Genomic DNA, 230,686 nt, shown 5'->3' with positions numbered 1-230,686 from the left:
GAAAAATTCTGCACCAAAATTGAGCGTCCCCTGCTGCGTCTCTCCCCTGAAGCCGTACAGGCTGTCACCACCTACACTTGGCCCGGTAATGTGCGTGAGCTGGAGAACGCCATACAGCGTGCGGTAATCCTCACCGACCGTGACAGCCGGGAAATCGATCATAGAACCCTGGATATTGACCTGGATCTGGTCCCCGTGGAGGAAGCCATCGGCGAACCCCGCCCACGCAGCCTGCACACCGATCCCCGCGAGGACCTTTCTCTAGAGGATTACTTCGCACGCTTCGTGATCGAACACCAGGACAGCATGAGCGAGACAGAACTGGCAAAAAAGCTAGGGGTTAGCCGTAAATGTCTATGGGAACGACGTCAAAAACTGGGGATTCCCCGCAAGAAGGCCCGCCGCAGCGCCGTTGCCGAAGTCTGATCACCTCATTGTGGGATTGTGGGGGCTGAGCCCCCTATCTCCGGCCGCGTTAACCCACTGCGGCACCAAGATTCAAAAATTTACTTCCCTAACGGTATGTTCAGCATGCCGGCTATCCATGCTCTTCTTGTTACACCTCCAGTAACAAGGGGAAGTGTTACCCCAGACCTACCTCAAGTAACAGTTGCCGCACCTTACGTAACGCATTGGCGCTCAGAAAAGTTCCATCAATTTTCGTAAAGTTTGTAACCTACTGATTTATAAAGATTTTTTAAAGTTGGCACGCTAAGTGCTTTACTCTTAGTACAAAAATTAAAAACGGCCAACAATAAAAATAAATGACCGTTAAAAGCCCTATAACTACTCAAAATAAGTGGGCGAAACATAATAAAAATAATGGGGCGGCCGATAACAAAAGCAATGAGTGGCCAAAACCGCAAGAACAACAATAAACAATAACAATAAATTCGAAAGAAGAATAAAAATAACAACAAGCGCGTTGCAAACTGACTGATTTATACCTGGGAGAGGGTGTTTGCTTGATAGCAAATTAAGAGCGCAAGGAAGCCGCTGCCTTCATACCTGTAATAATAATTCCCAAACTTTTCCCAAACTTCTCGGCACCCGCAGATTGCGGGCGCATTGCTTTGCGTGTGTTAGAATCGCGCCAGCGAGTCCTACATACTGACAGCAGATGCCATTGCCGCCCTCTGTTTTGGACTTCGCCCCTGGGCCCGCCCAGATTCAGAAGCCCCAGTAGTGCAACAACCATACCCCAGCTCATGTGGGGGAAGGAAAGCGCGGGTGTAAAGCCTGCCGCCACCGAAGATGTGGCCTCAGCACCAACAGGGCATTTTCGGTCACAAACAGATGGCAGCAGTCAAGACAGACAGCCGTATGCTCAATAATTTGATTAGTAGTATCAAACGCTGGCGCAAGCCGGCCAAGAAAGGCCCCAGGATTATCGCCCGCAGCGATCACAATATCTCCCGCCGGGACATCAGCCGCGCGGCCCTAACGGTCATGAAGCGCCTACAGGACGCGGGTTACCAAGCGTACATTGTCGGTGGCGGTGTACGGGATCTAATGCTCGGCGGCCACCCCAAAGACTTCGATGTTGCCACTGACGCTACCCCAGAACAGGCCAAAGTACTGTTTCGTGGCGCACGTATCGTGGGACGACGCTTTCGGATCCTCCACGCGCGTATCGGCCGTGAGGTCATTGAGGTCACCACTTTCCGCGGTCACCACAGCGATGGCGAAGAACATGAAGCCAAGCAGTCTGAACACGGTATGCTACTGCGCGACAATGTCTACGGCGATCTGGAAAGTGACGCCGTGCGCCGGGACTTCACGGTTAATGCGCTCTACTACACCACCGATGGCTTCGCCATTCACGATTACACCGGCGGTGTGGAGGATATAGAAAAGCGTCTTATCCGCATGATTGGCGCTCCGGCCACACGCTATAAAGAAGACCCTGTGCGGATGCTACGCGCGGTGCGCTTTGCCGCCAAACTGGATTTTGCTATTGAAGCCGGTACCGAAGCCCCTTTGCAGGAGCTGGCCCCCCTACTGCGCAATATTGCCCCCGCACGCCTGTTCGACGAGATCCTCAAGCTGCTGATGAGCGGCCAGGGCGAGCGTACTTTCGAATTACTGCACCGCTACCACTTGTGGAAACACCTGTTCCCCGATAACGCCGCCCAGATTGAAAAGAACCCTTCGGCACTGGAACTGACCCGACGCGCACTGCGCAATACCGATCAGCGTATCCAGGCCGACATGCGTGTCACACCCGCCTTTTTATATGCGGCTTTGTTGTGGCCAGCCGTGAATGAGGAGCAGAAAAAACTCATAGAAAGGGGGATCCCACCAGCGCCGGCATTGGCCCAAGCAGCACAAAAAATCACCAGCAATCAGCTGGCCCATACCGCAATTCCCAAGCGTTTCTCTATCCCCATGCGCGAAATCTGGGACCTGCAGCACCGCCTACCACAACGCGGTGGCAGTCGCGCCCAACGCCAAATGGAACACCCTCGCTTCCGCGCCGCTTACGACTTCCTGCTCTTACGCGAAGAGTGTGGTGAGCTTGAGCCCGGCTTGGGCAACTGGTGGACCGAATTCCAGCAGGCCGACGATGAGCAACGCCAACAAATGGTGCGCAAGCTCCAGCGCAATGGCGGCGGTAATCATCGCGGCCGCAATTCCCGCGGCGGACGTCGACGCAGGCCAAAGGCTGCCGAATAATGGAAAGGGTTTTTATCGGGCTCGGCAGTAATCTGGCTGAGCCCCTGAAACAGCTGCGCAGTGCCCTGGCAGCCATCGAAGAAATTCCCCGCAGTCGACTTTTAGGCTGCTCCAGCTTTTATCACAGCGCCCCTATTGGCCCCGGTGAGCAGCCTGATTATGTCAACGCTGTGGCAGAACTGGAGAGCGCGCTGCAGCCCATTGAGCTGCTCAACCAGCTGCAATCGATTGAGCAGGCCCACGGACGCGAGCGCTCAGTGCGCTGGGGAGCACGCACCCTCGACCTGGACATTCTGCTGTTCGGCGAGTTCCGGTTAGACGAAGCTCGCCTGCAGGTGCCGCACCCGCGCATGGCAGAGCGCAACTTCGTGCTGCTGCCCCTGGCCGAGCTGGCCCCCCAGCTGCAACTGCCAACTGGAGAATCATTGCAACAACTGCTGCAAAATTGTCCGCAAAACCGCCTGAAGAAAATCTAACCAGCCCTTAATGCAGCGCTAAAAGTGCTCGACTGGTCGCCCCGCTTGATAGTATTTTGGCGCCTGTAGCCCATCAGGGAAGACGCCCAAACCAGAGGAGTCAAACACGTGGTTATCGACAACAGCGAAACCAATCCGTGTGAATTTGGCCAACCGGAGAGAACCCCGCCGAAATTCATTGCTGTTGAAGGCAATATCGGTGTGGGCAAAACCACGCTGGCCAAGAAACTGGCCACCACTTTCAATTACGACACCCTGTTGGAGCTGCCCGAGGAAAACCCCTTCCTCGAGCGCTTCTATCGCGACCCCAAGAACGCCGCACTTCCAACCCAATTACATTTTTTGCTGCAGCGCTCTCAACAGATCCAGGCCCTGCGCCAGGATGATCTGTTTGAACCTGTGCGGGTGGCGGACTTCCTTATCGAGAAGGATCAACTATTTGCCCAAGTCACCTTGGATGTGGATGAACTCGCACTCTACCAACAGGTGTTCCAGCATCTCACCTTAGAGGCGCCCAAACCCGACTTGGTGATTTATCTGCAGGCGCCATTGGAAGTCCTGCAGACCCGCATTCGCAATCGAGGCATCCCCGCTGAACGCGCTATCAGTACTGAATACCTGGCCACACTCAACGATGCCTACACCCAATTTTTCCATTTCTACGACAGCTCACCGCTGCTGATTGTCAACAGCGAAGACATCGATATTGTCGATAGCCCAAAGGATTACCAGCAACTGGTAGAGTACATGCTCACAGTGACCAAGGGCCGTCATTACTACAACCCGGGAAGTTAACCGCTATGTATGCACCCTCAGAATTAGAAAAGCTCGTTACCGTGCAAACTCTGCGCAAAATGAAAGCGAACGGCGAGAAATTTATTACCGTCGCTCTCTACGATGCGCCCATGGCGGCTATGGCCCAGAAAACCGGTGTAGAAACCGTATTAGTGGGTGACTCCCTGGGTATGACCGTGCTGGGCTACGACAGCACAGTGCCGGTTACTATGGAGCAAATGATCTACCACGTGGAAGCGGTGGCGCGAGGTAATAAAAAATCCCTGATCATGGGCGATATGCCATTCATGACGTACGCCACGCCGGAGCAAGCGATCACAAATGCCACCCGTATCATGCAGGCCGGTGCCCATATGGTGAAGATCGAGGGTGGTGCCTGGCTTGCCGATACAGTCAAAATGCTCACAGATCGCGGTATCCCTGTCTGTGCCCACCTTGGGCTCACTCCCCAGTCCGTTCACAAGCTCGGTGGCTACCGGGTTCAGGGTCGAGATGAAAAACACGCCGAGCAAATGCTGGAGGATGCGATTCTGCTGGATCAGGCCGGTGCCGATCTATTAGTGCTGGAATGTGTGCCCAGCGCCCTGGCCAGGCGCATTACCGAGTCCGTGTCCATGCCGACTATCGGCATCGGCGCTGGGCGCGATACCGATGCCCAGGTTCTGGTCATCAACGATATCCTCGGCCTCACGGAGCAGCCACCGAAGTTTTCCAAGAACTTCCTGGTGGAAGCCGGCGATATCCCCGGCGCCCTGCGCAAGTACGCAGCGGACGTCAAAATCGGCGTATTCCCCGAAGACAGCCACACGTTCAATTAGTCTTCTATTTGGGGCCACTTAACACCAGCTTAAATGGCACCGACATCTCCTCGGCGGACTGCACAAAGTCCGCCTGTCCAGCGGTAACTCTATGACCTTTGATGAACTTCTCCTTGAGTGGCGTAATAAACAGGGCGCAAATACAGTCCCCACAGGCTGGAGCCAGGGTCGAGCCACCTTTGGCGGCCTGGTTGCGGCCATGCTCTACGAAAAAATGGCGACGGAGGTTACTGAGGTAGCAACAAGGGAAAGCAGCCTGCGCTCGCTCACCTTCTCTTTTGTCGGTCCGGTTAGCGCGGAAGCGGTACACATTGATGCGCAGGTATTGCGCGCTGGTCGCTCAGTAACCCAAGCACAGGGCCAGCTGCTGCAGAACGACGCGGTTATGCTCGCGGCGCTTGCCAGTTTCGGCAGCGGCAGGGACTCCTCCGTAAAAGTCGACACCCCTGCCGCCCCCGAATTTCTCTGCCCGGAAAAATGTGTCGCCCTGCCGTATATCGAGGGTGTCGTACCGGAGTTCACGCAAAAATATGACTACCGTATTGCCTGTGGCCAAATGCCTTTCAGTGGTACCTCAGAACGGCAACTGGGCGGTTGGGTACGTTTTAAGGACGGTAGTGCAAAAACTGTAGGTATCAGCCACTTGCTCGCACTGATCGACGCCTGGCCACCGGCGACTTTGCCCATGCTTAAAGCACCAGCACCGGCCAGCTCTCTCACCTGGACCCTGGAATTTATGGAGCCCCTACCTGGGTGCAAGGCGTCGGATTGGTGGCAATACTTAGCAGAAGTGGAGCAAGCGGAAGATGGCTATGCCGTGATTCAGGCGCGCCTTTGGGATCGCAGTGGCAGACTCGCTGCTTTATCCCGGCAGATGGTTACTATTTTTGCTTGAGTAGAATAACTGCAGCTTTCATCTTCAAAGCATCCGCTATAAATCCACAGCACTAATCCTCCCCTATCCCCCCGCAGAGTACATATCCATGTAATACAGAAAATATTGCTCTGCCTTTGCGCCTACTTCAACAGGTCGTCAAAAGTGAAACAGAGAAATAACCTGAGATGCATTCAGCGACTGTTACCGGCTTAAAGACAGGATATGCTCAACTGACTGGCAGAAAAATACTCATCCTTTGATTAAAGACTTACGCTTCCACCCAAACACACAAGCCCGCGCCATTCACTGAAAAAATAAAATAAAAAAAATCTTTCTTACTCCAATTTGTAATCTACGCTATCCATCATCCCACCCTCAAAAATAAAAAGTCCAAACATAAGAGGCTTTCCATTTCTGACCCTGCACCCCCCAGCGATAAAACTATGGAGAATAAAAAATGTTAAAAAGAATCTGTATTTCCCTTGCCCTACTAATCAGCTATCCAGCCAGCGCTGCAGATTTCGAAGATGTTTGGGACGCTATCACCTCGTGTAACTGGTTCGAATTTATCGATGATGTGGATGAAACTGGATCAAAAGATCTGGATGGGTATGAGTATGGTGACACCAGCTTTGAAGATGCCAATTCAGGCAGCTTTGACATGATGGTGTACAACATGGATGGTTTTTTACAATGCATCGGCGGCAATAGTAAGTCAGACTTCAAACAGATTATTCGCACTTTCAATGAAGACCCCAAGGATCTCTGGCTGATGCAGGAGGTTTGGAATAAAACCAAGGCGAATTACCTGGATGATGATGACAAACTCAGCAACGATACTGTGCCCTATCGCTCAAAACACTGGAAGGGAGGCGGTACCTCATTTGGCAACGGGCTACTCACTTTTTCCAAATTTCCTTTTGACCGGGAAAATCGCGATGATGACGATTACTCCTTTGCTACGTATGAAGAGGAAACCTTCAACAAATGCTCAGGTAATGATTGTGATACGGAGAAAGGTTTTACCGTGGCAAAAGTTGAGGTCACTGAAAATTATCATGTACATATCTATAACACCCATATGGATGCGGGCCACCAGGATGCGGATCTGATCGCTAAGGCAAAGCAACTTGATCAGATCGCCGATATGATTGTCTCCCATTCAAGCAATGCCACCGTTATATTAGCGGGAGACTTCAATATGGCATTTGATGAAAATGATGACGACTGGCGCGGCGTTAATTACCAGACCTGGAAAGCCTTTTTCGAAAAAACCGGTGGCAAGCACGCCTGCCAATATATGCTCACTGGTAGCGATACCAGCTTAGAGGCCTGTGCCGATGAGCTGCAGGATGACACAGACCATGTAGTGGTGATTAACAACAATCCCAACTACACATTGGAGGTCACCAATTATTTTATCGGTTCTCCAGCCTATTCTGGATTAAGCGACCACGATCCAGTTTTTGTGGATTTTTCCTGGTTTAGGCGATAAGAAAAGGATTCCGCCTCTTCCACAAGAAATTGGAAGGGGCGGAATCTACCTCCTGACCAATAAAAGAACGCCACCGAACCGAAAATATAACCCAGCTACAATTCTATTGATTGAGAGAGAGTTTAAAACGGGCACGAAACAAGTGCTTGGCGGGAAGAACCTTAGTGAATAGGATTAAGAATCTAGTTATCGGAAGTGGTCCTGCGAGTATCGCAACAGTTAAAGCATTACAAGATATCGGGCAAGCCGTTGAAGTCATCGACGTCGCATACGATCTTGAAGAAGATATCAAACACCAAGTCAATGTCCTATCCGAAAGTAAATCTGATGCATGGACACAGAAAGAGAAAGATAAGCTATTTCCACCACCAATAGCCTCTCATAAAGGTCTGGAAAGGAGGTATCTATTCGGATCTGACTTTCCTTACAGAATACCCAAACAACTCACCATTACAACAGAAAACTGTAAAGCAGAGTTCTCCCATGGCTTTGGCGGACTGGGAAACGTTTGGGGAGCAGCGATTCTGCCCTATAGTGAGCGCCAGCTGCGAAAATGGCCTATATCCTTAAATGAGCTGGCACCATCCTACCAAAATGTACTCCGCTATATGCCAATAAGTGCAGAAATAGATAATCTCCACGTTAAGTACCCACTATTTACTAACAACCCTACTGCTATCAAGAGAAATGCACTGACAGGTTTTTTACTTCAAAAAATGACAGCCATTGAAAATACTCTTAGGCGGAAAGGTATTGAATTTGGCAGGTCTAGGCTAGCGGTAGATGCGAGTACGGGAGAGCATGGATGCAAGTATTGCGGACACTGTTTTGATGGGTGCCCATACAAATCAATTTTCAACCCTAAATATTTATTTGAGGAGCTACAGAGAAGTGGTTTGGCAATACATCAAGGTTTCTTTGTGCAGGAAGTCCATGAAACAAAGGAAGGCGTTGAGGTGATTGCAGTTGATATAAATAACGGCCAAATCAATAGATTTACTGCGCGGAGAGTATTCCTTGCCGCGGGCCAGTTTGCAACTACCACTATACTCGCTAGATCTCTCAACTTATTAAACACGCCTTTAAAAATACAAAACAGTCAACACTTTTTCTTCCCCATATTTCTCTACAAAGGGTGTCACTATGAAGTCGATTTCACATTAACAGAAATTTTTATGGAAATTGAAAACCCAAGTATCAGCCCAGAACAAATACACCTTCAATTTTATGGTCGCAGCCAAATTATTGATGAGCAATTAACATCTCTACTTCCTTCCTTTCTCCCCAAACAAATCGCCTTGGATCACTTATGCATAATCCAGGGCTTCATATCCTCTGAAGATTCTGATGCACTGGAACTCACCTTAGCAAGCAAACATCCAGATAGTTCCAGAGTAGAAATAAGAGGAATTAAAAATACCAGGACCCGAAAAATCGCCCAAGAAACTCAGTCACTGATAAGACGTTCACTGATAAAGCTTGGTGTAGTGCCACCCCATTTCTTAACCGTACAGCCACCTGGCAAAAGCTTCCATCAGGGAGGCAGCTTTCCGATGGGGGGAAGTCACAATATATTCCATTCAGACCTTTTAGGAAGACCAACGCACTTTAAGAAAGTTCATATCGTAGATTCCGCCAATTTCCCAAATATTCCAGGTTCAACCATCACCTATACCATTATGGCAAATGCCGATCGAATCGTAAGATCTATAAAATTTCACAGCCAATAAACTACCCCTCCAATTGATACAAGCTATTCTGTTAGTGTACTTGAAAATATCTACAACCACTTTTTCCAAAAGAAAAATGCAATTTGCCCAGCAAGCGCAATAATCAGTAAAGCGCAAAATGTGAGAAAACCCGCTTGAGACTGGGCCCAGGGCATACCACCAACATTGATGCCAAATAAGCCGGTCAAAAAACTGAGTGGTAAAAATACTGCGGCTACCACCGACAGCATGTACATACGGCTATTCATCTGCTCGGAGTTATAACTCAATAACTCCTCTTGGGTGACTGAAGCGCGCTCGCGCACCACATCAATATCTTCAATATGCCGTTGCAGACGATCGCTAACTTCGCGCAAATGCAACAAATTGGTTTCGTGAAACCAGGGCATTTCCGCAGCCATAACGCCAGACAGAGCTTCCCGTTGCGGGGATAAATAGCGGCGCAAGGTAATGGCCTGCTTGCGCAAATGCGCAAGTTCCGAGCGCAGCTCACCTCCGGCGGAATCCAGAGCGAGGCTCTCCAGTTCATCGATTTTCTCCTCGAGCTGATCTACAGTGTCACTCATACGACGCACCAGCAAATCCGCCAGGGAGACAATAAAGTTTGAGGGGCCGCTGGGGCCACGGCCAGCGCGCAGGCGTCCGAGTAGATCCTCTACCGATAACAGGCGGCGCTTTCGGGTACTGATAATACGATCTGCCTCTATCCACAGGCGAATCGAAACCATATCTTCAGGCTGCGAGGCCGGGTTTAGATTCACACCACGCAGAGCAATCAATAAACTATCGCCTATCGGCGTCGCGCGCGGGCGCGACTCCTCTGACAGAAGAGCCTCCACCACCAAGCGATCCAAACCGCTCTCTGTACGCAACCATTGGGCGGCGGTCTCGTCGGTATAATCCATATGTAACCACAGCACGCCCTGCCCGGGTTGCCAGCCAGACACTTCTGCCCAGCTCAGCTCCCTGCCACCACCACGGTGATCGAGAAGATAGGCGTGAATCAGCCCAGATTGCATTTTCCCACTCCCTCGCCGGCTGCGGATAAAGCACCAAAGGCCCGGCTTTCAAAAAACTGAAAAAAGACTGGCGCAGATACGCGAGTCTATAGATATCCCACCTACTCCTTCTTTGGAGTCTCATCAGCCATTAAATGGCAGATTGGGCAGGGATTGTTACTTTGCGCTGCTTAGGTGTGCCAAGCCTGCAGCATTCTGCTCCCAATTCTGTCCGTCAAACGGCTCAACCTCTAACTCCTGTGGAACGCTGTCGAGGCAACGCACATTAAGGCTGTAACCATCGGGATTGGAGCGTGGTATATAAAATGGCTTAACGCCGCAATGACGACAAAAATAGTGTTTCGCCACACCACTATTAAAAGTGTAAACGCTGAGATCCCCCTCGCCCTGCTCCAGCTGGAAGTTTGCCGCCGGTATAATCAGGTGCACATAGCCAACCTTCTCACACATAGAGCAATTACAGGCGTGTGCCACCAAAGGCTCATCATTATGACGTTGATGTACCGCGCTAAAGCGCACGGCACCGCAATGGCAACCACCCTGCAATTTGGTAATTATTTTATTCATTGGTGAATCGATCCAGGCTGAAAAGTGGGCGTGCCCACAACAGGGAAAAGACAGAAAGTGCGAGCAGTAAGTGGAACCAATTTGTACGGGCCAAGCCCAACAGGTGCGAGGCACCCGTGCCAATAAATAGCCCATTGATCAGCACCAACAAAGCACCCGCGCCAATTAACAAAGCTTGATTTCGCTTGAGACGCCTCGGTGCTAGTAATTCCAGTAACGCCACCAGCAACCATAAAAACAACCCCACTGTGGAGTAGAGGTCGACTACCGCTTGGCTCGACATCCAGGTACTCTGCGCGAGGCCAATGGCTCCCGCCAATAACAACACAATGACCAGGTAGGCCGGTGCACGATTATCCCGCCCCCAAGGTAGCTCCAGCCGCGCCCAGACAAGGCCTATACCAATCAGCAAGAAAGAGACAAAACCGGAAATCTGTGCAAGTGCCCGGTGTAGCTCAGTCACCCTGGGATCTATACCATAGCGGTAGGCACCCACCAGGGCGGCCAGGGCCATGCCGATAAGAGCGGCCACGATTATTAGAGTTGCCGATTGAAAACGCGCGCGGGTGAGATACCAGTACTGGTTGGCAACCAACAGACAGGTTAGCCCGAGGAGCGTATCGAGAAGCCAGTAATTGTGCAAAATTTTCCCTCTTTTCGCAGGAGTTTAACCGAAAAGCCACCGGCGAAAATGCCTTTGTCATTTTTACTACAGCCGGTATGAGCCATAAAAAAACCCGGCACCATGGCCGGGTTTCTTCAGGCTAGATCGGCTCCAGAGGTTTAGGCCTCTTCGGAACCTTGCTTGGCCTCTTCGGAAGCGGCTTGGTCAGCCTTGGCTTCCTTAATGGACAGTTTGATGCGTCCGCGTTGGTCAACGTCGAGCACCTTAACCTTCACCTTCTCACCTTCGCTCAGGTAATCGGTCACAGCATTTACGCGCTCTTCCGCGATCTGGGAGATATGCACCAGGCCGTCTTTGCCCGGCAGGAAGTTTACGAACGCACCGAAGTCCACGATACGCACCACAGTGCCCTCGTAGATAGCGCCGATCTCAGCTTCTGCAGTGATTTCCTCGATACGGGTAACCGCCGCTTCGAGGCTCTCACCGTCTTCACCGAAGACTTTGATCGTGCCGTCATCTTCGATATCGATGGAAGCACCGGTCTCTTCAGTGATGGAGCGGATAGTCGCACCACCCTTACCGATCACATCGCGGATCTTGTCCGGATGGATCTTCAGGGTCGCGTAGCGCGGAGCATTCTCGTTCACAGTGGTGCGCGAGGAATCGATCACCTTGTTCATTTCCGCAAGGATGTGCAGACGCGCGTGCAGGGCCTGCTCCAGAGCGGTTTCCATGATCTCTTCGGTAATACCTTCGATCTTGATGTCCATCTGCAGTGCGGTCACACCAGAAGCGGTACCGGCCACTTTGAAGTCCATATCACCGAGGTGGTCTTCGTCACCGAGGATATCGGTCAGAACCGCGTAGCCTTCGTCTTCCTTCACCAGACCCATAGCGATACCGGCAACCGGTGACTTCAACGGAACACCCGCATCCATCAGCGCCAGGCTGGAACCACATACGGAAGCCATAGAGCTGGAACCGTTGGACTCAGTGATCTCTGAAACCACACGTACGGTGTAGGGGAAGCTATCAGAGCTCGGCAGAACTGCAGCAATACCGCGGCGCGCCAGGCGGCCGTGGCCGATTTCGCGACGGCCGGTAGCACCTACACGACCCGCTTCACCTACAGAGTAAGGAGGGAAGTTGTAATGCAGCATAAAGTAGTCTTTACGCTCGCCTTCCAGCGCGTCAATGATCTGTGCATCGCCGGTGGAACCGAGAGTAGCCACTACCAATGCCTGGGTCTCTCCACGGGTGAACAACGCGGAACCGTGGGATTTAGGCAGAGTGCCAACTTCTACGCTGATCGGGCGTACAGTTTTGTTGTCGCGGCCGTCGATACGGGGCTCACCGCGTACAACAGATCCGCGCACAAGCTTCTTCTCCAGCTTGCCGAAGTAACCCTTAACTTCATCAGCGCTGATTTCTTCAGTGGAGAGCGCTTCGGCAGCTTCGCTGCGCAGTTCCGCCAGACGGGTGCTGCGCTCTTGCTTGTTGGTGATACGGTAGGCTTCGGCAACCTTCTCACCAAACTGACCTTCCAGAGCCGTTTTCAACTCGGTATTTACCGCCGGTGCCTGCCAGTCCCACTGGGGCTTGCCAGCTTCGGCTTTCAACTCTTCACATACCTTGATGATGGCCTGCATCTCTTGGTGTGCGTACAGCACAGCACCAAGCATGATGTCTTCCGGCAGCTCCTGAGCTTCGGACTCAACCATCAACACGGCATCTTTAGTACCGGCTACAACCATGTCCAGCTCGGAGCCTTTCAGAGCTTGATAGCCTGGGTTCAGCAGGTAGCCATCTTGCTGGGTGTAACCCACGCGCGCGGCGCCGATTGGGCCTGCGAAGGGAATACCGGAAACAGACAGCGCTGCAGAAGTACCAATCATGGCAGCGATATCCGGGTCCATGTCCTTCTCGGCAGAAAGTACGGTACACATGACCTGTACTTCGTTCATAAAGCCGTTGGGGAACAGAGGACGGATCGGGCGATCGATCAGACGGGAAGTCAGAGTTTCTTTTTCAGACGGGCGGCCTTCGCGCTTGAAGAAGCCACCGGGAATTTTGCCAGCCGCGTAGGCTTTTTCCTGGTAGTGCACGGACAGCGGGAAGAAACCTTGATCGGGCTTGGCTTCTTTGGCACCGACAACGGTACACAGAACAACAGTCTCACCCATAGTAACCAGGGCAGAGCCCGTCGCCTGGCGCGCGATGCGGCCAGTTTCGATGGTGACCTGGTGTTGTCCGTACTGGAAAGTTTTGCTTACTGGATTCACTAGTTTTTTTTCCTATTTCCTTACGGTTACTGGCCCATTCCAGTAACCCCTACATAATTGCCCGGGCGAGAATTCCAAAAACCTCACCTGAGGCGGCACGGGGATGTGCCGCCACCGACCAGAGGTGGCCGGTGCAAACACTGCACATCCAGGACGGGTTCTCTACCGCTGGCCTGTGTAGTGCGACTTCTGAAAAATGACAGCAAGGCCACTTTTCAGCAAGCATTAAAAAAGAATGCCCGCCAGAGGCGGGCATTCCAGGGTCTTAGCGACGCAGGCCGAGCTTAGCGATCAGCTGTGCGTAACGGTTCAGATCCTTGCGCTTGAGGTAGTCCAGCAGCTTGCGACGCTGGTTTACCATGCGGATCAGACCACGACGGGAGTGGTGATCCTGCTTGTGCGCAGAGAAGTGACCCTGCAGTTTGTTGATGTTGGCGGTCAGCAGGGCTACCTGGACTTCCGGAGAACCGGTATCGCCTTCAGTTTGGCCGTGCTCTTTCAGGATGGCTGCTTTTTCAACTGCAGTCAGTGCCATAACGAATTACCTCGTCGTAATATGCTTTAAAAGATTCGGCTGGCCCGTGCATATTTACAGACCAGCTAATCGTGAATGCGGCTGTGCCGCGCGGGCACTTTCCAGTTCACCTTTATTGGCTTTCACCAGAATAACGGCTTCTCTTAAGTGCCACTTACCAGACGCCGCGGTGCTACGCACCCCTCGTCGGTAATTTCTCCTACGCCCAGAAAATCACCATTTTCCAGGAAGAGGCGCACCATATCACCTTCTGCACCGATACGATAGACCTGTAAATCCATTACCGACTGCCCCTGACGCACATAGTAACCAGAGTCATCCGGCAGGACGAGCTTGGGCAAAGACGACGCCGGAGAGTCCATCGGTAGCAAGTGGTGATCGAGCACTTCTGCCCTATCTTCACCACGCTCTTCGGTCAGTTCATCCAGAGTCACCGAGTCCGCCTCATCGAAGGGGCCGGCAGCACTGCGATGCAGAACTTCCACATAGGCGCCCACACCTAGAGCTTGACCCAAGTCTTCGGCGATACTGCGAATATAGGTGCCCTTGGAGCAGTGCACCTCAACCTCCGCGCGGGGCTGTGGGCCCGGCGTAAAGCTCAGCAGCTCAAATTCAAAGATTTCCACCTCGCGCGCTTCGCGTTCCACTTCCAGGCCCTGACGCGCCAGCTTATAGAGTGGCTGGCCCTTGTGCTTGAGGGCGGAGTACATGGAGGGCACCTGCTTGATATGGCCGCGGAAGGCTTCCATCGCTTTGAGTACCGCTTTTTCAGTCAAACCGGAAGCGTCTTTGGTTTCCAGTACATCACCGTCGGCATCACCACTGGCGGTAGTCATACCGAAGACAAAAGTGCTGCGGTAGCGCTTGTCGGCATCGAGCAGGTACTGGGAAAACTTGGTAGCCTCACCGAAACAGATCGGCAGAACACCGGTCGCCAGCGGGTCCAAGGCACCGGTGTGTCCTGCGCGATTGGCAAAAAAGAGTCGTTTGGCTTTTTGCAGGGCGTCGTTGGCGGTAATGCCGGCGGGCTTGTTCAATAACAGCACGCCGTGAACCGGCCGGCCCCATTTTGGTCTGCGGCCCATAGATCAATCTTCGTCAGAGTCGCTGTCGTCCTGGTGCTTGCGATCCGCGCGCACCGCCTTGTCGATCAGAGCGGAGAGCTCCTGCCCGCGCACCGAAGTCTCGTCGTAGCGGAAATGCAAACGCGGGATGGTGCGTATCTGGATAGCGCGCGCCAACTGGCTGCGCAGAAAACCCGCGGCCTTGTTCAGCACTTCCATCGAGATATTGATCTTATTGCGGTCGTCCTCACCCACAAAGGTGACAAACACTTTTGCCGTGGTCAGATCTCGGCTGACTTCAACATCGTTGATATTGACCATGCCCAGGCGCGGGTCGCGCACTTCCTGCTGAATCAGCTGGGCCAGTTCGCGGCGCATGGCGTCGGCAACGCGGTCGGCGCGGTGGAATTCTCTTGCCATTGTTTACCTATTGAGAATGGCGGTTTAAAGACAGGAAAACCCGCACGGCCAAGCCGCGCGGGTTTCTTCTTCACCCGATCTGGAACGCTTTACAGTTCGCGGGCAACTTTGACGATATCGTAAACTTCAATCTGGTCACCGGGCTTCACATCGTTGTAGTCCTTCACCCCGATACCACACTCCATACCGTTGCGCACTTCTTGCACATCGTCTTTGAAGCGACGCAGGGATTCCAGTTCACCCTGATAGATTACAACGTTGTCGCGCAGTACGCGGATCGGCTTGTTGCGGTGTACGGTACCCTCGGTAACCATACAGCCGGCAATGGCGCCAAACTTCGGCGAGCGGAATACATCGCGTACCTCGGCGATACCCACGATATCTTCGCGAACTTCCGGGTCCAACATGCCGGACAAAGCCTGTTTCACTTCATCGAGCAGGTTGTAGATCACGCTGTAGTAACGAACCTCAACCCCTTCAGTCTCGGCAGTTTTACGGGCCGCAGCATCGGCACGGGTATTAAAGCCCAATACGATTGCACCAGAGGTCAGAGCCAGGTTGATGTCGTTTTCGGCGATACCACCCACACCACTGGATACCACGTTGACGGAAACTTCTTCGTTGCCGATATCCGCCAGCGCACCCAGGATAGCTTCCAAAGAGCCGCGCACGTCGGCCTTGATAACAACCGGCAGCACTTTGCGCTCGCCAGCTTCCATATCCGCAAACATGTTTTCCAGTTTGGCGGCCTGCTGACGCTGCATACGCTCGCGACGCTCACTATCCGCACGCTGCTCGGCAACTTCACGAGCCTTACGCTCATCGGCAACCACCATGAACTCGTCACCGGCATTCGGTGTGGAATCCAGACCCAGCAGCTCTACTGGAGTAGACGGGCCGGCTTCCTTAACCTGCTGGCCGTGTTCGTTGGTCATGGCACGCACGCGACCGTAGCTCTGGCCAGCCAGAACAATATCGCCACGCTTCAATTCGCCATTCTGCACCAACAGGGTCGCAACGACACCGCGGCCTTTTTCCAGGCGGGACTCAATCACAACACCGGTGGCCGGTACATTGATCTTGGCCTTCAGCTCCAGCATTTCCGCTTGCAGGGAAACCGCTTCCAGCAGGTCATCAATGCCCTGCCCAGTGTGCGCAGATACGTTGATGAACTGAGTATCACCACCCCAATCTTCCGGGATCACATCTTTGGCAGCCAGCTCATTCTTCACGCGATCGGGATCAGCGGCTTCTTTGTCGCACTTGTTAACGGCGACAACCAGCGGTACACCGGCGGCGCGAGCGTGATTCACTGCTTCTTCAGTCTGCGGCATCACGCCATCATCGGCAGCCACTACCAGAATAACTACGTCGGTAGCCTGGGCACCGCGGGCACGCATGGCGGTAAAGGCAGCGTGTCCCGGAGTATCCAGGAAAGCGATCTCGCCCTGGCTGGTTTTCACACGGTAGGCACCGATATGCTGGGTAATACCGCCAGCCTCGCCAGAGGCCACTTTGGTCTTGCGAATATAGTCGAGCAGAGAGGTTTTACCGTGGTCAACGTGACCCATAACGGTTACAACCGGTGCGCGGGAAACCTCGGTGCCCTCTTGAGCCTTGGATTGCGCTACCAGGCTATCTTCCAGCTCGGTCTCGGAACGCAGTACCACCTTGTGACCCATTTCCTCGATGATCAACTGGGCAGTCTCACGATCCAGGCTCTGATTGATGGTGGCCATCTCACCCATCTTCATCAGACGCTTGATCAGTTCACCAGACTTCACATTCATCTGCTTGGCCAGCTCTGCAACGGTGATGGTTTCCCCCAACTGTACTTCGTACACCTGTTTCTCCGTAGGCCGTTTAAATACGTGCGTCGGCTTCACCTTCACATTCGGACGAGACAGGGAGCGCGTGCTGCGCTTACTGGCTTCATCTTCTTCAAAAACTTCTAACGCCTGCTCATATAGAGCTGTTTTGCTGGATTTCTTCGGGCCGGATTTGGAGCGGCGCCCGCGACGTTTGCGCGGCTCATCGTCATTGCGATCATCACTCGAGGTTGTTTCCAGCTTGCGACGCAGAGAAGGTTTAACCTCTTCGGTTTTCTCTGCAGTCTTAGCGGGCTTGGCAGGCTTCGCCTTGGCTGTCTGAGCAGCCTGGGCAGCTTTCTCTTTTTTCTCCTGAGCGGCGCGTCGGTCGGCTTCTAGCTTGGCCTTCTTCTCTTCTAGCTCACGCTCTTCCAGTTCTGCCTGCTGCTTGCGACGTTCCATCGCGGCGATACGCATCGCTTCAATATCATCTACATACGTTGAGCGGATGGGTGCGGCGGGTTTCGCCTTTTTCGCTACATTTTCTACGGGTTTACCCTCTGCCTTTTTATCGGCTTTCTCTACTTTAGCGGCTTCTGCTGCGGCAGCTTCCGCACGAGCCTTTTCTTCCGCTTCGGCAGCGGCTTTCGCCTCTGCTTCAGCCTTTAATAGCGCTTTCTCTTCTTCAGCGGCACGACGGGCAGCCTCTGCTTCAGCTGCGGCCTTGGCCTCAGCTGCCGCTTTGACTTCAGCTTCTGCTATGGCGGCAGCGTCCACACCTGTGCGCACTTCTTCCGCTTCGGCAGCGCTTTCGGTACCTGCTCCTGCTTCAAGCTCAGCCTGGGGACGCTTCACATAAGTGCGTTTTTTGCGCACTTCCACGTTTACAGTTTTGCGGCCGGTGCCAGAGCCGGTTTTCAGCGTGGTTGTGGTCTTGCGCTTCAAGGTGATCTTGCGCGGGCTCGCGCCCTGCTCCCCGTGACTGCTTTTCAGGAAACTGAGCAGGACCTGCTTTTCCTCATCTGACACCACCGCGGTCGCAGAGGTGTGAGGCAAACCCGCTTCTTTCATCTGCTTGAGCAGACGGTCTTCGGTGGCACCAACCGATTTGGCGAGTTCGCTAACTGTTACTTCGGCCATTCTCTCTCCTAAAAGTCACTTGGTCGGAGGGGGTTACTTATACGTAATACTTGTTGCTGTGTGTTTAAGCCTGTTCGCCGCTATCATCGGCAAACCAAGGCTCACGCGCCTTCATAATCAGCGCTGCGGCGCGTTCCTGATCGAGACCCTCGATATCGAGCAGGTCATCCACCGCTTGTTCCGCCAGGTCCTCCATAGTGGCAATACCGCGGCTGGCCAATTGGAAGGCCAGGTGGCGCTCCATACCATCCATATTCAGCAGGTCTTCCTGGGGCTCTGAGGCATCTAGTTCCTCTTCAGACGCCAACGCCTGGGTGAGCAGGGAGTCCTTAGCACGGGCGCGCAGCTCTTCAGCGATATCCTCGTCGAAACCCTCTATCGAAAGCATTTCTTCGATGGGCACGTAAGCCACTTCCTCCAAGGAGGTAAAGCCCTCGTCCACCAGAACGCCGGCCACATCCTCGTCGATATCCAGGCGATCGATAAACACCTGCATAATGGAGCTGGATTCGGCTTCCTGTTTGTTCTGCCATTCATCAGAGCTCATGACATTGATCTGCCATTGGGTCAGCTCTGACGCGAGGCGAACATTCTGGCCACTGCGGCCAATGGCCATAGCGAGATTCTCCTCGGCTACCGCCACATCCATTGAGTCGGCGTCTTCATCCACAACAATGGACTCGATTTCCGCCGGTGCCATAGCATTAATCACAAACTGGGCCGGGTTTTCATCCCACAGCACGATATCCACACGCTCGCCGGACAGTTCGTTCGACACTGCCTGCACACGCGCACCGCGCATACCCACACAAGCTCCGACAGGGTCTATACGACCGTCGTTGGTGTTTACAGCGATCTTGGCGCGCAAGCCCGGATCTCGGGCAGCGCCCTTGATTTCGATAACCTGCTCAGAGATTTCCGGCACCTCAATGCGGAACAACTCGATAATCATTTCCGGGCAGGAACGGCTCAACATCAACTGAGGACCGCGGGCTTCCGGCTGAATTTCCAGCAGGATGGCACGTACGCGGTCACCAAGACGGAAAATCTCCCGGCCTACCAATTGATCGCGGGGCAGGCGTGCCTCAGCGTTGTTGCCCAGATCCACGGCGATGAAGTCGCGGGTAACCTTTTTAACCGTGCCGCTCACCATCTCGCCAACGCGGTCGCGATACTCATCTACAACCTTGGCACGCTCGGCTTCACGCACTTTTTGTACGATTACCTGCTTAGCGGTCTGTGCAGCGATACGGCCGAATTCTACATTCTCCACCTGCTCGCGGTAGATATCACCGGCTTTCAGCTCACTATCTTTCTCGTGGGCTTCTTCCAGGGTGAACTGGGTACCCAGCTCCGCCAGGGTATCATCATCCACCACTTCCCAGCTGCGGAAAGTCTCGTAGTCGCCACTGCGTCGATCGATGATAACCTCAATGGTTGAATCTTCGTCGTAGCGTTTCTTCGTGGCCGTTGCCAATGCCGCTTCGATGGCCTGGAAAATAATCTCCTGGTCAACGCCCTTCTCGTTGGATACCGCCTCGGCTACCAGCAAGATCTCTTTGTTCATGCAACTGTGCCTCAAAATCGCCTGAGTTCAGGCGCCTACAGGTTACTTGGTAAATTGGGGAATAATATTTGCTTTCTCGATGCTGTCGATCGGCAGCAGGTATTCATTTTCGCTATCCACGCGCAGAACGACCTCATCCCCTTCCACGCCGGCCAGTAAGCCACGCCATTTGCGCTGACCATCGAGCGGCATACGCAGGCGCACTTCTATTTGGGCGCCGACAAAACGCTCGTATTGTTCCAGCTTATACAGGGGGCGATCGAGACCTGGTGAGGAGACCTCTAGGGTATATCTGCCGCTGATAGGGTCTTCTACATCCAGTACGGCGCTGGCTTGGCGACTGACTTTTTCGCAGTCCTCCACGCCGATGCCATTCTCAGAATCGATATAGATGCGCAGCAGCGCGTTGCGTCCGTGGGTCTGATAATCGATGCCCCACAGTTCACACCCCAGCGATGCCACCACCGGCGCCAGAAGTTCTTCCAGCAATTCGCGTTTGCTCGCCATTTACGTCACCACATACAAAAAATGGGCCTGCGGCCCACTTCGAAAAATATCTGCAACTTTTTTTGCAGATACGAAAAAGCCCCTGACGGGGCTTTGACCGCACACTCATGCAGTCAGTATGCATGAGTGCAAATTTGGTAGCGAAAGTAGATAGTAATCTGAGACTTTCGCTCGGCAATGCCGTCCAGAGATGAAAAGGGAGCCCAAATATCGGACATCGACCTAAACACCACTGGCACCTGAATTTGGTAGCGGGGGCAGGATTTGAACCTACGACCTTCGGGTTATGAGCCCGACGAGCTACCAGGCTGCTCCACCCCGCAACAACACATGCACATCAAAGCTTTTATATAAAAGCAAAATTGGTAGCGGGGGCAGGATTTGAACCTACGACCTTCGGGTTATGAGCCCGACGAGCTACCAGGCTGCTCCACCCCGCAACAACGAATGCGCATCAAAGTTTTTGCATAAAAGCAAAATTGGTAGCGGGGGCAGGATTTGAACCTACGACCTTCGGGTTATGAGCCCGACGAGCTACCAGGCTGCTCCACCCCGCAACAACTCCAGAAAACAAAGCCTGGTTGATCTTTGTTTCCCTGCGGTGGGACCAGCCCAACCACTCAAGAGGCTGCGCATTCTATGGTTAGCGTCCCCATGAGTCAACCCACAATTGGCATTTGTTTTCCCTTACAGTGGGAAACAGCCCTGAATACATCTCGCTGATCAGTATAGGAAAGGAAGAAAATCCCGCAAATATGACTCGCCGCATGTGTAGTTTTTTAACTCGACCCACCTATTTCTATTGAGTCATATTTCCCTGCCCCAGGCCGCAGCTTAACGGGAAAGCTGATGCACTATGGCGCGACGCACCGGCGGAAAGTGCTCACCGATGCGCAAAATAACCTTGCGCATCAATTTCGCCGGCAGTTCATCATCAGTAAAAAGGTCCACTACCCGATTGGTGCCTGTATATATTGGGTGCGACTCCAGGCGGCGCTGAACCTGATAGCGAGATAGGGCGAGGGAGAGCCCCGCAGACCGATATAAGCGCGATACATTATGCAGCTGGCTGGCCAGGCTATTCGCGCCGGCCAGCCCCAGGTTGAACCCGTGAGCTGTGACCGGATGCATCCCCACCGCCGCATCCCCCACCAGGGCAAAGCGTTCCGCAAAAAATCGATGGGCATAGACAGCCACCAGCGGGTAGCAGTAGCGCCGGCCGAATGCCTCAACAGCCCCCAACGCCCCGGTACTCTCCGTCTGCACGTGGGCCGCAAATGCCTCATCGTCGTAGCCCATTATTTCCTCGGCGCAACTTGCGGATATCGTTACCACCGCCGAACAAGTATAAGGATCCGGCATAGGCAGCAAAGCCAGGGTGGAGCCGTAGCGGAAGCACTCACGCGCTATGCCACCGTGTTCCCGCTCCGTACGCACCGGACCCAGCACCGCGACCCTACCAAAATCACGCATATCTGCACCGATCCCCGCCATGCGGCGCACCTCGGAAAAACGACTGTCCGCCGCCACCAATAGTGCTGCGGCAATATCCTGCCCACTTTCCAGCTGCACCAGTCGTCGGGTTGCCTCGCAGCGTGTACCAATGACTGCGCTATTAGTCTGCAGCTGAATATTGCCGTTCTCACATACCGCCTCATAGAGCACCCGCCGGATTGCGTTATTGGGCACAATAAACCCCAACGGGCCCCGACCTCGAGTATTGAAATCCAGGTAAGAGGGAGAATTGCCATCCACCACAAGCGCAGAATTCAGCGGGCTCTGCTCGCCGGACTTGAGCCTCTGCCAGGCTCCTAAGGACTGCAACAGTCTTACGGACTTATAGGTGAGTGCGATTTCCCTTCCATCGTCAAGTGGATTCGACAACTTTTCTTCACCCTGACGCTCCAGCAAGATTACCCTGCAATCCCGAATAGCCAGCATAAGCGCCAGAGCCATACCGGCGGGGCCCGCCCCCACAATCGCGACATCTGTGTGCAGCATCCCAGTCCCTCTAAAACCAACCCACACCATTTACAACATGCGATGAAAAACTATCGTTATCCACCGCTTGGCATGCACTGTATGCTGGAACAGTCGTAGCTCGACTGATACAAATCAGGAAAGTACGAGGCCGAAATAAAAAGAGAATAAGCACAGACAAAGGATCGTATATGCAAGTCGAAATCAATATCGTCGATGCCTTCACTGACGTCCAGTTTGGTGGCAACTCCGCAGCAGTAATCATTATTGAAGAGTGGCTCAGCAAACCCTTGATGCAATCCATCGCCGCGCAAAACAATCTCTCGGAAACCGCATTTTTACGCAGGTGCAGCGACAGCGAATATCAAGTCCGCTGGTTTTCTCCATTAACGGAAATCGATTTTTGTGGCCATGCCACCCTGGCCTCCGCTTTTGTCGTGTTTCGCAGACACCCACACTTGAAAGGGCTGGATTTCTTCGCCGAGGCAGTAGGTGACATGCACATCAGCCGCAACGGGGACGGCCTGATCGCCATGGACTTTCCCTCCCGCCCCCCACAACCACTGACAAGCATTCCCAGTGACCTGCTCGAAGGGCTGTCCATCACGCCCACAGAGGTTCTGCGCAACAATCAAGCTTACTTTGCCGTTTACACCGCAGAAGAAGATATTTTGCGGTTACAGCAGGATGCTACCAAGCTGGCCAGGCTCGCCCCCTATGATGTAGTGGTTACCGCACAATCAAAGAAGTACGACTTTATTTCCAGATATTTCTGGCCCGCCAATGGTGGCGCCGAGGACCCGGTAACCGGATCTATCCACACAGGTTTGGCGCCCTATTGGGGAGAAAAACTGAGCAAGTCCAATTTGATCGCCTACCAAGCTTCCAAGCGTGGCGGCCTACTACATTGCCAGCTTGAGGGAGAACGGGTGATCATCTCCGGCAACGCGGTACCATATCTTAACGGCGTTATCGATATAGCCGAGAACAGTCAATAGTTTTTATAACTCCACTTGCCTGTGCCCCCAGCGCAACCAGAGGTAGCAATCGCGGATAACGCAAATAACCCTGAATAAAAAAGGGATTAAAAATGAATCACAAAGGTTCATGTCTCTGTGGCGAAGTGCACTTTGAGGTAGAGGGGGAGTTTGAAAGCTTCTTTCTTTGCCATTGCGACCACTGCCGCAAAGACACCGGCTCCGCTCACGCCGCAAACCTGTTTTCTTCCTCAGCAAAACTGCAGTGGTTACGCGGGAAAGAGTACATCAGAGTGTTTAGGCTCCCCTCGACACGGCACATAAAAAGCTTTTGTGGACAGTGTGGCTCCACACTGCCCTACGCCGATAAGGAAACAGGGCTAGTGACGGTGCCCGCAGGCAGCCTCAATAGCTCTATCACCATCAAGCCTACCGCTCATATCTTTATGGCCAGCAAAGCGGATTGGGACAAGGACCTGGACAAAGCACCAAAATTCGGCAGCTTTACCAAGGAGGATAACGTCGATATTTCCTGAAAGAGACACGGTGCCGCTCACCAATAAGCAAAGCGGCACCATAAGTTTCTTTTAGATTTAGCCGGGATGTCCATCCACTCTGGGCTGAAATAATACCGGGGTGTAGTAAATCAGAAACAGGGAGTAGCCAAGCACCCAGGCAATAATCGCGGCGAGAAAACCGCTGGGGGCCGGAGCCCAAAAAATACGGGCCAAAGCGGACAGGGCCAGCGCGGCAAACGCCAGCGGCATCAAACGCGGCGCCTGTAGAATACGACCTGTATGCCCCAAACTCACGCGGCTGGTCATGGCCAAAATCAAGCCACCAATGCCACCCACTGCAAAAGCATGTAGCGCGGGACTTTGCCAAGCCGGAGCGATTCCACTCCAGGACAGAGCGGCGAGAAAACACCCCAAAATCACCAGCCAATAACTCAGGTGCAGGGACCAGACCATAGGCTCAGCCCAAATTTTACTCGGGTGCCAACGCAACACTCTTATTAGCTGCAAGACACCTAGAGACAAAGCAAGCAGTGCCCAAACTATTCTGGGAAAATCCAGGGCAACACTGAATAGCAGTAGTACTACCGCGATATGTGTACCCCATTCAACCAGAGGTAATTTTTCCCGGGGGCTCAAGTGGAAACGTCGCGCCGTAAAGAAAGGAATCACCCTGCCACCAATCACCAGAATAATCGCCGTCACCAAAAGCAGAGCCATCAGCGCTACTCGGCTCTGTGCACCGGGCAATAGCCAATGACAGGCCGACAGCCCGGCAAAAGTGAGCATAGCCGGTAGCACAAACAAATTGCGCCACTGCTTTGTACGCAGTACACGTGCTCCCAACAGAAATGCGGCCAACAGAAAGAAAGATACCTCGGCTACTACCGGCATCCACAGGGGCACTGCCGCAACCAAGTACCCCAGACGCGCTAGCAGCCACAAGCCCACCAGGCTCATTAACTGGGGCCCTTTGGGCGAGGGGATTCCGGTCCAGGTTTGCATTGCAGTGCCTAGAAAGCCCACCACCACCGCTGCCGCAAAGCCGAATAGCATTTCATGAGAATGCCAGACGATCCCCACTCGCAGTGCGGGCAATTGCCAGCCGGACAGAGAGGCCTGCCAGATTAACAAAGCAACCATGCTCCACAGGGCACCACCCCAGAAGAAAGGCCGAAAAGGCATGCGCCAAAATGGAGCGATGGATTCCGCACTCGCGCGGTCGACAATGGGTATCACAATCTGATCTCCTTATAAAAAGGGAGGTTAATTCTCCCGGGACAATCGCCAGCCTTTATAATGATTCTCTCCGCAGTTGTTACTCACTGCACAATGTCGATATCACTTTCTCAACATCAGCAATAAAACGAGCGAAGAGTCACAGAAACAGCACCAATAAGTCCCGTTTCTACTCAATACACGGCGTAAAGCCAACCCGATGATTCACCACAACGCGAATTAACGCCTGAGAGTCCATTCCAAGGATTGAGCAGGTCGCTTATTTTCCCCTAATCCATCCCATTAGTTAATAGGAAAAGCTCATAGTTTTTTAAATTTATAACCCTATCTAAAGGTAGGATATTCCGCACCCTATTAACTTAAAGCTGAACTTTAGGTTAAATTAAATTGAGCCGTAAAAAATTGAGCCGCAAGCTTTTCTTATTGGAAAAACAAACATCAATTATCGAGAAAACAAATAAGCATTGAAATTTAGTCAAAGGAAAACACCCAGAACAGAGAGTTTCATCTCTAACCGATGCGCGCTCCGCGCACAAACAAGATGCACACCAGCAGCGCCAACAACGCTAGATAACCATTTACTATAAACGCACGATCAATGCCCGCAGATAAGCTCGAAGCCAGGGCTACAATGGTCGTATTCATCGCGAGACCAATCGCCCCACCAATAATCTGAAACATAAAAACCAACGCTGCGGCAAGGCTGGCCCTGTCAGGGCCAACCGTGGTAACGGCAGCTGTTGTGATTGTAGGAAAAAATAGTCCCAGTCCAATCCCAAGCGATATCAGACCCGGCACCAAGTGAATATAGTGTGTATGTTCCAGCAAGCTCGAAAGCAAGAACATCCCACCCCCAAGAAAGATGGCCGCAGCAGACAAGATCACTTTTGCCCCCAGCAGGGCATAGAGCCTACCGGCAATATAGGAAACAATTCCATAAGTAATCATAACCGGTAGTAACCCGGCACCAGACCAGACAGCGGAAAACATTAACTCTTTTATCAAAAACTGAGGTACATAGAGCAACATTGAGACAAAAATAACGGATAGTAAAAGCGTTACAAAGCCCACGGTAAGAAAGTGCCAATTAGTTGCCACATCCGCGGGAATAAGTGGGTTACGCTCAGTATGAGCCTCTGCCCAGGCGAATAGGCAAAACCCAAGCACAGAAATGATAAGAAGCCCAACAATCAAAGAACTCCCCAACCCCATTTCCACGACAAGATCCAGTGCTAACAATAGTGCCAGCAAGCAAATAGACAGGAAAATTATTCCTACATAATCCACCTGATCGTCGGCATTCTCAGGACTGTCATCATCAATCACTCGCCAGCTTATCAGCATTGCCAACAGCGCAATGGGAAAATTGATAAAAAATATCCAGCGCCAACTTAGAAAATCGGTCAGAAAACCTCCCAACAATGGCCCCACCGAATTAGCAAACCCGCACACGGTCATTATCAAACCTCCAGCTTGCCCAGCCCTATTCTCCGGCATTATCTGGTAAGTCATTCCAAGAATTGCCGGCCACATTAAGGCCCCACCCACCCCCATCAATGCTCGGCTGCCCAGCAACATCCAGTTATTGACCGCAAAGCCCCCCAATAGGGAAAAAAAAATAAAAATACTGGTACCAATAAAAAAGAGTCGACGGCGCCCAAACATATCCGCCAGGCGACCACCGGTTACAATCAGTACCCCAAAGACTAAGGCATAGCCATTGATCACCCACTGCATCGTGGAGATATCTGTATGAAAGTGCTTCTGCATAGCCGGTATTGCCACAGAAAAGGCGGTAAAGTCATTGGCAATCAGAAATATTGCGAAGGTCAATGCGGTTAATGCAACGACCTGCTTTCGGGAAAGGGCATCTTTTGCCACAGCCATAAATACTCCAACCTGTCGATACCTGGATGCAACACCTGGATGCAACACCTGGATGCAACGGCCCCCTTTATTCACAATTTTAGGAGTCAATCATTCTTGGTTACGGATAATAAATGCAATTGGTAATGGTGGGCTCTGAGTGAAAAATGAGAGTTTAGTCCTATATTGCCAGGAAAGATTTCCCATAAGCCAGGTTGCCTATCAACAACTCAGAAGATCAGTAAACTTTACTCCTAGGATTTCCGCACTTCTCTCTCATACCGGCCTCTCAATTTATCGTCAACACTTATCAATGTAAACGAAGTGAAACAGGCAAATGTTACCTAACACAAATAGGCTTATCCTCACAGAGTAACGAGTATAGGACTATAGAAAAGCAGTAAATTTACCCAAAATCATTTAAGTGCAGACACTCAAAAATACTAGATTTACAGTCATTAACGTAGTGAATATTAATTATACAAGATGGGAAGGGTAAAATTCACTTCGTTGTAAAAATCCGCCAGCGACCGGCAACCAGGTAGAGACAAGTAGTAATGCCATTAACAATGGCTTGGAAAGGGTTCTATGTGCAGTTTGGAAACTTATCCTCCATTCAGAGCCGATCCAATGCAGTAAACCGACTTCGGCGCCAGGCATAGGCGGAAAGTAGTAGCCAGCGCTTGAAGTCGGACTTTTTATTAAGAAGCCATTGGTAAACAGCGTTTTTTTACCAATACAAGTTAAGAAAAAATACACTCGCAGCCAGACCCAACAGTTCAAATAAAACCAAGCACAGTACACCTTCCCTGCCAACTCCTAAATTCCTCATGAAAATAATGGCGGAGACGCAACCATCCCCCATAAAGCAAGATCTAAGATTTACTGAATGCCCCATCAATCTTGGGGCATTTAATAGCTGATTTTCTTCCGGGATTTAGCATTACCCAGAGATCTTTGCAGTAAAGGAGCATCTCATGAAAATCTCCCCTCTTATCACCACTTCACTGGTTATCGCTATCAGTGGGGGGGCTCTCGCAGACAATAACTTTGTTATCCTCAATCAATTTGGTTTTGGAAATAATGCCACCGCTAATAATGGCGACTCCGATGTCAGCAACAGTTTGATTATACAGACTCAGATTGGGATAAATAACACCGTAGATGCCCTGCAAATTGATGGCACCAACGAAAGTGTTATCAGCCAAACGCAAATAGGCGTGGCCAACAACAGCGAGGCCGCCCAGGAAAACACCACCACTAGCAGCATCAGCACCCTACAAACTGGAGACAATAATCAGGTTAATGCCGGCCAGGGAACGACAACTGAAAGCAGCAATTCAGTGCTTCAGTTGGGAGCAGCTAATAATGCCAATGCGCAGCAAGTCATTGTCGCTATCAGTAGCCAGCAGATACAGCAGATAGGTGAGCAGAATACGGCGGGATTCCTACAGGAAAATACCAGTGACAGCAGCGGCATCCTCCGTCAGTTTGGTAGTTCCAACAGCGCCAATATCCTGCAATTCTTAAGTTTAGAGAGCGGTGCCGATATTTTGCAGGTAGGCTCGGAGAACAGCAGCCGGGTGGACCAGTTGGATAGCACTTTCGTGGTGGGCTCGATCACCCAACTTGGCAGTAACAACTTCGCAAAAATTTCCCAACTTGATGCAAACATAGATACCTCCAGAATAGTACAGACAGGCTCGCAAAATTCTGCAGAAACCAGCCAAAGAGTGAGCAGATCCAACTCGGTTACTATCAGCCAGTTTGGAATACTTAACTCGGCCACCAGCAACCAAAATTTCTCCAGGGGTGGCAGCATTGATATTAACCAAGTCGGGGCCGATAACAGCACAATGACAAACCAGAACGTCCTGGTAGGTAGTGCCTTTATCGGTCAAGCCGGCAGCCAAAATGAGATCACTTCCAATCAGCTGGGTATTGATGTGCGTTTTTCCGCTTTCCAGGCGGGAGAGGGTAATAGCTTTACACTGCAACAAAATGGCAGCCTACTTACCACTACCTCCGTACAGGTCGGCAGCTTGAATACTGCAGAGATCACCCAAAGTGGGTTGCGCAACAATCTGGTGTTACTGCAAATCGGCAGCGCCAATTTTAATCAAGCCACACAGGCAGGAACTGATGTTAACTCTTTTATAACTCAAATCGGCAATGGCAATACTCTGCATATTTTACAGTAAGTGAATCAATGTAATTTTGACAGCATTGACTCTATGAGTTATCCACAGGCGGAAAAACGGAAGAGCACGAGAAAAGTGTATAAAAAGGTGACCCGGCGCTAGGGATGGTGCCGGGTCACTCTGCATGTGGGTAAGGCTTTGACAGGGGCGTTAACACACCCCCTTGGTTTTAATTTTGATAGTCGATTGTCATATCAAAGTTGCCTTCCACACACTTGGCATAGTCGCCTTCATTCAGTGCTGAGTAGGCCGTTTGGTAGTTCACCAGCTGACAGGCGAAACTCTCATTATTGGGGTTATCGGCAGACCAGCCCCAATCTTTATCCCAGTAGATATTCAAGGAGGCAGCACCGCCGGTCTCGAACTGGCCCATATTGGCACACCCCAACTCTTCATCTGCGGGAATATCCACCCCCAGATACTCGGTGAAGCTCTGGTAGTAATCTATACGATTCTGAGAGCGGGAGTCCTCCGAACCCTTACTACACTCAATAGCACCGTTCACAATATTGGTGGTCACACCAAAACCGGAGGTCAGGTTATTGGCCTGGTCAACACTATTGGGTTCCCAGGTGCCATCAACCACATGCAGCATGCTCGGTTTGGGAGGCTGTGGATATACGAAGAAGAAGATGGCACTGGCTAAGTTCAACCAGGTATCCGCAACCAACTCCGGGTTCTCCAACAGGGTGTAAATATCACCATACATGGCCTGAGAAAAAGGACCGTAATTATAGTTCCAGCTCAACTGCTTAGCGCCGCGACCAAAGTAACTCTTGTAGCCACCATCGGCATTGATGGCGCAGGGCCATACATCTGCCGCCCAGCTACTGCTGGATTCACAGGCACCATAGCCACCAGAGGTCTCCTCGGTCCAGCCGATTTCGCGAATCCAATAAAGACCCTGGCGCCATTCCGGCTCATCCCAGGCCGCTGCATGAGCACCGGTTTCCTGGCCGAAGTGGGCAAACATCACCGCCAGCGCCTTGCGGCAGATAGCATCGGAATCACGGCCATCGGTGTACTCACCACAGAAGGCTGGAAACTTGGCCACCGCGCGCAGGAAATTGGTGTAGGTATATTCATCGGCCCGCAGCGGGAACAGATAGTTCCAAGTGTCCTCGGAAATAATGCTTTCAACACGCTGCACGTTTTCCGGGTTGGCATTGCGGCCGGGCTGAACCGCTTCCACAAGGGTATTATCACGGGTCTCAACGGTCTGCTTAACCTCTTGCAAAAGCGAATCGGTGGTGCGGGCACTCTCCTCCCCCTCCAGTTCACTCAGACCCATTACATGGCCACTGGCCGAGGCACAACCGGTTTGGTTAATGCTCACTTCCGCAACATCACTGGCCGCTGAGGAATCGGTAGCCGTCAACTGGAAGGTGTAAGTCACATTGCTGTACACCTCAGGCAGGACCGCCTGGGTGGAACTACCCACGTAGTTGGAGAGCTTGATGGAGGGGCCACCGGTCTGGCTCCAGATATAGCTCATGCCACTGCCGCCGGTCGATTCTGAACCATCCAGGGTGATACTGCCGGAACAACCCACACTATTGGCGGAAGCAGAGATCGCCGCATTTACTGCGCCACCGGAGTTGTCGTTATCGGTGGAATCGTCATCATCGCCAATATCAACAGCAAAATTCTGCACAGTAATCTGTGCCTCTTCAGTGGTATCGCCATCACTCACAATCAGGCTGAAGACATAGCTCACATCATAGGTTGTAGCCGGTAGAGTCACAGAAGTGGAGGCGCTGGTAACAGAGTCAATACTCGCTACCGGGGAGCTCGGGGAGAGCTGTGCCCAGCTGTAGCTTAGTGTGTTATCGCCACCCGATGCACTCGCACTAAGCTGAACCGTGCCGCCACCAGTCAGCTGCGATTGCGAGGTAGATACGCTTAGAGAGATCGGCGTGGTGCCTGAATCTCCGTCATTGTTGTCGTCTGTATCATCATCGTCGTCGTTGTCATTGTTTCCGCCATCGGCACAACCATCGGCCTCTTTGAGGATCCAAGGGGAGTCCCACGTATTTTGTGCGATCAATGCATCAGAGGGTAAGTCGTTCCCGTTCGCCCACCACTGAGCAAGGAAAACATCACCGGCATAGCAAACTTCACTGCCCTTGCGGTAGCTTTGTCCGGATTGATATGTGGCAACATCACTGGAGCCGGTGCTACCAGAGCCACCCGTACTACCGGAATTGCCAGAGTCTGAGCCAGAACTATCGCTATCGTTGTTATTACCGGAATCACCGTTGTCGGCATTATCGTCGGAATCGCCAGTGTTACTACTATCACCCGAGTCCCCGCCGGAGCCATCACAAACCCCCATTTCCTCCAAAACCCAAGGGGAATCCCAGGTGTTTTGCACAGTCAGCGCCTCCGCTGGACGCTGTTCAGCAGTAGCCCACCACTGGGCTTTAAAAAGATCACCGCCGTAACAGACCTGGCTGCCCCCCCGGTAGTGTTGGCCTTCCACATAGTCTTCAGCAGGCTGATCGGCAGCTGCTCCCTGGGCACCAATCATCAGTGCCGAAGCAATGGCAGTGCGAATAAAAAGGTGGTTCATAGAATCTCCGCTATTCGTTTTTAGGCTTCTATTAAAAACGTTGATATACGTGATGAGGTGGCAACCGGCTGGTGTTAGTACAGGAACAATGAATTAAGAATTCTCTGATAAAATCTACAACGGGTTATCAATAAAGATGTGACCCTAGCGTCTAATTATTTCAATCGATCTTTATTTACTGACAGGAATAATATCCCCACCTCTGTGCTCACTCTTATTTAGAGACGAACAGCTGAGACAGATAATATTTTTCAACAAATACTTAAAATTGTTCTGTGCCCTTAGCCAATGCCCCATACAAGCACTGCAGATTCGATTGAGCCACAATGGAATGGTTCCCAAATTTAAAAACACTTCTTTACAGAACGGAACGCTAAAAAAAACAAAAGTACCCCATAAGACTCCAGTTAAAGAAATTTAATACCATTAAAAAGCAATAAAACCCGATCCGCCTACAAGCTTTTTCAATAAAAATAGAAATTTAATTTAAAAAAATAAATTGAGGGCCAAGAAAGCCGGTGATCCCAATAGAGAAAATCTCTTAAATTGGATCGAGTGCAACACCTCTTCCATATTTCTTCCATATTTATGGTTTAACAGCTGGCGCCAAAAGCCAGTTTGCGGCGTGTAAGACAAAGAACCGTGCAAGCTCTATCCAAGAACAATTCCGAACATTCTCATTCAGCTCATCGAGCGAGCACATCGAGGGAAGAACCAACAAAAGGGACTTTATGACTGGAAAAGAAAAAAGGTCCTCAGTATTAGCCTACATCAATGATGCTGTATTTCAGCAAAACAAACACTCAGATATATATCTCTTATTAAAGCTCGCTAAATGTAAAAGATCTGAAAAACTCCAATTACAAACGCCAAAGAAAACCTGCTTTGATTCAACAAAGTTTAACTCAACAGAAAGAAGTGAAAATTAATTAACAATCAAGTAGATAAATCAATATCAATCAGCCTCTAATACTCATTGAGAAACCTGATTTAGAGGAAGTAAAAATAGGAGTGTACGATAGAAAAATTGTTCATCCCTCAGGCCAATCCCGGCAGGTGCTTGGAGAAAATCTATTGATAATTCCCATATCCCCATCCTTGGATATCTCCATACCTAGTAAATATTAATAATTTTCAAAAAATGGATATGACTTTAACAACAATACGTTTCCACGACTAAAAATATTTTTAATGCAGGCTTTAGCTTTTTACTGATTGGTCATTAACCTACCTGAGATACTAGGGCAAAGGAAAGTGTCTTCACCGTCACTTCACAAATCATTCTCTATATTTCCATCCGATAAGACATCGCATTAAAGACTTGCCAGGGAGAGCAGCGAAAACTAGGATACGACTTCTAGTTTACTTTAGGTTGTTACAGATGAGTGATACACCGGAAATAGATATTCGCCAAGTGTCGAAGCTTAGCGGGCTTCCCTCTTCTACCCTTAGATATTATGAAGAGAAGGGCCTGATTCAGTCCATCAGCAGACGAGGCATCGCCAGAGTTTTTCACACCAGTGTACTTGAGCAGCTCTCATTGATCGCCCTAGCACGCAATGCTGGCTTCTCTCTTGACGAAATTGCCTGCATGTTCACTTATAGCGACAAACCCAATATCGACCGGGACCAGTTACTCCAAAAGGTCGATGCTTTGGATAAAAATATCCAGCGCCTAGAAGCCATGCGCGATGGCTTTAGACATATAGCCAATTGCCCAGAAGTCAACCAGTTGGAGTGCTCTAACCTCCAAAATCTTGTGAAGAGAGCAATGACACTGCAATATGAAGAAGAGCATACGGGGAAGTCTGCAGCTGAGTAAAAAAGACGGGGACAAAATACAACCCTACAATATCCATCGCTGTATCTTTAATCAACTTCACCCCTTAACCTATTTACTGTATTGCTAGAGAATCGGAAAAAAGAGCAAAACTCTGATACTGAGGTTTTATTCGATTGTGTCCCCTCAGGGTATTCCCCTTCTAAGATCCCCCCTGATTGGGTATTTACAGTCACAAAATATTGATATAGGCATTCATTAGAGCCCATCAATAGAAATTCCGCTCCATTTCAACGCCAATTGACCGAAAAAATTATTTTAGTCAATTTATTGTTGATTTTATGAATACAGCCCAGTCAATCGCAAGAATAGATTAAGCTACAGTTACCACTCTTAATTGCTGTACTATTGTTGTAAGTAAGAGAGAAACCATCTGGTTTATATGAAGGTACTAATTGTCGGTGCAGGACCTACCGGTCTTACTCTTGCCGTGGAATTAGCGCGCCGGAAAATATTCGCCAAGATTATAGATAAACGCGATAGCGCTTCGACGTTTAGCAGGGCTGTTGGTATTACCTCTAAAAGTTTGGAATTACTATCCCCCTCAGGAGTATCCAAAAAATTGATTGAAGAGGGCGTGCCCATTCAAAAAGCTTGCATCTACCGAGGTAGTCACCTTGCCTTGACAGTGCCGCTATATTCTGGCTCCTCTTATTTCCCTACTATCTTGGGGCTACCTCAAGACCGTACCGAAACTATCCTAGCTGATTCACTGGCTTCAATGGGTGTGCAGGTCGATTATGAACTCGCACTCAATACCTTCCGTGAAGAAACGCAATCCGTTGTAGCTCAGTTTTCTGATAACGAGGAGGAGAACTTCGATCTTATTATCGGCGCCGATGGCGTTCATAGCACAGTTCGACAAAATGCCAATATCCCCTACCCCGGATTCGACTTAAAGGAACTCTGGTCTATAGCCGATGTAGAGGTAGATGATTGGCCTCATCCACAAACATTTACACTAGCGCAGATTAAGTCCGGTATTGTGGTGGTTTCAGTGCCTATCGGCAAAAACCGTTACCGCTTTGTAGCTAGCTGTGAAAAAGCATTAGAGGCATTTCCCCTTCCTCTTAAAATCCACAAGATACGACGAGAGGGGGTTTTCAAAATCTCTATCCGACAGGCAAGGAGCTACTCCAAGGGAAGAATACATCTTGCAGGCGATGCAGCACACTGCCACTCTCCTGTTGGGGGCCGAGGAATGAACCTGGGGATTGCGGATTCGGCCGAGTTAGCCAAGTGTATCTCTGAAGGTAATCTGGATAGATATTCGGTACTTCGTCACCGGGAGGATAGGAAGGTCATCGATATCACTGAACGTGGAAGAAAAATAGTCACCGGTCAATCATTTCTCGAAAAAATTGAATTTAGTGCTCTATTGGCCGCGGCCAATCATCTGCCTTTTATCAAAAGAAAGCTGAGCAGGTTTATGGTAGAGTTTTAATAAGAGGATATTCCCAAGTTATTTCAACTCATGTCACACTGAATTCTGTCATCATGCCAGAATCTTCATGCTCGAGAACATGACAGTGCACCATGTAGGGCATATCTGGCATTGCCTCTAAAGGAAAACGAACATAAATTTCCGCACTACCAGCATTGGATATGGGGACCGTATCTTTCCAGCCACGCATATACGGAGGCGGTGTGGCATCATTAAACTTGATTAAGCGAAACTGGCATCCATGAATATGTACAGGGTGCAGCATTGTGTCGCTGCCTTCAGAAATACGCCAGCGTAAATCCTTGTTGATCGGGGCCTTAAAGCCCGGCTCAGTAAAAGAGAAAGAAACCCCACTGACTGCATTGGCTGTCAGTTGGGCTTTCAGAGGCAACGCCGGTGCCTCAGTTATTAATTTCAGAACCTTAGCTACCACCACTGGATCAGTTTTTCCTGAGTCAACCATTTTCTCCAGGCCTGTAGCATCAATCAGCTTATCGGAGATCTTCCGACGGTTCATCTGCATAACCAACTGCTGACTGACCGGCGGCAATGTTGCAGGTATTTCTGGCATTGATACCAACTGCTCAGGCAGGGTTCCCTGCCCCTCCGAATTACCAGGCAAGACACTGAGAAACACCACTGGTCCATCGAATGGAGGCAGGCGCATAACCTGTTGTGGCACCGGCAAGGTTAAAAAATCGAAGGGCTGGCCATTACGGGCATCCACCATCACCTCATAGCGCTCCCCAGCAGCAATTGGTAACTCTTTCACCTCTACCGGCTCCGGTAAAAAACCGCCATCTGTGGCAATCACATATAAGGGCCGCCGATCACTAGTGGTAAGCCGGTAGTTTCGACCATTTGAGCCATCCAGGATTCTGAAACGCAGCCACCCTTTAGGAGGTTTAACGACTGGATTGATCACGCCATTAGTGAGTAGTTGGTCACCGCAATAACCGGCGGCAACAGTAATTTCATTAAAGCGATGAAAGAAGCTGCCATCTTTATTGAAGCGTCGATCCTGGATAATCACCGGGATATCATCCACTCCCCAGCGCTTAGGTAGTGGCAACGCATCACTATTTTCATCATCGATAATAATAAGCCCTGCCAACCCCTTGAGTACAAGCTCAGCAGTAGTGGGATAGAGGTGGGGATGAAACCAAAGTGTCGCCGCCTGCTGGATAATAGGCAGTTTTGCAGTCCAAGTCTGACCTGGCTTGATGGGCATATAGGGACCACCATCGGCATGGCCAGGGACAATCAGACCATGCCAGTGGGCCGTCACATTCTGAGTCAGTAGATTATGTACACTAGCGATCACCGTTTCACCCTTATGGAAGCGCAAAGCCGGTCCCAAAAAGGGCCCATTAAATCCATAGGTTGGCGTTGTCATTCCCTTCAGGAAATTCTGTGTGGCCGACTTGGCCACTAGATCGATTTTACCCGACGAATCTGCTCTCAATTCAGGGGGAATTGGCAGCATGGGCCTTGTAGAAGAGTTTGCGGTGCTGGTGGATTGGGCTTTCGTATGGGCACCAGTCAATAGAGAAGCCGCCAAGGTTCCTAAACAGAAATCCCGACGCGATAAACGAGACACGAATAACCCCTCCTTGTAACTGCAGCATTGGCTGTTCGAACTTTTGTAGCGCTACCTGAACCATCTAATTACAGTACCTGCACCACGCCCTAAGGCAGCATAGACCTTAAAAGTCGACCGGTGGAATGAAAAATGAAATCAAAGCGCCAGATACTGTAAATGGCAAATGAACAGGGAGCACTACATACGTGACTTTAAAAGGGGCAGCTAATCAAGGAAAGAGTAAAAGGTTAGATGGTGAACGATATATACGCCAAAGAGTAATTCCCTAAAGAGTTTAAATCCGGAAAAACTGAACAAGCTGAATATACGGTGCCTATACAAATATAGGAGTTACATCTCACCAAGAGACGCATAAACAGAATATCATTATGGCTATTTCCTGAACTTTAGATTACTGTGTCATAGATTTAATTATGTATTATCAGGGCTTATTTATCAGCGTAGATACCGTTTTTATCTAGCTAAGCCCAATTGAACTTTTGGAGTAAAGCTATGATTCTTGCTATCGATGTGGACTACCGAGGAAAAGAAGCCATTGCTTCTGCTATTAGCTTTAACCACTGGCATGATCAGCACCCCACCGCAGTTTATCATAGCAAAATTGCAGAAATTGCTGAGTATGAGCCTGGTGCATTTTATAAGCGAGAACTGCCTTGTATTCTAACCCTGATCCAGGAGCACCAACTGAAACCAAATATCATTATCATCGATGGATTTGTCTCTCTTGGAGAAGAGTGTAGGCCCGGCCTGGGTATGTATTTATTTGAGGTTTTAAACAAGAAGATACCAATTATTGGTGTAGCAAAAAAACCATTTCTAGGAACTCCCAAGGAATCAGAAATTCTTCGCGGCAACAGTCTTACACCGCTATACATCTCCAGTGTCGCAATAACGCGCGAAGCTGCGCAATCTAATATTATCAGCATGCATGGCAAATATCGTATCCCCACACTGCTAAAGTTTGTAGATAGTGCCTGCCGACAAGCGGACCTCTAATTAATGGAGGTAACTTTAATCCAGCTTTGTTGTTTGCTACTCAATCCAGATAGTCTAACTCAGATTTATCAATCTCCTTTACTTATTATCGCAATAAACATCAGGCACTGCTAAAAGCTTAATTTCCCTCACAGCTCAAACGAGGGAAATAAATACCCATAAATATGCATTGTAATTAGGTTCTCTGAACTAGAGATTAATACTACAAACAAATGCCTTGATACCTGTTACATATTCTGCTCTTTACCAGATGAAATAACCACATAACCTAGTGGATTATGCAAAATCCATTTTTAGATATCATGTGGGTTTTCTTCGAGCCGAAACATCTAGTTACTTAGCTAATCAGATAGCCCCATATCGATACAATCTAGCTTTAATAAATGGGAAATTCTTCCCACATATCAAACTATATATGCTATCAGCACTGATAGAAAAAACTTCGATCACAAATTAAGAAAAGTTAACAAGTCTCACATTAAGAAGCATCTAGCAATCCAGAGTGTGACACATAAAAAAACCTAAAGAAGGATTCAACTGCCAATCAACAATCCCTTAGAGTTTTTTGACATTCCATTATTCAAATTAAAGAAACCGGAGTCATTGGGTGGCTTCGTAAAAATGGATGACAGCACAACACTTTCTTCTCATATATTTAGTACTTCTTTCTTATGGCGTAACATCTGACCTTTACTGATACTTTATGAGAAGTTTTACCCATAGGTATGAAGTGGACTCAAAGTGAAGAATCTATTCACACGATATTCAGTTATTCAGTAGGAACATGTAGTCATTCAGCAAATAGCCTCTATCGCTTTTATTTTTATAATCTGCTAACTAAGGTCAATCATTCGCGAAAGCCAATCTAGGGCACTGTCGATTTCTTAGATTTACGTAGTAAAGGAGTCACTAATGAATCCCTACATCAATCTTATTGCAGGGGTGATTATTTCCCTCAGTGCCACAGCACTTGCGGATGACATTTCTATTCCCCAGACTCAATTAGAATTGAACAACAATCTAAATGGCAAGCAATTAGAGTTGAGGATCAACAATGCTATCGAGAATATCCAGATAGGCCAAAATAATAGAGCCAATATCAAGCAAAATTCTGAAACCATAGATAGCAGCATTCAATCGACCCAAATTGGCCTGAAAAACCAGTCTAAAATTTCCCAGACTGGCGCAACATCATCATCTATTTTAAATCAGCAGTTTGGTAGTGCTAACAAAGTATTTTCAAGCCAGAACATCAGTCTCACTAGCACAATAACTATATTACAGATGGGCAACAAAAACTCTTCTAAAGTTATTCAAAATTCAGGGAAAGATAATATCATTGAGAACATTCAGGAAGGAGGTGACAATGTATTTATCGCCAAACAAGAATCTAGTATTTCTAGTACTATAACTGCGCACCAATATGGTAACCAACATAAGATTACTGTACGAGAAGCTGAAACAACTTCTTCTAGTGCCACATATATACTTCAATATAATAAAGAAAATTTTTCCTCTATAAATTTGGCTGATGTTAATAATAGCAGGATTGAAATCCTTCAGGATGGCAGTAAGAATCTTACAAAGATATCACAATCTCTGTCCGCTAATAGTAGAACAAAAATCCAGCAGTTTGAAATATCCAACTACGCACAGATCAATCAGGACAAAAGCTTTTTTAGCAGTATTACGCTGTTACAAAGAGGAGAGGCAAACCGAGCCTCAGTTGTACAGGCTGGAACTTACAATGCCATTGAGCTGTATCAGGGAGGAAAAGATAGCTATGCCTTTCTAGAGCAGGATTCCGATCAAAGCACTATGGATATTCAACAATTCAGGTCAGGTAATCAGATTACCGCCAGCCAACTCACCACGGAGCTAAGTACACTAGAATCTAGCCAATTTGGCTCCAACAATATATTCACAGTGAATCAGAGAGGCCTCTATATCAATATCTCCAACGAACAGATAGGCAAGAAAAATATTACAGAAATTGAACAGACTGGAGAATATCTTAGTATTTTCACTCACCAAGCAGGCTCAGACAATATTGCCAATTTTGTTCAGACAGGGGAAGACCTGAGCATCTCTGCTAGTCAGATTGGTGACCGAAATGATCTCTCTATTATCCAGAAAGGGATTTCAAATTATATAGAAAGCATACAAATCGGAAATAAAAATAGGCAAGAAATAGTGCAATCCAGCCAAAATAATTACATCGCGGTTACTCAGGTTGGCCAAGGCAATACCAGTGTTATATGGCAATGACTTATCTTCATAAGGCTACAGAATGCTTTAACACCCCGCTTCAATATAAATAAAAACATATATCAAAAATCAACACACACCTTTAATCAACTCCAATATTTTATGGTAGAAATTTCCTTCGATCAACTGATTAGGATTCATCAAAAAAAGCCAATGCAGATTTTTAAATTACCAATACATCTTCCAACTTGCCAATTTAACTTGTTGCTATATTTTTATTATTCACATTCAACAAAAATGAAACAATCACTTTGCTACCGGACTAAATATATATAATATACTCTCGATAGTTATACCAATATAAATTAGCTTTACTTTTATAGATTTCAAGAGACTTACTAAACCGAATGAATTAATCACCCCAAACTTGACAAGGTCTTTTCTTAATCTGTCATGAACTGGTTTGATTCAAATATAATACAAAATTTATCAACCTTAGATGGTAGTCAAAAATGTCACTTAGAATTTTCATCCTATGCTTCCTTCTCGCAACAAGCAGATTACTTATCGCCTCTCCCTTACTACCTGGCGAACGTTTAACAATCGAGTCAAAAATTCTTTCAGAAAACAGAGAACTCCAAGTTTTATTGCCTGAAAAATATCTTGAAAATCCCGACTTTAGCTATCCGGTTATTTATCTATTAGATGGTGATTATAATTTCCGCAGCGTCTCTGGAATATTAGAGTTCCTAGGCAATAAGGGTGAAATGATTCCCGATGTTATTTTGGTTGGTATTGCAGATCGTGGAACAGCGAGCTACAGACATTATATGACCCCCAGTGAACTACCTTCCATAAGCATGGAGGGGCAAAATGGTAATGCCGATGATTTTAGGAGTTTTATAGAAAAAGAAGTCAAACCCCTAATTCATAAACGCTACCGAGCATCAACAAATTCCATCTTGGTTGGACAATCCGTAGGAGGCTTATTTGTCTTGGATTACTATCTGGAAGCCCCCAATGCCTTCGATCATTATATAGCAATCAGCCCAGCTGTTTGGTATAGCGAAAATGGCATCATTAAAAAAGCAAAAGAAAAATTGAAAAATGATCGCATGAATAGTCGACTTTCTCTATCGGTTGCTGATGAAATGCAAATGGGGCAATACGGTTTCATACACCAACTAGATATGTTACCACCAGGATCAGCGGACTGGAGCTTCAGGCACTACCCTGAAGAAAGTCACAACTCCATTGGGCCCATCAGTTTACGCAATTCGCTTAAAGAGATCTTTGCGGGCTGGTACCTACCAGAAAATTCCAGCTCAAGCTTACAAGATCCAGAATCACTGGTTAAGTATTACCAGAGTAAGATGGAAGAATTTTCACTACGGCAATCCATTCCCAGCGCTAGCGTAAAAGCGGCAATTCGTTTTTTTTATCGACAAGAACAGACTGATAAAATTGATGAATTTATGGATAAAATTCGTGATCAACTACCTCAATCCGAGAAGGCATTTCTGCTTATGTGGGTTGATTACACAGCGCACTTCGATACTGCAGAAAACGGTATAAAGTTATTAAAGAAGTATGAGGGAAAATATCGGCATTCACTTGACTTCAACAAAACACTCGCCGATCTCTATGAAAAGCATGGAAATAAATCTATGGCTCGTAAATATTACCAAGAAGCCAGATCAATTGCCCAATCCCAAGATGCTGAGCAGTGGCAAATCAATATTTTGGAAAGTAAACTTCTGTAAAAACTTAGTGCAGAAACCATATAATTGACTATAAGTAAGTACGATAGAAAAGTTCCGGAGCATCTTTGATACGTTATTTCTGAGAGCGAAAGCTCTCAGAAATAATAAATAGGCACAGAAACTTATTAAGGAACCTCTGAATAATTCCCAGTCAATTTGGTAGTATTTGGCTATCCGTCAAGGATAGGATAGATCATGCACCAAGTCACCTTTGCCGAAGCAGAATACAACCTCAAGCGTCGTATAACTCGCCGAGAGAAGTTTCTTTCTCAGATGAATGCCCTCACCCCTGGCAGCGACTAGAAGCTCAAAATGAAGATGCATATCGGTACAGATGACACCCTCGCACTCATACATAGTCTCGACACAACAGCCGCTAACCAACACGACATTACTGCAACAGGCAAATTGCTGCATGGTAAAGAGAAGCGAGTTTGGGGGGATTCTGGCTACATGGGTGCAGAAAAGCGAGAAGAGCTTAAATCTAAAGATGTGGAGTGACATATTGTAGAGAAGCATAGTCGCCTGAAGCATCGCCCGTGCCAAACTGAGTTACGAAAGGTAGAAAAAATAAAGGCGCAGGTTAGGGCAAAAGTAGATTACCCATTCCGATATATAAAATATCTTCGAGAATGGCAAAGTACGCTATCGAGGTTTAGAAAAAAACACTCAGCGCTTATTTCTGCTGGCTGGCTTTACCAACTTACTAATTGGGAAAAAGTATCTGCTGACCTAGGGTTAGTGTGTCTTAAATTCGCCAAATGCGGATCTAAGGCAGAAAGAATGGCGATAACTATGTATAGAAAGTAGGGTTTCGCGTAAAAAATAGGCACTTTTAGCTATAGGAAGCCTGATGCAAGGCTAAAGGCTGATTTTTCAGAGCATCCTTAGCAGTGAATTTGCTGTGATACATTACATCTGAGGACGCAAGGCCTCAGAAAACGATAGATATTAATTCTTAGCAAATAACTAAAATCTATTCTGCATAATTGAGTATTAGCAGTTAGGATATATCAAGAAATTTCCCCGCTTAAGCGGGGAACACAGAGAATATCGAGAGATACTTTCTATCGCTACAAGGAAGCTGTTTCAAGTGTCGGCGTGGACGCCCTCTTTGAAAAGAGTTGACGGGTACCCAACCATTGGCATGATCCTCTGTCGAAGCTCCTTTCTGGTGGTACCACCAATCTTCAGCAACAGCAGCAAAACTCCTGTCAATATTGACTCTGACTTACTGATTCTCAATTCGCCTTTGTGCTGAGGGGTCGGGGCCCACCTCTAGCAGCTGCTTTGCTTCAGCTACTTTTTACCTCGCCTGCTTAAGACTTACAGAGGGGTAAACCCCGAGGCCAACTTCTTTTGCTTTCCTTTGAATCGATATTTAAGCCGCCAATACTTGGAGCCAGTAGGTTTGATCAACAGGAGCAGTTCCTGTCCCTCCGTAAGTCACCGATCTTTGTCGCTTGGTTTGGCCTATTTGATTTGAGAATCTGTCAGAGCCATGGTGGTGCTACCAGTTTCTAAATTGAACTAGGTAGCACCAAATGTGGCGCCAAATAGCACCGGATGACAACGAATGAGAGCGGAGGGCTGTATACCCTCCAGATAGCAAAAAGCCCGGCTTTACCGGGCTTTCTGGATGATTCCGAACTTCTTCGGATCTTGATGTGGTGCCCAGGGCGGGACTTGAACCCGCACGAGCATAGCTCACTACCCCCTCAAGATAGCGTGTCTACCAATTCCACCACCTGGGCTAAAACTTTACTGTTGTTCCTCTGAGTCACTATTCTGACCAGCGGCTGGATCTTGAGATTCGCCGCTTTCTGCTGGAGCCTGAGGAACATCACCGGCTTCCAAATCTTCTTCAAGTTGCGGTATATCGCTTTCGGCTTCTGGCAACTCATTGGCTGGGCCAACTTGCTCTTCTGCAGCAGGTACTTGCGGCAGGTTTGCGTCGATGTTGGTATCTGAGTTTTGGTGAGCCAGGAAGGCCAACCCCAAACTGGTGACGAAGAATACCGTAGCAAAAATTGCTGTCAAGCGGGAAAAGAAATTTCCGCCACCCTGACTGCCAAAAACTGTCTGAGATGCACCCGCACCAAAGGAGGCACCAGCCTCGGCACCCTTACCTTGCTGTATCAAAATCAGGCCGATGATTATCAGAGCGACCACAACGTGTACAATTAAAACAACATTTTCCATTTTCTGGAAACTCTCTGCCGGGGTTATACTAACCCGTTTTCAGTATTCCCTAATCCGCTTGCTGAATACTATCCAACAGCGCGGCAAATTGCGGCGAACTCATTCGCATCAAGCGAAGCGCCACCCACAAGGGCGCCGTCAATATCAGCCTGCGCAAATAGTGCGTCGGCATTAGCGGATTTTACACTACCGCCATATAAAATCTGTACTTTATTGCCCACATCTCCGAGTTCACCTCGGATAAACTGGTGGACGTCTTGAGCCTCTTCGGGAGTCGCAGTCTTGCCGGTACCTATAGCCCAAACAGGCTCATAGGCCACAACAGAGCCCTCCCAGGCATCACTTTCTGTGATATCGCCAACCGCTTTGAGCTGGCTTGCGACTACCTCGAGAGTACGTCCCTGCTCACGCTCTTGTAGCGTTTCCCCCACACACAAGATCGGGATCAAGCCAGCCTTTTGGGCAGCCACAAATTTCCTGGCTACCAGCTCGCTTGTCTCCCCATAGAGACTGCGACGTTCGGAATGCCCGACAATAACATAGCGAACATTCCAGTCGAGTAACATTTCAGCGGATACCTCACCGGTATATGCACCACTAGACTCCTGACTGAGGTTTTGCGCACCAACGCTTAAGCGCTCCTTATTTTCCGCAACCTGGGCAACCAGAGGGATATAAGGAAACGGTGGACACACAACGACCTGAGCGGCAATAGCCTGCAGGTCAAAGTCAGAAAAAAAACGTTCGGCAAATGCTTTATTGCCGTTCATCTTCCAGTTAGCTGCTACCAGCGGTATTCGCATGTGTGCTCCTTCAAGGGGCGCAAATCTTAGCGATATTGCCGCCAACATACAACCAAAAATATACGAGTTTGTTTAACTCTCTGGTGGCGCCCATTAGAACACTTCAAGAGTAACCCTGCTTAGAGCTCAGCCGCCCCCAACCCGTTGAACTACAACCGAGATTTGCTGCGCCAATTGCTCAACCTGAGCACTATCACGACCTTCCACCATTACGCGGATCAGGGGCTCCGTGCCAGAGGGACGCAACAGAACACGACCACTGTCAGCAAGCTGAAGCTCCGCATCGCTGACTGCGGCCATTACCTCGGGATGGTCGAGAATACCATCACGATGTCCAAGTCGCACATTAATCATGTGCTGAGGGAGCATCTGCATACGTGCTTTGAGCTGATGCAGAGGTTGATCAAATTCTGAAAGGGCACGAAGCACCTGGAGAGCAGCAACTATACCATCACCGGTTGTGGAAGCATCGGCACAGATAATATGACCTGAAGACTCGCCACCCAGCATCCAGCCATTTGCCTTCATTTTTTCAAGGACATAGCGATCGCCAACTTTAGCCCGTTCAAACGGGATATTGCGCTCGCGCAGAGCCAGCTCAAAGCCGTAGTTACTCATCAGGGTGCCGACAATGCCTTTACAGCCACCAAGATGTTCCTGTTGATACAAACCGATAATAAAGAGGAGTTGGTCACCATCGACAAGCTCGCCATTGCGGTCAACAAACAAAACCCTGTCGCCATCACCGTCAAAGGCAATCCCCAGGTCTGCACCCTGCTCTACTACCGCATGCTGTAGCTGCTTGGGTTTGGTGGAACCGCACTCCAGGTTGATATTCAACCCGTCGGGGCTTGCGCTCAAGGCGGTAACTTCCGCCCCCAACTCGCGAAAAACTTTTGGCGCTATGTGATAAGTGGCTCCATTTGCACAATCAAGAACGATTTTGAGCCCATCAAGAGAAAAGTTCCAAGGTGTGGATGCTTTGCTGAATTCAATATAGCGTGAAGCAGCATCATCAACTCGATAAGCCTTACCAAGGTTATCAGCCGCCTCCATCGGGAGCTCTAGAGCGGCTTCGATCTCGCGCTCTACCTCGTCTGGCAGTTTATAACCTTCGGCACAAAAGAACTTGATACCATTATCATGGAAAGGGTTATGGGAAGCGCTGATAACTATTCCCGCTCGAGCATGAAAAGTGCGGGTGAGATAGGCAATAGCCGGGGTAGGCATGGGGCCAAGCAAACCCACATCGACTCCAGAATAGATTAAACCCGCCTCTAGGGCGGCCTCAAACATATAACCGGAAACCCGGGTATCTTTCCCAATTAAAATGTAGGGGCGATTGGATCGCTTTCCCGCAGACATTTTCCCCAGTACCTTACCAGTGGCGTATCCCAAGCGCAGCATAAAGTCCGGGGTGATTGCACCCTCTCCCACATGTCCACGAATTCCATCAGTGCCAAAGTACTTTCTTTCCATAACGTTTCTCTAATAGCAGCTAAATTGCACCGCATTTAATTTGTGAAAATATTTAACAAGTTGCCCCAACAACTTAGGATCGCTAAAAGTTGTAGAAATTAGGCTTTATAATCACCGACAATTTTCTGTAAGTGCAAAACATCTACCGTCTCTGCAACATCGTGCACCCGTAAAATCTTTGCCCCTCGCTGGGCTGCCAGCATAGCAAGTGCCAGACTGCCGGGGAGTCGATCCTCGACCTCTCTCTGCAAAAGACGCCCGATCATCGACTTGCGTGATAAACCAGCCATTATAGGAATTTCCGCTGGTCCCAGTTGGGACAAAGCACTTAATAGTGCCAAATTATGGGCGTCGGTCTTTCCAAAACCAAAACCTGGGTCCAAGAGGAGGCGCTCACGGATAATACCCCTGGCCTCACAGGCTTCAATACGCCCAGCCAGGTAGTTTGCAACTTCTGCAACTACTTCTTCATAAGTGGGAGCGCTTTGCATGGTATTGGGCTGCCCCTGCATATGCATCAGGCATACAGGCAGGCCAGTTTGTGCAGCGGTCTCAAGAGCTCCTTCTCGCTCTAATGCGCGAACATCATTGATAAGTCCGGCACCCACTGCAGCGGCTTCACGCATGACTGCTGGTGTACTGGTATCTACCGAGACGACAATATCCAGCCTAGCGCAAATAGCATCGACTACGGGCAGTACCCTATCGAGCTCCTCCTGCTCAGAAACTGGATCGGCTCCAGGCCGAGTGGACTCACCACCTACATCAAGAATTGCGGCTCCCTCAGACAGCATTTGCTCGGCCCGACGCAAGACAAGGGATAGATCTAGCATTCCGGCCTGATAGTAACTTCCGCCATCGGAAAAGGAGTCTGGGGTGGTATTTAGAATCCCCATCACCACAGGTGAGGAGAGATCCAGGATGTGTTGTCCACAGGTAATTTTCATAGCAGAGATAAAAAAACGGAATGTCGAATCGGGCTGGACTAATGCCATCCCGACCTACATTCCGTCTATGTCCTTGAACTTTTACTGAGAATCAGTGCTCGTTTAACGGGCCACCTACCGGGTTACTCTTTTCAGCCTCGGTGGAAGCTTCAGAACTATCGGTTTTATCCTTTTCATCGGTTGAGCTGTTGCCACCGGAGCCGAAGTTGTTGTCTTCCCAGTCTTTAGGCGGGCGCACCTTGCGGCGAGCCATCAGGTCGTCCACCTGTTCCGCATCCAGGGTTTCGTATTCCATCAAGGCATCTTTCATTGCCTCCAGAATATCTCGATTTTCCTCAAGCAACTTGCTAGCGCGCTCGTAACAGCTATCGATGATACGACGAACTTCCTCATCGATATCATTAGAGGTCTTGCCGGAAACAGGGTTACCCTGTCCTGGCTGACCACTCTCGTCGTCTCCGTAGTGCAAGGGGCCGAGTTTTTCGGAGAGTCCCCATTTGGTCACCATATTGCGAGCCAAGTCGGTGGCCCGCTCAATATCGTTGGATGCACCGGTTGTCACGCCGTCAATACCCAGGGTCATCTCTTCAGCAATACGACCACCAAACAGGGAGCATAACTGGGATTCAATCGCACGCTTGGAGAGACTGTACTTATCTTCCTCCGGCAAGAACTGGGTGACTCCCAGAGCGCGGCCACGAGGGATAATGGTGACCTTGTGTACCGGGTCATGCTCAGGCACCAAGCGTCCAATAATCGCGTGGCCAGCCTCATGATAAGCGGTATTCACTTTCTCTTTCTCATTCATCACCATGGACTTGCGCTCGGCACCCATCATGATCTTGTCACGAGCGCGCTCAAACTCTTCCATGGTCACTGTACGCTTATTGGCACGGGCAGCAAACAATGCCGCTTCATTTACCAGATTGGCCAAATCGGCACCGGAAAAACCTGGTGTGCCCCGAGCGATGGTCTGGGCATTAACCTTGTCATCCAGCGGTACCTTGCGCATATGTACGGTCAGAATCTGCTCGCGACCGCGAATATCGGGCAGGCCAACAAACACCTGGCGGTCGAAACGACCTGGGCGCAGTAGAGCGTGATCGAGTACATCCGGACGGTTGGTGGCGGCGATCACGATCACCCCTTCACTGCCTTCAAAACCATCCATCTCCACCAGCAGCTGGTTGAGGGTCTGCTCGCGCTCGTCATGACCACCACCAACACCGGCGCCGCGATGACGGCCTACGGCATCAATCTCATCAATGAAGATAATACAGGGAGCCTGCTTCTTGGCCTGATCAAACATATCCCGTACGCGGGAAGCACCTACGCCGACAAACATCTCTACGAAGTCGGAACCTGAAATAGAAAAGAAGGGCACCTTTGCCTCACCGGCGATGGCCTTAGCCAGCAGGGTCTTACCGGTTCCGGGAGGACCACACATCAGAACACCACGAGGGATATTGCCCCCCAGGCGCTGGAACTTGGTGGGATCACGCAGGAACTCCACCAGCTCCTGCACCTCTTCCTTCGCTTCATCCACACCCGCAACATCGGCGAAAGTGGTTTTAATCTGGTCTTCGCCCAGCAGACGCGCCTTACTCTTGCCAAAGGCCATAGGGCCAGAGCGGCCACCAGCACCGCCCTGCATCTGGCGCATAAAGAACATAAAGACGGCAATAATGATGAGAATCGGGAAGCTCGCTACCAGTAATTGCTGCCAGATACTGGGGGACTCGGGTTCACGACCGACAAACTGGGTATTACTACGCACCAGCTCATTAGTGAGCTCATCGTCAATAATTTGTGGCTGAATAGTCTTGAAACGGCTGCCATCGGCTTTTTCGCCAGTGATCACCAGGCCGTCCACAACGACACTCTTCACCTGCCCCGACTGCACATCCTGAACAAAGTCGGAATAGCTGAGAGCCTCATCCCGTGTCTGTGGCTTGAAATTCTGAAACACCATCAGCAGCACCGCCGCGATGATCAACCACAGTACCAGGTTCTTTGCCATATCATTCAAAGGGATAGCCCTCTCGCTTTCGCACTCAAAATCCGTTCATTTTGCTGTGCCGACCCTATCTATACCCATCAAATCAGTATAGGTGTAGGTGACAACAGCCCTGCCGCCCTGAAGGAATAACGCTTATACCATATCGAGCGGACAGACTAGAAATACGCCGCAGCGCCTAACCGCCTTTAAAGCCCCTGGCCACCAGGTAGACTTCGCGAGAGCGAGGTCTGGATGCGCCCGGCTTACGAGTCACGACACTGTTGTAACTCGCACGCAAGTCGCGCATCAACTCATCGAACCCTTCACCCTGGAAGACTTTGGCAACAAAGGCACCGCCGGGTTTTAAAACCTGCCGGGCCATATCTACCGCTAGCTCCACCAAATACATGGAGGCGGGCTGATCCACATCGCGTATCCCACTCATATTGGGGGCCATATCGGAAATCACAAGGTCTGCCATTTCATCGCCAAGATGTTGCAGCAGCTCGTTGAGCACAGACTCCTCGGTAAAGTCACCCTGCACAAAGTCCACACCAGCCAGGGGGTCCATCGGCAATATATCAGACGCCAAAACCCGGCCTTTGTGCCCCACCAGCTCCATCGCCACCTGGGACCAGCCTCCCGGTGCCGCACCCAGGTCGACAACAGTCATGCCCGGTTTGAAAAGGCGGTCCTTATCCTGCAACTCCCGCAGCTTGTAGCTGGCACGGGAGCGGTAGCCCTCTTTCTGGGACTGTTTGACGTACTGGTCATTAAAATGTTCACGCAGCCAGCGGTGGCTGCTCTTAGATCGGCCCATCGGGTACAATGCCTACAATCACTACAACTTAATTGTAAGAGCGGCCTTAGGCCGCGATCTGGTTCGCCTAACAACGACTGGCGTCGATCGCAGCTTAAGGCCGCTCCCATATCGATATCCACAAAGTGGTAATGGAGTATTGTATGCCTTTAACCGCCGACCGCAAAAAAGCACTTCGCTCACTCGGTCACAATCTCAAACCTGTCGTGACCGTAGCGGGCAATGGGCTCAGCGAGGGCGTGATGGAAGAACTGGAACGTGCACTGGAAGATCATGAGCTGATCAAGGTGAAACTGATGATCGCCGACCGTGAAGTCCGCCACCAGGTTGTGGGGGAACTCTGTGAGAAATCCTCCGCGGAGCTGATCCAGGAGATCGGCAAGATTGCCTTGATTTATCGGGCAGCACAGAAGCCGGATGTACGCAAGTCCAACTTGCTACGTTGAGGCCTTAACAAGAAGCGGCTAAAGCCGCTTCTTGTTAACTCCGTCAGCCGTCTATATCAGCAGCAAACTTACAAGACACAGGTAGTTCCCAAGACTCACCACTAGACAATCTAGTGAGCCAACACCTCTTCCCATCAGTAAGCAGCTGGAACTTGATTGGCTTCGCCATATTTCGCCCAATTAATGCCATATGCTGCCGATCACTTTCTACTACCAAAAGACTCTCTTCCAAAAATACATCAGGGCCTAGAGTAATTTTAATTCCACCCATAGCTTTTGATACCAAGGCTTGAATCTTCTCTCTAACTTCTGGACTAGTATCTTCTAGCAGCGCCGGCTGGGCACTTTGAATATTTGACTGAGAGGCGCAGCCCAGACATATCAATGCAAGACAGCAGTAACCTTTCAGGGCTGCAATTTTCATTCTATCTCACCATTATCCGATTGCTGCGAGAAATTTCCTTTGGTACTAGAGCATCTGATACCGGAATACGTGTATTGATACCAGACTCAGAAAATGCATCCACATCTACATCACCACAATCCCCACTTTCAATATAGTTAAGGGCTGCAGCAAAACGGGCCTCGCTGGTATCACCCAAAAGATGATAAAAATCATCGCCGATGTGGCAACCCGGCAAATCAGCATCTGTATGCTTGGTGCCATTTGGGACAAATCCATCAGAATAATCGCCAAACCCTTTGGCATTTACACCAGAAAACTGAATTGTGAAATAAGTAGTACCGCAATTATCCAGTGGATAAAAACCATAGGGTTTACCACAAGTTGTTTCACCAATTTGAATAACCTCTACATCTATTCCGCGTAAACCATTAATAATGGCTTCACTGGCCGAGCAAGTATTTTCACTCGTCAAAACAAATACGCGTCGAAGATTCAGTGTAGGTAGAGAGACCCCTTTCAAAGTCTCATCTATAAGCCCTAGAGCTTTAGTATGGAACGGAGTTGAGCCAATTGGCTCACCCGTGATTGGATTTGTTTCTGGATGCTTATCATTGAACTCGGCTCGTTCGAAGGGCTGGCCAATTGAAGTAACACCAGCAATCATATAGGCCAACTCTGCAGCGATATCCAAATAGCCACCGCCGTTGTAGCGTAAATCCAGTACCAAATCTTCAACTGCAGCAGATTCCAGCTGGGTAACGGCATTAATCAATTCCGCTTCGGCTGTTGCGATATGGTCATTGAAAAGCATATAGCCTACTTTACGACCAGAATCTGTCACCTCAGTTTTTACATACTGAACAGGGTCAGACTTCACTGCCGAGGCAACAAGAGTAACCTTTTCAATGGTAGATGAGCCCAAAGGCCTAATTTCAAAAGTGTGAGATTCACCTTCATTCTCGGGCCACATGCCATAATTTAAAGTGTCTACATCTTCGCCATTGGCCAAGTCGACACCATCAATACTGATTACCTCAGCACCTCGAGTAATGATACCCGGCAGATGACCATCGTCTTCTTCATCCAAGTAGGCAACTACCGCTTTGCGTGGTGGTTTACTCGACAGAAGTGCCCATTGCAGGCCATAGCCGACATAAACACCAGACTCAGTTTGCGACAGCCACTCATTAGTGGGGACTGTGTAGTGAAAACGGTCCTTTTCCTGGCCGGAAGGAGTTTTTGCAAAGGTTTTTAGCTCATCAAAGTAAGCCAACGAGTTATCAAAGCTTGCCGGATCCTTATCTGTAATTTCATCGTACCAAAGGTAGATTTCATTACTCATTGAGCGAAGCCAGTTGTTCTCGTCTTCACGTGTCCCTAGCTGATCGATATATTTATAGCCGGTTGCTGGATCAGTACCAGTTCTTGGCGAGACGCATCTGCCCACAAAAGTTGAAGATGGTAGGAAATTATTTTCAACCCATGTGCCTCCTACTGGAGAAGGCTTCTCAGTTGCCCCCGAACCGTTACTGCTACCGCCGCTACCGCCGCTACCGCCGCTACCGCCGCTACCGCCGCTACCGCAGGCAACCAAGCTAAGCACACCAAACGCAACCAATCCTTGTAGGGCAAGCTTACGTAAACGGACCCCCATCCCCCAACTCCTTTAATTTTTTGTTAAAAACCGTAAAGGCCGGGAGATTATCACTACTGACAAAAGCGAGCGATAGTCAATTAGGCTTGATAAGAGTTATGCACACAAAAAAAACAAACGGGCCTGAGGCGTTTAATGCCAATCTGGCACCAACGCCCCAAGCCCGAATAAAGCTACCTGACAATTCGTCGTCAGGTATTATTTAATCAGTCGCAAACTTTCCCAAGTACACCTTGCAGACTATCTTTAGCATCGCCAAATAGCATGCGCGCGTTTTCTTTGTAGAACAGGGGATTTGCCACACCCGCGTAGCCAGAAGCCATGGAGCGTTTAAGCACTACTACTCTGCGCGCTTTCCAAACCTCCAATACTGGCATTCCGGCAATTGGCGAGCCCGGCTTTTCTACGGCATCAGGGTTAACCGTGTCATTGGCTCCTATCACCAGTACCAAGTCTGTACTGGGAAAGTCGGAATTAATTTCATCCATCTCCAACACAATGTCGTAAGGCACATTGGCCTCGGCTAACAGGACATTCATATGGCCAGGTAGCCGCCCCGCAACAGGATGGATACCAAAGCGCACCGTTTTACCCATACCACGTAGGCGATCGGTCAAGTCACTGACTGCTTGTTGGGCATGAGCAACGGCCATTCCGAAGCCAGGCACAATGATGATGCTATCTGCAGCCTTGAGATCATCGGCCAATTCCTGCTGGTCAATAGCAATGGCTTCACCATCAACCTCCTCATCGGAGACTTCCCCACCGTCAGAGCCGAAACCACCGAGAATCACGCTAATAAATGAACGATTCATGCCACGACACATGATGTAGCTGAGAATCGCACCAGAAGAACCGACCAGTGCGCCCACTACAATAAGCAGATCGTTACCCAGCATAAACCCAGTTGCCGCCGCGGCCCATCCAGAGTAGCTATTCAGCATAGAGATAACCACCGGCATATCGGCACCGCCGATCGCGGCTACCAGGTGAATGCCGAGCAGTAACGCAATTGCCGTCATCACTAACAGATTGAGAGTCGTGGCCGCATTTACTTGCGCAGGCACAAAGAGCACACCCAATACAATACAAGCCAGGATAGCAATTAGGTTGAGCCAGTGGCGGGCAGGTAACATCAGCGGCCTACCAGAGACCAGTCCCTGCAACTTACAGAAAGCGACTAAGGAACCCGTTAAAGTAATGGCCCCAATAAAAACGCCGAGATAAATTTCGGTGCTGTGCACAACATGCGCTGAGCCATGTAGATTCACTCGAGGGTCTAGGAAACCACCCCAGCCAATGAGAACTGCAGCCAAGCCGACAAAGCTATGCAACAGTGCCACCATTTGAGGCATCTGGGTCATAGCCACGCGTTTCGCCAGGGATAGGCCTATCGCAGCACCAACCACCATGGCAATAATGACCATCCAATAAGCCCCGGAAGTAATACCAGCAATGGTAGCAATTATGGCAACTGCCATACCGACCATACCGTAGATATTTCCTCGTCGCGCAGTCTCATGGCTGGACAAACCGCCCAGACTCAAAATAAACATTACTGCGGAAAAAAGATAAGCCATTGCAATCATACCGTTCATCACTTATCTCCTTCCTTACCGGCGAAACATTTTCAGCATTCGGTAGGTGACGAAAAAACCACCGAATATATTAATACTGGCCACAAGGACTCCTACGAAGGCAAGCAAGGTAACAAGCCCGGAGCCGGTAGCACCCAACTGTAACAAGGCCCCAACGACCACAATCCCGGAAATTGCATTCGTAACACTCATTAAGGGTGTATGCAGGGCATGGGTGACATTCCAAATCACCTGCCAACCAATGAAAATGGCCAATATGAAAACCGTAAAGTGAGAAACAAATTCTGGCGGAGCCACTCGACCAAGCCATAAGAGTAAGACTGCTGCGATTGCCCAGAAAACAAAAATTGACAGCGGCGACTTGCGCTTCTCTTTCTTTTCCTCAGCCGTAACTTTGGCTTCTTCAGCCACTTTAGGTGGTTTTTTTGGCTGAGCAGAAACTTGGGGGGCGGGGGGCGGCCAGGTAATCTCTCCAGACTTCACCACAGTTGCCCCACGAATAACTTCATCGCCAAAGTTCAGGTCTATTTCACCGTCCTTTGCTGGAGTGAGCTCGCTGAGCAGGTGAGCAAGATTGGTAGAGTACAATCTGGAAGACTGTGTGGCTGCACGGCTGGGTAAATTGGTATAGCCAATGATTGTCACATCACTGTGTACAGTTTTCTGGTGGGGCACGGTGTAATCACAATTACCCCCCATTTCTGCTGCCAAGTCTACCACCACCGAGCCTGGTGCCATGCTATCGACCATATCGGCAAGCCATAGTTTTGGCGCAGGCTTACCGGGTATTAGGGCCGTGGTAATAACAATATCTACTTCCTTGGCCTGCTCACGGAACAGAGCCATTTCCGCATCAATAAATTCCTGGGACATTTCCTTGGCGTAACCGCCAGAACCGGAACCCTCTTCCTCCACCTCTATAGTGAGGAACTCAGCTCCCATGGATTCAACCTGTTCACGCACCTCTGCACGGGTATCGAATGCCCGCACAATGGCACCCATGCTTTTGGCCGTACCTATCGCCGAGAGTCCAGCAACACCGGCTCCGATAACGAGTACTTTGGCTGGTGGAATCTTTCCCGCCGCGGTGATCTGGCCAGTAAAAAATCGGCCAAAATTATGTGCGGCTTCGATAACGGCGCGATAGCCAGCGATATTAGCCATGGAGCTGAGCGCATCCATTTTCTGGGCTCGGGAAATCCTGGGGATCGATTCGACTGCAAGCGCGTTAATATTGTTATCGGCAAGCTTTTGCAGGAGCTCGGCATTTTGTGCCGGTTTTAAGAAGGCGATCAGCGTTGCCCCTTTAGGAATCAATGCCAACTCGTCATCAGTGGGTGACTGTACTTTTAGAACAACATCGGCCCCCTTAAAGCAAGTTGCCATGTCTTCACGAATCTCGGCCCCAGCTTGCCGATAAGATTCATCGTTAAAACTGGCCTTGTCACCAGCACCTGCCTGCACAACAACAGAAAAACCCAAATCAAGTAAACGTTTAACGCTATCTGGAGTTGCCGCAACACGCGCCTCTCCCTCTGCGGTCTCTCTAGGTATGGCTATTATCACCGCCGTGCCCCTCATAGTTAATATTATGAATTTACAACTACATCTACCTCAAAAAGGTCTGGGTTGCCCAATTTATAAACAGGCCGAGTGTAAACGCCGAAAAGAGGGATTGAAAGGGAAGACACCTAATAGCCACAATTGGTGAAATTTATAAGGCTATCAACCTGTTTCAGGTGCAACCAAAATCTAAATACGTCGAAAGGTTACAGCTGTAACAGGAAGTCGCTAAAAAGACAAAGGGACTCTTTAATAATCACGGATTATTGGCGGGCTCAATCTCAAAGCTCTGAAAATGAATAATTTTTAGCATTGGAAATTCCCACTCTCACTCCCCTTGATTTTTCTAAACTGTCTTTTCAGTAGGTTTTCTATAACGCATTATGACCTAAAAATAGGATCAACCAACCCTAACACTCAACAATTAATGTGAAACATTTTTTCATAAGACCCCCATAAAAATTTACCTAAGTAGTATTTTTACAGTGTCCCCTAGCAATCGATGACCAAAATACCTACAACTCTCGCCCTTGTACTAAAGAGCCAATAGTCGCAAAATGACACAGCAAGAAACAAATTGGAACTCCCGCCGCACTTCATGGAACTAGAAGAATTTATTTTAATTGACCTCTTTAGCGCTCTTGGCACAAGTTTTGATTAACTCTTGATAAATAGCATCAAGCCCTGGAACGAGTGCCACATCAAGCCGTGTCAAATATTAGCCCCGCAATCATGTTGGTTGACGACAACCACGAGCGTGCTCATTCGGTCTGTGAGCGTTTACAAGCTGCCGGATACACGATTGTCGCGCAAATAAGTAGCGCTGAAGGGCTCCTTTTCCAAGTGGAAAAGTATCGACCTGACGTTGTACTAATCGACATTGAATCCCCCGATAGAGATATTTTAGAAAGCCTCGCCATAGTGAATCGCGAGGCTCCCACGCCGGTGGCCATGTTCTCCAGTCACAATAGTGCGGACTTTATCGGTCGCGCGGTCGAGTCTGGAGTGAGTGCTTATATGGCCGAAGGGATTACACCTGAACGGGTTGCCCCAGCGATAGAAATTGCCATGGCTCAATTCAAGAGCTTTCAGCAGCTGCGCCAATCTCTCGAGAGAACCCAACAGCAACTCAGCGATAGAAAAACTATTGAGCGGGCCAAGGGGTTATTAATGGCGAAGAAAAATCTCTCGGAGAAAGATGCGCATAAGATTCTGCGCAATCTTGCTATGAGTAGTAATGCAACCATGCGTGCGGTAGCCGAACAGCTTATTCACTATTTTCAGAGCGAGCATTGAATCACCGATGTCTTCCTTACTGTGCCCGGAAAAAAAATTGATCAAACTGTTATTTCTACGGCTTACTGACAGTGCCCCTCTAATAGTTGCTCAGGAGAAAGGATACTTTCACCAATTTGGCCTGGAAGTGCAGCTGCAAAGGGAAACTTCCTGGGCAACCCTACGTGACAAATTGATTGGGCGTAGGGCCGATGCCGCAGCCATGCTAGCCCCAATGCCATTAACTTTGTCCCAAGCCTTACCAGGCTGTAAAGAGCGACTCATCAGTGGTTTGATTCTCAGCAGCAATGGCAACGCTATAACTCTTTCGGAAGATCTCTATCAACGCCTGCAGCACTATACGACCCAAGAAACGCGAACCGATATTGCCTCAGCGTTAAAAAATTACCTAAAAAAAAATAGGGGCACCTCACCGATTAGGCTCGCTACAGTCTATCCATTCTCCAGTCACACCTTACAATTGCGCCATTGGTTACAGACTGCAGATATCAACCCCGATCAGGATTTGCAACTAATTGTGCTACCTCCCGAACAAATGCTGGAGAATCTCCACAGAGGGGTTATTGATGGTTATTGTGTTGGTGAGCCATGGAATAGTCTCGCCGCCTACAAAGGAACCGGTGTAATAGCCTCCGCCTGTAATACCCTATTACCAGCAATGCCGGAAAAGGTATTGGCCGTAACCCAAAGCTGGCATGAAGCCAACCCAGCCAGCCATCTGGCCCTCCGCGCCGCATTGCTACAGGCTTGTTCATGGTTATCCGCCCGGGAAAATCGCTATGAAGCAGCTGGATTACTATCACAAAAGCATTATCTGGATTTACCACAATCATTGTTACAAGGTTCCCTGAACGATCAGATCCTTTACCGCCGGAACACTGACATCATAGCTAATCCTGGCTGGCACTTGTTCGCTCATATCGATAATGACAACGGTCGCCCCTGTGAGGCAAAAGCCCAGCAATTAATAGAAATGTGCAGCGATTTTAGCGAAATCGCCTTAGCGGACAGCCAGAACTTTAGGTCGGATCTCTATCGCCAGACCGTGGATTATCTCTGCACTAAAAAATAGTGGCACATTAATTGAATGGAAATATTTCGATGGTGCAATGTCCTGCCGCTAGGCACATACGCACAGTCAATCCCTATTTCACCAAAGATACCGGGCAATGAAGTCCATTGACTGCGACCAAAAGAAGGGCGCGGCGGTGGGCTTTTTTTGTGCCTGCGGAGTTTGCAATCAAAGGAAATGCGCATGTCCAGTGAATCCCTCAATCTTTTTTCTTTTCGAGGAAAGATAAAAATCCTACACCTAACTTGGGTGGCTTTCTTCATTACGTTTTTTGCCTGGTTTAACCATGCCCCATTATTGATGGCAATCTCGAAGAGTCTGTCACTCACACCCGATCAGGTAAAAACACTGCTTATTTTAAATGTTGCCCTGACCATTCCCGCACGTATTGTGATCGGAATGCTCACTGACAAGTACGGCCCCAGGCTTACCTACTCCTTACTACTTGCTATCGGCAGTGTGCCCTGCTTTATCTTTGCCTTAGCAGATAACTTCATGCAGGCAGCAATAGGACGCTTTCTGCTCGGTTTCATTGGCGCGGGCTTTGTAGTCGGCATTCGCATGGTTTCGGAGTGGTTCCCCGCCCGCCAGTTAGGCACCGCTGAAGGTATTTATGGGGGCTGGGGTAATTTCGGATCGGCTGCTGCCGCTATGAGCCTGCCCACCATCGCACTGTTTTTTGGTGGCGATAATGGCTGGCGCTATGCGATTGGCATCACGGGCGTCATTGCACTGGTATACAGTGTGGTTTACTACTTCTCCGTGACTGATACACCCAAGGGTTCCACTTATTTCAAGCCGAAAAAAATTGGGGCCATGGAAGTCACCAGTCCAGGAGACTTCATACTGTTACTGACTATGAAGGTACCAATGTATGGAGCCCTGGCATTGTTAACCTGGAAACTTTCAAATGGTGTCGGTTTAGTCTCCAACCTCGCTGCCACCTTGATTTATTGTGGGCTCGGCTTACTTTACCTGCTGGATGCGCGCAAGACATTTAGTATCAACCGCGAAGTTTTCACTAATCCACCAGCTCCCGTACATCGCTATAAATTCAAGCAAGTAGCCGTACTCAATGTACTCTATTTCGCCACTTTTGGCTCGGAACTGGCCGTGGTATCTATGTTGCCACTATTTTTCTCTGAGACTTTTACCCTCGACCCAGTAAAAGCGGGCTTGCTTGCCTCAGCCTATGCGTTTATGAATCTGATGTCCCGTCCAGCGGGTGGCTTGATTAGTGATCGCTGGGGGCGAAAGTCCACTCTGCTGGTACTGACTGCGGGCTTGGCACTGGGTTACTTCACGATGAGCTTGATCAATGCCGAATGGCCGCTCTACCTGGCAGTTGCCGCGGCTATGGCATGCTCTTTTTTTGTGCAGGCCGGTGAAGGGGCCGTATTTGCTGTAGTTCCTCTAATCAAGCGCCGTCTTACCGGGCAGATCGCTGGTATGACTGGTGCTTACGGCAATGTCGGTGCAGTTTTTTATCTCACTGTGTTGAGCCTGGTTTCCTACCAAATATTTTTTATGGTTATCGGCATCACCGCACTTTTAGGCCTTGCCGCACTGTTATTATTGGAGGAACCCGAGGGGCAAATGGCCGAGGTACATCCCGATGGCAGTGTATCAATGATTGATGTCGCTTAATAAAGAGCTGTATGTAAAAACTCCAGGAGAGGTACAAAGCCTCTCAGGAGTATCTGAAAAGTTGCAGAATAAAAAAATGGATGCCTTGCAAATTTTCAGCGCCACCTGTGCCGGTCATCGCCGGCACAACGACGATGCCTGTGCTGTGCGGCTACCAAAGGGGGTAGAGTTCAGGCGCTATGGTGCACTCGCCGCAGTTGCAGATGGTGTCGCCAGTGCCGAGGCTGGCGGCGAGGCCGCTCGCGCAGCCATCAACGGCTTTTTCTCAGATTATTACAGCACTCCGGAAACCTGGTCTACCCGCCACGCAGTTGCGCGGGTTTTCCATTCCCTCAATAGCTGGCTATACCGGCAAAGTGGAGGCAGTGTAGAAATTCAGCGGGGTTGGCTCACCACTTTCTCAGCTATTATTTTTAAAGGTACCAGCGCCCACTTGGTGCATGTTGGGGATACACGCATCTATCGTCTTCGCGCCGGTAAGCTTGAGTGTCTCAGCCGCGATCATAGCCACCAACTGTCTCCTGGGCGCACTTTTCTCAGCCGGGCACTGGGTATGGATATCCACATCGATGTGGACTATCGCTGTGAAGCGCTGCTACCCGACGATATTTATTTGCTAAGTAGCGATGGGATACACGAATTCTTGTCCGAAACCGCTATCCAGGAAAGACTCGCTGATTTTGACGAGACCACACCGCAGCAGCTAGTTGATGCGGCCCTGAAGGCTGGATCAAACGATAATCTGAGTGCAGTCGTCGCCAGGGTTAATTGCCTAGACTTTCCTCAGTGCGACGAATTGGCAATGCATAACCGAAAGCTGCCCTTCGCCCCCGACCTAAATCCCGGCCAAAAACTCGATGGCTTTCTTATTCTGCAAGAATTGTACGCCAGCACGCGCAGTCACCTGTACTTAGTCCAAGATCTTGAATCCGGTGGATTTCGCGCGCTCAAAACCCCGTCAGTAAATTACTGCGATGATCCGCATTATATCGAGCGCTTTATCGCCGAAGAGTGGACCGGCCGGCGAATAAACCACCCAGGAATTATCAAGCTGTATCCCCCAAGAGCAGAGCGTGCCTGCCTTTACCATATTCTCGAATATGTCGAAGGGCAGACCTTACGACAGTGGATGCAGCTTAATTCCCAGCCACAAATATCCCAGGTACGGGAATTGCTGGCTCAGCTCGTAAGTGCCTTGCGCAGCCTACAACGCTTAGAAGTTGTGCATGGCGATCTGAAGCCCGAGAACATCATGATGCGCAGCCATGGGCGCTTGGTAATTATTGATCTGGGAGGGGTTGATGGGCCAGGACTCAGGGAACAATTACATTTCTCTGATGCTGGTACCCCAGGCAGTAAGAATTATGCGGCACCCGAGTTCTTTTTTGGCGATAGTGCCAGTCACCGTTCAGATATCTTTTCCCTTGGAGTCATCGCCTATGAATTACTTACGGGAAAATACCCCTATCCCGAGCGCCTGGGCAACCTGCACTATCGGCTCAAGAGTTATCAACAAATGCGTTATACGAAAGCGTATACGCACCGTAAGGATATTCCCCATTGGGTGGATGGCGCCCTGCAAAAAGCCTGCGCTGCCGATCCCAAACAACGCTACAACAGTCTGTCCGAATTCATTCAGGATCTACAGCATCCCAATCCGGCTTTCAAACCACCCAATAGCCGCCCACTATTGGAAAGGCACCCTGTTTTGTTCTGGCAATTGATTGCGCTCATCCTGCTGCTTTCTCACCTTCTACATTTTTTCTAATACCCCATCATCCGATCCCGCTTTTGCCTGTCTGCAGTCCACAAATAAATCCCCTTACATCTAATATTCCACAGAATTTTATTAAGCACTAATTCAGAGCATAATTTTTATTTTTCGCACCAACATATCGCAAAAATTGTGGACAATAGGGACAGATTGGCGCCATTCCAAGGCTAAATATTGGCACGGAGATTGAATACATTAAATGACCAACAAAATTCTCCCCCAATTCGAGGCAACGGCGCCTGTACTCTTCGACAGAAGAGGAGGTGCCCTTGCCACATCAAGCGCTTCCTTTCCTGTCGAAAAAATTGACTTCAGATGGCAGGAATAGCAATGAAGGAAAAGACAGAAAAACAAAAGCTGGTTGTGATTGGTAACGGCATGGTTGGCCACCACTTTCTTGAACAGCTGGCAGAAAAAAATGGAAGCATCGATTTTGAAGTCACCGTCTTTTGTGCGGAACCCAGGCCCGCTTATGACCGCGTACATTTGTCCGAATACTTTGCCGGGCGTAGCGCGGAAGATCTGGCCATGGGCCATATTGAGCAATACCGGAAATGGGACTTTGAGCTGGAGCTCAACAACCCGGCTATCGCCATTGACCGCGATAAGCGAACCGTTACCGCCAAGAGCGGACGCTTATACACATACGATCAACTAGTTCTCGCCACAGGGTCCTATCCTTTTGTGCCCCCCATCCCAGGGCACCAGCACGAGCGCTGCTTTGTCTACCGCACCCTTGAAGATCTGGATGCAATCCGCACAGCTGCATCTACAGCGCATAGTGGTGTTGTTGTCGGTGGTGGCCTACTCGGCCTGGAAGCGGCAAATGCCTTAAAGGCCCTTGGACTCGAAGCCCATGTAGTGGAGTTCGCTCCGGGACTTATGACCACTCAGCTCGACGAGGGCGGCTCCGATTTGCTGCGCAAAAAAATCGAAGCCCTCGGTGTAAAGGTACACACCAGCAGGGCCACAGAACTTATTGCAGAAGCGGATGACCGTTTGCGCATGCAGTTCAAAGGAGGAGATGAGCTCCTTACCGATATGATTGTCTTCTCCGCGGGAATTCGCCCTCACGATGAACTGGCAAAATCTTCGGGACTACAAGTCGGCGAGCGTGGGGGGATAGTCATCGACAGCCGCTGTCGCACATCCGACCCCAGGATTTTTGCCATTGGTGAGTGCGCTCTCTATGAAGGGCGGATCTTTGGCCTGGTGGCCCCGGGTTACAGCATGGCACGCACCGCCGTCGCACAACTTACCGGTTCAGAGACATTTTTTAATGGTGCCGATATGAGCACCAAATTAAAGCTACTCGGTGTTCAGGTCGGTTCTATTGGCGATGCCCACGGGCGCAGTGAGGGCGCGGCCGCGATTACTTTTATGGATGAACAGGGCGGCGTCTACAAACGCATGATAACCGATGCCAAAGGCCAGAAACTGCTCGGAGCGGTGCTGGTTGGCGATACCGGGGATTACGATACCCTGTTGCAATATCACCTTAATGATATTGAGCTGCCCGAGCACCCTGAGCAGCTTATTCTTCCCTCAGTTGATGGTGCGGGATCCCCCCTCGGGGCCTCGGCTTTACCTGCCAGTGCCACCGTGTGCTCCTGTTATAACGTGAGTAAAGGGCAGATTATCGATGTCGTACACGGCGGCTGCCATACCCTGGCGGAAGTCAAGGATGTTACCAAAGCCTCCACCGGCTGTGGCGGTTGTGCGGCACTGCTAAAAAATATTGTCGATTCTGAATTAGCGGCACTGGGTATGGAGATAAGCAATCACCTCTGTGCGCATTTCCCCTATAGCCGCCAAGAGCTCTTCCATATTATCCAGGTCGGAGAAATTAAAACCTTCGATGACCTCCTCGATAAACATGGCAGCGGCCAGGGCTGTGAGGTGTGCAAACCCACTGCAGCTTCCATCTTCGCCTCTCTGTGGAATGAACATATTCTGGCACAGGCCCACGTTGGCCTGCAGGATACCAATGACACTTTTATGGCGAATATGCAGAAAAATGGCAGTTACTCTGTAGTACCGCGTATTCCCGGTGGTGAAATCACCCCAGAAAAACTTATTGTGATTGGCGATGTTGCCAAACGCTATGACCTCTATACCAAAATTACCGGAGGCCAGCGTATCGATCTTTTTGGTGCTCGCCTGGAACAGCTGCCAGAGATTTGGCGGGAGTTGGTTGATGCGGGATTCGAAACCGGCCATGCCTATGGAAAGTCTCTGCGCACTGTTAAATCTTGTGTAGGCAGTACCTGGTGCCGCTTCGGGGTGCAGGACAGTGTTTCCATGGCTCTGCGTGTAGAAAACCGCTACAAAGGGTTGCGCTCCCCCCACAAAATCAAAATGGCCGTATCCGGCTGTACCCGCGAGTGTGCCGAAGCGCAGAGCAAGGATGTGGGGGTTATCGCCACCGAAAAAGGCTGGAACCTATTTGTCGCCGGTAACGGCGGCATGCGTCCACGGCACGCGGACCTCTTCGCCACTGACCTGGATGACGAAACCCTTATTCGATATATCGATCGCTTCCTGATGTTCTATGTGCGCACCGCCGATAAATTGCAGCGCACCTCGGTATGGCTGGAAAGTCTTGATGGTGGGCTCGACTATCTACGTGAAGTCATTATCGATGACAAATTGGGAATCTGTGCCGAACTTGAAGCACAAATGTCACGCGTGGTTGATAGCTATCAGTGCGAATGGAAGTCCGCCATCAACGATCCGGAAAAACTCAAACGTTTTCGTCAGTTCGTCAACAGCACTGAGAGTGATGACAAAATTGTTTTTGTTAAGGAGCGCGGTCAACCCCGCCCGGCTACCACCGAGGAAATATTGGAAGCTGCGGAGTCTGCTTAGTGGCACATTCCAGAAATACTTTCATTTGAATGAATAAGATTTAATTTCAATTTCTGATTTTTTTCACAATCCTGTAAGGAAATTGTTATGTCTCAAGCCAGCGCCAGACAAGACACTATTAACTCTATTGCCATAACCCACCCCCAATGGCTGCCAATCTGTCGACGCTCAGATCTGGTCAGTAACTCCGGGGTGTGTGCCCTTTGGGGCGATACCTCCTCAGAAAATGCAGATAACACGGTTAAATCTGAGAAAAAAAAAGGTATCGCCCTGTTTTTTTTACCAGGGCAGGATCGACAGCTTTACGCCGTTGACAACTGGGACCCGATCGCACAAGCTGGGGTTATTTCGCGGGGAATAATCGCGGAGCTGGAGGGTGAATTAACCATTGCTTCACCACTTTATAAACACCATTTTCGCCTTGAGGATGGTGTTTGCATTGAAGACGCTAATATCCAGCTCACCACTTACCCTTTGGCATTCAATGGAAATACCGTTTATATCGGTTGCAATAAGTAAGAATAATGGCAGTAAAGGAATACCTGAGCACACAGCGCTCCTGCACCACCTGCCCCTATTGCGGGGTGGGTTGTGGAGTAACTATTAACAAGGAAGAGCGGCAAAATACCTCTGTGATTTCCGTCACAGGTGATAAACAGCATCCCTCTAATTTTGGCCGACTGTGTGTTAAAGGCTCTGCCCTCGGGGAAACGCTCGGTGATCATGGGCGGCTCTTGCGCCCTCACCTGCATGGCGAAGCCTGTGACTGGGATACCGCCATGTCTTATGTCGCCAGCGAATTCGCTCGCAATATCCGCGAATACGGCTCGGACTCGGTGGCTTTTTACCTTTCTGGGCAGTTGCTTACCGAAGATTATTATGTTGCCAATAAATTAATGAAGGGTTTTATTGGTAGCGCAAATATTGATACCAACTCGCGCCTTTGCATGTCCTCAGCCGTAGCGGGGTATAAGCGCGCCTTAGGTGCGGATGCCGTGCCCTGCTGCTATGGAGATCTGGAAGAAGCCGACCTCATCGTTTTAATTGGCTCCAATGCCGCCTGGACTCACCCGATTCTGTTCCAGCGCATGCAGGCGGGCAAGGCCAAGCTGGTGGTGGTTGATCCGCGGGCAAGTGCTACCAGCGAGATGGCCGATCTGCACCTGGCGATAACTCCCGGCAGCGATGCCGCACTGTTTAATGGGCTGCTTAATTTCCTCGCACAGCACAACCGCCTCAATCATCACTATATCCAACAACATACTCAGGGCTTTGAGCAGGCACTGGAAACCGCCCAGCACTGGTCACTACAGCAAACCGCACTAAGTTGTGGAGTGCCCGCGGAAAAGTTACTGGCTTTCTTTCGTCTGTTTGCCGAAACAGAAAAAACCATCAGCTTCTACTCCCAAGGGGTTAACCAATCCAGTAGCGGCACAGACAAAAACAACGCAATCATCAACTGTCACTTGGCAACCGGGCGTATTGGTAAAGTTGGGGCTGGTCCCTTCTCTATAACCGGCCAGCCGAACGCGATGGGCGGGCGCGAAGTGGGTGGCCTGGCTAATATGCTCGCCGCCCATATGGAATTTAAAGATAGTGATATAGATAGGGTGCAGCGCTTCTGGGACGCACCCAATATGGCACTGACCCCGGGACTAAAAGCGGTGGATATGTTCCGCGCAGTGGAAAGTGGGCAGATCAAAGCAATCTGGATTATGGCCACCAATCCCGCCGTGAGCATGCCGGAAGCGGAACGTGTGACCGAAGCTCTGCGTAAGTGTCCGCTGGTGATTGTTTCCGACTGTATCGCCGATACCGACACAGCCCGCTGCGCCGATGTATTACTACCCGCCACTGGCTGGGGAGAGAAAAATGGTACCGTCACCAATGCTGAGCGGCGTATCTCCCGACAGCGTTCCTTTCTCGAGCCCACCGGAGATGCCCGACACGACTGGCAGGCAATCTGCGATTTAGCCAACCGCCTGGGGTTTGGCGAGCACTTTAATTTTGCCCACCCCGCAGAAATATTCCGTGAACATGCGCAATTGTCAGGATTCGAGAACAACAACAGCCGCGCCTTTGATATCTCCTATTTTAGTGATATCAGTCACAACGAATACGATACGTTAAAGCCGGTGCAGTGGCCGGTTAACTGTGAAAATCCCCAGGGCAGCGCACGACTATTTGGCGACGGGAAATTTTTCACCGAAACTGGCCGAGCCAATTTCATTGCGGTCAAGCCGCGCACGCCCCAGCAACAAATCGGTAACAGTTATCCCCTTTGGCTAAACAGCGGTCGTATGCGCGACCAGTGGCACACCATGACCCGTACCGGCCGTGCGCGCAAATTGCTAGACCACAGTGAAATTGCAGAGATTCAAATAAACCCAGGGGATGCACGCAAATACGGCATAGATGAGGGTACGCTGGTGGAATTACACAGTGCCCAAGGCCGTATGTGTGGACGCGCAGTACTCAATAGTGGGCAAAAGCCCGGTGAACTGTTTGCTCCCATCCACTGGAGCCAGACCCTCGCTCAGGAATCGAAGGTCAGCGCCCTTGCCAAAGCAGAGGTAGACCCAATTTCCGGCCAGCCGGAATTCAAACAGGTGCCGGTACAACTGCAAGCCCTCCCTTGTAAGAGCTTCGCCACCCTTATTTGCCCGGAGCCACTTGCACAAAACCTTTGGCGCTGGCTGCAAACCCATCGGGAAAAAAACCTACTGCACTGGTACCGTGTACCCTGCCAAAATGGATATCGCTTTGAGCTGGCACTGAGCGCGCCATTGAATGGTCGCCAACTGGGCGCACAATTGTTACAGGAAAATTCAGGTGTTTACTGGCAACAAATTGAAACATTAAACAGTCAACGTTGGCTGGCTTATAGCGAACAAATAGAACTGCTTATTTTTGCCAGTAACGACTGGCAGATTCTTCCTGACCGGCGCACCCTGGAACGCTACCTACAACTGGACATTCCAGAAAATCCCGCCCAGTTTCTCCAGGCAATCCCTCCTGGTGAGCGCATAGTATGCACCTGTATGCAGGTTTCCCGCCCCCAGATTGAAAAAGCAATCAGCCAGGGAGTTAATTCGGTTGAGGCATTAGGTGAGGCTCTGGGCTGCGGCACCCGCTGTGGTTCTTGTAAACCGGAAATCTCCCAGCTTCTGCGTATTAAACTACAACAAAGCGTACAGAAGCAGGAAGTTGCAGCGATGCTGGAAACGGAGGTCGTCAGGTCTGCAAAAGACCTGCATCAACAAAAGGATTTAGACAAGGCTTATAGTGCTTAAGCCTAATATTGCTCATTGATTCCGAATTCAATCAAACGCGGAGTGCGGTTTTCTCAACCGACACTTCGCGTGAAGATACCACTAGATGCCTTAGACGCCCACTTAGCCCTTCAAGCCCCCCTACACTTATAGCCGGTCTAACATTGACGCAAATCCCTAAATCAGCACTTATTGCTGTGGCTTCCAACGATCTATAAAACAGTGGCGGTTTTTCCTATAAGGTAATTTATTCGCCAGGTTAATAATCACTAAAAATTTTCAGGAATTTCTGTGTTTAAGATTCAACTCATTGATCACGTGGTACTGAGGGTAAAATCCCTGGCTGCCATGCGTCATTTTTATGAGGGAGTGCTCGGCTGCACTATGGAGCGAGAGAATCAGGAGTTGGGTCTCTATCAGTTCCGCGCCGGGCACTCGTTGATCGACTTGGTTCCAGTGGATCAAAGCATTGGCCGTGAGGGCGGTGCCGCCCCAGGCATCGAGGGGCGTAACTTACATCATTTCTGTTTGCGCATAGACCCTTTCGAACCCGATAAAATCCTTGCCTATCTGAAGGAAAAAAATATCGAGCCCTCGGCGCCACAACAGCGTTACGGTGCCGAGGGCATGGGCCCATCAATTTACATTTCCGATCCCGAACAAAATCTGGTGGAACTCAAAGGCCCACCAAACAAGTCTAAATAAGAGCATCAATTATTTATTCGCCAAAGAGACATGCAACAATGAAAACCGAAGTGATCGATTACGCGGTAGATGGCAAGTCCTACAGCGGTTACCTCGCCTGGGATGACAGTACTCAAGCAAAGCGCCCCGGTGTCATGCTGGTTCACGAATGGTGGGGACACAATGCCTTTGTGCGCGAGCAGGCTGAAAAGCTCGCCATGCAGGGTTACTGTGCCTTTGCGGTGGATATGTTTGGTAGTGGTAAACAAACGGACGATCCCGCTGAAGCACAACAGTTTCGCGATGAGGCGCTTGAGAACCCTGTTTCTCTGGAAGCCTGCTTCCGCACCGCACTTACCTTGCTGCAGCAACACAGCGCAGTCGAGGAAAACCAAGTTGCCGCACAGGGCTATTGCTTTGGCGGTGGCGTTGCCCTGACCATGGCACGCCTCGGTGTGGAATTGCGTGGAGTGGTCAGCTATCACGGAGCCCTGGCCAGCGAGGTCCGCGCGAAGAAAGGGAAATTCCAGGCGGAATTGCAGGTTTACACCGGCGGTGCCGATAGCATGATTCCACCGCAACAGGTTGGAGCTTTTGTTGAGGAAATGCAGGAAGCCGGCGCCAAATTCACCCTGGTGAGCTATCCCGGTGTACTGCACGGCTTTACCAATCCCGTCGCCACCGAACGCGGTCAGAAATTTGGCCTGCCACTGGCCTATAACCAGGAAGCAGCGCAAGACGCATGGCAGGGCACTCTGGATTTTTACCAGAAACTTTTCCAGTGACTTCAAGCAATAAAAGATCGTGAGAACTTCATCATTTTCTCAAGCAAGAAGCTCACCATTTTCTTCCCATTAGCTCCCCAAGTCAGCTCCCCACATCCAGGTAACGAGCCCCAGCCCCCAGCTCCGCGGCTTGATCTCCTGGGTTGCGGAGCGGACAGCTCTGCATAGACAGGCAACCACAACCAATACAGCCTTCCAAACGATCGCGCAATTGGGTCAACTGGAGAATGCGTTGGTCCAGCTCCTCGCGCCAGCCGGCAGAGAGTTTGGCCCAGTCTTTGGCAGTAGGTGTGCGTCCATCGGGTAGAGTCGCCAGGGCTTCGCGAATTTCGGCAAGGGGAATGCCGGTACTCTGCGCCACCTTGATAATAGCCACACGCCGCAAAACATCCCGAGAGTAACGCCGCTGGTTACCGCTGGTGCGCCAACTGCTGATCAGGCCTTTACTCTCATAAAAGTGCAATGCACTCACTGCCACATCACTGCGCTCTGCCACCTCACCCACAGTCATCTCGCGGCGGCATTTTTTGTCGCCACAAGAGGACGCTTTCTTTTCACTGGTACCAGGCATCAAATCTCTCCGGCCGTTATTGACCTCAATATTACTTGAGGTTTTACACTGCGCCGCATTCCATTGCAAGCTCAGGGAGACTTCGAATGATCAAGAACAGTAAACAAACCTATCCAATGACAGAAACTCGCTCTACCAACACCACTTCTCTTTTGGTGGCCGCACAAAGCCAAAGTATCAGCCTGGCCGTGCAAGAGGGTCTGTGCCTATCGGTAGCCCCTTCTTTAACAAGGGTGAGCAAAGGTAAAAAAGGTATCCGTCGATGATCCCTGTCCATACAACATTGCCTCCCCACATAACAAAACCAGCTGTCCCGCTACCGATGCGGTTGACGCTGCTTTGCCTAGCGGCACTCACAATAATGTCTGGCGCCACAGTGGCGCCATCCCTGCCAGCACTGGAAGCACACTTTGCCCAACATGAAGATATTGCGCTGCTGAGCCGACTTATTTTGAGCCTACCGGCATTAATGATTGCTCTATTCGCACCTCTCGCTGGGTTCATATCCGACCGCTATGGACGCAGGCGACTGCTGATACTGGCGGTCACTGTTTATGCCCTGGCCGGCATCTCGGCATTGTTGCAGGATAACCTGACTGGATTATTGGCCAGCCGAATCTTGCTGGGTATTGCGGTGGCGGGCACTATGACTTCAGTCACCGCCCTGGTGGGCGACTATTTCAATCCCGTTCCAAGGCGGGCCTATATGAGCCAACAAGGCGCTTTTATCAGTCTCGGTGGGGTTATCTTCCTTGTGGCTGGTGGGCTGTTGGCAGATATACATTGGCGTGCACCTTTTGCGATTTACGCGACGGCATTACTACTGATTCCGGCAGTGCTGCGTTTTCTGCCCGAGCCTAAACGCACTAAAATTGAGCAATCATCTAACCACCTCAGTGATGAAAAACCCGACTGGATGGCCTTTGCATTATTACTCGGTGCAGCCCTGTCAAACAGCCTGGTCTTTTTTCTGATCCCCACCCAGCTCCCCTTCCTTCTAAAAGAAATTGGAGTCGACACTCCCAGCCTCGCGGGTATTGCTATCGCCGCCAGCAATTTAATGGGCGCCCTGGCCTCACTGGTGTTCTATCCACTGGCGCGCAATCACCTGGGGAAAAGTGGCGTTTTTATTCTGGGTTTTGCTGTTATGGCCTGCGGTATGGGGCTAATCGCCGAGGCTAATTCATTTAACGCGATTATGATTGCCACTGCGATTTATGGCTGCGGGATGGGTACCCTGATCCCCCATATCTTTGCCACCGGATTGGAATCCGCCACCCCAAACATTCGTGGGCGGATATCTGGAGCTCTAACTGCCAGTGTTTTTATCGGGCAGTTTCTTTCGCCACTTGTCAGCCAACCCTGGATCGAACGTTTTGGTCTCGCCAGTGGCTTTTCCGTAGCGAGCGGTGTACTGCTATTTTTAGCCACCCTGGCGCTGCTCCTGCATTGGTTTAAAGCAAAACCATCCAGCGAAATCATTTTGCAGTAGGATATGAGCACGCCCAAAAGTATTTAGGCCGGCTCGTTTAGGATTCTTACAAGGAGAAGAAGTGGAACCGATTATTTCCGTTAGGAGTCTCGATAAGACTTATAGTGGTGGATTTAACGCCTTAAAAAGTATCGACTTGGATATTCAGCGCGGTGAGATCTTCGCACTGCTCGGCCCCAATGGTGCCGGCAAAACCACACTGATCAGTATTATCTGTGGCATCGTAAATCCAGGTCAGGGCAGCGTTATTGTTAACGGTTACGATATCCAGCGAGATTATCGCCGTGCCCGACGCGAAATTGGTCTGGTCCCCCAGGAAATTGCCACTGATTCCTTTGAGAGCGTGTTGGGCGCAATTAAATTCAGCCGCGGCTTATTTGGCAAACCGCCCAACCCCTCTTACTTGGAGAAAATCCTGCGGCAGCTTTCCTTGTGGGAAAAAAGAAACAACAAGATTGTCACCCTATCTGGTGGTATGAAGCGACGCCTGATGATTGCCAAGGCCCTATCCCACGAACCCAGCGTGCTCTTTCTGGATGAACCCACCGCCGGTGTCGATGTGGAATTGCGCCAGGATATGTGGGAAATGGTACGTGAACTGCGCGAATCCGGGGTAACCGTCATTCTCACCACTCACTATATTGAGGAGGCGGAGGAAATGGCCGACCGGGTCGGGGTAATCAATCGCGGTGAGTTGGTGTTAGTTGAAGATAAAAAAACTCTAATGCAGAAAATGGGAGAAAAAGAGCTCAGCCTGCAACTCCCCATGCCTTTGGAAAGGATTCCCGACAGCCTTTCCGATTTGCCACTACGTCTCAATGGCGATGGCAGCGAGCTGATTTACCGTTTTGATATTAAGAGTGAAAACACTGGCATTCCGGAATTCCTGCGCCGTCTCAGTTCGGCAAATATTGAATTTCGCGATTTATATACCCGGGAAAGTTCTTTGGAAGAAATTTTTGTCAACCTGGTGCACTCCGCGCGTCACGAGGGTGAAGAGCAATTCAGCGGGGAGGCTCAGCCATGAACTGGTACGGTATAGCGGCTATCTACAAGTTTGAAATGTCGCGCACCTGGCGCACGCTGATACAAAGTGTCGCCTCACCGGTGCTCTCCACATCCCTGTACTTTATTGTATTTGGTGCTGCTATCGGCTCGCGCATGGGGGATATTGAAGGTGTGAGCTATGGAGCCTTTATTATCCCCGGGCTGATAATGTTGGCACTCTTGGGGGAAAGTATTTCCAATGCTGCCTTTGGTATCTTTTTTCCAAAATTTTCCGGCACCATTTATGAAGTCCTATCGGCACCAGTATCGCCCTTTGAAATTGTTGCTGGCTATGTGGGCGCTGCAGCTACCAAGTCGATCTTGCTCGGGCTATTAATCCTCGCCACCGCGCGCTTCTTTGTCGACTATGACATTCTTCATCCATTCTGGATGATCACATTTCTAGTACTGACCGCCGTGAGTTTTAGTTTGTTCGGTTTTATTATCGGCATCTGGGCCGACGACTTCCAAAAACTGCAAATCATTCCTCTGATGATCATCACCCCACTGACGTTTCTTGGCGGGGCCTTCTATTCCATCAGTATGCTGCCGGAATTCTGGCAAAAAGTGACCCTATTTAATCCAGTGGTTTACCTGATCAGCGGTTTCCGCTGGGCTTTCTATGGCGTGGCCGATGTCAACATGGGCCTCAGCGTGGGAATGACACTGCTCTTCCTATTTCTCTGCCTGACAACGGTCTGGTGGATTTTTCGCACCGGTTATCGCATAAAAACCTGATCATTGAGGATAGGGGGATGGCGGCAATTCACGAAGGTGGCTGTGTTTGTGGTGCCGTGCGATTTCGCGCCATTGGCCCACCACGCCGAGTGAGCCTCTGCTCCTGCAGCTGGTGCCGGAAGCGCTCCGGTAGTTTGATAGGAGTATCAGTGTATTTCGACAAAAAACATATCCAGTTCATCAACGCGGAACTAAAAGCCCACCGGCTTCTATCCGACGCAGGCCGCTGGATTGAGTGTCAGTTCTGTGAGCACTGCGGCAGCGCCCTCACCTGGACGCTGGAATTTTTACCGGAATATCGCGGTATTGCCGGGGGCGCCTTCGACGACCCGACATTTATTCAACCCGAGCGTTATGTCTATTACCAAAACAAACCAAACTGGCTGGAAATAAGTGGAGATATCAGCCGCTGCCCCTTAATGCCGAACAGCCCGAGCCAATAACCAATCAGCGGTAGCCCCGCATAAATAGCGCCACGGCCTTGCGTACCCGCTCTCGCCGCTCCTCCTCAGCCTGTACCTCACAACAACCGATCAAGACACGCATATGCCGGCAACCCAGCAATATGCCCATAAAGTCCTCGGCGGCCTCTGCCGGATTGACCACCTGCAGCTTGCCCATCTCTTTAGCGCGGCGTAACAATTGCTCAATGTCCCGAAGGATTCGCTGGGGGCCTGCATCAAAGAACAACTGGGCCAGTTTTGATTCCTGCGACTCCTGCGAGGCCAGAGCGCACAAAAGCCGTAACAGGCGAATACTATCCTTACTATCCACCATGCTAAGGAAAGCCTGACCGATGCGCTCCAGTACCTCAGCCACTGAATCGCCCTCTTTCAGATCGAAAATAGGCAGCGGCATCATCATCTCGCAACGGGAAGTGATCGCCGCGCTGAACAGCGTCTCTTTATCGGAGAAATGACTGTACACCGTCAGTTTCGATACCCCCGCAGCAGAGGCCACCGCATCCACGCTGGTGGCAGCAAAACCATTGGTCAGAAACAACTCCTTAGCTGCATCGAGAATGGCCTGGCGTTTAGCCAGGTCCTTGGGTCGCCCGCGCTGGGCGGCCGTCTGAGACTGTTCAGACATAGCACTCCATATACTGGACTCACCAGTTTAATAAATTTACTATACTCGCCAGTATAACATTACCGGCCGCCCGGCCATGACTTGTCCACTTCCGGACTTACCTTGTCGCCTCGCCGCCAAGGAAGGGAGCCCCTATGTACCGATCGCTACTCTTCGCCGCACTTTCGTTCAGCCTACTGTTGTCCGCCTGTGCGCCATCAGAGTCCACCGAACAACAAGAAAAACCCCGCCCAGCGGTGATGGTCCAACCGCAGGTGGCCAGCGCCCAACAGGATTTTTATCCCGGCGAGGTACGTGCCCGCTTCGAACCCGCCCTGGCCTTTCGCATCAGTGGCAAGCTGCAGCGGCGCCTGGTCAATGTGGGCGACCGCGTTGAACAGGGCCAGCCGCTGGCTGAACTGGACACCGAAGACCTGCTCCTGCAGCTGGATTCCGCCCGCGCACGCCTTACTTCTGCCGAGGCCGACCAGCGCCTGGCGAGCAGTGAGCTTGAGCGCCACCGCAAACTATTGCAACGCCAGTTGGTCAGCCAATCACAGTTCGATGCGGTGGAAACCCGCTTCGAAGCCAGCGATGCTCGACTGCAACAGGCCAAAGCGCAACTAGATGTGGCGCGTAATCAGGCTGCTTACGCGGAACTGAAAGCCCCGGAGAGCGGTGTTATCGCCCGTCGCATGGCCGAGGCCGGCCAGGTTGTTGCCGCCGGCCAGGGGATTTTCGAGCTTGCAGCCGACGGCGAACGCGAGGTGCGTATCGACTTGCCGGAGCAGGCGATTGGCCATTTCCGCGTCGGCCAGCCCCTGACCGTTGAACTCTGGTCGCAGCCGGGTAAATCCTTTCCCGCGCAGGTGCGCGAACTCTCCCCCGCTGCGGACCCTATCTCCCGCACCTTTGAAGCGCGCGTGGCTTTTACCAATAAAACCACCGGCATTGAAATAGGCCAGAGTGCCAGAGTCTTTGTACCTAAAGCGACAACCACCGATGTTTTACAAGTGCCCATGTCGGCAGTGAGCGCCGACAAAGGCAAAGCCTTTGTCTGGGTCCTGAATCGCGAACAGCAAACCCTACATAAAACCGAAGTCACTGTGGGCCCCTATGGCCAGGAGTTTGTACCCATTTTCTCCGGCCTAAGCGCCGATGATTGGGTCGTTGCCGCCGGTACCCACCTGTTAGCGGAAGGACAACGGGTGCGCCCGGTCGACCGCATGAATCGCCCGATCGATCCAGACCGCGCCCTAGCCCATCAGGACTAACTAGCGGCCACCCCAAAAAAAAGAATCTGACCGAGCGCAAAAAAAACGCTCCTACGAAATTGCCGAAGCGCGACCAGTTAAATCGGTCTGGGCTTCAATACAGAGAAATTGCCATGGGTTTTAACCTATCCGAATGGGCGCTGAAAAACCGCCCGCTGGTGCTCTACGCCATGATCGTGCTGGGGCTGCTGGGCGCGGCCTCCTACACCCAACTGGGGCAGAGTGAAGATCCACCCTTCACTTTCAAAGTAATGGTGATAAATACCCTTTGGCCCGGCGCCAGTGCCGAGGAAGTGTCACGCCAGATTACCGAAAGGGTGGAAAAGAAACTGCTGGAGACCGGTGACTACCAGCGCATCTCCTCTTTTTCCCGTCCGGGCCAATCGCAGGTACTGTTTGTCGCTCGCGACAATATGCATTCAAGAGATATTCCCGATCTCTGGTACCAGGTGCGTAAAAAGATCAGCGATATTCGCCATACCCTGCCACCCGATATCCACGGCCCGTTTTATAACGACGAATTCGGCACGACTTTCGGCAATATCTATGCACTGACCGGCAGTGGCTTCGATTACGCCCTAATGAAAGACTATGCCGAGCGCCTGCAGCTGGCGTTACAGCGCGTTAAAAATGTGGGCAAGGTGGAATTGCTGGGCCTGCAGGATGAAAAAATTTGGGTGGAGATTTCCAACACCAAACTCGCCTCTATGGGTATTCCCCTTAGTGCGGTGCAAAGCGCGTTGCAATCGCAAAACCAGGTTGCCGATGCAGGTTTTATTGAGACGGTAAGTGACCGCGTGCGTATTCGCGTTAGCGGCCAGTTTCACTCGGTCGATGAAATTCGCCGTTTCCCCATCACCGCCGGCGGGCGCACCCAGAGGCTCGGGGACATTGCCGAAGTACACCGCGGCTTCAGTGATCCAGCACAACCCCGTATGCGCTTTATGGGTGAGGACGCCATCGGCCTGGCAGTGTCTATGAAAGAAGGTGGCGATATTCTCAAGCTAGGCAAACAGTTGGACACTACTTTTGCCGAGCTACAGGGAGACCTGCCCCTCGGCATGCAGTTACGCAAAGTTTCCGACCAGCCCGCGGCGGTAAAACGCGGCGTGGGTGAGTTCCTGCAGGTGTTGGCGGAGGCGCTGGGCATTGTTCTGCTGGTGAGCTTTTTCTCTCTCGGCACCCGCCCCGGCTTGATCGTAGCGCTATCGATACCATTGGTGCTGGCCATGACCTTCGCACTGATGAATTACTTCAACATTGGCTTGCACAAAATTTCCCTGGGCGCCCTGGTGCTCGCTCTCGGACTGATGGTGGACGACGCCATTATCGCCGTTGAAATGATGGCCATTAAAATGGAGCAGGGGCTCAGCCGCTTGAAAGCGGCCGGCTTCGCCTGGACCAGTACCGCCTTCCCCATGCTGACCGGTACCCTGATTACCGCGGCCGGTTTCCTGCCAATTGCTACGGCCCAATCCGGCACCGGGGAGTACACCCGCTCGATCTTCCAGGTGGTCACGCTTTCGCTAATCGTCTCCTGGATTGCCGCTGTAGTTTTCGTGCCCTACCTGGGACATTACTTACTACCCAATCTGGCGCGCCACGATCACAGCGGTGAGGTTCGAGACCCCTACCAGAAACCCTTCTACCAGCGCTTCCGCCGCCTGATCACCTGGTGCTTGCGTCACCGTAAAACCGTCATAGTAGCTACCTTGGCAATCTTTATCGGTTCCCTGGCCTTGTTCCGCCTGGTACCCCAGCAGTTCTTCCCCTCTTCCGGGCGCTTGGAACTGTTGGTGGATCTCAAGCTGGCCGAGGGCGCATCACTGAAATCCACCGAGTTTCAGGCTAAGCGCCTAGAGGCACTGCTGGATAAAAATGAGCAGGTAGAAAACTACGTGGTCTATGTGGGCACCGGCTCGCCCCGCTTCTACCTACCATTGAACCAGCAACTGCCTGCGGCCAGCTTCGCCCAGTTTGTGGTGATGACCCGCAGTGTTGAGGAGCGCGAACAGGTACGCAGCTGGTTAATCGAAACCATGCAGGAGGAGTTCCCCACCCTACGCAGCCGCGTCTCCAGGCTGGAAAACGGGCCCCCGGTTGGCTATCCGGTGCAGTTTCGCATCTCTGGCGAGCATATTGGTGAGGTGCGCAGCCTGGCCCGCCAGGTAGCCGAGCGCATTCGTGAAAATTCAAAAGTGACCAACGTGCACCTGGACTGGGAGGAGCCCAGCAAAACGGTCAACCTGAATATCGACCAGGACCGTGCTCGCACCATGGGCGTGAGTAGTGCCTCGCTCTCCCGCGCCCTGCAAAGTTCCCTCACCGGAATCACCGTGAGTCAGTACCGCGAGGACAATGAGCTGATTGACGTGCGCGTGCGTGGTGATGAACAGGAGCGTTATGCCCTCGGCCAGCTGGGTAGCCTGGCGGTACAAACCAGTAGCGGCCGCAGTGTCCCCCTGAACCAGATCGCCACCCTGGAGTATGGATTCGAGGAAGGCATTATCTGGCACCGCGATCGCCTGCCCACAGTTACCGTGCGTGCCGATATCTACGGTGAGGAGCTGCCCGCAACGATAGTGAAAGAAGTCTGGCCGCGCCTGCAGAGCATTCGCGATCAGCTGCCACCCGGCTACCTGCTGGAAGTAGGCGGCACTGTGGAGGAATCCGAACGGGGGCAGAAATCGGTTAACGCCGGGATGCCGCTGTTTGTGTTGGTGGTGTTCACTCTGCTGATGTTGCAACTGCGCAGCATGTCCCTATCCGCCATGGTGTTCCTCACCGCACCTTTGGGACTGATCGGAGTTACCTTGTTCCTGTTACTGTTCGGCAAGCCATTCGGCTTTGTCGCCATGCTCGGCACCATCGCCCTGGCCGGCATGATTATGCGTAACTCGGTGATTCTGGTAGACCAGATACAGCAGGACATCAGTCAGGGCCTGAGTGCTTGGGAAGCGATCGTTGAGTCCACCGTAAGGCGTTTCCGCCCCATCGTATTAACCGCCCTCACGGCAGTACTGGCGATGATTCCGCTGTCACGCAGTGACTTCTTCGGCCCCATGGCAGTTGCCATTATGGGCGGGCTGATTGTGGCTACCGGCTTGACCCTGATCTTCCTGCCAGCACTGTATGCAGCCTGGTTCCGGGTGCGTGAGGTTAAAACGGAGACAGCGTTAGAAACTCCATCGGACTTAAATAGTGCTGAGCCCCAGGCATCCTAATAAACACTGAAGGCTTAATAAGCAAACACCAAAGCAAAAAGGCCCGGATTTTTCACTCCGGGCCTTTTTTATGTCGCTTGTTTTTTCTGGCTTTTAATAGTCAGTTTCAAACTTTGGTCAGGACTTCTTGGATTTTGCAGCCAGGGAGTCATAAACAATGCCAGTCCAAATATCTGGAGTCATAAAGCCCTTGCCATATTGCTCATCAAAATCCTTGGTCGGCTTAGCCGCAAGCACTTGATCGCGGCTTTTGCCGCTATCGATCAGTTTCTGGATGCGATCACGCAGTGTTTCCAACATGTCCCGTTGCACTTTTAACTCGGCAGTATTACTCAGAGGTCCGTGCCCGGGAATAATTTTGGTATTTTCTCCAGATAACGCCAATGCAGTATCCATAGCTTCAATCACGCCATCCACCGAGCCACCGGAGGACAAATCGATAAATGGATAAGTGCCATTGAAATAGATATCGCCCATATGAATCACATCGGCTTTGGTGAAATGCACAATGGAGTCACCATCGGTATGGGCCGGACCGACATGCTGCACTTTAACCTCATCGCCATTCCAGTGAAAAGTAGTGGCATCGGTAAAGGTGATTACCGGCAGTGCTACCGGCGGTGAGGGCTCAACCTTACGCTTAAAAGCTTCGATAAACTGCTCGGTGCCCACACGCTTGCGCACATTCTCATGGGCGACGATCACCGCACCGCTTTTACCCAGGTTTTCATTGCCACCCGTGTGATCACCATGCCAGTGGGTATTGATCACAAAGCGCAGCGGCTGGTCTGCCAGACCCGCCACCGCTTTCTGTATTTTCGCAGTAAGTGGCGCATACTGGTCATCTACCATAAAGGTGCCATCCTCTCCGACCAACACTGCGATATTGCCGCCAGCCCCCTGGAGCATATAAACATTACCTGCCACTGGCTCACTGCTGATTTCGACCGTGGTAAAGCGATCTTCTGCCAATACTGGCGCGCTTATTAGGGACGCTATCAGCGCCGCGATAGCTGCTATCTGCTTCATAAAGATTTCACTATTAATGTTGTTGTATTGTTATTTTGATATCGCCCAATTCAGGAGGCCTGCTCGAGTAACTTAGGCCTTTTTTTTGATCCCCGACCGGGTAACATGGCCATTAATAAATCCGGGCGGTCAGTAACGATGCCATCCACACCCAGAGCGATATAGCGTTGAAGATCCGCCCGCCCGTTTACTGTCCACACAGATAGATGCAGGTTGAGCTTATGCGCTGCCCGCAGAGTACCCCTGGTGACGACATCCAACCCCCAGAAATACATGGATAGTTGCATGGTCTGGTACCGAGGTGCCAGCAGCCTCTCCGCTCGTAGCAGCTGGGCAAAAAATAAAAGGCCGGCCTCCCAACTTGTAGAACCAGTCGCGGTATCTGGGCTCAAGCGCCGAAATTCTTGAATAACCCTCTGGTTAAAAGAGGAAACAATAACCTGACTTTTCTTACCACTGTGCTCCAAAACATCATTCAATATATGGGCAGCCCGTAGCTGCTCACTTTTTATGTCCAAAATTAACGGGGTCGAACCTGCTAGCTGTAAAGCTTCTTCCAGGGTGACTATTCTTAAGGGCTTATCTCGGTAGGGATAAGTCTCACCATCCCGACTCCACAGATAGGCAGCATTTAAATTGCGTAACTGTGCCAGAGTGCAGTCTTCAATAAAACCACTGCCATCCGTTGAATCCTCCAGGTTCGGATCGTGTCGCAAAACCAAATGCCCATCGGCAGTGAGCCAGAGATCTATTTCAATGGCATCTACTTCCTGTTCCACCATATACTGCAAGTATGCCTGGGTATTTCCTGGAAAGAGTCCATTGCCGCAGTCATTGCCATGGGCAATGACCAGAGGTCCTTTGCGAGCGGGAAGTTTTAGTGCAGATTCTGGCGCGACACCAGAGCGAGCATAAAAGAACAGAACAAGCAACAAAACACAGAATAAAAGAAGCATCCACATCTATTTCAGTCACCCAATCTTAATAAAACGAAACGACCGTAAACCCATTTTTTCAGTCGTCAATCTAGACTCATCCCATATAGCATTCAGGCACCAGCAGTTTGTCCAGCGGATACCTCATTCTCATCTGCCTTCTCACGGATAGATCCATTTATTCGCATATCTTTTGGCGCCTTCACCGTATCTGGCCTTGGTGTACTACGAGCTCGCCAATAGGCTCGCTGAAGCCAAAGAGGCAAGAATATGATGAGATCATAGATACGGTTGAACAGAACACCACAATGCAATGAGGTGGCCGCTAAAAGACGTAAGACTGTCGCTAATAAGTTCAGGAGAAACACTAATAAGCTCCCAAACACTGTACGTGCAGAATTTGCGAATTGCTCCAGTGGTATAGCTGTAAAGGCAAGGACCAAAGACAGAATAAATCCCAGCAGCATTTGTACCAGTCCGAGTGACCGATAGCTCTTAGACTCCACAATGGCAGGCCAGTCCATATCAGGTATACCTACGATTAATTGATCGCCCTGCAATAAAAGGCCTCTTGAGAACGACAACCCCGCCTCAGCACAGGAAAAGCACAGTAACAGAAATAACGCGAACCATAGCAAGCGCTTACGCATAGAATCTGCCAGTGAAGCAATAGAAGGAAACAAACGCGTAATCCGCAAAGACTCCATAATTACAATACCAACAACCGTTTGCAAAAAAACCAGAATTAAGGCGGCTATATCAGCTGTCGCGTACCCCCCCAGAAAACCTGCATCACCCACAATCTCCACCACTGATCGAGCGATTAACTGATGATTTAGCCAAAATCCTGCCACAACCACGAGCATCACTAGTGAGGAAATCAAGAAGCAATTGAATGAAGAGGTGGATAGAAGACGAAGACTGCGATCACTCTCCTGCAAGATTGCCTCGTAACGCAGCATATGCCCATCTAACTCTTTGCTCCGCTGAATTACAGATCCGACACTCTTGTTAATTCGCCCCAGAGTTTTCAACATTGTGCGCCAACCGGGCATCATCCGCTTCAATAGCTGATGGCGCTCCCTTATAGACTCCCGATAAGCTTCCAGGGCTTTACTTTCAGCCTTACGCATTGACTGATTAATGGTCTCCAATACATCCGCCACAACCGTATCATCTGGAGTGGGAATTTCCGTTACGGAACGAATCGCTCTGGTCCAATTTGATGGTTCTGGAGGAATTTCTGCACTGCGCACATAGTCATCATCTACAAGCTTCATCTGCTCACAGAGATGGCGATGTAATGTAGGATATTGCGCCAAATCTCGCTTTAAGGTGCCCTCTATTCGCTCGAATTCCCGCTCAATCTGCCGCTCGGTCATTTCGCGGCCCGTTGCAAGTAGTACTTCCCGATTACGCTCACGCAACCCTTGCCCCGCATGCCCCACTGAATGAGCAGCAAACAATAAAGAGCGGTGAAATAACCTTGCGAGCGAGTAAATGGTTCGGTGTGTAGGCCTTCTAACAAAGAATAATGCAACAACCGCCAAACCTATCCACAACCACAACGGCAGAACCTCTAAAGGGTAATTCATGACATTACGTTCCCTGATGGACCGAGCGATACGCCATCCTAACAGCTGAGTCGCCGACAATCGCCCAAAATGTCATACTTTATGTTGTTTTATTACGACACCCTTCTATGGAATTGAAGTGTAAGTAAAGATAATTTTCCAAGAGAAATTTCGAAGCATCCCCAGCTTCAATATTGGCATCAACACAGACCAACCTCAAAATAATAAATATTCTGATGACTTTACCAGCTTCACGGTGTCACCCAACTACCCTTTTCAACCCATCCCTCACATTTTCTGACAGAAATCCTTTTTGAAAACAGATTAAAACTGAGAGACAAAATATCGTCACAAAGTTAGCCTCTGAAAAAACGCGCAAGCTAGAAGTTAGACGTACTAGCCACTAAAAATACTCCGCCATCCCCAGTCAACCCAACGCCCAAAACTACAGCAGTGATAAAAATGGCAGGCAGCAATTTGCACACCAAACGATTAAATAATTTTAATCTCAGCTGATTCAACAAAAAAAACAGCTAGACGACACCACCCTAAAATGTACATTTTTAAAATAAAATAAGGCACTTTTTTTCCCAGACATACTCACACCCACAACTACACTCCAAACTAAATTCTCAGCAAGTGAGTCATTTCCCCTAAAACAAAGAGGTACTTTGCGTTAGCAGCGATAGCTTATAGCGATCATGAAGATCAACCAGAAAACTTTTGCGACAGGAGTCGATAACGGATTCAACTCTCAGCAATGAAAGTGATCCATCTGTTTCAAGGAGAGGTACGAGGTATATGCCGGTTCTTTTTTTTAGCAATTCCGGCCTTCAGGGCGATCTTTTATTTTCACTGTTTTCTCAGTCCATTCCCCTGCCATGGGAAAAAGCCTGTATAGGAAAACAGAGACACTATCTACAACACTATGAGGCAATCATTATCGACTGCTGGCAGATTGGCATCAACAGCTGCTCCAAGGATTTTATCTCCGACTTAAAGAAAATTAGACACCCCAAAGCTATTCTCATTAATTTTCCCGCAGACTTACCAAACCATATCTCAGAAAATCTCCGCCAAAATGGTTTCTACCTGTTGTGTGACAGCAACATCAGCCAGGAAAAGCTGATACAGCGACTCAATATTGCTATTCACAGCTGTGAAAGCAGCCACTCAGATAGCATGCAAAACTACTTACCCCTCACTCGAAGAGAACAGGAAATCCTTGGACAGCTAACCACAGGAGAACCCAACAGCGTAATCGCAACCAAACTACATTTGAGCGAACACACCGTTAAAAATCACATGTATAACATTTTTCGGAAAATCGGCGTAAAGAATCGCTTGCAAGCCAGTAACTGGGCAAAACTCAATCTCCAGGAAGAGCGAATATGAGATTAACCCCGCTGGTTTTCGCCTTCTTTGCATTAGTAGGAGTTGCTCAGGATGACACCACAGTCCCTGAAGCAGATACCGATTCAGGAAGACTGGAAGACGAAATCAGCGGGTTTAACATCGATCGAACAATTACCCGAACAGGTCATGATTTTGCCAGATATCTCAGTGAATACAGAAATCTAAATTATCCTGATGCCACTTATAACTTAACTGTTTACGAACGCCCCTCAGCTCGCTGGGGAAATCTGATATGGGTTACCTATAACGACAAAATTGTTTTTAGACGCTTTATCAGCCCAAGCACCAATAACATTCACCGCTTGGCCGATGAGGCCGCTCAATACATTAATGAGGCGGTTTTACAAGATCGCGTGAGCAGTGCCTTTATAGATAATTTTGATTTGGGAAAGGACGAATTCTAATGAACAAGAAGTGTCTCATTTATCCAGCCATCCTGGCGAGCAGCGTATTTTCCTGCAGCACTGTAATTGCAACCGAATTAATTTACGAACCAATCAATCCAAACTTTGGTGGCAATCCTTTAAACGGCACCTACTTACTACAAAATGCACAGTCGCAGGATGATCATGATGATCCAGACAAGCACGACAGCTTTTACGAACAACCAAGTGCCCTGGATCGTTTTACCGACTCCTTGGAGACACGACTACTCAACCAACTCTTAACAGATGTCGGTGATGGCAACAGTGGTGAATTAATTACCGACGATTTCATCGTACAGATTGTCGACAATGACGGTGTTCTCACCGTGTTGATTACAGACAGAAATACTGGAGATAAAAGTGAGATCGTTGTTAGTGGACTAAACCCCACGAACTAGATAAGAATCAACTCTGAAGGAAAACTGGCAATGCGTAATGCAATAAAAAAAGCCATAGCCTTGCCCGCACTGGCGTTCACACTCACTTTAAGCGGGTGTTCTGCAATTAAAAGTGTTGGTGATGCCCTCTTCGGCCCCGGGCGTACCGATGCCATGCTGACCCCACGTATGAACACTTATCGGGACTTGGTAAATCTACCGGAGCCGAAAGGTAAAATCCTGGCTGCTGTGTACAGCTTTCGCGATCAAACAGGGCAATACAAGCCAGCGCCTAACAGCAGTTTCTCCACCGCAGTTACCCAGGGTGGTGCAGCCATGTTGATGGATGTACTCAACGAGTCTGGCTGGTTTATTGCTCTAGAGCGTGAGGGTTTACAGAACCTGTTAACAGAGCGAAAGATTATCCGCGCAGGGCTCAGCAAACCGGATGCGCCAGCCAATAATAGTATTCCACTGCCAACCCTGATTGCAGCCAACGTACTCCTTGAGGGTGGCATTGTTGCCTATGACCAAAACATACAGACCGGTGGTGCCGGGGCGAGATACTTTGGTATCGGTGCGGATGAACAGTATCGTGTCGATCAGGTAACCGTTAACCTGCGTGCCATAGATATACGCTCAGGAAGAATATTACACTCGGTCTTGACATCAAAAACCGTCTACTCCAAAGCAATTAGTGCCGATGTATTTCGTTATGTAAAATTCAGGCGCCTATTAGAAATGGAAGCCGGGGTAACCTATAACGAGCCCGCTCAGCTTGCTATGCTTTCAGCCATGGAATCTGCGGTGATTCACCTGATCAGTGAAGGCATTGTGCACAACTCCTGGGCATTGGCGAATCCCGATGATATCAACAACCCCATACTGCAATACTATTTAAACGACAGCACGGTCATTATGTAGCCTTCGTAATTGGTATCAGTAGTTAACAGCGATAGAGGGAACTATGCCAAGCAGTCATAAATATCCTATTTTACTCGCAACCGTTTTCTTCAGTTTATGCACGGAGGTTTGTACTGCCACTGATCTCGATGCCAACAGCGAGTTGGCCCTAAGTAGCGAATTGAGTTCGGCAAATTTACTGTCCGTTTCCAATCTCTCGGTAATCAACCAAGAAGGTGGCGTGAACAATGTTAATGTACGCCAGTCAGGGAGAACCAATTACACATCTGCACACCAAGATGGCAATAGGAATAATCTCTCGGTGACACAGGCAGGAGAAAACAACGTCGTACTTTCACGTCAAGTAGGCGAACAAAATCTTAGTGGATTAATCCAGGTAGGTTATGAAAACTTGATAGATATCGATCAATATGGTGTGGGTAATTCCGCCGGTATTTCCCAGTTTGGCATGCAGAACAGCGCCCATGTGGAGGAAATAGGAATGTTACACAAAGTGAATATCTACCAGAGTGGCCATGGATTACATACCTCAGTAACCGTAATGGGTACAGCGACTACAACCTATATTCGCCAATTCGATTAAATATACGTATCTTTCAAAGCCACACGGTCCCAAAGATTTTTCTGGTATCTCCACAAAAAACGTCCCGCAAAGTTGCCAGGAGTAACAGCCTGGCTTCTTCTGACAAACCTCATCACAATGTTTTCCCTTTCCCCATATAAGAGTTCTTCTCTATTTTTATCATGAAAAGCTTCTAGGATGTGATCCAAAAGAACTGTGCTTCGTAAAAACTTAAGAATCTCCTTTTTACTCCCGCTTTTCTAGAACAAACAACATTCAAAAGACTCAAACTAAAACTCAACCTACCTATTAAAGAGTCAGTAAAAATAAAAGAACTATATTCCTACTTTTTAGTGACTTATGTCCTATAGCGAACAGCTCTATTTGAGACAAAACTCAATACATATCTGATCGAATGTTGTTTTACACCTCTTGGACATTTTGTCATGCAGACTTTAGGTTGTTTAGAGATCAAACTCTCAAAGCCAAACTGGCCCTCTCTAAAGAGTGGTCTCCAATGCAGTATCTGGGAGACACCTAACCTCCCCAATCGGCATGGTAGCATGAAAGCCGTTATTGTGAAATTTGTCCAGCATTAAGGAAGTGAAATTTGCTGGCAGCAGTATTCACTCGTTAGTTTACAGTGAATTAAATCCCTTCAAGGGAAGCATGTAGCTAATCTGGCTCTAGTACAAGAAAATGTTCTAGTGTCAATCAACACAGGATAGTGTTGATTACTTTAACGTCTGCAGTAAAGGAGTACTATATTATGACGTTATTCCCTCCCCTAATTGTCTTTGCATCTATCTGTACACAGAAGCAGTAATCAGAAGCTCTGGCAGTAAAAAATACCATTCAAATTTGGTTTAAAGAATCCCTAGTTACCTTTCGGGTCGGTATTGGTAACTTCGGTATATCGCACCAGTAGAACTACCGATCACCTTTTTACAATGGATGTCATTTACACGTAATAGGAAGTTAGAGGTTTACGATGAAAAAGTTAGCTCCAATCGCCGCTGCAATCGCTCTTACTGCTACTGCAGGAGCCCTCGCAGATAACAACACGGCAGTTCAGACCCAGGCAGGTGTTACAAACGTGGCAACTGCGGTACAAGTCGGTCCCCTTGTTAACAACAACAGCATTTTTCAGACCCAAGCTGGATTATTAAATGTTTCGACCGCAGTGCAATCTGTAGGCGCCAGTTTCAACAATATCGCTCATACACAGACCGGCGCCTTCAATGCGGCGACATCTTTCCAAGCAGGCTCAACCGCCACATCTGCAGCTATCACTCAAGGGGGGATAGGTAACTTTGGCCTAACCACTCAGACAGCCCCAGCTTTAGGAAGCTCTGCAAGTATTAACCAAGCTGGCGGTTTCAACTTTGCAAGTACATTGCAGGTTATAAGCACGTTTGATACAGCCACTATCAATCAAAACGGGCTACTTAATCTAGCTGCGGTTATTCAACCACTAGGTGCAGGCAATTTTGCCACAGTAAATCAAACTGGTGTTCTAAACGCTGCCTTCCACACACAAGTAGGAATTGTTAACCTCTCTTCTTCAACTCAGACCGGTGCACTGAACAGCGCTACAGCCGTTCAAGCCGGCTCTTTTAACGGATCATTCATAGAGCAGGATGGCGCATTGAACCTTGCTTTTCATGGTCAGACAGGTTCTCTTAATGCCGCTCTTACTAGTCAAAATGGTATCTTAAATGCTGCAACCACTGTCCAAGCAGGTATAGGTAACGATTCATTTACCTCCCAGACTGGATTGCTCAACCTCCACACAACAACTCAACTTGGTCTTAATGAAACTGCAATCGCAAACCAAGTAGGCATAGGTAATGTCGGCGTGATTTTACAGTAGATCTTACTGTAGCTTCTTAGAGAGAGAATATCTTGAGGCGGTCATTATTTGACCGCCTTTTTTATGGAAAGTTTATCCTGTAAGTAAGAAGAGATTTTGCGACCTTATTTAAGCCAGCGGTCCAACAAGACGGTAACCCAGCAGTTATTTTCGCTAAATACATTTCCCTATAACTCACGGCTATTTAAGAAAAAACCCTGTGGCACTCGAATATCTATGCGGATGAAAAACACACTTTCTTCCTAGGTGATCGAAACTTATCTCCTATGGCTGTTTCTTATCATTCCCACAAGACTCTACTCAGCATCAAGCTGAATTCTACGAGGTACCTATGTTTTTTCCTAGAACTCAATATGGGCCTAGCGTCCATTTGAAACTCCTGGAAAAAAACCTCAACGATTTTTCCCCACACCAGGAAAATAAATTTTCACGCAAGCTTCCGATGCTGTTTTGATAATCTCTCTAGCAAATAAGCTTTCAAGCTAAATCTGATATCTCTAAGGAGTAACCGATGAAAAAGTATACCCCGATTGCTGCTGGTATTTTCCTGGCAATTGCCGCCAGTGGAACTCTGGCCCAGACAATTATCGTCAATCAGGCTGGTATGGGAAATGCCGTAGCCCCTACTGTTGACGCCACTGTGACCAATAGTGCTATTGTCGTTACGCAGAATGGCGACGTCAACGTCTCTGTTCCCCAGCAAACAGGCCTCACTAGTTTTGGTTTGATTGGCCATACTCAGACCGGCGACGCGAACATTGCAAATTCCGTGCAGAATACTGTTTTTCTTTCCTCTGCCTTAGTTACCCAGGTGGGCGACATGAACTTGGCCGGTACCAGCCAGACGGCTGCCATCGGATCATCGGCTTCAATTGCTCAAAATGGCACTCTTCAGTCTGCACAAATTAACCAATTTGTTGTCCTTGGAAACTCAGCCACAGTAAACCAGGAGATGGTTGCCGGGCCAAACTTTGCGGAGGTAAATCAATCTTTTGGAGTAGGAAATTCTACTGTTGTTAGTCAAAAATCAGGAGGTTCTGGCCTCAATTCAGCTACGACTACACAGATTGGTGGCTTTTTCAATTCCATTGACGTCTACCAACAGGGTAGAGGTCAACTTGCAACTGTCTCGCAAATAGGCGGATCAGGAAATACCTCTAATTCTTTCCAGAAAATTGGCCCCAACACGCTTAGTGTCGCTCAATCAGGTAATGGAAACACCAGTGACATCGAGCAGTATTGGGAATTCAACTTAGCTGTAGTTAACCAGTCGGGAAATAATAACGAGTCTTTTATTGAACAATTAACCAAAAGTAACGTTGCTCAAGTAGCCCAGTCTGGCAATACGAACTCATCCACCGTAAGTCAGTTTGGAGGCGATGCTAATATGACCTTCATTACTCAGAATACAGATAATGCCACAATGGAAGCCATTCAAAATGGCAATATGAATGTAATCAATGTAACACAAAATTTCGCTAGCAATATATCCGTCACTCAGAATGGTGATGGCCATATGTTTATGTTTCCGTAGAATTATTGCTTGAGTTCATATAAGAGCTGACCCTAACCGGGTCAGCTCCCCTCCCAAAACGCATTCCAATCTATCCCTCACAAACTTGATTACTAAAATCATGAGGGCATACCACACACGAACGACGGAAAATAGAAATTAACTCTTAACTCCCGCAATCGAAAATCATTATTTGACACACCAATAAAAAAATAACGTCAATCATTCAACCCACAGAAAAAACTTAAACATTAAACGACTTTCAAAAGCTTTTAATGTCAAAAATAATGTTTACTGAATTGACTCAACTAAAGTTAAATCAGAAAAATGATTTATTAAAAATCACAGGGCACCAATAAACTAGCGAGTTTACAAGGATACCCCCAGAAAGAAATATACGCAGCAGTATACAGGAGTTAAACGTGAAAAAGATTACAGCTCTGTCGCTGTCAATTATGGCGTCTGCTAGCGGGCTCACATATGCGGCAGGAAACACAACAACGTTAGAGCAAAATGGCAACATCAATAACGCTTTTGTTGATCAAACTGACAACAGTACTATCGACAGTTCAATAGAAATCTTACAGAGTGGCAATCTCAATAGTGCTGAAGCCGCTCAGAAAAATGAAACTGATAGCCTCATTTACCAGGTTCAAGAAGATAAACTAAACGAAGTCTACAGCCTGCAAATGGGAGGTATTGGAAATGAAGCCCTGATTTTTCAGATGGGTATGGATAACCACGCCAATACCTATCAGGTTTCTACACAAAATAGCCAAGCTAAAATACATCAGAATGGCATCGGTAATGAGGCGGAAATTCAACAGCATCTAGGTAGTGACAATATCTCAATTATCGAACAAAAAGGCCATATTCATGGCGCATTAGTTGGTCAGTATGCCAGCTTTAATTCAGAGGCACATATTTTCCAAGACGGCTCCTACCACGAAGCAATGATTAGCCAGAAAGGGACTGGCCACTATGCACATATCTCCCAAACAGGATTTTCACATTCTGCCGAAATTTCCCAGTCCGACATGTATAACGAAGCGGATATCCTGCAAAAAGGCGAAAGTAACCACAGCACAATTGTTCAAGTTTCTTGGTACAACAGTGCCTTTGTCACTCAGGATGGCTATCTGAACCAAGCTACGATTATGCAGTCAGGCAATGGTGGTTTGGGTGGTGGACACATGGTAGTTGTTAATCAATCTGGCGGCATGAATACAGCTACAGTGATACAAAGCGGTTTTTCTGAATCGACAAATATTACCCAAACCGGCTACGGCAACACTGCCATAGTGAACCAATAAATATCTCCTATCCCAGTAGAAGTCAAAGATTAAAGTTAATTTTTGGCTTCTATACCTATTTATCCCACCGCAAGTACAGCCCTTTTGTGCTCCCCTTTTAGCACTTACCTTTAAACACCTACCATATTTTAAATACTTACCTATAGAGCCCTTTACTGAGAATTAAGTCCCAGAAACCACCCACAATTCTCTCATGGTGACACTTATTTTTTGTAGCAAGAATTAATAGGTAACCAAGCCTCCCATTTATGCAGTTGTGGAGAAACCTATGACGCACTTTAGCAAGCTGCTTTTCGCTGCCACCATACTAACCAGCTACTCTCTTTCAGCTCAAGCTGATGACCAAACTGTCCTCCAAGTTCAAATTGGTATTGGAAACAATGCAACCGCTAATCAGCAATCTCCCCTCAACCAAAGTAACTTAATTATCCAGGAGCAGATTGGCTTTTATAACGACGCAATAGCAAATCAGATAGTAGAAGTCGGTAGTACCGTCGCACAATATCAAACGGGACAACAACATTCATCTGAGGTCAGCCAGGCTTTCGGGAGTGGCAATGCCGGACAGAGCGTGCAGATTGGTACCAATAGCAAATCGATAACCTTTCAGATCAACCAGGTTCAAGGCTTCTCTTTACACACCCAGGATGGACAAAGTCACTTTGCTTTAACCATTCAAAGACTGGGGTTCAATAACAGTATTCAAATTCAGCAAAATGATCGCCTGAATATAGCAACGGCCAGCCAGGTAACAAACTTTAATGGTGATATCAATATTATGCAGACGGGTCTATTAAATAGAGTTGACAGTCACCAGCAAGGATTTTCTCATGAAGCCTCTTTAGTTCAGAGCGGGGGATTCAATAACACCAGTACTATTCAGCAAGGCAACTATCAATGTGCGACAACGATGCAAACCGGAGTGGATAACCTGATTGATCTTGCTCAAACAGGTGACAGCAATATTGGATCGGTCACTCAATTGGGCTTTAGCAATGGGGCTTTTTTGGTTCAATCTGGCAGCAACCTTAAGGCGAATGCCGGACAATTTGGCGGTTTTAATCATGTATCTCTTTGGCAATCCGGAACAAATCAAAGTATTGATATTCTTCAGATAGGAGTTAACAATCAAAGCCATATTATTCAATAAGATCTTACCATGACTGTTTTAATTTAATGCCAGTTGCTGCTGGCATTTTTTCAAATTACTTTTACCTTCGATTTAGTCTTTGCTAAAACTTCTCTCTCAGCCAAATAGCACTTCTCTCCTATGGCTTTTCTTTGACACTGAAGCAACACTAAAAGGGACGGAACGAAATTATGGACTCCTAAGCAGTATCAGGGATGTCAACTAAAATGTGCCAGATTTATCCCCTCTTCGACTTTCTATCGATTCAACCTTTTTACTCAGACACTTTACGTCCGAGCTTGCCTAGACAAATTACAGTGGTGCCGCCAGAAAAATTTTAGCGCCTCACTGTAACAGCTCTCGCTAACTACACAGTACGCCAGATCAGCAAGTTTACGCTGTCCCCTATCGTGATGCTCTTTTTTAAGTAGTAATGGAGATACTCATGAAAATTTTTACCCCAATTCCTGCCGCTATGGTCTTAATCCTTAGTGGCAACGCTTTTTCCGACAGCAATACTGCTTATCAGGATCAAAACGGTATTGGCAACAACGCTTATGTTGACCAAGCGGGCCCCGGTAGCCATCACAACCTGGTTCATCAGGAGCAACATCAGGGGTTCAATACCGCCGTTAGTATCCAGGTCTATGAACACCACAGTACGGTTCTTCAATACCAGGATGGGACTAGTAACTACGCGAATGCTTTTCAGAAAGGTGGATCTGACAATACCGCAATGAGTGAGCAATCTGGCATCGACAATAACTCCTTAACCTTCCAATTTGGTGAGCACAGTAGCTTCTCCATCCACACTCAGGAAGGTATCGGTAATACCGCTTGGACCTACCAACAATCGGGTAGTAGCAACCAGGCAACTATCTTGCAAAACAGTGATTTCAGTAACGCTACTGTAACTCAGGTAGGTAGCCATGGCAGTGAGGCCATGCTCTCGCAAGGTGGTGAAATGAATCGGGGTGATATTTTACAAATTGGAGAGTTTCACAAGGCCCACTTAATCCAGGGGGATGGCGGTAAAAACGACGCCGATATTCGCCAACTGGGCCACAGTCATGAAGCCAAAATGTATCAGGATGGCTGGTATAACGAGGCAGATATTTCCCAGGCCGGTAGCAACCATTTTGGTAAAACCATGCAGTATGGCTACGGCAATGATGTGTACCTGGGCCAAATCGGTGAAAATCATCACGCCGAAGCCATTCAAAACGGTTGGAATAATAACAGCCTCGTTGCCCAGTTTGGCTACAATGAGACCGCCAAAGTTCACCAGCACGGTGAAAACAACCAAAGTTTCGTTTCCCAGTAAAGCTGCTCCTGCCCCCAAGAAAAAAGGCGGCCCCTGGCCGCCCTTTTTCTTTCTTAGAGACCTTGTTACAGGTGCTCTACGGTATCGATTTCATATTCCACCGTACCGGAAGGTGTGTGGACTACAACCACCTCACCAACCTCTTTGCCAATCAGGGCACGGGCAATGGGGGAATTCACCGAGATTTTGTGCTTCTTCACATCGGCTTCGTCGTCACCAACAATTTTATAAGTGACTTCTGCATCGTCATCCAGGTGGATGATGGTTACCGTAGTGCCAAAGATCACTTTGTCACTGGGCTCAATCGATTTCACATCGATCACTTGGGCGTGGGACAGCTTAGCTTCAATCTCTTGAATACGGCCTTCAATAAAGCCCTGCTTCTCCCGCGCCGCATGGTATTCGGCATTTTCCTTTAAATCACCGTGTTCGCGTGCCTCGGCAATGGCTTCCACCACCGCTGGGCGTTCGACTTTTTTCAGATTTTCCAATTCTGAACGCAGCGCTTCAGCGCCTTCGACGGTCATTGGTACCCGGTTCAATGTGGGACCTCCATTATAGTTACTACGCAACCGGGCCCTGTGTCACCACAAGGCCCGGTCGGAACTGACGAATTATTGTAGATGCTTAGGACAGCTTAACCACACGCTGGTGCAGGTCCTGCAGGCGACGTACCTGCAGCGGCTGCTCCTGGCGCATGGCCATCGCCATTGCCTGAGCAGCCGCCAAGGTGGTGGTGTAACACACCTGGTGGTTCTCAGCACTGCGGCGGATATCCGCGGAATCGCGAATCGCCTGGCGACCCTCGGTGGTGTTTACCACCAATGCGATCTCGTCGTTCTTGATCATATCGACGATATGCGGGCGCCCCTCACTCATCTTGTTGACGGTTGTAACGGGAATATCGTTATCTTGCAAGACCTTGGCGGTGCCTCGGCTGGCTATGACCTCGAAGCCCAGCTCCACCAGATCGCGGGCCACACCCACAGCATCAGCCTTGTCGAAATCGCGTACCGAGATAAATACTCGGCCGGACTCCGGCAGGCGATCGCCAGCGGCAACCAAGCCTTTGTCGAAAGCTTCTGCGAAGGTCGCGCCCACGCCCATCACTTCGCCGGTGGACTTCATCTCTGGGCCGAGAATCGGGTCCACTTTCGGGAACTTGTTGAAGGGGAATACAGACTCTTTGACGGAGTAGTAATCCGGAACGATCTCTTCGGTAAAACCCTGCTCTTGCAGGCTGATACCCGCCTGACAGCGCGCAGCCACTTTCGCCAGGGAGGTACCGATGCACTTGGACACGAACGGTACAGTACGGGAAGCGCGCGGGTTCACCTCGATCACGTAGATCTCGCCGTCCTGATAGGCCAGCTGGGTGTTCATCAGGCCAACCACGCCCAGTTCACGGGCCATGGCTTTCACTTCTTCGCGCATACGGTCCTGCACATCTGCCGGCAAGCTGTAGGGCGGCAGGGAGCAGGCGGAGTCACCGGAGTGAACGCCACACTGTTCGATGTGCTGCATGATGGCGCCGATTACAACGTCCTTGCCATCGGATACCGCGTCGATATCCACCTCAATAGCGGCGTTGAGGAAGTGGTCCAGCAGAACCGGTGCTTCGTCGGAAACCTGCACCGCTTCTTTCATGTAAGTGAGCAGCTCGTCTTCCTTGTAGACGATCTCCATGGCGCGGCCACCCAGTACGTAAGACGGGCGCACCACCAGCGGGTAGCCCACCTCTTTTGCAGCCTGAATAGCTTCAGAGACAGAGCGCACGATGGCGTTCTTCGGCTGCTTGAGGCCGAGACGCATAATCATCTGCTGGAAGCGTTCGCGGTCTTCGGCGCGGTCGATCTGCTCTGGGGTGGTACCGATAATCGGCACACCTTCGTTGGCGAGGTAGCGCGCCAGATTCAGCGGAGTCTGGCCACCAAACTGTACAATCACGCCTTCCGGCTTCTCTTTTGCAACGATTTCCAGAACGTCTTCCAGGGTTACCGGCTCGAAGTAGAGGCGGTCGGAAGTGTCATAGTCCGTGGAAACGGTCTCCGGATTACAGTTGACCATGATGGTCTCGTAACCGTCTTCGCGCATCGCCAGGGCGGCGTGTACACAACAGTAGTCGAACTCGATGCCCTGACCGATACGGTTGGGGCCACCGCCGAGCACCATGATTTTCTTCTTGTTAGACGGCTCCGCTTCGCACTCCTCATCGTAGGTGGAGTACATGTAAGCCGTGGAGGTGCTGAACTCAGCGGCACAGGTGTCCACACGCTTGTAAGATGGGAAGACGCCCAGCTTGTGGCGGAACTCGCGCACGGTCTTCTGGCTCACCCCCAGCAGATCTGCCAGGCGGCGATCGGAGAAGCCTTTGCGTTTGAGGAAGCGCATATACTCGGCTGTCAGCGCCGAGGTGGGTAGGGACTTGAGCGGCTCTTCGATTTTGATCAGCTCTTCGATCTGCACCAGGAACCAAGGATCGATACCGGACAAGTCGTAAATTTCGCCGACACTCATGCCCAGGCGGAAGGCATCGCCCACATACCAAATGCGCTCGGCGCCCGGAACGGAGAGTTCTCGGCGCACACGGTTCTCGGCACCGTCTTTTTTCGGGTTGACCTTGCTTTCCAGGCCAAAACTGCCCACTTCCAGGCCGCGCAGAGCTTTCTGCAGGGACTCCTGGAAAGTTCGGCCAATCGCCATCACTTCACCCACCGATTTCATTTGGGTGGTCAGGCGCGCATCGGCTTCACCGAATTTCTCGAAAGTAAAGCGCGGAATCTTGGTGACAACGTAGTCGATAGATGGCTCGAAGGACGCCGGGGTAGCGCCGCCGGTGATATCGTTTTGCAACTCATCCAGGGTGTAGCCCACCGCCAGCTTGGCCGCGACCTTGGCAATCGGGAAGCCGGTAGCCTTGGAGGCCAGTGCGGAGGAGCGGGATACCCGCGGGTTCATCTCGATCACAACCATGCGGCCAGTCTTCGGGCAGACGCCGAACTGAACGTTGGAGCCACCGGTCTCAACGCCGATCTCGCGCAGTACCGCGATGGAGGCGTTTCGCATCAGCTGATATTCCTTATCGGTCAGCGTCTGCGCCGGGGCAACGGTGATGGAGTCGCCGGTGTGAACGCCCATCGGGTCGAAGTTCTCGATGGAACATACGATGATGCAGTTGTCGTTCTTATCGCGAACCACTTCCATCTCGTACTCTTTCCAGCCCAGCAGGGATTCGTCGATCAGCAGTTCGTTGGTGGGGGAAAGGTCGAGACCGCGCTTACAGATCTCTTCAAACTCCGGCCAGTTGTAGGCCACACCACCACCGGAACCGCCCATGGTGAAGGACGGGCGGATAATGACCGGGAAGCCAAACTCCTCCGGTACCGCCTTTGCCTCTTCCATGGAGTGGACGATCTTGGCGCGCGGGGTTTCCAGGCCAATGGCCTTCATAGCCTTGTCGAAGAGGTCGCGGTCTTCGGCTTTCTCGATGGCGTCTTTGTCCGCACCGATCAGCTCGACATTGAACTTCTCCAGGACACCGTGCTTGTCCAGGTCCAGGGCACAGTTCAGCGCCGTCTGGCCGCCCATGGTGGGCAGGATGGCATCGGGACGCTCCTGCTCAATAATCTTGGCGACAGTCCGCCACTCGACCGGCTCAATGTAGGTGGCGTCAGCCATGGCCGGGTCGGTCATGATGGTGGCCGGATTGGAGTTCACCAGGATAACCCGATAACCCTCTTCGCGCAGCGCCTTACAGGCCTGGGCACCGGAGTAGTCAAATTCGCACGCCTGGCCGATCACGATGGGGCCTGCGCCGATAATCAGAATGCTTTGGATATCTGTGCGTTTTGGCATCTTTCTTCCGTTCTACTACCGGCTCGGGCCGGCTGCGCTAATTTCATTCGTGTCTTGTTAAAACCGCCGCAAAAGCGGCGGTTAATTGCCCTACCCTGGGCAGCTGCGCCCTCAGGCGCGCTCTTTCATCAGATCAATAAAGTGGTCGAAAAGCGGCGCCACATCGTGTGGGCCCGGGCTCGCTTCCGGGTGCCCCTGGAAGCTGAAAGCCGGCTTGTCTGTCAAACGAATGCCCTGCAAGGTGCCGTCGAACAGGGACTTGTGGGTAACCTCCACATTGTCCGGCAGGCTGTCGGCATCCACTTCGAAACCATGGTTCTGCGCGGTGATCATCACCTTGGTGCTGTTCAGGTCTTGTACCGGGTGGTTACCACCGTGGTGACCGAACTTCATCTTGGCCGTCTTGCCGCCTACCGCAAGGCCCAGCAACTGATGGCCCAGGCAGATGCCGTAAGTGGGGATGCCGGCATCGAGGATTTCACGGATAGCGGTAATCGCGTATTCGCAAGGCTCGGGGTCACCGGGACCATTGGACAAGAAGACGCCGTTGGGATTCATCGCCAGCACTTCAGAGGCCGGGGTTTCCGCTGGTACCACGGTGATGTCACAACCGCGATCCACCAGCATACGCAGGATATTGCGCTTCACACCGAAATCATAAGCGATCACTTTGAAGGGTTGCTCCGGCGCGGCCTTGTGACCTTCCCCGAGAGTCCAGGAGCCCTCGCTAAAGGGATAGGCTTCCTTGGTACTGACCACCTTGGCCAGATCCATCCCTTTCAGGCCGGCAAATGCCTTGGCCTTGGCCAGGGCTTCTTCGCGGTCGATATTGTCGCCGGCGACGATGCAACCGCTCTGTGCGCCCTTGTCACGCAGCAGGCGAGTCAGGCGGCGAGTGTCGATATCGGCGATACCGACGATATTGCGATCGCGCAGGTAGTCTTCCAGGGACTGCTCGTTGCGGAAGCTGCTGGCCAGCAGCGGCAAGTCGCGGATTACCAGGCCCGCGGCCCAGATATCGGCGCATTCTTCGTCTTCCTGGTTGGTGCCAGTATTGCCGATGTGTGGATAAGTCAGAGTCACAATCTGGCGGGCATAGGAGGGATCGGTAAGGATCTCCTGGTAGCCGGTCATTGAGGTGTTGAACACCACCTCGCCAACAGAACTGCCGTGGGCGCCGATCGCGCGTCCTTCAAAGACGCTACCATCTGCGAGCACCAGCAGGGCGGGAGTTGTACTCTGCATAAAGTTGTGGGGCATGAAGGCCTCCGACGTAGGGACAGCTTTAGTCAAATTGAACTCCAATCTTCAGAACTGCTTCCGGGCGGGGTTTGCGGGCTTTGGAGCATACAGGCTCCCGGCTGGCGCGCGCATAAAAAAGCGAGATGAAACATCGCAGCTTCATCTCGCTTTAAAAATCTATTCACGCGCGGCTCTCACAAATTGGCCGATGCTTGCCACCGGCTTTTAGCGGACTCGCGCGTGCAATTTAGCTACGCGACACCAGCCCAAATTCGGGCGCAGATTCTACGCGAAATCCCCTCTGGACGCTAGTGCAAAAATACGCCAAACGCGGCCAAGGGATCTTCCTCAGTCTGGTTTTTGTCCAAGACGAAATAAGCTGTTGCCCATTTTTAACTCCGCCTTCTCCAGCATGGTTTTATTCATGCGCAAAGCCACTTCACCGCCGGAATCGGCAAACTCGATCATTCCGCCGGTTGCAGCAAAGCGATCGGCATCGCTCACCGTAAGGACCGGGAAGAATTCTACAGTAACCAGCGCTTTAAGCAGATTGGCGCGATCCATAGAACCGAGAATCACAATCTGACACTTGCGCGCACGCAGTATATCCTTGAGCTCAATTTTCTCCAGCGCTACCTTGCGCCCGTCAATACGCTGGTTTCGGAAACGCTCCGCCAGAGTCTCTCCCAGGGAATCCCCACCCATCAGGCACACCTTGAATGGGGCAGTGTAGTTATCAAAAGCGTTGACCGGCCACTGCAGGTTGTAGGCGAAATGAACGATGTAATCCACCATCACACGCCGCCCCAAGGGGGTATCGGAAAGATGCACTGCGGCCAGGGTAAATGGCGCAATCAGCAAGCTCAACAACAGGGAGAAAATCAGGGATAGTCGGGAAACGGGTGGTCTGAGGCAGTGTGTCTTCACGGTCAGTTTAACCCTGCGGTTTACACCAGCTGCCGGCGACAGAGGCGGTCCCGGCAGAGAGTGTCTATCGGCGGATACCAGGGCAAACTATTTGCCGAGGCTTGATGAGCGCGCCAGCGAAAAGCCCGGCTACCTCTGAAGGTTAGCCCACTGGACTTAGAGCCGCCGGCGCCCCAATCACCATCGACTATTCAGACGTACTCTTCTCTAGGTCGATACTGCTTTCTGCCATTTTTGTCGCCGGACGCCACTTAAGGGCCTTCTCAATCGACATGATCATGGCCCCAGCAATATCTTTACGGGTGGCGCTCTCGATACCTTCCAGACCGGGAGAGGAGTTCACCTCAAGCAGCAGCGGCCCCTTGCGCGAGCGAATAATATCTACACCCGCCACCTTCAAACCCAGCGCTTTTGCCGCCTTAATCGCTATGCGCTTTTCATCTGCCGTGACCTTGACCACTGAAGCGGTTCCGCCCTGGTGAATATTGGCTCGGAACTCACCCGGTGCCGCCTCCCGCTGGATTGATGCCACCACCCGTCCATCGATCACGAACAGGCGCAAATCCTTGCCTTGAGCTTCGCGGATAAACTCCTGCACCAACAGGTTGGCCTTTAGGGATTTAAACGCGTTAATGACCGACTCCGCCGCTTTACGTGTTTCCGCCAGCACAACGCCGCGCCCTTGTGTTCCCTCCAGCAGTTTCACGATCAGCGGCGCACCGCCGACCATCTCGATCAACTCATTGGTATCCACCGGCGAGTTAGCGAAGCCAGAGGTAGGGATACTCAAGCCGCTCTGCTGCAGAAGCTGCAGGGAAAACAACTTGTCCCGCGACTGACTGATCGCCGCAGAACCATTCAGGGCAAACACCTCCAGACTCTCGAAGTGGCGAGTCAGGGCACAGCCGTAAAAGGTCTGGCTGGGACGAATCCGCGGGATAATGGCATCCAGATTATTGAGGATTCTGCCATCGCGGTAATGCACCTCGGGCTCATCCGCATCCAGTTTCATATAACACTGACGAACGTCCAGGAAGGTCATGCGGTGACCGCGCTCGGCACCGGCTTCCATAATGCGACGGTTGCTGTAAAGGTCTGGGTTGGAAGCCAGCAAGCCAATACGCAGGCCTGTGCCGGCGATATGGTGTTCGTCTCGATAAAATTCATCCAGCTGGCTTTTTGGCAAATCACCCAGGCAGAACCCCTCCGAAGGGTCCACCATCATACGCCCAAGCATTGCTTCACGTCCGAGCAACATGCGGTAACCCATACTGTCGCGATTGGTCAGGGTCAGTTCGATATCCCAAACGCTACCGCCAATGGATAGTGCCGTGCGAATGACTGGACGCCGCTCCGCTTCACCGGAAGAACTGCGCACCAAGCGCTTATCCAGAAGACGGGCCTCACAGCGCACGGTTGGACGGCGTTGGTGCTGTAATGGGTGCGCTTCAAAACTTACCCAGGGCTCACCGTCGCGCTTGAACGTCTGAATATTGTAAGCGTGCAGGCAAGACGTCTTAGCTCCAGAGTCCACCCGGGCCTTAATTGCGGGAATACCCAAGCCAGGAAATGCACACCACTCTTCACTGCCGACAATCAATTTTTTTTCCAAACGAAAAAATCCTCTATTTTTTAAACTTTCGAGCAAATAAACAGCCCGAACTATTTTTAACTTGTGCGAAACAATCGCTCGCCAACCCACTTAGAGTCTTTTTAGCCACTCCTGCTGCCAACTCACACCAGCAGCACTTCTCCTGGATAGAACTGACTGGGTGAGGCGGGGCTACCCCACTAAAAAAACCATTGCAGTGGGTAAATTAATTTAATCCCAGCACATCGCGCATATCGTAGTGACCTGGGGCGCGCTGGGACTGCTCATCTCCCATTAGCCACAGCGCGGCACGCACTGCGCCGCGGGCAAAAGAGAGGCGACTACTGGCGCGGTGGCTGATCTCAACCCGTTCACCTTCGGCGAGAAACATCACCGTATGCTCACCAACCACATCCCCTCCACGTACCGTGGCAAAGCCGATGGTGTCCCGTGAGCGTTCGCCTGTTTGCCCCTCTCGCCCATAGGTCGCCACCTTATCGAGATCGCGCCCCAAAGTCTCGGCCACCACTTCCCCCATACTGAGGGCTGTGCCCGAGGGAGCATCCACTTTGTGGCGGTGATGGGCCTCAACAATTTCTATATCTGCGTCTTCACCCATCACCCGCGCGGCAGTCTCCAGCAATTTAAAACACAGGTTTACACCGGTAGAAAAGTTACTCGCCAGGCACAGCGGCACTTGTTCAGTGTGACTGAGTACTTCGCTCTTTTGCTCTGCAGTAAATCCTGTTGTACCAATCACTATGGGGCGACCGTGAGTGGCACAATATGCAGTATTCGACACAGTGGCGAGAGGTGCGGAAAAGTCGATCAACACATCAAACTCGGCTTTTTCCAGGCTATCCACGATGGCTACGCCATTGGAACCCAGGCCGGCAACTTCACCGGCATCGGCACCCACCAGGCTGGAGCCGGGCCTGACAACAGCGGCGCTGAGTTTCGCTTCCCTGGTGAGCATCAGAGCCTCCGCCAGAGCCCGCCCCATACGCCCACCAAACCCGCTGATCGCTATCTTTACTGCCACAACAACACTCCTGTCTACGCCCATGAGGTTGCGAATCTTACCCCGCCCTGCCAGAAGGCAGCCACAAAAACAGCCTCTTTAAAAGTGATCACTTTTGCATGGTCATAATTCAGGCCACGAGATTTCTGCAATAGAGGAAATAACGAAGCACAAGCTTATTACCAACTAACTGCAACTAAGTGAAAGCAATGCCAAATGGCGATGCTAGTCTTATCCCAGAGGGCTAAATGGAGCGCCAACATGCGACTAATGATTCGATCTAACCATCTGCCACATTTACTGGCAGTGGTCATTTTCCTGACCCTGGCCTTTGGCAGTGCGCCCGCGTCTGCCCAGCAACAGAGCGCCAGTCCAGATTTCTGGGAGAAATATGACGACATAACAGATTGGGTGACGCTGCGTCTGCAGCTCACCCCTGGCCAGGAAAAAGCTGTACTGCCCATCATGCAAAAGAGCCTTGCAGAAAAAAAGGCGGTATTGGAACGCTATGGCGTATTAAACAACCCGAAAGTCCGCTTGACTCCCAAGCAGCGCGGGGAAATAGGTGCGCAATTGGCCACAATCAGTGCCCAATCGAACAAAGAGTTGGAGGGAATATTGAATCAACAACAGATGGCAGCACTGGGTAAGATCCAGCACGAATTTTTGATGGAGTTAGCTGCTCGACTGAGGGCCCGATCTACCCAAGAGGACTAACCCGGCGGCGACCAGGGCCGGTACTCACTACTTTTTCTACCTCTAAAGACTCTCCGAAAGCTGTCCTACAAGTCAACTTAAGAAGCAGCCCCAGAAGTTGAGGCTGCCAAAAGTCGAAAAACCTATAGAGCTCGCCCAAAAGGGCTTACAGCTTCATATCTCCAAAGAAGCTCTTCACTCCCTCAAACCAGCCGGTTTGACGAGGCGCATTTTTCTTTTCACTAAGGGTATTGGCAAATTCCTGCAGCAGCTCTTTTTGCTTGCTGGAGAGGTTCACCGGTGTTTCCACCACAACCCGACACAACAGGTCGCCAGTAGCACCACCGCGCACAGGGGTTACCCCTTTGCCGCGCAGCCGGAACAACTTGCCGGTCTGACTCTCCGCGGGAATCTTCAGTTTTACCTTGCCATCAAGCGTCGGCACTTCCAGTTCTCCGCCAAGCGCAGCGGAAGAGAAGCTGATTGGCACTTCGCAGTAGAGGTTCTTGCCATCGCGCTGGAACAGGTCGTGTTCCTTTACCACGACCTGCACATACAGATCGCCAGCGGGACCGCCATCAGGGCCGGCTTCACCCTCACCGGACAGGCGAATACGGTCGCCAGTATCCACACCGGGGGGCACTTTCACCGACAGAGTCTTAGTCTCCTCTACCCGACCGCGACCGTGGCAGCTGCCACAGGGATCGGAAATAATAGAGCCGCGCCCACGACAGTTGGGGCAGGTCTGCTGAACAGAGAAGAAACCCTGCTGCATACGCACTTGGCCAGCACCGCCACAAGTGCCGCAGGTCTGCGGTGAAGAACCGGGCTTGGCACCGGAGCCATGGCAGGTATCACACGAGGCCAAAGTCGGTACGCGAATTTTGACCGTAGTGCCACGCACTGCGTCTTCCAGGTCCAGCTCCAGGTCATAGCGCAAGTCGGAACCGCGCGCAGGGCCACCGCGACGACCACCGCCCCCACCAAAAATATCGCCGAACACATCGCCGAAGATATCGGAGAAACCACCGAAACCGCCGGCACCACCACCGCCCATCTGGCCTTCTACACCGGCGTGGCCAAACTGGTCGTAAGCCGCACGTTTCTGTGAGTCGGACAGTATTTCGTAGGCCTCATTGGCCTCTTTGAATTTGTTTTCGGCTTCCGCATCATCGGGGTTACGGTCCGGGTGAAACTTCATTGCCACCCGGCGGTAGGCTTTCTTCAGCTCTGCATCCGAAGCGCCGCGCTCGACGCCGAGGACTTCGTAATAATCGCGTTTCGACATAAAACTATGTTCTCTGGTCCGGCATCAAGAACGGCCAAACTCTTTCTAGTTCTCGGTTTCTAACTAAACTCCGCATGCGGAGCGCCGCCAAATTGCACAATCACTGTAAATTTTGACGGATACCTGAAACAACACAGGGCGCGGGCCTCTGAAAGTAAGGCGCCGCGCCCCTGAAGTTTTCCGGCGGATACTGTAAAAGTTACCGCCGGAAATGCAAGCGAACGCTTACTTACCTTCTTTTTTGTCTTCCTTTACTTCTTCGAACTCGGCGTCAACCGCATCGTCGCCTGCGGAGGACTGCTGTTCACCTTGAGCGCCTGCACCAGCGGCACCTTCAGCGCCAGCGGCCTGGGCCTGTTCGGCGTACATTTTCTGCGCAACCGGGCCGGAAGCTTCGGTCAGTTTGGTCGTTGCGGCTTCCATGGCAGCCTTATCGTTGCCTTTTACCGCCTCTTCCGCTTCGCTGATCGCCGCTTCGATCGCGGACTTCTCTTCAGCGGTGGCTTTGTCACCGGCTTCTTCCAAGGTCTTCTTGGTGGCAGAGATCAGACCGTCGAGGGTGTTGCGGGTCTGTACCAGTTCCTCGAACTGCTTGTCCGCTTCGGCATTCGCCTCGGCGTCCTGAACCATCTTATCGATCTCTTCCTCGGACAAACCGGAGGAAGCCTTGATCACGATGGACTGCTCTTTACCTGTCGCCTTGTCCTTCGCGTGTACGTGCAGGATGCCGTTGGCATCGATATCGAAAGTTACTTCGATCTGAGGTACACCGCGGGGGGACGGCGGGATATCAGCCAGGTCAAAACGACCCAGAGATTTGTTCTGGGAAGCCTGTTTGCGCTCACCCTGTACCACGTGAATGGTCACCGCGGTCTGGTTATCTTCTGCAGTAGAGAACACCTGGGATTTTTTGGTCGGGATTGTGGTGTTCTTGTCGATCAGCGGAGTCGCAACACCGCCCATGGTTTCGATACCCAGAGTCAGCGGGGTAACGTCCAGCAGCAGTACGTCTTTAACATCACCGGACAGTACCGCGCCCTGGATAGCAGCGCCCACGGCAACGGCTTCGTCGGGGTTAACATCTTTGCGCGGCTCTTTGCCGAAGAACTCGGTTACTTTTTGCTGAACAAGCGGCATACGAGTCTGACCACCAACCAGGATCACTTCGTCTACGCCAGAGGCGGACAAGTCAGCATCCTGCAGAGCAATTTTTACCGGCTCCAGGGAGCGGATTACCAGCTCTTCAACCAGGCTTTCCAGCTTGGCGCGAGTCAGTTTAACCACCAAGTGCTTTGGACCAGTGGCGTCTGCAGTAATGTACGGCAGATTCACCTCGGTCTGCTGACTGGAGGACAGCTCGATCTTGGCTTTTTCTGCAGCTTCTTTCAGACGCTGCATCGCCAGGGGGTCGCCTTTCAGGTCGATGCCCTGATCTTTCTTGAACTCTGCCGCCAAGTAGTCGATCAGGCGCAGGTCGAAGTCTTCACCACCGAGGAAGGTGTCGCCGTTGGTGGACAGTACTTCAAACTGCTTCTCGCCATCCACGTCTGCAATTTCGATGATGGAGATATCGAAAGTACCACCACCCAGATCGTATACCGCTACGGTGCGGTCGCCACCCTGCTTGTCCAGGCCGTAGGCCAGTGCAGCGGCAGTCGGCTCGTTGATAATGCGCTTAACGTCCAGGCCAGCAATACGGCCGGCGTCTTTGGTGGCCTGACGCTGGGAGTCATTAAAGTAAGCCGGTACGGTAATTACCGCAGCATCTACTTTTTCACCGAGGAAATCTTCCGCGGTTTTTTTCATTTTCTTCAAGACTTCAGCAGAGATCTGAGGCGGAGCTTTTTTATCGCCTTTCACTTCTACCCAAGCATCGCCGTTGTCGGCTTCGGTGATGGTGTAAGGCACCATCTTGATATCTTTCTGTACAACTTCATCTTTGAATTTACGGCCGATCAAACGCTTAACCGCAAACAGAGTATTCTGGGGATTGGTCACCGCCTGACGCTTGGCGGACTGGCCCACCAGGATTTCGTTGTCGTCAGTGAAGGCAACAATAGAAGGCGTAGTACGATCGCCTTCGGCGTTTTCGATTACGCGCGCTTTGTCACCATCCAGCACTGCCACACAGCTGTTGGTAGTACCCAGGTCGATGCCGATAATTTTTCCCATTTGTAAAATCCTCGATTGATGCGCGCCGCCAGATTTATTCTGTCTACAACGCGCGAATAATTCTTCTGTTGTCAGCTATATTGGTGCCGGCCGATAAAATTCAAGGCCGTTTTCCACACCTGCTGTTACGGCGCTTTGCTGACCACCACCATAGCCGGGCGCACCAGGCGACCGTTAAGGCGATACCCTTTTTGAAATACCTCCATCACCGTATTGGGCTCCAGCTCCCCGTTGGGCACCTGGGTCATGGCTTGGTGCAATTCCGGGTCGAAGGGCTCGCCGGCCGGATCGACAACTTCCACCGAATTTTTCGTCAAGGTATCAACGAAAGATTTGTGGGTTAGCTCGATACCTTCCACCAACGCTTTGTTGGTTTCATCCTTGGTATCGATGGTGGCGAGGGCACGCTCCAGGTTATCCACAACCGGCAGTAAATCCTGCAGCAATTTTTCCACCGCAAATTTGCGTGCGCGCTCCACATCCTGCTGGGCACGGCGGCGGGCATTCTGCTCCTCGGCCTGGGCACGCAAGGCCAGATCCTTCTGCACGGCTAACTGCTCTTGCAGTTTGATAATTTCATCGTGCAGCGCATCGGCACTTTCGGCTTCTTCGTGCAAGGCTTCTTCAGCCTGCTGCCGCTCGGTTGCGGAGGGGTCTTCAATCTCCGCGGAAACCGCCTCGTCTGTCTCTGTCAGGTGCTCATCAGCCAGGGCTTCCGGCTGCACCCCCTCTGTAATCTGATCTTCTTCGCTGCGCTCTCTGGCCACTGCTTTCTCCGTCGCGTCGACTCTGTCAGGAATGAGTTGGGCCCGTCCCGCGGGCTCTGGGGGCTATATGGGGCCATCCCCGCACAGTTCAAGTGGTTTTTAGCGTCCGCGCACTCCGGCAGGGTAATGTGCCCCAGTCCCTATAGCTAACCGAATGGGGATACTGTATAAATAACCACTACACAGTGGGGCGCGAGCCTAACAATAAAACAAGGACATAAAAGCGATACCTATGTTGCTGCACCTGTCTATCAGCCAATTCACCCTGGTGGACCAACTGGAGTTGGAGTTCGGCCCCGGAACCAGCACCCTCACCGGCGAAACCGGCGCGGGAAAATCCATCACATTAGACGCCTTGGGGCTCGCCCTGGGCGGCCGCGGCAGCGCCGAACTGGTGCGTACCGGTGCCCGGCGCGCCGATGTCTGTGCCACTTTCGATATCTCCGGCTACCCCAGTGCCAGCGATTGGCTCAAATCCCAGGAGCTGGATAGCGGGCAAGAAGTCATACTGCGGCGCACTCTCGGTGCCGATGGCCGCTCACGGGCATACATTAACGGCCAGCCGGTAACCCTTCTGCAGTTGCGCGCCCTGGGAGAGCAACTGATTGATATCCACAGTCAGCACGAGCATCAATCTCTGCTTAAAAAGGAGACTCACCGTCGTCTACTGGACGAGTTCGCCCAGGCTCAAGAGCTGGCCGCCGAAACCCGCAGCCGCTACAAGACTTGGCAGGACCAGTATCGCCGCTACCGCAATCTGGCCGACAGTGCTGAGGAAGCTGAGGCCCGACGCAACCTGCTGCAGTACCAACTGCGCGAACTCGAGCAGCTGAATCTGAGTGAAGGCGAGATCGAAGCGCTGGAGAGTGAGCAAAGACAACTGGCCAATGCCGGCGACATCCTTAATGGCAGCTATCAACTCGCCGCGCTCTTATCCGGTGGTGAGGGGGATATTGCCGAACAACTGCACCGTGCCCTGCAATTGCTTTCCGCCATGCCCGAACAGGCACCGGCTTTAGTTGAGGTGGCGCAGATGCTCGATAGTGCGCGCATCCAGATCGACGAAGCGGCCGGCACCCTGTCTCGACATATCGATCGTTTCGAGATGGACCCTGAACGACTCGCCGAAGTTGAGGAGCGCCTCAGTGCAATTTATCAATCTGCGCGCAAGCACCGCGTGCAACCCAGTGAACTGCCCGCTCTACAGCGACAATTGCAAGATGAACTGGACGATATCGACACCGAAGACACTCTAGAGCGCCTCGCCGACACCTGCGGCAAGTTAGAAAAAGAATTTCGCACCGTCGCCACAAAGCTGAGTAAGCTGCGGCAGCAGGCGGCGATAAAGCTCGCCGAGTCGGTAAACCGACAGTTAATGGATCTGGCCATGCCCCATGCCAGGGTTGAACTTGCCTTACAGGTTCTGGATATGCCCTGCAGCCACGGCCTGGAAGAGGTGGAAATCCTAATTTCCACCAACCCCGGCCAGCCACCGCGCCCTCTGGGTAAAATTGCCTCCGGTGGTGAGCTGTCTCGGGTAAGTCTCGCCATTCAGGTGGTGACGGCACAGACCTCGCGCACCCCCACTCTGGTATTCGATGAGGTGGATGTGGGGATCGGCGGGGCCACCGGCGATGTGGTGGGCCGCCTGCTGCGCCAGCTTGGCGAGACCCGTAATGGCTGCAGCGGCCAGGTGATTTGCGTTACCCACCTGGCTCAGGTGGCCGCACGGGCCCATCGCCAATATCTGGTGGAGAAGCACAGCGATGGAGAACAGGCGTTTGTCGCCCTCCGCGAGCTAAAAAATGATGAACGCCGCGAGGAGATCGCGCGCATGCTGGGCGGACAACCCAGCCCCCAGTCACTGGCCCACGCGGAAGAAATGCTGACCAGAACGCCTTGAGCTGTCCCGCAACGCCCAATTCAACCCACCTCGACGCATTTTTGAACTGACCAGCAAGACAGCCCAACCTCTCCCGGTGGGGAGGTGGGCAATCATATCTCGTAGATCAATAAATAACCGTCAACAATCCGGCAAAATAGCCGGCCTGCCGGTGATAAATGCCGTTTTAGGACAAATAGACCAAATATGACTGGGTGTGGCAGCAAAAGTCACCATATACTGGGCCGCTTGTTTAACTTTGTTTGAGTAGTATCGGCCGAGTTTATGCAGAGAACGATTTTTAACACCCCGATTGTCACTCCGCTGCTACGCCAGATTGCCAAGCTGTTGCTAAAGTTGCACGGCTGGCGCGTAAATGGCGACCAGCAATCCTTGAAGCTTAAGAAGTATGTATTGATCGGGGCTCCCCACACCACCAACTGGGACGGCTACTACTTTATTCTCGCCGCGCTCAAACTGAAGATGACCCCACAGTGGATGGGCAAAGACAAACTCTTCAAGTTCCCCCTAGGAGGCCCCATGCGCTGGTTTGGCGGCATCGCCGTAGACCGCAGCAAGGCCAACAATCTGGTAGACGCCACCGTACGCCAGTTCAAGTTGCGCAAGGAACTGATCATTGCCATTCCACCCGAGGGCACTCGCGGTTTGAGTGAGCGCTGGAAATCCGGCTTTTACCATATTGCGCGCAGCGCCAAGGTGCCGCTGGTATTGGGCTTTATCAATTTCTCGAAGAAGGAAGTGGGCATTGGCCCTATCGCACAACTGGGTGAAAACCTGGAAGCGGAATTAAACAAATTGAGGGAATTTTACGCGGATAAAATTGGGAAATTCCCAGAGCTCTATACTCCGCCCTGCCAGCCTCAGCAGTAAGCGGGCATAAAATGGGTGCGGCGGCCGCCGCACCCGATAGAATTACTTATCTTTCGCCTTCACATACAGCACTAAGCTGTGACCTGTCAGCTCATAACCATGTTCTTCCGCGATCTGGCGCTGCAATTCTTCGATTTTTTCATTGTGAAACTCGATGACCTTACCGGTATCGGTGCACACCATATGGTCGTGATGATCTCCGCGATCCAGCTCAAATACGGAGTGGCCACCATCGAAGTTGTGACGAACAACCAGGCCTGCGCTTTCAAACTGGGTAAGCACCCGGTAGACAGTAGCCAGTCCGACATCCTCCCCCGCTTCCAGCAGTAGCTTATACACATCCTCAGCACTCAGGTGCTGCTCACTGGTGCTTTCTAGCAACTGCAGAATCTTAACCCGCGGCAGAGTGACCTTCAGACCGGCCTTGCGCAATTCCTGGTTTTCGTTCGACATGAATAGATATTTCCCGACAGGATTTATGAATTGTCTTTACTTGCATCAGCCCACTGAAGAGGTCTATACCCGAATAAGACCACAGATTCCCGCCTGTCAGCGAGCCGACTCTTCGGTTATTATCCCATGCTGAACGGAGTCAGCGGAACCCCAGCTACCCAGACAGGGGTAAATCGCAGCGGGAGGGAACTTTCCCTGCGCGCAGGGGCCTATTCCGGGTAGCCGCTAAATATCGGTGCCAGAGATGCCGTATGAAAGAACATAATGGAGCAATGAATGCCGCCTAGCCTGAAATTTATCGCCATCGCCAGTCTGTGCGCCCTTCTTGGAGCTTGCTCACTGGTTAAGTTTCCCGGTGTGCACCGCATTGAGGTACAGCAGGGCAATATCATTACCCAGGAGATGGTCGACCAGCTGAAGCCCGGTATGACCCGCCGCCAAGTACAGTTTGTTCTCGGCACGCCGTTGCTGGAAGATACTTATAACCCCAACCGCTGGGACTATATCAACCGCGTCCGCGACAAGAAGGGCAAAATCACTCAGCAGCGCTTTAGCGTTTATTTTGAGGAGGATTCCCTGGTGGCCACCAGTGGCGACTGGCAGCCGGCAGGCTGGCCCTAAGTCGAAGAGCCCTCAGCACCTTTCTTTTTCTCGGCCAGTCGCTTGGCCTTCTCGGCGCGCTGCTTGCGCGCCTCTTTCGGGTCGGCGATCAGCGGGCGATACACCTCAACACGGTCGCCCGGTTGCAGCTCATAGCTTTCCGCCGGCGGCAAGCCCTTACTACCCAACACCTGACCAAAAATACCCATTTTGGCAGTGTCCGGGTCCACTTCCGGATACTCTTTGGGAATGCCCGAGCGAATCAAGGCTTCCCTTGCAGTAGTGCCTTCTTTTACCAGCAAACGCATCAAGCGTTGCTCGTGAGGTAGTGCGTACACCACCTCCACCGAGATCGTTTTCTCTTCCGTCATTGGGGCTTCCCGTATATTTCCTCTGCGCGCGTGCACATTACTGCAACCATTTGATTGGCCAGATCGCTAAACAATTTACCCGCCGCAGCGGCAATTAAACGGCTTTTCATAGCGAAAGAGAGAGAGAAAGTCACCTTGCAAGCGCTCTCGGCCAAAGGGGTAAATGTCCAGTGACCGGTGAAATTCTCGAAAGGCCCATCCACCAGGGTCAGGGTCATATTGGTTGGGCGCACTAATTGATTGCGCGTGGTAAAGCTCTGACGAATACCCGCGCGCGATAAATCCAGACGCGCCTCCAGGGTTTCTTCATCCCGATACAGAATCTCGGCACCGCGACACCCCGGTAAAAACTGCGGATAACTGGCCACATCATTGACCAGATCAAACATTTGTTCCGCGCTGTACATCACCAGCGCGCTTCGCTCTATTTCAGTCATTCCTACTGTCTAATCCAGTCCGCCAGGCAAAATCGCCTGGGATTGTCGTTCGGCCGCTAATTTTGCCAGTCGGCGCTACTCAAGCAAGACAATTCCTGTAACAATCGCATTTTTTGCCGGCGGGGCAAACCCGGCCCTGTCGGAATAACAAAAATGACAAGCTGTATCTGATAAAAAATAATAGCGAGAGTACTATGACCGCAGTGAGAGAGCATTTTGGGTCAAGGTTGGGCTTTATCCTAGCCGCAGCTGGTTCCGCAGTTGGTATTGGTAATCTGGTGGCGTTCCCGGTAGCAGCCACCAAGAGCGGAGGCGGTGCTTTCCTGCTGGTCTATGCTCTCTTCGTTTTCCTGATCTGCCTGCCGGTAATGATGGCCGAGTTAGCACTGGGGCGCCGCTCTGATAAAGACCCGGTTGGCGCCTACCGCCAGCTCTCCAACGGCTCATTTCTGTGGCGAATTCCCGGCTGGCTGGCCCTGATCACGCCTTTTATGATCGCTGTTTTTTACTTGGTGGTTACCGTATGGGTACTCGGGTACCTGGCTGAAACCATAACCGGCAACCTCAACCTGCTCGCCACCCCGGATTTCTTTATCCACTTTATCAATACCCCCAAGGTATTTATTTACCTGGTGGTATTAATGCTGATCATTAACGCCATTCTCGCTATGGGCGTAAAAGACGGTATCGAACGCGCAGCTAAAACCCTGATGCCGATGCTGTTCGTTATGCTGCTCGGCCTAGTCATTTTTGTTCTGACTCTGGACAACGCCTTCCTGGGAGTGAAGTACTATCTGGTGCCAGATTTCAGCAAGATCGACGGTAATGTAGTGAGCAAGGCTATGGCCCAGGCCTTCTTCTCATTGTCTCTGGGTATGGGCATTATGATCACCTACGGCTCTTACATGAAGAGACGGGACTCCATCTCCGGCTCCTCCCGCGCCGTTGCCATCACCGATACCCTGGTCGCATTTACCGCAGGCCTGCTGATTCTGCCGAGTATTTTCCACTTCAACCCGCAGATTGATCCCTCCGAACTGAGCGAGTCCTCCGCAGGTATGATCTTCTTGTTCCTACCGAAGATCTTCCTCGCTCTGCAGGACAGCATCGGTTATATCGGCGCGAGCGTAGTGGCCGCCATCTTTTTCTTCCTGGTGCTGGTGGCCGCGATTACCTCACTGGTTTCTATTATCGAAGTACCCATCGCCACCCTTCGCGATGAGCGCAATATGGAGCGCAAAAAAGCGATTTACCTTGTCGCCGGAGTACAGTTTGTCCTGGCCATCGCTTGCGCAGCTTCGTTTGGCATGGTCAACTGGTTCACTGAATTTGTACAGTTGGCCGGCGTCAACAAGTCCTTCTTCGACCTGGTGGAGATCATCTTCTACGATACTATCTTGCCGCTAAACGGCCTGCTGGTATGTCTGTTTGTGATCTACAAGTGGAAGAAAGCCAACTTTGACAAGGAGCTACAGGAAGGCGACCCCGCCTTTGCCGGCTCTTTCTCACAAAAATACGTAAACTTCTCCCTGGGCACCTTTATCCCATTGATACTGCTGTTGATCTTTATCAACACCGTAGCCCTGAAGTTTTTTGGACACAGTTTTATCTAGTCATTAGAAGTTTTCATGGCCAAGAAAAAGAAAGCGCAAACATCCAATACCATCGCCCTCAACAAGAAGGCCCGTCACGACTACTTCATTGAGGAGAAGTTTGAGGCGGGCGTTGAGATGCAGGGCTGGGAAGTGAAAAGCTGTCGCGAGGGCAAAGCCCAACTCACCGACAGCTATGTCATTTTTAAAAATGGCGAAGCCTGGCTGCTGGGTTCCAATATCCAGCCGCTCGCCAGTGCCTCCACCCACTATGTGACAGAGCCCGACCGCACCCGCCGTCTGCTACTCACCAAACGTGAGCTTTCCAAGCTGATCGCCGCGGTGGAGCAGAAGGGGCACACCGTTGTTGCCACCGCGCTGTATTGGAAAGGCCATTTGGTGAAGTGCGAAATCTGCCTGGCCAAAGGTAAGGCCATGCACGATAAACGGGAAACCGAGAAGAAGCGCGATTGGAACCGCGAAAAGCAGCGCCTGATGCGCGTTACGCACAAGTAGTGCACAGAAAACCATTAGAAGAATAATTACGGGATTTAGTATGAGTGCACCCCGAGGACAATTCAGCTCGAATATTGGCTTTTTGATGGCCGCCGCCGGGTCCGCCGTAGGCCTCGGCAATATCTGGGGTTTTCCCACCAAAGCCGCCAGCAATGGCGGCGCCGCCTTCGTAGTGGCCTATCTATTTTTGGCTTTCGCCCTCGCCTACCCGGCATTGATGGCTGAACTTACCATCGGCCGCTATGCACGGCGTAATATGGTGCAGGCACTGCGCACCATCTCCATTGGCCCTATCAGCCGCTTCTTCGGCGGCCTGGCCGGCTTTGGCGGTATCCTGGTGGCATCCCTGATTCTGAGTTTTTACGCCATTGTGGCCGGCTGGATGGTGGCCCATTTGGCCGAGCCTTTCGCCGCCTTGTTTGGCGCACAGGAAACGGCACAGTGGATGACGGGAAACAGCACCCAACGCAACCTGCTCTTCACCGCAATCTTCAGTGGCCTCACCATGTTGATTATTGCCAGCGGAGTAGAGAAAGGTATCGAGCGCTGGTCCACGCTGTTGATGCCTTCTCTGATCATCCTGCTGCTGCTTTTGATTGCCTATGTTCTCACCCAGCCCGGTGCCTTTACCGGCCTGGAGGTGTACCTGATGCCAGACTTCAGTCACTTCACACCGAAGCTACTGATCTCCGCCATGGGGCAGGCCTTCTTCTCGCTGTCTCTAGGTGTTGGCACCATGCTGATCTACGGCTCCTACCTGAGCCAGCAAGAGAGCCTGCCGCGCCTAGGCGCCCTGGTGACCCTGATCGACGTGGGCATCGCCTTCACCGCCGGCCTGCTGATCCTGCCCGCTATGTATGTAGCGCAGGAATCCGGTACCCAGATCTTCTCTGCTGACGGCGCCCTGATCGCCGGGCCCAACCTGATCCTGCAGGTACTGCCAGCACTGTTCGACACCATGGGCGAAGCCGGCGTATTCGTTGCCATTGCCTTCTTTGCCTTGATGGTTATCGCCTCCCTCACCTCCTCCATTTCCATGCTGGAAGTACCGGTGGCTTTCTCTATTGAGAACCTAGGCATTCCACGCCGTATCGCCACCCCTGTGGTGGGCCTGGTGATCTTCGGCATCAGCAGCGCCATCATTTATAACTTCGATGCTTTATTTGGACTGATAGTCAGTATCAGCACCGAATATGGACAACCCATACTCGGCATCGCCCTATGCATCTTTGCCGGCTGGATCTGGCGCCGTGACCAGCTGCTGGGCGAGCTAAAGAAAGGCCATGAGGATATTGAGCACACCCTGTTCTGGAAAATCTGGCCCTGGTATGTGCGTATCGTCTGCCCATTATTGATCCTGGCAGCCTTCGCCCAGTCAGTGATGTAACTCCACTTTCTAAGCACCCCGGCGGCGATAGCCGTCGGGACTCCCCAATTTCAATTGCTCTTTCCAAACATCTCAAAAAATCCCTGGCACATAAAAATTTATTGCAATGCCCAAGTTTGGGGTATACTTAGATGACACACGAGAGTGTTTCTTATCGGGGATGACTTGGATTCGACGCCGGTGACGAAACCTTGGGTGCATGCCGTGATGGCAGCGAATCACGTAAATCCAAAGCTGTACTTTATTAGTTGCCAACGACGACAACTACGGTGCCCAACTCGCTGCGTAAGCAGCTTGTGAAGCACTAACTAAGGGTTCGTCCCTTAGCAGTCTTCAGCAAGGTTCCAGTATCGCGCTGTAGACTGTTATACAGAACTGGATCGCCGCAAGCCATGTCCGTGGGTAAGCGGTTAAACAACTTACGGGATCGCCCTATACGTCCTGACCGCCGGGCTGTAATGGGTTAAATCAATTGACGGAGCTAAGCATGTAGAGCCTCTGGCAGAGTGCTGACGGACGCGGGTTCGACTCCCGCCATCTCCACCAAATCGCTGTCTCAGACAGCCCTCAAAAGCCCCGCAAACCTAGTGTTTCCGGGGCTTTTGCTTATCTGGACCATCCCAGTTAATCTAAGCTAACCCGTCCAAATCCAGCCTCAAGTGGACGGGTTATTGGACGGGTTGATAGTAGTGCCACCGTCCAACCCGTCCAAAACCCATGGAAGGTGAGCTATGCCGCTGTCTGACACTAAGGTCCGCGCCCTCAAGCCCCGCGAGAAGAAGTACATCGAGTCCGATGAGAAAGGGCTGGCAATCGAAGTGACCCCGACCGGGGCCAAGCGTTGGGTATTCCGTTTCCGCCTGCATGGCAAACGCCCAGAAATGGCAATTGGGCTCTACCCCGATGTAAGCCTGAAGCGCGCCCGCGAACTCCGTGATGAAGCCCGCCAGCATGTTGCCGAAGGTATCGACCCTCGCGATATAAAACGCGCCCGCAAAGAGTCCGCCCTGGAAGCCAACCGCAACAGCTTCGCCGCCGTCAGTGATGAGTGGTTCGCAGCCAAGATGGCCCACCTATCCAGCTCATCCAAGGACCGCGCCACCCTCGCTTTAGAGCGTGACCTAAAGCCCTATTTGGGTAAGCGTCCTATCTCCGAAATAAGCCCGCCGGAAGTGCTGCGGTGCCTGCGCCGTATTGAGAGCCGGGGAACCCTGGAGACTGCCCACCGGGTAAAGCGAGTAGCCAGCCAGGTATTCCGCTTTGCCGTGGCCACCGGAAGGGCCGACCGCGACCCCACCACAGACCTGACCGGCGCACTCACCCCCACCAAGAAGAAACATCTGGCAGCTATTACTGACCCCACTGAAGTTGGGCGCCTGCTAACCGCCATAGAGGAATACCAAGGCACCCCAGTAGTGAGAGCCGCCCTCAAACTGTCCCCTCTCCTATTCTGCCGCCCTGGAGAACTGCGCAAACTGGAGTGGGCCGAAATTAACTGGGAGGCCAAGCAAATAGAGCTGCCCAGCGAAAAAATGAAAATGGGCCAGCCGCACATTATCCCTCTTGCAGAGCAGTCGCTGGTACTAATGCGGGAACTGGAGCCACTAACAGGCCGAGGCAAATATGTTTTCCCCTCAGCCCGAGGCCAGAGCCGTCCACTGTCTGACAACGGCGTGAGAACTGCACTCAGGTCACTGGGCTATGACAACGAAACCATGACTGCCCACGGCTTCCGGGCAATGGCTCGCACCCTGCTGGATGAAGTTCTTGGCTTCCGCGTGGACTACATAGAGCACCAGCTAGCCCATGAAGTGAAAGACACGTTGGGACGCGCCTATAACCGCACAAAACACCTAGAGCAGCGGGCAGCAATGATGCAGAAGTGGGCGGATTACTTGGATAGCCTTAAAGCTAGCGAAAAAGCAGGGAATGTAATCGCGGCGAACTTTAGCAATCGATAACGGACAATCGAATTTCAGCGCCTAGGGTAGCTCCCGAAAAGCCGCACCCCTTAGTGGCCTGGCGCTGAATCTAATCGAAAGGGAATCTCTCAAAGGGGGAGAATATGGAAGACTGGCAGTCTCTTATATTGATTCGAGACATAGAAAAGAAATATAAGAACCTAGATTTCAAGCTTCTATTGGAGTCCATAATGAAGCTTGAAACACCAATATACTATCTTCTGCCACCAGGCCACTTTGTTGACCACTATTCGCATTATCGCAGCAATCATATTCCGGTAACAGTTCACGTTCGCGACCCTGTTGATAATGAACTCTATACTGGGAAACTAATAATTTGGGGTGGTGGCGACGACATAGAGGAAGGTGCGGCTGCCTTCGCATTGAACGAAGAAAATGCCTGCCTTTTTGCTGAGTCCGCTCTTTATAATTTTGTTACACAAAGCAGAGACTCTGCCTACTCCTCTAAGAGAAACTGCTGGGAATTAACACTATTGGACGACTATGGAAAACCTCTAATCATTGGACATGAACCGACTTCCCCCGAAGGAAAAATCATATGGGAGGAGATTTTTCAAGCAGTATCAAAGCAGCACCCTAAAGTAAACCCCAATCAAACTTGGCTTCAGCAGCCCGCTGAGGAAGTATCTTTCGGTCAACTTGCAGTGCTCCCCAATGACTTAATTCAGTTTCAACCGTTAAAAAATAAGGCACAAAAAGCTCTCCCCCAAGAGGGAGCAATTGAAGTTTTAGGCCCAACTGAACGAAGAAGCTTGATAAACATCATCTGGGCATTGAAAGAACTATCCATCACAAAGAGCCGCAACGCCAATCAGTCCACCATTATCACCGAACTGGTAGATAAATATGGCGGCCTCAGGGGTATTTCAAAAGCAAAATTAGGCGAAGTCCTGGGTGAAGCTAACAAACAAAATAAACACCGGGTTTCGGCAGAGGAGGCAAGCTAGCCTCCCCAAAATCTAGGTAGATTTTTCTCATATCTAGCTAGACAAGCCCACTATTCAATAACCCGTAATTGCCCAATATCTTACGTATCAGCCTCAACAAACCCATAGGAGAGCTGATACGTGCAGACCAACCTATACAACCAACAATCAATAAACCCTTCCGCGATGTACCGGGCCCGAGATTGTGCCCGGTTCTACTCCATTGGTTTATCCACCTGGTGGAACTGGACCAAAACAGGCAAAGCCAAACGCGGCACAAAGTTAGGACCAAAAACCACCGTATGGGAGGGAGCCTACCTGCTTGAGCTGAAGCAAAAACTAATCACTGAAGCTGAAAGCTGCTAAGGGGGAGATGACTATGGAAATAATCAGAACCGCCCCGGCACAGAGCGGTCTCGACACACAACATAAGCCCGGCAATATTAACAACAACACCCAAACCACAGAACACTCAGCCAGTAAGATTTGGCGCCCCCTATCACCCCGCCAGGTGCGAGCACTGGAAACATTGCTCACTGGCCCATGCAGCCGGGAAAAACTCGACAGAGTGACAGGGGCCAGCAATGGCCCGAATGTAATCTTGCAGCTCAGAAAGCGGGGAATAACCATTCAATGCCGGATGGAGAGGCACATAGACCGCGATGGCATTGCAGGGCGCCATGGCGTTTACTGGCTGCCTGATAGCGAGCGCCAGCGTATTGGCTCCCTTAAGTTGCTGGGGGGCTAATGGCTGAATCTGCTAGAGAGCTTCTGCAACGGCTTCTAGCGCGCGGTGATGGTATAGCGGTCGATGGTGGCCGCCTTACCTTAGCCCCAGCCAGTGGCCACCCTGTGCCCGCTGAGTGGCTTTCCGAACATGAGCGGCCCCTTATCACCGAAGCAGCCCGTTTAGCTGGTGTGGAGCCCCTGGAATATGTCAGCTATTCAGTGGGGAACTATGGCCCCAGCAAGCGCGGTGGTGTATCCCTGCAATTTCGCAACCTGACTGATGGCAGCGAGCGCTATTCCGTATTCAACGTCGAGACACGGCGCAACAGGACCACCAAGCACGGTAAGAAAGGCTCCCCCCTGCCCGCCGGACAATTCCGGATAACTACTCGCTTCAAGTTCTACGGGTTCTGGTTATCCACGGGTTTACCTGTGCCGCGGCGTCTAAGTGCCTTTCACGATTACATGGGCAAACTTGCTGGCTTGGTTTTCACCGGTACGGCGGCAGATGGTGAGCGCCTGAGTGATGTCCGCCCACTCTCACTATGCAACGCCGATTTACTGGAGCTAATGGGGGTGAATCTGCCGGACAACTCCCGGACAAGTGCCGGACAACTTCCGGACAACTCCCGGACAAAACTTCCGGACAAGGAAATCCAGCAAACCCAGCAACCACGGGGAATACAGCCAATTCAAACTACGGGTGAAAAAAAGCACGGTAATACGGTAATAAGGGAACGCGGGTATAAGGGAACACCTATTCCCCCCCAGGAACAGACCAATGAGGAATGGTTAGCCTGTTATGAGCGCGCGGGGTGATTTAATAACTTGGTGCGCCCTATCCAAATTCAGGCAGCAAAACAGCACAGTAAAATATTGGCAGAGCATTCGACGTCCAGCATTGAAAGGCTTTACACTGGGCAAGCATACTGGAGGCGTTGCGGCAAAATCCGTAACCGGGATTGGAACCCCGAAACTACAAGGCGACCCGATGCCGCCTACCCCTGTATGCGGTTTTTTTGTGCCCGGACCTCACCTATTCTCACCCTTTTTATGGTGGGCTGTTTGGGGGGCCTTGTGCCCGCCGTTCCCTTGTAGCGGTAGTTCCAACCCATTCAGCCCGCCGCCCAATTGAGATTGGAACCTCACGGGCAGCGGCTCACTTATACAAGGAGCCCAAGCCATGGCAAACCAAGCCCCAGCTGTATCTATCTCTCAAGCCGACAACCTCATTGGTCGTTCAATCGATATCGCAAACCTCAGCCTGGAATCACTAAACAAGCTACGCACCCTCTTCCAAAGCATTAGCCTGATATCCGAGAGCAATACCACCAGCCAAGAGCTGGCAGTTATCGGCGCACACCTTGCCGATGAGTGGGCCAACCTAATCGACTGTGAGCGTGAAGACCTTGAGCGCCTGGAGGGCAAGCAGTAAGGGCGGGACTACCCATGCCCAAAGCTTTAAGAAATATTAAGGTGATATTTAGAGTGGGCAGCCTCAACGGGGGTACAGAAAAGTTGAGGTGCCTGCCTGGCTGCATAGAATTACTGAGAAATACTGAGGTGCTCCCCAAGCGTCGGTGAGGCAGGCCAACGGCTCAGGGGGCCGCAGAGGTCCTTTCTGACCCAAGGAAGCCCAGAATATTGAAGTTAAGTTCGTTACCCCGTTAAGGGTTGGACTAGCTTCACAAGAAGCTGAACATTAATCAAATTTCAGCGATTAGGGATGCAGCTGCCAGCTCTAAGTCACTAATGAACGCCTAGAAATATAAACCGTAAGTGAGGCGGCATTAGCTATTGCCCTCAAAATAAGCAAGCAAAGGGTTAATAACAACTTCTGGAAACTTCTTAATTGCTAAGTCTATTGCACCTGTAGTCACCTTTTGCATTATCTTACCAATCCAGGCATTAACCCCCTCACCATGAACATTTCCATCCGCCTCAATACGATTTTCTAAATCTGAAATATCCTCATCCGGAATACCATGCTTTTCTAGGTGAGACTTGAGTGCCGAAAAATCTCCTTTAGATATATTTATACTCAGGTTTTGTTCTAAAGAGCTATCACTGACACTACCCAAAACACCCTGAAAATTATCAATATTTTTAATTTTAATAAACACTTGTGCGCTCTCTTTTTCCTCTGAAGTAAACGGATGTTCTCCTGACTTTTTAGCTTTATGCACGCCCCCTATTAATGCCTCAACCTCAGCCTCTCGGACTGCCTTTCTAGCAACAAGAAAACTTCTTCTCATGTTGTCAAAAGCATCTTTATGGCTTCCAATTTTATATGTTGTGCTCGCGTTAGTTACCAACCGCTTAAACTCTCCCTTAGTTACGTGATTAAATATCAATAACGGTTCAACATTATAAGCCCAACTTTCATAGTTATTCAGTGAGAGATATATGCTCTCATCGTCCTTTGTTAGCTGCCTGAGTTCTTCAAGTACATCCATGTAATTTCAGCCGCCATTTGTGATTAGATAAACGTAAACTATATGCATAGAAAATCCTAGTGATTTTCTGGGTGCACCCAATCACAAAGCCCCTTAGGGGTTTTGCGACCAGTACGCGCGGGAGAGCAGCTAAAGCGATTATGAAGTAGAGCAAGCAAGATAAGCTCCCTTATCAGCCAAGGCAGGTTGCTGTTTCTGGCCGAAACACCATGGTTAACTGCAATTCTGACTAGAATGAAGGTTTTTCGGAAGTCATCTATGGGGGTGGTTGCACTTATCGACCGCTTCCAAGGCATGGGGGTCATGTCTGATATGCCATTGATATTTATTGTAAATCACAAGATGAAGCCAAAGAGTTTCGAGGGATGGCTCTAGCCTAGCTACCGGCAACAACTAGACATCCTCAGAAGTGAGGTCCTATTTGGAATGCTGTTGATATGGGTGCAGCTAGAATCTGAAAGGAACCAATAAAGCCATGAAAAAGGTCTACATCTTCTTGGCCATAGCCGCATCAACGCCCTTTATTGTTTACGGGTTGATGTTCTACAAGCCGCTGAAATATGAAAAGGCGCAAGGCCTGTCAGAGGAAGATTTCAAGTGCGGCCGTGGCTTTGCCCATGTTGTACATGACAATCCTATCGAAAGGATTCCCCTGTATAAGGTCGTAGTAGAGAGAAAAGAAGACACAGGCTTGATGGCTACCTCATACTTTTTCTGGGGTGGGGTTTACCGAGAGATATACATTGAGGAAGATTGCAGTGGTACGAGAGAAAAGCCAATCTATACCAGCACCCTGCGCGAGCAGTAACCTATGAGGTTTCGGCAGATGTTGGCCATTCAACACAAGTATCAAGCAATAATGCTGGCACCCCATCGCCCCCATGGTCTGAGTTAGGCTTCACATCTTGGTTTCAACTACCTAGAGCCTAGCAGTGGTGAAAATACCAAATTCCCAGTAGCTATTGTTTAACCACTCAGCGCTATAGCAATTTCGTACGTCCGCTCCAGTCAACTTATTGGCGTCATTTTCTACCGAACTTATCCTCTACTGGCCCTACAATCCCGCGATAGGACAAGAATAAAATTCTGATAACCCATGCATGGGATTTTCTAGTTAGCAGCAAGGAGGACAAATGCTAGCGACTCATAGAGATGCAGAGTCACGATACGAATCATATCGTCAAGTGGTCCGGGAGCACGTCAAAGAAGCCCTTCCCTATGGGGATGCAAGCCAAATACACCTTTCAGGGTTAGATTTCAGAGCAATCAGCCAAGCAAAGCTATGGAGCAGCATTCAAGAGCGTAGAGCTGACTTCAATTGGGAGGCGAACACCAGGACGTATAGAAAGATATACCCTAAGCGTTTTGAACTAGCTATTTGGTATCAAAACCGCCTCGAATCCCTCTCTCTTGGGCGCCCTTCCTTCAATGGAACAAGAGTGCGTCTTGAATTAATCGAGCGGGTTGCCGGATATAGTATGCTCAAGGGCAGAAGCTTCGCTATTACCGAGTTAGCCTTGATTGCGTACGCCAACCTACTAGGTGCTGATGAGATTCGTATAATGCAGCCCATAAATGCGGCCGTGAGAGACTTTTACGTACAGAAGGGCTATAGCTATATACCATCAACAGGTGCCCGCCATTTCCCTGACTACTGCGTGAAAAAGATATGAAGAAGTCCAAAGATTTCAATGAAAGAATGAAGAAGATGAAGTCTTCCATCAAGGAGAATAAGCATATCCTTGAGGATGACACCCTTGATGATGTCACCATCATTGGAAACCCAGACTTCATTAAAGACCCTAAAATTTTGGATGAACAGGATGCCGAGGAGGACAAGACATGTCAGAAAAAAAAGAAGTGAAATCACTTCAAGAGGCTAAAGAGAGACTGAAGGACTTGGTCACTCCTGAAAAGTTGGCAATACGCCCCAAGTCAGTTGATTCCGCCATCAAACAAAGACCGCGGGATGCGTGATTAAGATAAGCAGCCTCGGCCATGAGCAACAAGAAGCAAAGGCAGCCTTTAACTCCATCAACCTAAAAGCAACACATCCAAGAGAACCCGACTTGCCTAGGGCCCTAGCCTGAGAATACCTGAGATACCCCACCGGCCGGACCCGAAATCTCAGCCCTTTTTAGGACTAAAAAAACTAACTACCGCTCTTATTGAGGGGTAGCGCAGAGAAGCTCATCAATAATATTGGCTGTTAAGGTGGGAACGGCACCAGACTGTGACTGCGAAACTATCCAGCTAGATAGTATGGCGCGCTTTTTATGCCCTAACCCTAGCCCAGATGGATTCGTGTACTCACCTATCCTATCCAGCCCGTCCGAGGTTACTTTGAATTCACCACAATTGGGGCAATTTTGATGAATAAATTGGTCCGTGGTGAATACTGTATTGGTGTTCTCAGCTGTGCAAACAATGCAGGGGTCGCCTAGGTCCATAATTTTCTCCTTCTGAACAAAGCACCAGGTCTTAGCAGCTCTCACAAATCCCTCTTGCCTAGCCTGAATGAGGGCAACACAGCAAGAAAACAAGCCCCTCTATAGTGAGAAGGTTTTTCCACAATCCAGGGAGCCTCTCACCTGTTGACAATTGTTGACACCGATAAAGGTTTTTTTCGCATCAGTATGGGGTCTAGAACAACTCGCTGGAGCACCAGTCAACCTTCACCTTGCGCAATACGTGCCTGTTTGAAAAATAGCCACCAGGCCCGGTAGTTCACCCTAATGGACGGGTTTTTTGACGGGTTATCAAAATTTACGAAAATTTAATCTAAATATATCAATAGTTTATGTGTGTTTTTCGACTCCCGCCATCCCACCAAATCGAAAAAGGCCAACCGCAAGGTTGGCCTTTTTTATTGCCTGTACAAAATCATTCCTCCTTTGCCAGCCAGGAATCTTTATCAACTCTCTTAAAAAACTTCTTAAATCTAATCTCAAAAAAAGTTTTCCATTAATCTTGAGCCTACCCAGGCATTTCAATGTATTGAGTAAAATAAGTAATCCTGGTCGTGAGCACCGAGAAGTAAAAGCCTCCTTCTACCCGAGAGAGCCCTAAATTTCAGCCCTTTCTCTGATCAAAAAAACCAGCCGCAAACGGAGCCTCCGCGCCCAAGGATAACTCTCTTAAGCGCGCTAGGCTGAAGGGTTAGTTTGCTAAGTAGTGAGGCTATTTGTGAGGCTTTAAAATACAGACAATCTAAAAATAATTATGTGCGAGGACTTAGGCCAATTTTCGACTCCCGCCATACCATCCCAGGGACTTGGACCGCTAACCGCTCTCAAACTCATCGCGCTGATCAATCAGGAAATCAATTAACACCCGAATCTTAGCGGGCATCTGCGCTCTAGAGGGAACATACAGAAAGAAGCCAGGAAATGGCTTGCACCAGCTTTGCAACACCCGAACTAACGACTTGTCGGCAAGATGCTGTTGTACACATAAATCTAGATGCTTTACGAGGCCAACACCGTGAAGCGCGGCGCGCAGCATACTTTCATCATCATTAAACACCCCATTACCCTTCGGCTCGAAAACCAGAGTGCGCTTGTCAACATCGGGCGAAGTAAAGGACCAGCGGTCGATGACCCCACTAGAAGTAAAACGGTAGGCGAGGCAATTGTGTTTCAGCAAATCATCGGGCGTTTCCGGGGTGCCGTGTTTGGCGAAATATTCTGGAGAACCAACGACCGCCATAGACATCAGTGGTGTTACTGGTACAGCCACCATATGCTCATCGACACTTTCGCCCAAGCGAATACCGACATCCATGCCACTGGAAATGATATTGGAAAAGCCATCGTTCATGACCAATTCCAATTTTAATTTGGGATAGCGAGCCAGCAACACTTCCATCTTCGGCTCGAGTAAAAGCCTGGCTGCCACTCGGGAGGTATCGATACGTATCACCCCGGAAGGCTCTGCCTGAGCCTCCCCCGCTTCGCCAACTGCTCGATCAATCGACTCAATGGCCGGGGCAAGTACATTAAATAGCCGCTGCCCCTCTTCTGTTAACGACATACTGCGCGTGCTGCGATTCAGCAACCGCACATTCAGCTGTTGTTCCAGTGATTTCAAGTGCTGTGACAAGGCTGCGCGGGATACCTCACCCTCTGTCGCGGCCTTGGTGATGCTGCTGTGCTGCGCTATGCGAACGAACCACACTAGAGAAGGATACAGCGAGGGATCGAGAGCCATATTGTTAACCTGTACTTAACACTGATGCTGTCTTTAGCACGTTTTTCTAAAGAGGGCCCATCGTTAGTATTCCCTGTGTCTGAGCACAACCGCTCAACAACACTTAGACCGGAGCTGCCAGTATGAAAAGCATCAGTATCAAGAACCTCAACGGCCAGGGCGTCACTATCGCCGCCAACGTGTACTTCCCTGCCGACTTTGATGAAAGCCAGCGGTATGCCGCAATCGTGGTATCCCATCCCGGTGGAGGTGTTAAGGAGCAGACAGCGGGCCTCTATGCCAAGCGACTGGCAGAGAGTGGCATCGTCACTATTGCTTACGACGCGTCTTACCAGGGGGAAAGCACTGGTACGCCGCGTCAGCTGGAAAACCCCTACATCCGCACTGAGGATGTCAGTGCCGTGATCGACTACCTGACCACTCTAGCGTACATCGACAACAGCCGTATCGGCGCCATGGGAGTCTGTGCTGGCGGCGGCTATTCCGCCAATGCCGCGATTACTGATCGCCGTATCAAATCCCTGGCAACCGTCAGTGCTGTGAATATCGGGCAGATGTTCCGCAACGGCTGGGAGAACAACGTCAGGGATGCCGACGCGCTGCCCTATGTTGTAGCGGGCTCCGACGCACGCACGAGCGATGCCAGCAGCGATGAACTTGGCACCCTACCCTTAGCCCCAATGCGGGAGGAGGATGCTCCCAATGAAGAGTTGCGCCAAGCGTGGGAGTACTACCACACCGATCGTTGCCAGCATCCGAATGCGCCGGGTTTCATGACCGCTCGCAGCCTAAATCAGATCATTACTTACGACGCCTACAACCTGGCGGAAGCCTTCCTGACTCAACCGGTACTTGCGATTGCCGGCGACCAGGCGGGGAGCAAATGGATGAGTGATGATCTTATCGCCCGCGCAGCTAGCAGCGACAAGACCATGCATGTTGTGAAAGGCGCAAATCACATGTCTCTGTACGACGTGCCCGAGTATGTGGACGAAGCGGTATCGGTACTGACCCCGTTCTTCGCTCGCACACTTAAGTAAGTTAATTCGGAGTAATTTATGAAAGGGCATATTTTGCGTGTGCCCCGGATTCAAATTCGAGGTGATGAAAATGAGCAACATAAGCATCCAACACGTGAACTATCAGAACCTGGGTTGGCAGTCAGCTGCTGACCTCTATCTGCCGCCCGGTTTTGATGAAGCGAAGCAATACCCGGCTATCGTCAGCACGCATCCAATCGGAAGCTGCAAAGAACAAACCTCCGGCAATATCTATGCGAAGTCACTTGCGGAAGCCGGATTTGTCGCCCTCGCTTTTGATGCCAGCTTTCAAGGCGAAAGTGGTGGTTCCCCAAGGTTTATCGAGGACCCGTCGATTCGCACCTCCGATATCCGCTTTGCTATTGATTACCTGGTAACACTGCCCTATGTAGATCAGGACCGTATCGGGGCAATTGGAGTTTGCGGAGGTGGCGGATACACCATTCACGCAGCGATTACTGATCACCGCATCAAGGCGCTGGCCTCCATTACCGGCGTGAATTTTGGGCGCCTAATTCGAGAAGGGTTTAGTGAATTCGACCCTGTTTCTGCCCTAAAAGCCATGGGCAAGCAACGCACAGCCGAAGCGCAAGGTGCCGAGCGCCACGTCATTGACTACCTGCCAGATTCGGTGGAAGAAGGTCGAGCCAATAGCATCACCGATAGGGATGTGCTGGAAGCAACGGACTACTACAAGACTACGCGCGGCCAACAACCGAACGGTGCAACCAGTGGCCTGTTTTCATTTAACAGCGCCGCTATGGGCTGGGATGCATTCCTTAATGCAGAGAGCCTGCTGACTCAGCCGCTACTAGTAATCATCGGCGATAAGCCTGGGGCTTTCGGAGCCTATCGAGATGGCTGGGAAATCTACGGTCGCGCCACATCGAAAGACAAGGAGATCTTCGTGGCCGAAGGCTACTCCCATTACGACCTCTATGACCAACCTGAACCTGTATCGCTGACTATGGCTAAATTGATTCCTTTCTATAAGGAAAACCTGTAACCGTAAAATATGAGCGTTGTTTCTCCGCGCCTTGTTCAATATCCACTTCGAAGGCCGGTGAGTGAGCTAGTGAGCTCATTTTGGAAAACTGCAACATAGGAAGCGTTCTAGGTAACAGTCAAATATTCCGACACCGAATTTGAGCTTTTCCTTTTAAAAAAAGCAGTCTGAGTTGTGCACTACCTGAACTAAATACCAACGCCCCGCTGCTGGGCAGATACGTGCTCGATACAAGTAGTTCTTTCTAATGGCGGGGTTAACACAACACCTATGACCTCGAACAGGAATTTTTCAGGACTTACAGTAAAGTTTACGACTCCCGCAGCCCCACTAAAAAGCTGCCTCAGAAAGCCCACGAAAGCCCCTCAAATCTAAAATTTTGGAGGCTTTTGTTTATGTGGTGCTTCTAAGCCTATATCAGCAAACTTATCCAGCCTTTTACATAGTTAACTTAATCATCTTGCAGTTCTATCTATCATGTTTATTCGCGACAAACACCTTAGGTATCATTAAATCGATCAGTACTTACTAATCATACTAGAGACATTGCGACAAAATCCGTAATCGAGATTGCCCCTCCCCAAAACTACAATTTGACCCGAAGCCGCCTACCCCTGTATGCCGATTTTTCTGTGCCCAGACCTCAATACTCTTCCCCAGTTATGGTGGGCTTTTGGGGGCCTTGTGCCCGCCGTTCCTCATAGAGATAGTGTCAACCCCGTCAGCCCGCCGCCCTAATGAGATTGACACCTCATGGGCAGCGGCTCACCCAATATCAGGAGCCCAAACCATGGCAAATCAATCCCCAGCCGTATCTATCCCTCAAACCGACAACCTCATTGGTCGTTAAATCAATATCGCATACCTCAGCCTGGAATCGCTAAACAAGCTGCGCACCCTCTTCCAGAGCATCAGCCAGATATCCGAGGACAAAACCACCAGCCAGGAACTGGCAGTTATTGGGGCTCACCTTGCCGATGAATGGGCAAACCTAATCGACTGTGAGCGGGAAGACCTGGAGCGCGTGGAGAGAAAGCAGTATGTACGGGAGTACATAGACCCCAAAATATTAAGCAATTTTAGATGAAATCGGGAGCCGGTAGACTGAACAAGAATGTAGAAAAGTTGGTCCACCTCAACGAGGTAACTACATTTATATACAGCTAAGTATGACTTAATAAGAGTGGCAATTAGGGATTGTTAAAACGATCGTACAAAAAAATTCAATTTTCCGGCACTTCCATGTGACTGATATCTCAATTTAATGATAGATTTTTAATGTATCAAAAATATTCGTCGATTAGAATAATGCTTAGCAAGTACTCAAAGGATTTATTCCAAAATGCTAGAGCGTCTGTTTGCTTCCCGCCGACACCCCTATATACCACATCGCAATGAACGGGAGAAGATTTCCATTGATCTCTCAGGAAACCGCGTGGAATTTTTTCTCCCTCCTCACACTTGTCACGATAGCTTTGCAGAATTCAAATTGAACTATCCTGAAAAAATCAATATTTTTGACGGTAGTGATTATAATGATGATAGTGATTGCGAAGACATGGAGCGTGAAGGTGTTGCCAGGCAGTGCTTAATGGAACGAAGCTGGGAAATTTTTGGACCTATCTGGCGCAGCCGTCCCATTGGAACTATTGATTTTAAACTAATCTTAAATCGTCACGACACCCTACCCTACAGTATGAGCTGCTTAAATCCTAAGCACTTTGAACAGGTTGTTATGCGCTGTCTATATTACTGGGGCCCTGGCAACCCTAACGATCATGTACAAAAAGCTCCTGTTAATTGGAAACTCTATAAATTAGGTGAGGCTACAGCAATCTTTCTTGAGAGGCATCGCCTTAACCCTCCAGAAGTTCTAAAAAACAACCGCCATCATGAAACCTACTTTACCAGTAGTTTCTTTATTCCCCTGGATAGAGCCCACTATCTGACGCTCAATTTTAGGTATCTAGGCTATGCCCCAGTTAAACACTGCTTAGTTGCTATGAATAGTATTCGCGATGCAGTTTGTAATAGCGTTAGCTTACAGCTTGGTATAGACATAAAAAAACAACTTGCTGAAGTACAACGACACCGACCCAACGACAAAGCTAGTACTAAACGTGAACTTGAGCCCTGGGTTTATCCAGAGTGGCACAGAGGTGGTGAGTTTGATGAAGATATAATTATTACCAAGCCCGGTAGCCCACCGCCAGCTTGGTTGGATTAATTTTTACATTAAGCAAGGACAAGCTATGAAAAACAATACACTTCGTTGGATTGCCGTTGTCAACAGCGGTGAAAGTCCTAATATTAACCGCAATGTATTCGTATCTTCACAATTGTACGACACTTGGATGACAATTAAGAATGAGTATATTGGCAACTACTATAAAACCAATTTAATAAGAGCTATCTATAGTTTAGCAACGACCCCCGGAGGTAGAAGTCTAAGCACTAAAAACTTAGAGATAGACGGAGCAAAAATTAATTACCTGATTACTCCGCAAGGTGATGTTCGCATTCACTTCCTTGCTGTCACCAGCGACAATACCTTAGATAACACAGATCAAAGCTCGGGACTTTACCGGGTGAGAATAGATAGAATAACGCAAGAATGGACAACTGACTCTAGGCGATTACGATTGATGGATTACAATCACCGTTGGAATAATGCCCATTACGCTGCAGTTAGTGGTTCGTTTGAAGATAAGGAAGAGGCAGGCCGATTACTTATTAAACATATAGTGCCTGCCTACAAAGCCGCCCTAAACCCCAAGGATCTAAATATAGGGAATAAACACTACTCTCTATTTTGGCAAAACCGTGATCATTCGACCAAATCCAATAGTAGAAAACTTGCTGCACTTATCCAACAGGCACAGGCAAATAATGCCACCATCAACTGGCTAGTACACGGCGAAGGCGCTGGCACATTTGCTCAAGCTCTACAACACCTGATTGAGCAGCCAAGCGTTTCTAGATTGGTTGCTATGCAAAATACCCTGGAGAATCAAAGCGTTTTCTTTTCTAATCCCCGGGGAAAAAACACAAAAGAAGAAAAACTCAAAGAGCTATGTGAAACTGCGGGTATACGCTGGTTAGGATCAAAACATAATAGAATGGATTTAAAAAATCCCGATGCAAGACAAGCTGCAATAGATGGAGCTATGGTAGTTGGGTCTAAATTTACTGTTGGCGGTGGTATAACAGGTGGCCTCCTTGCAGCTACCGGATTCGATAAGGTGGAGAAAGCGATAGCCTCTGTACACAAAACTGTTGATCTTCTTTCACCAAACTTAGCAGCGAACATAGCAATTATTAGTGGATTTGGTCTTTTGGGCTATATAGTGGGGACGGACGCCAAAAAGCATACCAGCTCCTATATCCGAAATGTGTTCGGTGTTAAAGAAAACACCTGGGGCAATGGGCATAAACACTGGGCTGGATAAACTTTCTTGCCTTCGGATAATAAGTTCAATTGGAAAGGGAGAGCTTAGCTGGCAAATTCGGCATCTCTCCCAACCAAGCGATGGGCCTTAACATACTACTACCAACTAAGTGAAAATGAACGAAACCTGATTTACAACCTGAGAAGGCTGATCACTGCTAGAGGCAATTGCGGGGCTGCCAAAGGAACTCCCATCGGCAAAAAATAGGGAACTGTATATTATAATAGATAACAAGAGTCTCGCCTTGAGCAAGCTTACAAAACTAAGTATCGGCAAGCATAATGAACGCGTAAACTAAGCGATATTCTAAGTTAATAAATATATGTTTTTCCCCGGATAGAATTAGGCCAAATTATTAGTTATAGCTGAGTGTAAACGAGATAGAACATATAAAGATAAAAATCAAACGTCCATAAACAATCAGTATCTGTGAGCGCTTCTATAAAACCATTTTTTAAGAATTCTACTAACCTTCATTGCACCGCAAGATCTATAGATGATCCTCAAAAGAGGATGGATAAATGGCTCACATAGTACAACAATGATTACACTCATCAGGGCAAAAAAATATCAAAGGAAAATATTACAAACTAAACTTAACCTGACAGAGCACCTTATAAAAAAACGGTAACTATCGAATCAAGTCTGAACCACTACATTTAAATGTAAAATAGGTTCGTTTTCCTATTGCCCCCTCTTTATATTTCACTCATGTTAGGGAGTTATAAACCAGCCTCTGACTAAGCCATATGAAAAGAAAACTCTCTAAGATTCCAAACAGTCAACACTGCAATAACAGCTTGAATCTGAAATATTTTTGGAAAGGTACATTGAAAGCAAATGCTCTCAATGTATTTATCCATCATAGAAATAGGCCTACTGAAAGCCACTCCATACAAATTAATTACTTAGCAATTTCTCTAATCCAACAATTCGATAAATCTCTTCTTTCCCTCCTTGTTCGGCTCCATATATAAAAGTGATAAATATATATTTTAACATATCTTTGTTCACCTCAAATTCAGAAATATAATAACTTCCATCAGGCTGAGAAACATATCCTTTTATAGGAACTTTTAATTTTTCACCCGTGCTATTTTCAAACAATATATAGACGCCATTTAATTTTCCACTACCTTCTTTCTCAGTTGGCAATCTTGACTGAACCCAAATTCGATTAGTATGTAATGAGGCTGGAATAACTTCAAAAATACATCCTATATGGGCACACTCAGAAAGCGATAAGACTATTTCAGGTTCTCTCATAAAAGAATCTTCAGCCAAACCCTCGAAAGAAAACACAATACAAAAAAGGAATAACATCAGTTTATTCATGGGCAACACCATTCAGAATATCCCCTAAACTTTCTTTGTTACTAAAATGATTAAATTTTTGATAATTATTGCTGTTTACCTCAAAAATATTGAATACGGGCTTAATCTGATATGGAGATATACGAACGTCTTTTTGCCCATAAAGAATTAAGGATGGTGTAACACCTCCTCTTTCTTTTTGCCAGTGAGTAACCCTAGCCTTAATTGATAGGTATTCAGTATCTCCAGAACATGTTGTGACTTTACAAGAAAAAACTCCAATTTTGGTGTTCTCTCCATCAATGAGAGAACCTATATCCCCTTGATTATCAATATGTACAGAGTTTACTAAAGCCAATGCTTTACATTCGGCAGTCCAAGTACAGGCTTTAACTGCTTCCTGAGAGTTTGCAAGCTGTAATGCAATTTCTTCATCCGTTGAAGCCAACATAAATACAGTTTCATCTATAGCGGTTTCTGGATTAGAGTTATCAGTGACGGGGGTTTTATTTTGATTCTTAAAATCCATTACCAAAGCCATAGCCGCAGTCATAGCCCCATTTGCAAACTTTCCTCCCGTCGCTTTCGAAACGGTACCGGCAATAGTAATCCGTGCAACTGCCTTTCCTACATTTGCCCAACCCCCGCCTGCTTTCAGCTTTAATCCAGGTGCAACAGCTGCACCAATACCCGCACTAACAAAGCCATGCCCAAATTTGCCTCCTTGAAGCACACTTGTTATCCCTCCAACAACCCCTGAGGCGAGTACTTGTACCCCAGCACTCTCAATACCAGGGATAACCCCTTGTCCAATAGCTGCAAATGCAGCGGCAGATACTCCCTGAATAAATCCGGCTTTAAGGGCATCCTTAAAGCTGGCCCCCTGCATCATGGCATCCAAGAAGCCAGCGGCCCCCATGATTAATCCGACTGTATACCATTGAATACTTTGTGCCAGAGCAACGTATAGCATTGCCCCCAGAGTAAATACAAAATAGCCACTGGGGTCAGTTGCATTTAAGGGATTATTTCGAACGTAGCTATAGCGGTTAAACATTTGTGAATCAGTTGCCGCTTGTATAAATGGATCTGCCTGTAAAAACCGGCCAAGTTTCGGATCATAAATCCGTCCATTCATATGAATCAGTCCGACTTGATCCAACATTTCATGACCGGTATAGCCCCGGGTGGTAATACCGGTATTGAAGCCACTCAACTCCTGCTCTAATAACACACTCCAATCAAGACCGTTTCTTCGCTGACCCCAAGCATCAAAGCTGTACAGGTGTTGGTTACCAACAGAGGACCCGGAGATTTCACCCTGGGAATTGGTAATTACATCTAAAGACCCTAGGTGATCCTTATGAAGGTACTGTGTATCTCGACTGGTACTCCCTCCAGAGGATTCCACACTCATAGTAACCAGCGCGCCACCAGGTAAGTAGCGTTTGATTTCCCTGTCGCCATTGGGCTTTGTTATTTTTTCTACACTACCGATATACCGTGTTTCTGTCACACCACCACTATTGTCAGTATCTATACGTAGATAGCGACTGCGGTTGGGACCATATTTGAATTCAATACTGTGGCCATCTTTGGCAATATATTTAGGTTTATCGAACGTGGTGTAGCGAATGGTTCTGCCATCACCAGTTTGCATATTTCCATTGGCATCATAAGTATAATTGGTTTGAATTCCGTCTCGGCTGGTCTGGCATAGTGCGTGCGGACCAGCGGCCTGTGCACAACGGGAATCATCACCATAATAGTAGTTACCCACGTCAGACTTGTAGGTGATATTTCCGAGGATATCGTACTGTACTGTTTGCGCAGTGCGGCCGGTAACCTGAGCACTTTTTAATCGGTTGAGGTCATCGTAATCGAAGTCCTCAAACAAATCTTTGCTCCCTGACTGATCATGGCGGAAATCTAAGTTCCCCAGGCTATCCCAGGAGTAGGTTTGATTCTGGATCTCGAATACACCACCCGATAAAGCACCTTGATGCAGAAGCCGCCCTGTTGCTGGATCATAGGTGCGTAAGGTTTCCACTCCATTGCCATTTTGGTACCTAGTAATGTTGCCCCGCTCATCCATTTCCTGCACTGAGTAGAATTTCTGTGCAGATGCCAGGTTGATATTTTCACCATCGACAACTTCTTTCAGGTAACCGAAGTCGTTATAACGATTTTCGATAGCACTGGAGCGCCAGGTTCCATCACCACCAGCATCAAATTGCTGAAAGGGCCGGCCATAGGCATCGTAGGTGACTTTTTCATAATGATCATCCCCGGTATTAAGGATATCAAAAGTCGTCACCTGATCGCTGGGGCGGCCATATTGATCATACCCATAGATTTTTGCATAGCCGGAAATACTGTCTATCACATACTCAAGAGCACCTGGGGGAACATTACTCCAGCCAGAACTATTATTATAGGTCCAGGTTGTTTCCCCCTCTATGCAAGAAACATCATTGCAGGAATCATTGAGGTAATCTTTACGACTAGTTTGGCGGCCCAGGAGATCGTATGTATTAACTGTCAACTGGCCTTTAGCATCCTTTTGCCAAATCAGCTCGCCAAACCCGTTATAACCATATTGCCAGTAACCCTTATCTGGATCTCGCATCTCAGTCTTGCGGCCCAACAAGTCATACTTAATTTCAGCAATCAGATTATGGGGATCAGACGGAGACCCCAACTTGTGTACATAACGCAGGTTCCCCTGGGCATCATACTGATACTCCAATCGCCCACCCAGATTATCCACTACTGTGGTCAGTTCACCGATAGCATTTTTGGTTTCAGTTTTGCTTTGCCCCTCTGGATTAAGGGATACGGTAGTAAAGCCCTGGTAGTCAATATAAAGGTCGTAACTGGTTCCATTGTTACTGTTGATACCTGGAAGATCTGTACCGACTAACCGACCAATCAAATCGTAAGTCATCTTGGTCCAGTATTTTGTGCCACTTCCAGCTTTGTATGGCTCTGATTTGCGTTCCACTAAACCACGGGCATTATATTCCGTGTCACTATAAACCCATTGCCCATCAAAGCCGACGGTTCCACTACGCGTTTCCCGCGCTAACTTATCGAAGCAAATAATCGAGCTGGCTCCACCCCCCTTGGTAACATTCTGTTGGTACATACTACCGGTTGGACAATGTTGTGAGGCTGCCGATAGGAGGGTAATGGTATTCGCACCTGTGGGACTATAGTCGAGGTATTGTCGACCAAAAGGATCGTATTCCATAATATTCGTATGGTCACTACCAATCAGAGCCATTCCCTGTACTTCAGTCGGTAGACCCAATTGATTTCGGGCAAGTACTTTAGAAGCAATTTGGCCTAAGCTGTTTTCTTCACGATCAAGGTAACGACCACGATTATCGCGATAATAAAAGCGAGTGCTGCGTATAGGTTCATCGACAACATTCTGCTCAACAGAAATTTTATTTCCAAAATTGTCATAGTCATAGTGGGTGGCTATCTCAAAAACTTGATCACCAGGCTCTATGATTTCATCTTTAAGCAGACCTGTTCGATGGTCCGAAGACTCGTAGTAGTTAAAACTGCTAATACGTGTTTCAGCATCCAGCCCTATTCCGGCTATAGATCTTGAGTGCTCCACCGTGGTTTTGGTTAAGCGACCCAACTCAGCAAAGCCATTCAAAATACGGTTAGAATTTGGAAAGCTAAATGTCCCAGGACCATACTCATTAGTGGTAGCGGTGGCGAAGCGATCTCCATTAGCTGCCTCAGTGGTCACATTGATTTGTAATGGGTTGCCATAATCATCATAGCTATTATTCGTAGTAACGGTTTTAAGTAGTGCTCCCTGGCTATTACCCTCATTCTCTATCTCATAGGATTTTTCCACACTTGTCGCAAGGATAGGCTGTAATGGTCCTAATTCAGCTGTACCATTTTCGCGTGCAAAATCTCCCCAGCTATCTTGCCAATTTTTAAGCTGCCAGCTGTTATAGGACTCACTAATAAGAATACCGTTGCCACCATTCGGTACTTTAACTTCAGTACGTTTTGGATATCCGGTGAAGGGAAAATCCTGCTCGTAATAGGTGGTAGTTTCTACACCTGTTTGCTCATCCACGGTTCGCAATTGAGCAAAGCCAAGCAGACCACGCCCCCCAGCCTGCATTTTGGCCTGTGCATAGTAATAACTAATACTACTCTGAGCATTAATGTTATTACCTGTAGGAGCATCACTATCAACACGGGTGACCACAAACATGGGTCCCATTAATTCAAGAGTCGGTGAGAGCTTGCCCAGACGCTGATCACCCTGCCATTGATCGTTCAGAGCAGCATAGAAGCTTGCGGTATCTGCCACTGTAAACTGTCCACACCATTTCAAATCAACTTCTGTTTCATAAAAGCAGCGATCCTCAACAGTAGATCCCACGGCTAAACGAGCATAGTGGCCACTATTACTTAATGATCCATAATTAATATCAGTTTCTGCACCCAGGCCATTGGTTATCTTTTCAATAACATTGACCGGCACTCGGAAGTTGATCGCTGAATAAAGATAAGCAAAATCCTCTTCAATACGCAGATAATCGGTAACACCATCACCATTCATATCTACAAACATGTGTGCGGCATTGGCACTACCCGTGGTCTGTAAAAAATAATTCGGGGTACTAAATTGCTGATCAATACTACGCCAACGACGTACATACATCCTGGCTATATCTTTATCATGCCATACTAAGTCAAGTGCACCGTCATTATCGTAATCAAACCATTGTAGTTGCGCCTTTGCTGGCATTTTACCAAGCTGTACCTCTTCTGTAAGGCCCTGGCCAGTGCTCAAGCTATAACTATATTCTGAAACTTCATCATCAATATTACCTAATCTACCCTCCAGTAATACATCAGCTAAACCATCTCCATTGATGTCGGCTATATGAAGCTTTTGTAGTAAATCATTGTGGCGGTCTAGAGCGGTAGCATCACCTCCGCGGTTTTTAGATTTAAAATCACTATCTTCTTGCTGGTAATCCAGTACCTTGCCTTGATTAACTAGTGAGTATCCAGAATCATCATCTCCATCAAGGGTTACTTTATATGCACGGCTATACTGCTTTAACAGGACAGAGCCAAATCCACTACGCACTACCTTTGTATGCCATAGAATTAGATCCACGCGACCATCGTTATCAAAATCTCCAGCAGCATTGGGGTCTAAATAAAATTCAACACTTCCTGAAGTTTGGTCATCCCAGCTTTCTAGTCCCTTAAAAGTAAAAGATTGAAAAGAGCCAAAGTGATAATAGTTATTAGATGAAGGAGATTTATCTGGATCGTGTTTTAGTGGATAAAAACCATTGGACGATACTGCATCCGTAAGACCATCACTATCAATATCAAGAAAACGCAGATCTTCATCGGTTAAACCTTGTAGATCTATAGCTGCACCGCTCAGATTCCAATTGCCATTCGCATCCGGTGCAGCCAGCACAATACGCCACTGATCAACATTGCTCGCATAGTAAGCCAAGTCCGCACGGCCATCTAAGTTAAAGTCCAATATTTCCCAACGGAAGGGATTACGTACATCTGCATTATTTTGTAATATTATTTTTTCTTCCCCAAACCCATCTTCGCTAGCAAGCACATACTTGAAGATTTGATAATCAATTTTTCCATCTTCATCCCAGTCTGGTTCCAACCAAATAATATCCTTGCGCCCATCTCCATTGATATCGGCAGGTCTTGCTCCTACGGCTGTGCGATCTGATTGAGAGCTGAGTGTTACTAAATCCGTCGGGTTGCTTGCAATACTGCCAGGCACTGGCAATCGCCAATCAAACTTGGTGTAAGGCTGGCAAACACTGTAACTACAAAGTCGAACTTTTTCCAAGCGGCTGGCCAGGTCCCTGGGGTCATCCAGGTAATCAAGTTCGTAACTGTGTACTTCCTGTAAATTGCTATCTATACGGTTGTAGACATTAATGCGAGTCATTAACTGGGTATTTTCAAGTAAATATCCAGCCAGATATCCACTTATAGTGTCCGTGCGGTTTATGTACTCGAACTCTACCTTGGCACCAGCGCTACTGCCAGAGCCGGTATAGCCGTAAGAAATTTCGCGAATGCGGTGTCCACCTCCTAGTTCGTAGGCAAATTCTATATGGTTACCTGCACTATCTTCCCTACGGCTGATATTCCAGGAGAGGGTATTCGAACCAAGTTGCTGTTGCGATTTATTGCCATGCCCGTAATAACTAATAGATCCATCCTTACGCTCCACTGTGAAGTAGGCCGGATGTCCAAGAGAGCCACCACGCGCAACCACCCTAACAAAACTGTCTATTTCGGTTTGATAGACGCTTTCTGGAGCACCATAGCTACCCGATACCACCAGTAGTCTCTGGCCATCCAGACAGAAACGGTCCTGATTACTCCAAGTAATAGGTTTTGCCTGGCCATCTTGAGCCAATGTTTGGCGGCAGCGGCTAATGGCGGAGAGCCCCGTAAGAGTCCAGCCATGGCCAAGCAGCCCATTACCATTCTGGCTTGAGTAATTGAGTGATAATTCAGGAGAAACTCCCGCAGTACCTGGCGGCAAGCTCAGTGGAATTTGATACGTAGCTGCGCCAGACTCATTTACACGGAACTGCCCAGGAAGACTGCCAACTTCTCCGGAGTTAACGATGTCACTAGTAGGCACCGTGGGTTTGCCCGCAGGTTCAGGGGGAGTGTTAGTAACCCCGTAGTAGCAAAGATTAGCGCAGGGATCGATATTGGCATTGAAAGCCTGCTGATTGGTAATACCATCACCATCAGCATCTGTATCTCCGCTCTCAGTCGTGATATCACCGAAAAAGAGAATTTCCCAGTAATCCGGTAAACCATCTTGATCACAGTCTGTAGTCTCAGGCGTTCCTTCTGGATCATCACATGCGAAAACTGCCCAGGAATAATCCTGGGTATAAAAGTAATCAAAGGAATTTCGCAATACCGAGTAAGTAGCCTGTACATAAGCTTCGGACTGAGCAAATGCTGTAGCCACCTGAGCTGCGGTCATACCCCCATTCATAGCATCGAGTAAACTGCCGCGAGTATAAGTAGTTCCGTTATATACGAATGCAGGCTGATCCATGCCCGGAAATGCACGGCCATACAGTGCATCCACAAAGGCTTCATTGGATATAAGTGGAGGAAAGTTGGATTTTCCAGTATCGGATTCCAGGAAGGCACTGGCCACTTCCTGTGGACTGGCTCCATTCAATAAGGCGTAAGTCCAAAAAGTGAGTACATCCCGAGACAATGACAGTGGTGGTTGTAACAGTAACCGGTACAGTCTCGCGGTAATCAAATATTCTGGTTCGTTGATATCTGCCGGCTGCCAGTTGAGATCTTCAATAGTATCCTTGAGTAAGGAATTATCCATACTTTCCCAACTCAGCTGATCGACCCCCAGTATGCCGCGTCCCAGAGCATAAACTTGATCACTACCAACAGTAGTGTAATAAAGGATACCGTTGCCCGCCAACACAGGCGTTTCTGCGATACCTGCACCGGCATTATAGGTCCAGCGAATAGCACCGTTTTCGGCTTGCACGGAGTAAATGAAGCCATCCATGCTACCGAGATAAATATTCCGATCCTCATCTTGTACCACAGAGGCATATATGTCTCCACCAGTTGCTAAGCGCCACTTTTGCAGACCAGAGGAACTCAATGCATAGAGGCTGTCATCAAGTGAACCCACATAAATGTGGCCACTAATAGCATCTACGGCTGGAGTTGCTTTAACCAAGTCTTCGGTAGCAAAAGGCCAGCCGGGTACCGTCGAGCCATCTTCTGGATTGATGGCAAATACTTTGTTACCCGAACCAACATAAATAATGCCATTGGGACCCACAGTTGGCCCCGACTCGATTCTGCTTAATCGCTCTACTTTATCATTAGCAAAAACATCAACGCCCGCGCGCGCGCTATTTGCATTCTCGGCGGACACACGGATGCCCTGGTCTGAAAGAGCCATCTCCAACGAGTCGCTGAGAACAATAGTGGCGTATGTTGCTGGATCCTGATCAGTGGGGGGGTGCCAAGTAATTTGCGAACTGCCGGCTGGATAGACTTGTTGATTTCCGTTTTTACGATCAGTCAGAGTAATTATCGTATCGGGGTCAATACCACTACCTTGTAATTTTATAGTGTTACCATTAGGTATACCTTTATACAGTACCGGCGATAACACATCTACACTGACATATTCTCCGTTACTACAGCTGTGCTCGGCATTACAAGCTTGTACCTGATAACTATAAGTACCCGGATCAAGGTTTTGTAACGAAAATTCAGGTTCAAATCCAGAGTCTTCAGAATGCGTGATTCGCCCTAGCTCAGTCCATGGACTAGAAGATTCAATGCCTCCAGCCTTACCAAATACCCGGTAATCCTGTGGTTTGTAGCCTGTGACTACCGGATCCCATTTCAGCGTATGACTGCCAGTGAAATCAAAGCCGGCCAGCTTTGGAGTAATTGAAAAATTCTCTGGAGTTAAAGGTGAATACTGTACCCACTGGATTGTAAATACTGGACTCCAGTTATTATCATCACCACTGCATCCAACTTCATGTCTACAGGCACCTACTCTATATTGATAGGAACCATGAGATAATGGAGGAATCAAAACTGAGAGAGATTCAGGGGGGTTGTGCCAGGTTGAGTCAGTAAACCTACCATTCACGCCTTCTTGTAATACGTAATAATCGGCATCCGCGACCGGGCTCCAAGTGATGCTAAAGCTGGCACCAGTGATGGCATCTCCATTATTGACAGGGAAGGAGTCTCCTTCCAGAGTCATACCTGTGACAGATAAGCTTATAGGTGGCTCGGGGGGATTTAAGTGAGTAACGGATTTCGGTTGGAGATAACTTTCAGCCTCACCACCTTCATTATCCTTGGCACGGACACCAAAAATAATTGAATCTCCCGACGGTATCGGAACATTCCAAGGCTGTGGGCGCTCCCAAACCTGTAACTGGCCTTGATCGCCAACATAAACGCCATTACCAACTTCTGCGCCATCAATCAGAAAGGTTACTTCAGTAACATCCTCGTTACCGTCTGGATCTTGCACCAAAGCACGTAGAGTTAATGGGTTACCCTCAATGATTTCAGAGGGAAGTGCCACTTCATCGATCAGTACAATCGGATCAGAATTTTCAGCAACAGTTAGGCTGTGACCAGTAATCTCCGAGACATAACCATAAATGTCCCTAACCTTTAATTTCAGCGTTCCTGACCCTACTGCATTAAATGACGGGTTTAAATAAAAACAAGAGGAATCTCCAGAACAATCCCCTGCACCAGCATCGGCCTGACCGAGATCGGTAGTGCCATAGTAAAAATTTGCCGAACTAATACCGTTAGGATCTGTAGCTGTAGCCCGCAGCGTTCTAATCGTACCAGGCCTAATTGTTATAGCTTCTGTTGGATCTAGGAACTGCCCAGCAGCTGCAACATTTAGAGGTACATGAATGGTCTTTATATTACTCCAGCTAGTGCCGCACTCCAATTTATTACAGGCTATAACTCTATATTCGTAAGTAAATCCTTGAGCTCGTGTATCTCCATTAGTAGTAAATTGCCGTAACTCACCCGACACCTCTCCTTGCACCTGCAACCAATCTCTAGTAATCGATCCATCTTCATCTTTAATACGCTCTTCAACCCTATAGTAGGAAACATCACCAGAAGGAAGTCCCCACTGGACTAAATAAACACCATCAAGGTCAAAATTAGCCGATGGCTTATTGACTACGGGCGTGCCCGGTCTTACTAGAATATCAACAATAACAGAGGCTATTGTTGTTGTTGTTGTGCTCCCCTGAACTTGCCAAGGCGGTGGATTATTTCCGAATGGTACAGCATAAACACGCCTTGAAATCTCGGCCCGATAACTATATGAACCATCATTTCTTTGAATATCAAAAGTTGCAACCGTACTACCATAGCTAGATTTGGTTCTAATAGCACTATCAATTGGTTGTTCTCCACTTCCATTTTTGCTCTCAAAGAGCTCTATTGTGTTCTCCCATCTGCAATTAAAGGCTTGAAGGCAAGGAGCTTGTGAAGGCATTGTTGGCGATGTAATTGTAACTGAATAACTTCCATCATTATTTTCTGCACCATCGTCAATCACTATAGAATCGGCGGCTAAACTATATACCGAAAACAAAATCAGAAAACTGGTAACAAAAAACTTTATGCAGACCACTAAAGAAATTTTCTTTTTCATAACCATTACTCAAGACGGTTAATTATTTATTAAGTAGTTTACCGCTTGAAAATTATTTCAACGCTTTATGCCAAAGCACCCTACTTCCCAAATCACTATTACCAAATGAAAAGGAAGGAGTCCCAGTTGACATTTCCAGCGCAAACAGAACCCCATCTGTCGTATATAGAATTAGTTTTTCATTAATAATAACTGGCTGAGACACTACTTCTGGCTTATTTGGCAAAGTCGCACTCCATAGAAGATCACCAGAATTAATATCTAGAGAATAAATTCCTCCAGCCAGAGTCGCCACATATACACAACTTTTATCATCACTTACCAAAGGTGGAGCAATCACCGCGCCAGAAGTCTCATGAGTCCACAGAATAGTACTATCCGAGGATAAAGCGTATATCATACCTTTACCACCACCCCTATTAGACCCAACAAGAATCTTGTTATTAAGGATGCTAGCCTTACCAATAACTACACCAATCTCTTTAATTTCCCAGATAACCTGACCGCTAGCGGAGATCTTATAAAACTTATTATCAAAGGCCCCAACATATGAGTTTCCATTATTATCCACAGATAGGGAGCTTATAATTTCATCCTGAATTGGCCTTACGTCACTCTCCCAAAGCACTGGTGGAGATTTTGTATCAATAGTTACATCCACTGATTTACTTTGCTCACCAGCAGGGCCACTGGCCGTTAATATGAATTGGGTATTCAAGGATAGGGAAAACTCTAAGCTGCCGCTTTCCGGTAAATTATCAATGGGTTCCACCCCCGTATTTGTTTTCAGTGAAATTGACTCAGCTCCTTGCACTTGCCAACGCAGTTCAATTTTCTGGCCTATTTCGTTTACACTGGACGGAGAGGCTTCAAATTGATTTATTACAATTTGAGGGTAGCTTGTATCATCATTTGGGTCGGTGCCAACTTTTAGCTCTTCACTATCGCTGACACCATCACTATCACTATCCAGTTGTGATAAAGCACAACCATTACTATTAGATTCTTCGTTAATGGGAGTATCACTACAAAGATCCAAATAGTCGGCAATACTGTCACCATCAGTATCCACGCTGACAGTAATAGCAACCTGCTGCTCATTTCCCGCCAGATCAAGTATTTTTGCCTGTATCGGTACTGCAGTGGAAGTTGGTAAAGGAGAAACCAAGTTACATAAGGCCGTTTCTCCGTCTAGCTCACAACCAGAAATACTAACTCCATTAACCAATACCTCCAGGCTGCTCTCATCTAACCCCAAATTATCACTTAGTAGAAGGCGGACTTGGGGGAGAACGTTAGTAAGCAGTGCATCACTACTAGGTGATACAAATGCTACTTCTGGTGCAGTCTGGTCGACATTGACAATATTGTTCCACTGAGTGGTATTACCAGCCTTATCTTCAATAACTACACTGATTACCTGGCCCTGTCCATCTGCTAAAACAGTTTCTTCCTCAGGACAGGATACCACTCCGCTTAGATTATCTTGACAGCTATAGGTAAAAGTAACAGGAGACCTATACCACCCAGCTTCATTTATTTGCGCTGAAGCTTGACTACTTATACTCGGAGGAGTTTTATCAATACTTAATATAGAGGTAGATACTGTTTCATTTCCGGCCTTATCCCGCGCTACAGCATTGTATATTTGACTATCTCCCTCACTCGTAACATGGATTTGCTCATTGCATTTATCTACCCCACTGAGCTGATCCGTGCAATCAAAACTTAAAGTTACATCGGTATTGTGCCAGCCCTTTGAATTTGCAGAAGGTATGATTGTTTTATCGATAGCGGGTACAGCGGTATCCAGATTAATAGTTACTTCAGTACTACTTGTATTTCCAACGTAATCCGCAGCAGTGCCTACTATTACCTGATTGTCTCCGTCTTCCGCTACGATTATTGATTCCGAGCAACTCTGCACCCCGATATCGTCAGCACAAGAAAATGAAACTGTAACTGGGGTATTGTTCCACCCATAATCATTGGCAATTGGGTTAACTGATGCTTCAATGGTTGGAGCTATAGAATCCACAAGCTCAAACTGTACGATGTACATCGCATTTTCATATGCTGATATACCTAGCTCTATTGTATTTTCTTTTAACAATGGAACCGTACCAATTTTTATCATATTCCTAGGGTCATCTTTCTCCCAGCTAAGCACCTCTACGTTATTAACTTCAATTGATCCGCTTGGAGACTGCCCTAGATGATGGGTAGCCCCATCACGATATACAGTAAGTTCATAGTTACCTGCAATGGGAACCTCAAAGGAATACTGTTCATTTTTCAGTTCTTGAGAGTCGGCGATTATCTGGTGTTCATATACACGTAATTCTTTAGCATGAACTTTTGAGAAGGAAGCGAATAAAAAAACAAAAAAAATAGAGAGACACCGCAAAATTTTACCCACCCCCAAAAGACTACGTACACTTAATAAAAGTAATTTCGTACCACTTATGCGAGCTCTCAGCATCATCAATCCCTAGAGTTATAATCCACAGAACCCTACAGCCCTGACTATTTATTTTTAAATTATTCACACGTCTGACATTTTAAGCAACATCAAAAATCAATTCATTGAATCTTTTTGGCGCATATATAAACATTAATAAAAAATATAGCAATTAAGCAGAACACAAATAAACACGGACAAAATATGAGGTTAATGAAGCATGGGGCACAATAATGGCACCATCGTTTATATTTAACTTGCCCAGAAAAAAAACACTTAGCAGAAAACCAAAATCTCTAGCATAACCTCCCCTACAGATCACTTGCGTAAAATATGACAATATTACTAACTGTAATCCTCTCTACCTTCTATAAGAATAGCGGCTTCGTATAACTCATATTTAACCCCTCCAGCTAATGAACTAACCTCAGGGTAGATTTACAGCACCTAAAATAGTCGGCAATTAATTATGCAAACTCATAAATATTTAAATCTAAAAATATTTCGCGACCAACTATCACTTCCAACAAAAAAATGCCAGTAAATTAAGGAAGCTCTGAATAATTCCAAGTCAATTTAGTAGTATTAAACTATTCGTCAAGACTACAATAGGTCATGCAACAAATCACCTTTGCTGAAGCAGAATACAGTCTAAAGCGCCGTTTAATTCGCCGAGAGAAGGTCCTTTCTCAGATAGATATCCTCAACACAACAGTCGCAAACCATTATGTCATAACTGCAACAGGAAAATTACTGCATGGAAAAGAGAAATAAGTTTGGGGAGATTCTAGCTACACGGGTGTGGAAAAGCATGAAGATCTTAAATCTAAAGATGTGGATTGGTACATTGTAGAGAAACGAAGTCGCTTGAAGTATCATCCGGGCCGTGCTCAGTTACGAAAGCTAGAAAAATAAAAGCACAGATTAGGGCAAAAGTAGAACACCTATTCCGATATATAAATAATATCTTCGGGTATGAAAAAGTACGCCATCAAGGTTTAGGAAAAATACTCAGCGCTCGTTTCTGCCGGCAGGCTTTACTAACTTGTTAGTTGGAAAAAATATCAGCTAATTTAGGTTCAGCGAGTCTGAAATCCGTGAGATGCGGGTTTCAAGTAACGAAAATGGAGATGATCTCGTATAGAAACTTGAGTTTCTACTGAAAAATAGGCCGCTTTTATCTGTACAGAGCGTGGTGTAGCGCTAGAGGCTCATTTTTCAGAGGATCCCTAGAACTTTACCTATACACCGCGAAGAAATTTATAGACGTATTCAAAAGACCAGAAGGTGTCTGGTGGAATTCCTTGAAATCTGGTTGCCTCTCGTAGGGATGGCTCGCAAGCCTCCCTATAGTACATCTAGTACATCAATAAGTTGGTACAAAAAGGGATAAACTTCCTCAGCCACCGGTTTAGTGCTAAGCCAAGAGACTGAGGAAGGATTGAAATTACGACTAAAATACCTCTCCTATAAAACTCCGATCCTGTAGTCTGCTTTAGCCATATACCGTTAAGTTGATAAAGCAAAGACAGGCAGAATACGTCTCTCTATTAAATCCAGGGTTTTGTCGTCATCACCGCGGCCGGTGATCGCAATCACCAAATCCAGATCTTCAATAGAGATCACATACTGGCCACCACCGCCCCAACCAAACTTCGCTATATATTTCTTGTCGCCAACCTTCAGAGGGGTTCGCCAGAAGAAATAGCCGTATGAAAAATTGGTATAGTCAAAATCATCATCTGTGGGTGTTGCCACCTTTCCAGTCGCCTTGGTGATAAACGCTTCGGGAATAAGCTGATGACCATTCCATTTGCCTTTATTGAGCACCAAGGTACCCCATTTGACCATACTGCGAGATGTCATCATGGCCCTTGACCCTGCCTGGGGCACGCCGCTGACAGCTTCCTTCCAGTGATAGATCTCGATCCCCATTTTCTCCAGCAGCTCTTTTTTAATGAAGTCGCTCGCGGAACCGGGGACGACAGCATCCAAGACCAACATTGCAATCATTGGGTCTGAACCTTGATATAAATAGGTCTGCGATTCAGGAGTTATCGGTTTGCTGTGGCTCAAATAGATTTGAGCTAGCTCTTGCCCTGTTAACTGCTCTTGGTTTTCTAATAAGACGCTAAGTTTTTCTTTATCAATACGGATACCTGACTGCATGCTCATGGCATGATTCAGTGTGACAAGGTCTACGCCCTTAACAAGCTGCTTCCTATCCAGCCCTTTTAGAAAGGAAGTAACAGGCTTGTCTAAGTCTTCCATGGTTAAAATAACCTAACTGTATCGCCCGACCAATTGCCAGGGCTGTATAGGCCTTTGTGGCAGATGCTTGTGGGTGAGGCAAGTTGACACGGCCAAGGGAATAGTAGGATTCAAATACCAGTTTGTTATTTTGAGCGATTAGTAGGCTGTCGTAAGGTGTATGTTGGTTATCCGCTATTTCCTGGGCCAGCTTTTGCAAGCTCTCTTTAATTGTCTCTATCTCACCGACTGGAATACCGTCTTTTCTATCCGCTGGGGCTGTATCAATAAACGCCTTTTTGAGCTTTGGAGTGGATCTCTCCAGGCTTAGGAGGTCACTACGATAGTCGGCCATATTTATTTCTGGTGCCTGTAAGTCTCCCGCGCCTACAGTAGCGCTTATGCCATACATTAGGCCGATTGTGATTAGCTTCTTGAAAATCATCATATATCCTCTATTTAAGTGTGAAATTTTAATTAATGTGACTCCATATACTATTGATTAATGTTTTATCTTATCGGCAAGTCAATAAATACTGCGCACTGAAGTCTTCGGGAACGCTGTAGTGTGATTAGCGGATTCAATAACCGCTGGCTCCACAGTTAAATTAGCCAATTTTTGGTTCTTTAACTCACCAACAAACTTTTCTACCGTAGAACCTAGTTCCATCTCTAATGCACCGTAAGCAATAAATACATTGATTTGTTTTCGTATATCCATCAATGGTTTGTTAGGCTCTGATTCAAGACGAGAATCCATATAAGTGCCTATCAATATTGATGGGCTACCGATAATATAGTTTTGAAAAGTATCCGGTTGGCTCATTAAGACATAAACACCAAAGAGCCCCCCTAATGAGTAACCGAAATAAGTGCGGTTACCTGAATTAGCGCGATAATTGCTTTCGATATACTTTACAACGTCATTTCTTATAAAGGTGAGATACTGATGGGCTTCTCCTTTGTATGATTTTTTATCCTTTTCATTAGAGAGAACTGCCGGTTTAAAGTCCCGATATCGACTCGACCATTCTTTTTCAGCACCGGCCATATCCTTCTGCCAACTAATACCCACCAAAATGGCATCTTCCAGTGCGTATTCAGTAGTGGCAGATAGCATTTCAACCGCCCATAAACCGTCTGTATAGTAAATAACCGGATGCTTTTTAGTATCACTTTCCGCATATTTCTCAGGGAGCTTAATAAACAGCTCATATTCCCTGTTATTACTAGAGTCTTGTATGGGTATCACTTGGATTTTGGATAATTCTAGGGCCCTATACTCATCGGCTTTAAGGGCCGATATAGGTAGCAACAAGAGCAAGGCGATTAGTAAACGCTTTTTCATATCAGTATTTATACCGTTACATGTGGTCGGAGAAGCACTCAATCTAATCAAGAGGTCAACGAAACACCTGAAGTGCTCCTGATTTTTGGATGATTTTATGCTGCCAGTATAAAATGCTTTTTTATCAATGAGTTACAAAGTGCGCTTTAGCTGTAATCAGGGTCTGTGCTAGTATCGATGGAAAAGGTTAAGCTCAAATTTTGCTCAGGTAGATACATTAATGGCTTTACAATATTGGGTGGATGACTTCTTTATTGATTTATCTAGAAACCAAATCACCCACAATGAGCAATCACAAACGCTTCCCCCAAAAGCCCTTGCAGTATTAACCTACCTGGCAAAACATCAGCGAAAAGTAGTAAGCCAGGATAGATTACTGGCTGAGGTATGGCCCAATACAGTAGTTACGCCCAATACGCTACAAAGAAGTATTGCACAACTCAGAAAAGCCTTTGGGGAAGATCGTAAGCAGCAGTCTTATATTAGGACCCATGCCAAACAAGGCTATAGCCTGGAATGTGATATTGTTTGGCAAGATGGTGATTCTATTCCACAGGATAAGACAGCACCGGAAGAAGACGCCCCCTCTCCTGCTCCCCCTGAGCCTGCAATAGATAAACAACCAAGTAATCAGAATCACCAAACCCAGGCAGTTAAACCAAATAGATTCCCAATATTTGCGCTTATCGGAATGGTATTATTGATATTTTTTGGATTTAATTACTCTTCACCCAAGCAAAATTCTCAGCTTATATTTGATCGATTGCAGGCAGTAACGGCTACGGATCACAAAGAGTTTGGTCCCTCATATTCGCCTGATGGTGAATATATACTATTTAATCGTTATTTGAATAAGCTCTGTGTGAATAAAATCTGGGCCAAAAATATAAATACCCAGCAGGAAACGGAATTAACTCCCGAATGGGGTACCTATGGTCGCCATACATTGTCACCGGACGGCAAAAAACTGGCATTTATTTCAGAAGAAGACTGTACTATACCGCTAACCCAAAATATCTGTTACAACCTGGTAAGCCTGAACTTCCAAGAGGCATTAGTAAGTCCGCAACAGCCAAGTGTATTAATGCGCTGTAAAAACTCGGCCATTAAGAATCCGGTATGGTTAAACAACAATGACCTCGCTATTTTACATAAATAGTCTGATCGTTGGCGGTTAATCAAATATTCAGTGAGTGATAACACTAGTCAGGTACTTTATGACCTGGAAGATGGAAACCTAGCCCACTTTGATTATTCAATCGATGACGATTTAATAGCCGTCACCAGCTATCATCAGGATGGCCAGTTTTATATTGACATGCTGGATTCGAAAGGGGCTCTTTTATCTAGCCATCCGATAAAGTATCCAGCTGAAATACCACAACATAGAACTATATCCCCTAACTTTTCACCACAAAAAAATAAGCTAATCTTTAGCACGGGGCGACAACTCTTCTCCCTCACTTTTGATGGTAAGGTCAGTAAGATTCATTTACCTCTGGACCAATCCGCCAGCTCACCAGACTTTCATCCAAGTGGACAGAGGGCACTGGTTATCAAGGGGCAATACGATAGTGATATTGCCTCGGTACCGCTAAAACTGCCTGGGGCTACCACCACACCTTCAAAAGAAGATGTCAGCACAATTTACCCAAGCGCCACACGGTCGATTTCCAGGGAGGATGACGGTATTTTCCAACCCAATGGCAACTTGATTGCATTTACTTCCAGACGCTCTGGTGAAGACCAAGTGTGGGTAACTAACGGTAGTGATTTACAGCAACTATCTCAGTTTCCAATGGATACCAATATCTACGGTATCAGCTGGTCTGTCGATGGCCAGAACATTCTGGTAAATGCCAATCAAGCACTCACTAAAATCTCTTTAGATACTAGTAGAGAGGAGTACTCACTCGCATTTCCAGTTGACCAGCTGTTCCAGTGGGATAGCGTAAATAACACCGCATTATTAACTTTGACAGTCAAAGGAATAGCAATGTTTGCGGAAGTAAACTTGGAGAACCTTGAAGTTAACGTCATCAACCAAGTGCAAGTTAACTGGGCGCAGAGAAGTGAGGATGGTCGGCTGATCTATATGGATCATATGAACCGATTCTGGCAACCAGGCCCTGCAGAGGATCAGCTTATCGAGGAACTGACTTATCAGGGAAGTGAGAAAAGATTTGTTATCAAAGAGAATGTGATTTACTCGATCAATCGTGATAATCAGTTTTGGTCATACAACCTTAAGACATATGAATTCAACTTGCTTGGAGAGATGCATAAAGACGTTGATTATCTAACAGACATCAATAACGAAAATCTACTTATCACCTATGTTGTTTCAGAAAAAAAAGAGGTAGCTGAGCTATTTTTAAAAGAATAGATAAGCTTGAGCAAGCTCAGGTCTAGGCTGCTCAAAATTAGTTACAAGGGGACAATTAAATTATTCACATGCCTACGAAGTAGACAAACGATTTATAACCCCTCTTAGATAGCGCTAGAGAAATTCCTCTAGCGCTGCTTCCATAGACAATTCACCATCCAAATAGGGCTTACAACACTGATCAAGAGCCACACTTTACTCCCAGCGATCAGTTTAGAGCCCGAGCATTTCCGTATCGAGATATCGGGCCCCTTTGAGTCGGGGCCCAGTAAATTATTATTTGGAAGCCAACGCGCGTTGACCGGAGCGCAAGTCGATAACTACGACTCCCTTAATACCAAACATTCCATTGTCATAAGCAAAGAGTCGACGGCCTTCGGCGTCAACAGCAAGGGAGTCTAGGCTCGCCACCGCAATACCGCCACCACGGCAATCGGTATCACAGTCCCTACCACTAGTCAGGATTGATTGTGAAAAGCTATCTAGATTAATGGCTACCAGATTTCCGCTTTCGGTCCCCACTAAAAGCTGATTGCCAATTCTATCCAAGGCAACATCAGTAGGGATCTGATTATTACTGCCACCATGAACTGACGAGGCAAAAGTTCTCCTGTTACCAGTAGTTAGGTTCACTTGCCAGATGCCACCGGTACCAGAATCGCTGACGAACACACGATTATTGGCAAGGTCCAACGCTAAGCCATCAACAGAGTCAAAGTAAGGCGCGGAACCTGTGTGATTATCGAAGATAACTTCCCTGTCGCCATTTTCAAGGTTGACACTCATCAGCCCCGAGCGCTGTAACAAAACCATACGATTGTCGGTGGCATCCAGCTCCATAGCTTCTACGAGACCGAAGAACTCGGGGCCCTCACCAATATCGGCGGCAGAGATTACCTCGATTTCGCCACTTTCTAGATCAAGTTTGAGCAATCGATCGGAGTATTCATCGAACATATAGACGTGATCATCCGAATCACCGGGGACAATTGTGGACGCTACAACGCGCGGCGAATCTTTCAAATCAAAGTGAGACACTACTGCACGGTTGCCATTCTGCAAGTCAATTTCCGCAGCTACGCTACCACCTTCTCCCAGGGCTGAACCTCCGCCTTCGGATATCACCAATAACCGGTCTGTCGAACGGCTATAACTCATACTGTCCCATTTGTATCGGGGTCCCATACCGACATGGTTGGAGGAAATTTCTGTTCGATCACCGGTACTGATATCGACAGACATAATCATCGGATCGTTGAGACATCCAGATACCAGCAGATGATCACTATCGGCACCTCGGCTAATTGATCTGGAGTATTCAAGCTGCAATCCTTCTCCCTTAGTTTTGCTGGTTACAACTGATCGATTACCGGTTGCTATGTCCACTTGCAGGACATTGTCGACAGCAGCGACATAAATTTGACCGCTGTCAACATCGACGATCAAATCCGTTGGCGATGCGGGTTCGCCACTACCGATACAATTACCGCTTATTATTGTCCTATCGCCGTTAGCAATGTCTACCTTGAAAATAGAATCATAAGCTATATCACCCACGTAAAGCTGCCGGTTCGCCTCATCTAATGCGATGCCAAACGAAGATAGCATGTGAGGGCCAGCACCCACCGGGGATGTTGAACTGGAGCTGGATATCACGGAGTGATCACCGCTCAACAGATCAAATTTAATAATCTCACCATAAGTTTCATTACTCCCGAACTTTTCGACTGTTCTTGCTACGTAAGCTTCACCCCCAGAACTCGTCAGTGTCAGCCTTTTGAAGCCTGCGAAAATCTCAGGAATTGGCTGAGGCCAAGTGGTCAATTGCGTACGGTCACCGGTGCTGCGCTGGACGGAGTAGACACTCCCGTCCCTATTTAATACGACAAAGTAATCATCGGCAGAATTGCTGCGTACTTCTGGAAAGTTTTGTTCCATATCAATCAACCCCAGTGCTGGACCAGAGCCAACCGATGGTCCTGAAACCACCCGACGAGAACCGTCTGTGCCTACCTCAAATATCGTTTCCGTACCACTGTCAGCAAAATAACTGCTTCCAAGCAAGTTGTCGTAGGTCACACCCACTGGTCGCGCTATTAACTGCTCGTTCTTTAGTGAGAGTGAATCCTCAATTATTTCGCCAGTAACGAACTGGGTGGAGAGGGTGTAGGCATCGCTACCTTCGTTAATCGCACTATCGAGATACCAGACTGATGGGCTATTGGCGTCCTCAGTCGGTGATTGGCTACCGATAGTGATGCTGGCCAGTTGCCTGGAGGCACTTTCACCACTTTCCAAATCAAGGACTCGGGCAGAGAGTGCTATGCTGGAAAGCTTCCCACCCATATTGGCACCACCGGTCGGGAAAATGATGCGAGCCGAAGGTGTCGGTAGATTAGTTACAGTGACCTGCAACGAAAGCTAGTTCGCGAGCCCTTCGCTGTCGGTGGCACTAATTGACAGCTGATAAATGTTATCCCCATCACTATCCGTAGGTGACTCAAAATCTGGGGCAGCGTTAAAGCGAAGTTCTCCGCTAGCTGATTCAATAGAGAACAGTGCAGCATCGGTGCCGCCGCTTAAGGAATATGTGATCTCGTCTCTATCTGGGTCCTCGGCCGTAGCGGTATAAAAAATATCGCTCACACCTTCCTGGACCGTGATTTCAGTTGCGGAAGAAAACCCGGGAGCGCCATCGTTAACATCAACAACGGTTATTACAATTTCCTGGCTTGATTGACCGCCGTTGCCATCGCTGGCCTCGACCGTTACCCGGTAGTCATTGTCTCCATCTGCGTCCGCAGGATTCTCGAAATCCGGTGCAAAAACGAAGCGTAGCTGGTTACCATTATCAATTAAAAAGCGGGTCTGATCTTCGCCACCGCTAATACTGTAACTTATGCTGTCTCCATCGGCGTCACTAGCAGATAGTGTAAGTAGGGTGCCGGAACTATTTTCCTCGAAGGTGACTTCTGTTGTAGAGACGAACTCGGGCGCACTATTGGATGAACTATTGGATGAACTATCCGAATTGTCATCGTTTGAACCACCACCTCCGCCCCCTCCGCCCCCTCCGCTACAGGCGGAAATTACGATAATAGAACTAAGACAAAGAGCTCTCTTAAAACTGCTCATTAATTAGTGCCCCCAAGAATAGCTTTTAAAATTTTTTATGCGCGTAACGCCAGGGCGGCGACTTTAACAAACAATCTATAATTTTGAGAAATTTTTAGTTTTACTTCTTCACAATGTGTACTATTTTGATTGATTTATACTCAGGCACGATGAAATAGGATTCTGCAAGGTCATTTATTCTTGTCATAGAACAGCTGCTGAACTTATAAATACGCAGTCGCCTGTTAACATCTCTCTTGAGAAATTGCCACTCGGCATACTCAATTGCCCACTTGATTACTTCGTGTATCCCTATAAGATCCCGCGGGATATTTAGCGGAGCCACGATATCCTACGCCCCCGCAACAGTTGTTATTTCAAATAAATTCAGGTCGTTAAATGAAAAAAATTCTCACTATTCTCACCATTGCTCTTGCCACTACATCCTGCATGAAGCTCGAAGTGAAACCAGGCCGGGTTATTGGCGATACCGTGGATGCAGGCAAAGATGCCTACCAAAGTATTCAACGAAGCCGCCGTGGTGAGGAGGAGAGAGGCTTCTCCCACAGAACCAGTTATGATTCGGCCATCTCTAATGCGGCCAATATTGCTGGCTGTAAGGAAGAGCTGATGGAGGTGGTTAGTGTCTCAAACCTGGTTGTATCCCAGGTAATCTCTGAGTCTTCAGAGGTTCTAGTACAGGATGGAGATAAAACCATCCACTGTTCAATACAGGCGGTGGTGCGCCCTAAGGCTTAAGCACGGCTGTATACTGAGGAACCCCCTTTGATTTTTTGAGGGTGTGTCCAATGAAAAATGCGGTTCTCGACTGGTTCGGACCGGATTTCGGCAAGCTGAATCCGCTGTTGCAAAAGCTACATACACAGGGTGCTAGGCTCAATGACGAGGTGGATATTCACTTTGGTTACGGTGTTGTCGGCTGGATTAGCCGGCGCATGGTTCGCAAATTGGGGGCTCCCACAAGGGCTGGCAAGGTGCCTTTCTCTGTGGAAATCCACCATTCTTCCAAAGCATTGATCTGGTCTCGCACTTTCGCCTACACCCATACCGTTACCTCAGAATTTCACCCAGTAAAAACTTATCGTCAAGGTGGTTACTGGGTTGAGTCCACTGGCCCAATCAAAATACAGCTTGGTGTTTCCACTGAAGGTGGCAACTGGCAATGGCTGCAGCGTTCTGTGTCACTTTTTCGACTCCCAATTCCAACAATATTCTGGCCAAAGGTTTCTGCTGGAAAAGCAGTTGTGAATGGGCTCTACCAGTTTGAGGTGAAAATCTCCTTACCTGTGCTGGGTTTTATCTTTGGTTACTCAGGCACTTTGAATGAGGATGGTGAAAAAGTGATCGGGTAGACCCGTGCGGTTAACCATGCACTTGCCGTAGGAAAAGGCACAGGATAGTCTCGATCAAAACGACAAGAGCAAGTTATGGAAAGTGAACTGCTATCACTCCGAGCAGAGCTAGCCCTGCTGGAGAGGGACAATCGACGCCGACTGGAGACCTTCGAGCGACGGCTGTCGGCCCTCGAGACACAACTTCGGCAGTCCAATACAGAAAGAAAAGAAGCTCTAGCAGAGGGCACTGCTGAGTTAGAGGATGAGTTGGCTCTTCTGATAGGCATACATCCCGAACACCGCAAAGCCATAGAGCAGGCTCAGCCAGCTACCATAGTCTATACAACGGCAGAGCCCGAGCTTGAATCTCCCCCTCCAAGATCCGCTAAATCGTCAGCAGCCAGCCCATGGTTGCAGGAAGGATTGGCCCACCTAGTAGAACCAGCCCTGGAACCACTCAACCGCGTGTGGGAGCCCCTTTTGGGCTTTTATCGCCATTACCAGCGTCAGGGTAAGGCTCCGGTATTCTTTATGACCGCAGCCGGCATATTGGCTCTGGTGTTTGGTTTCGCTTATTTGCTGCAGTTCTCTTTTAACAACTATTTGGGTCCAGTTGGAAAGGTTACGCTGGGCTTTCTGGTCGCAGCTACAACAACCTTTGGCGGTGTGACTTTCAGCCGGCGTATGCCTCATATGGCCGACTACGGCTCCGGGCTAATAGCACTCGGGGTAATTCTTCTCTATCTGTGTGGGTACTTTGCTGGGCCCTATTACCAGTTGGTACCTATCCCCATAGGAGTCGGCCTGTTGGTAGTGACAACAGGCCTCTCCTACTTACTCGCCCTGTTATTTGAGACACGAGTGGTGTCTATGGTGACTCTGCTGGGCGGTGCCAGCATGCCTTTGGTGGCGAATCATTTTGATCCATCCGCACTGGTTTATCTCAGCTATTTATTGGCACTCGCCCTCGCCATGCTGCATTTATCCAGGCAGATACGCTGGCCACAGCTTGCGATGGTAACTATGGCACTGAGTGCCGGCATGTTTGAGTTTTCGATCTCAAACCTGGATAAGACTGCCTCAACCTGGGGGCCATTATTAATATTGCACGGTTTCTTTTATGGCTTTGCCCACTATGCCTTGCGAGGACTGCGCACCGAACTAATAGAAACCAAAGGGCTGGAGCGAAAGCGCCTGGTTATTATTGCCGCAAATCTGGTGCTATTTATCCACATCAGCTGGTCCCTGGCCCCCAATAATAATGCGCTGGGTATTGTATGGCTGCTTAACCTTCTCCCCTGGATGGGGCTGGGTATTTATGCACGCTGGCTGTTTGGCTACAGCGCCGCAAGTGTTTCCGCCCGCGTTGTACAGAATATGGCTCTACTACACGGTGGCTTGCTGGCGGGCTTGGCAATCCTGGCGTTGTGCAGCCCCGCTTTGCTGGGGATTGTCTGGTGCCTTGAAGGGTTGTTGCTGATTTTTCTCGGTGCGCGTTTTGGTTTTATCAGTGTAAGAAGCGAGGGCTACATCGCCCTTACTGCCGCAGGCCTTACCATGCTGTGGCAGGCTCTGGCCTGGGTAGTTCGCGGCGTTGTTCCCGCACCAATATTACTGTCATTGAGCGCAGATGCTGGCTGGGGGAACTGGCTGGCACTCTGTGCTGCCGCCTTCGCATTAACCCGGCTGTTGCGAAACTGTACCAACCGGATCACTCCTGCAGAGCACCGTTTAGCCACGATCGCAGATAACGCTTTCGCGGTGCTTTTATCCGCAAGCTTCCTACTATCAGTCGGAATCCTCTGGCCCCAAGGCATGTGGCTGCTTGCCCTTCTGCCGATGGGCTATTTGATCTGGCGCGGCCAGCGCACTGGCTCAGTATTTTGTGAATGGTTGGGACTCAGCCATTACTTACTGCTGTTTGTCCCACTACTGGCGAGTGCATCGATTGTAGGTAACTTACATTTCTACGATCAAATACCTTATGGAAAGATCGCTAGTGTAGAAGCCTTCCTCAGCTTGTGGATGATTGCAGCTCTGTATAAGCACCTGGATATGCAATCCACAGGCTTCTCCCTGGCACTCAATTTGCGCAAGCTGTTTTACGCTTTGTTGCCAATATTTTTCCTACCAACAGTGATTTATAAAGCCAGCGACTACTTCCCCATTGCCATTTGGTTATCTTGCGCTATCGCCCTGGGGCTTTATATATGCCTAAAGCTGGAAGTATTAAAACAGGAACTGCGAATCTTAATTGTAGGCGCAAGCTTTGTAGCAGTGAGCGGCTGTGCCCTGCGGGAATTTGCCAACTGGCAGGGCCTTGCTATGAGTGGGCTGCTGTCGGGGTTAGTATCACTGGCTGCGTTGTTGTGGATCGGTCAAGGGTTGCGGCGAAAGCCAGTTGGCCAGGATTGGCAGTTGACCCTGCACCGTGCACTCAAACCACTCTTTCCTTTGGCTTTTTACTATCTCGCAGCAACGCTGTTTATTATTAGCTATGCGCTGAGCCGGGACTTTACTCTGGCCCTCTTACTTTGCCAGCTATACTTCGCCGGCCTGTATGTTTTTAAACCAAAACTAGCCCCACTGCGCAATCAGTTGACTCCGCTTTATATGTTGAGTCTGCGTCTGTTTGAGTTTATTACCTTGCTACAAGTTGCAGCAGTAATCGTCAATTCCAATAAAGCGCCAATGATAGGGATTTATAATCTGGTGGCCTTCGGAGTTGCTTCGTTGCTGGTTTATCAGCGCTTCTTCGCCAATAGAGCTGTTTGGCCCAATCGTAGACTGTTTAACCTATGGATGCTGCACCTTACAGCAATTCCGCTTTATATCGCTCTGCTGGCACAGTTACTCGAAACCATGTGGCTGCCGGCAATATCTTTTGCCCTGGTGGTACATGCAACACTGCTACTATTCCAGACCCTGAAACCAGATACCCAGCGGTTACTCAAACTTTCACTTATTTTGTACGGCACAGCCGCACTTAAAATTGTGTTTTGGGATATGCAGGACTTTTCTCTGATACAGAAGATTGTGGTCTGTATGCTAGTAGGGCTATGTATGCTGGGTGCGGCATTCCAGTACCAGAAGTTCTTATCCCGATACAGGTTGCCCCAATAGTCAGCCTGTTAACCGGTCCTTATATCGGGAGTTTGGTATCTCCAAGCTTCCGATTGCTTACCTGCCCACTTAAAAGCAGGTACCATTTGCACAGACGACCCCATCAAACCCCGCTGACTAGCCGGCTAGTATTAGGCTGTTCCAAAGAAAATGAATATCCCTATAGACTTTAGAAGTATTTCCCAGCAACTCCCTAGTAATAGCTTAGTTAGAGGAAAAGATTACTTTCGAAATGGCAAAGTCCAGGAATTTAATGTTTCCTATGATGGCAGAACCATCACCGGGAGGGTAAGCGGTTCCTATGCCAGTTACTACAAACAACATATAGAGATAATCGAAGACCCTGTTTTGCGGAGGTTCGAAATTGATGGCGAATGTTCCTGCCCGGTGGGGTACAACTGCAAACATGTAGCCGCTGTACTCATGGCAGCTGTTAATGAAATCCAGAGAACATCCAAGCAGGTGTCAAATAGTACAACCTGGGAGAATTGGCAGAACAATATTACAGGAAAAAAGCGTGAACTCGTGCTGGATTCACCATCACTGCGAGACCTGCTGTACACCTTGGATTGGGATGATCGATATTCCCCTGCACATGCCAGGGTTAATGTCTATTCAGCCCGACCGCTCAAAAAAGGTGGTTATGGTAAGCCTCAGCGCGAGTATTTCCATATCAACAGCAGCCTTGCCACATCAAAAATTGACCAAAAAATTTTTGGCCTCCAGCAACTGTTGTCACAGTCTTTCTTCAGGAAAACCATATCAGGAGAGGAAGGTGGACTTCTGTTGAGAAACTTACTAACCAGTCGGCGTTTCTTCAGCGATATCGACTCTCTAACCCCGATTCATTGGGGGGAAGCGGTCAAACTGGAGCTCAACTGGGAAGAAAGTAAGAACAGCGCACAGTTGCAATTAGATGTGCCTGACCTTCCCGATGGCTGGAAACTAATACCCACCGAACCACCTTGCTATTTTTCACCACAAGAAAACATCATTGGTCCTATCATAAGCCCGGTGGGTGGAGAAGCTCTGAATGACTTAACAACTATGCCCGCCATTTCTAAAAAAGAAATGGGCGATGCTATTACCTTTCTTAATAACTATTATGGCAGTGAACATTTACCTACACCAAAATCACTGCCTATTATACAAGTGAATGATGCTTTGCGGCCGGGCTTAATCCTTAAATCAATCCCCATTCCGGGAGGAATTGGAAGTCTCCATACCGCCAGTTTTCATATTCAGTATGGCCCAGTTGTAATCTGCGCAGAGGAGATTCTTGCAGAGAATCACTCAGAAACTAATGTCTACTCCCAACAAGACAAGCTTTATAGAGTAGAGCGAGATTTCGATCACGAAGCCGCTGTACTGAAAGATCTTTTGGAGTGGCAGTGGAGTTTGGGTGCTAATGAAGCCGGTGAGCCCATTCTGTTTTTCGATGATGGTGAAACCGATCAAACGCCTATAGAGCGCTGGCACGACTTCCTCAATGAGGGTCTTCCAAGACTTGAAGAAGCGGGCTGGATAGTCAAATTCGAAGATGAATTTTCTCTAAAAGTACACGAGGTTGAAGATTGGGGATGGCAAACAGAAGAGTCTACCAATGACTGGTTTTCCCTTAGTGCAACTGTTGATATTGAAGGTCAGCCCATTCATCTGGGCCCACTACTATTACAATATTTGGAATGGGGGTATGAGGCTGACGATGAAGAAGATATTTTAGTACCTCTCGGCTCAGACCAGTATATCCGTCTACCCAATGCACTGTTCCGCAACTTATATGCCGTTTTAGAAGAGTGGTATGACAGCGAATCCCAAAGTTTTAAGGTACCCAAGTTCGCGGTACCGGAGCTGCCTAATGCCGATTCAGCCTGGCAGGGAAATAAAGATCTAAAAGTCCTGGCTAAAAACCTGCAAAAGGGCCCACAAAGTGTAAAGCCTCCCAGAGCCCTGAAGGCACAGTTGCGCCCTTACCAGCAAACGGGTTTTGAATGGCTACAACACCTGCGCAAACTCAATATGAATGGCATCTTGGCCGACGATATGGGCTTGGGCAAGACCTTGCAGGGTTTGGCCCATATACTCAAAGAGAAGGAAAGCCGCCGACTGACCAACCCTGCGCTGGTGGTTGTGCCCACCAGTTTAGTCGGCAACTGGCTCAACGAAGCACAACGCTTCGCCCCCACGTTAAAAACCCTGCTGCTACATGGCAGTGACAGACATGAGCAGTTTTCATTAATCCCTGAATCGGATCTGGTCATCACCACTTACCCGCTTATTGTGCGGGATAGCGAAATATTAAAGGAATATAACTTCCACCTACTGGTTCTCGATGAAGCTCAGGTCATTAAAAATCCCAAGTCCAAAGCGGCACAACTACTCCGCATGATCAATGCACAACACAAGGTTTGCCTAACCGGAACACCATTAGAGAATCACCTGGGCGAGCTGTGGGCATTATTTGACTACCTGATGCCCGGTTTTTTGCACAATCAGAAAAGATTTAACAATCTTTATAGAAACCCTATTGAGAAGCAGGCCAATGAGAGTAAACAGCAGGGTCTAAATCAGAGGATCACGCCATTTATTTTACGCCGCACCAAACAGCAAGTAGCCACAGAACTACCGCCAAAAACAGAGATTATTCAGCGCGTTACGCTTGATTCTGCCCAGGCCGCGCTCTACGAAACCGTGCGCTCCACAATGGAAAAGCGGGTTAGAGACCTAATGAAGAAAAAGGGGCTCAATCGTTCTCATATTGAGATGCTGGATGCCCTGCTGAAACTGCGACAAATTTGCTGTGATCCAGGGCTGGTTAAGCTGGAAAAAGCGAAAAATGTTAAGCAGTCGGCCAAGCTCGAAGCACTGATGGATATTCTCCCGGAAATGGTGGAGGAAGGCCGCAAAATTCTTTTATTCTCCCAATTTACCGAGATGCTGGGAAAAATCGAAACCGCCCTGGAAAAACACTCGATTAACTATGTAAAGCTGACAGGGAGAACCCGCAAACGCCAGGAGGTCATTGACGCTTTTCAGAATGGCGATGTGCCCGTATTTCTGATCAGCCTGAAAGCCGGCGGTGTGGGTTTAAATCTTACCGCCGCAGATACCGTCATACACTACGATCCCTGGTGGAATCCGGCGGTGGAAAACCAGGCAACCGACAGGGCATACCGAATAGGCCAGGACAAACCAGTCTTTGTGTATAAATTTATCTGCGAAAATACCGTGGAAGAAAAAATTATCGAGATGCAGGCACACAAACAGGCCCTGGCGGATGCCATCTATAGCAAAGATGGCAAGACTATCACCATGGATTCTGAACAGTGGCTGTCACTGTTTCAGGAGTAAATCACGTGTTCAGGGCTCCATGGGAGCCCTGATACATCCGAGACAAATCCCCTTCTGGATGGATTCAATCGGTTAATGCCGATAGCGCATCATAACAACCCTTTCTTCATCGATAGTTAAACAAGCCGCCAATTTCAGGTAGGATCACAGTCGTATAAAGGTAAAAACCAAACCGCATCAAAAGGTAAGCCCTTCCGGGACAATAGACAAGGAAGTTTTATGGCCCTAAATCTACGCGAAAGCGTTTTTACAATCCTGCGTGAATACCGCGAACAGAAATTGACCGCCCGCCAGATCGCGGAAAAAATACTGGAGTTTCACCCCAAGGCCTGCGCAGAAAAACTGGCTCGCAGCGACTCGCTGAATAATCAAAGCGAGCTGCTACAGCAGATCGCCGCCGAGATCGGCGCATCCCGCCCGCGCCTGCAAAAAATCCACCCACAAATAAAAACCCTGGAAACCCGGCCGCGCAAATTCTATTACAGCGAGGCCAGCGCCGGCGAGGAAATCGCCCGCGCGGAATCTGCCCCGGCAAGCGCCACTAGAAATACCCTCGCCCGCAAAAAGCACAGTGAGGCACAACTCTACCCGCTGCTCAGCGAATACCTCTATGCCGAATTAAATCTGTACAGCAAGCGTATCGACGAAAGGCGCAGCTCCAATAACAAGGGCCCCAATGGCAATCGCTGGCTCTATCCGGATATTGTCGCCCTGGAGGATCTCACCAACGGTTGGGATGCAGAGATCCTCGCCTGCGCCAGCCAATACGCGGATAAACGCACCCGTCTCTGGTCCTTCGAGGTCAAATGCCTACTCAACCGCGCCAACAGCCGCGAGTGCTTTTTCCAGGCCCTGTCCAACTCCTCCTGGGCCAATCTGGGATATCTGGTGGCCGCCGAAATTGAAGGCAGCGACACCCTAAAAGAACTGCGCCTGCTCTGCGCCGCCCACGGTATCGGCTTAATGCTGCTGGATGCCGAAAACCCAGCGGAAAGCCAAATCCTGATCCCCGCCCGCGAGCGCGCGGCCATCGACTGGGATATCGCCAACCGCCTCGCGGAAGAAAACAAGGACTTCCTCGCCTATATCAAAAATATCCGCCACTTCTACCAAACCGGCGACCTGCGCCGCTCGGATTGGCAAGCCACTGGCGACGAGTAAGCAGCACCTAAGGCCATGATTAATGCCTTTTAAGAAGTTAATGAATCAGACTTTTAACGAACTAATGAACTAATGGATTCAATACAGGAGAAGTTTGTAGAACCATGAGAAAATTTTCCATCTCGAAGCCTACAAGAGAACATATTGAAAAGATTCTCTTAAATGTTAGCTATCTATATTTAACTTTAGTTATCTACCAAGTGTACACCGAAGGCGATATTTTTGACCTTCAGTACCTATCCAACCTAGACATGCAAAATGCCAACACCATTTTCGCGACCAGCTTTCTTGCATTCTTATTTATTTCTTGTTCAGCCTGTATTATTTATCGCATACGATACCTACATACCGGCAAACCTTTCCTATCTGAACCGCAGAAAAAATACCTGTCCAAAATCAACTCAGATATTTGGTATAGCTATTTTTTCCTTTTTATTTTTCAACTATCTACTGAGGGTGATATTTTTGACTACCAGTATTTCTCCAGCTTGTTCAACCAAAGCGACGCCTTTATCCCAGCAGGTATTCTCATTGCACTCTGCATGATGATTTACCTCTTGGGGATCATTTACCATACCTGGCTTCTGCTAAAGCTATCCTTAATTCAGCACCAATCAAATTCAGTTGGTGAGCAGGGGTAAAGCTGCCTATTTTATTGGCGAACGAAAGACATTTGTGTTTGGCTTTATAAACCAATTGAATATTGGTTACATTTCAGAAGCGAGCAGTCAAAAATGAAAGAACAAAAAAATAAACGGTACTCATCTACCAAATTTCACAGAAACCATTCCCCACCAACAATTCTTGCCTTACAACCTGCTCACTTGTTGCACGGACACACCTAAAGTAGGAACTTTCTCACAATAAAAATGTGAAGCATCTGCGCAAAACCTTCCCCCCTCCGCTCAATTTCCTCTGAACGACAATCACATTCAACCTCCATAAAAATAGCTGTCAAAAAAAAGCGCTTTTTTTCACGGCTACACTGATTACGTACCCCCAAATTCGGCTGGATACACAGGGAAGTGAGAGATGAAAGGCTTCGGACTGGCAGCAACGCTTTTTGCCACCTTATTAACCAGTAACTCGACGCTAGCGGACTACCCAAAAGGGGAGTTTACCTTTGGCGCTGCTGCGGTCGCCCCCAATGACGACTCCGATACTCTATTTTTAAACGACAGTGCATTACGCCCAGTTTTTCAGCAAGTATTTCGACCATACGACCCAGAACTACTTTGAGACGGTACTTGAGGCTGAGTCACGGGCTAGATGAAAGCTGGGTTATTCCTGGGGGAGTTGGTATTAATGTTGCCTTTGGCAGGGACAGCCGCTGGCTGTTCAATGCTGCTATTTGGTACCTGGATATTGATACCGAAGCAGAGACCCACTTTCGATCCGGCGTTGATGTTAGATCCAGCATCCATCTGGATATAGACGTGGATGTGGATATTGATCCCTTTGTTTTCTCCCTAGGGGGTTGGATTGCACTTCTGAGACCCTAACAACCCAGGTTCATCCTCTTTCATTCTACCAAACCGAATGAATAGGTCTAAAAAGACTAATTTTCATTCTGTTAAATATAAATAAACTGCTCCATAACGACAGCGATAACCCACTTAGAGCACAGCTCTATCGGCCTTTCACAGTTTAAGGAGCATTAAAATGACCACTTCTACTTTATCCACAGCCCAGCCCAGTACTAACCACAAGCTATTCGCCGACATCGCAGATCTGAGTGGGCGTATCGGCCTGGCGGCGATATTCTTACTGGCTGGTGTGAACAAGATTCAGAACTATGAGGGCAGTGCCCAGTACTTAGCCATGGGCGGCCTACCGGAGTTTCTGTTGCCACTGGTGATTTTGTTTGAGATTGGTGGCGCCTTGGCGTTGATCATGGGTTTTCAGGTGCGCCTTACCGCACTAGCCTTTGCCGGCTTCAGTCTGCTGACCGCGGTTATGTTTCACAACAACCTGGCCGACCAGATGCAGTTTTTGATGTTCTTTAAGAACCTGGCTATGACCGGCGGCTTCCTGGTACTGGCCGCCCATGGTGCCGGACGCTTTAGCCTGGACAGACGCAAAAGTACCGTTTAGTAATTTGCCCAACTTAGTATTTGCCCTGGCTACCCAGGGCCGGTTACCAGCGATACTGATTCAGGAGAACAACATGGGACTTTTAGTAAACGGCCAATGGCAAAACCAGTGGTACGACACCAAAGATTCAGGCGGTGCCTTCAAGCGGGAGGCCGCCCAACTGCGCAATTGGATTACCAGTGATGGCAGCGCCGGACCCAGTGGTAAAGATGGCTTTAAGGCGGAATCCGGGCGCTACCATTTGTACGTTTCCCTGGCCTGCCCATGGGCCCATCGCACACTGATTTTCCGCAAGCTGAAAAAGCTGGAGGAACATATCAGTATTTCTGTGGTAAGCCCGGATATGCTCGAACAGGGCTGGAGTTTTAATACCGATGAAGGCAGCAGCGGCGATGCGCTGTTTGGCTATCAATTCTTACACCAGCTATATACCCGCAATAAGGCCGATTACAGCGGGCGCGTGACTGTACCGGTGCTCTGGGATAAACATCAGAGCTGTATTGTCAGCAATGAGTCCTCTGAAATCATTCGTATGTTTAACAGTGCCTTTAATGAAATAAGCGGGGATACTCAGGACTTTTTCCCAGAGGACAAACAAGAGGAAATTGAGAATATTAATCAACTGGTATACGAGAATATCAACAACGGCGTATACCGCAGTGGTTTTGCCACCACCCAGGAAGCCTATGAACAAGCCTACACTAATTTGTTTAATGCTCTGGATCAGGTGGAAAGCATTTTAGCCCAGCAACGCTACCTCGTTGGTGAGGAAATTACCGAAGCAGATTGGCGACTATTCACAACCCTAATTCGCTTTGATTCGGTCTATCACGGTCACTTTAAGTGCAATCGCCAGCGTCTGGAAGACTTCCCCAATCTGCGCAACTATGTGCGAGAGCTATACCAGTGGCCAGGTGTTGCCGATACCGTCGACTTTCACCATATCAAACGGCATTACTATTTTAGCCATACCATGATCAACCCAACCCAAGTGGTCCCAGTGGGGCCTGATCTCGACTATAGCAGCCCATTTAGCCGCACCAATGGTTAGCCTATTCTTTTAATGGTCACTCTCTTTTTGTTGATTGATGACAGCCTGGTAATTCACTAGCTTTGCTCAACAGCTGTTTGCACATTGCCTGCATATTTGATCAGTACACTGGTTTTGAGAATAAGCAGTCACAAATAAAGAGAAAAACATGCCAAAAGACTCTGGAGCCTCTCAATTCGGTGGCCAGCTGACATGGAAATTTAGTCAAGGTGATTACGGCAAAATCACTAAAAAGCATCCTCACACCAAGGGCGGAATCTGTGAGGCATTGTCGGTAAGTTGGATTAGTAAAGCGATGCAATCTGGTCTTCAGGATGCGCTATCCACCGGAGGAAGTATCGATAGCACAAAGATGGCCGTTGTGGCACAGCGCTTTGCCTCCATGTATCGATTCAAATTTATGAATGGTACCGAGGGCCGCCCCAGTAATGCCCATGAGATGATGCGGGAAACAACGCAATATTTAGTATCGCAGGGTTTTGAACATTTACGTCAAGTGGGTAATGGAATCGCAACAAAGAAAGTCAGCCCCTCTTTGGATGAGCAATTTACCACGGCGTTTGGCGGCTTTGAGGCCAAGGAATATTTCACCCAGCAATCTCAGACACTTTTTTGTGTGTTGAGAACGGCAGGTACCGGGTGGGGGCATGCCATGGCATTCCGTGTTACTCCAACCACCGATAAAATTACTTACTTTTTCGACCCCAATAAAGGCGAGTTCAAGTTTTTGCGTTATACCCAATTTCGAAAGTGGTATGAACAATATCATCGCCAATCCAGTATTTATCGAACCTCGCGTGCGATTGGATTTGACGTGTTTAAGCATAAGGATCGATAAAAAAAGGGCCAACCAGTATTTGCTAGCCTTCAATTGGGCTAATTCTCAGATTGATACGGCACAGGGACGTGCTGTTATCTTGCAGTTTCCCTCACCGCCTCTCCGTTGAGAAAAATTTCTCTTTATCAATTGCTTTCTTCTCTAAAGCAGAGATTTCTTAAGAGCATTCGAACATTTTCCCTCTAAAAACTTCACTATTATTCGATTTAGTCGAATATTAAGATATTCTTCAAGAGAACATCTATCAGCGAGAGAAAGGCCCATGCAAAAGACCACCTTGGAACAATGGAGAATGTTCAAGGCCGTTGTAGATGCCGGCGGCTTTAACCAGGCAGCCTCCGTGGTTCATAAGAGTCAATCCAGTATTCACCATGCGGTCACAAACCTGGAAAGTGCACTGGGTATCAAGCTGTTTGAGGTGACGGGACGTAAGGTAGTACTCACTGAGGCTGGCCGCCTGATGCTGCGCCGTGGCAAGTTCCTGCTGGAGGAGGTCTCCCGTATTGAGGCCATTGCGGACTCCCTCAGCGATGGAGTGGAGTCCGAGTTACGCATCGCCGTAGATGGAGCCTTTCCGCAGAAAGTGGTCTTTCAGGCTTTAGAGAAAGTGTCGGGAATCTACCCCCAGGTCAATATTGATATTATCGACACGGTTTTATCTGGTACTAACGAATTAATCCAGGAGGGCCTTGTCGATCTGGGCCTTTCGGCCTTTACCATGGACGATAGCCTCAATGATGAAATCTGCCGCATTGAATTTGTGGCAGTCGCTCACAAGGCGCACCCACTACTCAGGTTTGAGCGTGAACTGACATTTGAAGACCTTAAATCCTATCGGCAAATTATTGTGCGGGATTCGGCGATACAGACAAATCGGGATTCCGGCTGGCTAGGTGCTGAGCAACGCTGGAAAGTGGGCAGTTTGCGTGCCTCTCTGGATCTTATCGCACAGGGTATGGGATTTGCCTGGCTGCCTATGCCATTAGTGGCGGACTTACTGAATGACGGCACCCTGAGGCGACTGCCCCTGAAAAAAGGCGGGGCGCGTTCTACCAGTTTTTATTTAAATTTCAAAGACCAGGATAAGTTGGGGCCCGTAGCTCGGGAATTTATTGGAGAGCTCCGTCTACTCACCCTGGAAATGCCAACTTCTGAATAATATCGCCCATGCACTTTTCCCCGCCCCACTCTTCTCCTCTCCATTATTCTTTAATTCGCTCTCTCCTTTTAGTGGGAGAAAACGATGGGTAGTGGGAGAAAGCGATGAGGATAGGCTTCTCACTAAACGCTATTCATTCGAATAGAGCGAATTTTCAGTCCTTTTTTATCTGATATTTATTCTAGTCTCCCCTAGCTATCATAGCCCTAACACTATTTCTTACCTCACAGATGAGGATTAGGCTATGTACTACTTCAGACCTTCACAGGAACGTGGGCAAGCCCGTTTTGGCTGGTTAAACAGCAAACATACTTTTTCTTTTGGACACTATTACAACCCCAAACATATGGGCTTTTCCGCACTGCGCGTAATCAATGATGACACGGTTATGCCTGGAGCCGGATTTAATACTCACGGCCACCGGGATATGGAAATTATTTCCTATACCCTACAAGGTGCGATTGAACATAAGGACAGTGAAGGCAACCGTTTTGTGGTGCCAGCTGGTGAGATCCAGAGGATGAGCGCCGGTTCTGGCATTACCCACTCGGAATACAACCATTCAAAGTCAGAACAGCTGAAGTTCCTGCAAATATGGATTGAGCCAAATCGCCGAGGTGTAAAACCTAGCTACGAACAGAAGTCGATCACACAGCACGGTAAGCTGACCGCTCTGGTGACCCCCGATGGAAGAGATAACACGCTTTCCATACATCAGGATGCCAGTTTATACCGCCTACAATTAAAAACCGGGGAAACTATTACATTAGACACCCGTGAGCGCCCCGGCTACTTACATGTCATTGATGGTGAAGCCCGTGTAAATGATAAATCGATACTGGCATCGGGAGATGGTCTGGGTCTATTCAAAGAGCAAATACAACTTCAAGCTGTAAGGGATGGTATTACCGCGCTGTGGTTTGATCTGCCCGCCAACTGAGTTTGGCTCTAGATTCCAACAGTAAGCGCACTACAGATCGTTATTGATACCTCGTTGTTTAACTTTTAATAGACGAGGTATCTCTTTTTTTAATCGCCCTTTGTGTTTACCAATTTCATGTATTCCTTACCCCGCTGAGTTCCTAAAAAGTTATTTAATCGCATGAGCGATAAAACGCTTGACCTCATCAATAGGCTGCGGCTCCTTTATCGCCGGGCTGATAAATTGTGGTGCGCGCAGATAGCCTTTATCGATCAAACGAGAAATAAGAGGCAGACATTCTATTGAGACCTTTCCGGCCATAAGGTTATTGAAATCCTTGCGGGTTTCCAAGGCATTTAACATCTGGTGGAAACCTTGTAGGTAAAGGTAGTCCTTTGTGAAACCACCGCCTCGATAAACCCTGGTGGTAATCGTAAAGGCCAGGTTTTCTTCCACCTGATATTGCTCTTTGAGCAGAACAAAAGTGCGCTTGAAATCCCTATCCTGCAACATGGATTGCACCGCGACTACCCGCAGCGCCAATACCTTTAATCTCGGCAAGGTGAGATAGCCGGCCAAGTATTCACACAGGATCGCCAACCCTTCCTGGGAGGTTGTATTTACCGGACAGCCAAGTTCAAGAACTCTCAGCGGTTGACTGCGGGCGTTGAGCGTAGTCACCAAGTGAACACCTAATTCATGGTGCGCTAGAGCAGAAACCTCTGTTTCCGAGACATTGGCATGGGAGTTGATTTTAACCGTACTACCAGCGACCAAGGCATTGGCAATCATGCGATCATCAGTGCGAATATCGTAGGTGTAACCCTGCTTATTAGCGAAGTCACTGAGAAACTGCATCATCTCATCGGCATTGAAAAAACGATCATCACTGGGCTCCAGATCATCCGGCAAATGCAAAATAAAATCCGCATTGTTCACATCCTTATCCGTTGGCTCCCCAAAGTAACGCAGGGAATCATAGACGAAGTCGCCCGTGCCTACAGAGCGAAACTGATCCAGTTTGTCAACATATGACTCAACTATATCGCTATAAAGCTCGGTTAAATCCTCATCTGGCAGAGCCTCGATGGGAAGCGCATAGAGTGCCCGCTTACGTTGGAATATATCCACTTCGTGTTCTGCGTAAACAAACTGTGGATTCGTGGAGAAATTTGTGGAGAAAAAAGCCTGCTTTTGTTCCCGAAAATTTTTGGGTTCAATAGCCGCGAGAATTTCCACTCCGCGCACCAATTCAAATAATTTCTGATCAAGGGCTTTTAATTCTGGGTGTTCACTGGGAGATTGGTGCACGTTTATAGCCTTTACATTTGAATTTTAAGGTCGAAAATGGAGCCTTTGCCAACTATCAATACCCGTATTTCTGGCATCCTACCCTCTCATGTTTATATGGGCACTGTCCATCCGGCATAGCGAGGAGCCATGCCGATCTCAGGTTGTCTTAACTCGCCTTCCAGACTCAGACTTCCTCGGCAGTAATTAACACACAAATCATGCGTAGAGCATCACATCCGTTTTCATAGTAGCCCGGAAGCCGTGCTTTGAGTTCAAATCCGCTGTCCTTATAGAGTTTTTGCGCAGAGTGATTATTGGTATCCACTTCGAGTTGCCAGTATTTATAGTTATTACAGTTTAAGTAATCTTTAAATGCTTCGATCAATGCCCTGGCGAACCCCTTACCGCGGTACTCCTGCCGTACCGCAAGAGAATAAAGACGCGCCGGGCGAGGTAACTTGGGCGTCAGACAAATTCCGTAACCAACGATATCACCCTGAAATTCTATCAACAGGCAACAGGCTTTAGCCTTTATCAGCAGGTAGCGCATTTGCCTTCTATTTAATAGATCTGTAGTAAAGCTGTCATGCTCAATAGAGAGCAGATGATTTAGATCACCGATCTGTGCTGGTCGAATAGCGTATTGTTCCGTCGGCATCTACTGCGCCCCACGCAATTCCAAGCGACGAAGAAACTCCGACATAATCTGCATGTAAAGCTCTTCCCCCAAATATTTGTCTTCAATACCTTGATCAATATTGGGGTTGTCATTCACTTCGATCACGTAGGCGTGATTATCCTTCAATTTAATATCTATACCATACAGCCCTTTTCCTACCACGGCTGCGGCTTTCAGTGCAGCGTTCAACACACTACGAGGTGTTTCAAAGGTGGGCAGTGTGTCAAAGTTTCCACTCGTGTGCCGCTTGACCCCATGGTTGTAAATCTGCCAGTGATTACGTGCCATATAATATCGGCAGGCATAAAGCGCACGGCCATTTAATACACCGATACGCCAATCATAATCTGTATAAAGATATTCCTGCGCCAAAACAAGGGCCGAGTTTTTAAAGAGATCCTTCAATTTGTCGATAAGCGACTCACGATTATCGACCTTAAAAACCCCTCTGGAGAAAGATCCTTCAGGTAATTTTAAAACGATTGGATAACCCAGCTCACGCTCCAATTGATCCAAAGTACTGGGATCTGCTCGATTGACTACCAGAGTCTTCAGAGAAGGCACTTTTTGATAATGGAATGCATCGTGTAAAAAAACCTTGTTACAGCAGCGCAGGATGGAGTCTGGATCATCGAGCACTACAAGACCATTCTGTTCCGCTTCACAAGCCAGACGGTAGGTATGGTGATCGATCGCCGTGGTTTCTCGTATAAACAGAGCGTCATACTGGTTAATTTGGGAAATTTCACCCGCCGTAACCACATCCACCTGCATTCCAAGCCTTCTACCCGCCCGGATAAAACGCGAGACGGCGCCTTGGTTGCTCGGCCTGGAAGCCTCCTGTGGATTCACCAGCATCGCCAGATCCCAGCGGTATTTCTTCCGGCTGCTCTGCTTTCTCCAGCGAATACGTGCGTATTCCCCTAGGACTTGCCAGCAAAAATGGCGCTCCTCTGTGTTTAGCTGGGCCAAGCCAATACGCTGAACCAGGATCAGGACATTACCTTGGTCGGCACTCAAGGTAACTTCTAGCAAGGGCACTGGATACTGTTGGAATATTGTGGTGGCTAAGGTCTTCAGGCGGGGGTCTTCCACCTCTCCCATACAGATTAATGCGCGAACGGGTTTCTCATCGCGAAAAACCTCTTGATCAACGCGCTCAGCCTTGATCCAGATGCCCTGTTCATCGCCATTGCGCAGGGTGTTGATTACCCGCACAGAGGGGAGAACATCATGTCGGCGCGCCTCCGCCAAGAGAGAGCAGTAGTAGCCCTGACTCAAGTAACGGCGGGTATCGCACAAGTTGATAATACGTATCCGATTCTCATGCAGTTTGGGGTAATCGCGGAGGTAATCTTCAAACGACAGGGTATTGGCTGGCAGGTCGGCGACATCCAGATCGTCATCGACCACAAGCAGGGTAGTATACATAGTCAGAACTTATCAAAGCGATGCTTGAGCACATCAGGAACTGACGGGGTGGGCACCAGCGGAAACACTAGTAAAGGCCTTCGACCCTTGAAGCTTGGGTCGATTTGGGCGAAGAATACTCGCAGGTGCGCCCGAGCTCCAAGCATTTTTTAGCTTCCCTTTGATAACCCCCTGATAACCATCTGATAACCATCTTGTAACCGCCCCAGCTCCCCCGAGACGGTGGCCATTTGGCTTACCCTTTGCCTCAACGAAGCGTCATTTCCGGGCCTAACTCCCAACACTGACTGTTATTCTCAAATCCAATTTTGGGGTAATAATCCTGCGCTTGGGGAGCGGAAAGTAAAGTGAGCCAGCAGTGCGGCCCCAGCGCCTCTTGGGTATAGCGGATCAGACTCTTTCCGATCCCTTTCCCTTGGTAACTCTCATCCACCGCCAGGTCAGACAGGTAACAGGCAAAATGAAAGTCGGTGAGTGATCTCGCCACGCCGACCAGGAGGTTTCCCGCCCAGGCGCCAACCAACAAATTGGCATTTTTTACCATAGCATCCATGCAATCGAGATCATGAATAGGACGGCGCTCGGCCAGGGTGGATCGTTTTAGCAGATCGATAAATTCTTCAGTACTTATCGGTGAGTTTATGCGGTAGTCGATCATCAATACTCTCTGGTGATACAGACATGCGGCTGTGGATTTGAATAACGTGTGGATAGCTGTTTATAAGCTAAACGCCCAGATCACTGTGCTCTAGACGTATTTAAAGCCTGTTTTGTTCGAGGATCTCGGCGCATCCAGCTATTGGCAGGAGTGCCGGGGTAATATACTGATTTTTCACACGCCTAGATATATTTCCATTTATGTCCACAGAATCCTACTCCATCCTCTATGTGGAAGATGACAAAAGCAGTTCTGAAATCTTTGTACTCTATTTACAAAAACAGGGTTATCGGGTGCTGCATTTCGATAACGCTCCTGTAGCCGCCAAGGCACTGAGCAATCTCAAAATAGACTTGGCTATTTTGGATGTGATGCTGCCGGGTGGTGATGGGAGGGACCTATTGCGCCAGGCGGTAGACAAGAATATTCCCTCGATTATGGTCACCGCCCGGGTCGACGAGGAGGACCGCCTGGAAGGTTTTGACCTCGGTGCCGATGACTATGTGTGTAAGCCCTACAGCCCCCGCGAACTGCTCTCCAGAGTCGCGGCCCTACTGAAGCGCAGCAAGCGCGGACAACAGAGCGACAGGCTGCGATTCGAGGGGCTTGAAATAGACCTGGCTGAGAGGCAGGTGTTTTGCGATGGGGCACAGATCAAACTCACTGCGGTGGAATTCGCCCTGCTCACCGCCCTCGCCGAAGCCTCCAACAGAGTACTTAACCGAGAGCAGTTGCTCGACAAGGTCTGGAACGCCCATGCGGAAATTACAGACCGCGCCATTGACACCCATATCACCAACCTGCGAAGGAAGCTGGGAGAAAATCGTCGCTCACCGCGATTTATTGCCACTCGCTATGCCCAGGGTTACCAGTTTATTGGGCGCAGGATATTATCGTGAAACTGACCAGTAAAATTGCGCTACTGGTAGCCAGTAGTACCCTGGCATTATTGGGAAGTTATTATTTGCTCTCACTGATCAGCACCAACAATGCGATTGTGGATTTCCAGAAACGCAGCGCCGTCGTCATAGGCGATGCCTTACTAGAGGATACGCAGGTACAGGCAGCAATACGCCAGCAATCTCAGCTCCACACAGTGGGAGAACTCCTCTCCTTCTTAAACAAGCAATACCCTGAGCAGCTTTTTGCCGTATTCGATGAGCAAAAACTGGTTGCCAACAATTTTGACCGCGCCGCGCTCACGCTGACCAGCACACCCCTGGAGAGCGGAGTCCAGCTCACATTAACCGACCGGGGTGGACACCAGAGTGTGGTGCTCTTTAAAAATCCCGGCTTCAAGATTGAACTGGGAGCCGTGCAATTGACTCTTTACTGGCTGCCGCAGGCCCTGGCCGAACAAGGGCGAGAACAAGGCCGGTTCAAGGAACAACTCAACAATAACTTCACCCTGACCTTGTTGGCGCTGTCTCTCCTGGCGATAGGTTTGTCTTGGCTTGGAGCCTGGTACTTTCTGCGCCCACTGAAAATCCTGCGTACTAATTTCCACCGCTTAGAACAGGGCCATCTGGAGACACGTATGGTGGTTGCCCGGCGCGATGAAGTGGGGGAAATTATCCATAGTTTCAACCATCTAGCTGCTTGGCTGCAGGAAATGAACCGACAATACAAGCAGATGAGCTCCGACCTCGCCCACGAATTACGTACACCACTTACCGGAATACAATCCCGTATTGAGGCGATGCAGGACGAAATAGTCCCGACAACCCACGAGCAACTAGAACATCTTCTTGTTGATCTGGCGGCAATCAAACGGATTGTGGAGGATCTCAACCTACTTTCCCTAACCGAGGCACGACAGCTAAAAATTCATCCCCAGGCGGTTGTACTGGCCGATGTAATCGCCGAGATCCACTGCAACTATCAGGAAAGAGCCCAAGCGGCTCACATGAAGATGCCTTTGGAAATAACCGACCGGCGCAAGGCTCTGGTCGATGTGAGCCGCTTGCGCCAGATTCTCACCAATTTGCTGGATAATGGCTTCAAATACGCTGCCGAGGAGGGTTACCTAGGTATCCGCGTGCTGTCTGAAAATGAGTGGATTGTTATTCAAGTGACAGATCGGGGGCCCGGCCTGAACTAAGAGCAACAAGATAATCTATTTGAACGCTTTTACCGCCAGGACCCGGCGCGTAGTGACAAGAAAAGCCTGGGACTGGGACTCGCCATCAGCCGGCAACTGGCCGAACTGATGTCCGGTAGCCTGACCGTATCCAGTGAAATTGGTCAGGGTTGTACCTTCACACTACGTTTCCATGCACAAATGCAGAATTCTTAATAATTCCCTGACATTTCCCCCAGATAGTGTTCTCGTAGATCAGTGAATAGCAGTACGAGGGGGAATACCTTATGAAAACCATCGTTTCTTCTTTGGCCATTGCGGCCATCATTGCCGGTTGCAGCACCATCCGGGCGCCGGTACAAGCCCCATTGACCAGTCTCCCCATGAAAATGACCTCTGCCGGCCACGCCTATGTTTACGGGGACATCGATCAGGTGCAGGACTACCCATTAATAATTGATACAGCCGCCAATTTTGGCGTACTGCCGGAGAGATTACAGGGAAAACTTCAATTAGCAGAAGAAGATCTGCACATAGAAGAGATTCAAGGAGCGACGGGTAAAAGAGAGATGATGCGTGGCACAGTGGGTCATACCTCCCTACGAGGAGAGACTGTGCCCAATATCGACTTTATTTTTCAGGATATGCAAAGCCTGACCCTGAGCAATGGCTTGATACCAGGAATTATCGGTCACAATTACCTGCGCCACTATTGTATTGAATTCGACTTTATCCACAGCCAATTCAATCTTGCCAAGGGCGGCTGCCCAACTGGCAAGGTAGAGAGTCTCAGAGCGCTACCCTTTCACATCGAAGACGAATTTATCAAACTGCAGGCCAGTTTTGCGGGTGAGAATATAGATGCAATCCTCGATACTGGTGCCCACCACAGCTTTATCAACAGTGCTCTATTACCCCTGCTACGAAATGTAGAGCATGGAAAACAAAGCACCAGCTCAGGTCTTGGCGGACATCAACAAAATAAAACAGAAATACAGCAGGTGAATTATAAGCTAGGAAATTATTCCATTCTGGAGCCCATTATGTTTGTTGCAGATCTCTCGGTTTTCGATGATCTAGGTTATAACAACAAACCCATTTTGCTATTGGGCCTGGATCTTTTCAGAAGCGGACGCTTGATTATCGACTACCAAAATAGAAACATCTATTTTTAATCTTCGGCCTGAGCCTACAGGCCATTGATACCAAAAAAAGCTTTCTTTTTACAATGGCGCCTCAATCCTATACCTGCCCTTCTGCCAATTCCCACCTAAAATAGGTCGAGGCAATTAGGGATGGAATGATGGGTGCAGTGAGCGACAGGGAAGGTCGCGTGAGTGAACAGGCCACACCGGGGAGATGGATATCATTAATCTCACCCATAGCTCCGGCTATTGTCACGATTATTTTGATGGCGCATATGCCAGACATCTCCGCCGGGAAGGAATTTTCCTTTGGTGTTACCTGGGTTGCAGCACTGGGCATTTCCCTGCGTTTTTATATCGATGGCCTGAGCTTCCTTTTTGCCTTGTTAATCAGTGGTATTGGTGTTTTTGTTGCTATCTATGCTGCCGCTTATATGCGCGGAGATCCCGACTTGCGCCGTTTTTACGGTTACCTATACCTATTTATGGTTGGGATGCTGGGACTGGTACTGGCGGGCGATTTAATCACCCTGTTTGTATTCTGGGAAATCACTACCATTTCCAGCTATCTGCTGATTAGCTATAACAACACTAGCGCCATTGCCCGCCGCTCCGCTCTACAGGCTTTACTGATCACCACACTGGGTGGGCTTTGCTTACTTGTGGGGTTGCTACTACTCGCTTCCGTGGCGGGTAGCTTCGATTTACTACAGATATTGGCTGCCGGCAAGACGGTGCGGGCAAACCCTTTGTATTTACCGATCCTGATTTTGATACTGATCGGCGCCTTCTGTAAGTCTGCACAGCTGCCCTTTCATTTCTGGCTGCCCAATGCCATGGCCGCCCCTACTCCGGTGAGCGCTTACCTACACTCCGCCACCATGGTAAAAGCCGGAATCTACTTACTTGCGCGTATGCACCCGGTGTTAGCACATACCGAGTATTGGGAGTGGATTTTAACTTGTACCGGCGCCGCCACGGCGGCGGTGGCAGCCTTGGCGGCATTGCGCCAAACCGATCTGAAGCTGGCCCTGGCGTACACTACCCTGATTGCGCTGGGTACCTTAACTATGTTCTTAGGCTCAGATGCTTCAGCCGCAGTAGCCGCCGCCATTACGTTTCTTATCGTACATTCCTTTTATAAAGCCGCTTTGTTTATGGTGGTGGGCATTATCGATAAACAGACCGGCACTCGTAGCCTCAATAAACTGGGTGGACTCGGCCACTCAATGCATATCACTGTGATAGCCGCCTCTGCAGCAGCGCTTTCCATGGGTGGCTTCCCGCCTTTTCTTGGCTTTATTGGCAAGGAATTAAAATATGAGGGTGCCCTGGCAGTAGCATCCGAGCCCGCCCTGGTTGCCACCGTAGCGGTTTTTGTCAATGCCGTTACTGTGACCGTTTCGGGAATGGTGGCGATAAAACCTTTCTGGAAAAAGAAGCCACAGCATTTACCCTCGGTCCAGGAGGCGCCAATAGGCCTGTGGATAAGCCCATTAATTTTGAGCGGCTTGGGGCTTACATTTGGCTTGGCTCCAGATCTTATTGGCGGCGGCCTGGTGGAACCGGCGTTGAGTGTGATTTTAGGCATTCCAGAGACCATCAAGCTTAAGTTGTGGCATGGTATTAATATCCCTCTGTTGATGAGTATTCTCACTTTTGTTTTGGGGGTCATTATGTATCTGGGGCTGCGCCACATGCGCGCGTGGCTGGCCTGGGATTTCAGACATGCACCGACCAACGCCGATGAGATATGGGATAAATGCCTGGATCTACTCAAAGCCTTTGCCGCGCTGCAGACCCGCATCCTGCAAAACGGCATCATGCGACGCTACCTGACGGTCATTTTTACTACCGTATCCCTAGTGCTCGCCTATGCCTTGATTCGCGGTGGGCAATTTCCCCTGGAGTATGCTTGGCCACGCCTGAATTTGAAGGAATGGGCGGCTTTGTTGTTGACGGTGGGGGGGGCCTATATGGCGGGTTCCGCACGCAAACCGCTGATCGCTATCTGTGCCCTCGGCGCCTTGGGTGTGGGCGTCGCCCTGATTTATTTATTCCTTGGCGCACCAGACGTAGCCATTACCCAACTTCTTGTGGAAACCCTGTACTTGGTGCTGGTGGCGGCAATCTTGCCGCGGCTACCGGTGTTTAATCCCGGCCGCAAGGTGATCTTCCGCCCACGGGATGCCACACTCGGGGCTATATTGGGCTTGCTGGTAACCTTTAGCCTTTTGGCGGTACTGCAAACGCCGCTCGATAGCCCAACAACTGAATTTTTTGAAAAAACCTCTGTGCCCGAGGCCCATGGCCGCAATATTGTCAATGTGATTTTGGTGGACTTTCGCGCACTGGATACCTTCGGCGAAATTATTGTTGTTTTTACTGCTGCCGTAGCGGCGGTCACTCTACTCGGTCATCAATTACGGCGAGGTAAACAGTGAACTCGCTGATACTGCAAACGGCAACCCGAGTGCTGGTAGCACTGATCCTGGTGTTCTCCATTTATATGTTACTGCGCGGGCATAATTATCCCGGTGGGGGATTTATTGCCGGCTTAATTGCCGCCTCGGCATTTGTTCTCTTTGCCATGGCTTGGGGCATGGAGGCGGCACAGAGTGCCCTAAAAATTCCGCCGAGTAACCTCGCCGCATTTGGCGTATTCATCGCAGCGATATCAGGAATGCTGGCTCTGTTCTCTGGCGAGGCGCCATTTTCAGGACAGTGGCTACAAGTAACCGGTGATAAAAATTCCGGTGGTCTCACTCTCAGCAATGTGCTGATTTTCGATATCGGCGTTTATTTGGCGGTACTCGGTGCTGTTTTGACCCTAATTTTTGCCCTGGAGGAGCCCGGTTAACATGGAAGGCCCACTCGCTCTTGTTGTCGGCATATTGATCGCCACCGGTGTTTATCTGATGTTGGCTAGGAATTTATTGCACTACCTGTTTGGGCTGATATTAATTAGTAATGCTGCCAACTTGGCGATTTTTGTCGCAGGGCGAGTCACTCGTGCTGCGCCACCATTAATCCCGCAGGGTATGGAGGTAGCCCCGGAACCGATCGCCAATCCCCTACCCCAGGCACTGATTCTCACCGCGATTGTGATTGGCTTTGGTTTGCTGGCTTTTGCTCTGGCTCTGATAACCCAGGCTTACAAGGTACTCGGTACCCTGGATGTAGATACCATGCGTATCGCCGAGCCGGTTCCGCCCAAGAGGGAACAATCCTCTTGAGCTGGTTACTCGCCCTGCCCTTTCTGATACCTATCCTCACCGCACTTGCCGCATTTCCGGCACGCGCAAGAAAACTTCTTTGTGGCTTTATTTCAGTTTTTGGTTGTGCACTTTTACTGACCACAACCATTGTCATTCTGGTCTTGGTGGAGACTGGAGGCACCCGTGCAGCACAAATGGGCGATTGGGCTGCACCGTTTGGCATCACTCTGGTGGCCGACCGACTAAGCGCCATTATGCTCGTGATCAGTGGCATCGTGGGCTTCTGTGTTTCCCTATTTTCTTTATCTGATATCAGAAAATACCGGGTTAAACTGGGTTTTCACAGTTTCTTTCAGCTATTACTGGCCGGAGTCTGCGGAAGCTTTATAACTGGGGATTTATTCAATCTATATGTCTGGTTTGAAGTGATGTTAATCGCTTCCTTCGCACTACTGGTGCTTGGTGGTGATCGTATCCAATTGGATGGTGGGATTAAATATGTCGCATTAAACCTGGTATCCACATTGCTGATGTTGACCTCTATCGGAATGACTTATGGGTTGACCGGCACCCTAAATATGGCCCAACTGCATATCTCCCTGGCCGCTGTGGATAATCCCACAGCAGTTTCTGCACTGGCGGTATTATTTATTTGCGCGTTTGGCATTAAGGCTGCGATTTTTCCCTTATTTTTTTGGTTGCCCGCCTCTTACCATACCCCTCCGGTAACGGTAACCGCGGTCTTTGCCGGCCTGCTGACGAAGGTAGGGGTTTATACTCTGATACGCACCTTCACCCTAATTTTCCCCAGTGAACTGCAATTCCCCCATACTATTTTGCTGGGTACCGCATTGCTTACCATGCTTACCGGCGTATTGGGTGCGGCGGCACATTACGAGTTTCGCAAGATCCTCGCCTTTCATATCATCAGCCAAATCGGCTTTTTAGTACTTGGCCTTGCGCTTAACTCCCCACTGGCACTGGCTGGGGCAGTCTTTTATATGATTCACAACATCGTTGCCAAGACTAACTTATTTCTTATTAGTGGCACTGCCAAGCGCCTTACCGGTAGTTTCGAATTAAGTGAAATCGGTGGTCTTTACCGGGCGAGCCCACTGCTTTCTTTCTTTTTCTTTATCGCCGCCTTCAGCCTGGCAGGGTTTCCACCGCTGTCAGGTTTTTGGGCCAAGTTATTGTTAGTGAAGGCGAGCCTGGACCAGGCCGCTTATTTCGTTGTTGCCGTGGCCCTGATCACCGGCATCCTTACTTTGTTCTCTATGAGCAAGATCTGGGCAGAGGCCTTTTTAAAGGACCACCCGAAAGATTATTGCCAGAGCCTGCAAGATATCCCACGGTATGAACGCTATGAGCGCCTGCTACCTGTAGCATTTTTGGCGTTGATTACCCTGGTACTCGGACTGATTCCTGGCCCCTTGATTGATTATTCACTGGCAGCTGCCGGGGAGCTGTTAAAGCCAGGAGAATATATTGAGGCAGTACTGGGGCTGGATATCCAGTATGTGGGAAACCGCTGATTATGCATGTATTTTTACTTAATCTAATCCTAGCCATTAGCTGGTCGGCATTGACCGGCAATGCGACGCTGGCAAATTTTTGTTTTGGTTTTTTCCTCGGTTACCTGGCATTGCGGGTTTCTCCCAAAATTCCTGATGGGACCAAGTATTTTCAACGCCTGCCACGTTTTATCCGTTTGGCCAGTTTTTTTCTACAGGAGTTGGTGGTTTCAAGTTTGCGCGCCGTCATTGAGGTAATCTCACCAAAACTGCAAAGCCGCCCTCTGGTGGTACGGATTCCTTTGGAAATCACCGATCAAACTCAGATTTTTATACTGGCCAACCTGATTTCACTGACACCGGGTACCGTAGTGCTGGAGATTACCCCGGATAACTCTGAATTATTGGTGCACACCATGTTCGTGGATGATCCAGATATTTTCCGCGAAGAAATCCACCAAGGTTTTGAAAAGCGAGTACGGGAGGCATTTTCCTGATGCACAGTACTATCGTTGATATCAACGCGCCGTTAATTGTAGCGGCCATTTATATCTCTTCGCTAATTCTACTACTGGCACTGGCCATGTGTTTTATGCGTATTTTTCTCGGGCCGACACTGGCGGACCGGGTTGTAGCCCTCGACGTACTCAATATTCTCGCGGTGGCTTATTGTGCACTTTTAGCTATTGCCTCTGGAGAGCCGGCCTATCTGAGTGCGGCTATTGCCCTGGCACTGGTGGCTTTCCTGGTGAGTGTGGCTTTCGCCCGCTTTATCGAAAAAAGTGGTAAAAAAACTGTTCTACATGAGGGAGGCGGCGGTGGTTTTCGATGAAATATTTATCGCCACCTTGTTGCTGGTGGGCAGCCTGTTCGGTTTTAGTGCAGCCTTGGGCTTGTTGAGGATGCCAGATTTCTACACCCGTATGAGTACCTCGGGCAAGGCCGCCACCCTGTGCTGCGGACTGTTGTTGGGAGGCGTGGCCGCAATGTTCCACGATACCCAGGTGACCGCGCGCGCGGTGGCGGCATTGCTGTTCCTACTTTTTACCGTGCCCATAGGGGTTCATATGATTGCGCGAGCCGCCTATCGCGTAGGCACCCCGATGTGGCGGGGCAGGACCGCCAGCCCCCGCTTCAAAAACCCGAAGAGGGACTTAAAGTAACTCCTGCCCTAGCCGGTCGGTTAGTGCCGGTAGAGATCGGCAATCACCGCCTCGCTACGCTGAGACAGCTGTGTGGCACAGTCATCCAGTAGGAGCACATGACCCATCTTACGCCCACGCCGGAGACTCTTTCCGTAGAGCCAAACCCCCTGGTTCTCACCGGGTGGCGCTCGATCCACGCCGAGCATATTGACCATAGCAGCGGGCCGCGGGCAATCCGTCTCGCCCAGGGGCATATCCAATATCGCACGTAGGTGATTGGCAAACTGGCTGGTGTCCGCTCCCGCTAAAGTCCAGTGCCCGCTGTTGTGCACCCGTGGAGCAATCTCATTCACCACCAGCCCTTCGCTGGTGACAAAGCACTCCAGTGAGAGCACGCCTACGTAGTCCCAGTCATCCATCAGCTTTTGCAAATAGGCACGGGCACTGGCCAGTAATTGCGCATTTTGAAAAGGCGCTTTGGAGAGCAACAACGTACCCTGGCGATGCAGGTTTTCTGTAAGCGGGTAGGTCTTCACTTCCCCGGAAACAGAGCGGGCGCCGATCAGGGAAACCTCACAGGAAAACTCTACCGAGGCCTCCACCACACAGGGCAGCTCTTGCGCCTCTTCGATAGCTTCCTGCAGCTGCGCCGCATCTTTCACCCGCCACTGGTTCTTGCCATCGTAGCCATTCTCACAGCTCTTGATAAAAGCCGGATAGCCGAGTTTGTCCAAGGCACTCTTTAACTCATCGCATCCCTGTGCCGGCACAAAAGGCGCAACCGGAAGACCACTCGCGGTAAGAGCCAACTTCTCCCTCAGGCGGTGCTGGGCTTTTTCAAACACATGGGGATCTGGGTAAACCGGGCAAAAGCGCTGTAACTCTCTCAGCAGCGTTGTATCCACCCTCTCGCGTTCGGCGGTGATCACCTCAGGGCAGCCAAGCGCCTGAAACAACTCCTCACCGTTACTCGCCTCATCCAGCCGAACCAAAGTGCCTAGGCCTTCAACGCAACCTGCGTCCTCCGCTTTCTCTGCCAGAAAACTGAATGTAATTCCGAGGGGCTTACCCTCCTGAGCCATCATCTGCGCCAGTTGCCCGCAGCCGACGATGGCAATATGTCTGGTTGCTTCGCTCACTGACTTCACTCCACCGTTAGCGGAACCAGGTCAGTTTGGCGCTCGCGCCAGGCGATCAGCCGCTGCTGCAATTCGCTATCGCCAAGAGAGAGCATCTGCGCCGCCATCAGCCCCGCGTTATAAGCGCCAGAGGCACCAACTGCTTGAGTGGCCACGGCTATGCCCTTGGGCATCTGCACAATAGAAAGAAGGCTATCCATTCCGGTCATAAAACGGCTTTCAACGGGCACAGCAATTACCGGCAGCGGGCTCATAGCGGCGATCATCCCCGGTAAATGGGCGGAGCCACCGGCGCCGGCAATAATCACCTGGGTACCGTTTTTGTGAGCTTCACTGGCGAACTCTACCAACCGTTGGGGTGTTCTGTGGGCGGATACCACCGCAGTGGCAAAAGGGACCTCCAGCTCACTCAATGGTTTGGTGGCATTAGCCATCGTGGGCCAGTCCGAGCGCGATCCCATAACGATGGTGACTTTTTCAAAGGGCAGAGATTTCACTTGCGGTTAACTCCAGTGTTGAACAAGCGCCAGGTAGACGGGGATCGCCACCAGGACATTGAAAGGAAAAGTAATCGCTAGAGACAGTGTGATGGACACACTGGCATTGGCTTGAGGCAGAGCCACAGACATGGCTGCAGGCACCGCGATATAGGAGGCGCTGCTACCGAGAACCGCCAGCAGAAAAATCCCCCCCGCCGACAGCCCCAGCAGTGCTCCCAGGGAACCTCCAGCGGCGCCACCCAGCAGGGGCATAAAAATACCAAAGCTCAGTAGGAAGACACCCTGCCCGCGCATATCGGCGAGCCGCGCCGCCGCAACCCGGCCCATTTCCAGCAGAAACAGTGCCAGCACGCCATGAAACAGCTGGCCAAAGAAAGGCATTACCGTCGCGGTACGCTCACCCGCCCAGGCGCCGATGGCAATCCCACCGAGCAGGAGGAGGACGCCCTGGTTACAGGTCAGCTCATGCACCAGGCGAGCCGTGTTGTTGGTGTTGTTGCTCTGCATCGCCCTCCGCGCAAGGAGAATTCCCACCACAATGGCTGGAACTTCCAGTAGGGCAACGAATAAGGGGAAATAAGCTTCATAATCGATGCCTTTCGCCTCCAAAAGCGCCACAGCGACGGCATAGGTCGCCACACTGACAGAGCCATAGTGGGCGGCAGTCGCCGCGGCATCCAGCCGGGTCCACTTGCCAATCCAGTAGAGCAGAGGGAAAGCCAGTAAAGGAAGCAATGCGCCAAAGGCCAATACTGCCATGGACTGAGGTACCAAGGTGGCGGCGGAATAGGTACTGAGCGCCGCCCCACCTTTGAGACCGATAGCCAACAATAGAAAGATCACACAGCTCTGGTAGAGGCCTGCAGGCAAACGCAAATCACTGCGCACCAGCTGTGCCAGAATCCCCAACATAAAGAAACCGACAACGATATCCAGCTGCATAATTAGTGCTTCCTGCGCTGGGTGTGACCATGTCGCTCAGAAAGTGGCTGCCGAATTTTCTCCGGAACCTGCCTCATTACCCCATAACCTATATTGGCAAGCAGCACCGCCAGCCCTACCGCCATCAATGCGGCGGCATTGATACCCGCCAGCGCCAGCACCCAGCCGGTGGTCATAACCAGTAGCCCAACCAGAGCACCAAAGTAAAGTTGTGACTTATGCATACAAGGGCTCCCCTCCTAAAGATTGAAGAGGGCGCATTATCGGCAGGAGTATTGATAGATAAAAATAGATAATTATTATGTTATCTATCAATATTTATCTATAGGTGTAAATAACATGCCATCCAGCAGAGCTCATGCCCGAATCGGCACCGCCAGGCAACTGGAGATTTTGCTCACGGTATACGAGCAGCGCAGCATCAGTGCCGCCGCCAAAGCACTGCACCTGACGCAGCCCAGTGTTTCCATGCAGCTGGCCAAACTGTCCAGCGCCGTGGGTCTGCCCCTCTACTATGCCGTGGGCAAGCAACTGCAATTTACCGAAGCTGGCCTGACCCTGGTGGACAGTGCCAGAGAAATACTCAAAAGCTATGAATACCTGGAACTGAAGCTGGCTAAACTGCGCGGCCTGGAAACTGGCCGTCTGCAGCTGGCAGTCGTCACTACCGCCAAATACTTTATTCCCCATCTAATCGGCGAGTTCTATGAGCAACATCCACAATTGGATATTCTCTTTCGCGTAGGCAACCGCCAGCAGATCATCGATTACACCAGCGAAGATGAGGATGATTTTTATGTGTTCAGCCATCCCCCAAAAAACCCAGACCTGGAACTGGTAGAATTCTTGCCCAACCGGTTGTTGGCTATAGCGCCGGAGAAGCATCCATTAGCGGGTAGAAAGCTGATACCTTTGGAAGAATTTGCCAACAGCCCTTTCTTGCGCCGGGAGGAGGGATCGGGTACCCGCCACGCGATTGAGCGTTTTCTGCAAAAGAGACATATCGATCTCAACATACGAATGACCATCGAGAGTAATGAGGCCATCAAGCACGCCGTAATGTCTGGATTGGGTGTGTCCATCCTCTCCGAACATACTCTCGCATTCGGCGGACATTCAGGACTCGCCATTTTAGAAGTGGAGTCTCTGCCGATTATTACCCACTGGTATCTAGCCAGGCGTAAATCCAGACCATTATCGCCGGCGGCCGCAGAATTCCTTGAGTATGCCCGCAATCTGGAGACTGTACCGGAAGAGAGCGGTATTAGCTGGCCGCTACCTCAGAATCAGTAAGCCAAATTAAATATTCACGCGGCGATGGCCAACTTCATCCCGAATAGATTCCTGATTTAATATTCGTCAAATTTTCGGTGCACCCGCCGAATCCTGCTACTTTTTGGATACCTATTGGAGAGTCAAAAAATCATCCATAGAGCTAAGCTGTATGTAACAAAAATGACGCCGTACGTCATCGATTTTCACAGAAGGGAATAATGATGAAAATTCAGGGAATAATTTTCAAATTTTTTATATTTCTTTTTGCGTCCAGTTCATTCAACGTCAATGCCCAGGAGGATTGGCGCAACATTGACTGGGGCGAATTTATGGTGCGCTTCGGTTTCAGTTATATTACCCCCAATGATGCCGGAACCTCCCTGAAATATCGGGTTCTACAACACTGGGATTTATATAATTCAACCTGGGAAATAGACACTGCCCAAACCTGGCAAATCTCCGGGGTATGGCGCCCCTCGGATCGCTGGGGGTTCGAATTAATGCACATCAATGGCGCTTCCTATGATGTAGTCTTAGATAACTTTACGGGCAATCCAGGCAGCAGCCAGATTAAACTCGGTGATTTTAAAACGTCAACAACTCTTGCCTTTGCAAACTGGTATTTTCTCGATCCCTCCTATATTACACGCCCCTATCTCGGTGCAGGTATTAATTATACGGATTACCATACAGTATCCATAAGCCGCCAATTTGATGAATATCTGATGGACTCTGATATGTCAGTAGCCCCCGGCTCATTCAATATGGGACACTCCTGGGACTGGGCCTTTCAGGGAGGCGTTGACTTCAATTTTGATTTCCGCCAATTTCGCTACCCTCTGTTAATTAATCTTGCGGCTCTTTACTACATGTCAGATACCGATCCCACGGTAAATTTCCCTACAGAACTGGGATCAGATCGCCTATATGCGCACTTCGATTACGATCCATGGATTATCAATATTGGGGTTGGCACTAAGTTTTAAGACACAGGATTTCATATATGAAACTATGCGCCGGGGTTACAGTGGGAAAAATAGACTTAAAAACCCGACTTATAGACATAGTTAATACTCGACCCCTGATAATAATGGCTGCAATAGGGATAATCTCGTTTTCTCCAGTAAAGGCAATGGCGCTATGTACACCAGACAACCTGGGCTCCGATGGACCGGATCAAATTATTTGCGACGAAGATAATGATGCAGAAGAAGCCGATGTCGATGGATTAGGCGGCAATGACACCTTGGAGTTAAATGGTGGCACTATCAATAGCGCATTTGGGGGAAGCGGTAACGATACCATTTATATTAAAGGGGCAATAGTCAACGACTCTGTATATGGAGGAGATGGTAACGATCTTATTGTGCTGGATGAGCGCCTTAGTGATGTAGGTGATTACATTAATGGCGGCGGTATTCATGGGGGAGCCGGCGACGACGACATCCAAATTCTAGACGGCCTCACATTCCATGTTTGGGGTGGCGAAGGTAATGACCAAATCACCCTCGATGGTGGTTTTATTTTTAACTATCTAGATGCGGGTGAAGGGGATGATTATATCCACTGGGATGAAGGCATAAGTAATGAAATACGCGGCGGCCCCGGTTCAGACAAACTGGTCATTGACTCTTATTCCTTCGAGGGAGATGCCATATTAGATGGCGGCGATGATCTCAGCGCAGAAGATGGGGACATCGATACATTGATATTCAAACTCGATTACCGTGTGGATGGTAATCAGCTAGTTAACTGGGAGCGGGTCGTTATTTGGGGTAGCTCAAAAATTATTTTGTCTGGAAGTTTGAATGTTGGTGGTGGCCTGGACGCTGACAATAATCCACTGGGGTTGCATATTAAATGGGGTGGCCAGGCATTTATTGATGCCGAGGAATATAGAATTACTGGCAATGTGGCTAATGAAGGCACTATCGACTTAGTCAATAAGGAATTTAATACTTTAATCATTCAAAAAGATAGTGACAATAATTACGGTCACTATATTGGCGGTAACGGACGCTTATGGATGGATGTGGTACTTAGTGACAGTACTGCTAACAGTGATCAGTTGAAGATCAGGGGAGATGCAAGTGGTTCTACTTACATTACTATTCACAACCTCAATGGTATTGGCGCGCGCACCCAAGATAACGGAATTAAGTTGATTTCTATTGAGGGTAACTCCACAGAAAATGCCTTTATTTTAAGCGGCGACTATGTAACCAAAGATGATCAGCCCGCGACAATTGGTGGAGCTTACGCCTATACTTTGCACCAAAATGATTTATCGGGAAATCATGATGGAGAATGGTACCTTCGCTCTACGATAAGTAATTCAAGCCAATTTCCTGAAGGCGGTATGATTCGCTGGCAGCCCGCTGCGGTACTGTATGAAACCCTTCCACAAGTTCTACGCTCCTTAAATATTCCCTCCACATTACGTAGCCGTGTAGGTAATCGTTACTGGGTTGGTAGTAGTTATCGGGATGTCAATAGCACCGATTATACCAATGCAATGGAAACCGCCATTGATCGCAAGGGACTATGGATACGTAATGGCGCGCGCTATATCAGCACAACACCCAAAGAGTCCACCACTTGGGCGAGCTGGGATCAAACATACTATCAGCTTCAAATGGGTGCCGATCTCCCCCTTAATCTATTGGTGCTTGGCACTACTCCAATCGCGAGTTTGGCACTGCATTATGGCGATTCAAGAAATTCCGTGGAGTCTTTTTTTGGTGACGGCACTATTAATGCCAAGACATACGGTTTCAGCAGCTATTTAACCTGGTATGGCTATCAAGGTTTGTATCTGGATGCACAGTTCAAGCTAAGTTGGTTTGACTTTGACTTCGATGCAAAGGATTTACGCACACTCCGTAACAGCAGTGAAGGTTACGGTTACGGCCTGTCTCTGGAAGGGGGGTGGAGCTTTAAGCTCTATGATTACTATTCTATTACCCCTCAGGCGCAACTGATTTACACTTCTGAGGAGGCTGAGAATTTTGAAGATACCTATGATGTTAAAGTAGGCGATATTAATAACAATGGCCTATTACTACGCCTAGGCGCCACTTTTGAAAAACGTAAAAGTCAACGCAAATCCAGTAGAAAAATGTATGGCTCCCTACCTCTGGAACGCTTTGGGTACTACATAACTCCGGGACTGACCTTGAATCTCGATCAAGAGACCGACCTCATTGTTTCTGGAACCAGGCTCTACCAAAAACCGGATATCTGGTATGCGGATTTGCGTATGGGGGCCAGCTATGAAGAGTGTGGTGATCATTGCTCTATCTACTCCGAATTATTTTTCAGCAGCGGCCTGGAAAATCTTGGAGATAGTTTTACAGGAGGGCTGGAGCTTGGGTTTCGATATAAGTGGTAAACTCAATCTCCACTAAGTCATTTAGGACTTTAAAAAGTGGTATAAATCATATTCAGAAAAAACTTTTTCAAGCTTAAAATCGTTTCCTTGACGATTCGTATGATTTTCCTTCATCAAAGCATGATCCTGGGAGCCCTGGATCATCAGAAACCTGTTCCTCCAACAGCGGGGGTCGGATATACGGGCCGCTAATGTTCCGTTCTTAATACTCATTGCCTTAAGCCAGATATCGTCTGCATTCGGGCACAAGGTCATGAATTTCTCTGGGTCAAAAGCATCTTTGTGCAAAGAATTAGGGGGATAAAGAACGCCTCCCATTCCAGTTGGGAATACCAAGTGAGAAGCCTCGGAATCCCTTATACTACTCTGCCAACTCCCATAAGGAAGCAATGTCCCTTTTTTATCCAGGCGCATTCTATGCGCCCTGTGGCAGTAGATTTTGGATGGATCTTTTTCATATGCCCGATACAGTAAATCAATCATATCCGGCGGATAAAGAACATCATCATCAACAGTAACAATCAAGCTGTCAGGGAACTTGTCGAAAGTATAAGTATATTTTTTGTAGGGCCCCAAATCTTCATCAACGAAAAAGACTTGTAAACCTCTCTGTTGCTGCCTTTTCAAGGACTCAGGCAAACTTCTATCAGGGAAGTTTTTGGTAGATAACCACAGGACAATTGTGTCAGCCTTTACTGACTGTTGAAATAGGCTTTCGATACACAAATATAAATCGTGGATACGCTTATCGTATGAAGTGAGAGATATTACAATATTATGTTTCTTAGAGTTACCTACCCCAGGCTCAGCACTATTTGAAGCGTGAAGACCAAGCAACTGACAGCGAACAAGTGCTTCCAGTTTCAAATTATTATTCAGGTCGTGCTTTTTTAAACGCTTCTTTAAAAAGTATTGGAACATTCAGGGCCATCCAGTAGACTCAACCTATTGTACCGAATAGCCGAACAACGAACCGTCCAGCTTAAGAGCACCATCAATATAAAGGGGTCAAATGTGGGTACAAACTTGGCGGATTATGCCAGACGCTCTCCAAATTAGCCACTTAAACACCTGGTTTCGAACAATAATCCAACTTCTACTCAATATTTAGATCAAACGCACCAAAAAGATCAAAAAATAACCAGAAAAAACTCCCACTATTCTCACTATATAGTAAGTTACCCATTCCACGATTAGCCCCTAACTGATGACCAAGGCAGGCTTCTTCTCACCTTGTAAGTAGTCAAGTAGCTGGTACTCAGAAAATACCCGTCTAATCTTACAGTCATTACCGCCAGTGCGTTTTAGGTTGACCTCTTTTAATTGCTGAACCTGAGACCCTTGAATAGTGAGAAAGCGCTCTCTCCAATAACGGTAGTCGGGCACCCTTGCAACGAATTTCCCCCGCAACAAACTCATTGCCTTGAGCCAAATATCATCGGCGGATGGGCATAACTCCATAAATTTTTTGCTATCAAAAGCATCCTCATGTAATGAGTCAGGTGGATATAGAACCCCAGCCATACCTGTAGCGAAAAGAAAAGGGGATGGCTCACTATTTAACCCATATGAACGCCATGACTCATAGGGTGTTAATTCTCCCCTTCGATCCAACTGTATCTTATGCGCCCGATGACAATGAATATGTGAAGGAGCCCTCAAATAAGACTGGTACAATAAATCGATAGTGTCTGAAGGGTAAAGCACATCATCATCCACCGTAACAATGAGGCTACTTGGAAATTTATCAAAGGCAAACATATATTTCATGTAAGGCCCATAATCATTTTCTACAAATTGAATTTGTAAGCCCCGAGCCTGCTGTTTCCGAAGTATCTCAGGTAATCTCTTATCGGGAAAATCACGTAAGGATAGCCATAGAATTATCGCATCTGCTTTCAGCGATTGCTGAAATAGGCTCTCTATACACAAATACACATCATGAATACGTTTATTATAAGAGGTTAGAGAAATGACTATATTATGCGACTTATTGTTGCCAACACCGAGAGATTCACAATTCAAAGCCTTTAAACCTAGGAGATGGCTTAAAATCAAAGACTCCACTTTTAAATTATTATTAGAATCGTGTTTTTTTAATCTTTTTTTCAGGAAGTACTGGAGCATATTTAATTACCGTTGATTAGCCCACGATAGCTCATAGGGATAAAAATCCCATATTACTCCATTTTGTTGAAAATGAGGCCCATAAGCTAGGCCCCAAGGGGTTCTTTTCTTAACACTGACACCTAAATCTTCATTGCCCCACTTAATTTATTCACTTCGTGATTAATTTCCTAAAAAGCAATTTTCTGAAAGAACTTTTTTTAGGGGATGTTGGGATTCATCTATTCAGCATACCCAGGATTATTTCTATCCAGTTTCCTTAACAATCCAGGCCAAGCCAAAAGCCCTCCCTGATTACCGGTAACCATATCACCTTCGCTAACAATCTTATCCACAATATTCTGAGGAACCGGGGTGAGCGGGGGATTGCCAGCAAGCGCTGTAACCTGAATCTCACAGGCGCGTTGCAAAATAAACATTGCCAAAAAAGTATCGGCAACGGTAGAGGCACAGGTGAGTAACCCATGATTGCGAAGGATCATATAGTTGGCTGAGCCCAGGTCAGCCACCAAGCGTGCCTTTTCATCCTCACGCACAGCAATCCCCTCATAGTCGTGATAAGCAATACTCGACAGAGGAAATAATGATTGCTGGGAAATGGGCAGTAGACCTTCAGCATGGGCAGAGACAGCTACACCAGCGGTAGTATGGGTGTGTATAACGCAGTGGGCATCTTGCCGCGCCTCATGGATAGCACTATGGATAGTAAATCCTGCCGGGTTCACTATAGCCGCACTTTCATCTACCTTTTCTCCCTGCAAATCGATTTTTACCAAGCTTGAAGCGGTAATCTCTTCAAAAAACATGCCAAAAGGGTTAATTAGAAAATGGGATTCCGGCCCAGGAATACGTACAGAGAGATGGGTGAAGATAGTATCATCCCAACCATAGTGGGCTATCAAACGGTAAGCTGCCGCCAAATCTACGCGTAATTGCCACTCTTCTTCGCTGACGCGCCCCTTCAGTGAGGGCGTAGTTTCCAGATACATGATGCACTCCTTGATGTTATTAGAATCCAAATTCTGGATCAGCCCCGCTGAAAACACTGTCAAATTGTTTACACTTGACGAATGAATAATAAGGTCTGCCTCGATAAATGCCCATTACTAGCCGGCTTACCCGGTACGGCTCGGGAGTTTCTAGCCCAGAAAGCACAATGCCAGCCCTTTACCCAAGGTGATACTATCTATCCCTCAGGTTCCAGTTTGGAACGCCTTTCCATTATTGCCAAGGGGCAGGTACGAATCTGCTCCAGTAATTTTGCTGGGCGTGAGGCAACCCTTGCAATCTTAGATAGTGGAACCTGGTTTGGTGATACGGTTTTTTGCCCAGGAACTCCGCGGGTATTTGGAGCCCGCGCCCATACTGATTGTGTAATTGTCGATATACCTGGCGATTTGCTGAGGGAAAAAATGAAGCAACATCCAGATGCCTATCCAATAGCACTGGAGCAAATCAGCCGCAGGCTTTGGACAGTGATGTCCATTATCCAGGACGATGTACTACGCAGCACTGAGGCTCGAATTGCTCGGCGCTTATTCTTTATGGCACAAATGCATAATAGTGAACACGAAAGTAGCCCAAGCAGTTTTCGGCTCACCAAAGAGCTACTCGCCAACACCATGGGTATGACCCGGCAAGGGGTACACCGGGTACTTAAAAATATTGAATCGCAGGGACTGATAGAGTGTTCCTACGGTCGTATCAGTGTGCCAGATCTCTCACGTCTGGGTGCCTATATTGAGAAATTGGATTAAAGCAATTGAACTGAAAGGATTTCATCCAGTCCCACCAACTTCAGCAGCACCCTCCTCTCCAGCTTCGCGCACCTTTTTACGGCCGAAATATGCGAGTAACATCCCAGATGGAAACATCAGCACCCCATATACCGCTGAAGGCACCGACATTTCACTGGAATGCATTAAAGTGAGAGTCACCATAAGGCCAATAGTACCGTTTTTAATACCTAGCTCAGTAGCTACGGCTAGGCTATCCCGCCGGGAAAGCCCACAGAAGTGACTGATAATTAATCCAGCCAGCACCCCCAATACATTCAATAGAATGGTAGAGGGGCCGGCCAACAACATAAGCTCCCCTATCCGGTCCCTCATACCCCACACCAGCCCTACTACCAAAATCACCAGTACCAGTGCCCCGAAAATACTCACAATGCCCTCGGCACGACTGGCTAAGTGGGGGTTCCAAGCACGAACTAACATACCAATCACCACAGGCAACAGGACTATGATCGATAACATAGTCACAGTCCTGGCAAAGGGCAGGACAATTTCCTGCTCTGCTCCAAAGTACTGTTGCAGGGCAAAGTTAGTGAAAAAAGGTAAAGTTAAAATCGTAATCAAACTTGCAGAAACTGTTAGTACAATGGAGAGCGCTACATTTCCGCGGGCGAGCAAAGTAAACAGGTTTGAAGTTGTCCCACCTGGGCAGGCTGCAATAATCACCAAACCCACGGCGATCGATGCGGGTAAACTGAGAGCCCAACACAGGGCGAAAGCCACAAGCGGCATTAATACAATCTGGGTAAGGGTACCCACCAATAGTCCGCTAGGTTGAACTGTCACCTGCTGGAAATCCTTGGCGGTTAGGGTCATTCCAATGCCCACCATAATGATAAACAGCGCTATCGGCAGACCGATCGAGATCATAGGGCTTGATTCCACACTCACCTCCTCTTTTTATTATTTTCTGGCTATTAGCCGCCCTTATTACAACATAGATTACGCTTTTACAGATGCCAGTAATCCACACCAGAAGTTATATAGGGATTGTCTGTTTTTATTATTTACTGTGCTACTCGAAGACGAACCCTATCACAGCCATCAGGCAAGTGCCGACTCTGATAGAATCTGGAAGTCTTTTGTGAAGCTGATAGGGTTTTTATGAGCGATAAGTGTCCCAACCCTATTGTGGATAACTGGTCCAACCTGCTCTGGTCACTGGGCAGCACTGATATCGCCAAAACAAATAATGCCATCCAACTGCCATGGCTGCCTATGGAGCGCCACAGCCAATTGCACAGTTATTTTTCCCGCGAAGAAGTTAAACAACAGCTGATCAATAAGCTTGAGACCCACCTTATAGATAGCGACCAACACAAACCTACCAGCCGCCTTGGCGTTTACTTTGAGCGCCTCTGGTCATTTGCTTTTCAGTTCCACCCCGACTACCAATTACTACATCAGAACCTGCCTTTACGTATCGAAGGTAGGACTCTCGGTGAATTGGATTTTGTGGTCCACCACTTACCCAATAACCGCTGTGAACACTGGGAGATTGCAATTAAGTTCTACCTCGCCCTTCCCGGCGGCTATTGGGTTGGCCCAGGTCTCAGGGACCGTCTGGATATCAAGTTAAAGCGCATGGCCGAACATCAATTGCCTATTATCCAGCAACTGGAAGTACAACCTCTCTTAGAGGCACTAGGGCTTCACATTGAACAGCAATGGACACTGATGCCCGGTCGCCTCTTCACCCCCCTGCAATTTCACGACCATCAGTTTTCCAATAAGAAGCACGCACACCAGCAAGATAAAAGTTGGTGGGCCAACCTGGAAACTTTCAAAAGTCATTTGCAGGAAAATGACATAGCAGATCAGCTCTGGCTCCACCTTCCCAAGAAAGCATGGCTAGCGCCGATGAAATGGGACGAAGCTCGTGGTATATCTTTCAAGCAACTCGCTGCAGAGTTGGAAAGTACTTCAATCGATAAGCCTCTATGTGCTGCCCTTGTGGGAAGGAAGGGAGAAATTAGTCGCGGCTTTATTGTCCCCAGTAACTGGCTGCAACGGGCACTGGAGACCCTCCCTTCCCAGGCTCCCTAGAGAAGCGAAAATGCCTCTATCAACGATATCGTCCCATTCGCTTCCCCCTATTAATCAATGACTCTTCTTCCGCCAACTACCCCAGAAGACCGCAATACAAAACTTTTCCAATTATTTATTGACTTAGGTCAATTTACATTTACAATTTTCAGAAATTTCTGAAAGTTAAGAATCTAATGAAACTTTCTAGTCAAGCCCAAGCCTTTGTGTTGCATTTTGGAGAAATGGGTAACCGGTGGGGTTTCAACCGCACCGTAGGTCAGATGTTTGCCCTACTTACCATCCACCCCTCCCCCCTGAACGCCGAGCAATTAGCCCAGGCACTGAAGATCAGCCGAGGCAATGTGAGTATGGGTCTCAAGGAACTTCAAGCCTGGCGCCTTATTGAGCTACAGCACCAGCCGGGTGACCGCAAAGACTATTTCACCGCTGCTGGTTCCATCTGGGAGCTCGCCCGCACCGTATTTGAGGAGCGACGCAAGCGCGAACTGGACCCGACTCTGAGCCTGTTGCGCCAGCTTCTACTCAATGAGCCCCAGGATGAGCAAGAGGTTCAAGCGCAGGAAAAAATTCAGGAGGTTTATAGCCTACTGGAGTTGCTGGAGGAGTTTGCCAATACCCTGAGTAAGCTGGATCACGATGATTTACTCCGGCTAATGAAACTGGGCTCCGGCATCGTCAAGTTACTGGAACTGAAAAGTAAAATGACAGGGGGAAAAACTTCCGAATAAGCATCTGCCTGAATTGCCCCTCAGGCAACAAACATCGGTGTTATAGGGATATACCGCCGCCGACCCCGCGTCGGCAGTCGCTCAAAAAATACTGCGGGTCCATACTCCTGCAATGGTGTTTGACGGGCACCCCCGGGCCGCTTAGGAAGAGTCGCCCGGTTATCTGGTTAATAAATTAGTCCGACCAGCAGAGGCTCCCATGCTAGATACTCTGATCCTCTCCCGAATACAGTTTGCCACGAATATCAGTTTTCATATTCTCTTTCCCACTATCACTATCGCCCTCGCCTGGATTATCGTTTTTTTCAAGCTTCGTTATGACCAAACCGACAACCCCGTCTGGATGCGTGCCTATCGCTTTTGGGTAAAGGTCTTCGCTCTAACCTTTGCTCTTGGGGTCGTAAGTGGCATCACCATGTCTTTCCAGTTTGGCACCAACTGGCCGGGCTTTATGGCGCGGGTTGGCAATATCGCCGGGCCTCTTCTGGGTTATGAAGTACTTACCGCCTTTTTCCTGGAGGCCACTTTCCTGGGTATCATGTTGTTTGGGATTAAACGCGTCCCCAGTAAAGTTCACACTTTCTCAGCCTTTGTAGTGGCTATTGGCACCACCCTCTCGGCTTTTTGGATACTCGCCCTCAACTCATGGATGCAAACCCCATCCGGATTCGAGCTGCGCGATGGTGTCGCCTATCCCGAGAGCTGGCTGGCTATTATTTTTAATGCCTCTTTTCCCTACCGTCTCACCCACATGCTACTGGCCTCAGGTCTCACCGCTTCGTTCTTTGTCGCGGGTATCTCTGCTTACCGGATACTCAAAGGCGACCCAAAGCGGGCACCGCGTCTGGCTCTGAAAACCGGGCTTACCCTGGCGGCCGTTTTTATTCCCATCCAGATTTTTGTCGGCGACCTGCATGGCCTCAATACCTTTAAATACCAACCACAGAAAGTGGCAGCTATGGAAGGGGTATGGGAGACAGAAAGGAGCGCACCACTGCTACTGTTTGCCATTCCCGATGGTGAAGAGAAAACCAATCATTACGAAATTGCTATCCCCAAAATGGCCAGCCTTATCCTGACCCATGAATTAAACGGGGAGATTAAGGGAATTGAAGAATTTCCCGAAGATCACCCTCCAGTAGCCCCGGTGTTTTTCGCCTTTCGGATTATGGTAGGTATGGGACTTTTGATGCTGGTTGTGTCCTGGGGCGGCTGCTACCTCCTTTGGCGGCGCAAAGAGCTACCCCGCTGGGCGCTCAAAACCCTTGTGGGGATGACGTTCGCTGGATGGGTAGCCACATTGGCAGGCTGGTATGTGACTGAAATTGGTCGGCAGCCCTGGTTGGTGACCGGAGTGCTGAGGACGGCAGATGCCGTAACGCCGATTCCCCCATCCCATGTGGGCTTTTCCCTCACACTCTATCTTGTTGTCTATGTCGTCCTACTCTATGCCTATATCAACACACTTAAAGTGATGGCACTCAAGTCTGTCAAAGTAGAGGAATTTGAAACCGAGGAACCTCTTGCCGGAGGCAGCCTAACCAACCTGCCAGAATCCACCCAAAAGCAATCTAAGGGGGAATCCCATGAGTGAGGCCGCATCTTCCGCAGCCTATTGGCTGCCCGTTATTTTTATCGGCCTGATGGGCCTCGCAGTTCTGGTTTATGCCATTTTGGATGGTTACGATCTGGGGGTAGGTATCCTCCTCCCCCTTGGTGAGGAGGATGAGGCCCAGCGAGATACCATGATCGCCTCAATCGGCCCTTTCTGGGATGCTAATGAAACCTGGCTGGTACTCGCTATCGGTCTGCTGCTTATCGCCTTTCCAATTGCCCACAACCTAATACTGATGCACCTCTATATCCCTGCGGCCATTATGTTGGTGGGTTTGATTTTACGTGGTGTTGCTTTTGACTTTCGTGCTAAAGCAGCCGTGGGGTACAAACTCACTTGGGACCGAACTTTCAAGGCCGGATCGATTATCACCACCCTGGCCCAAGGTTATATGCTGGGACAGTATGTGATGGGGTTCCAACCGGGCTGGCAGGCTCAGCTTTTTTCTGCCGTAAGCGCTCTGGGGGTCACCGCCGCATATAGCTATATGGGTTCCACTTGGCTTGTTTTGAAAACCGAGACCCAATTACAAGAGCGCGCTGTGCGCTGGGCGCGCCGGGCTGGACGGGCAACACTTCTCGGAGTGGTCGCAGTCTCCGCAATCAATCCACTGGTCAATCCAACCGTTTTTGATCGCTGGTTTAGTTATCCCTTAGTGATGTTTGTACTCCTGATACCCACCCTGTGTTTTCTAGCCTTTATTTTTAATGACCTTCTGCTGGCCAGGTTACCCAAGACCAATGACAGACACAGCGCACTGCCCTTTGCGCTGGTAGTAACCATTTTCCTGATGTGCTTTACCGGCCTGGCCTTTAGCTTCTATCCCGATATAGTGCCCGGGCAGTTGAATATCTGGCAGGCAGCCAGTGCCACCGTTTCCCTGAAATTCATTCTCGTGGGCGCACTGATCGTGATACCAGTCATTCTTATCTATACGGCCTTTTCCTACCGTGTATTTCGCGGCAAAGCCACCGAACTTCACTATCATTAACACAGCTTTTTCGAATTGTGTGGGATAGTAACACTTAATCAAATTCAATCTGTCAGCGCGGAACTATCCCACAATTCGAACAAAATCCCCTTGCTCCCCGAAATTGGTACGATAATAATCATCAATTCCAGAAGACAATTTTTTACAAGGAAGTAAAGCGCACTTCTGGCGCTTGCCAACTGCGCTTGTCTAAGGGGAGGGGAATTTGAACCAAATCGATCGACGGGCTATTAGCCGGCGCGACACTGCTAGTCCGCGCAAACCACAACGTAAAAACGGCCGCGAGAAGTATGAAAAGCTTCTTGATGCGCTGGAAACTCTTATTTCCGAGCAGGATTCCACGGATATCAGCCTCGCTAATCTCAGCCAGGTGGCAGGGGTTCCCGCTGCATCTGTGTATCACTTTTTCCCGAGTGTAGATGCAAGCCTGACCGCCCTGGCAGAACGCCATTACAAGTCGTTTGGCGATGTAGTACTGGGGCACTCTGACTTCTCACCGGCAGATAGCTGGCAGGATATGCTCTACCATCTGTGCGATTTAGTGCGTAGCTATTACGAGGATAATATCTCCGCGCTCAAGGTGCACTATGGTCCACAATCCAGCTGGGCTTTGCGTCAATTACAGATGGAAAACAACTGGCGCTTGGCAGATACCTTAATTAAGAATCTGTCTCGCGAGTTCGAGCTGCCCCCATCTCAGGACTGGCGTGATCGCTTTATGTGCGCCATCAATATCAATGATTCTTTCTGCTCCCAAGCCTACTCGCGCTTCGGCAGAATTACCGAGGAGGCCGCGGCTGAGGGTAAGCGAGCAGCTGCCGCTTACTTGAAGCTATACCTCGGGGAGCTATTGCAACGGCGTCAGCTACGCTTTGCTCCGCTGGAGGCCTCCGCCTAAAAATCTAAATTTTATTAATTAAAATTTAGATATCATTTCTACACTAAAGGCCTGGCAGATTTTCCTGCCAGGCCTTTTTATTTACAAAACGCATCAAGCGCTCCACTATTTAAAATTTTTCCATTTTCAATATAAAAATAACGGCTGCTGCAATACTTAAAACCGTTGTTTTTTTATCATCAATCCACTCCCAGAATAAGAAACTATCCGGTGATAGTGAAATTCAAAAACTTATAACGATGTTGCTTGAAAAAAACCGGTCATTCAAAAATTCTCTTTTGATAGACTATTTTATTATAAAAACTTCTACCTACCGTTACCCCTTCAAACAACGGACTATCTCACCCTCAAAAAACTGTCCAGCCGCCAGATAAAACTGCTTTTTGAACTAATCAGGCCACAACATTGCCAAACAACTAGCAGCCACAAGCTGCAATTGGTTCATGAAAGTTTGTGACCAATCACTCACAAACTAAAATTATGCTTGATGCTCTAACTGGATTGAGGGGAGATTATTTATGTCCATTGCCGCACATGAACTGGAGCTGGATTTTCCCGAGCATGCCGAAATCATCAAACAATTGATCAGGGACGACGTAGAATTCAAGCTGGATAATGACCTTTACCGAAAACTGGATAAACAGATAAGAGGACTCCAGGATAGTGGCATCGGTACGGATGACGATCACTATTCAAGCCTGAAAAAACAGAGAGCCTACCTCAAGCAACATCTCTACAACCGCATTACCGATGTCGTCCCTCATCATTAATGCTTGAGAGATAAGCCCATTAAAATTAGCGGTGCTACATCACAAACGTCTTCTAATTAAGGACTAGAGTGATCGAGTGCCGCCATAAGACTCTATCTCCCCACCCTTTGCCTGCACAGATCATATCTTGATATGCAGCTGGATGCTGGCCATCTCAGCACCACGAGCAACTGGGATCTAAAAAGATTGAACAGTATCTCCTTAAAACTGAGATGACGTTGGTTCACAGATAGATAGAAAAACCGCAGGAGCGGAAATACTCAGTTGGGATTTTGGTGGCAGTACTGCTCTAATACGACAAGCCCTTCCTTAGATTAATTGGAAGCCTAAGCCGGATAATTTCCTGATGTACTCAACCTGCTACATACCACCCTTGCTCAGGCTCAATCCTCCTAGACTTTCGTCATGAAGATCACGATTAGCTCAAAAACGAGTTCCCAAATAAGTATCCTTTCAGGGTCCCTCAAGGCCTTAGAAGGCCTCAAAGCATTTCTATTACAAGACCAATCTCTCTTTAACTAAAGGTTAAAACTGACGTCTCTACGACAGTTTATAGCTAATTCTTTATGAGGGGCGAAATCAAAGATGTGCAACCCCACGCCACTTCACCGCTAAATTTGTTTCTTTGGCGGGAGAATAACTTCTTACCATTTCTCAGCCATCCACAGGCTTCTCTAAACTGTCATATCCCGTCGATAGCCTGAGCGCTTTTTTAGGGCCTAGCCATGTCTGACAGATCAAAAAGTCCCGTGTGGATACTTCTTCACGCAGCACTAGTAATAGCGGTGACTTGCAGCCTGTTTAGTGGGCTGCGTATTGCCACATTGAGTAAACCTGCCATTGCCTCTATTGAAGAGCTGCTGCCCCAAGGTGAAGTCCACAGTGTGCACTTTCTCTCTGCAATTCTGCTTTCACTGGTTGCATTGGCCTATTTGTGTTCGAGAGTTTTACGTCGCTTTCGGGCCCGACAGCAATATGGGCACAAGCCATTAAATTACCACAGGGTAGTGACCTGGGGAGGCATTAGCCTGTTAGCAATTTCGCTGGCCAGTGGCTGGCTGCTCTTTGCCGGAATTAGCAAACTGCCTCTGACCAGAACGCTACATTTTTGCGCTGCACTTGGACTTACGGCCTACATTTTCCTACATGCTGGAGTGTATTTGGTGCAGTTCGGGCAAAATGCCCTGAGATATATCCTCAAACCCGCCACAACAAGAAGAGCCCAGCTGATCCTATCATGCAGTTTTCTAATCATTTTCCTACTGGGCGGCTGGCTGCTTCTAAGCAGATTCACTTATTACCAACTACCGGTTTCCACAATTCCCGCCGACGCGATTATCGATATTGATGGCCATGCCAATGAGCCCCAGTGGGCGGATGCTGAAGTACTACAAATCAGCACTGATGGGGGAGCCAATTTTTATCAAGGCCGTACCGATATACGTCTCAAAGCTCTGCAAAATGGTGAGGAGATTTATTTCCACATCTCATGGCAAGACCCTACAGAAAGCCTGGCTCACCTACCTCTGATTAAAACTGATCAGGGTTGGGAAATACAGCAGCAGGGTTTTGAGAAGTTTGATGAAAGCCGCTACTACGAAGACAAATTTGCTCTATTACTTTCCAGTCACTGTGATTTTGCCGGTGCGGGCACCGCACATCTGGGGCGTTCACCACTGCCGGATAAGCCGGCAAATTGGCACGGCAAGGGCTACCACTATAGCCAATCGGGCCAACTGCACGATCTCTGGCATTGGAAGGCGGTACGCACCAATAAAATGTATCTTGCAGACGACAATTTTATCGGCGCGCCAGATATAGTGCGTGCGGGGATACGCCGCTATACCGCAGGTTACCAGCAGGATGGTAAGGAGTCTGGTGCCTATGTGATGAACTGGAAATGGTATTCCCCCAATAACATCACCCCCAAGCGCCTACCCAGCGATACAAAGGTTTTGGCCCCCTTCCAAAATTTGGATCAGAAGGGGAAACTGGATTGGACCATCTCCTGGTTTGATTACCAACCCTACTCAGCAGAAAGTGATCAGGTAGCACCGGGTACCCTAATGCCCTCGGTACTCTATACCTCCAACCGTTTTGAAGGCGACCGCGCAGATGTTCGAGCCAAGGGAGTTTGGCGTGATGGTTATTGGACGCTCGAATTAGTGCGTAAATTAAATACCGCCTCTCCCCTGGATATCCCTATCGAAGATGGCACCTGCCTATGGGTCTCCGCATTTGATCATGCACAAGTTGCCCACACCCGACACACCAGAGCCATTCAACTGAATCTGAGTAATGCGCTATGATCACACGGCTTTTTTTTATTTTTTTTCTACCCGCCTGCCTAATCGGCGCAGCAGTTATCCACACGCCGCAAGCTCCAAAGCCGTCGCAATACCATTTATCTAAAGTGACGGCCAAAGGAGAAGTAATCCATGCCTGGGGTGGTCCCTGGTCCTGTGTCTGCGATAGCCGTAGCGGCCTGCTGTGGGAGGTTAAATCAGATAGTGAAGACATTCACGATGGACGCTGGACTTATTCCCGACTTTTACAAAATCAGGGCGTTGCCAATAATGGAGATTGTTATTTTGAGGCTGAGCGCTGTGATACCGAAGATTTGATCCGCCACACCAATCAGGAACAACTCTGTGGCTCAAAACACTGGCGCCTACCCACAGCCAGCGAGCTGCATACCCTGGTGACAACAGAAGTAAAACCCGGAAGCCCCAGTATCGAAACTGGATATTTCCCCAAAACCCAGCGTGGTGATTACTGGACCAGTGATGGAAATCTGCCTCTAAAGGGCGTGTACTCTTATCTAAAATTCGGCGGAGCAGCGGTTAACTTTATAAATGGGCAAACCATCACAATTCCCTATCGCAATGCCGCTTTCACACGCTTGGTAACCAATCGTTCAAGCACCTGTCATATCGCTCCCCAATAATTCCCGCGCGCCATCAACTTGCAATTGCCCCTCCAGGCGGTGGCGCTCTCACAAGAAAAGTCCCAACTTAGCAGAGGAATTCCCACAATGAGACAACACATTGGTCGTGCTCTCACCATTTCGGCATTGTTGCTGGCAGTCGATGCCAGTGCTGCCACCAAACACTACCGCCTTGCCTGGGATGGCGATGCTTCCAATAGTGCCGTCATCGGTTTTTCCCCCGACGGTAGCAGCAGTAACCCCTATGTCAGCTATGGCTACTCTACCAATGAAAACAGCTGGAATAGCGCATTTGTCAGTAATAGCGAAACATTCGATGGCGGAATAACCAGCCACTTTGTGCGCCTACAAAACCTGAATGCCGACTCCCCCATTTATTTTCGGGTGTGCGACCAAAGCGGCTGTGGAGAGAGATTTTGGTTTAAAACGGCTCCTGCGCAAAATGCACCTTTTGTGGTCGTTGCCGGCGGCGATACCCGCACAGGTCATACCACGCGCCGCAAGGGCAATGAACTCCTGGCTAAAATACGTCCGCTCGCGGTGATGCACGGTGGTGACTTTACCAATGCCAATAGCGCTTCGGAAATGCGCGACTTCCTCGACGACTGGGAGCTAACCTACTCCAGCGATAATATCGATGGCTATAACTACAAGCGCATCTATCCGCTGATTCCCACCCACGGCAATCACGAGGATGACAATTACTCGACCATCTGCGAAGTCTTCGGGGTGGATTTCAATGGTGATGGCAACTGTACACCCAGTGACACTTATGGCGCTGTACAAATAACGCCGCTACTGCGTGTTTACACCTTGAACAGCCAGTTCCAAAACGGTGGCTGGTCATCTTACGCCAGCGCGATGAACAATTGGTTATCGAGTGATTTGTCCACCTATGGAAGCTCTGCCAACTGGCGTTTCGCCCAGTATCACAAACCCATGTTCCCCCACTACAGCGGCAAATCCGACAACCCCACGCTGTTTAACTGGTGGGCACAACCCTTCTACGACTACGCCATGAACCTGGTGGTGGAATCCGATACCCACCTCACCAAGATGACTGAAGCCGTGATACCCAGTGGTAGCAATTTTTCCACAACCACCAACGGTGGCACCGTTTACGTGGGTGAAGGTAGCTGGGGAGCGCCGGCTCGATCGGCCAACGATGCCAAATCCTGGACCATTGATATGGCCAGTATTCAGCAGTTCAAAGTCATCCAAGTGAGCGAGGAGGGGCTGGTGGTGCGCACTGCCCAATTCGATGGCACAGCCGAAACGCTGACTTGGGAGGAACGCGCCGCCGATCCATTGGTCCTGCCAGACAATGTAAACTGGTGGTCGGCCAACCGCCTGGGTGAAGCCATGAATCTGGTGGCCAATAGTGCGGGCCGCAGTGTGATAGAGGAGGACACGGACAACGGTGGCAGCTTTTCTCTACCGGTAAGCGATGATGTGTTTATTTCCTCTCGCCAATCATCCAGGAATTTTGATGGAGACTCCGATGGGTTACTTGCAGATGGCAGTGACTCCACCTATGGCACACTCTACACGCTGATCAAATTTGACCTATCCAATCTTTCCGGCTGCTCTTCCATCAGCTCTGCCACCCTGGAGCTGAATATTACTAATCGCTCAGGAAATACCTTCGGTATTTACCAGGCTGCCAATGACTGGAGTGAAGAGAGTGCTACCTGGAATTCTGTGGGTGGTTCATCGGTACGCGGCAACCTGGCAGAGAGCTTTGTGCCTTATTATACGGGAATAGAAACTATCGACCTGCTTTCTTCCGGGCTGATTGATAGTTGGCTGAGCGGTACAAATACTGGTCTTGTAATTGCCGCGCTCAGTGGCAGCAATGGAGTGGATTTCACCTCTAAGGAAACCGGTATGTCACCGGCACTAAAAATCGAGGCCAATTGCAACAGCTTGACCAAACTGGCCTTGCCAGCAACTGGCATTGATCAAAGAAAAGGCTTCATCCCCCGCAGACTGCCAGCGGTGTTGAAGCCATCGATTCTGATGCCAACCCTTCCCAACATCATGCAGTTAGGGGGTCACCAGGTTGAAGTTCCGGTCAAACTTATCGAAGAGTCTGCCAAACTGAATCAAAACCAGGGGGTTACCGCGCACCTTTAAGCGGCCTTCCTTAATCATGGTGGGCGCACCGACCAAACCGCTGAACATCAGCCGTAGGTCGGTGCTGCTCAAAGCCAGACTAGCCGAAGGGTCTTCGCTGTGGCGATCTGGATAACCATGTAAAACGCCATTTTTAACGACCACCAAGTATTTATTATTGTTGTCAGTCATCTCTATATTCAGGCGGATATCCGCATCCGCCGCTTTTTCCCCATTGAGCCGCACCGCCATGGCATCAAATAAAAGTTGTAAAGGCACTCTCGCCACAATTTCTTCCGGTGGTCGCATTTCTTCACGAAATTCAACTCCGTGACGCAGTTCCCTAGCGCCACTCAAATAAAAATTACGCCAGATACCCGATTCCGCCTGATATCCCAGTTGCTCGAAAGTATCTGCTAACAAATAACGGGCCTCTTGATTTTTCGGCTCGGCAAAAACCAAGTGTTTTAGGACCATAGCCACCCAACGGTAATTCCCCTGGGAATAATCCCGCCGCGCCCGCTTTATGATCTCTTCGCGCCCCCCCATATATTCCACATAGTGAAGCGCGGCCTCTTCCTGAGGCAGGGGGTGAAGGTTGGCGGGATTACCATCAAAATATCCCAGGTAGCGGTTGTACACCGCTTTTGCGCTCACATTGATGGTGCCGTAATAACCACGATTAGCCCAAGTGTGGGAGAGGGCTTCTGGCAATTGCAGTTGTTCGGCAATTTCAACCATATCGTGGCCATGGTTGGCCAGGCGCAAGGTCTGGTCGTGAATATATTTGTATAAATCACGCTGCTTGGACAGGTAATCCATCGCCTCGCTATTACCCCAGGTGGGCCAGTGATGGCTACTGAAAACCACCTGGGTACGCCCACCAAATTTTTCCATAGCACGCTCTAAATAATGACTCCATGCCAGTGCGTCGCGAGTCTTAGCGCCGCGCAAGGTATAGAGGTTATGCAGAGTGTGATTGGCGATCTCGCTCATGCACAGGGCGTCAAACTGGGGAAAGAAAAAAACCATCTCAGTAGGGGCTTCAGCCCCCGGGGTGCTCATAAAAACAATGTCCACCCCATCAATTTTCATTTCCGCCCCCTTTTCGGGGATCAAGCGGGTGGGTGTGGCTATACCATGTTCTCCATCGGAAACCCGATTGCCGAGCCCCGAGGACACAAATCCCTCCGGGCTTGAAGGCAATAAATCCCCAAACTGGTAGAGTGCCCGCCGCTGCATCACATTGCCAGAGCGTACATTCTCACTGATCGCCTCCTCGGAAAATCCCTCCGGCGCGATAATATCTACAGAACCGTCAGCCAGTTGTTGTAAGGAGACAACCCCGGCTACACCTGCAAAATGATCCGCGTGGCTGTGGGTAAAGATTACCGCGCTTACGGGCCTATCACCCAGTTCCCTATTTGCCAGAGCCAGACCTTCTGCAGCTGTTTCCTTGGATGTCAGGGGATCGACAATGATCCAACCTGTTTCCCCTTTGATCAGAGTCATATTGGCTAGGTCCAGCGAGCGAATCTGGTAAATGCCCTCAACCACTTCGAATAAACCATTATTCAAGGCATTTAGCTGAGCTTGCCTCCATAGGCTGGGGTTTACAGTATCCTGCGATACCCCATTTAGGAATTGCATCTGTGCCAGGCCATAAACTTCCCTTCCCATAGTATTTTTAATCTGTGCATCGGGTATCGTTGCAATAAATCCACGCTTAGCCAAATGAAAGTCCGAATTGTCAGTGAAGGGTAAATGCTTCGCCACAGCCTTATTGTGTGCTCTGGTCGCTTGGCTTGCAGGCTTGATATTGGTATTCAGCTCTTCTGGGGATAGGGCATTTTTCTGCCGGTTATCACCACAGGCGGTCAATAAAAGAAAAAACATCCCCCAAAATAAATAATTACGCAAAAGGATCTCCTTATATAGCGCCGCTATGGGCTTATCCTCATTACAAAGCGATAAGGCCATAGGCTGGCGAATTAGCAACGCAACAGCCAACCCCTGCGTTTTAAGTGATTTTTATTTTCAATAAACCAAAGGAAGCTACCGCTCAACCAGCGCAAATACCACCATTACGAGAGTTTATAAAGAAACTGGGCTTATTCTTTTCGTTTTATTCATCCTTCGTAACAGACGTAACAACTTAAAAAAATTAAAACTAGTCGAGATTATTTATATACAATCAACCCTGAAAAATAATTACCATAAAAATAGTCACTTATAAAACTCGCAATAATAAAGTCGCCAATATAGTCTATATAACCCTTTGACTTCGGCATAAAAAACCCAATTTAAAAGAGCCGTGGTCTGCATTTCTTATCGTATGGAGATGATTGCAATGCAATTAATGAGACCTATTCTCGGTTCCACTTTAATCATCACACTGTCTCTGCTGGCGTCAAATACATTTTCCGCTGACGAAGAGGTTGTGGCTGATCCGGTTACCCGCCAAGGACCTAAGGACTTCCAACCAAAGTCAAATCAATTCTGGTGGCCCAATCAACTGGATTTGCGCCCCCTACGGCAACACTCCCCCAGGTCTAACCCGATGGGAGAAAACTTTAATTATGCCGAGGAATTTAAAACCCTGAATCTCAAAGCGGTAAAAAGTGATATAGAGACTCTGCTAAAGACCTCCCAGGATTGGTGGCCAGCAGATTTTGGCCACTATGGTCCCTTTATGATCCGCATGGCCTGGCATAGCGCCGGTACTTACCGTATTAACGATGGCCGCGGGGGCGCAGGTGGCGGTCAGCAGCGTTTCGATCCGCTAAATAGCTGGCCGGATAATGCCAATCTGGATAAAGCCCGGCGCCTACTGTGGCCCATCAAACAAAAATACGGTGCCAAGCTATCTTGGGCTGACCTAATGGTGCTCACGGGCAATGTCGCCCTTGAATCCATGGGCTTCGAAACTTACGGCTTTGCCGGTGGCCGCATAGACGACTGGGAACCGGACCTGGTTTATTGGGGCCCAGAAACAAAGATGCTGGCCGATGAACGCTATACCGGCAATCGCCAATTGGAAAGGCCATTGGCAGCCGTGCAAATGGGACTGATTTATGTAAATCCTGAAGGTCCTAACGGCAATCCTGATCCCAAGGCTGCTGCCATCGATATCCGCGAAACCTTTGCACGTATGGCCATGAACGACGAGGAAACAGTTGCGTTAATTGCCGGTGGACACACTTTCGGTAAGGCCCATGGTGCGGTAAAAGCCGACTGCTTGGGTCCCGAGCCCGCCGGGGCCCCTATTGAACAACAGGGCCTGGGCTGGAAAAACAAGTGTGGTAAAGGTAATGCCGAGGACACCATGACCTCGGGGCTCGAAGGAGCTTGGTCTGCCGCCCCCATTACCTGGAGTCAGCAATACCTGGACAACCTGTTCAAATATAACTGGGTAAAAACCAAGAGCCCCGCTGGCGCTGTACAGTGGATTCCCGATGATCAGGCTGCTGCCAACCTAGTTCCCGATGCTTTCGATAAAAACAAGCGGCATGCGCCTATCATGTTTACTACAGATCTTTCCCTAAAATTTGACCCCAGCTACCGAGAAATAGCCAAACGCTTTCAGGAAAATCCGGAGGATTTTAAACGGGCTTTCGCCAAGGCATGGTACAAGCTGACTCACCGCGATATGGGTCCTCGAGCTCGCTACCTCGGTAAGGAAGTCCCTAATGAGGACCAAATCTGGCAAGACCCTGTGCCAAAAGTAGATCACCCCCTAATTAATGACAGTGATATCAGTCAGCTTAAGTCAAAAATTCTCTCATCAGGGCTCACCGTACCGGAGTTAGTGAGAACTGCCTGGGGCTCGGCATCAACTTTTCGCGGCTCGGACAATCGTGGCGGGGCTAATGGTGCACGAATACGCCTGGAACCACAGAAACAATGGCCTGTGAATGATCCCGAGGAACTGGCCAAGGTTCTGACGCAGCTAGAAAAAATCCAGCAGGAATTTAACAGTGCACAATCCGGCGGTAAGAAAGTATCCCTCGCCGACCTGATCGTTCTCAGTGGTTCTGCCGCGGTTGAAAAAGCGGCTGCAGACGGCGGACAAAAAATCAATGTGCCTTTCAAGCCCGGCCGCACAGACGCAACCCAGCAACAAACCGATGTTAATTCCATCAGCATGCTAGAACCTACTGCTGATGGTTTTCGCAATTACTTCAGCAGTAATAACAGCCGCACGCCCACCGAGATGCTGGTGGACCGCGCAAGTCTGTTAACACTCAGCGTACCGGAAATGACTGTTTTGGTTGGCGGTATGCGCGCACTTGACGCCAACACCGATGGCTCAAAAAATGGCGTATTCACTGATAAACCGGGAACGCTCACCAACGACTTCTTTATCAACCTTCTGGATATGTCCACGGTATGGAAAAAGTCCGATAAAGCCGAGGGTGTTTATGAAGGTAGCGATAGAATGACCGGCAAGGTGAAGTGGACGGCAACCCCGGTGGATCTGATCTTTGGCTCTAACTCTGAGCTTCGAGCAGTAGCTGAGGTCTATGCGTTTAATAACTCTCAACAAAAATTTGTCCAGGACTTTGTTAAGGCCTGGACCAAGGTAATGAACCTTGATCGTTTTGACAGTAGCGGTTCCTGACGTAGATTTAATCTCTCCAAATAAAGATCGGGCCTGTTGGCCCGATCTTTATTTCTCTCAGAGCTTTGTCAACTAGCTCAAAGGGTTTCAACCCTGCTCTTTTAGATGCCGATCAAAGAAATTTTTGATCATGCTGTACTGATGGATACGAGTTTGTTTACCGCGTAAGCTGTGCTTTTTACCAGGATAAGTCATCAATTCAAATTGCTGACCATTATCCTGTAATTGCTTAATAAGACGAGTAGTATTGGTAAACAACACGTTGTCATCCGCCATACCGTGATAAATCAAAAGAGATCCCTTGAGTCCCTTGCTGTAAGGAAAAACCGATGAGGCTTGATAGGCATCCGCATCGGCACTGGGATTACCCATATATCGCTCTGTATAATGGGTATCGTACAGAGCCCAATCAGTAACCGGCGCACCAGAGACTCCCGCCTTGAAGTAGTCGCCCGCTTTAAACATACTCATCAGGGCCATATAGCCCCCATAACTATGCCCATAGATTCCAATATTCTCGCTATCGACATAAGATAGAGAACGCAAAAATTCTACCCCAACAACCTGATCTTCAACTTCGGGATTACCCATATTTTTATAGATGGGATTTTCAAAAGCCGTTCCACGGTTAGCAGAACCGCGGTTATCCAGAGAAAAGACGACATATCCCTGCTGAGCCATAAACTGGTTGAAGGCCTTCTCCCAGCTATTGGTAACCACCTGGGCATGAGGACCACCATAAACATAAACCATCACCGGGTAACGCTTGGATGCGTCAAAATTGGCCGGCTTATAAAGGCGATAATTGAGTTGATGTCCCTGGGGTGCCGCAAGAGTACCAAACTCTGGAGTGATCCAGTCAGCTTTATAAGGATACAGGGGATGCCCTTTAGTTACTGCATTTTCCTCCAGCCAGGTCGTTAGGTCGCCATTCGCATTGTGTAAGCTCACCTGAGGTGGGGTATTTACATTGGAAAATTTATCGATATAACCCGAGGCATCTTGGGCGAACTCGATATCATGCAAACCCTTTTTGTTGGAAATACGCTGTATTTCTCCAATCCCATTAAATGGTGCTCGGTATAAATGACGCTCTATAGCGGTATCTTTACGCCCGGTAAAATACACCACCCCCTTATTTTCATCGATCGCTTCGACTTCATCTACGACCCAGTTACCCTGGGTTATCTGATTTAACAGCTTCCCATTGAGGTCATATAGATAGAGATGTTTAAAACCGTCCCTCTCCGAAGACCAGATAAATTGATCTTTGCCCTCAAGGAAATAAAGATCGTCACTCAAGTTGACCCAGGTATCACTGGATTCATTCAACAGGGTTTTGCCGGTTCCCTTCTTCAAATCGAAAGCACGCAGCTGCAGCTTTTTTTGATTGCGGGATTGCCACTGGTAAATTAATAAATTGTTCCGCGCCCATTGCACACGAGGAATATAAATATCTTCTTCATCACCAAGATTCACCCAGCGGGTTTTCCCCGATTCAACATTCAAAATGCCTAACCGAATTTTTACATTCGCTCTCCCCGCTGCAGGGTAGCGTTGCTGAATCAGGTCAATACGATCAGCATAGATTTCACTACGGGTTACCTCATCCACCGGAGACTCATCTACTTGAAGAAAGGCAATATGGCGATCATCCGGCGACCACCAGTATCCGCTCATGCGCCCCATCTCTTCCTGAGCAACGAATTCGGCCATTCCATTCTTGATAGTCCCCTGGCCATCTCGCGTTAATTGCCTTTCTTTCCCATTTTTCAAATCCACAAGATAAATATTTTGCTCACGGATAAAAGAGACATAACGCCCCTCTGGGGAGACCCGCACATCGGTTTCAAAAGCCTTTGTTTCCGTAAGCCTTTGTACCGCCTTTTTAGCCAAGTCGTAGTAATAAACATCCCCAGCCAGAGGGAATAGCAGAGATTTACCATCCTCAGACCAGCTGTACTCCATAATGCCACTGCCATAGATACGCTGGCGCTCCCGCCGGGCCTTCTCTTCATTCGAGAGGGTTTCATCGCCACTATGCAAACTATCTGAATTCACCAGGATACGGGATTGCCCATCGGCAATATGATATTCCCACAGGTCATAGCGGTTGTAGTCCTCATCACGCCCTTTCAGATAGGTTACCCGCCTGCCATCAGGGGAGTATTCCAGTGCCCGGGGAGTAGAACCACTCAGAGCTGGATCTGAGAATATTCTCTCAATAGTTAGAGGTTCTGCGTAGCATATTCCTACAAAAGCCCCGGCAAATAGGGCAAGTAGTGATTTTTTCATAGAGGGCCCTTAAGTTTCTTGCTCCCTGCCCAGCATTCAACATAGGAAGAACTGAGGTGGGAAAAGGTAATTTTTCTGTACGGACTGATTAACAAATACCGATTTTACAATGTAATTCTTCCCACACGTAATCTGTAGAAATAACACTTGGATTAACTTATTCAACAAATTATTCTTCTGTATAATCAAGGCTTTACAATTATTTACTCTGCTTTACCGACCTTTGTACCAAGATAAGGTCATACTGAGATAGCAATTCTCACAGGATAAAAACAGTGAAGTACCCCCTAATCATCCCCATTGCGGCATCTCTAATTGCTAGCAGCTGCAGCTCAACTCCGAAAATTCCCTCTACAGAATCATTTGTTACACATATCACCGAGTTCGGCCATAAGCGCTTTACTTACAAAGCAACTCTTGGTCCCGAGCGACCTACTGGTGAAAGGCCTCCCCGAGCACCCTCCGCAGGAGGGCCTGGTGGTGATAAGCCGAGAGGAGCGAAGCCCGGTGCTGGAAAACCCGGCGGAGGGAAAGGTAACTCCGGGGATATCAGAAAAATTGCTCTTGAACGAATGGAAATTTTATTGGATGAGAGCGGCTTCTGTAACAATGGATGGTTCCTGATTGAACAAACTCTCGATCAGCGACGCGCAGAAATTATCGGGGAATGTCGGGCAGTAGCACCCCAATAAATATGAAACTGCCCAATAGCAATCATAGGTGCTCATAACAGCTGCCGACTCGCAGAAGTTAAATCTCATTTTCCTGAAATTTTGGAAGAACGCACAGTATTGATGTCTAAGAATCATTTTAAGTAGAACCCAGACTACTGAGGATTTCTTTTCCCTAAGGTTAGGAAATAAGACTTAATTATGAGTAATAGATGGAACATTACTGTGTTGATGCAAGATATAAAGGTGCAGAATACGCCCTAATTAAAAGTATATAAGGCATGGATGCCATTCAAAACTTTGCTGGGTTGCACCTAAAGAAGCCCCTAAGAGAGAAAATTAATTTACTTCCATTCCCACTAAAAAATAATAGAGATAATTGAGATGCTGTAAGATTACAAAACTTAAATATTTATTTTACTCTCTTCACAGCATCTCTAGAAAAGGATGGGGGAAATCAGAGTTCTGAATGGTCTTGCCTCAGAAGGAAATCCCCGTGAAAACGCAAATGCTCCTCGATAAAAGAGGCAATAAAGAAATAACTGTGGTCATAGCCGCCATATTGTTCAAATCTTAATGGATAACCACAGGCTTCGGCAGCCATTTGTAAGGCCCCTGGGCGCAACTGCTGCTCCAAAAATTCATCCTCACCTCCCTGAGATACCAATATCGGTCGATGATTTATGGCGCGCCCCACCAATACAGATGCATCGTACTCCTCCCAGAGCGTGGTATCTGCGCCCAAATATGCGGCGAAAGCTTTCTCTCCCCAGGGGCAAGCAATCGGATTACAGATCGGACTAAACGCAGAGATCGAGGTATAACGCTCAGGGTTTCTCAAACCTATGACCAGGGCACCATGCCCCCCCATGGAATGGCCACTGATGGCACGACGCTGATTCACAGGAAAATGCTCTTCAACTAACGCAGGTAATTCATCCACAATGTAATCATACATGCGATAGTGTAGCTTCCAGGGGTCCTGGGAAGCATTCACATAAAACCCAGCTCCTTGGCCCAGGTCGTAGGAGGGATCGTCAGCAACCCCCTCTCCACGGGGGCTGGTATCCGGTATCACCAGTACAATACCCAGTTCCGCAGCCACACGCTGTGCACCCGCTTTCTGGCTAAAGTTTGCATCAGTGCAAGTTAGACCCGACAACCAATAAAGAACTGGATACCGATGCCCCTCTTCGCTATCTACATTCTGGGGCAGAAAGACCGAAAAATGCATCGTGCAATTCAATGCAGTGGATTGGTGTCGGTATTGTTGCTGTAGTCCATCAAAAGTTTTGGTACTGCTGGTAAGCTCAATAGACATAGACTATCCCGCTTAGACATTTCCATAGTGGATAACGCTACGAATACTCTTGCCCTTGTGCATCAATTCAAAGGCTTCATTAATTTTATCCAATGGCATCGTATGGGTAATAAAGTCATCCAACTTAAATTCCCCAGCCAGATAACGATTCACATAATCCGGCAGCTCAGAACGACCTTTCACGCCGCCAAATGCGGTACCGCGCCAGACCCTGCCGGTTACTAATTGAAATGGACGCGTGCTGATCTCCTGCCCGGCACCGGCAACTCCAATAATTACGGACTCCCCCCAGCCCTTGTGACAGCACTCCAGCGCCGATCGCATAGTATTTACGTTTCCTATGCACTCGAAGGAATAATCCACCCCGCCATCGGTAAGTTCGACAATGACATCTTGGATGGGTTGCTCATAATTCTTTGGATTAATACATTCTGTTGCGCCGAGTTTTTTTGCCAGCGCAAATTTATCTTCATTAATGTCGATACCAATAATACGCTCGGCACCAGCCATCTTGGCTCCAATAATCGCCGATAGGCCAATACCGCCCAATCCGAAGATAGCCACGGTCGAACCCGCCTCTACCTTAGCCGTATTCATTACCGCTCCCATACCCGTTGTCACACCACAGCCTAGGAGACAGACTTCCTCTAGCGGCGCCTCAGGATTAATCTTCGCCAGGGAAATTTCCGGTAAGACCGTATACTCGGAAAAGGTGGAGGTCCCCATATAGTGATAGATGGGCTTGCCATTGATTGAAAAACGCGTGGTGCCATCCGGCATCAGGCCCTTACCTTGGGTCGCTCGAATTTTCTGGCAGAGATTCGTTTTACCAGACAAACAAAATTTGCACTCTCCACATTCAGGGGTATAGAGCGGTATAACGTGGTCCCCAACCGCCAAACTGGTAACGCCCTCCCCCACAGACTCTACAACACCCGCCCCTTCATGGCCGAGGATCGCAGGGAATACGCCTTCTGGGTCCTCTCCCGATAATGTGAAAGCATCGGTATGGCAGACACCTGTTGCCATTAACTTGATACGTACCTCGCCTTTCTGCGGCGGCATCACCTCAACTTCCTCGATAGAAAGCGGCTCACCCGCTTTCCAGGCCACAGCAGCTTTACAGCGAATCGTCTCTGTACCCATGTTGTTGTTCCTTATCGATATTTACTCAACTCAACAGATGCCCAGCATAGCCTGCCAGTATTTACGTGGCAAAAAAACAAAAGTCAAAAACGGAAATGGAAGTAGGCAAGACGCTGCAGAGTAAATAATTTTTGAGAAGCGCTGAAGTAAAAATCAGTGTTGCTGTTTGCCCCACTGCAGAGGGGAGTAGCCATGCACTGCGCGGAAGGCCTTAGAGAAAGCACTGGTATCTGTATAGCCAAGACTCGCAGAAAGTAGCCCAATTTCGATATTGGATGAACGCAAATGCCATCTGGCTGTTTCCATACGCGCGTCCTGCAGAAGCTGCTTGAAAGAGGTTCCAGCGGTGCTTAAGTGCCGCTGCAAAGTACGTACGGGGATATTCATCAGCTGGGCAACCTGTGCCAGGTTACGCTGCTTAGCTCCCAGTGTCTGCAAAATCAGTGTTCACACCTGGCCGGCAATATCACTCCGTTGTCCCTGAATCAGAACCTGGGTGTATGCCTAAAAATATTTCACTAGACTGGCACTCGATGCATTCAAAGGCCTCAGCAATAGTTCGGCGTCAAATATAAGACAGTCACATTTCTGGCCCCAAAATACTTCGGCTTCAAAATACTCACGATAGCGCTGAGGCGGAGAGAGTGGAGCATGGCAAAAATGCACTTGGTGTGGGCGAATATCTCCCCCTGCCAATTCTTTAAATGATTGACAAGCGGCTCCAAAGGCCAAATCACTGTATTGTTCAGCACCTTTATGGCTATGGCGATAGTTGATGCGATAGGCAAACAGGTTGCCATCTCGCTCCTATAAACGCCAATGGTCGGCTTGGTATCGACCGCCATGACTTTGCGCATCAGCTAGAACGACAGAGTATGAGCGTATGACGCAGGGTAAATCCATTCAAGTAATTTAACCGGGGCTAGATTGTGACGGAGAGCTAAGCCTCCGCCGCTAACAATCCCAAACGATACTCTCAATAAAAGAACTTCAGCAATAAAAGAACTTCAGCCAATTTTCTTGACGAATTTAGTCAGGATTACGATTCGCTGCCCCTCTACACGCCCTTCGATATGCTCTGGATTATCTGTCAGGCTAATTCCACGAACTGCGGTACCGCGTTTAGCAACCAGACTGGAACCTTTAACATCCAGGTCCTTAATAATGGTCACATTATCACCTGCCTGGAGTTGAACACCATTGCTGTCGCGGTGAACCAGGATATCGCCCGCTTCGGGCAGGGCTCCGGCTTGAGCCCAGCTGAGCAGATCGTCATCCAAGTACAGCATGTCGAACAAGTCCTGCGCCCAGGTTTCCGAAGACAGCCGCTTGAGAAGACGCCAAGCCAGTACTTGTACCGCCGGCTCCGGATTCCACATACTGTCAGAGAGGCAGTGCCAATGGCCACTGTCGAGTTGAGTTGGATTATTCAATTGGTCCCGACAGGTCTGACACAGGAGCACCTGGGCCTCAGCCTGTGCCGAGGATTCCGGCAATTCATAAGCCTCCAGATTATTCTGTGATTTGCAAAGCTCACACTGACCACCACTGCGCTGAAGCAGCTGTTCCTGACTGACCGCCATGGTTTACCTCAAAAAGTGCGAAGTATACGCCCTCACCTGCTATTTCGCGTACCCCTCTGGGGACTGTTAATCACTATTAAAAGGCTGATCAGGGCGAGGACCCCATCAGGGAATATCCCTCACAGGGTCCACAAGGCAGTATGAGCCCCTATTATTGGGGCTGTGCAGGGTTAGTGGTGAGCCGAGATCGTTGAAGCGAAGTGGCCGCCCTGCTTGCTGGCAATGGCCGAAGTGATATCCCCGAGGCTGAGAATACCAACCATACGCTTCTCACTGTTCAGTACAGGCATACGCCGCAGCAGTTGCTGCTCCATTTTATGTACTGCGGAGAGGAGGTCATCTTCCTCCCAACACCACTCAATACCCTCGGTCATCACATCGCGAGCGGTCAGTGAAGAGAGGTTACCTCCCTGTACGACACCACGGCATACGATATCCCGGTCGGTTACCATTCCTACCAAGCGATCATTTTCACCGATGGGGACAGCACCAATATCCTCATCGCGCAGGATTTTAGCCAATTCCTGTAGTGAGGTATCTGGTGTACACCAGGTTGCCCCCTGGTGCATAGCTTGTTTTACTTTCATCGTGTTACCTCTACCAATTCTAAAAAGCTATATTTATAGCGACTAAAACTGCCGCTGGGAAAAAGAATTAATGCACTTCGATACGCTTTCTCTGTGGCGGATGCCCTTCATGCTTGGGAACGGTCAAGGTTAAAATGCCATCCTTGAAGTTTGCGTCGATTTCATCTTCACGAACATCTTCACCTAAATTGAAACTGCGTAAGAACTTGCCATAGCGGCGCTCCTGTCGCAGTATCCGACCGTCCTTCTCTTCCTTAATTTCACGGTGCACTTCCGCCTCTAGGGTTAAAACACCACTCTCCAAAGTGATACTGATATCATTTTTGCCGACACCAGGTAGCTCAGCACTAATTTCATATCTGTTTTTTTTCTCGCTCACATCGATTCGTGGCGAGAAAAAACCTTCCCTTTCATTACCAATAGCGCGACTGGGCGACAGCATCTGCTCAAACATATTATCTAGATCGAGCAGGGAACCTCTGGGTATCAGACTCATACTTACAATCTCCATCTACGGCTATGTCGCAAAAGGCGCAAGCTAGCCCCTAAGGTCCGGCTTACGCCTCTCACATCTTGACTTCATTCTAGGAAATTTCGTGCCAGTCGGTAGGATTAAGTGCCCGGTAAAACCATCTCAAAAGGCATAAAGAAAGCAGCGAGCATTTAAAATTTATCTAGGAAAAATATTCCAATGTAATCTAAGAGATCGTGACAGCTATCGATTTGAGTGGCGAACAATTCTCTGTATTTTTCCGCTATTCCACCCTTGTTCCCCGAAAATAAAGAACAAATTGACCACCTCTTTCCCGTCAACCAAGTTAGCTTACAGTTAGTCAGTGGCGCCAAATTTAACTAGGATAAAAAGGAAGTAAAAAAATGAGGATACGCTCATGGCTTTAGCATGGGTTCTTGTGGCCAACCAATCGCAAGCCAGAATTTTTGAAGCACAAAAGCGCGCCAGCAATCTCCACGAAATCCAAGGACTTCTCCATCCACAATCCCGATTATCCGGACGGGAAGTCGATAGTGATGCTCCTGGACGCAGCTTTGACAGCCATGGCCAGGGCAGCCATGCAATGGGAAACTTTGCAAATCTACATCGCCGAAGTGGCGAAGATTTTGCCAGAGAAATCGCTCACACACTGGAGCGAGGACGTCAGGAAGGCCGCTTTGAGAAGTTATACATTGTAGCGGAGCCCTATATGGTTGGTAGCTTGCGCGATGCACTCAAAACACCCACCCGAGCCACCGTTGCTGGAGAGACCGGCAAAAATTTGGTGGATAGCCAGCCAGATGAAATTCGTGCGCAACTGCCCATCTGGCTTTAATTGATTATTCTTGTGAAAGCCTGCAAGAATGGTGGGGCTGAAATATCAGCCCCCATCAGCGGCCTATTGGACGGCAATTCAAAATAAAACGTTTCTAGGCTTTTTTAGCTTCACTTAACAAGCTACCAATAAGCTGGTCTTTATCCTGCCACAGCTTGTATACCCAGCTATTAAACTCTGCACGAAATACCTGATCATTCATATAATCAGCCGTGAAAAATTTCTCCGGGATGCGAATCTGCTCTATTCGAACGATTACATGCTTCACCTTGCCCGCAAGGAAATCTGCAAAAGTAGGAATACCACCTGGGTAAGCAATCGTTACATTCAGCAAACGATTGAGTTGTTCTCCCATACTCTGTATAGCAAAGGCAATCCCACCAGACTTGGGTTTAAGCAGGTAGTTGAACGGTGAGCCCTGCCTGTCATGCTTCTCCTGGGTGAAGCGAGTACCTTCGAGAAAATTCATAATACTGGTAGGGATTAATTTAAAACGTTCACAAGCTTTTTTAGTCGCTTCCAGATCCTTACCGCGCATCTCCGGATGCTTTTCTAAATATGCCCTGCTGTAGCGTTTCATAAAGGGAAAATCCAGCGCCCACCAGCAGATGCCCATTACGGGAACTTTGATCAGCTCCTGTTTAATAAAAAACTTTAAAAAAGGAATTTTCCGATTAAGAATGGTTTGTAAAACAAAGATATCTACCCAGCTTTGATGGTTTGAGGTCACCAAATACCAGCCATCTTTTTTTAGTTCCCCCTCTATCTTTACATCCCACTTTGTCTTCTGGGTAAGCTTCATCCAACCTATATTCAGAATGATCCAGCCCTCAGCAATCGACATAAAAATAGTTGTATACGCTTTTCGCAGCACGGCAAATGGGAAAATCAATCGCAACACAACAAAAAACAAAATAGGAATAAAACAAATAATAGTACTGATAAACAACAGTACCGAAGTCAGCACCAATAACACTGTAGAGGGAAGAAAATTTAACATCTCGTATTTCTAAAGTAAGTGATTAAAAAGAGACTTTTGACAGGGCCCCGAACAATTAACAGCTACCTCGCTATATTCGGGAGCACACTATCCTACTTCTGTATAAAGTCTCCACAGCTCGCCAGACTAGAGGTTAGCTACCTCAATCATCATCGCGGTATACATTTTTAAATTCAGGCGAAACTGCTCAACCGTAATAAATTCATGCTCTGAGTGCCCAGTATAAGCAGCTCCCGGCATAGAAGGGCCAAAGCTCACGGCATTTGGCAGCAGCTTGGCATTAGTGGAACCTCCAATCGCTACAGGTTCAGCGTTTTCCTTACCGGTAAAGTGGCGAAAAACTTGTAAGAGTGGTTTTACATGGGGAGCATCGTCCACCCTGTAGGGATTCCCCAGGGTAACTTTTGTATCTACAAGAGCAATTCCCGTGCGTTCCTTCCAATCGGCTAGGGCTGCGTGGATCTCCTTTTCCAGTTGGGGGGCAGTCTTACCTGTTGGACGGCGCAGGTTGAGATAGCTGGTCAGGCCAGAATCTGTCTCCTTCACCATGGTAACCGCCGCCGTCATAGGCCCCATAAATGTATCGCTGTAAGCGATATCACCAAACTGCTCGGCCAGGATGCCAGTGCCAACCAAGTCATTCAAATAACGTACCGTCGAACCGGGACCATTGGTGGGCCACTCATACACATTGAGCACATCCGCTAAATAAGCAATCGCGTTAACCCCGTGCTCAGGTTCTGAGCTATGGGTAGCCACACCGCGGGCGATAATCTCTACACTGCCGTTACCGCCGATAAATTCAAAAGAAGTGGCCGTGTGTTGAGCGGCACGAGCACGAATAGCTGCCACTAACTCAGCACTGACATTTTGCAGTACCGCACGCGCCTCATCCGGCACCTGACTGCGAAAGTAACCCCCGGAGAAGCTTTTTACATAGGGTTTATCAAAGTTATTTGGCAGTGCACCAGCCGTGGTGACCTGTACCTCACTCCAACCCTTCTCTGCCGTTACTACCGGGTAGTTGGCATCAATGGTGATGTTGTAGGCGGGGGTGGGGTAAGTTTTCAGAAATTGCTTGAGGGGTTCCCAGTCCGACTCTTCCGCTAAATAGACCAGAAGCTCAACCCTGCGCTTCATGGGTACCCCTTGATCCTTGATCGCTTTCATTGCGTAGAGTGCTGTGGCGATGGGACCCTTATCGTCTTCACTACCACGGGCAATCAGCTTACCGGGCTCACTTTCGGCATCCAAAACAAACGGGCTCTTCTGCCATTTGGCCGGATTGGCTGGCTGGACATCCCCATGGGTAACAATACCCACTTTTTCTGGGCCCTCACCCAGGGCTATTACCACAACATGACCGAAATCCTGGTATTCCAGCCCTAGATCTCCGGCCTTCTCCTGCAGGACCTTTTTAAAGCCTGTAAATTCGGGGTTGCGATCCAATGGCAGGTCTTCCCGGGCTACGGTTTCAAAACGCACCAAGCTTGCCAGGGTCTCCGTCATGGCGCCCTCATATTTATCGACCGCATAGTCGGATGCATTCTGCGCCTGGGCCGATACCCCAGCCACAACAGGCATTGATAGGCTTGCAGAGAGAAACAGCGGTAAAAGAGCGTGTCGTAACTTCATAAGCCCCCCAGGCAAATAAAAGTGCCATTGTACACGCCAGCCGACAGCATCACTCACCATTATCCCCCAACTCTTAAGGTAATTATCGCCAGCTGAGCGCGCCTGAGAGTGCATGTGGAAATTCTCTATAATTAAACTTTGGCTTGTTATCGCTTTTCGCTGGACAATGAATGGCGGGCTTCATCCATTCGCCAATCACCCGCGTAATATTTACCTAGGTATAGGAATTTACAGGTACATGATGTGCTTGCTCCCTCCTCGGCCAACGGTAGGAGTAACAAGCATTTGCTCCTGCCTGATATGCGCTTGTTAAAAAATAAACAGCAATGATGACAGGCCAAACCAGCCTAAAGCCCTTAGGGCGCTAGCATTCCGAGGCTACTAAAATTCTGGGTGTGAAACGCGAGGCGTGAGTAGCAAATGGCGACGACCAATGGCAAACATTTCCACCGCAAGCAGTGGCTGAGCGTTCAACAGGCCGTCAGCCACCTGAGTGCACTGGCGGAAGAGCCCTTAACCAGCGCCCACCTGGCAGATTTAGCTGAGGAGAAGCTTCTTGATCTTTACTGGTATCGACCGGGACAAAAGCTGACTTTTCTCAACCGAAAGGGGCAGAGAGAGCTGGTCGAGCCCTTACGCCTTTGCACAGATAATCACAGCGACTGGCGCGCGGTTGTTGGAATACTTCGTCACAGTCCCGCCCTGCCCGCTTATGAACAAGACACGCCTTTATTGGAGGATGCCGAGGGAAATCGCCTGCGAATCACATTTGACTACCATCAACGTCCAGAACCATTTAGCGGCCGCTGGTACCCTAGCTTGGCGGAACTGGTGCTGAAACGCAGCGATTTGGAGCGACTTGAGCCGAGGCTGTTTTCCAGCCAGGAAGGCGAAGACAAGCTGGAGCGCCAGTTACTACTCGACGTGATCTGGCAGCTCGAGCAATTGGCCTTGGAGGGCGAGCGTCACTCCACCAGCTGGCTGGCGGAGCAGCTGGCACAGCGCTCCTCGGCACTGGATAGGGGGGCCTGCGAGCGAATTCTTCTCGCAGCAGAGCGCGAAGGTAGCCAAAACCGCCCCCATTAACCGGGCAATTACTGCGATTTTGCGGTGTTTCTCATCACCTAATCGTTATTGATCTCTCTCGCAAAGATTCCTGCCAACCATTGGTCACGAACAGCAAAAGCGATACCCTAGCGCCAAGTTTTAAACTGCTGATCGGACAAATGCAAAATTAGCCACTTTTGGCCTTTTTCATCCCAAAAGAACAAAGCAGTTACGGGATTCGAAGCCAGCCCGACTGGCATTTCGAAGTCTCATATATTCATCCAATCAGTCTACAAATTTGGAGATAGAGTTTGCAGGCTCGCAATAATCAACATCACTATGGCTGGATCGCTATTGCGCTGCATTGGCTGATGGCGCCAGCTGTCATAGGTGTCTTTGCGCTCGGCTGGTGGATGCGCCAGTTATCCTATTATGACCCCTGGTATCAGCAAGCACCCAGCATCCACAAAAGTCTTGGTATTTTGCTATTGATCGCTTTGATGATTCGTTTACTGTGGCGCTCAATCAATACCACGCCTAAAGCAGCCCCTGGAACACCGCGCTGGCAGGCACTCACAGCCCATGGTATTCACGGTCTGATCTACTTACTGCTACTCGCCATTTTACTGTCGGGTTACTTGATCTCTACTGCCGATGGACGCCCTATTGATGTATTCGGATGGTTTAGCGTAGGGGCTACCATCCAGGGCATCCCCAACCAGGAGGACATCGCAGGAAGCCTGCACGAGATTCTAGCCTGGACTCTGATCGTCCTTGTAAGTCTCCACGCCCTGGCAGCGCTGAAGCACCACTTTATCGATAGGGATGCAACACTGCGCAGGATGCTCGGGCTACCAAGTATGCCTAGCCGCCTGAATAAGCAAGAAACGGTTACAACCACAAAAAAGGAAACCTCTATATGAAGAAGCTCACCACCCTTCTTATTGTCGCCCTACTCGGCACTACGGCCCAGGCAGCGGAATACAAAATCGATACTAAAGGCGCTCATGCTTTTGTTCAGTTTCGCATCAAGCACCTTGGCTATAGCTGGCTTTATGGACGTTTTGACGATTTCAGCGGCTCATTCTTTTACGACGACAAAGCACCGGAAAAGTCCTCCATTAACGTCGATATCGATGTGACCAGCCTCAACAGTAATCACGCCGAACGAGACAAGCACCTGCGTGGATCCGATTTTCTCCACACAGACAAATTCCCCTCCGCAACATTTAAAAGTACCAGTTTTGAACCACTGGAAGACGGTAAGGCACTTTTAAAAGGTGAGCTAACCCTGCGTGGAGTGACCAAACCGGTAACCATAGACGTCACCAATATCGGCGGTGGCAAGGATCCTTGGGGCGGCTATCGTCAGGGATTCAGCGGCACCACAGAATTTGACCTGAAGGATTTCGGTATCGACTACAACCTGGGTCCAGCCTCCCAAAAGGTTGAAATGATCCTGGATATTGAAGGAGTTCGTATCTAAGCGATTTGGACACGCCTACTGCTTTAAGAGTCCGGCCCGCAACGGACCGGACTCCCTCTCTCTGCTCCCCATCGACACTTCCTGGCAGAAACTGCCGCATATTTGGCATTCTTTAGCGGCGATAGATCTATTAAATTAGTACTAATTTTAGCCAAAGTTGAATATTGCCATTCATCAACTAAAACCTGCCGCCCTTTCCTAACTTATGGCGATGAGGGCACCTAACGATGGCCGAGGTAACTGTAAAGAAACTAAAGAAAAGCAAAATTTTAACCAGTTCACACTAAGTGAGTACAAACTATTACGCTACTTTTGACGACACCGAAGCTTTTCAGTGAAAATAGCAATCATTAGTAGCAGCAGTGATTGCATTCACTCCACAGCTGGGTATAAAAAGAATCTCTGAATTTCGCTGTTTCCAGACTCCATGTAAGTGCCTACCCACCCCCATTGGAGAAAGGGAAGGTCAACCTAGTATTACTCTAAAAAAGTAGATTTCCGAGAGACAGGGGCGATAGTGTTTTGAGATCATTCTTTATTACTTCTGAGTGAGTAAATCTATCCGTAACAGTGAGCAGCCACCAGACTTGGTGAAAAGCTCCAACTAAGCCCCCGGCGTAACCCGGAGTAAAAGGACAAGACAATGGCTTGCTTACAGCATCCAGATAGGGATCAGCCCGTATACCTGATGGCTCACCACACCATCGGCCGCCGTCAGGGGGCCGTGGACACTCGCATCACCAGCGCCGAAATCTCCGGCATTCACGCGGCTATTCAGTGGACCGGTACTCATTGGAACATTCGCGATCTCAGTCGCAATGGAACCTGGCTAAATGGCCAACAATTGGTTCCAGCCAAGAGCTACCCACTGCAAACCGGCGATAAAGTCTGTTTCGGTCGGGTCAATAACCCAGCTTGGGTTGTCGAGAATCTCGATGCACCAGAGAATTTACTGATTGATTTAAAGACTGGGGAAGCCCAGCCTCTTGAGCAATACCACTTGCTGCCAGATGAAAATGAACCTCTCGCCAGCCTACATTTCAGCCCTGTTATTGCCCAATGGCAGTATGAGTTCACCGGCGATACCGGTGAGGACGGCAACAAGCGCCTGGTAAATCACGGAGATCGCATTGATTGCGGCCTGCAAAGCTGGCAACTGTTCCTCGCCGATAACCAAGGCGCCACCAAAGAGCTCTCATTACAGCAGCTGTCTATAACAGACTTCGGTCTACGCTTTTCCGTCAGTTCCCACGAGGAACATGTCCAATTACAACTGCAGCGGGAAGGCATGAAACAGTCCCTACCTGCGCGAATTCACAACTACCTCCTACTGTATCTAGCCCGGGCAAGGTTCCGCGATATGCAAAATGGTATGGATACAGACTCTCAGGGCTGGGTCTCCATTCAGGTAGCTACCCATGAGTTAGGAATCACCGTCAACCATCTGAATACGCAGATTTTTCGCGCACGTAAGCAGATCTCTGAGTCACTACCTGATGCGGTAGATACCTCAAACTTGGTGGAGCGACGCTCCTGGGAGATTCGCCTGGGTTGCCATCAGTTTGAAATCTATAAAGGCACTCAGCTGGAAGCAAAGACCGAGGTACAGGAAGCCTAATTTTTAGCCTCTGGCCTTTCTTCTTACCCCCAGTAGGCAAAAGATCGCTCTGTGCCTATTACTGCAATACCCTGACAGGCATGGAGCCCCGGCCTTATCTCATTTAAGCCTGGCTTACTCAATAGAAAGCCAGGCTTTTCTGTCATTTATGACTTTTGGTTAGAGCGGCCCCAGGCTTGTGATTACCGAGCGACAACTCACTTGCTCTGCTTCTTAAAGTAAAGACTTTAAAAACCTTAAATTGCCGTTTTCTGCAACCGATAGCAATCCAAAAGAAATGGAATAACGTGAACCATTTCCCCTGAAGAGAGGACAGATGGCTTCACGAAAATGTACTATCAGGTAGAATCCCCTATCCATCCGAAAAGAACTAAATACAATGGACGTAGTTGCGCTGGAGAAAACTGAAGTATATCAAGGCCGCTATAGGGTAGAGCGCACCCTTGGCGCCGGTGGTATGGGTGTTGTCTATCTGGCTGAGGACGTAAAGCTTGGGCGCAAGGTCGCTATCAAGCAACTGCGCTCAGATATGACAGGCAACTCCGCCGAGGCCCGCTTTCGCAGTGAAGCACAATTATTAGCCAGGCTGAATCACCCTAACATTGTACGATTGTACGATGTACTGGAAGAAGACCACAATATCGCCCTGGTCATGGAATTGGTTGAGGGGGTAACTCTCAAAGAGTGGATGCGCGAGCACAGCGCCACATTGGCTGAAAAACTCGATTTGCTGATGCAGATCTGCCAGGGGCTGGGTAAAGCCCATTGCCTGGGAATTATCCATCGGGATTTAAAACCCGAAAATATCCTCGTAACCTATGATGGTGTAGCCAAAATCACTGATTTTGGTATCGCCAAAGCCCTTGACTGCGACCAGCAGCTCACTAGAGAAGACCATATCGCCGGCAGCGTACAGGCAATGTCTCCTGAACAGTTGCAAGGCGCGCCACTTGATGCTCGTAGCGATTTGTTCAGCCTGGGTAGCATTGCCTATGAATTACTCTGCGGGCACAAACCGTTTGAGCGTGGCGATAAGAGTGCACTGGCCTTTGCCCAGCAAATTACCAGCAAGCCTCATATTCCACCGCAGCAAGCTTGGCCAGAGATCCCCAAGCCCCTCGCAGCATTATTAGATAGGTTACTTGCTAAGCGCCCAGAGCAACGCCCTGAGTCTGCAGAAAGGGTTTATGCGGCTTTGGAGCTGGTACGAAAGCATGGTATTGATTTAAATACTCAACAGTATTCAGAAACAGTTACTCAACTTCTTATTAAGCCGCGTAAAAAAAGTAGGCGTATTGCTACTGCGCTCTTCAGCTTAATACCAATCGGAGGACTGGTATTTTGGGGTTGGCAATATTTCATAAAACTCCCTCCCCAATATATCGCGGTACTTCCCGTAGAGTTTTCAGGTAATATTCGCGGGGAGGCTAATGACGTTAGCTTAGTCACAACAATGATACGCCAAGCGTTACTGAGAGCTCCGACCCACTTAAAGTCCAGCGCTCTTATAAGCTATCTGCCTGAAGAGGGTTTAACTCTCGAGCAACATTTGAAACACCTGAAAGAAAAGGGGGTTACGGATGCCCTCTTAGGACGCCTTAATTGTACTAAAAAACGCTGCAATGCCGAGCTACAAAGAATTGACCCATCAAATGGCAGAGTTAAGCGACGCAAAAACTTTGACTTCCTCTCATTAAATGAATCTCGATGGGATTCACAACTTTCAGCGCAAAAAAACGTTACAGAACTTTTCCCTGAAGCTTACAACCTAGGCTTCGATCAAGACTTCAAAATGGAACCTGAAGATTTTGATATTTATCTATCCATGGCTGAAATTTTAAATAAACCAAGCGAGCTAGTTAAAGACGAAGACCTTGAAAAAATTGAAGAACAAATAATTAAGTATCCAGATAATATTTACCTTTACTCTTTATTTACTGAAGCAAGTGTAAACAGATACAGGGTTACCGGCAATAACAAGCTATTAAGTAAAGCATTAACCATTCTTTCTAGCGCCGAAAGCACCCCAAGGAATCAGGCCGCTCTGTTACACAACAAGCTAGTGATCAAATCTCTTGGCAATGATAAAAAGGGTTTTGAATCCACCCTCAAACAACTTCAGAAACTGGGATATCCATCCGCAGAACTATTCCTCCAGCATGCCCGCTTTCTTTATATGCAGGGCGATCATAAAAATGGCTTAATCTACGCAGAAAAAGCATATGCATTAAATCCAAATGGGGAAACCCTCTATACAATAGCCGTCAATCAAGTATCTGGGGCAAATTACGTTGCCGCCAAGTCAACCCTTGAGAAAATGATCAAGATTTACCCAGAAAAATGGGTAGCATTCTCGCTACTAGGTGTAGTTGAACTTGAACTGGGAAACCTTGAGAAAGCCGAAAAAGCTATTACGACCATTCCAGAAGAAAATCGAACCTGGAGAACCAAGTCAAACTTAGCCACCAGCCTATTTTTGCAGGGAAAATACCACGAAGCGCTTAAGAATTATATGGAAATTCAACATTCAACACCTGACAACATACTAATCCTAAGTCAAATAGCCGAAGTCAGCTTAATGCTCTCTAACAAAACTCAATCCAATAAATACTTTATAAAGGTATTAGCACTTACCGACACGGAAAGTGACCGTGTATCTAAACGGTATAAGGCCCAAGCACTCGCTTACCTTGGTGAGACCGCTAAATCTATAAACCTTATAACAGATTTATTAAGAGAAACTCCTGACGATACTTTTATACAATATACTGCGGCACAAGTTTATGCGCTTGCTGGAGAGCTCCAATCAGCCAGCTATCACTTAGAGCGATTGCTGGCTCAAGGCATGGGAGCTGAGTGGTTCATTCTTCCTCCATTTCAGAGTCTCTGTAATGAACCACAGGCCTCAAACAGAGTTAAAGATGCTATTTGCTTTAACCGTGCCAATGAGGCCAGCTAGCGCTGGCGCACTTAAGTGGGTTTACCAGTCGTGGGGTCAATGCTGGTTTCTGGATCACCAGAAACAAAGTGCATCCCAGTATTAGGATCAACACACATCCATAGGAAATTAAACCGATCGGGGATAAGATCCTTATCCCTAATTTTAATTACCAACTTGGTGGAGTCTCCATCTACATCCCTGGCCCGAGCACGAAACTGGTGACGAAAGTCTGGAGTTAGCGCAATAATGCCATCCAGTTTATGGTCTTGCTTATAGCGCACAAACTCTAATTCGCGCCCTGGTACCTCAGATAAATCCAGAGTAATTCTCAAGGTAAGCACACCGCCCTTATGGGTTTTAAAGCGCATATTACCAAAATGCTCTTCCGGATTATCGGCATTAAACAGAGGCCAGTACTGCGGCTCACCATCTTTTTGCTCTCTAGGCCGTAAAACTAAATCCAGTTTCAAGCCTTCTTTAGGTACCTCGCACTCCAGTACGGGTAAGTCGGCACAAGTGCTCATCGTTCATCCCCTTGTAAGCATTTGTTATTTGGTGTCATTCTAAGACGTGTTTTCTTGTGTAAAATACGTCTGTGACTGCGTCATGATAACCAGTTCCGTTTCGAAAAAAAGCCGACAGTAGCAATCCTGCCGGCCCGAAATGATGGTCCCAACCATCGACGGTTACAACAACACTATCAAGAGCAAAATTTGGCATCCGTGCCTCGGGCAAGCTCATCCACAAGGTCCGACTAAGACTCTGCACCCGTCGGTTCCAGCCTGTCCGCTCAGCTTGCGCTGATTCTTCCCGCTTCTCGCACCTCCGACAGTGCGAGAATACAAAATCCATCCGAAATGTTGTGGGGGTTGCCAATCCGTGGCAGGGAACCGCTTTCACAATCTCCCGCACCCCCTCAACTGGTAGCTACTTTACGAATCCGGGGATTACAGGTCTATCACGGCCAATTACAAGGAATTACACGCCAGGTATTTTATCCTCACTCTTAGACTGTTAGAGTCACTAAATAACAAAAAGCATCACCTAGTGAGGATACGATGGAAGCGAATCTCGAAGATGTAAAAATTCTCTCACCCCGCCGCAACAGTACCGAAGCCGCTAATATTACGGAGCTTGCTCGGGAGCAATTACAGCATTTTTGTATTGACCGGGAATCGGAGCACGGGCGCTTACTGGAGCAAACTGCGGCGCTGTTATATCAGGCCCAGGGCAACTTGAATCAGCTGTGGCGCCAGGTAAACGAAACGCTGAATCGACTGGATCGGTCCGACAAAATTGCCTACTTCAATGCCAAACGCTTTATGAGTTTCCAGCTGGCAAAACTGTTAGACACCTTACAAAATCCCCTACGAGCCAGCTTTCAGAGCCTGCAAGGGGACGATTTCAATATCACCACCCGCGGTGGCTATCCACTGTTCGATAATATTCCAGCGATTTTTTCCGCTACGCCAGTAATCGCACGCACCGCCACTTATATCTATGCCTGTACCGAGTGGGTGGACGACGCCTTCCGCGGCCGTGAACCCAGTCACGATATCTACTCGCGCCTACTCAACCCCACTTCTATCTCCCTGGCCAACGCCATTGTGGATCTGGAGTGCGGACCAGCAGCCAATGAATATATGGCCTGGAACTTCAACTCTGGAATGGCCGCTATTGATGCGCTGCTTTCCAATCAGCTACGCCGCGACGATATTCTGATCGTCTCGCGTAATATTTATGGGGGGGTGCACCAGCTACTACAGGATTTTTATGCACGCCCCGATAAGCTGGCAATCCAGCTGGTTTGGTTTGACGGCACCAGCGGCGAAGACTTTGAAAAACTGATCGCCGACACCCAGCGCGATTATGCCGATGCCCTTCAGCAAGGCTCCAAACTTCATGTCTATATCGAGTCGCCCTGCAATCCCCACGGTATCATGTTGGATGTACCAGCCATCTGTAAGGCTGCGCACCGAGAAAATATTCTGGTCAGCTTGGATGCCACCCTGGCCACCCCTTTCCTCTATCAACCACTGCGGCGCAAAGATCGCGAGGAAAGACCGGACTTTGTAGTGCACTCCTACACCAAAGACATTGGCGGCACAGGCGCCGCAACCGCCGGGGTAGTGATTGGGGAGAACCATCGTATGTTTATTCCCAAGGGAGACAGTGCTAAGGGGCTGAACTGGGATCAGTGCATGTTCTGGGATGTGTATTACATCAAAGGCGCCTTCCTCGATGCAGACAAGGCCTGGGAAGTACACTGTGGTATGCGCACCCTGGAAATGCGTATGTTGACCAAGTGCATCAATACCCTTTGCCTCAGCCATTTCTTCGCCAGCCACAGTAAAATCCGGGTGAACAGCCATGCGGTGGAAAGCCACCCGAACTCAACGCTGCGTGAAACCCTGATGCGCTATCAGCTGCCGACGCCACTGTTCAGTATTGATATGGAAGCGGCACAAATTCCTACAGAAGCTTTCAAGAGCTTCTTCGATGCACTGGAGCCCGCTTTTGGACAGATGGTTAGCCTGGGACA

The 230,686-nt window shown here is 49.0% G+C and carries 187 protein-coding genes, 4 tRNA genes, 1 other RNA gene and 3 pseudogenes (2 of these 195 cut by a window edge); 113 read left to right on the top strand and 82 right to left on the bottom strand.

Annotated features, from left to right (window positions below):
- The 8 genes from LC073_RS02400 to LC073_RS02365 form a co-directional block, all read left to right on the top strand.
- Positions 1 to 426, top strand: the final stretch of a protein-coding gene (locus LC073_RS02400) for a sigma-54-dependent transcriptional regulator (RefSeq protein ID WP_226643004.1). 966 nt of this gene lie to the left of the window's left edge; only the last 426 of its 1,392 coding nucleotides appear in the window; the start codon falls outside the window, past its left edge; the stop codon is at positions 424 to 426.
- An 897-nt stretch (positions 427 to 1,323) separates the two neighbouring features.
- Positions 1,324 to 2,676, top strand: a complete 1,353-nt coding sequence (gene pcnB / locus LC073_RS02395; protein WP_413231428.1) for a polynucleotide adenylyltransferase PcnB — start codon at positions 1,324 to 1,326, stop codon at positions 2,674 to 2,676.
- Entirely contained in the window at positions 2,676 to 3,152 is a 477-nt protein-coding gene (folK, locus tag LC073_RS02390) for a 2-amino-4-hydroxy-6-hydroxymethyldihydropteridine diphosphokinase (RefSeq protein WP_226643000.1), read from the top strand. Before pcnB ends, folK begins: the two co-directional genes overlap by 1 nt.
- Before the next feature lie 108 nt (positions 3,153 to 3,260).
- Positions 3,261 to 3,947, top strand: coding sequence for a deoxynucleoside kinase (locus LC073_RS02385; RefSeq protein ID WP_226642997.1), 687 nt, complete (start codon positions 3,261 to 3,263; stop codon positions 3,945 to 3,947).
- Positions 3,948 to 3,952: 5 nt separating this feature from the next.
- Positions 3,953 to 4,765, top strand: a complete 813-nt coding sequence (panB, locus tag LC073_RS02380; protein WP_226642995.1) for a 3-methyl-2-oxobutanoate hydroxymethyltransferase — start codon at positions 3,953 to 3,955, stop codon at positions 4,763 to 4,765.
- A gap of 91 nt (positions 4,766 to 4,856) precedes the next feature.
- Entirely contained in the window at positions 4,857 to 5,660 is an 804-nt protein-coding gene (locus LC073_RS02375) for an acyl-CoA thioesterase (RefSeq protein WP_226642992.1), read from the top strand.
- Between the two features lie 439 nt (positions 5,661 to 6,099).
- Positions 6,100 to 7,137, top strand: a complete 1,038-nt coding sequence (locus tag LC073_RS02370) for an endonuclease/exonuclease/phosphatase family protein (protein WP_226642989.1) — start codon at positions 6,100 to 6,102, stop codon at positions 7,135 to 7,137.
- Between the two features lie 164 nt (positions 7,138 to 7,301).
- Positions 7,302 to 8,867: a GMC family oxidoreductase N-terminal domain-containing protein gene (locus LC073_RS02365; RefSeq protein ID WP_226642987.1), complete on the top strand. Its 1,566-nt coding sequence runs from the start codon at positions 7,302 to 7,304 to the stop codon at positions 8,865 to 8,867.
- A gap of 50 nt (positions 8,868 to 8,917) precedes the next feature.
- Here LC073_RS02365 and LC073_RS02360 read toward each other — a convergent pair whose 3' ends face one another.
- The 14 genes from LC073_RS02360 to ubiM form a co-directional block, all read right to left on the bottom strand.
- Positions 8,918 to 9,886 (bottom strand): zinc transporter ZntB, encoded by a 969-nt coding sequence (locus LC073_RS02360; RefSeq protein WP_226642985.1) that lies wholly within the window; start codon positions 9,884 to 9,886, stop codon positions 8,918 to 8,920.
- A 156-nt stretch (positions 9,887 to 10,042) separates the two neighbouring features.
- A complete protein-coding gene (locus LC073_RS02355) occupies positions 10,043 to 10,453 on the bottom strand; it encodes a GFA family protein (protein WP_226642984.1) in 411 nt (136 codons plus the stop codon).
- Entirely contained in the window at positions 10,446 to 11,096 is a 651-nt protein-coding gene (locus LC073_RS02350) for a hypothetical protein (RefSeq protein WP_226642982.1), read from the bottom strand. Before LC073_RS02350 ends, LC073_RS02355 begins: the two co-directional genes overlap by 8 nt.
- 140 nt (positions 11,097 to 11,236) lie before the next feature.
- Positions 11,237 to 13,360: a polyribonucleotide nucleotidyltransferase gene (gene pnp / locus LC073_RS02345; RefSeq protein WP_226642979.1), complete on the bottom strand. Its 2,124-nt coding sequence runs from the start codon at positions 13,358 to 13,360 to the stop codon at positions 11,237 to 11,239.
- A gap of 265 nt (positions 13,361 to 13,625) precedes the next feature.
- On the bottom strand, positions 13,626 to 13,895 hold the full coding sequence (gene rpsO, locus LC073_RS02340) for a 30S ribosomal protein S15 (protein ID WP_152454735.1): 270 nt from the start codon (positions 13,893 to 13,895) through the stop codon (positions 13,626 to 13,628).
- A 143-nt stretch (positions 13,896 to 14,038) separates the two neighbouring features.
- A complete protein-coding gene (gene truB / locus LC073_RS02335) occupies positions 14,039 to 14,980 on the bottom strand; it encodes a tRNA pseudouridine(55) synthase TruB (RefSeq protein ID WP_226642977.1) in 942 nt (313 codons plus the stop codon).
- A 3-nt stretch (positions 14,981 to 14,983) separates the two neighbouring features.
- The gene (rbfA, locus tag LC073_RS02330; protein ID WP_226642975.1) at positions 14,984 to 15,379 is read right to left on the bottom strand and encodes a 30S ribosome-binding factor RbfA; all 396 of its coding nucleotides are present in this window, start codon (positions 15,377 to 15,379) and stop codon (positions 14,984 to 14,986) included.
- Positions 15,380 to 15,468: 89 nt separating this feature from the next.
- Positions 15,469 to 18,327, bottom strand: a complete 2,859-nt coding sequence (infB, locus tag LC073_RS02325) for a translation initiation factor IF-2 (RefSeq protein ID WP_226642973.1) — start codon at positions 18,325 to 18,327, stop codon at positions 15,469 to 15,471.
- A gap of 64 nt (positions 18,328 to 18,391) precedes the next feature.
- The gene (nusA, locus tag LC073_RS02320) at positions 18,392 to 19,894 is read right to left on the bottom strand and encodes a transcription termination factor NusA (protein ID WP_226642971.1); all 1,503 of its coding nucleotides are present in this window, start codon (positions 19,892 to 19,894) and stop codon (positions 18,392 to 18,394) included.
- Between the two features lie 42 nt (positions 19,895 to 19,936).
- On the bottom strand, positions 19,937 to 20,401 hold the full coding sequence (rimP, locus tag LC073_RS02315; RefSeq protein ID WP_226642969.1) for a ribosome maturation factor RimP: 465 nt from the start codon (positions 20,399 to 20,401) through the stop codon (positions 19,937 to 19,939).
- A 246-nt stretch (positions 20,402 to 20,647) separates the two neighbouring features.
- A tRNA-Met gene (locus tag LC073_RS02310) sits at positions 20,648 to 20,724 on the bottom strand.
- A 40-nt stretch (positions 20,725 to 20,764) separates the two neighbouring features.
- A tRNA-Met gene (locus tag LC073_RS02305) sits at positions 20,765 to 20,841 on the bottom strand.
- 40 nt (positions 20,842 to 20,881) lie between these two features.
- A tRNA-Met gene (locus tag LC073_RS02300) sits at positions 20,882 to 20,958 on the bottom strand.
- Positions 20,959 to 21,235: 277 nt separating this feature from the next.
- The gene (ubiM, locus tag LC073_RS02295; protein ID WP_226642967.1) at positions 21,236 to 22,402 is read right to left on the bottom strand and encodes a 5-demethoxyubiquinol-8 5-hydroxylase UbiM; all 1,167 of its coding nucleotides are present in this window, start codon (positions 22,400 to 22,402) and stop codon (positions 21,236 to 21,238) included.
- Between the two features lie 170 nt (positions 22,403 to 22,572).
- Between ubiM and LC073_RS02290 the strand changes: the two genes are divergently transcribed.
- Entirely contained in the window at positions 22,573 to 23,379 is an 807-nt protein-coding gene (locus LC073_RS02290; protein ID WP_226642966.1) for a PhzF family phenazine biosynthesis protein, read from the top strand.
- A 92-nt stretch (positions 23,380 to 23,471) separates the two neighbouring features.
- Positions 23,472 to 23,894: a GFA family protein gene (locus tag LC073_RS02285; RefSeq protein ID WP_226642964.1), complete on the top strand. Its 423-nt coding sequence runs from the start codon at positions 23,472 to 23,474 to the stop codon at positions 23,892 to 23,894.
- A gap of 57 nt (positions 23,895 to 23,951) precedes the next feature.
- Here the strand turns inward: LC073_RS02285 and LC073_RS02280 are convergent, their stop codons facing one another.
- Positions 23,952 to 25,112, bottom strand: coding sequence for an NnrS family protein (locus LC073_RS02280; RefSeq protein WP_226642962.1), 1,161 nt, complete (start codon positions 25,110 to 25,112; stop codon positions 23,952 to 23,954).
- Between the two features lie 510 nt (positions 25,113 to 25,622).
- Positions 25,623 to 26,999 (bottom strand): MFS transporter, encoded by a 1,377-nt coding sequence (locus LC073_RS02275; protein ID WP_226642960.1) that lies wholly within the window; start codon positions 26,997 to 26,999, stop codon positions 25,623 to 25,625.
- Between the two features lie 956 nt (positions 27,000 to 27,955).
- Between LC073_RS02275 and LC073_RS02270 the strand changes: the two genes are divergently transcribed.
- Entirely contained in the window at positions 27,956 to 29,179 is a 1,224-nt protein-coding gene (locus tag LC073_RS02270) for a hypothetical protein (RefSeq protein WP_226642958.1), read from the top strand.
- Between the two features lie 169 nt (positions 29,180 to 29,348).
- Here the strand turns inward: LC073_RS02270 and LC073_RS02265 are convergent, their stop codons facing one another.
- Positions 29,349 to 31,751, bottom strand: a complete 2,403-nt coding sequence (locus LC073_RS02265; protein WP_226642956.1) for a chitinase — start codon at positions 31,749 to 31,751, stop codon at positions 29,349 to 29,351.
- A 731-nt stretch (positions 31,752 to 32,482) separates the two neighbouring features.
- Between LC073_RS02265 and LC073_RS02260 the strand changes: the two genes are divergently transcribed.
- From LC073_RS02260 to LC073_RS02250, 3 genes are all read left to right on the top strand, one after another.
- Positions 32,483 to 32,680, top strand: a complete 198-nt coding sequence (locus tag LC073_RS02260; protein WP_226642954.1) for a hypothetical protein — start codon at positions 32,483 to 32,485, stop codon at positions 32,678 to 32,680.
- Between the two features lie 452 nt (positions 32,681 to 33,132).
- Positions 33,133 to 33,573: a helix-turn-helix domain-containing protein gene (locus LC073_RS02255; protein ID WP_226642953.1), complete on the top strand. Its 441-nt coding sequence runs from the start codon at positions 33,133 to 33,135 to the stop codon at positions 33,571 to 33,573.
- A 400-nt stretch (positions 33,574 to 33,973) separates the two neighbouring features.
- A complete protein-coding gene (locus LC073_RS02250; RefSeq protein ID WP_264190310.1) occupies positions 33,974 to 35,035 on the top strand; it encodes an FAD-dependent oxidoreductase in 1,062 nt (353 codons plus the stop codon).
- A 28-nt stretch (positions 35,036 to 35,063) separates the two neighbouring features.
- On the opposite strand, the gene cueO is transcribed toward LC073_RS02250, so the two are convergent.
- Entirely contained in the window at positions 35,064 to 36,635 is a 1,572-nt protein-coding gene (gene cueO / locus LC073_RS02245; protein WP_226642951.1) for a multicopper oxidase CueO, read from the bottom strand.
- A gap of 495 nt (positions 36,636 to 37,130) precedes the next feature.
- Between cueO and LC073_RS02240 the strand changes: the two genes are divergently transcribed.
- From LC073_RS02240 to LC073_RS02225, 4 genes are all read left to right on the top strand, one after another.
- Entirely contained in the window at positions 37,131 to 37,634 is a 504-nt protein-coding gene (locus LC073_RS02240; RefSeq protein ID WP_226642949.1) for an endonuclease V, read from the top strand.
- Positions 37,635 to 38,546: 912 nt separating this feature from the next.
- Positions 38,547 to 39,902, top strand: coding sequence for a hypothetical protein (locus tag LC073_RS02235; RefSeq protein ID WP_226642947.1), 1,356 nt, complete (start codon positions 38,547 to 38,549; stop codon positions 39,900 to 39,902).
- Between the two features lie 452 nt (positions 39,903 to 40,354).
- On the top strand, positions 40,355 to 41,605 hold the full coding sequence (locus LC073_RS02230; RefSeq protein WP_226642945.1) for an alpha/beta hydrolase: 1,251 nt from the start codon (positions 40,355 to 40,357) through the stop codon (positions 41,603 to 41,605).
- A 312-nt stretch (positions 41,606 to 41,917) separates the two neighbouring features.
- Entirely contained in the window at positions 41,918 to 42,106 is a 189-nt protein-coding gene (locus LC073_RS02225; RefSeq protein ID WP_226642943.1) for a transposase, read from the top strand.
- Positions 42,107 to 42,931: 825 nt separating this feature from the next.
- Here LC073_RS02225 and LC073_RS21885 read toward each other — a convergent pair.
- The 8 genes and pseudogenes from LC073_RS21885 to rlmE all read right to left on the bottom strand — a co-directional run.
- A pseudogene (locus tag LC073_RS21885) lies at positions 42,932 to 43,036 on the bottom strand (hypothetical protein); the annotation flags it as partial.
- Positions 43,037 to 43,273: 237 nt separating this feature from the next.
- Positions 43,274 to 43,359, bottom strand: a tRNA-Leu gene (locus LC073_RS02215).
- A gap of 7 nt (positions 43,360 to 43,366) precedes the next feature.
- Positions 43,367 to 43,807, bottom strand: coding sequence for a preprotein translocase subunit SecG (gene secG / locus LC073_RS02210; RefSeq protein WP_226642940.1), 441 nt, complete (start codon positions 43,805 to 43,807; stop codon positions 43,367 to 43,369).
- Between the two features lie 68 nt (positions 43,808 to 43,875).
- Positions 43,876 to 44,610, bottom strand: coding sequence for a triose-phosphate isomerase (gene tpiA / locus LC073_RS02205; RefSeq protein ID WP_226642932.1), 735 nt, complete (start codon positions 44,608 to 44,610; stop codon positions 43,876 to 43,878).
- A gap of 126 nt (positions 44,611 to 44,736) precedes the next feature.
- Complete coding sequence (gene glmM, locus LC073_RS02200) at positions 44,737 to 46,089, bottom strand: phosphoglucosamine mutase (RefSeq protein ID WP_226642931.1); 1,353 nt, start codon at positions 46,087 to 46,089, stop codon at positions 44,737 to 44,739.
- A 98-nt stretch (positions 46,090 to 46,187) separates the two neighbouring features.
- Positions 46,188 to 47,036: a dihydropteroate synthase gene (gene folP, locus LC073_RS02195; RefSeq protein WP_226643311.1), complete on the bottom strand. Its 849-nt coding sequence runs from the start codon at positions 47,034 to 47,036 to the stop codon at positions 46,188 to 46,190.
- A 91-nt stretch (positions 47,037 to 47,127) separates the two neighbouring features.
- Complete coding sequence (gene ftsH / locus LC073_RS02190) at positions 47,128 to 49,056, bottom strand: ATP-dependent zinc metalloprotease FtsH (protein WP_226643309.1); 1,929 nt, start codon at positions 49,054 to 49,056, stop codon at positions 47,128 to 47,130.
- A gap of 175 nt (positions 49,057 to 49,231) precedes the next feature.
- A complete protein-coding gene (gene rlmE, locus LC073_RS02185) occupies positions 49,232 to 49,855 on the bottom strand; it encodes a 23S rRNA (uridine(2552)-2'-O)-methyltransferase RlmE (RefSeq protein WP_226642929.1) in 624 nt (207 codons plus the stop codon).
- A gap of 143 nt (positions 49,856 to 49,998) precedes the next feature.
- Between rlmE and yhbY the strand changes: the two genes are divergently transcribed.
- Complete coding sequence (yhbY, locus tag LC073_RS02180) at positions 49,999 to 50,301, top strand: ribosome assembly RNA-binding protein YhbY (protein WP_226642927.1); 303 nt, start codon at positions 49,999 to 50,001, stop codon at positions 50,299 to 50,301.
- A gap of 43 nt (positions 50,302 to 50,344) precedes the next feature.
- Here the strand turns inward: yhbY and LC073_RS02175 are convergent, their stop codons facing one another.
- From LC073_RS02175 to LC073_RS02160, 4 genes are all read right to left on the bottom strand, one after another.
- A complete protein-coding gene (locus tag LC073_RS02175) occupies positions 50,345 to 50,725 on the bottom strand; it encodes a hypothetical protein (protein ID WP_226642925.1) in 381 nt (126 codons plus the stop codon).
- Position 50,726: 1 nt separating this feature from the next.
- A complete protein-coding gene (locus LC073_RS02170; RefSeq protein ID WP_226642923.1) occupies positions 50,727 to 52,361 on the bottom strand; it encodes a S41 family peptidase in 1,635 nt (544 codons plus the stop codon).
- Between the two features lie 206 nt (positions 52,362 to 52,567).
- Positions 52,568 to 53,959: a Re/Si-specific NAD(P)(+) transhydrogenase subunit beta gene (gene pntB / locus LC073_RS02165; protein WP_226642921.1), complete on the bottom strand. Its 1,392-nt coding sequence runs from the start codon at positions 53,957 to 53,959 to the stop codon at positions 52,568 to 52,570.
- Between the two features lie 15 nt (positions 53,960 to 53,974).
- Positions 53,975 to 55,540, bottom strand: coding sequence for a Re/Si-specific NAD(P)(+) transhydrogenase subunit alpha (locus LC073_RS02160; RefSeq protein WP_226642919.1), 1,566 nt, complete (start codon positions 55,538 to 55,540; stop codon positions 53,975 to 53,977).
- A 690-nt stretch (positions 55,541 to 56,230) separates the two neighbouring features.
- On the opposite strand from LC073_RS02160, the gene LC073_RS02155 reads away from it, so the two are divergent.
- From LC073_RS02155 to LC073_RS02115, 9 genes are all read left to right on the top strand, one after another.
- Positions 56,231 to 56,818 carry an ANTAR domain-containing response regulator gene (locus LC073_RS02155; protein ID WP_226642917.1) on the top strand — a complete coding sequence of 196 codons (588 nt, stop codon included), beginning with the start codon at positions 56,231 to 56,233 and terminating at the stop codon, positions 56,816 to 56,818.
- Between the two features lie 37 nt (positions 56,819 to 56,855).
- Entirely contained in the window at positions 56,856 to 57,890 is a 1,035-nt protein-coding gene (locus LC073_RS02150; protein ID WP_264190309.1) for a CmpA/NrtA family ABC transporter substrate-binding protein, read from the top strand.
- 183 nt (positions 57,891 to 58,073) lie between these two features.
- Entirely contained in the window at positions 58,074 to 59,537 is a 1,464-nt protein-coding gene (locus LC073_RS02145; RefSeq protein ID WP_226642912.1) for a NarK family nitrate/nitrite MFS transporter, read from the top strand.
- A 61-nt stretch (positions 59,538 to 59,598) separates the two neighbouring features.
- Entirely contained in the window at positions 59,599 to 61,305 is a 1,707-nt protein-coding gene (locus LC073_RS02140; protein WP_226642910.1) for a bifunctional protein-serine/threonine kinase/phosphatase, read from the top strand.
- A 336-nt stretch (positions 61,306 to 61,641) separates the two neighbouring features.
- A complete protein-coding gene (gene nirB / locus LC073_RS02135; protein WP_226642908.1) occupies positions 61,642 to 64,179 on the top strand; it encodes a nitrite reductase large subunit NirB in 2,538 nt (845 codons plus the stop codon).
- An 87-nt stretch (positions 64,180 to 64,266) separates the two neighbouring features.
- Complete coding sequence (gene nirD / locus LC073_RS02130; RefSeq protein WP_226642906.1) at positions 64,267 to 64,698, top strand: nitrite reductase small subunit NirD; 432 nt, start codon at positions 64,267 to 64,269, stop codon at positions 64,696 to 64,698.
- 5 nt (positions 64,699 to 64,703) lie between these two features.
- Entirely contained in the window at positions 64,704 to 67,472 is a 2,769-nt protein-coding gene (locus tag LC073_RS02125; protein WP_226642904.1) for a nitrate reductase, read from the top strand.
- A 270-nt stretch (positions 67,473 to 67,742) separates the two neighbouring features.
- Positions 67,743 to 68,156 (top strand): VOC family protein, encoded by a 414-nt coding sequence (locus LC073_RS02120; protein ID WP_226642902.1) that lies wholly within the window; start codon positions 67,743 to 67,745, stop codon positions 68,154 to 68,156.
- A 38-nt stretch (positions 68,157 to 68,194) separates the two neighbouring features.
- Positions 68,195 to 68,920: a dienelactone hydrolase family protein gene (locus tag LC073_RS02115; protein ID WP_226642900.1), complete on the top strand. Its 726-nt coding sequence runs from the start codon at positions 68,195 to 68,197 to the stop codon at positions 68,918 to 68,920.
- 82 nt (positions 68,921 to 69,002) lie between these two features.
- On the opposite strand, the gene soxR is transcribed toward LC073_RS02115, so the two are convergent.
- Positions 69,003 to 69,491: a redox-sensitive transcriptional activator SoxR gene (gene soxR / locus LC073_RS02110; protein WP_319004699.1), complete on the bottom strand. Its 489-nt coding sequence runs from the start codon at positions 69,489 to 69,491 to the stop codon at positions 69,003 to 69,005.
- Between the two features lie 86 nt (positions 69,492 to 69,577).
- Here soxR and LC073_RS02105 point away from each other — a divergent pair, with 86 nt between their 5' ends.
- From LC073_RS02105 to LC073_RS02085, 5 genes are all read left to right on the top strand, one after another.
- A complete protein-coding gene (locus LC073_RS02105; protein WP_226642898.1) occupies positions 69,578 to 69,757 on the top strand; it encodes a hypothetical protein in 180 nt (59 codons plus the stop codon).
- Positions 69,754 to 70,983 (top strand): MFS transporter, encoded by a 1,230-nt coding sequence (locus LC073_RS02100; protein WP_319004698.1) that lies wholly within the window; start codon positions 69,754 to 69,756, stop codon positions 70,981 to 70,983. Before LC073_RS02105 ends, LC073_RS02100 begins: the two co-directional genes overlap by 4 nt.
- A 61-nt stretch (positions 70,984 to 71,044) precedes the next feature.
- Positions 71,045 to 72,010 carry an ABC transporter ATP-binding protein gene (locus LC073_RS02095; RefSeq protein ID WP_226642894.1) on the top strand — a complete coding sequence of 322 codons (966 nt, stop codon included), beginning with the start codon at positions 71,045 to 71,047 and terminating at the stop codon, positions 72,008 to 72,010.
- Positions 72,007 to 72,768 (top strand): ABC transporter permease, encoded by a 762-nt coding sequence (locus LC073_RS02090; RefSeq protein ID WP_226642892.1) that lies wholly within the window; start codon positions 72,007 to 72,009, stop codon positions 72,766 to 72,768. Before LC073_RS02095 ends, LC073_RS02090 begins: the two co-directional genes overlap by 4 nt.
- Before the next feature lie 17 nt (positions 72,769 to 72,785).
- Positions 72,786 to 73,211 (top strand): GFA family protein, encoded by a 426-nt coding sequence (locus LC073_RS02085; protein WP_226642890.1) that lies wholly within the window; start codon positions 72,786 to 72,788, stop codon positions 73,209 to 73,211.
- Positions 73,212 to 73,215: 4 nt separating this feature from the next.
- Here the strand turns inward: LC073_RS02085 and LC073_RS02080 are convergent, their stop codons facing one another.
- Positions 73,216 to 73,857: a TetR/AcrR family transcriptional regulator gene (locus LC073_RS02080; protein ID WP_226642888.1), complete on the bottom strand. Its 642-nt coding sequence runs from the start codon at positions 73,855 to 73,857 to the stop codon at positions 73,216 to 73,218.
- Between the two features lie 134 nt (positions 73,858 to 73,991).
- Here LC073_RS02080 and LC073_RS02075 point away from each other — a divergent pair, with 134 nt between their 5' ends.
- Together LC073_RS02075 and LC073_RS02070 are read left to right on the top strand one after the other, a co-directional pair.
- Positions 73,992 to 75,110 carry an efflux RND transporter periplasmic adaptor subunit gene (locus LC073_RS02075; RefSeq protein WP_226642886.1) on the top strand — a complete coding sequence of 373 codons (1,119 nt, stop codon included), beginning with the start codon at positions 73,992 to 73,994 and terminating at the stop codon, positions 75,108 to 75,110.
- 113 nt (positions 75,111 to 75,223) lie between these two features.
- Complete coding sequence (locus LC073_RS02070) at positions 75,224 to 78,334, top strand: efflux RND transporter permease subunit (protein WP_226642885.1); 3,111 nt, start codon at positions 75,224 to 75,226, stop codon at positions 78,332 to 78,334.
- A gap of 117 nt (positions 78,335 to 78,451) precedes the next feature.
- Here LC073_RS02070 and LC073_RS02065 read toward each other — a convergent pair whose 3' ends face one another.
- The 3 genes from LC073_RS02065 to LC073_RS02055 form a co-directional block, all read right to left on the bottom strand.
- Complete coding sequence (locus LC073_RS02065; RefSeq protein ID WP_226642883.1) at positions 78,452 to 79,363, bottom strand: MBL fold metallo-hydrolase; 912 nt, start codon at positions 79,361 to 79,363, stop codon at positions 78,452 to 78,454.
- 50 nt (positions 79,364 to 79,413) lie between these two features.
- Complete coding sequence (locus tag LC073_RS02060) at positions 79,414 to 80,319, bottom strand: glycerophosphodiester phosphodiesterase (protein WP_226642881.1); 906 nt, start codon at positions 80,317 to 80,319, stop codon at positions 79,414 to 79,416.
- 92 nt (positions 80,320 to 80,411) lie between these two features.
- The gene (locus tag LC073_RS02055) at positions 80,412 to 81,893 is read right to left on the bottom strand and encodes a hypothetical protein (RefSeq protein ID WP_226642879.1); all 1,482 of its coding nucleotides are present in this window, start codon (positions 81,891 to 81,893) and stop codon (positions 80,412 to 80,414) included.
- 780 nt (positions 81,894 to 82,673) lie between these two features.
- Here LC073_RS02055 and LC073_RS02050 point away from each other — a divergent pair.
- The 10 genes from LC073_RS02050 to LC073_RS02005 all read left to right on the top strand — a co-directional run bounded on the left by LC073_RS02050 (position 82,674) and on the right by LC073_RS02005 (position 92,728).
- Positions 82,674 to 83,267: a helix-turn-helix transcriptional regulator gene (locus LC073_RS02050; protein ID WP_226642877.1), complete on the top strand. Its 594-nt coding sequence runs from the start codon at positions 82,674 to 82,676 to the stop codon at positions 83,265 to 83,267.
- Positions 83,264 to 83,692 carry a curli production assembly/transport protein CsgE gene (locus LC073_RS02045; protein ID WP_226642875.1) on the top strand — a complete coding sequence of 143 codons (429 nt, stop codon included), beginning with the start codon at positions 83,264 to 83,266 and terminating at the stop codon, positions 83,690 to 83,692. Before LC073_RS02050 ends, LC073_RS02045 begins: the two co-directional genes overlap by 4 nt.
- On the top strand, positions 83,692 to 84,111 hold the full coding sequence (locus LC073_RS02040; protein ID WP_226642873.1) for a curli assembly protein CsgF: 420 nt from the start codon (positions 83,692 to 83,694) through the stop codon (positions 84,109 to 84,111). Before LC073_RS02045 ends, LC073_RS02040 begins: the two co-directional genes overlap by 1 nt.
- 30 nt (positions 84,112 to 84,141) lie before the next feature.
- Complete coding sequence (locus LC073_RS02035) at positions 84,142 to 85,014, top strand: CsgG/HfaB family protein (RefSeq protein ID WP_226642871.1); 873 nt, start codon at positions 84,142 to 84,144, stop codon at positions 85,012 to 85,014.
- Between the two features lie 43 nt (positions 85,015 to 85,057).
- A complete protein-coding gene (locus LC073_RS02030) occupies positions 85,058 to 85,597 on the top strand; it encodes a hypothetical protein (RefSeq protein WP_226642869.1) in 540 nt (179 codons plus the stop codon).
- A 970-nt stretch (positions 85,598 to 86,567) separates the two neighbouring features.
- Positions 86,568 to 87,449 (top strand): hypothetical protein, encoded by an 882-nt coding sequence (locus LC073_RS02025; RefSeq protein WP_226642867.1) that lies wholly within the window; start codon positions 86,568 to 86,570, stop codon positions 87,447 to 87,449.
- A 511-nt stretch (positions 87,450 to 87,960) separates the two neighbouring features.
- Positions 87,961 to 88,983, top strand: a complete 1,023-nt coding sequence (locus tag LC073_RS02020) for a hypothetical protein (RefSeq protein WP_226642865.1) — start codon at positions 87,961 to 87,963, stop codon at positions 88,981 to 88,983.
- Positions 88,984 to 89,384: 401 nt separating this feature from the next.
- Positions 89,385 to 90,275, top strand: coding sequence for a hypothetical protein (locus LC073_RS02015; RefSeq protein WP_226642863.1), 891 nt, complete (start codon positions 89,385 to 89,387; stop codon positions 90,273 to 90,275).
- 268 nt (positions 90,276 to 90,543) lie between these two features.
- The gene (locus tag LC073_RS02010; RefSeq protein ID WP_226642861.1) at positions 90,544 to 91,425 is read left to right on the top strand and encodes a hypothetical protein; all 882 of its coding nucleotides are present in this window, start codon (positions 90,544 to 90,546) and stop codon (positions 91,423 to 91,425) included.
- A 424-nt stretch (positions 91,426 to 91,849) separates the two neighbouring features.
- Positions 91,850 to 92,728 carry a hypothetical protein gene (locus tag LC073_RS02005; protein WP_226642859.1) on the top strand — a complete coding sequence of 293 codons (879 nt, stop codon included), beginning with the start codon at positions 91,850 to 91,852 and terminating at the stop codon, positions 92,726 to 92,728.
- A 65-nt stretch (positions 92,729 to 92,793) separates the two neighbouring features.
- On the opposite strand, the gene greA is transcribed toward LC073_RS02005, so the two are convergent.
- The 7 genes and pseudogenes from greA to dapB all read right to left on the bottom strand — a co-directional run bounded on the left by greA (position 92,794) and on the right by dapB (position 101,385).
- Complete coding sequence (gene greA / locus LC073_RS02000) at positions 92,794 to 93,270, bottom strand: transcription elongation factor GreA (RefSeq protein ID WP_226642857.1); 477 nt, start codon at positions 93,268 to 93,270, stop codon at positions 92,794 to 92,796.
- A gap of 85 nt (positions 93,271 to 93,355) precedes the next feature.
- Positions 93,356 to 96,583: a carbamoyl-phosphate synthase large subunit gene (gene carB, locus LC073_RS01995; RefSeq protein WP_226642855.1), complete on the bottom strand. Its 3,228-nt coding sequence runs from the start codon at positions 96,581 to 96,583 to the stop codon at positions 93,356 to 93,358.
- A 111-nt stretch (positions 96,584 to 96,694) separates the two neighbouring features.
- Entirely contained in the window at positions 96,695 to 97,843 is a 1,149-nt protein-coding gene (gene carA, locus LC073_RS01990) for a glutamine-hydrolyzing carbamoyl-phosphate synthase small subunit (protein ID WP_226642853.1), read from the bottom strand.
- 330 nt (positions 97,844 to 98,173) lie between these two features.
- Positions 98,174 to 98,752: a YfiR family protein gene (locus LC073_RS01985; RefSeq protein ID WP_226642851.1), complete on the bottom strand. Its 579-nt coding sequence runs from the start codon at positions 98,750 to 98,752 to the stop codon at positions 98,174 to 98,176.
- A 187-nt stretch (positions 98,753 to 98,939) separates the two neighbouring features.
- Positions 98,940 to 99,878: a 30S ribosomal protein S6--L-glutamate ligase gene (gene rimK / locus LC073_RS01980; RefSeq protein WP_226643299.1), complete on the bottom strand. Its 939-nt coding sequence runs from the start codon at positions 99,876 to 99,878 to the stop codon at positions 98,940 to 98,942.
- Positions 99,879 to 99,962: 84 nt separating this feature from the next.
- Positions 99,963 to 100,454: pseudogene (locus tag LC073_RS01975) on the bottom strand (ATP-dependent zinc protease); the annotation flags it as partial.
- A 115-nt stretch (positions 100,455 to 100,569) separates the two neighbouring features.
- A complete protein-coding gene (gene dapB, locus LC073_RS01970) occupies positions 100,570 to 101,385 on the bottom strand; it encodes a 4-hydroxy-tetrahydrodipicolinate reductase (protein ID WP_226642849.1) in 816 nt (271 codons plus the stop codon).
- 240 nt (positions 101,386 to 101,625) lie between these two features.
- Between dapB and LC073_RS01965 the strand changes: the two genes are divergently transcribed.
- Complete coding sequence (locus LC073_RS01965; protein WP_226642847.1) at positions 101,626 to 102,081, top strand: hypothetical protein; 456 nt, start codon at positions 101,626 to 101,628, stop codon at positions 102,079 to 102,081.
- Positions 102,082 to 102,226: 145 nt separating this feature from the next.
- Here LC073_RS01965 and dnaJ read toward each other — a convergent pair whose 3' ends face one another.
- The 3 genes from dnaJ to grpE all read right to left on the bottom strand — a co-directional run bounded on the left by dnaJ (position 102,227) and on the right by grpE (position 106,287).
- Positions 102,227 to 103,348, bottom strand: coding sequence for a molecular chaperone DnaJ (gene dnaJ / locus LC073_RS01960; RefSeq protein ID WP_226642845.1), 1,122 nt, complete (start codon positions 103,346 to 103,348; stop codon positions 102,227 to 102,229).
- Between the two features lie 225 nt (positions 103,349 to 103,573).
- Positions 103,574 to 105,520 carry a molecular chaperone DnaK gene (gene dnaK, locus LC073_RS01955; protein WP_226642843.1) on the bottom strand — a complete coding sequence of 649 codons (1,947 nt, stop codon included), beginning with the start codon at positions 105,518 to 105,520 and terminating at the stop codon, positions 103,574 to 103,576.
- Positions 105,521 to 105,645: 125 nt separating this feature from the next.
- Complete coding sequence (gene grpE, locus LC073_RS01950) at positions 105,646 to 106,287, bottom strand: nucleotide exchange factor GrpE (RefSeq protein ID WP_226642841.1); 642 nt, start codon at positions 106,285 to 106,287, stop codon at positions 105,646 to 105,648.
- A gap of 232 nt (positions 106,288 to 106,519) precedes the next feature.
- Here grpE and recN point away from each other — a divergent pair, with 232 nt between their 5' ends.
- A complete protein-coding gene (gene recN / locus LC073_RS01945; protein ID WP_226642839.1) occupies positions 106,520 to 108,190 on the top strand; it encodes a DNA repair protein RecN in 1,671 nt (556 codons plus the stop codon).
- Positions 108,191 to 108,454: 264 nt separating this feature from the next.
- Positions 108,455 to 109,060: a 1-acyl-sn-glycerol-3-phosphate acyltransferase gene (locus LC073_RS01940; protein ID WP_226642837.1), complete on the top strand. Its 606-nt coding sequence runs from the start codon at positions 108,455 to 108,457 to the stop codon at positions 109,058 to 109,060.
- A gap of 42 nt (positions 109,061 to 109,102) precedes the next feature.
- On the opposite strand, the gene fur is transcribed toward LC073_RS01940, so the two are convergent.
- Positions 109,103 to 109,513, bottom strand: coding sequence for a ferric iron uptake transcriptional regulator (gene fur, locus LC073_RS01935; RefSeq protein WP_226642835.1), 411 nt, complete (start codon positions 109,511 to 109,513; stop codon positions 109,103 to 109,105).
- Positions 109,514 to 109,789: 276 nt separating this feature from the next.
- Between fur and LC073_RS01930 the strand changes: the two genes are divergently transcribed.
- On the top strand, positions 109,790 to 110,134 hold the full coding sequence (locus LC073_RS01930; RefSeq protein ID WP_226642833.1) for an outer membrane protein assembly factor BamE: 345 nt from the start codon (positions 109,790 to 109,792) through the stop codon (positions 110,132 to 110,134).
- Here the strand turns inward: LC073_RS01930 and LC073_RS01925 are convergent.
- On the bottom strand, positions 110,131 to 110,484 hold the full coding sequence (locus tag LC073_RS01925; RefSeq protein ID WP_226642831.1) for an RnfH family protein: 354 nt from the start codon (positions 110,482 to 110,484) through the stop codon (positions 110,131 to 110,133). The two genes, LC073_RS01930 and LC073_RS01925, sit on opposite strands and share 4 nt — an antisense overlap.
- On the bottom strand, positions 110,481 to 110,921 hold the full coding sequence (locus LC073_RS01920; RefSeq protein ID WP_226642829.1) for a type II toxin-antitoxin system RatA family toxin: 441 nt from the start codon (positions 110,919 to 110,921) through the stop codon (positions 110,481 to 110,483). The genes LC073_RS01925 and LC073_RS01920 overlap by 4 nt, the downstream gene beginning before the upstream one ends.
- A 194-nt stretch (positions 110,922 to 111,115) precedes the next feature.
- Here LC073_RS01920 and LC073_RS01915 point away from each other — a divergent pair, with 194 nt between their 5' ends.
- From LC073_RS01915 to LC073_RS01870, 10 genes are all read left to right on the top strand, one after another.
- Positions 111,116 to 112,534 carry a sodium-dependent transporter gene (locus LC073_RS01915; RefSeq protein ID WP_226642826.1) on the top strand — a complete coding sequence of 473 codons (1,419 nt, stop codon included), beginning with the start codon at positions 111,116 to 111,118 and terminating at the stop codon, positions 112,532 to 112,534.
- Positions 112,535 to 112,549: 15 nt separating this feature from the next.
- Complete coding sequence (gene smpB, locus LC073_RS01910) at positions 112,550 to 113,029, top strand: SsrA-binding protein SmpB (protein ID WP_226642824.1); 480 nt, start codon at positions 112,550 to 112,552, stop codon at positions 113,027 to 113,029.
- Positions 113,030 to 113,069: 40 nt separating this feature from the next.
- Positions 113,070 to 114,416, top strand: a complete 1,347-nt coding sequence (locus LC073_RS01905) for a sodium-dependent transporter (protein ID WP_226642810.1) — start codon at positions 113,070 to 113,072, stop codon at positions 114,414 to 114,416.
- A gap of 156 nt (positions 114,417 to 114,572) precedes the next feature.
- Positions 114,573 to 114,962: a transfer-messenger RNA gene (gene ssrA, locus LC073_RS01900) on the top strand.
- A 185-nt stretch (positions 114,963 to 115,147) separates the two neighbouring features.
- On the top strand, positions 115,148 to 116,377 hold the full coding sequence (locus LC073_RS01895) for a tyrosine-type recombinase/integrase (protein ID WP_226642808.1): 1,230 nt from the start codon (positions 115,148 to 115,150) through the stop codon (positions 116,375 to 116,377).
- Between the two features lie 104 nt (positions 116,378 to 116,481).
- Positions 116,482 to 117,345 (top strand): hypothetical protein, encoded by an 864-nt coding sequence (locus LC073_RS01890; protein ID WP_226642806.1) that lies wholly within the window; start codon positions 116,482 to 116,484, stop codon positions 117,343 to 117,345.
- Positions 117,346 to 117,465: 120 nt separating this feature from the next.
- Complete coding sequence (locus LC073_RS01885; RefSeq protein ID WP_226642804.1) at positions 117,466 to 117,690, top strand: helix-turn-helix transcriptional regulator; 225 nt, start codon at positions 117,466 to 117,468, stop codon at positions 117,688 to 117,690.
- Positions 117,691 to 117,703: 13 nt separating this feature from the next.
- The gene (locus LC073_RS01880) at positions 117,704 to 118,072 is read left to right on the top strand and encodes a hypothetical protein (RefSeq protein WP_226642802.1); all 369 of its coding nucleotides are present in this window, start codon (positions 117,704 to 117,706) and stop codon (positions 118,070 to 118,072) included.
- On the top strand, positions 118,072 to 118,872 hold the full coding sequence (locus tag LC073_RS01875; RefSeq protein WP_226642800.1) for a hypothetical protein: 801 nt from the start codon (positions 118,072 to 118,074) through the stop codon (positions 118,870 to 118,872). The genes LC073_RS01880 and LC073_RS01875 overlap by 1 nt, the downstream gene beginning before the upstream one ends.
- Positions 118,873 to 119,236: 364 nt before the next feature.
- On the top strand, positions 119,237 to 119,488 hold the full coding sequence (locus tag LC073_RS01870; protein ID WP_226642798.1) for a hypothetical protein: 252 nt from the start codon (positions 119,237 to 119,239) through the stop codon (positions 119,486 to 119,488).
- Between the two features lie 355 nt (positions 119,489 to 119,843).
- On the opposite strand, the gene LC073_RS01865 is transcribed toward LC073_RS01870, so the two are convergent.
- Positions 119,844 to 120,509: a hypothetical protein gene (locus LC073_RS01865; protein ID WP_226642797.1), complete on the bottom strand. Its 666-nt coding sequence runs from the start codon at positions 120,507 to 120,509 to the stop codon at positions 119,844 to 119,846.
- A 475-nt stretch (positions 120,510 to 120,984) separates the two neighbouring features.
- Here LC073_RS01865 and LC073_RS01860 point away from each other — a divergent pair, with 475 nt between their 5' ends.
- The 3 genes from LC073_RS01860 (at position 120,985) to LC073_RS01850 (ending at position 122,373) form a co-directional block, all read left to right on the top strand.
- Positions 120,985 to 121,317, top strand: a complete 333-nt coding sequence (locus LC073_RS01860) for a hypothetical protein (RefSeq protein ID WP_226642795.1) — start codon at positions 120,985 to 120,987, stop codon at positions 121,315 to 121,317.
- Between the two features lie 325 nt (positions 121,318 to 121,642).
- On the top strand, positions 121,643 to 122,182 hold the full coding sequence (locus LC073_RS01855; protein WP_226642793.1) for a hypothetical protein: 540 nt from the start codon (positions 121,643 to 121,645) through the stop codon (positions 122,180 to 122,182).
- The gene (locus tag LC073_RS01850; RefSeq protein WP_226642791.1) at positions 122,179 to 122,373 is read left to right on the top strand and encodes a hypothetical protein; all 195 of its coding nucleotides are present in this window, start codon (positions 122,179 to 122,181) and stop codon (positions 122,371 to 122,373) included. Before LC073_RS01855 ends, LC073_RS01850 begins: the two co-directional genes overlap by 4 nt.
- A gap of 1,418 nt (positions 122,374 to 123,791) precedes the next feature.
- Here LC073_RS01850 and LC073_RS01845 read toward each other — a convergent pair.
- A complete protein-coding gene (locus LC073_RS01845; RefSeq protein WP_226642790.1) occupies positions 123,792 to 124,718 on the bottom strand; it encodes a LysR family transcriptional regulator in 927 nt (308 codons plus the stop codon).
- Positions 124,719 to 124,840: 122 nt separating this feature from the next.
- Here LC073_RS01845 and LC073_RS01840 point away from each other — a divergent pair, with 122 nt between their 5' ends.
- The 4 genes from LC073_RS01840 (at position 124,841) to LC073_RS01825 (ending at position 130,213) form a co-directional block, all read left to right on the top strand.
- Entirely contained in the window at positions 124,841 to 125,758 is a 918-nt protein-coding gene (locus LC073_RS01840; protein WP_226642788.1) for an alpha/beta hydrolase, read from the top strand.
- A gap of 70 nt (positions 125,759 to 125,828) precedes the next feature.
- The gene (locus LC073_RS01835; protein ID WP_226642786.1) at positions 125,829 to 126,764 is read left to right on the top strand and encodes an alpha/beta hydrolase; all 936 of its coding nucleotides are present in this window, start codon (positions 125,829 to 125,831) and stop codon (positions 126,762 to 126,764) included.
- Between the two features lie 1,435 nt (positions 126,765 to 128,199).
- Positions 128,200 to 128,991, top strand: a complete 792-nt coding sequence (locus tag LC073_RS01830; protein WP_226642784.1) for a hypothetical protein — start codon at positions 128,200 to 128,202, stop codon at positions 128,989 to 128,991.
- A 25-nt stretch (positions 128,992 to 129,016) separates the two neighbouring features.
- Positions 129,017 to 130,213 (top strand): hypothetical protein, encoded by a 1,197-nt coding sequence (locus LC073_RS01825; RefSeq protein WP_226642775.1) that lies wholly within the window; start codon positions 129,017 to 129,019, stop codon positions 130,211 to 130,213.
- Between the two features lie 900 nt (positions 130,214 to 131,113).
- Here the strand turns inward: LC073_RS01825 and LC073_RS01820 are convergent.
- The 6 genes from LC073_RS01820 to LC073_RS01795 all read right to left on the bottom strand — a co-directional run bounded on the left by LC073_RS01820 (position 131,114) and on the right by LC073_RS01795 (position 147,865).
- A complete protein-coding gene (locus LC073_RS01820; protein ID WP_226642773.1) occupies positions 131,114 to 131,548 on the bottom strand; it encodes a hypothetical protein in 435 nt (144 codons plus the stop codon).
- A complete protein-coding gene (locus tag LC073_RS01815; RefSeq protein ID WP_226642772.1) occupies positions 131,541 to 141,806 on the bottom strand; it encodes an RHS repeat-associated core domain-containing protein in 10,266 nt (3,421 codons plus the stop codon). The genes LC073_RS01820 and LC073_RS01815 overlap by 8 nt, the downstream gene beginning before the upstream one ends.
- Before the next feature lie 52 nt (positions 141,807 to 141,858).
- Complete coding sequence (locus LC073_RS01810) at positions 141,859 to 144,291, bottom strand: PQQ-binding-like beta-propeller repeat protein (RefSeq protein WP_226642770.1); 2,433 nt, start codon at positions 144,289 to 144,291, stop codon at positions 141,859 to 141,861.
- A gap of 1,485 nt (positions 144,292 to 145,776) precedes the next feature.
- On the bottom strand, positions 145,777 to 146,538 hold the full coding sequence (locus LC073_RS01805; protein ID WP_226642768.1) for a serine hydrolase domain-containing protein: 762 nt from the start codon (positions 146,536 to 146,538) through the stop codon (positions 145,777 to 145,779).
- Positions 146,489 to 146,965 carry a beta-lactamase family protein gene (locus LC073_RS01800; protein WP_226642766.1) on the bottom strand — a complete coding sequence of 159 codons (477 nt, stop codon included), beginning with the start codon at positions 146,963 to 146,965 and terminating at the stop codon, positions 146,489 to 146,491. The genes LC073_RS01805 and LC073_RS01800 overlap by 50 nt, the downstream gene beginning before the upstream one ends.
- A gap of 78 nt (positions 146,966 to 147,043) precedes the next feature.
- Positions 147,044 to 147,865 (bottom strand): alpha/beta hydrolase, encoded by an 822-nt coding sequence (locus LC073_RS01795; RefSeq protein WP_226642764.1) that lies wholly within the window; start codon positions 147,863 to 147,865, stop codon positions 147,044 to 147,046.
- Positions 147,866 to 148,085: 220 nt separating this feature from the next.
- On the opposite strand from LC073_RS01795, the gene LC073_RS01790 reads away from it, so the two are divergent.
- Both LC073_RS01790 and LC073_RS01785 read left to right on the top strand, forming a co-directional pair.
- Positions 148,086 to 149,024, top strand: a complete 939-nt coding sequence (locus tag LC073_RS01790; RefSeq protein WP_226642762.1) for a winged helix-turn-helix domain-containing protein — start codon at positions 148,086 to 148,088, stop codon at positions 149,022 to 149,024.
- Between the two features lie 30 nt (positions 149,025 to 149,054).
- Positions 149,055 to 150,251 carry a hypothetical protein gene (locus LC073_RS01785; RefSeq protein ID WP_226642760.1) on the top strand — a complete coding sequence of 399 codons (1,197 nt, stop codon included), beginning with the start codon at positions 149,055 to 149,057 and terminating at the stop codon, positions 150,249 to 150,251.
- Positions 150,252 to 150,527: 276 nt separating this feature from the next.
- On the opposite strand, the gene LC073_RS01780 is transcribed toward LC073_RS01785, so the two are convergent.
- Both LC073_RS01780 and LC073_RS01775 read right to left on the bottom strand, forming a co-directional pair.
- Entirely contained in the window at positions 150,528 to 152,597 is a 2,070-nt protein-coding gene (locus tag LC073_RS01780) for a hypothetical protein (RefSeq protein ID WP_226642758.1), read from the bottom strand.
- A 75-nt stretch (positions 152,598 to 152,672) separates the two neighbouring features.
- Complete coding sequence (locus tag LC073_RS01775) at positions 152,673 to 153,386, bottom strand: cadherin repeat domain-containing protein (RefSeq protein ID WP_226642756.1); 714 nt, start codon at positions 153,384 to 153,386, stop codon at positions 152,673 to 152,675.
- A gap of 378 nt (positions 153,387 to 153,764) precedes the next feature.
- Between LC073_RS01775 and LC073_RS01770 the strand changes: the two genes are divergently transcribed.
- The 13 genes from LC073_RS01770 to LC073_RS01710 all read left to right on the top strand — a co-directional run bounded on the left by LC073_RS01770 (position 153,765) and on the right by LC073_RS01710 (position 168,437).
- Positions 153,765 to 154,124, top strand: a complete 360-nt coding sequence (locus tag LC073_RS01770) for a hypothetical protein (RefSeq protein WP_226642754.1) — start codon at positions 153,765 to 153,767, stop codon at positions 154,122 to 154,124.
- Positions 154,125 to 154,174: 50 nt separating this feature from the next.
- Entirely contained in the window at positions 154,175 to 154,738 is a 564-nt protein-coding gene (locus tag LC073_RS01765) for a DUF4166 domain-containing protein (protein WP_226642752.1), read from the top strand.
- Positions 154,739 to 154,813: 75 nt separating this feature from the next.
- Positions 154,814 to 157,843, top strand: a complete 3,030-nt coding sequence (locus LC073_RS01760; RefSeq protein ID WP_226642750.1) for a DUF2339 domain-containing protein — start codon at positions 154,814 to 154,816, stop codon at positions 157,841 to 157,843.
- Positions 157,844 to 157,993: 150 nt separating this feature from the next.
- A complete protein-coding gene (locus tag LC073_RS01755; protein WP_226642749.1) occupies positions 157,994 to 161,194 on the top strand; it encodes a DEAD/DEAH box helicase in 3,201 nt (1,066 codons plus the stop codon).
- Between the two features lie 219 nt (positions 161,195 to 161,413).
- A complete protein-coding gene (locus tag LC073_RS01750; RefSeq protein ID WP_226642747.1) occupies positions 161,414 to 162,355 on the top strand; it encodes a COG2958 family protein in 942 nt (313 codons plus the stop codon).
- A gap of 104 nt (positions 162,356 to 162,459) precedes the next feature.
- On the top strand, positions 162,460 to 162,996 hold the full coding sequence (locus LC073_RS01745) for a hypothetical protein (RefSeq protein WP_226642745.1): 537 nt from the start codon (positions 162,460 to 162,462) through the stop codon (positions 162,994 to 162,996).
- A 391-nt stretch (positions 162,997 to 163,387) separates the two neighbouring features.
- A complete protein-coding gene (locus LC073_RS01740; RefSeq protein ID WP_226642743.1) occupies positions 163,388 to 163,594 on the top strand; it encodes a hypothetical protein in 207 nt (68 codons plus the stop codon).
- Between the two features lie 8 nt (positions 163,595 to 163,602).
- Positions 163,603 to 163,857 (top strand): OmpW family outer membrane protein, encoded by a 255-nt coding sequence (locus LC073_RS01735; RefSeq protein WP_226642740.1) that lies wholly within the window; start codon positions 163,603 to 163,605, stop codon positions 163,855 to 163,857.
- Positions 163,858 to 164,017: 160 nt separating this feature from the next.
- Positions 164,018 to 164,449 carry a DoxX family protein gene (locus tag LC073_RS01730; protein WP_226642738.1) on the top strand — a complete coding sequence of 144 codons (432 nt, stop codon included), beginning with the start codon at positions 164,018 to 164,020 and terminating at the stop codon, positions 164,447 to 164,449.
- Positions 164,450 to 164,522: 73 nt separating this feature from the next.
- The gene (locus tag LC073_RS01725) at positions 164,523 to 165,500 is read left to right on the top strand and encodes a glutathione S-transferase family protein (protein ID WP_226642736.1); all 978 of its coding nucleotides are present in this window, start codon (positions 164,523 to 164,525) and stop codon (positions 165,498 to 165,500) included.
- Between the two features lie 148 nt (positions 165,501 to 165,648).
- Entirely contained in the window at positions 165,649 to 166,338 is a 690-nt protein-coding gene (locus tag LC073_RS01720; protein ID WP_226642734.1) for a YopT-type cysteine protease domain-containing protein, read from the top strand.
- A 262-nt stretch (positions 166,339 to 166,600) separates the two neighbouring features.
- A complete protein-coding gene (locus tag LC073_RS01715; protein WP_226642731.1) occupies positions 166,601 to 167,497 on the top strand; it encodes a LysR family transcriptional regulator in 897 nt (298 codons plus the stop codon).
- A gap of 244 nt (positions 167,498 to 167,741) precedes the next feature.
- Complete coding sequence (locus LC073_RS01710) at positions 167,742 to 168,437, top strand: pirin family protein (protein WP_226642729.1); 696 nt, start codon at positions 167,742 to 167,744, stop codon at positions 168,435 to 168,437.
- Positions 168,438 to 168,587: 150 nt separating this feature from the next.
- On the opposite strand, the gene LC073_RS01705 is transcribed toward LC073_RS01710, so the two are convergent.
- The 4 genes from LC073_RS01705 to LC073_RS01690 form a co-directional block, all read right to left on the bottom strand.
- A complete protein-coding gene (locus LC073_RS01705) occupies positions 168,588 to 169,730 on the bottom strand; it encodes a flavohemoglobin expression-modulating QEGLA motif protein (RefSeq protein ID WP_226642727.1) in 1,143 nt (380 codons plus the stop codon).
- A gap of 166 nt (positions 169,731 to 169,896) precedes the next feature.
- On the bottom strand, positions 169,897 to 170,370 hold the full coding sequence (locus LC073_RS01700; protein WP_226642719.1) for a GNAT family N-acetyltransferase: 474 nt from the start codon (positions 170,368 to 170,370) through the stop codon (positions 169,897 to 169,899).
- Positions 170,371 to 171,822 (bottom strand): RimK family protein, encoded by a 1,452-nt coding sequence (locus tag LC073_RS01695; protein WP_226642717.1) that lies wholly within the window; start codon positions 171,820 to 171,822, stop codon positions 170,371 to 170,373.
- A gap of 247 nt (positions 171,823 to 172,069) precedes the next feature.
- Positions 172,070 to 172,480, bottom strand: coding sequence for a GNAT family N-acetyltransferase (locus tag LC073_RS01690; RefSeq protein WP_226642715.1), 411 nt, complete (start codon positions 172,478 to 172,480; stop codon positions 172,070 to 172,072).
- Between the two features lie 200 nt (positions 172,481 to 172,680).
- Between LC073_RS01690 and LC073_RS01685 the strand changes: the two genes are divergently transcribed.
- From LC073_RS01685 to mnhG, 10 genes and pseudogenes are all read left to right on the top strand, one after another.
- Positions 172,681 to 173,379: a response regulator transcription factor gene (locus LC073_RS01685; RefSeq protein WP_226642713.1), complete on the top strand. Its 699-nt coding sequence runs from the start codon at positions 172,681 to 172,683 to the stop codon at positions 173,377 to 173,379.
- Positions 173,376 to 174,776, top strand: a pseudogene (locus tag LC073_RS21770) (ATP-binding protein). Before LC073_RS01685 ends, LC073_RS21770 begins: the two are co-directional and overlap by 4 nt.
- A 71-nt stretch (positions 174,777 to 174,847) precedes the next feature.
- Complete coding sequence (locus LC073_RS01675) at positions 174,848 to 175,735, top strand: pepsin/retropepsin-like aspartic protease family protein (protein ID WP_226642711.1); 888 nt, start codon at positions 174,848 to 174,850, stop codon at positions 175,733 to 175,735.
- 128 nt (positions 175,736 to 175,863) lie between these two features.
- Entirely contained in the window at positions 175,864 to 178,149 is a 2,286-nt protein-coding gene (gene mbhE / locus LC073_RS01670) for a hydrogen gas-evolving membrane-bound hydrogenase subunit E (protein WP_226642710.1), read from the top strand.
- Complete coding sequence (locus LC073_RS01665; protein WP_226642708.1) at positions 178,146 to 178,565, top strand: Na+/H+ antiporter subunit B; 420 nt, start codon at positions 178,146 to 178,148, stop codon at positions 178,563 to 178,565. Before mbhE ends, LC073_RS01665 begins: the two co-directional genes overlap by 4 nt.
- Before the next feature lies 1 nt (position 178,566).
- A complete protein-coding gene (locus tag LC073_RS01660; protein WP_226642706.1) occupies positions 178,567 to 178,941 on the top strand; it encodes a Na+/H+ antiporter subunit C in 375 nt (124 codons plus the stop codon).
- Positions 178,938 to 180,458, top strand: coding sequence for a Na+/H+ antiporter subunit D (locus LC073_RS01655; protein ID WP_226642704.1), 1,521 nt, complete (start codon positions 178,938 to 178,940; stop codon positions 180,456 to 180,458). Before LC073_RS01660 ends, LC073_RS01655 begins: the two co-directional genes overlap by 4 nt.
- A gap of 2 nt (positions 180,459 to 180,460) precedes the next feature.
- On the top strand, positions 180,461 to 180,934 hold the full coding sequence (locus LC073_RS01650; protein ID WP_226642702.1) for a Na+/H+ antiporter subunit E: 474 nt from the start codon (positions 180,461 to 180,463) through the stop codon (positions 180,932 to 180,934).
- The gene (locus tag LC073_RS01645; RefSeq protein WP_226642699.1) at positions 180,934 to 181,269 is read left to right on the top strand and encodes a cation:proton antiporter; all 336 of its coding nucleotides are present in this window, start codon (positions 180,934 to 180,936) and stop codon (positions 181,267 to 181,269) included. The genes LC073_RS01650 and LC073_RS01645 overlap by 1 nt, the downstream gene beginning before the upstream one ends.
- On the top strand, positions 181,256 to 181,600 hold the full coding sequence (mnhG, locus tag LC073_RS01640) for a monovalent cation/H(+) antiporter subunit G (protein WP_152454851.1): 345 nt from the start codon (positions 181,256 to 181,258) through the stop codon (positions 181,598 to 181,600). Before LC073_RS01645 ends, mnhG begins: the two co-directional genes overlap by 14 nt.
- A gap of 20 nt (positions 181,601 to 181,620) precedes the next feature.
- On the opposite strand, the gene LC073_RS01635 is transcribed toward mnhG, so the two are convergent.
- Genes LC073_RS01635 through LC073_RS01620 form a run of 4 tightly spaced genes read right to left on the bottom strand, consistent with a single transcriptional unit; the run spans position 181,621 to position 184,387 of the window.
- Positions 181,621 to 182,721 carry a 5-(carboxyamino)imidazole ribonucleotide synthase gene (locus LC073_RS01635; RefSeq protein ID WP_226642697.1) on the bottom strand — a complete coding sequence of 367 codons (1,101 nt, stop codon included), beginning with the start codon at positions 182,719 to 182,721 and terminating at the stop codon, positions 181,621 to 181,623.
- A 5-nt stretch (positions 182,722 to 182,726) separates the two neighbouring features.
- A complete protein-coding gene (gene purE, locus LC073_RS01630) occupies positions 182,727 to 183,218 on the bottom strand; it encodes a 5-(carboxyamino)imidazole ribonucleotide mutase (protein WP_319004697.1) in 492 nt (163 codons plus the stop codon).
- A gap of 6 nt (positions 183,219 to 183,224) precedes the next feature.
- A complete protein-coding gene (locus LC073_RS01625; protein WP_226642695.1) occupies positions 183,225 to 184,163 on the bottom strand; it encodes a sodium-dependent bicarbonate transport family permease in 939 nt (312 codons plus the stop codon).
- 2 nt (positions 184,164 to 184,165) lie between these two features.
- On the bottom strand, positions 184,166 to 184,387 hold the full coding sequence (locus tag LC073_RS01620) for a hypothetical protein (RefSeq protein ID WP_226642693.1): 222 nt from the start codon (positions 184,385 to 184,387) through the stop codon (positions 184,166 to 184,168).
- Positions 184,388 to 184,502: 115 nt separating this feature from the next.
- Between LC073_RS01620 and LC073_RS01615 the strand changes: the two genes are divergently transcribed.
- From LC073_RS01615 to LC073_RS01605, 3 genes are all read left to right on the top strand, one after another.
- Positions 184,503 to 185,456, top strand: a complete 954-nt coding sequence (locus LC073_RS01615; RefSeq protein ID WP_226642691.1) for a LysR family transcriptional regulator — start codon at positions 184,503 to 184,505, stop codon at positions 185,454 to 185,456.
- Between the two features lie 200 nt (positions 185,457 to 185,656).
- The gene (locus tag LC073_RS01610) at positions 185,657 to 186,424 is read left to right on the top strand and encodes an OmpW/AlkL family protein (RefSeq protein WP_226642689.1); all 768 of its coding nucleotides are present in this window, start codon (positions 185,657 to 185,659) and stop codon (positions 186,422 to 186,424) included.
- Positions 186,425 to 186,570: 146 nt separating this feature from the next.
- Complete coding sequence (locus tag LC073_RS01605; protein ID WP_226642687.1) at positions 186,571 to 188,829, top strand: autotransporter outer membrane beta-barrel domain-containing protein; 2,259 nt, start codon at positions 186,571 to 186,573, stop codon at positions 188,827 to 188,829.
- A gap of 21 nt (positions 188,830 to 188,850) precedes the next feature.
- On the opposite strand, the gene LC073_RS01600 is transcribed toward LC073_RS01605, so the two are convergent.
- From LC073_RS01600 to LC073_RS01590, 3 genes are all read right to left on the bottom strand, one after another.
- Entirely contained in the window at positions 188,851 to 189,750 is a 900-nt protein-coding gene (locus LC073_RS01600; RefSeq protein ID WP_226642685.1) for a glycosyltransferase family 2 protein, read from the bottom strand.
- A gap of 279 nt (positions 189,751 to 190,029) precedes the next feature.
- Positions 190,030 to 190,956, bottom strand: coding sequence for a hypothetical protein (locus tag LC073_RS01595; protein ID WP_226642683.1), 927 nt, complete (start codon positions 190,954 to 190,956; stop codon positions 190,030 to 190,032).
- Between the two features lie 221 nt (positions 190,957 to 191,177).
- On the bottom strand, positions 191,178 to 191,945 hold the full coding sequence (locus tag LC073_RS01590; protein ID WP_226642681.1) for a class II aldolase/adducin family protein: 768 nt from the start codon (positions 191,943 to 191,945) through the stop codon (positions 191,178 to 191,180).
- Positions 191,946 to 192,026: 81 nt separating this feature from the next.
- Between LC073_RS01590 and LC073_RS01585 the strand changes: the two genes are divergently transcribed.
- Complete coding sequence (locus LC073_RS01585) at positions 192,027 to 192,713, top strand: Crp/Fnr family transcriptional regulator (protein ID WP_226642679.1); 687 nt, start codon at positions 192,027 to 192,029, stop codon at positions 192,711 to 192,713.
- Positions 192,714 to 192,734: 21 nt separating this feature from the next.
- Here the strand turns inward: LC073_RS01585 and LC073_RS01580 are convergent, their stop codons facing one another.
- Positions 192,735 to 193,637 (bottom strand): bile acid:sodium symporter family protein, encoded by a 903-nt coding sequence (locus LC073_RS01580; protein WP_226642677.1) that lies wholly within the window; start codon positions 193,635 to 193,637, stop codon positions 192,735 to 192,737.
- Positions 193,638 to 193,856: 219 nt separating this feature from the next.
- On the opposite strand from LC073_RS01580, the gene LC073_RS01575 reads away from it, so the two are divergent.
- From LC073_RS01575 to LC073_RS01535, 9 genes are all read left to right on the top strand, one after another.
- Positions 193,857 to 194,798, top strand: coding sequence for a DUF1853 family protein (locus tag LC073_RS01575; protein ID WP_226642675.1), 942 nt, complete (start codon positions 193,857 to 193,859; stop codon positions 194,796 to 194,798).
- 176 nt (positions 194,799 to 194,974) lie between these two features.
- Positions 194,975 to 195,529: a GbsR/MarR family transcriptional regulator gene (locus LC073_RS01570; RefSeq protein ID WP_226642673.1), complete on the top strand. Its 555-nt coding sequence runs from the start codon at positions 194,975 to 194,977 to the stop codon at positions 195,527 to 195,529.
- A 199-nt stretch (positions 195,530 to 195,728) separates the two neighbouring features.
- A complete protein-coding gene (locus LC073_RS01565) occupies positions 195,729 to 197,123 on the top strand; it encodes a cytochrome ubiquinol oxidase subunit I (RefSeq protein WP_226642671.1) in 1,395 nt (464 codons plus the stop codon).
- Positions 197,116 to 198,135, top strand: a complete 1,020-nt coding sequence (locus LC073_RS01560) for a cytochrome d ubiquinol oxidase subunit II (protein WP_226642670.1) — start codon at positions 197,116 to 197,118, stop codon at positions 198,133 to 198,135. Before LC073_RS01565 ends, LC073_RS01560 begins: the two co-directional genes overlap by 8 nt.
- Before the next feature lie 205 nt (positions 198,136 to 198,340).
- A complete protein-coding gene (locus LC073_RS01555; RefSeq protein ID WP_152454866.1) occupies positions 198,341 to 199,033 on the top strand; it encodes a TetR/AcrR family transcriptional regulator in 693 nt (230 codons plus the stop codon).
- 518 nt (positions 199,034 to 199,551) lie between these two features.
- Positions 199,552 to 199,803 carry a YdcH family protein gene (locus tag LC073_RS01550; protein ID WP_226642668.1) on the top strand — a complete coding sequence of 84 codons (252 nt, stop codon included), beginning with the start codon at positions 199,552 to 199,554 and terminating at the stop codon, positions 199,801 to 199,803.
- Positions 199,804 to 200,528: 725 nt separating this feature from the next.
- Entirely contained in the window at positions 200,529 to 202,112 is a 1,584-nt protein-coding gene (locus tag LC073_RS01545) for an ethylbenzene dehydrogenase-related protein (RefSeq protein ID WP_226642666.1), read from the top strand.
- Positions 202,109 to 202,750: a DUF1566 domain-containing protein gene (locus tag LC073_RS01540; RefSeq protein WP_226642664.1), complete on the top strand. Its 642-nt coding sequence runs from the start codon at positions 202,109 to 202,111 to the stop codon at positions 202,748 to 202,750. The genes LC073_RS01545 and LC073_RS01540 overlap by 4 nt, the downstream gene beginning before the upstream one ends.
- 87 nt (positions 202,751 to 202,837) lie before the next feature.
- A complete protein-coding gene (locus tag LC073_RS01535; protein ID WP_226642662.1) occupies positions 202,838 to 204,886 on the top strand; it encodes a DNRLRE domain-containing protein in 2,049 nt (682 codons plus the stop codon).
- Here the strand turns inward: LC073_RS01535 and LC073_RS01530 are convergent.
- Positions 204,797 to 206,785, bottom strand: coding sequence for an alkyl/aryl-sulfatase (locus LC073_RS01530; RefSeq protein ID WP_226642653.1), 1,989 nt, complete (start codon positions 206,783 to 206,785; stop codon positions 204,797 to 204,799). The genes LC073_RS01535 and LC073_RS01530 overlap by 90 nt on opposite strands.
- 430 nt (positions 206,786 to 207,215) lie before the next feature.
- On the opposite strand from LC073_RS01530, the gene katG reads away from it, so the two are divergent.
- Positions 207,216 to 209,486, top strand: coding sequence for a catalase/peroxidase HPI (gene katG, locus LC073_RS01525; protein WP_226642651.1), 2,271 nt, complete (start codon positions 207,216 to 207,218; stop codon positions 209,484 to 209,486).
- Between the two features lie 87 nt (positions 209,487 to 209,573).
- On the opposite strand, the gene LC073_RS01520 is transcribed toward katG, so the two are convergent.
- Positions 209,574 to 211,781: a S9 family peptidase gene (locus tag LC073_RS01520; RefSeq protein ID WP_226642642.1), complete on the bottom strand. Its 2,208-nt coding sequence runs from the start codon at positions 211,779 to 211,781 to the stop codon at positions 209,574 to 209,576.
- A gap of 275 nt (positions 211,782 to 212,056) precedes the next feature.
- Here LC073_RS01520 and LC073_RS01515 point away from each other — a divergent pair, with 275 nt between their 5' ends.
- The gene (locus tag LC073_RS01515) at positions 212,057 to 212,473 is read left to right on the top strand and encodes a hypothetical protein (protein ID WP_226642640.1); all 417 of its coding nucleotides are present in this window, start codon (positions 212,057 to 212,059) and stop codon (positions 212,471 to 212,473) included.
- Positions 212,474 to 212,909: 436 nt separating this feature from the next.
- Here the strand turns inward: LC073_RS01515 and fghA are convergent, their stop codons facing one another.
- The 7 genes from fghA to LC073_RS01480 all read right to left on the bottom strand — a co-directional run bounded on the left by fghA (position 212,910) and on the right by LC073_RS01480 (position 217,585).
- The gene (gene fghA, locus LC073_RS01510; protein ID WP_413231427.1) at positions 212,910 to 213,767 is read right to left on the bottom strand and encodes an S-formylglutathione hydrolase; all 858 of its coding nucleotides are present in this window, start codon (positions 213,765 to 213,767) and stop codon (positions 212,910 to 212,912) included.
- Positions 213,768 to 213,785: 18 nt separating this feature from the next.
- A complete protein-coding gene (locus LC073_RS01505; protein WP_226642635.1) occupies positions 213,786 to 214,919 on the bottom strand; it encodes an S-(hydroxymethyl)glutathione dehydrogenase/class III alcohol dehydrogenase in 1,134 nt (377 codons plus the stop codon).
- Positions 214,920 to 215,072: 153 nt separating this feature from the next.
- Positions 215,073 to 215,357 (bottom strand): helix-turn-helix transcriptional regulator, encoded by a 285-nt coding sequence (locus tag LC073_RS01500; RefSeq protein ID WP_226642633.1) that lies wholly within the window; start codon positions 215,355 to 215,357, stop codon positions 215,073 to 215,075.
- Between the two features lie 66 nt (positions 215,358 to 215,423).
- Positions 215,424 to 215,651: an AraC family transcriptional regulator ligand-binding domain-containing protein gene (locus tag LC073_RS21880; RefSeq protein WP_413231420.1), complete on the bottom strand. Its 228-nt coding sequence runs from the start codon at positions 215,649 to 215,651 to the stop codon at positions 215,424 to 215,426.
- Positions 215,652 to 215,926: 275 nt separating this feature from the next.
- The gene (locus LC073_RS01490) at positions 215,927 to 216,502 is read right to left on the bottom strand and encodes a PhnA domain-containing protein (protein WP_226642631.1); all 576 of its coding nucleotides are present in this window, start codon (positions 216,500 to 216,502) and stop codon (positions 215,927 to 215,929) included.
- Positions 216,503 to 216,672: 170 nt separating this feature from the next.
- Entirely contained in the window at positions 216,673 to 217,089 is a 417-nt protein-coding gene (locus LC073_RS01485; RefSeq protein WP_226642629.1) for a CBS domain-containing protein, read from the bottom strand.
- A gap of 67 nt (positions 217,090 to 217,156) precedes the next feature.
- Positions 217,157 to 217,585 carry an Hsp20/alpha crystallin family protein gene (locus tag LC073_RS01480; RefSeq protein WP_226642627.1) on the bottom strand — a complete coding sequence of 143 codons (429 nt, stop codon included), beginning with the start codon at positions 217,583 to 217,585 and terminating at the stop codon, positions 217,157 to 217,159.
- Positions 217,586 to 217,979: 394 nt separating this feature from the next.
- Between LC073_RS01480 and LC073_RS01475 the strand changes: the two genes are divergently transcribed.
- A complete protein-coding gene (locus LC073_RS01475; RefSeq protein ID WP_226642624.1) occupies positions 217,980 to 218,417 on the top strand; it encodes a host attachment protein in 438 nt (145 codons plus the stop codon).
- 94 nt (positions 218,418 to 218,511) lie between these two features.
- Here the strand turns inward: LC073_RS01475 and LC073_RS01470 are convergent, their stop codons facing one another.
- Entirely contained in the window at positions 218,512 to 219,417 is a 906-nt protein-coding gene (locus LC073_RS01470; RefSeq protein ID WP_226642622.1) for an acyltransferase, read from the bottom strand.
- 126 nt (positions 219,418 to 219,543) lie between these two features.
- Positions 219,544 to 221,052 (bottom strand): dipeptidase, encoded by a 1,509-nt coding sequence (locus tag LC073_RS01465; protein ID WP_226642620.1) that lies wholly within the window; start codon positions 221,050 to 221,052, stop codon positions 219,544 to 219,546.
- A gap of 420 nt (positions 221,053 to 221,472) precedes the next feature.
- Between LC073_RS01465 and LC073_RS01460 the strand changes: the two genes are divergently transcribed.
- From LC073_RS01460 to LC073_RS01440, 5 genes are all read left to right on the top strand, one after another.
- Complete coding sequence (locus tag LC073_RS01460; RefSeq protein WP_226642618.1) at positions 221,473 to 222,138, top strand: hypothetical protein; 666 nt, start codon at positions 221,473 to 221,475, stop codon at positions 222,136 to 222,138.
- 272 nt (positions 222,139 to 222,410) lie between these two features.
- Positions 222,411 to 223,022, top strand: a complete 612-nt coding sequence (locus tag LC073_RS01455) for a cytochrome b (protein ID WP_226642616.1) — start codon at positions 222,411 to 222,413, stop codon at positions 223,020 to 223,022.
- Positions 223,019 to 223,585, top strand: a complete 567-nt coding sequence (locus LC073_RS01450) for a YceI family protein (RefSeq protein WP_226642615.1) — start codon at positions 223,019 to 223,021, stop codon at positions 223,583 to 223,585. Before LC073_RS01455 ends, LC073_RS01450 begins: the two co-directional genes overlap by 4 nt.
- Positions 223,586 to 224,228: 643 nt before the next feature.
- Positions 224,229 to 225,203 carry an FHA domain-containing protein gene (locus tag LC073_RS01445; protein WP_226642614.1) on the top strand — a complete coding sequence of 325 codons (975 nt, stop codon included), beginning with the start codon at positions 224,229 to 224,231 and terminating at the stop codon, positions 225,201 to 225,203.
- Between the two features lie 379 nt (positions 225,204 to 225,582).
- Positions 225,583 to 228,162: a serine/threonine-protein kinase gene (locus LC073_RS01440; RefSeq protein ID WP_226642613.1), complete on the top strand. Its 2,580-nt coding sequence runs from the start codon at positions 225,583 to 225,585 to the stop codon at positions 228,160 to 228,162.
- An 11-nt stretch (positions 228,163 to 228,173) separates the two neighbouring features.
- Here the strand turns inward: LC073_RS01440 and LC073_RS01435 are convergent, their stop codons facing one another.
- Positions 228,174 to 228,668 (bottom strand): hypothetical protein, encoded by a 495-nt coding sequence (locus tag LC073_RS01435; RefSeq protein WP_226642612.1) that lies wholly within the window; start codon positions 228,666 to 228,668, stop codon positions 228,174 to 228,176.
- 534 nt (positions 228,669 to 229,202) lie between these two features.
- Here LC073_RS01435 and LC073_RS01430 point away from each other — a divergent pair.
- On the top strand, positions 229,203 to 230,686 hold the 5' portion of the coding sequence (locus LC073_RS01430) for a trans-sulfuration enzyme family protein (RefSeq protein WP_226642611.1). 298 nt of this gene lie beyond the right edge of the window; only the first 1,484 of its 1,782 coding nucleotides appear in the window; the start codon lies at positions 229,203 to 229,205; the stop codon falls past the right edge of the window.

This window comes from Microbulbifer variabilis (assembly GCF_020524905.1).
Lineage (GTDB): Bacteria > Pseudomonadota > Gammaproteobacteria > Pseudomonadales > Cellvibrionaceae > Microbulbifer > Microbulbifer variabilis_A.
The sequence above is the reverse complement of the archived record's forward strand: the minus strand, read 5'-3'. Positions and strand labels throughout refer to the sequence as shown.

Coding starts and splice junctions, on each gene's coding strand:
- LC073_RS01815 (WP_226642772.1), bottom strand. CDS start 141,806: ATGAAAAAGAAAATTTCTTTAGTGGTCTGCATAAAGTTTTTTGTTACC.
- LC073_RS01755 (WP_226642749.1), top strand. CDS start 157,994: ATGAATATCCCTATAGACTTTAGAAGTATTTCCCAGCAACTCCCTAGT.
- LC073_RS01835 (WP_226642786.1), top strand. CDS start 125,829: ATGAGCAACATAAGCATCCAACACGTGAACTATCAGAACCTGGGTTGG.
- LC073_RS02030 (WP_226642869.1), top strand. CDS start 85,058: ATGCCAAGCAGTCATAAATATCCTATTTTACTCGCAACCGTTTTCTTC.
- LC073_RS02105 (WP_226642898.1), top strand. CDS start 69,578: ATGATCAAGAACAGTAAACAAACCTATCCAATGACAGAAACTCGCTCT.
- LC073_RS01615 (WP_226642691.1), top strand. CDS start 184,503: ATGCCATCCAGCAGAGCTCATGCCCGAATCGGCACCGCCAGGCAACTG.
- LC073_RS01450 (WP_226642615.1), top strand. CDS start 223,019: ATGAAGAAGCTCACCACCCTTCTTATTGTCGCCCTACTCGGCACTACG.
- folK (WP_226643000.1), top strand. CDS start 2,676: ATGGAAAGGGTTTTTATCGGGCTCGGCAGTAATCTGGCTGAGCCCCTG.
- LC073_RS02050 (WP_226642877.1), top strand. CDS start 82,674: ATGCCGGTTCTTTTTTTTAGCAATTCCGGCCTTCAGGGCGATCTTTTA.
- LC073_RS01590 (WP_226642681.1), bottom strand. CDS start 191,945: ATGTATCTGGAAACTACGCCCTCACTGAAGGGGCGCGTCAGCGAAGAA.
- LC073_RS01605 (WP_226642687.1), top strand. CDS start 186,571: ATGGCGCTATGTACACCAGACAACCTGGGCTCCGATGGACCGGATCAA.
- LC073_RS02010 (WP_226642861.1), top strand. CDS start 90,544: ATGACGCACTTTAGCAAGCTGCTTTTCGCTGCCACCATACTAACCAGC.
- LC073_RS02355 (WP_226642984.1), bottom strand. CDS start 10,453: ATGAATAAAATAATTACCAAATTGCAGGGTGGTTGCCATTGCGGTGCC.
- LC073_RS01480 (WP_226642627.1), bottom strand. CDS start 217,585: ATGAGTCTGATACCCAGAGGTTCCCTGCTCGATCTAGATAATATGTTT.
- panB (WP_226642995.1), top strand. CDS start 3,953: ATGTATGCACCCTCAGAATTAGAAAAGCTCGTTACCGTGCAAACTCTG.
- LC073_RS01505 (WP_226642635.1), bottom strand. CDS start 214,919: ATGGGTACAGAGACGATTCGCTGTAAAGCTGCTGTGGCCTGGAAAGCG.
- LC073_RS02080 (WP_226642888.1), bottom strand. CDS start 73,857: ATGTCTGAACAGTCTCAGACGGCCGCCCAGCGCGGGCGACCCAAGGAC.
- dnaJ (WP_226642845.1), bottom strand. CDS start 103,348: ATGTCGAAACGCGATTATTACGAAGTCCTCGGCGTCGAGCGCGGCGCT.
- carB (WP_226642855.1), bottom strand. CDS start 96,583: ATGCCAAAACGCACAGATATCCAAAGCATTCTGATTATCGGCGCAGGC.
- LC073_RS01745 (WP_226642745.1), top strand. CDS start 162,460: ATGAGAAAATTTTCCATCTCGAAGCCTACAAGAGAACATATTGAAAAG.
- LC073_RS02115 (WP_226642900.1), top strand. CDS start 68,195: ATGAAAACCGAAGTGATCGATTACGCGGTAGATGGCAAGTCCTACAGC.
- LC073_RS02100 (WP_319004698.1), top strand. CDS start 69,754: ATGATCCCTGTCCATACAACATTGCCTCCCCACATAACAAAACCAGCT.
- LC073_RS01730 (WP_226642738.1), top strand. CDS start 164,018: ATGACCACTTCTACTTTATCCACAGCCCAGCCCAGTACTAACCACAAG.
- LC073_RS01595 (WP_226642683.1), bottom strand. CDS start 190,956: ATGCTCCAGTACTTCCTGAAAAAAAGATTAAAAAAACACGATTCTAAT.
- LC073_RS01485 (WP_226642629.1), bottom strand. CDS start 217,089: ATGAAAGTAAAACAAGCTATGCACCAGGGGGCAACCTGGTGTACACCA.
- tpiA (WP_226642932.1), bottom strand. CDS start 44,610: ATGCGAATACCGCTGGTAGCAGCTAACTGGAAGATGAACGGCAATAAA.
- katG (WP_226642651.1), top strand. CDS start 207,216: ATGCAATTAATGAGACCTATTCTCGGTTCCACTTTAATCATCACACTG.
- rpsO (WP_152454735.1), bottom strand. CDS start 13,895: ATGGCACTGACTGCAGTTGAAAAAGCAGCCATCCTGAAAGAGCACGGC.
- rimP (WP_226642969.1), bottom strand. CDS start 20,401: ATGGCGAGCAAACGCGAATTGCTGGAAGAACTTCTGGCGCCGGTGGTG.
- LC073_RS01965 (WP_226642847.1), top strand. CDS start 101,626: ATGCGACTAATGATTCGATCTAACCATCTGCCACATTTACTGGCAGTG.
- LC073_RS01820 (WP_226642773.1), bottom strand. CDS start 131,548: ATGAATAAACTGATGTTATTCCTTTTTTGTATTGTGTTTTCTTTCGAG.
- LC073_RS01715 (WP_226642731.1), top strand. CDS start 166,601: ATGCAAAAGACCACCTTGGAACAATGGAGAATGTTCAAGGCCGTTGTA.
- smpB (WP_226642824.1), top strand. CDS start 112,550: ATGGCCAAGAAAAAGAAAGCGCAAACATCCAATACCATCGCCCTCAAC.
- LC073_RS01930 (WP_226642833.1), top strand. CDS start 109,790: ATGCCGCCTAGCCTGAAATTTATCGCCATCGCCAGTCTGTGCGCCCTT.
- LC073_RS01740 (WP_226642743.1), top strand. CDS start 163,388: ATGAAAGGCTTCGGACTGGCAGCAACGCTTTTTGCCACCTTATTAACC.
- LC073_RS01700 (WP_226642719.1), bottom strand. CDS start 170,370: ATGCCGACGGAACAATACGCTATTCGACCAGCACAGATCGGTGATCTA.
- LC073_RS01465 (WP_226642620.1), bottom strand. CDS start 221,052: ATGAAGTTACGACACGCTCTTTTACCGCTGTTTCTCTCTGCAAGCCTA.
- rlmE (WP_226642929.1), bottom strand. CDS start 49,855: ATGGGCCGATCTAAGAGCAGCCACCGCTGGCTGCGTGAACATTTTAAT.
- LC073_RS01550 (WP_226642668.1), top strand. CDS start 199,552: ATGTCCATTGCCGCACATGAACTGGAGCTGGATTTTCCCGAGCATGCC.
- LC073_RS01840 (WP_226642788.1), top strand. CDS start 124,841: ATGAAAAGCATCAGTATCAAGAACCTCAACGGCCAGGGCGTCACTATC.
- LC073_RS01940 (WP_226642837.1), top strand. CDS start 108,455: ATGCAGAGAACGATTTTTAACACCCCGATTGTCACTCCGCTGCTACGC.
- LC073_RS01540 (WP_226642664.1), top strand. CDS start 202,109: ATGATCACACGGCTTTTTTTTATTTTTTTTCTACCCGCCTGCCTAATC.
- LC073_RS02230 (WP_226642945.1), top strand. CDS start 40,355: ATGTCACTTAGAATTTTCATCCTATGCTTCCTTCTCGCAACAAGCAGA.
- LC073_RS01585 (WP_226642679.1), top strand. CDS start 192,027: ATGAATAATAAGGTCTGCCTCGATAAATGCCCATTACTAGCCGGCTTA.
- LC073_RS01620 (WP_226642693.1), bottom strand. CDS start 184,387: ATGCATAAGTCACAACTTTACTTTGGTGCTCTGGTTGGGCTACTGGTT.
- LC073_RS01690 (WP_226642715.1), bottom strand. CDS start 172,480: ATGATCGACTACCGCATAAACTCACCGATAAGTACTGAAGAATTTATC.
- folP (WP_226643311.1), bottom strand. CDS start 47,036: ATGAAAATTACCTGTGGACAACACATCCTGGATCTCTCCTCACCTGTG.
- dnaK (WP_226642843.1), bottom strand. CDS start 105,520: ATGGGAAAAATTATCGGCATCGACCTGGGTACTACCAACAGCTGTGTG.
- LC073_RS01805 (WP_226642768.1), bottom strand. CDS start 146,538: ATGGAAGACTTAGACAAGCCTGTTACTTCCTTTCTAAAAGGGCTGGAT.
- LC073_RS01810 (WP_226642770.1), bottom strand. CDS start 144,291: ATGATGCTGAGAGCTCGCATAAGTGGTACGAAATTACTTTTATTAAGT.
- LC073_RS01760 (WP_226642750.1), top strand. CDS start 154,814: ATGGAAAGTGAACTGCTATCACTCCGAGCAGAGCTAGCCCTGCTGGAG.
- glmM (WP_226642931.1), bottom strand. CDS start 46,089: ATGGAAAGAAAGTACTTTGGCACTGATGGAATTCGTGGACATGTGGGA.
- LC073_RS02250 (WP_264190310.1), top strand. CDS start 33,974: ATGAAGGTACTAATTGTCGGTGCAGGACCTACCGGTCTTACTCTTGCC.
- LC073_RS01660 (WP_226642706.1), top strand. CDS start 178,567: ATGGAAGGCCCACTCGCTCTTGTTGTCGGCATATTGATCGCCACCGGT.
- pcnB (WP_413231428.1), top strand. CDS start 1,324: ATGCTCAATAATTTGATTAGTAGTATCAAACGCTGGCGCAAGCCGGCC.
- LC073_RS02145 (WP_226642912.1), top strand. CDS start 58,074: ATGTCCAGTGAATCCCTCAATCTTTTTTCTTTTCGAGGAAAGATAAAA.
- soxR (WP_319004699.1), bottom strand. CDS start 69,491: ATGCCTGGTACCAGTGAAAAGAAAGCGTCCTCTTGTGGCGACAAAAAA.
- LC073_RS02075 (WP_226642886.1), top strand. CDS start 73,992: ATGTACCGATCGCTACTCTTCGCCGCACTTTCGTTCAGCCTACTGTTG.
- LC073_RS01565 (WP_226642671.1), top strand. CDS start 195,729: ATGCTAGATACTCTGATCCTCTCCCGAATACAGTTTGCCACGAATATC.
- LC073_RS01720 (WP_226642734.1), top strand. CDS start 165,649: ATGCCAAAAGACTCTGGAGCCTCTCAATTCGGTGGCCAGCTGACATGG.
- LC073_RS01925 (WP_226642831.1), bottom strand. CDS start 110,484: ATGACGGAAGAGAAAACGATCTCGGTGGAGGTGGTGTACGCACTACCT.
- infB (WP_226642973.1), bottom strand. CDS start 18,327: ATGGCCGAAGTAACAGTTAGCGAACTCGCCAAATCGGTTGGTGCCACC.
- LC073_RS01535 (WP_226642662.1), top strand. CDS start 202,838: ATGAGACAACACATTGGTCGTGCTCTCACCATTTCGGCATTGTTGCTG.
- LC073_RS02065 (WP_226642883.1), bottom strand. CDS start 79,363: ATGAAGCAGATAGCAGCTATCGCGGCGCTGATAGCGTCCCTAATAAGC.
- LC073_RS01675 (WP_226642711.1), top strand. CDS start 174,848: ATGAAAACCATCGTTTCTTCTTTGGCCATTGCGGCCATCATTGCCGGT.
- LC073_RS01435 (WP_226642612.1), bottom strand. CDS start 228,668: ATGAGCACTTGTGCCGACTTACCCGTACTGGAGTGCGAGGTACCTAAA.
- LC073_RS02225 (WP_226642943.1), top strand. CDS start 41,918: ATGAAGATGCATATCGGTACAGATGACACCCTCGCACTCATACATAGT.
- LC073_RS01890 (WP_226642806.1), top strand. CDS start 116,482: ATGGAAGACTGGCAGTCTCTTATATTGATTCGAGACATAGAAAAGAAA.
- LC073_RS01650 (WP_226642702.1), top strand. CDS start 180,461: ATGCATGTATTTTTACTTAATCTAATCCTAGCCATTAGCTGGTCGGCA.
- LC073_RS01775 (WP_226642756.1), bottom strand. CDS start 153,386: ATGAGCAGTTTTAAGAGAGCTCTTTGTCTTAGTTCTATTATCGTAATT.
- LC073_RS01645 (WP_226642699.1), top strand. CDS start 180,934: ATGCACAGTACTATCGTTGATATCAACGCGCCGTTAATTGTAGCGGCC.
- LC073_RS02125 (WP_226642904.1), top strand. CDS start 64,704: ATGGCAGTAAAGGAATACCTGAGCACACAGCGCTCCTGCACCACCTGC.
- LC073_RS01470 (WP_226642622.1), bottom strand. CDS start 219,417: ATGTTAAATTTTCTTCCCTCTACAGTGTTATTGGTGCTGACTTCGGTA.
- LC073_RS02255 (WP_226642953.1), top strand. CDS start 33,133: ATGAGTGATACACCGGAAATAGATATTCGCCAAGTGTCGAAGCTTAGC.
- ubiM (WP_226642967.1), bottom strand. CDS start 22,402: ATGCTGCACACAGATGTCGCGATTGTGGGGGCGGGCCCCGCCGGTATG.
- LC073_RS02025 (WP_226642867.1), top strand. CDS start 86,568: ATGAAAAAGTTAGCTCCAATCGCCGCTGCAATCGCTCTTACTGCTACT.
- LC073_RS02040 (WP_226642873.1), top strand. CDS start 83,692: ATGAACAAGAAGTGTCTCATTTATCCAGCCATCCTGGCGAGCAGCGTA.
- LC073_RS02275 (WP_226642960.1), bottom strand. CDS start 26,999: ATGGCTGTGGCAAAAGATGCCCTTTCCCGAAAGCAGGTCGTTGCATTA.
- LC073_RS02285 (WP_226642964.1), top strand. CDS start 23,472: ATGAATCACAAAGGTTCATGTCTCTGTGGCGAAGTGCACTTTGAGGTA.
- fur (WP_226642835.1), bottom strand. CDS start 109,513: ATGTCGAACGAAAACCAGGAATTGCGCAAGGCCGGTCTGAAGGTCACT.
- LC073_RS01445 (WP_226642614.1), top strand. CDS start 224,229: ATGGCTTGCTTACAGCATCCAGATAGGGATCAGCCCGTATACCTGATG.
- nirB (WP_226642908.1), top strand. CDS start 61,642: ATGAAGGAAAAGACAGAAAAACAAAAGCTGGTTGTGATTGGTAACGGC.
- LC073_RS01915 (WP_226642826.1), top strand. CDS start 111,116: ATGACCGCAGTGAGAGAGCATTTTGGGTCAAGGTTGGGCTTTATCCTA.
- LC073_RS02085 (WP_226642890.1), top strand. CDS start 72,786: ATGGCGGCAATTCACGAAGGTGGCTGTGTTTGTGGTGCCGTGCGATTT.
- LC073_RS01490 (WP_226642631.1), bottom strand. CDS start 216,502: ATGGCGGTCAGTCAGGAACAGCTGCTTCAGCGCAGTGGTGGTCAGTGT.
- nirD (WP_226642906.1), top strand. CDS start 64,267: ATGTCTCAAGCCAGCGCCAGACAAGACACTATTAACTCTATTGCCATA.
- LC073_RS02045 (WP_226642875.1), top strand. CDS start 83,264: ATGAGATTAACCCCGCTGGTTTTCGCCTTCTTTGCATTAGTAGGAGTT.
- LC073_RS01475 (WP_226642624.1), top strand. CDS start 217,980: ATGGCTTTAGCATGGGTTCTTGTGGCCAACCAATCGCAAGCCAGAATT.
- LC073_RS01895 (WP_226642808.1), top strand. CDS start 115,148: ATGCCGCTGTCTGACACTAAGGTCCGCGCCCTCAAGCCCCGCGAGAAG.
- LC073_RS01765 (WP_226642752.1), top strand. CDS start 154,175: ATGAAAAATGCGGTTCTCGACTGGTTCGGACCGGATTTCGGCAAGCTG.
- LC073_RS01600 (WP_226642685.1), bottom strand. CDS start 189,750: ATGTTCCAATACTTTTTAAAGAAGCGTTTAAAAAAGCACGACCTGAAT.
- LC073_RS02240 (WP_226642949.1), top strand. CDS start 37,131: ATGATTCTTGCTATCGATGTGGACTACCGAGGAAAAGAAGCCATTGCT.
- LC073_RS01865 (WP_226642797.1), bottom strand. CDS start 120,509: ATGGATGTACTTGAAGAACTCAGGCAGCTAACAAAGGACGATGAGAGC.
- LC073_RS01750 (WP_226642747.1), top strand. CDS start 161,414: ATGGCCCTAAATCTACGCGAAAGCGTTTTTACAATCCTGCGTGAATAC.
- LC073_RS02370 (WP_226642989.1), top strand. CDS start 6,100: ATGTTAAAAAGAATCTGTATTTCCCTTGCCCTACTAATCAGCTATCCA.
- LC073_RS02270 (WP_226642958.1), top strand. CDS start 27,956: ATGAAAATCTCCCCTCTTATCACCACTTCACTGGTTATCGCTATCAGT.
- recN (WP_226642839.1), top strand. CDS start 106,520: ATGTTGCTGCACCTGTCTATCAGCCAATTCACCCTGGTGGACCAACTG.
- LC073_RS01845 (WP_226642790.1), bottom strand. CDS start 124,718: ATGGCTCTCGATCCCTCGCTGTATCCTTCTCTAGTGTGGTTCGTTCGC.
- LC073_RS01770 (WP_226642754.1), top strand. CDS start 153,765: ATGAAAAAAATTCTCACTATTCTCACCATTGCTCTTGCCACTACATCC.
- LC073_RS02070 (WP_226642885.1), top strand. CDS start 75,224: ATGGGTTTTAACCTATCCGAATGGGCGCTGAAAAACCGCCCGCTGGTG.
- LC073_RS02175 (WP_226642925.1), bottom strand. CDS start 50,725: ATGAAAATTGCAGCCCTGAAAGGTTACTGCTGTCTTGCATTGATATGT.
- LC073_RS02290 (WP_226642966.1), top strand. CDS start 22,573: ATGCAAGTCGAAATCAATATCGTCGATGCCTTCACTGACGTCCAGTTT.
- LC073_RS01560 (WP_226642670.1), top strand. CDS start 197,116: ATGAGTGAGGCCGCATCTTCCGCAGCCTATTGGCTGCCCGTTATTTTT.
- LC073_RS02235 (WP_226642947.1), top strand. CDS start 38,547: ATGAATCCCTACATCAATCTTATTGCAGGGGTGATTATTTCCCTCAGT.
- LC073_RS02060 (WP_226642881.1), bottom strand. CDS start 80,319: ATGCTTCTTTTATTCTGTGTTTTGTTGCTTGTTCTGTTCTTTTATGCT.
- LC073_RS01920 (WP_226642829.1), bottom strand. CDS start 110,921: ATGACTGAAATAGAGCGAAGCGCGCTGGTGATGTACAGCGCGGAACAA.
- LC073_RS01870 (WP_226642798.1), top strand. CDS start 119,237: ATGGCAAACCAAGCCCCAGCTGTATCTATCTCTCAAGCCGACAACCTC.
- LC073_RS02160 (WP_226642919.1), bottom strand. CDS start 55,540: ATGAGGGGCACGGCGGTGATAATAGCCATACCTAGAGAGACCGCAGAG.
- carA (WP_226642853.1), bottom strand. CDS start 97,843: ATGCCCCACAACTTTATGCAGAGTACAACTCCCGCCCTGCTGGTGCTC.
- LC073_RS01905 (WP_226642810.1), top strand. CDS start 113,070: ATGAGTGCACCCCGAGGACAATTCAGCTCGAATATTGGCTTTTTGATG.
- LC073_RS02260 (WP_226642954.1), top strand. CDS start 32,483: ATGACTGGAAAAGAAAAAAGGTCCTCAGTATTAGCCTACATCAATGAT.
- LC073_RS01575 (WP_226642675.1), top strand. CDS start 193,857: ATGAGCGATAAGTGTCCCAACCCTATTGTGGATAACTGGTCCAACCTG.
- pntB (WP_226642921.1), bottom strand. CDS start 53,959: ATGAACGGTATGATTGCAATGGCTTATCTTTTTTCCGCAGTAATGTTT.
- LC073_RS02375 (WP_226642992.1), top strand. CDS start 4,857: ATGACCTTTGATGAACTTCTCCTTGAGTGGCGTAATAAACAGGGCGCA.
- LC073_RS02055 (WP_226642879.1), bottom strand. CDS start 81,893: ATGAATTACCCTTTAGAGGTTCTGCCGTTGTGGTTGTGGATAGGTTTG.
- ftsH (WP_226643309.1), bottom strand. CDS start 49,056: ATGGCAAAGAACCTGGTACTGTGGTTGATCATCGCGGCGGTGCTGCTG.
- LC073_RS01695 (WP_226642717.1), bottom strand. CDS start 171,822: ATGTATACTACCCTGCTTGTGGTCGATGACGATCTGGATGTCGCCGAC.
- LC073_RS01855 (WP_226642793.1), top strand. CDS start 121,643: ATGCTAGCGACTCATAGAGATGCAGAGTCACGATACGAATCATATCGT.
- LC073_RS01825 (WP_226642775.1), top strand. CDS start 129,017: ATGAAAAACAATACACTTCGTTGGATTGCCGTTGTCAACAGCGGTGAA.
- LC073_RS01625 (WP_226642695.1), bottom strand. CDS start 184,163: ATGCAGCTGGATATCGTTGTCGGTTTCTTTATGTTGGGGATTCTGGCA.
- LC073_RS01440 (WP_226642613.1), top strand. CDS start 225,583: ATGGACGTAGTTGCGCTGGAGAAAACTGAAGTATATCAAGGCCGCTAT.
- nusA (WP_226642971.1), bottom strand. CDS start 19,894: ATGAACAAAGAGATCTTGCTGGTAGCCGAGGCGGTATCCAACGAGAAG.
- LC073_RS02005 (WP_226642859.1), top strand. CDS start 91,850: ATGAAAATTTTTACCCCAATTCCTGCCGCTATGGTCTTAATCCTTAGT.
- yhbY (WP_226642927.1), top strand. CDS start 49,999: ATGCCTTTAACCGCCGACCGCAAAAAAGCACTTCGCTCACTCGGTCAC.
- LC073_RS01685 (WP_226642713.1), top strand. CDS start 172,681: ATGTCCACAGAATCCTACTCCATCCTCTATGTGGAAGATGACAAAAGC.
- LC073_RS01850 (WP_226642791.1), top strand. CDS start 122,179: ATGAAGAAGTCCAAAGATTTCAATGAAAGAATGAAGAAGATGAAGTCT.
- LC073_RS01875 (WP_226642800.1), top strand. CDS start 118,072: ATGGCTGAATCTGCTAGAGAGCTTCTGCAACGGCTTCTAGCGCGCGGT.
- LC073_RS02035 (WP_226642871.1), top strand. CDS start 84,142: ATGCGTAATGCAATAAAAAAAGCCATAGCCTTGCCCGCACTGGCGTTC.
- truB (WP_226642977.1), bottom strand. CDS start 14,980: ATGGGCCGCAGACCAAAATGGGGCCGGCCGGTTCACGGCGTGCTGTTA.
- LC073_RS01860 (WP_226642795.1), top strand. CDS start 120,985: ATGAAAAAGGTCTACATCTTCTTGGCCATAGCCGCATCAACGCCCTTT.
- LC073_RS01545 (WP_226642666.1), top strand. CDS start 200,529: ATGTCTGACAGATCAAAAAGTCCCGTGTGGATACTTCTTCACGCAGCA.
- LC073_RS01610 (WP_226642689.1), top strand. CDS start 185,657: ATGATGAAAATTCAGGGAATAATTTTCAAATTTTTTATATTTCTTTTT.
- LC073_RS02360 (WP_226642985.1), bottom strand. CDS start 9,886: ATGCAATCTGGGCTGATTCACGCCTATCTTCTCGATCACCGTGGTGGT.
- LC073_RS01460 (WP_226642618.1), top strand. CDS start 221,473: ATGGCGACGACCAATGGCAAACATTTCCACCGCAAGCAGTGGCTGAGC.
- LC073_RS01570 (WP_226642673.1), top strand. CDS start 194,975: ATGAAACTTTCTAGTCAAGCCCAAGCCTTTGTGTTGCATTTTGGAGAA.
- LC073_RS02170 (WP_226642923.1), bottom strand. CDS start 52,361: ATGGGGGTCCGTTTACGTAAGCTTGCCCTACAAGGATTGGTTGCGTTT.
- LC073_RS02020 (WP_226642865.1), top strand. CDS start 87,961: ATGAAAAAGTATACCCCGATTGCTGCTGGTATTTTCCTGGCAATTGCC.
- LC073_RS02090 (WP_226642892.1), top strand. CDS start 72,007: ATGAACTGGTACGGTATAGCGGCTATCTACAAGTTTGAAATGTCGCGC.
- LC073_RS01710 (WP_226642729.1), top strand. CDS start 167,742: ATGTACTACTTCAGACCTTCACAGGAACGTGGGCAAGCCCGTTTTGGC.
- LC073_RS01795 (WP_226642764.1), bottom strand. CDS start 147,865: ATGAAAAAGCGTTTACTAATCGCCTTGCTCTTGTTGCTACCTATATCG.
- LC073_RS01520 (WP_226642642.1), bottom strand. CDS start 211,781: ATGAAAAAATCACTACTTGCCCTATTTGCCGGGGCTTTTGTAGGAATA.
- LC073_RS01800 (WP_226642766.1), bottom strand. CDS start 146,965: ATGATGATTTTCAAGAAGCTAATCACAATCGGCCTAATGTATGGCATA.
- LC073_RS01880 (WP_226642802.1), top strand. CDS start 117,704: ATGGAAATAATCAGAACCGCCCCGGCACAGAGCGGTCTCGACACACAA.
- LC073_RS01725 (WP_226642736.1), top strand. CDS start 164,523: ATGGGACTTTTAGTAAACGGCCAATGGCAAAACCAGTGGTACGACACC.
- LC073_RS01790 (WP_226642762.1), top strand. CDS start 148,086: ATGGCTTTACAATATTGGGTGGATGACTTCTTTATTGATTTATCTAGA.
- mbhE (WP_226642710.1), top strand. CDS start 175,864: ATGGGTGCAGTGAGCGACAGGGAAGGTCGCGTGAGTGAACAGGCCACA.
- rbfA (WP_226642975.1), bottom strand. CDS start 15,379: ATGGCAAGAGAATTCCACCGCGCCGACCGCGTTGCCGACGCCATGCGC.
- LC073_RS01780 (WP_226642758.1), bottom strand. CDS start 152,597: ATGGGTGGGAAGCTTTCCAGCATAGCACTCTCTGCCCGAGTCCTTGAT.
- secG (WP_226642940.1), bottom strand. CDS start 43,807: ATGGAAAATGTTGTTTTAATTGTACACGTTGTGGTCGCTCTGATAATC.
- LC073_RS02265 (WP_226642956.1), bottom strand. CDS start 31,751: ATGAACCACCTTTTTATTCGCACTGCCATTGCTTCGGCACTGATGATT.